The sequence below is a fragment of the Acinetobacter sp. V91_7 genome (genome assembly GCF_031799075.1).
In the GTDB taxonomy this organism is placed as follows: domain Bacteria; phylum Pseudomonadota; class Gammaproteobacteria; order Pseudomonadales; family Moraxellaceae; genus Acinetobacter; species Acinetobacter calcoaceticus.
The window spans coordinates 1-230,686 of sequence record NZ_JAVQNT010000029.1 but is presented as its reverse complement, the minus strand read 5'-3'; the positions used below and the strand labels follow the sequence as shown (position 1 = coordinate 230,686).

The 230,686-nt window shown below is 39.7% G+C and carries 209 protein-coding genes, 2 tRNA genes, 7 pseudogenes and 1 riboswitch (1 of these 219 cut by a window edge); of the genes and pseudogenes, 100 read left to right on the top strand and 118 right to left on the bottom strand.

What is annotated here, in order from left to right:
• Positions 1–192: the start of a potassium transporter Kup gene (locus tag RMB03_RS05580; protein ID WP_151744118.1), read on the bottom strand. It extends 1,686 nt beyond the left edge of the window; only the first 192 of its 1,878 coding nucleotides appear in the window; the start codon lies at positions 190–192; its stop codon lies beyond the left edge, outside the window.
• A 118-nt stretch (positions 193–310) separates the two neighbouring features.
• Between RMB03_RS05580 and RMB03_RS05575 the strand changes: the two genes are divergently transcribed.
• From RMB03_RS05575 to RMB03_RS05560, 4 genes are all read left to right on the top strand, one after another.
• Positions 311–400 (top strand) — tRNA-Ser (locus RMB03_RS05575).
• Positions 401–536: 136 nt separating this feature from the next.
• Positions 537–1,349 (top strand): AraC family transcriptional regulator, encoded by an 813-nt coding sequence (locus RMB03_RS05570; protein WP_311074525.1) that lies wholly within the window; start codon positions 537–539, stop codon positions 1,347–1,349.
• Between the two features lie 89 nt (positions 1,350–1,438).
• On the top strand, positions 1,439–2,101 hold the full coding sequence (elbB, locus tag RMB03_RS05565; protein WP_311074523.1) for an isoprenoid biosynthesis glyoxalase ElbB: 663 nt from the start codon (positions 1,439–1,441) through the stop codon (positions 2,099–2,101).
• Positions 2,102–2,473: 372 nt separating this feature from the next.
• Positions 2,474–3,253, top strand: a complete 780-nt coding sequence (locus tag RMB03_RS05560; RefSeq protein WP_311074521.1) for a hypothetical protein — start codon at positions 2,474–2,476, stop codon at positions 3,251–3,253.
• Between the two features lie 149 nt (positions 3,254–3,402).
• On the opposite strand, the gene RMB03_RS05555 is transcribed toward RMB03_RS05560, so the two are convergent.
• The gene (locus tag RMB03_RS05555; protein ID WP_311074518.1) at positions 3,403–3,744 is read right to left on the bottom strand and encodes a DHCW motif cupin fold protein; all 342 of its coding nucleotides are present in this window, start codon (positions 3,742–3,744) and stop codon (positions 3,403–3,405) included.
• A gap of 152 nt (positions 3,745–3,896) precedes the next feature.
• Positions 3,897–4,454, bottom strand: a complete 558-nt coding sequence (locus RMB03_RS05550) for an NAD(P)H-dependent oxidoreductase (RefSeq protein WP_005044140.1) — start codon at positions 4,452–4,454, stop codon at positions 3,897–3,899.
• 116 nt (positions 4,455–4,570) lie between these two features.
• Between RMB03_RS05550 and RMB03_RS05545 the strand changes: the two genes are divergently transcribed.
• Positions 4,571–4,906, top strand: a complete 336-nt coding sequence (locus tag RMB03_RS05545; protein WP_004639833.1) for a helix-turn-helix domain-containing protein — start codon at positions 4,571–4,573, stop codon at positions 4,904–4,906.
• Positions 4,907–4,933: 27 nt separating this feature from the next.
• On the top strand, positions 4,934–5,152 hold the full coding sequence (locus RMB03_RS05540; protein ID WP_311074514.1) for a DUF6500 family protein: 219 nt from the start codon (positions 4,934–4,936) through the stop codon (positions 5,150–5,152).
• 68 nt (positions 5,153–5,220) lie between these two features.
• Here the strand turns inward: RMB03_RS05540 and RMB03_RS05535 are convergent, their stop codons facing one another.
• From RMB03_RS05535 to RMB03_RS05525, 3 genes are read right to left on the bottom strand one after another with little or no spacing between them, the layout of a single operon-like run.
• Positions 5,221–6,102, bottom strand: coding sequence for a hypothetical protein (locus tag RMB03_RS05535; protein ID WP_311074512.1), 882 nt, complete (start codon positions 6,100–6,102; stop codon positions 5,221–5,223).
• On the bottom strand, positions 6,086–7,237 hold the full coding sequence (locus RMB03_RS05530) for a DUF2515 family protein (protein WP_311074510.1): 1,152 nt from the start codon (positions 7,235–7,237) through the stop codon (positions 6,086–6,088). The genes RMB03_RS05535 and RMB03_RS05530 overlap by 17 nt, the downstream gene beginning before the upstream one ends.
• Complete coding sequence (locus tag RMB03_RS05525) at positions 7,234–7,596, bottom strand: hypothetical protein (protein WP_017390909.1); 363 nt, start codon at positions 7,594–7,596, stop codon at positions 7,234–7,236. The genes RMB03_RS05530 and RMB03_RS05525 overlap by 4 nt, the downstream gene beginning before the upstream one ends.
• 80 nt (positions 7,597–7,676) lie before the next feature.
• On the opposite strand from RMB03_RS05525, the gene RMB03_RS05520 reads away from it, so the two are divergent.
• A complete protein-coding gene (locus tag RMB03_RS05520) occupies positions 7,677–8,351 on the top strand; it encodes a hypothetical protein (protein WP_311074507.1) in 675 nt (224 codons plus the stop codon).
• A gap of 35 nt (positions 8,352–8,386) precedes the next feature.
• Here RMB03_RS05520 and RMB03_RS05515 read toward each other — a convergent pair whose 3' ends face one another.
• Positions 8,387–8,935 carry a TetR/AcrR family transcriptional regulator gene (locus RMB03_RS05515; RefSeq protein WP_311074505.1) on the bottom strand — a complete coding sequence of 183 codons (549 nt, stop codon included), beginning with the start codon at positions 8,933–8,935 and terminating at the stop codon, positions 8,387–8,389.
• Between the two features lie 765 nt (positions 8,936–9,700).
• Here RMB03_RS05515 and RMB03_RS05510 point away from each other — a divergent pair.
• Both RMB03_RS05510 and RMB03_RS05505 read left to right on the top strand, forming a co-directional pair.
• Positions 9,701–10,603, top strand: a complete 903-nt coding sequence (locus RMB03_RS05510; protein ID WP_004639845.1) for an AraC family transcriptional regulator — start codon at positions 9,701–9,703, stop codon at positions 10,601–10,603.
• A 112-nt stretch (positions 10,604–10,715) separates the two neighbouring features.
• A complete protein-coding gene (locus RMB03_RS05505; protein WP_311074502.1) occupies positions 10,716–11,717 on the top strand; it encodes an aldo/keto reductase in 1,002 nt (333 codons plus the stop codon).
• Positions 11,718–11,762: 45 nt separating this feature from the next.
• Here RMB03_RS05505 and RMB03_RS05500 read toward each other — a convergent pair whose 3' ends face one another.
• Positions 11,763–12,155, bottom strand: a complete 393-nt coding sequence (locus tag RMB03_RS05500; protein WP_035364048.1) for a hypothetical protein — start codon at positions 12,153–12,155, stop codon at positions 11,763–11,765.
• A gap of 22 nt (positions 12,156–12,177) precedes the next feature.
• Positions 12,178–12,921, bottom strand: coding sequence for a hypothetical protein (locus RMB03_RS05495; RefSeq protein WP_311074499.1), 744 nt, complete (start codon positions 12,919–12,921; stop codon positions 12,178–12,180).
• Positions 12,922–13,149: 228 nt separating this feature from the next.
• Between RMB03_RS05495 and RMB03_RS05490 the strand changes: the two genes are divergently transcribed.
• Positions 13,150–14,034 carry a DMT family transporter gene (locus tag RMB03_RS05490; RefSeq protein WP_311074498.1) on the top strand — a complete coding sequence of 295 codons (885 nt, stop codon included), beginning with the start codon at positions 13,150–13,152 and terminating at the stop codon, positions 14,032–14,034.
• Positions 14,035–14,045: 11 nt separating this feature from the next.
• Here RMB03_RS05490 and RMB03_RS05485 read toward each other — a convergent pair whose 3' ends face one another.
• Entirely contained in the window at positions 14,046–14,957 is a 912-nt protein-coding gene (locus RMB03_RS05485) for a LysR family transcriptional regulator (protein WP_311074496.1), read from the bottom strand.
• 139 nt (positions 14,958–15,096) lie between these two features.
• Between RMB03_RS05485 and RMB03_RS05480 the strand changes: the two genes are divergently transcribed.
• From RMB03_RS05480 to RMB03_RS05470, 3 genes are all read left to right on the top strand, one after another.
• Complete coding sequence (locus tag RMB03_RS05480) at positions 15,097–16,341, top strand: MFS transporter (RefSeq protein ID WP_311074494.1); 1,245 nt, start codon at positions 15,097–15,099, stop codon at positions 16,339–16,341.
• Between the two features lie 23 nt (positions 16,342–16,364).
• Positions 16,365–16,691, top strand: a complete 327-nt coding sequence (locus tag RMB03_RS05475; protein WP_311074493.1) for a gamma-glutamylcyclotransferase family protein — start codon at positions 16,365–16,367, stop codon at positions 16,689–16,691.
• Between the two features lie 110 nt (positions 16,692–16,801).
• Positions 16,802–16,877, top strand: a tRNA-Thr gene (locus tag RMB03_RS05470).
• 124 nt (positions 16,878–17,001) lie between these two features.
• Here RMB03_RS05470 and RMB03_RS05465 read toward each other — a convergent pair.
• Positions 17,002–17,514, bottom strand: a complete 513-nt coding sequence (locus RMB03_RS05465) for a DUF2059 domain-containing protein (RefSeq protein ID WP_311074491.1) — start codon at positions 17,512–17,514, stop codon at positions 17,002–17,004.
• 297 nt (positions 17,515–17,811) lie between these two features.
• Between RMB03_RS05465 and RMB03_RS05460 the strand changes: the two genes are divergently transcribed.
• Complete coding sequence (locus RMB03_RS05460; RefSeq protein ID WP_003653970.1) at positions 17,812–18,189, top strand: hypothetical protein; 378 nt, start codon at positions 17,812–17,814, stop codon at positions 18,187–18,189.
• Between the two features lie 239 nt (positions 18,190–18,428).
• Here the strand turns inward: RMB03_RS05460 and RMB03_RS05455 are convergent, their stop codons facing one another.
• The 4 genes from RMB03_RS05455 to RMB03_RS05440 form a co-directional block, all read right to left on the bottom strand.
• Entirely contained in the window at positions 18,429–18,854 is a 426-nt protein-coding gene (locus RMB03_RS05455; RefSeq protein WP_311074488.1) for a GFA family protein, read from the bottom strand.
• An 8-nt stretch (positions 18,855–18,862) separates the two neighbouring features.
• Positions 18,863–19,690, bottom strand: a complete 828-nt coding sequence (locus RMB03_RS05450; RefSeq protein WP_311074487.1) for a class I SAM-dependent methyltransferase — start codon at positions 19,688–19,690, stop codon at positions 18,863–18,865.
• Positions 19,691–19,694: 4 nt separating this feature from the next.
• Complete coding sequence (locus RMB03_RS05445; RefSeq protein ID WP_044425777.1) at positions 19,695–20,993, bottom strand: FAD-dependent oxidoreductase; 1,299 nt, start codon at positions 20,991–20,993, stop codon at positions 19,695–19,697.
• Between the two features lie 430 nt (positions 20,994–21,423).
• Positions 21,424–22,296 carry a pirin family protein gene (locus RMB03_RS05440; protein ID WP_311074483.1) on the bottom strand — a complete coding sequence of 291 codons (873 nt, stop codon included), beginning with the start codon at positions 22,294–22,296 and terminating at the stop codon, positions 21,424–21,426.
• A 277-nt stretch (positions 22,297–22,573) separates the two neighbouring features.
• On the opposite strand from RMB03_RS05440, the gene ycaC reads away from it, so the two are divergent.
• Together ycaC and RMB03_RS05430 are read left to right on the top strand one after the other, a co-directional pair.
• Positions 22,574–23,200 carry an isochorismate family cysteine hydrolase YcaC gene (gene ycaC / locus RMB03_RS05435; protein WP_003653981.1) on the top strand — a complete coding sequence of 209 codons (627 nt, stop codon included), beginning with the start codon at positions 22,574–22,576 and terminating at the stop codon, positions 23,198–23,200.
• A gap of 19 nt (positions 23,201–23,219) precedes the next feature.
• Entirely contained in the window at positions 23,220–24,194 is a 975-nt protein-coding gene (locus tag RMB03_RS05430) for a LysR substrate-binding domain-containing protein (RefSeq protein WP_311074479.1), read from the top strand.
• A gap of 17 nt (positions 24,195–24,211) precedes the next feature.
• Here RMB03_RS05430 and RMB03_RS05425 read toward each other — a convergent pair whose 3' ends face one another.
• The gene (locus tag RMB03_RS05425; protein ID WP_311074477.1) at positions 24,212–25,132 is read right to left on the bottom strand and encodes a LysR substrate-binding domain-containing protein; all 921 of its coding nucleotides are present in this window, start codon (positions 25,130–25,132) and stop codon (positions 24,212–24,214) included.
• 170 nt (positions 25,133–25,302) lie between these two features.
• Between RMB03_RS05425 and RMB03_RS05420 the strand changes: the two are divergent.
• Positions 25,303–25,988: pseudogene (locus tag RMB03_RS05420) on the top strand (isochorismatase family protein).
• A gap of 116 nt (positions 25,989–26,104) precedes the next feature.
• On the opposite strand, the gene RMB03_RS05415 reads toward RMB03_RS05420, so the two are convergent.
• A complete protein-coding gene (locus RMB03_RS05415; RefSeq protein ID WP_311074475.1) occupies positions 26,105–27,553 on the bottom strand; it encodes an NAD-dependent succinate-semialdehyde dehydrogenase in 1,449 nt (482 codons plus the stop codon).
• Entirely contained in the window at positions 27,550–28,842 is a 1,293-nt protein-coding gene (gene gabT / locus RMB03_RS05410) for a 4-aminobutyrate--2-oxoglutarate transaminase (RefSeq protein WP_311074473.1), read from the bottom strand. Before gabT ends, RMB03_RS05415 begins: the two co-directional genes overlap by 4 nt.
• Positions 28,843–28,997: 155 nt before the next feature.
• Here gabT and RMB03_RS05405 point away from each other — a divergent pair, with 155 nt between their 5' ends.
• Positions 28,998–30,497 (top strand): PLP-dependent aminotransferase family protein, encoded by a 1,500-nt coding sequence (locus RMB03_RS05405; RefSeq protein ID WP_311074471.1) that lies wholly within the window; start codon positions 28,998–29,000, stop codon positions 30,495–30,497.
• Between the two features lie 66 nt (positions 30,498–30,563).
• Here the strand turns inward: RMB03_RS05405 and RMB03_RS05400 are convergent, their stop codons facing one another.
• Both RMB03_RS05400 and RMB03_RS05395 read right to left on the bottom strand, forming a co-directional pair.
• Entirely contained in the window at positions 30,564–32,006 is a 1,443-nt protein-coding gene (locus RMB03_RS05400; protein ID WP_005038094.1) for an amino acid permease, read from the bottom strand.
• Between the two features lie 326 nt (positions 32,007–32,332).
• Positions 32,333–32,881, bottom strand: a complete 549-nt coding sequence (locus tag RMB03_RS05395; protein WP_005044199.1) for a helix-turn-helix domain-containing protein — start codon at positions 32,879–32,881, stop codon at positions 32,333–32,335.
• A 68-nt stretch (positions 32,882–32,949) separates the two neighbouring features.
• On the opposite strand from RMB03_RS05395, the gene RMB03_RS05390 reads away from it, so the two are divergent.
• Complete coding sequence (locus tag RMB03_RS05390) at positions 32,950–33,645, top strand: AzlC family ABC transporter permease (protein WP_311074467.1); 696 nt, start codon at positions 32,950–32,952, stop codon at positions 33,643–33,645.
• A complete protein-coding gene (locus RMB03_RS05385) occupies positions 33,642–33,965 on the top strand; it encodes an AzlD domain-containing protein (protein ID WP_004639900.1) in 324 nt (107 codons plus the stop codon). The genes RMB03_RS05390 and RMB03_RS05385 overlap by 4 nt, the downstream gene beginning before the upstream one ends.
• A gap of 40 nt (positions 33,966–34,005) precedes the next feature.
• On the opposite strand, the gene ssb is transcribed toward RMB03_RS05385, so the two are convergent.
• The 3 genes from ssb to RMB03_RS05370 all read right to left on the bottom strand — a co-directional run bounded on the left by ssb (position 34,006) and on the right by RMB03_RS05370 (position 37,245).
• Positions 34,006–34,599, bottom strand: a complete 594-nt coding sequence (gene ssb / locus RMB03_RS05380; protein ID WP_004639902.1) for a single-stranded DNA-binding protein — start codon at positions 34,597–34,599, stop codon at positions 34,006–34,008.
• A gap of 51 nt (positions 34,600–34,650) precedes the next feature.
• A complete protein-coding gene (locus RMB03_RS05375; RefSeq protein WP_003654007.1) occupies positions 34,651–36,015 on the bottom strand; it encodes an MFS transporter in 1,365 nt (454 codons plus the stop codon).
• Between the two features lie 147 nt (positions 36,016–36,162).
• The gene (locus RMB03_RS05370) at positions 36,163–37,245 is read right to left on the bottom strand and encodes a DUF475 domain-containing protein (RefSeq protein WP_003654009.1); all 1,083 of its coding nucleotides are present in this window, start codon (positions 37,243–37,245) and stop codon (positions 36,163–36,165) included.
• 264 nt (positions 37,246–37,509) lie between these two features.
• On the opposite strand from RMB03_RS05370, the gene tenA reads away from it, so the two are divergent.
• The 3 genes from tenA (at position 37,510) to RMB03_RS05355 (ending at position 39,531) form a co-directional block, all read left to right on the top strand.
• Entirely contained in the window at positions 37,510–38,184 is a 675-nt protein-coding gene (gene tenA, locus RMB03_RS05365) for a thiaminase II (protein WP_005044207.1), read from the top strand.
• A 66-nt stretch (positions 38,185–38,250) separates the two neighbouring features.
• A complete protein-coding gene (locus RMB03_RS05360; protein WP_311074464.1) occupies positions 38,251–38,622 on the top strand; it encodes a MerR family transcriptional regulator in 372 nt (123 codons plus the stop codon).
• Positions 38,623–38,724: 102 nt separating this feature from the next.
• Positions 38,725–39,531, top strand: coding sequence for an SDR family oxidoreductase (locus RMB03_RS05355; protein ID WP_311074461.1), 807 nt, complete (start codon positions 38,725–38,727; stop codon positions 39,529–39,531).
• 42 nt (positions 39,532–39,573) lie between these two features.
• On the opposite strand, the gene RMB03_RS05350 is transcribed toward RMB03_RS05355, so the two are convergent.
• The 4 genes from RMB03_RS05350 to RMB03_RS05335 form a co-directional block, all read right to left on the bottom strand.
• Positions 39,574–39,915 carry a GlpM family protein gene (locus RMB03_RS05350; protein WP_003654014.1) on the bottom strand — a complete coding sequence of 114 codons (342 nt, stop codon included), beginning with the start codon at positions 39,913–39,915 and terminating at the stop codon, positions 39,574–39,576.
• Positions 39,916–39,967: 52 nt separating this feature from the next.
• Positions 39,968–40,321, bottom strand: coding sequence for a DUF1304 domain-containing protein (locus RMB03_RS05345; RefSeq protein WP_004639914.1), 354 nt, complete (start codon positions 40,319–40,321; stop codon positions 39,968–39,970).
• A gap of 65 nt (positions 40,322–40,386) precedes the next feature.
• On the bottom strand, positions 40,387–41,364 hold the full coding sequence (locus RMB03_RS05340; RefSeq protein WP_056482219.1) for a zinc-binding dehydrogenase: 978 nt from the start codon (positions 41,362–41,364) through the stop codon (positions 40,387–40,389).
• Between the two features lie 3 nt (positions 41,365–41,367).
• Complete coding sequence (locus RMB03_RS05335) at positions 41,368–41,970, bottom strand: TetR/AcrR family transcriptional regulator (protein ID WP_003654020.1); 603 nt, start codon at positions 41,968–41,970, stop codon at positions 41,368–41,370.
• 295 nt (positions 41,971–42,265) lie between these two features.
• Between RMB03_RS05335 and uvrA the strand changes: the two genes are divergently transcribed.
• Positions 42,266–45,097, top strand: a complete 2,832-nt coding sequence (gene uvrA, locus RMB03_RS05330; protein WP_311074455.1) for an excinuclease ABC subunit UvrA — start codon at positions 42,266–42,268, stop codon at positions 45,095–45,097.
• A gap of 40 nt (positions 45,098–45,137) precedes the next feature.
• Here the strand turns inward: uvrA and RMB03_RS05325 are convergent, their stop codons facing one another.
• Positions 45,138–46,847, bottom strand: coding sequence for a GGDEF domain-containing protein (locus RMB03_RS05325; protein ID WP_311074453.1), 1,710 nt, complete (start codon positions 46,845–46,847; stop codon positions 45,138–45,140).
• Between the two features lie 1,009 nt (positions 46,848–47,856).
• On the opposite strand from RMB03_RS05325, the gene omp33-36 reads away from it, so the two are divergent.
• The gene (gene omp33-36 / locus RMB03_RS05320; RefSeq protein WP_005038066.1) at positions 47,857–48,765 is read left to right on the top strand and encodes a porin Omp33-36; all 909 of its coding nucleotides are present in this window, start codon (positions 47,857–47,859) and stop codon (positions 48,763–48,765) included.
• 68 nt (positions 48,766–48,833) lie between these two features.
• On the opposite strand, the pseudogene RMB03_RS05315 reads toward omp33-36, so the two are convergent.
• The 4 genes and pseudogenes from RMB03_RS05315 to RMB03_RS05300 all read right to left on the bottom strand — a co-directional run bounded on the left by RMB03_RS05315 (position 48,834) and on the right by RMB03_RS05300 (position 53,872).
• Positions 48,834–50,791 (bottom strand): annotated as a pseudogene (locus RMB03_RS05315) (BCCT family transporter).
• A gap of 167 nt (positions 50,792–50,958) precedes the next feature.
• Positions 50,959–51,651, bottom strand: coding sequence for an ion channel (locus tag RMB03_RS05310; RefSeq protein WP_231762335.1), 693 nt, complete (start codon positions 51,649–51,651; stop codon positions 50,959–50,961).
• Between the two features lie 171 nt (positions 51,652–51,822).
• Positions 51,823–53,538, bottom strand: a complete 1,716-nt coding sequence (locus tag RMB03_RS05305; RefSeq protein ID WP_056482207.1) for a cation acetate symporter — start codon at positions 53,536–53,538, stop codon at positions 51,823–51,825.
• Position 53,539: 1 nt separating this feature from the next.
• Complete coding sequence (locus RMB03_RS05300) at positions 53,540–53,872, bottom strand: DUF485 domain-containing protein (protein ID WP_003654032.1); 333 nt, start codon at positions 53,870–53,872, stop codon at positions 53,540–53,542.
• Positions 53,873–54,054: 182 nt separating this feature from the next.
• Between RMB03_RS05300 and RMB03_RS05295 the strand changes: the two genes are divergently transcribed.
• Both RMB03_RS05295 and RMB03_RS05290 read left to right on the top strand, forming a co-directional pair.
• Entirely contained in the window at positions 54,055–57,552 is a 3,498-nt protein-coding gene (locus RMB03_RS05295) for a PAS domain-containing hybrid sensor histidine kinase/response regulator (protein ID WP_311074448.1), read from the top strand.
• A gap of 387 nt (positions 57,553–57,939) precedes the next feature.
• Positions 57,940–58,707, top strand: coding sequence for a hypothetical protein (locus RMB03_RS05290; protein ID WP_005038058.1), 768 nt, complete (start codon positions 57,940–57,942; stop codon positions 58,705–58,707).
• Between the two features lie 44 nt (positions 58,708–58,751).
• Here the strand turns inward: RMB03_RS05290 and RMB03_RS05285 are convergent, their stop codons facing one another.
• A complete protein-coding gene (locus tag RMB03_RS05285) occupies positions 58,752–59,402 on the bottom strand; it encodes a response regulator transcription factor (protein ID WP_003654038.1) in 651 nt (216 codons plus the stop codon).
• Between the two features lie 376 nt (positions 59,403–59,778).
• Between RMB03_RS05285 and msuE the strand changes: the two genes are divergently transcribed.
• Positions 59,779–60,516 carry an FMN reductase gene (gene msuE, locus RMB03_RS05280; RefSeq protein WP_004639934.1) on the top strand — a complete coding sequence of 246 codons (738 nt, stop codon included), beginning with the start codon at positions 59,779–59,781 and terminating at the stop codon, positions 60,514–60,516.
• A gap of 45 nt (positions 60,517–60,561) precedes the next feature.
• On the top strand, positions 60,562–61,674 hold the full coding sequence (gene sfnG, locus RMB03_RS05275; protein WP_311074444.1) for a dimethylsulfone monooxygenase SfnG: 1,113 nt from the start codon (positions 60,562–60,564) through the stop codon (positions 61,672–61,674).
• Positions 61,675–61,768: 94 nt separating this feature from the next.
• Here the strand turns inward: sfnG and RMB03_RS05270 are convergent, their stop codons facing one another.
• Positions 61,769–62,182 (bottom strand): Lrp/AsnC family transcriptional regulator, encoded by a 414-nt coding sequence (locus tag RMB03_RS05270; RefSeq protein ID WP_005038054.1) that lies wholly within the window; start codon positions 62,180–62,182, stop codon positions 61,769–61,771.
• 105 nt (positions 62,183–62,287) lie between these two features.
• Here RMB03_RS05270 and RMB03_RS05265 point away from each other — a divergent pair, with 105 nt between their 5' ends.
• Positions 62,288–62,830, top strand: a complete 543-nt coding sequence (locus RMB03_RS05265) for a cysteine hydrolase family protein (RefSeq protein WP_311074442.1) — start codon at positions 62,288–62,290, stop codon at positions 62,828–62,830.
• A 44-nt stretch (positions 62,831–62,874) separates the two neighbouring features.
• Here the strand turns inward: RMB03_RS05265 and acs are convergent, their stop codons facing one another.
• Complete coding sequence (gene acs / locus RMB03_RS05260) at positions 62,875–64,824, bottom strand: acetate--CoA ligase (RefSeq protein WP_311074440.1); 1,950 nt, start codon at positions 64,822–64,824, stop codon at positions 62,875–62,877.
• Positions 64,825–65,118: 294 nt separating this feature from the next.
• On the opposite strand from acs, the gene RMB03_RS05255 reads away from it, so the two are divergent.
• Positions 65,119–65,694 carry a DUF805 domain-containing protein gene (locus RMB03_RS05255; protein ID WP_311074438.1) on the top strand — a complete coding sequence of 192 codons (576 nt, stop codon included), beginning with the start codon at positions 65,119–65,121 and terminating at the stop codon, positions 65,692–65,694.
• 112 nt (positions 65,695–65,806) lie between these two features.
• Positions 65,807–66,781, top strand: a complete 975-nt coding sequence (locus RMB03_RS05250) for a mechanosensitive ion channel family protein (protein ID WP_005038043.1) — start codon at positions 65,807–65,809, stop codon at positions 66,779–66,781.
• Here RMB03_RS05250 and RMB03_RS05245 read toward each other — a convergent pair.
• The 5 genes from RMB03_RS05245 to prfB all read right to left on the bottom strand — a co-directional run bounded on the left by RMB03_RS05245 (position 66,778) and on the right by prfB (position 71,643).
• Positions 66,778–67,488 (bottom strand): 16S rRNA (uracil(1498)-N(3))-methyltransferase, encoded by a 711-nt coding sequence (locus RMB03_RS05245; protein WP_005038041.1) that lies wholly within the window; start codon positions 67,486–67,488, stop codon positions 66,778–66,780. The two genes, RMB03_RS05250 and RMB03_RS05245, sit on opposite strands and share 4 nt — an antisense overlap.
• Positions 67,485–68,777, bottom strand: a complete 1,293-nt coding sequence (locus tag RMB03_RS05240) for a 3-deoxy-D-manno-octulosonic acid transferase (RefSeq protein WP_311074435.1) — start codon at positions 68,775–68,777, stop codon at positions 67,485–67,487. Before RMB03_RS05240 ends, RMB03_RS05245 begins: the two co-directional genes overlap by 4 nt.
• A gap of 157 nt (positions 68,778–68,934) precedes the next feature.
• Positions 68,935–69,993 carry an alkene reductase gene (locus RMB03_RS05235; protein ID WP_005038037.1) on the bottom strand — a complete coding sequence of 353 codons (1,059 nt, stop codon included), beginning with the start codon at positions 69,991–69,993 and terminating at the stop codon, positions 68,935–68,937.
• A 30-nt stretch (positions 69,994–70,023) separates the two neighbouring features.
• On the bottom strand, positions 70,024–70,326 hold the full coding sequence (locus RMB03_RS05230) for a helix-turn-helix transcriptional regulator (protein WP_002121891.1): 303 nt from the start codon (positions 70,324–70,326) through the stop codon (positions 70,024–70,026).
• Positions 70,327–70,547: 221 nt separating this feature from the next.
• A protein-coding gene (gene prfB, locus RMB03_RS05225; protein WP_307012453.1) for a peptide chain release factor 2 occupies positions 70,548–71,643 on the bottom strand; the annotation gives its coding sequence in 2 pieces (ribosomal slippage) (positions 70,548–71,570 and positions 71,572–71,643; 1,095 coding nt in all).
• A gap of 392 nt (positions 71,644–72,035) precedes the next feature.
• Here prfB and RMB03_RS05220 point away from each other — a divergent pair.
• Complete coding sequence (locus tag RMB03_RS05220) at positions 72,036–72,803, top strand: putative porin (protein WP_005038035.1); 768 nt, start codon at positions 72,036–72,038, stop codon at positions 72,801–72,803.
• Between the two features lie 49 nt (positions 72,804–72,852).
• On the opposite strand, the gene recJ is transcribed toward RMB03_RS05220, so the two are convergent.
• From recJ to RMB03_RS05195, 5 genes are all read right to left on the bottom strand, one after another.
• Positions 72,853–74,553, bottom strand: coding sequence for a single-stranded-DNA-specific exonuclease RecJ (recJ, locus tag RMB03_RS05215; RefSeq protein WP_311074430.1), 1,701 nt, complete (start codon positions 74,551–74,553; stop codon positions 72,853–72,855).
• On the bottom strand, positions 74,554–75,210 hold the full coding sequence (gene pdxH, locus RMB03_RS05210) for a pyridoxamine 5'-phosphate oxidase (protein WP_311074428.1): 657 nt from the start codon (positions 75,208–75,210) through the stop codon (positions 74,554–74,556).
• Between the two features lie 10 nt (positions 75,211–75,220).
• The gene (gene glmM / locus RMB03_RS05205; protein ID WP_004639966.1) at positions 75,221–76,558 is read right to left on the bottom strand and encodes a phosphoglucosamine mutase; all 1,338 of its coding nucleotides are present in this window, start codon (positions 76,556–76,558) and stop codon (positions 75,221–75,223) included.
• 149 nt (positions 76,559–76,707) lie between these two features.
• Entirely contained in the window at positions 76,708–78,174 is a 1,467-nt protein-coding gene (guaB, locus tag RMB03_RS05200) for an IMP dehydrogenase (protein WP_003654069.1), read from the bottom strand.
• 203 nt (positions 78,175–78,377) lie between these two features.
• Positions 78,378–79,175: an MBL fold metallo-hydrolase gene (locus RMB03_RS05195; protein ID WP_311074424.1), complete on the bottom strand. Its 798-nt coding sequence runs from the start codon at positions 79,173–79,175 to the stop codon at positions 78,378–78,380.
• 228 nt (positions 79,176–79,403) lie between these two features.
• Here RMB03_RS05195 and RMB03_RS05190 point away from each other — a divergent pair, with 228 nt between their 5' ends.
• Complete coding sequence (locus RMB03_RS05190; RefSeq protein ID WP_311074422.1) at positions 79,404–81,560, top strand: TonB-dependent siderophore receptor; 2,157 nt, start codon at positions 79,404–79,406, stop codon at positions 81,558–81,560.
• 60 nt (positions 81,561–81,620) lie between these two features.
• On the opposite strand, the gene RMB03_RS05185 is transcribed toward RMB03_RS05190, so the two are convergent.
• The 5 genes from RMB03_RS05185 to RMB03_RS05165 all read right to left on the bottom strand — a co-directional run bounded on the left by RMB03_RS05185 (position 81,621) and on the right by RMB03_RS05165 (position 88,485).
• Positions 81,621–82,196 carry a TMEM165/GDT1 family protein gene (locus RMB03_RS05185; RefSeq protein WP_311074556.1) on the bottom strand — a complete coding sequence of 192 codons (576 nt, stop codon included), beginning with the start codon at positions 82,194–82,196 and terminating at the stop codon, positions 81,621–81,623.
• Between the two features lie 15 nt (positions 82,197–82,211).
• Positions 82,212–82,397, bottom strand: a riboswitch (yybP-ykoY riboswitch).
• A gap of 28 nt (positions 82,398–82,425) precedes the next feature.
• On the bottom strand, positions 82,426–82,704 hold the full coding sequence (locus tag RMB03_RS05180) for a hypothetical protein (protein WP_281835817.1): 279 nt from the start codon (positions 82,702–82,704) through the stop codon (positions 82,426–82,428).
• A gap of 147 nt (positions 82,705–82,851) precedes the next feature.
• Complete coding sequence (locus tag RMB03_RS05175; RefSeq protein ID WP_311074419.1) at positions 82,852–84,822, bottom strand: 2-oxo acid dehydrogenase subunit E2; 1,971 nt, start codon at positions 84,820–84,822, stop codon at positions 82,852–82,854.
• A gap of 2 nt (positions 84,823–84,824) precedes the next feature.
• Positions 84,825–87,542: a pyruvate dehydrogenase (acetyl-transferring), homodimeric type gene (aceE, locus tag RMB03_RS05170; RefSeq protein WP_311074417.1), complete on the bottom strand. Its 2,718-nt coding sequence runs from the start codon at positions 87,540–87,542 to the stop codon at positions 84,825–84,827.
• A 250-nt stretch (positions 87,543–87,792) separates the two neighbouring features.
• Positions 87,793–88,485, bottom strand: coding sequence for a M23 family metallopeptidase (locus RMB03_RS05165; protein ID WP_005038016.1), 693 nt, complete (start codon positions 88,483–88,485; stop codon positions 87,793–87,795).
• A gap of 107 nt (positions 88,486–88,592) precedes the next feature.
• On the opposite strand from RMB03_RS05165, the gene RMB03_RS05160 reads away from it, so the two are divergent.
• Positions 88,593–89,033: a DciA family protein gene (locus tag RMB03_RS05160; RefSeq protein WP_003654086.1), complete on the top strand. Its 441-nt coding sequence runs from the start codon at positions 88,593–88,595 to the stop codon at positions 89,031–89,033.
• A 97-nt stretch (positions 89,034–89,130) separates the two neighbouring features.
• Here RMB03_RS05160 and lpxC read toward each other — a convergent pair whose 3' ends face one another.
• The 8 genes from lpxC to gshB form a co-directional block, all read right to left on the bottom strand.
• Complete coding sequence (gene lpxC / locus RMB03_RS05155) at positions 89,131–90,033, bottom strand: UDP-3-O-acyl-N-acetylglucosamine deacetylase (RefSeq protein ID WP_005038014.1); 903 nt, start codon at positions 90,031–90,033, stop codon at positions 89,131–89,133.
• Positions 90,034–90,143: 110 nt separating this feature from the next.
• On the bottom strand, positions 90,144–91,319 hold the full coding sequence (gene ftsZ / locus RMB03_RS05150; RefSeq protein ID WP_003654090.1) for a cell division protein FtsZ: 1,176 nt from the start codon (positions 91,317–91,319) through the stop codon (positions 90,144–90,146).
• 164 nt (positions 91,320–91,483) lie between these two features.
• The gene (ftsA, locus tag RMB03_RS05145) at positions 91,484–92,746 is read right to left on the bottom strand and encodes a cell division protein FtsA (RefSeq protein WP_004790064.1); all 1,263 of its coding nucleotides are present in this window, start codon (positions 92,744–92,746) and stop codon (positions 91,484–91,486) included.
• A gap of 60 nt (positions 92,747–92,806) precedes the next feature.
• Positions 92,807–93,661, bottom strand: a complete 855-nt coding sequence (locus RMB03_RS05140) for a cell division protein FtsQ/DivIB (protein WP_005038012.1) — start codon at positions 93,659–93,661, stop codon at positions 92,807–92,809.
• A gap of 2 nt (positions 93,662–93,663) precedes the next feature.
• Positions 93,664–94,590 carry a D-alanine--D-alanine ligase gene (locus tag RMB03_RS05135; RefSeq protein WP_003654094.1) on the bottom strand — a complete coding sequence of 309 codons (927 nt, stop codon included), beginning with the start codon at positions 94,588–94,590 and terminating at the stop codon, positions 93,664–93,666.
• Positions 94,591–94,627: 37 nt separating this feature from the next.
• On the bottom strand, positions 94,628–96,076 hold the full coding sequence (gene murC, locus RMB03_RS05130) for a UDP-N-acetylmuramate--L-alanine ligase (RefSeq protein WP_080027987.1): 1,449 nt from the start codon (positions 96,074–96,076) through the stop codon (positions 94,628–94,630).
• Between the two features lie 11 nt (positions 96,077–96,087).
• Entirely contained in the window at positions 96,088–97,185 is a 1,098-nt protein-coding gene (gene murG / locus RMB03_RS05125; protein WP_311074409.1) for an undecaprenyldiphospho-muramoylpentapeptide beta-N-acetylglucosaminyltransferase, read from the bottom strand.
• Positions 97,186–97,422: 237 nt separating this feature from the next.
• On the bottom strand, positions 97,423–98,367 hold the full coding sequence (gshB, locus tag RMB03_RS05120; RefSeq protein WP_311074407.1) for a glutathione synthase: 945 nt from the start codon (positions 98,365–98,367) through the stop codon (positions 97,423–97,425).
• A gap of 160 nt (positions 98,368–98,527) precedes the next feature.
• On the opposite strand from gshB, the gene RMB03_RS05115 reads away from it, so the two are divergent.
• The 3 genes from RMB03_RS05115 (at position 98,528) to RMB03_RS05105 (ending at position 101,776) form a co-directional block, all read left to right on the top strand.
• Entirely contained in the window at positions 98,528–98,740 is a 213-nt protein-coding gene (locus RMB03_RS05115; RefSeq protein ID WP_151744171.1) for a DUF1737 domain-containing protein, read from the top strand.
• 229 nt (positions 98,741–98,969) lie between these two features.
• On the top strand, positions 98,970–101,159 hold the full coding sequence (locus RMB03_RS05110) for a TonB-dependent siderophore receptor (protein ID WP_311074404.1): 2,190 nt from the start codon (positions 98,970–98,972) through the stop codon (positions 101,157–101,159).
• Between the two features lie 149 nt (positions 101,160–101,308).
• Complete coding sequence (locus RMB03_RS05105; RefSeq protein ID WP_132070615.1) at positions 101,309–101,776, top strand: surface-adhesin E family protein; 468 nt, start codon at positions 101,309–101,311, stop codon at positions 101,774–101,776.
• Between the two features lie 51 nt (positions 101,777–101,827).
• Here RMB03_RS05105 and pyrE read toward each other — a convergent pair whose 3' ends face one another.
• Entirely contained in the window at positions 101,828–102,478 is a 651-nt protein-coding gene (gene pyrE, locus RMB03_RS05100; protein WP_004639998.1) for an orotate phosphoribosyltransferase, read from the bottom strand.
• A gap of 38 nt (positions 102,479–102,516) precedes the next feature.
• On the opposite strand from pyrE, the gene RMB03_RS05095 reads away from it, so the two are divergent.
• Together RMB03_RS05095 and RMB03_RS05090 are read left to right on the top strand one after the other, a co-directional pair.
• Positions 102,517–103,341 carry an exodeoxyribonuclease III gene (locus RMB03_RS05095; RefSeq protein WP_311074403.1) on the top strand — a complete coding sequence of 275 codons (825 nt, stop codon included), beginning with the start codon at positions 102,517–102,519 and terminating at the stop codon, positions 103,339–103,341.
• A gap of 454 nt (positions 103,342–103,795) precedes the next feature.
• Complete coding sequence (locus RMB03_RS05090; protein ID WP_311074400.1) at positions 103,796–104,146, top strand: arsenate reductase; 351 nt, start codon at positions 103,796–103,798, stop codon at positions 104,144–104,146.
• A gap of 38 nt (positions 104,147–104,184) precedes the next feature.
• On the opposite strand, the gene RMB03_RS05085 is transcribed toward RMB03_RS05090, so the two are convergent.
• A complete protein-coding gene (locus RMB03_RS05085) occupies positions 104,185–104,622 on the bottom strand; it encodes a DUF2147 domain-containing protein (RefSeq protein WP_003654111.1) in 438 nt (145 codons plus the stop codon).
• A 151-nt stretch (positions 104,623–104,773) separates the two neighbouring features.
• Here RMB03_RS05085 and RMB03_RS05080 point away from each other — a divergent pair, with 151 nt between their 5' ends.
• Positions 104,774–105,685, top strand: coding sequence for an alpha/beta hydrolase (locus tag RMB03_RS05080; RefSeq protein WP_017391051.1), 912 nt, complete (start codon positions 104,774–104,776; stop codon positions 105,683–105,685).
• 174 nt (positions 105,686–105,859) lie between these two features.
• Complete coding sequence (locus tag RMB03_RS05075; protein ID WP_311074397.1) at positions 105,860–107,053, top strand: GGDEF domain-containing protein; 1,194 nt, start codon at positions 105,860–105,862, stop codon at positions 107,051–107,053.
• Here RMB03_RS05075 and dsbD read toward each other — a convergent pair.
• From dsbD to RMB03_RS05055, 4 genes are all read right to left on the bottom strand, one after another.
• The gene (gene dsbD, locus RMB03_RS05070; RefSeq protein ID WP_311074395.1) at positions 107,048–108,868 is read right to left on the bottom strand and encodes a protein-disulfide reductase DsbD; all 1,821 of its coding nucleotides are present in this window, start codon (positions 108,866–108,868) and stop codon (positions 107,048–107,050) included. The genes RMB03_RS05075 and dsbD overlap by 6 nt on opposite strands.
• Before the next feature lie 18 nt (positions 108,869–108,886).
• The gene (locus RMB03_RS05065; protein ID WP_005037991.1) at positions 108,887–109,654 is read right to left on the bottom strand and encodes a transporter; all 768 of its coding nucleotides are present in this window, start codon (positions 109,652–109,654) and stop codon (positions 108,887–108,889) included.
• Between the two features lie 12 nt (positions 109,655–109,666).
• Positions 109,667–110,212 carry an ankyrin repeat domain-containing protein gene (locus RMB03_RS05060; protein ID WP_017388947.1) on the bottom strand — a complete coding sequence of 182 codons (546 nt, stop codon included), beginning with the start codon at positions 110,210–110,212 and terminating at the stop codon, positions 109,667–109,669.
• 153 nt (positions 110,213–110,365) lie between these two features.
• Complete coding sequence (locus RMB03_RS05055; RefSeq protein ID WP_004640014.1) at positions 110,366–110,716, bottom strand: HPF/RaiA family ribosome-associated protein; 351 nt, start codon at positions 110,714–110,716, stop codon at positions 110,366–110,368.
• Between the two features lie 252 nt (positions 110,717–110,968).
• Between RMB03_RS05055 and puuE the strand changes: the two genes are divergently transcribed.
• The 5 genes from puuE to RMB03_RS05030 all read left to right on the top strand — a co-directional run bounded on the left by puuE (position 110,969) and on the right by RMB03_RS05030 (position 115,088).
• A complete protein-coding gene (gene puuE / locus RMB03_RS05050) occupies positions 110,969–111,934 on the top strand; it encodes an allantoinase PuuE (protein WP_311074392.1) in 966 nt (321 codons plus the stop codon).
• Positions 111,935–112,025: 91 nt separating this feature from the next.
• Positions 112,026–112,529 (top strand): 2-oxo-4-hydroxy-4-carboxy-5-ureidoimidazoline decarboxylase, encoded by a 504-nt coding sequence (gene uraD / locus RMB03_RS05045; RefSeq protein ID WP_311074390.1) that lies wholly within the window; start codon positions 112,026–112,028, stop codon positions 112,527–112,529.
• Positions 112,526–112,849 (top strand): hydroxyisourate hydrolase, encoded by a 324-nt coding sequence (gene uraH, locus RMB03_RS05040; RefSeq protein ID WP_045126099.1) that lies wholly within the window; start codon positions 112,526–112,528, stop codon positions 112,847–112,849. Before uraD ends, uraH begins: the two co-directional genes overlap by 4 nt.
• A 24-nt stretch (positions 112,850–112,873) precedes the next feature.
• A complete protein-coding gene (locus RMB03_RS05035; protein WP_311074387.1) occupies positions 112,874–114,241 on the top strand; it encodes a nucleobase:cation symporter-2 family protein in 1,368 nt (455 codons plus the stop codon).
• Between the two features lie 121 nt (positions 114,242–114,362).
• Positions 114,363–115,088, top strand: coding sequence for an outer membrane protein OmpK (locus RMB03_RS05030; protein ID WP_004640025.1), 726 nt, complete (start codon positions 114,363–114,365; stop codon positions 115,086–115,088).
• A gap of 53 nt (positions 115,089–115,141) precedes the next feature.
• Here the strand turns inward: RMB03_RS05030 and hpxO are convergent, their stop codons facing one another.
• Positions 115,142–116,299 (bottom strand): FAD-dependent urate hydroxylase HpxO, encoded by a 1,158-nt coding sequence (gene hpxO / locus RMB03_RS05025; RefSeq protein WP_311074385.1) that lies wholly within the window; start codon positions 116,297–116,299, stop codon positions 115,142–115,144.
• A 199-nt stretch (positions 116,300–116,498) separates the two neighbouring features.
• On the opposite strand from hpxO, the gene alc reads away from it, so the two are divergent.
• Together alc and RMB03_RS05015 are read left to right on the top strand one after the other, a co-directional pair.
• Positions 116,499–117,509 (top strand): allantoicase, encoded by a 1,011-nt coding sequence (alc, locus tag RMB03_RS05020; RefSeq protein WP_311074384.1) that lies wholly within the window; start codon positions 116,499–116,501, stop codon positions 117,507–117,509.
• Complete coding sequence (locus tag RMB03_RS05015; protein WP_205675739.1) at positions 117,506–118,009, top strand: ureidoglycolate lyase; 504 nt, start codon at positions 117,506–117,508, stop codon at positions 118,007–118,009. Before alc ends, RMB03_RS05015 begins: the two co-directional genes overlap by 4 nt.
• A 119-nt stretch (positions 118,010–118,128) precedes the next feature.
• Here the strand turns inward: RMB03_RS05015 and parE are convergent, their stop codons facing one another.
• The gene (gene parE / locus RMB03_RS05010; RefSeq protein ID WP_151744183.1) at positions 118,129–120,012 is read right to left on the bottom strand and encodes a DNA topoisomerase IV subunit B; all 1,884 of its coding nucleotides are present in this window, start codon (positions 120,010–120,012) and stop codon (positions 118,129–118,131) included.
• A 14-nt stretch (positions 120,013–120,026) separates the two neighbouring features.
• Positions 120,027–120,608, bottom strand: a complete 582-nt coding sequence (locus tag RMB03_RS05005) for a YqiA/YcfP family alpha/beta fold hydrolase (protein WP_311074379.1) — start codon at positions 120,606–120,608, stop codon at positions 120,027–120,029.
• Positions 120,609–120,818: 210 nt separating this feature from the next.
• Between RMB03_RS05005 and RMB03_RS05000 the strand changes: the two genes are divergently transcribed.
• Positions 120,819–122,162 (top strand): alpha/beta hydrolase, encoded by a 1,344-nt coding sequence (locus tag RMB03_RS05000; RefSeq protein ID WP_003654142.1) that lies wholly within the window; start codon positions 120,819–120,821, stop codon positions 122,160–122,162.
• Between the two features lie 31 nt (positions 122,163–122,193).
• On the opposite strand, the pseudogene RMB03_RS04995 reads toward RMB03_RS05000, so the two are convergent.
• The 6 genes and pseudogenes from RMB03_RS04995 to gshA all read right to left on the bottom strand — a co-directional run bounded on the left by RMB03_RS04995 (position 122,194) and on the right by gshA (position 130,213).
• Positions 122,194–122,867, bottom strand: a pseudogene (locus RMB03_RS04995) (hypothetical protein).
• Positions 122,868–122,918: 51 nt separating this feature from the next.
• Positions 122,919–123,446 (bottom strand): hypothetical protein, encoded by a 528-nt coding sequence (locus tag RMB03_RS04990; RefSeq protein ID WP_311074376.1) that lies wholly within the window; start codon positions 123,444–123,446, stop codon positions 122,919–122,921.
• Positions 123,447–123,461: 15 nt separating this feature from the next.
• A pseudogene (locus RMB03_RS04985) lies at positions 123,462–125,059 on the bottom strand (glycoside hydrolase family 19 protein).
• A gap of 3 nt (positions 125,060–125,062) precedes the next feature.
• The gene (locus RMB03_RS04980) at positions 125,063–127,939 is read right to left on the bottom strand and encodes a type VI secretion system Vgr family protein (protein WP_311074374.1); all 2,877 of its coding nucleotides are present in this window, start codon (positions 127,937–127,939) and stop codon (positions 125,063–125,065) included.
• 158 nt (positions 127,940–128,097) lie between these two features.
• Positions 128,098–128,619 (bottom strand): disulfide bond formation protein B, encoded by a 522-nt coding sequence (locus RMB03_RS04975; protein WP_062850310.1) that lies wholly within the window; start codon positions 128,617–128,619, stop codon positions 128,098–128,100.
• A gap of 16 nt (positions 128,620–128,635) precedes the next feature.
• Positions 128,636–130,213, bottom strand: a complete 1,578-nt coding sequence (gene gshA / locus RMB03_RS04970; protein ID WP_311074371.1) for a glutamate--cysteine ligase — start codon at positions 130,211–130,213, stop codon at positions 128,636–128,638.
• Between the two features lie 168 nt (positions 130,214–130,381).
• On the opposite strand from gshA, the gene RMB03_RS04965 reads away from it, so the two are divergent.
• The 5 genes from RMB03_RS04965 (at position 130,382) to RMB03_RS04945 (ending at position 135,524) form a co-directional block, all read left to right on the top strand.
• Positions 130,382–130,921, top strand: coding sequence for a DUF924 family protein (locus RMB03_RS04965; RefSeq protein WP_017391070.1), 540 nt, complete (start codon positions 130,382–130,384; stop codon positions 130,919–130,921).
• 59 nt (positions 130,922–130,980) lie between these two features.
• Positions 130,981–131,544 carry a CC0125/CC1285 family lipoprotein gene (locus tag RMB03_RS04960; RefSeq protein ID WP_004640061.1) on the top strand — a complete coding sequence of 188 codons (564 nt, stop codon included), beginning with the start codon at positions 130,981–130,983 and terminating at the stop codon, positions 131,542–131,544.
• Between the two features lie 13 nt (positions 131,545–131,557).
• The gene (locus tag RMB03_RS04955; RefSeq protein WP_132070649.1) at positions 131,558–132,868 is read left to right on the top strand and encodes a DUF445 domain-containing protein; all 1,311 of its coding nucleotides are present in this window, start codon (positions 131,558–131,560) and stop codon (positions 132,866–132,868) included.
• Positions 132,869–132,895: 27 nt separating this feature from the next.
• Positions 132,896–134,050, top strand: a complete 1,155-nt coding sequence (locus RMB03_RS04950) for a pyridoxal phosphate-dependent aminotransferase (protein ID WP_311074365.1) — start codon at positions 132,896–132,898, stop codon at positions 134,048–134,050.
• Positions 134,051–134,156: 106 nt separating this feature from the next.
• Positions 134,157–135,524 (top strand): MATE family efflux transporter, encoded by a 1,368-nt coding sequence (locus RMB03_RS04945; RefSeq protein WP_199989227.1) that lies wholly within the window; start codon positions 134,157–134,159, stop codon positions 135,522–135,524.
• Positions 135,525–135,581: 57 nt separating this feature from the next.
• On the opposite strand, the gene RMB03_RS04940 is transcribed toward RMB03_RS04945, so the two are convergent.
• The gene (locus tag RMB03_RS04940) at positions 135,582–136,415 is read right to left on the bottom strand and encodes an SDR family NAD(P)-dependent oxidoreductase (RefSeq protein WP_311074362.1); all 834 of its coding nucleotides are present in this window, start codon (positions 136,413–136,415) and stop codon (positions 135,582–135,584) included.
• A gap of 212 nt (positions 136,416–136,627) precedes the next feature.
• Here RMB03_RS04940 and RMB03_RS04935 point away from each other — a divergent pair, with 212 nt between their 5' ends.
• The 4 genes and pseudogenes from RMB03_RS04935 to RMB03_RS21055 all read left to right on the top strand — a co-directional run.
• Positions 136,628–137,299, top strand: coding sequence for a TetR/AcrR family transcriptional regulator (locus RMB03_RS04935; protein WP_003654165.1), 672 nt, complete (start codon positions 136,628–136,630; stop codon positions 137,297–137,299).
• A gap of 254 nt (positions 137,300–137,553) precedes the next feature.
• Positions 137,554–138,264 carry a phosphate regulon transcriptional regulator PhoB gene (phoB, locus tag RMB03_RS04930; RefSeq protein WP_003654166.1) on the top strand — a complete coding sequence of 237 codons (711 nt, stop codon included), beginning with the start codon at positions 137,554–137,556 and terminating at the stop codon, positions 138,262–138,264.
• A gap of 9 nt (positions 138,265–138,273) precedes the next feature.
• On the top strand, positions 138,274–139,632 hold the full coding sequence (phoR, locus tag RMB03_RS04925) for a phosphate regulon sensor histidine kinase PhoR (protein ID WP_003654168.1): 1,359 nt from the start codon (positions 138,274–138,276) through the stop codon (positions 139,630–139,632).
• Positions 139,633–140,545: 913 nt separating this feature from the next.
• Positions 140,546–140,638: pseudogene (locus tag RMB03_RS21055) on the top strand (hypothetical protein); the annotation flags it as partial.
• A gap of 65 nt (positions 140,639–140,703) precedes the next feature.
• Here RMB03_RS21055 and RMB03_RS04915 read toward each other — a convergent pair.
• Positions 140,704–141,900, bottom strand: coding sequence for an alpha/beta fold hydrolase (locus RMB03_RS04915; protein WP_311074353.1), 1,197 nt, complete (start codon positions 141,898–141,900; stop codon positions 140,704–140,706).
• A gap of 241 nt (positions 141,901–142,141) precedes the next feature.
• Here RMB03_RS04915 and RMB03_RS04910 point away from each other — a divergent pair, with 241 nt between their 5' ends.
• On the top strand, positions 142,142–142,903 hold the full coding sequence (locus RMB03_RS04910) for an AcfC family putative adhesin (RefSeq protein ID WP_311074351.1): 762 nt from the start codon (positions 142,142–142,144) through the stop codon (positions 142,901–142,903).
• Positions 142,904–142,975: 72 nt separating this feature from the next.
• Here the strand turns inward: RMB03_RS04910 and RMB03_RS04905 are convergent, their stop codons facing one another.
• From RMB03_RS04905 to pncB, 5 genes are all read right to left on the bottom strand, one after another.
• Positions 142,976–143,395 carry a hypothetical protein gene (locus tag RMB03_RS04905; protein WP_311074349.1) on the bottom strand — a complete coding sequence of 140 codons (420 nt, stop codon included), beginning with the start codon at positions 143,393–143,395 and terminating at the stop codon, positions 142,976–142,978.
• Positions 143,396–143,524: 129 nt separating this feature from the next.
• Positions 143,525–144,745, bottom strand: coding sequence for an acetamidase/formamidase family protein (locus tag RMB03_RS04900; RefSeq protein ID WP_281835747.1), 1,221 nt, complete (start codon positions 144,743–144,745; stop codon positions 143,525–143,527).
• A 428-nt stretch (positions 144,746–145,173) separates the two neighbouring features.
• On the bottom strand, positions 145,174–146,025 hold the full coding sequence (asd, locus tag RMB03_RS04895) for an archaetidylserine decarboxylase (protein ID WP_004790127.1): 852 nt from the start codon (positions 146,023–146,025) through the stop codon (positions 145,174–145,176).
• Entirely contained in the window at positions 146,022–146,870 is an 849-nt protein-coding gene (locus RMB03_RS04890) for a rhodanese-like domain-containing protein (RefSeq protein ID WP_311074342.1), read from the bottom strand. Before RMB03_RS04890 ends, asd begins: the two co-directional genes overlap by 4 nt.
• Before the next feature lie 147 nt (positions 146,871–147,017).
• Positions 147,018–148,232 (bottom strand): nicotinate phosphoribosyltransferase, encoded by a 1,215-nt coding sequence (gene pncB / locus RMB03_RS04885; protein ID WP_045126113.1) that lies wholly within the window; start codon positions 148,230–148,232, stop codon positions 147,018–147,020.
• A gap of 168 nt (positions 148,233–148,400) precedes the next feature.
• Between pncB and dtd the strand changes: the two genes are divergently transcribed.
• A complete protein-coding gene (dtd, locus tag RMB03_RS04880) occupies positions 148,401–148,844 on the top strand; it encodes a D-aminoacyl-tRNA deacylase (RefSeq protein WP_004640087.1) in 444 nt (147 codons plus the stop codon).
• Positions 148,845–148,887: 43 nt separating this feature from the next.
• Here the strand turns inward: dtd and RMB03_RS04875 are convergent, their stop codons facing one another.
• The 3 genes from RMB03_RS04875 to serB form a co-directional block, all read right to left on the bottom strand.
• Entirely contained in the window at positions 148,888–149,367 is a 480-nt protein-coding gene (locus tag RMB03_RS04875) for a hypothetical protein (RefSeq protein WP_003654185.1), read from the bottom strand.
• Between the two features lie 251 nt (positions 149,368–149,618).
• Positions 149,619–149,954, bottom strand: coding sequence for a ciprofloxacin tolerance protein AciT (gene aciT / locus RMB03_RS04870; RefSeq protein ID WP_004704819.1), 336 nt, complete (start codon positions 149,952–149,954; stop codon positions 149,619–149,621).
• Between the two features lie 409 nt (positions 149,955–150,363).
• Positions 150,364–151,587, bottom strand: a complete 1,224-nt coding sequence (gene serB / locus RMB03_RS04865; protein WP_311074337.1) for a phosphoserine phosphatase SerB — start codon at positions 151,585–151,587, stop codon at positions 150,364–150,366.
• Positions 151,588–151,646: 59 nt separating this feature from the next.
• On the opposite strand from serB, the gene RMB03_RS04860 reads away from it, so the two are divergent.
• From RMB03_RS04860 to glmS, 8 genes are all read left to right on the top strand, one after another.
• Positions 151,647–152,954, top strand: coding sequence for a hypothetical protein (locus RMB03_RS04860; protein ID WP_080592962.1), 1,308 nt, complete (start codon positions 151,647–151,649; stop codon positions 152,952–152,954).
• Positions 152,955–153,194: 240 nt separating this feature from the next.
• Positions 153,195–154,316, top strand: a complete 1,122-nt coding sequence (gene ribBA / locus RMB03_RS04855; RefSeq protein WP_003654193.1) for a bifunctional 3,4-dihydroxy-2-butanone-4-phosphate synthase/GTP cyclohydrolase II — start codon at positions 153,195–153,197, stop codon at positions 154,314–154,316.
• An 11-nt stretch (positions 154,317–154,327) separates the two neighbouring features.
• The gene (ribE, locus tag RMB03_RS04850) at positions 154,328–154,798 is read left to right on the top strand and encodes a 6,7-dimethyl-8-ribityllumazine synthase (RefSeq protein WP_002119264.1); all 471 of its coding nucleotides are present in this window, start codon (positions 154,328–154,330) and stop codon (positions 154,796–154,798) included.
• Positions 154,799–154,801: 3 nt separating this feature from the next.
• Positions 154,802–155,251, top strand: a complete 450-nt coding sequence (gene nusB, locus RMB03_RS04845; protein WP_005037915.1) for a transcription antitermination factor NusB — start codon at positions 154,802–154,804, stop codon at positions 155,249–155,251.
• 16 nt (positions 155,252–155,267) lie between these two features.
• Positions 155,268–156,185 carry a thiamine-phosphate kinase gene (gene thiL / locus RMB03_RS04840; protein ID WP_311074329.1) on the top strand — a complete coding sequence of 306 codons (918 nt, stop codon included), beginning with the start codon at positions 155,268–155,270 and terminating at the stop codon, positions 156,183–156,185.
• Complete coding sequence (locus tag RMB03_RS04835; RefSeq protein WP_005044357.1) at positions 156,163–156,678, top strand: phosphatidylglycerophosphatase A; 516 nt, start codon at positions 156,163–156,165, stop codon at positions 156,676–156,678. Before thiL ends, RMB03_RS04835 begins: the two co-directional genes overlap by 23 nt.
• Before the next feature lie 15 nt (positions 156,679–156,693).
• Positions 156,694–158,058 (top strand): bifunctional UDP-N-acetylglucosamine diphosphorylase/glucosamine-1-phosphate N-acetyltransferase GlmU, encoded by a 1,365-nt coding sequence (glmU, locus tag RMB03_RS04830; protein ID WP_017388915.1) that lies wholly within the window; start codon positions 156,694–156,696, stop codon positions 158,056–158,058.
• Between the two features lie 12 nt (positions 158,059–158,070).
• Entirely contained in the window at positions 158,071–159,909 is a 1,839-nt protein-coding gene (glmS, locus tag RMB03_RS04825; RefSeq protein WP_311074326.1) for a glutamine--fructose-6-phosphate transaminase (isomerizing), read from the top strand.
• Positions 159,910–160,148: 239 nt separating this feature from the next.
• On the opposite strand, the pseudogene RMB03_RS04820 reads toward glmS, so the two are convergent.
• Positions 160,149–160,443: pseudogene (locus RMB03_RS04820) on the bottom strand (hypothetical protein).
• A gap of 900 nt (positions 160,444–161,343) precedes the next feature.
• Between RMB03_RS04820 and RMB03_RS04815 the strand changes: the two are divergent.
• The gene (locus tag RMB03_RS04815) at positions 161,344–161,967 is read left to right on the top strand and encodes a LysE family translocator (RefSeq protein ID WP_311074323.1); all 624 of its coding nucleotides are present in this window, start codon (positions 161,344–161,346) and stop codon (positions 161,965–161,967) included.
• Here the strand turns inward: RMB03_RS04815 and murI are convergent.
• From murI to hutC, 9 genes are all read right to left on the bottom strand, one after another.
• Complete coding sequence (gene murI / locus RMB03_RS04810) at positions 161,954–162,754, bottom strand: glutamate racemase (protein WP_311074321.1); 801 nt, start codon at positions 162,752–162,754, stop codon at positions 161,954–161,956. The genes RMB03_RS04815 and murI overlap by 14 nt on opposite strands.
• A gap of 115 nt (positions 162,755–162,869) precedes the next feature.
• The gene (locus tag RMB03_RS04805; RefSeq protein ID WP_311074319.1) at positions 162,870–164,696 is read right to left on the bottom strand and encodes a DUF885 domain-containing protein; all 1,827 of its coding nucleotides are present in this window, start codon (positions 164,694–164,696) and stop codon (positions 162,870–162,872) included.
• A gap of 252 nt (positions 164,697–164,948) precedes the next feature.
• Positions 164,949–165,869, bottom strand: coding sequence for a formimidoylglutamase (hutG, locus tag RMB03_RS04800; RefSeq protein WP_151744763.1), 921 nt, complete (start codon positions 165,867–165,869; stop codon positions 164,949–164,951).
• 10 nt (positions 165,870–165,879) lie between these two features.
• Positions 165,880–167,085 (bottom strand): imidazolonepropionase, encoded by a 1,206-nt coding sequence (gene hutI, locus RMB03_RS04795; RefSeq protein WP_311074316.1) that lies wholly within the window; start codon positions 167,083–167,085, stop codon positions 165,880–165,882.
• 51 nt (positions 167,086–167,136) lie between these two features.
• Positions 167,137–168,549 (bottom strand): amino acid permease, encoded by a 1,413-nt coding sequence (locus tag RMB03_RS04790; protein WP_311074314.1) that lies wholly within the window; start codon positions 168,547–168,549, stop codon positions 167,137–167,139.
• A 64-nt stretch (positions 168,550–168,613) separates the two neighbouring features.
• Positions 168,614–170,152 (bottom strand): histidine ammonia-lyase, encoded by a 1,539-nt coding sequence (hutH, locus tag RMB03_RS04785; RefSeq protein ID WP_003654215.1) that lies wholly within the window; start codon positions 170,150–170,152, stop codon positions 168,614–168,616.
• Positions 170,153–170,239: 87 nt separating this feature from the next.
• Positions 170,240–171,919 carry a urocanate hydratase gene (gene hutU, locus RMB03_RS04780; protein ID WP_004640122.1) on the bottom strand — a complete coding sequence of 560 codons (1,680 nt, stop codon included), beginning with the start codon at positions 171,917–171,919 and terminating at the stop codon, positions 170,240–170,242.
• 250 nt (positions 171,920–172,169) lie between these two features.
• Positions 172,170–172,745, bottom strand: coding sequence for a HutD family protein (locus tag RMB03_RS04775; protein ID WP_311074308.1), 576 nt, complete (start codon positions 172,743–172,745; stop codon positions 172,170–172,172).
• The gene (gene hutC, locus RMB03_RS04770; protein WP_017391094.1) at positions 172,742–173,494 is read right to left on the bottom strand and encodes a histidine utilization repressor; all 753 of its coding nucleotides are present in this window, start codon (positions 173,492–173,494) and stop codon (positions 172,742–172,744) included. Before hutC ends, RMB03_RS04775 begins: the two co-directional genes overlap by 4 nt.
• A gap of 352 nt (positions 173,495–173,846) precedes the next feature.
• Here hutC and RMB03_RS04765 point away from each other — a divergent pair, with 352 nt between their 5' ends.
• The gene (locus RMB03_RS04765) at positions 173,847–174,959 is read left to right on the top strand and encodes an acyltransferase (protein ID WP_311074306.1); all 1,113 of its coding nucleotides are present in this window, start codon (positions 173,847–173,849) and stop codon (positions 174,957–174,959) included.
• A 33-nt stretch (positions 174,960–174,992) separates the two neighbouring features.
• Here RMB03_RS04765 and zigA read toward each other — a convergent pair whose 3' ends face one another.
• From zigA to RMB03_RS04750, 3 genes are all read right to left on the bottom strand, one after another.
• Positions 174,993–176,222 (bottom strand): zinc metallochaperone GTPase ZigA, encoded by a 1,230-nt coding sequence (gene zigA / locus RMB03_RS04760; protein WP_311074305.1) that lies wholly within the window; start codon positions 176,220–176,222, stop codon positions 174,993–174,995.
• A 176-nt stretch (positions 176,223–176,398) separates the two neighbouring features.
• Positions 176,399–177,085, bottom strand: coding sequence for a D-Ala-D-Ala carboxypeptidase family metallohydrolase (locus RMB03_RS04755; protein ID WP_005037877.1), 687 nt, complete (start codon positions 177,083–177,085; stop codon positions 176,399–176,401).
• A gap of 157 nt (positions 177,086–177,242) precedes the next feature.
• Positions 177,243–178,649, bottom strand: coding sequence for an amino acid permease (locus RMB03_RS04750; protein WP_311074302.1), 1,407 nt, complete (start codon positions 178,647–178,649; stop codon positions 177,243–177,245).
• Between the two features lie 357 nt (positions 178,650–179,006).
• Between RMB03_RS04750 and fahA the strand changes: the two genes are divergently transcribed.
• The 4 genes from fahA (at position 179,007) to RMB03_RS04730 (ending at position 182,571) form a co-directional block, all read left to right on the top strand.
• Positions 179,007–180,314: a fumarylacetoacetase gene (gene fahA / locus RMB03_RS04745; RefSeq protein WP_311074299.1), complete on the top strand. Its 1,308-nt coding sequence runs from the start codon at positions 179,007–179,009 to the stop codon at positions 180,312–180,314.
• Positions 180,301–180,933 carry a maleylacetoacetate isomerase gene (maiA, locus tag RMB03_RS04740; protein ID WP_005044391.1) on the top strand — a complete coding sequence of 211 codons (633 nt, stop codon included), beginning with the start codon at positions 180,301–180,303 and terminating at the stop codon, positions 180,931–180,933. The genes fahA and maiA overlap by 14 nt, the downstream gene beginning before the upstream one ends.
• Positions 180,934–180,950: 17 nt before the next feature.
• Positions 180,951–181,499, top strand: coding sequence for a VOC family protein (locus tag RMB03_RS04735; protein WP_016139785.1), 549 nt, complete (start codon positions 180,951–180,953; stop codon positions 181,497–181,499).
• A gap of 292 nt (positions 181,500–181,791) precedes the next feature.
• Complete coding sequence (locus RMB03_RS04730; RefSeq protein WP_311074295.1) at positions 181,792–182,571, top strand: IclR family transcriptional regulator; 780 nt, start codon at positions 181,792–181,794, stop codon at positions 182,569–182,571.
• A gap of 66 nt (positions 182,572–182,637) precedes the next feature.
• On the opposite strand, the gene hppD is transcribed toward RMB03_RS04730, so the two are convergent.
• Positions 182,638–183,693: a 4-hydroxyphenylpyruvate dioxygenase gene (gene hppD / locus RMB03_RS04725; protein WP_005037867.1), complete on the bottom strand. Its 1,056-nt coding sequence runs from the start codon at positions 183,691–183,693 to the stop codon at positions 182,638–182,640.
• A 526-nt stretch (positions 183,694–184,219) separates the two neighbouring features.
• Here hppD and RMB03_RS04720 point away from each other — a divergent pair.
• The gene (locus tag RMB03_RS04720; RefSeq protein ID WP_005037864.1) at positions 184,220–184,690 is read left to right on the top strand and encodes a DUF523 domain-containing protein; all 471 of its coding nucleotides are present in this window, start codon (positions 184,220–184,222) and stop codon (positions 184,688–184,690) included.
• A gap of 20 nt (positions 184,691–184,710) precedes the next feature.
• Here RMB03_RS04720 and RMB03_RS04715 read toward each other — a convergent pair whose 3' ends face one another.
• From RMB03_RS04715 to pncA, 3 genes are all read right to left on the bottom strand, one after another.
• Complete coding sequence (locus RMB03_RS04715; RefSeq protein ID WP_311074288.1) at positions 184,711–186,054, bottom strand: MATE family efflux transporter; 1,344 nt, start codon at positions 186,052–186,054, stop codon at positions 184,711–184,713.
• A gap of 176 nt (positions 186,055–186,230) precedes the next feature.
• Positions 186,231–187,169, bottom strand: coding sequence for a bile acid:sodium symporter family protein (locus tag RMB03_RS04710; protein ID WP_311074285.1), 939 nt, complete (start codon positions 187,167–187,169; stop codon positions 186,231–186,233).
• Positions 187,170–187,209: 40 nt separating this feature from the next.
• Complete coding sequence (gene pncA / locus RMB03_RS04705) at positions 187,210–187,854, bottom strand: bifunctional nicotinamidase/pyrazinamidase (protein WP_311074283.1); 645 nt, start codon at positions 187,852–187,854, stop codon at positions 187,210–187,212.
• 329 nt (positions 187,855–188,183) lie between these two features.
• On the opposite strand from pncA, the gene dapA reads away from it, so the two are divergent.
• The 4 genes from dapA (at position 188,184) to RMB03_RS04685 (ending at position 190,860) form a co-directional block, all read left to right on the top strand.
• Positions 188,184–189,077: a 4-hydroxy-tetrahydrodipicolinate synthase gene (dapA, locus tag RMB03_RS04700; RefSeq protein WP_005037855.1), complete on the top strand. Its 894-nt coding sequence runs from the start codon at positions 188,184–188,186 to the stop codon at positions 189,075–189,077.
• A 15-nt stretch (positions 189,078–189,092) separates the two neighbouring features.
• Positions 189,093–189,698, top strand: coding sequence for a lipoprotein-34 precursor (NlpB) (locus RMB03_RS04695; protein ID WP_311074554.1), 606 nt, complete (start codon positions 189,093–189,095; stop codon positions 189,696–189,698).
• 36 nt (positions 189,699–189,734) lie between these two features.
• Entirely contained in the window at positions 189,735–190,454 is a 720-nt protein-coding gene (gene purC / locus RMB03_RS04690; RefSeq protein ID WP_003654255.1) for a phosphoribosylaminoimidazolesuccinocarboxamide synthase, read from the top strand.
• Between the two features lie 190 nt (positions 190,455–190,644).
• Positions 190,645–190,860, top strand: coding sequence for a hypothetical protein (locus tag RMB03_RS04685; protein ID WP_311074280.1), 216 nt, complete (start codon positions 190,645–190,647; stop codon positions 190,858–190,860).
• A gap of 17 nt (positions 190,861–190,877) precedes the next feature.
• Here the strand turns inward: RMB03_RS04685 and RMB03_RS21050 are convergent.
• Positions 190,878–190,973 (bottom strand): annotated as a pseudogene (locus RMB03_RS21050) (hypothetical protein); the annotation flags it as partial.
• A gap of 194 nt (positions 190,974–191,167) precedes the next feature.
• Here RMB03_RS21050 and RMB03_RS04680 point away from each other — a divergent pair.
• A complete protein-coding gene (locus RMB03_RS04680) occupies positions 191,168–192,019 on the top strand; it encodes a formate/nitrite transporter family protein (protein ID WP_005037846.1) in 852 nt (283 codons plus the stop codon).
• Positions 192,020–192,046: 27 nt separating this feature from the next.
• On the opposite strand, the gene RMB03_RS04675 is transcribed toward RMB03_RS04680, so the two are convergent.
• The 3 genes from RMB03_RS04675 to RMB03_RS04665 all read right to left on the bottom strand — a co-directional run bounded on the left by RMB03_RS04675 (position 192,047) and on the right by RMB03_RS04665 (position 195,158).
• Positions 192,047–193,312 (bottom strand): replication-associated recombination protein A, encoded by a 1,266-nt coding sequence (locus RMB03_RS04675; protein ID WP_003654262.1) that lies wholly within the window; start codon positions 193,310–193,312, stop codon positions 192,047–192,049.
• Between the two features lie 105 nt (positions 193,313–193,417).
• On the bottom strand, positions 193,418–194,590 hold the full coding sequence (locus tag RMB03_RS04670) for a PQQ-dependent sugar dehydrogenase (RefSeq protein ID WP_311074276.1): 1,173 nt from the start codon (positions 194,588–194,590) through the stop codon (positions 193,418–193,420).
• A gap of 109 nt (positions 194,591–194,699) precedes the next feature.
• Positions 194,700–195,158: a YcgN family cysteine cluster protein gene (locus tag RMB03_RS04665; protein ID WP_311074275.1), complete on the bottom strand. Its 459-nt coding sequence runs from the start codon at positions 195,156–195,158 to the stop codon at positions 194,700–194,702.
• A gap of 195 nt (positions 195,159–195,353) precedes the next feature.
• Here RMB03_RS04665 and RMB03_RS04660 point away from each other — a divergent pair, with 195 nt between their 5' ends.
• From RMB03_RS04660 to RMB03_RS04625, 8 genes are all read left to right on the top strand, one after another.
• Positions 195,354–195,512, top strand: a complete 159-nt coding sequence (locus RMB03_RS04660) for a DUF1328 domain-containing protein (protein WP_000490267.1) — start codon at positions 195,354–195,356, stop codon at positions 195,510–195,512.
• A 174-nt stretch (positions 195,513–195,686) separates the two neighbouring features.
• The gene (locus tag RMB03_RS04655) at positions 195,687–196,424 is read left to right on the top strand and encodes a dienelactone hydrolase family protein (protein WP_080028042.1); all 738 of its coding nucleotides are present in this window, start codon (positions 195,687–195,689) and stop codon (positions 196,422–196,424) included.
• Positions 196,425–196,608: 184 nt separating this feature from the next.
• On the top strand, positions 196,609–196,971 hold the full coding sequence (locus tag RMB03_RS04650; protein WP_005037836.1) for an HIT family protein: 363 nt from the start codon (positions 196,609–196,611) through the stop codon (positions 196,969–196,971).
• Between the two features lie 142 nt (positions 196,972–197,113).
• Positions 197,114–198,148: an A/G-specific adenine glycosylase gene (gene mutY / locus RMB03_RS04645; protein WP_311074270.1), complete on the top strand. Its 1,035-nt coding sequence runs from the start codon at positions 197,114–197,116 to the stop codon at positions 198,146–198,148.
• A 47-nt stretch (positions 198,149–198,195) separates the two neighbouring features.
• A complete protein-coding gene (locus tag RMB03_RS04640; protein WP_017391108.1) occupies positions 198,196–198,732 on the top strand; it encodes a M23 family metallopeptidase in 537 nt (178 codons plus the stop codon).
• A gap of 9 nt (positions 198,733–198,741) precedes the next feature.
• Positions 198,742–198,987, top strand: coding sequence for a hypothetical protein (locus RMB03_RS04635; protein ID WP_311074268.1), 246 nt, complete (start codon positions 198,742–198,744; stop codon positions 198,985–198,987).
• A 30-nt stretch (positions 198,988–199,017) separates the two neighbouring features.
• Positions 199,018–199,578, top strand: a complete 561-nt coding sequence (locus RMB03_RS04630; RefSeq protein WP_045434035.1) for a DNA-3-methyladenine glycosylase I — start codon at positions 199,018–199,020, stop codon at positions 199,576–199,578.
• A 38-nt stretch (positions 199,579–199,616) separates the two neighbouring features.
• The gene (locus RMB03_RS04625; protein WP_311074266.1) at positions 199,617–200,645 is read left to right on the top strand and encodes an NAD(P)-dependent alcohol dehydrogenase; all 1,029 of its coding nucleotides are present in this window, start codon (positions 199,617–199,619) and stop codon (positions 200,643–200,645) included.
• A 2-nt stretch (positions 200,646–200,647) separates the two neighbouring features.
• Here the strand turns inward: RMB03_RS04625 and RMB03_RS04620 are convergent, their stop codons facing one another.
• Positions 200,648–202,072, bottom strand: a complete 1,425-nt coding sequence (locus RMB03_RS04620; RefSeq protein WP_311074264.1) for a PLP-dependent aminotransferase family protein — start codon at positions 202,070–202,072, stop codon at positions 200,648–200,650.
• Between the two features lie 90 nt (positions 202,073–202,162).
• Between RMB03_RS04620 and RMB03_RS04610 the strand changes: the two genes are divergently transcribed.
• On the top strand, positions 202,163–202,537 hold the full coding sequence (locus RMB03_RS04610) for a hypothetical protein (protein ID WP_311074262.1): 375 nt from the start codon (positions 202,163–202,165) through the stop codon (positions 202,535–202,537).
• Here RMB03_RS04610 and RMB03_RS04605 read toward each other — a convergent pair.
• On the bottom strand, positions 202,521–203,423 hold the full coding sequence (locus RMB03_RS04605; RefSeq protein WP_311074260.1) for a LysR family transcriptional regulator: 903 nt from the start codon (positions 203,421–203,423) through the stop codon (positions 202,521–202,523). The two genes, RMB03_RS04610 and RMB03_RS04605, sit on opposite strands and share 17 nt — an antisense overlap.
• 120 nt (positions 203,424–203,543) lie before the next feature.
• On the opposite strand from RMB03_RS04605, the gene dkgB reads away from it, so the two are divergent.
• Entirely contained in the window at positions 203,544–204,347 is an 804-nt protein-coding gene (dkgB, locus tag RMB03_RS04600) for a 2,5-didehydrogluconate reductase DkgB (RefSeq protein ID WP_311074258.1), read from the top strand.
• A gap of 4 nt (positions 204,348–204,351) precedes the next feature.
• Complete coding sequence (locus tag RMB03_RS04595; protein WP_311074255.1) at positions 204,352–205,542, top strand: MFS transporter; 1,191 nt, start codon at positions 204,352–204,354, stop codon at positions 205,540–205,542.
• A 41-nt stretch (positions 205,543–205,583) separates the two neighbouring features.
• Here RMB03_RS04595 and RMB03_RS04590 read toward each other — a convergent pair whose 3' ends face one another.
• Together RMB03_RS04590 and dapB are read right to left on the bottom strand one after the other, a co-directional pair.
• Complete coding sequence (locus tag RMB03_RS04590) at positions 205,584–206,237, bottom strand: START domain-containing protein (protein WP_005037811.1); 654 nt, start codon at positions 206,235–206,237, stop codon at positions 205,584–205,586.
• A gap of 50 nt (positions 206,238–206,287) precedes the next feature.
• Positions 206,288–207,109 (bottom strand): 4-hydroxy-tetrahydrodipicolinate reductase, encoded by an 822-nt coding sequence (gene dapB, locus RMB03_RS04585; RefSeq protein WP_056481932.1) that lies wholly within the window; start codon positions 207,107–207,109, stop codon positions 206,288–206,290.
• A gap of 184 nt (positions 207,110–207,293) precedes the next feature.
• Between dapB and RMB03_RS04580 the strand changes: the two genes are divergently transcribed.
• Positions 207,294–207,656, top strand: coding sequence for a hypothetical protein (locus RMB03_RS04580; RefSeq protein WP_311074251.1), 363 nt, complete (start codon positions 207,294–207,296; stop codon positions 207,654–207,656).
• Positions 207,657–207,770: 114 nt separating this feature from the next.
• Here the strand turns inward: RMB03_RS04580 and dnaJ are convergent, their stop codons facing one another.
• From dnaJ to RMB03_RS04560, 4 genes are all read right to left on the bottom strand, one after another.
• On the bottom strand, positions 207,771–208,883 hold the full coding sequence (gene dnaJ / locus RMB03_RS04575; protein ID WP_005037805.1) for a molecular chaperone DnaJ: 1,113 nt from the start codon (positions 208,881–208,883) through the stop codon (positions 207,771–207,773).
• Between the two features lie 103 nt (positions 208,884–208,986).
• A complete protein-coding gene (locus RMB03_RS04570; protein ID WP_005037803.1) occupies positions 208,987–209,364 on the bottom strand; it encodes a hypothetical protein in 378 nt (125 codons plus the stop codon).
• Positions 209,365–209,503: 139 nt separating this feature from the next.
• Complete coding sequence (locus tag RMB03_RS04565; RefSeq protein ID WP_311074247.1) at positions 209,504–212,629, bottom strand: efflux RND transporter permease subunit; 3,126 nt, start codon at positions 212,627–212,629, stop codon at positions 209,504–209,506.
• Positions 212,626–213,732 carry an efflux RND transporter periplasmic adaptor subunit gene (locus RMB03_RS04560; RefSeq protein WP_005037799.1) on the bottom strand — a complete coding sequence of 369 codons (1,107 nt, stop codon included), beginning with the start codon at positions 213,730–213,732 and terminating at the stop codon, positions 212,626–212,628. Before RMB03_RS04560 ends, RMB03_RS04565 begins: the two co-directional genes overlap by 4 nt.
• 149 nt (positions 213,733–213,881) lie before the next feature.
• Between RMB03_RS04560 and RMB03_RS04555 the strand changes: the two genes are divergently transcribed.
• The 4 genes from RMB03_RS04555 (at position 213,882) to RMB03_RS04540 (ending at position 219,951) form a co-directional block, all read left to right on the top strand.
• Positions 213,882–214,505, top strand: coding sequence for a TetR/AcrR family transcriptional regulator (locus RMB03_RS04555; protein WP_133747265.1), 624 nt, complete (start codon positions 213,882–213,884; stop codon positions 214,503–214,505).
• A 170-nt stretch (positions 214,506–214,675) separates the two neighbouring features.
• The gene (gene ppc, locus RMB03_RS04550; protein WP_003654312.1) at positions 214,676–217,360 is read left to right on the top strand and encodes a phosphoenolpyruvate carboxylase; all 2,685 of its coding nucleotides are present in this window, start codon (positions 214,676–214,678) and stop codon (positions 217,358–217,360) included.
• A 298-nt stretch (positions 217,361–217,658) separates the two neighbouring features.
• The gene (locus RMB03_RS04545) at positions 217,659–218,954 is read left to right on the top strand and encodes a solute carrier family 23 protein (protein ID WP_017388876.1); all 1,296 of its coding nucleotides are present in this window, start codon (positions 217,659–217,661) and stop codon (positions 218,952–218,954) included.
• A gap of 106 nt (positions 218,955–219,060) precedes the next feature.
• Entirely contained in the window at positions 219,061–219,951 is an 891-nt protein-coding gene (locus RMB03_RS04540) for a LysR family transcriptional regulator (protein WP_311074242.1), read from the top strand.
• A gap of 9 nt (positions 219,952–219,960) precedes the next feature.
• On the opposite strand, the gene RMB03_RS04535 is transcribed toward RMB03_RS04540, so the two are convergent.
• The 3 genes from RMB03_RS04535 to ilvD all read right to left on the bottom strand — a co-directional run bounded on the left by RMB03_RS04535 (position 219,961) and on the right by ilvD (position 224,206).
• On the bottom strand, positions 219,961–220,692 hold the full coding sequence (locus RMB03_RS04535; RefSeq protein ID WP_311074240.1) for a sulfite exporter TauE/SafE family protein: 732 nt from the start codon (positions 220,690–220,692) through the stop codon (positions 219,961–219,963).
• A 78-nt stretch (positions 220,693–220,770) separates the two neighbouring features.
• On the bottom strand, positions 220,771–222,060 hold the full coding sequence (locus RMB03_RS04530) for a hypothetical protein (protein ID WP_311074239.1): 1,290 nt from the start codon (positions 222,058–222,060) through the stop codon (positions 220,771–220,773).
• A gap of 316 nt (positions 222,061–222,376) precedes the next feature.
• Positions 222,377–224,206, bottom strand: a complete 1,830-nt coding sequence (gene ilvD / locus RMB03_RS04525) for a dihydroxy-acid dehydratase (RefSeq protein WP_003654323.1) — start codon at positions 224,204–224,206, stop codon at positions 222,377–222,379.
• 348 nt (positions 224,207–224,554) lie between these two features.
• On the opposite strand from ilvD, the gene fmt reads away from it, so the two are divergent.
• The gene (gene fmt, locus RMB03_RS04520; RefSeq protein WP_281835614.1) at positions 224,555–225,517 is read left to right on the top strand and encodes a methionyl-tRNA formyltransferase; all 963 of its coding nucleotides are present in this window, start codon (positions 224,555–224,557) and stop codon (positions 225,515–225,517) included.
• A complete protein-coding gene (rsmB, locus tag RMB03_RS04515) occupies positions 225,514–226,818 on the top strand; it encodes a 16S rRNA (cytosine(967)-C(5))-methyltransferase RsmB (protein WP_311074235.1) in 1,305 nt (434 codons plus the stop codon). Before fmt ends, rsmB begins: the two co-directional genes overlap by 4 nt.
• A gap of 40 nt (positions 226,819–226,858) precedes the next feature.
• Here rsmB and RMB03_RS04510 read toward each other — a convergent pair whose 3' ends face one another.
• Positions 226,859–227,002: a methionine/alanine import family NSS transporter small subunit gene (locus RMB03_RS04510; RefSeq protein ID WP_004640212.1), complete on the bottom strand. Its 144-nt coding sequence runs from the start codon at positions 227,000–227,002 to the stop codon at positions 226,859–226,861.
• 12 nt (positions 227,003–227,014) lie between these two features.
• Entirely contained in the window at positions 227,015–228,493 is a 1,479-nt protein-coding gene (locus tag RMB03_RS04505) for a sodium-dependent transporter (RefSeq protein ID WP_005037781.1), read from the bottom strand.
• 655 nt (positions 228,494–229,148) lie between these two features.
• On the opposite strand from RMB03_RS04505, the gene RMB03_RS04500 reads away from it, so the two are divergent.
• Entirely contained in the window at positions 229,149–229,841 is a 693-nt protein-coding gene (locus RMB03_RS04500) for a TIGR04219 family outer membrane beta-barrel protein (protein WP_311074231.1), read from the top strand.
• Between the two features lie 60 nt (positions 229,842–229,901).
• Here the strand turns inward: RMB03_RS04500 and RMB03_RS04495 are convergent, their stop codons facing one another.
• Positions 229,902–230,501 carry a glutathione S-transferase family protein gene (locus RMB03_RS04495; protein ID WP_205468311.1) on the bottom strand — a complete coding sequence of 200 codons (600 nt, stop codon included), beginning with the start codon at positions 230,499–230,501 and terminating at the stop codon, positions 229,902–229,904.
• Positions 230,502–230,686: the final 185 nt, after the last annotated feature.

Below are 230,686 nucleotides of genomic sequence, written 5' to 3'. Positions count from 1 at the left end.
GATCAGCATTAAGCACCAAAAAATAATAGATAAAATTCCTAATACGTTTTCAGGCTGAATTCCCAACCCATGCGCGGCATGGAAGGACTCTTTTAAGGCGTAGAGTGGACTTGTTCCAATATCTCCAAAGACCACCCCAAGAGCTGCCAAAGCCGTGGCAGGCAAGGTTGCTTTTTTGGCCGTATTTTGCATTGTGTAATTAAACCAATATGATTTTTATCGCAATCTTATCACCTCTATTATTTTTTTTCTGTAAAGCTCATCTTAAATCTTGGCAGAACTTGTTTTTTTAGTTACTATCGCACGCCTTGGTGAGGTGTCCGAGTGGCTTAAGGAGCACGCCTGGAAAGTGTGTATACGTTTGCGCGTATCGAGGGTTCGAATCCCTCTCTCACCGCCAGAATTGAAATTTAAAGAGGCTTAAATCTAATGGGTTTAAGCTTTTTTATTAGCCAAAATATTAAAAAATAGTCAGAAAAAGCCGATAATTTTCTCACCTTATTTAAGCCCCAGATTAAATTAAACATTTCAACTCAATGAAAAATCTCACTTCTTTAGCTAAGAAAGCAATTCACTCCCATAACAATTTAAATTTACCCTTTTCAATTTATTCAGCTTATAAAGAACAAAAAATTAGAAATGTTCCGATTACGAAACCTTTACTCATCGCTATTTTAAGTGGCATTAAAGAGTTAGGGAAAACTGAAAACATTGTATGTGGAACTGGTTCTTTTATATTTTTATCAAATAGTGCCAGCATTGATATGCGCAATATTCCAAATCAAGAAGAATATTTTGCGCTCCTCATCGAGTTCGACTTTGATGACTTTAAAGACCTCCCTACCTCTTCAGGAACTCCTAAAAAGTTTGTACAAGGCCAACTCAACGCCTTACTCGAAAATGCACTTTCTCAATTTATAGATTTTTCTCTCATTGCCCCGTCTTCTGTTTTTAAATTTAGAAGAAGAGAACTTTTAGAGCTTATTTATCATTCTGGTTATACCGATATCTCTAGCCTGAATATGACTACAAGCTTGAGTGAAAAAGTTCAGGCATTAATTTCTGATCATTTGTCTACAGAACTCACAGCTGAATTTATAGCATCCCAACTTTTCATGAGTTCATCGACGTTAAGAAGAAAGCTGAAAAGTGAGGGAAACAGTATTCAAGACATTCGTAATAGAGTAAGGCTGGGGCATGGATTGCACTTAATTCAAACCACCAATAACAGCATTGGAAATATTGCATTTGAGTGTGGCTACCAATCTCAATCTAGATTTACTGAACAATTTAAAAATTTGTTTGGGATTACCCCTCGTGAACTACGTAAGACCAAAATGCTCAGTTAAGGCGAATTTATGGCAAATCTGCGTATAAAAAAATTTAAGAAGAAAACTTAAGATCTTTTACACACTAAAAAAGGGTCTTAAGAAAGCAGATGAAAAAAGTAGCGGTGATTTTATCGGGTTGTGGTTATTTAGATGGTTCTGAAATTAGAGAATCTGTTTTAACCCTCTTGGCTTTAGACACAGCAAATATTGAATATCAAATTTTTGCACTCGATGAGCCTTTGTTTCATGTCATCGACCATGTGAGTGGAGAAATAAGCGAAGGTGAAAGCAGAAATATTTTACAAGAAGCAGGACGAATTGCCCGAGGTAAAATTTCCACACTCGATCAACTTGATGAAAATGAATTTGATGGGCTTATTATTCCCGGTGGATTTGGCGTCGCAAAAAATTTATCAACTTTTGCCTTTAAAGGTGCAGAAGCGAGAGTACATGGTACGGTAGCCTTAATTCTAAAAGCGTTTCATCAAAGTAAGAAACCTATTGGGGCAATTTGTATTTCCCCTGCGCTCTTGGCGCTTACGTTTGGAGACTTACACCCAACTATTACTTTGGGGTCTGACGTTAACACTGCTAAAGAAATTGAAAAAACTGGTTCGATTCACCATGTCTGTCAGACTTCAAAGAGCGTGGTAGATAACCAGAATTTATTTGTTACCACGCCTGCCTATATGGATGATCAAGTTTGCTTAAAGGATATCTATACAGGGATTACAAGCTTGGTTGAGGCGATGATAACTTTAGCAAATTAAGGTTTTTTTATGAGGGATAGAGATTTCTATCCTTCTATTTGATTGTCTTCATTCATTGTTCCTAGGTAATCCGCACTAGTGATGGGCCTTTACAGTGACAGAGAAAACTAGCTGAGGCACTTTCCCCTTTCAATTCTAAAGACTATTGGTCTTTGTTTTATTAATGTTATAGCTTAAAAGTTAGTAATAATATGTGAATGTTACAGTATTAAAATAATTATAATATGTGACTGCTGAATTAATTTGAGATGGATTTAATACTTAATATGTTTTGAGTATTTTACTCTATGTCAAATTGCTAAAAGCAACATTACTATCTTGTGCTATTAAAAAACCAACTACTAATTTCTACTTTATAAAAAAGGTGCCATTATGGGTTATCTGCGTAAAAAAAGTTTCATGTTCTTTCTTGATGCTGACGCTCCAGCAACAAATAAAACGTTAAGCAAAAATGAAATTGAAGAGATTGAGTTAAAACATAACGAAAATAAGACGCAAAGGATTGAAAATCTGATCAAATCCTATGCACAACAGCTTGGGCAGACAAATGAAGACCGGCTTCGAGAAGTGGCGAATATAGTGAAGGAGTTAGACAATAATACAAATGTACTCCATGAGTACATTCGTGAAACCTTCCGTTCAACAAATGAAATGCCCTGGCGTACATTCTGTCATGAAATTCACAAAATTGCGCACTCGCAAGCCGAGTTACCAGATAACAGCTATAAACCTAGCCGCTCTAGTGGAGATACTGTCCGTTTCAGACAAGATGGATATCTGGGTGTCGACGTTGCACCGGCAGGTACCAGTTATGATTCAAAGAAGGGTGAATATTATGATAACGGTGAAAGAAGTGCTTCTCTGTGGGTAACCGTCGATGAAGGGTGGGAAAAAGACGGTAACTGGGGAGGTTATCTTCGAATCACATGTGCCACGCACAAAAATAAATACATAGATTCCAAGGATGGATGGGTATTACCTGTCTCTTCGAAGGCTGATAAGGTTACATTTTACGATATGGGTAACTACTACGAAATCTGGCAGAAAGATCGTGATTCGGGGCGCCCACTGACAGTAGAAGGCAATACCTTACGATTCGGAGACAGAGCCAATCCAGGGAAGTGGAATATTCAGGATGCAACTTGGGACTAATGTAACCTGAACATCTGATACAATTCAGATGCTTAAAGTGACCCGGTGACATTAGTATCACCGGGTTTCCTGAATAAATGAGTCCACTACCACAATATATTTAAGCCTCTATACCTTATCCCTCATTTTATTATGTTCTTTGTATGGATCTAATCAACTATAAGTAATTTCGCACCATTCAGGCTAAAAGACTGATGTGGTTCTGAATTGTCTCCGACTTGATAACTCATACCTGAAGTTAAAGTAAATGTTCGACCATCCTTCACCCTACTTTCTAACTCGCCTTCTAGGCAAAATAATATGTGCCCTTTTTCACACCAATGGTCAGCTAAATAGTTTGCTGAGTACTCGACAAGTCTCACTCTAATTTTATTTGTTTCTTCACCAAAAAATTGAGTTTTCCAGTAAGCTTTTCCAGTTTCACCGCTATATTCAGTGACTTCAATTTCTGCCCAATTTGTAATTTGAAATGGAAAAGGCGCGATATTCATAATTTTTTCCAAAGACGTATTATTGTATTTTCAACTTATAGACAAATTTGATTTTTGCAAACTGTTTATTAAAAAAATCAGAAAGATAACAAAACTATTTTTCACTTATAAAGACCCAAACCATCAAGCTTAGGCCTTTCCCATCTTTAAACTTATTCAGACAATGCTAACAACTTCTGAACATACTGAATCGCATTATTGTCTATGTCTTGGTGAGTCGGAATAACGTCGTCTTCTGACGGATTTGTGTCTAAACCATAAAATGCATGAAGCGGTTGATAGACTGCCCCAACATATAAAGCTGTTAGTTCAAATGGTGTAAAAATCTTCTCTAAAGAAATTTGATACTCTCCGCTTTCTGAATAAACTTGTTCTTGCCCACCAGCAGATAAAGCTAGCATAAACTTTTTATTTTTGAGCTTGTCGCCTTCTGAACCATAGGCCCAACCATACGCCAAAACTTCATCTAACCATTGTTTTAATAGTGGTGGGCAGTTAAACCAATACACAGGAAATTGAAATACTAAATTTTCGTGTTCTTCGACCAGCGCTTGCTCTTTGGCAACATCAATCACCCCGTCTGGATAAGCTTGATAAATTTGGTGAATCGTAAATTGATCGGGATGTTTTTCTAGTTCCTCAATCCATCTTTTATTTACAACAGACTGGTCTATGTGAGGATGCGTAACAATGACTAATGTCTTTTTCATTATGAAAACACTCTTATCGAAAAGTAGATAAATCGATTATAGAAGTGTGCTTTCCTAAATATAAGTACGGTAATTTACGTTATATACTATACTAAAAGATAGTGTGGATTTTTAAAATGGATGACTGCATTCCAACGTATACGCCATTAGAAGATACGGGTTTTGGCTACACCCTTTCTTTGATTAATGGCAAATATAAGATGATTATTATGTATTGGCTTTATGGAAAAACCGTCATGCGTTTTAATGAGCTGCAACGCTGCATTGGAAATATTTCTTTTAGAACGCTTAGCAATACACTCAAAGAATTAGAAAGAGATGGACTGATTCATCGTAAGGAATATCCTCAAATTCCGCCAAAGGTTGAATATCGCCTTTCAGAAAGAGGACAGTCTTTGATTCCTTTGTTAGATATGATGTGCGATTGGGGCGAGCGCAATAAGCCGTCTTAGTTTTATAGACTTGAAGTGATACTAAATATGAGAAATGAATTAAGAGAAATTTTTATTAAGGGATGCGACGATAAAATTGAAAAGAAGGGTGACAATGTCGGTCTGTCTTTTTATGCTTTTTTTAAAAATAAAAATGATAACCCTGAGTTACTGATGGAAGCGGCTCATTGGTGGATTATGTTGCATAAGCTAGATCACTTCGAGAAGGCAGTTAAGATTAAACTGTTGGTTTTGAGTGAAAGTTAAAAATTAGAGCTAGTTAAAAAAGGCTTAAATTTAAATAATTTAAGCCTTTTTACTATTTAAAAAAACATCTACTTAACATATGGCCAAACATCAGGATCTGTATATTCCTCATCAATATGATAGCCTTCAGCCTTAGCTTTTATCTCTTCCTTTTCCCTATATTTTTTATTTTCAATTAATCTCTTTTTAAACGCTTGCTTGAATTCACTAGGTGTCATTTTATCAGAGTCAGTAATTGAATCTCTTTCGTTGTAGCGAACACTCTGAAAGCTAAATCTAAGCATATATTGCTCTTCATTACGCTCATTCTTAGCTGTTCTTTTTAAACTAATATCTAAAATAACCCCATTAGCGTAAAACCTATAACCCAATGATTTTGTAGGGCTATTGTTTATTATATTTTTCCACTCTTCAAAACTAAAAATATAACTTGGGTCAATGACATCACGACTTTTCGATAGATGTTTAATATTATCTTCTTTAGCGATACGCGGAGCATCTGTGAAGAAATAGTTTTTCCAGCCAGCCTGATTAATACGTTTCATTAAAGCTACATAGCTTTGATATATCTGCTCTGGGGTAGCAAATTCTTCTTTTGTTAGTCCAGCATCAATATCTAAAACCTGAATCCCTTCATTTTTATCATATTGAGTACCTAATACAGAAAAAACATGCTCGATTAATAAACTATTAGCACCATTCTCTATTTTTAATTTTCCTAAATGAGGAGGTGAAAATTGAAGTTCTCTAAAGCTAACGCCAGCTGGGTGATTATCGACATCGCCATCACTATACTTTAAAAAATCTTGAACACCTTGTTCACCCATATGCAAAGTGTAGGACTGCTGATTCATAGTCAAATTCTCATTATGTTCTGATGTTGGCTGACAAGCGGAAAGTAATAATCCAAAAATAAAAATTAAGAAATATTGTTTAAATTTTGCCATCATTACTATCTTTCCCTACTTTAAACTCTGCTTTGCTATCCCCCCATCCTGCAATAACTCCTAATTCTTTTTCTAAAAAATCTCTCCCTTTATCACTTTGCATTAAGCGGTGGTATTTACCAGCCGCAACCTTAATCCACTTTATACGGCTATCATAATTCTCAACTTGTGTTCCCTCTAATGGTTCGCTATAAACCGTTTCAGGTAATTGCGATAGAACACCCGCATGACGTCCTTTATGCTGTCCTTGTTTATTTGGCTTTACTGCATCGACGCCGTAATCACTCGATAAAACAAGGGTACTATCTGGTAGGCCGGTAATACGTTGTAAAGAGGCCTGCTTCTGGACTTTCCATTCCTTCCACACAAGTTCTTGTAAAATATTATATTGTTCTTGAACTGCAATCGCCATTAGATGGTCAAAAAGATTTTTAGCGGCCGTTTTAAAATTATCGTTTCGAGTTTTCCCTGCTCGCTTAAAAGTACTTTCAATATCAGGTAAATATCCAAAACCCTCTTCTATCTGGTCAGTCCATCCTAATTGTTTAATAACTGATAAAGAGTTAGACCAAGGCAAATTCTCGACTTCTTTTTTAATATGTTTAAAACCAGATACTTTTCGGGCTTTCTTACAACTTTTAAATGAGGCTGATGAAGCACTCCATGCATAGTGCCATGGTGCAATATCCATAAATAGCCATAAATTGCCCTTAGCAAAAGAATGTACCGGATCTCGAATCATAGAGTTAATAACAGGGGCTGTTAAAACACCGCCTACGGCACCAGAAATCACGGGTGCCCACTTATACCCCCATGCAGTCAACCCATGTTTAAAAATAGCAGCTACTGTTTTAGAGGCAAATGCTCCAAGTCCCATCCAATAGTAACGACCTCTAAATTGTTTAATCCCTGAAATTTCTTGTTCTAAATAAATTCTGGCATAGACAGAAGCGATACGCCTTGCTCTAGCTTCATACCCAGGTTCGAGTTTGTAATGATTCGCATTTTTCAGATTAGAAACTCTTTTTATTGCTTCTTGCTGATAAATTTCCCAGAAAGTTGAACAATCACATTGAACAGTTTTACAGCTATTTTCTGTAGTATTGGTATTACTGTCCCAATCAAGACTTCCACTCATTTAGCATCACCATCATTGTCAGCAGAATCAGCCTCGAAACTTATCCAATTTAAATCCAACTTTAAATTTTCTTGTGTAGAAGAGTGAATACGTTTAGATCTACCTTTTTCATCTGCCTGAGAGATATACTCATTTCCATCGGTAGAAATTTTATAGTCTACTTTTTTCATGGGTTCACCAGAAGGTAATAACATTTGAAACTTTTCGTTATATGCTTCATAAGCAGGTAATCCTTGAATATTTACTCCTACCTCAGCCCCACCTTTAAATAGATGTTGCCCAGCTTTTACTTCAAACTTTGCTGGTGTAATTAAGGTAATACCATTTTTATTAATAATAATTTGAGAGCCGCCAGCCATATACAAAACCCTATCTAGTAAAATTTTATTTGTCTTTCTAAAATAGATTCCATGAAAATTAATTTAACCAACTTAATATTATGACCTTTATTCTTGCTATTCAACTTGAGGATAGTATTGTGATTGCGGCAGACACCCGTAGTGCAGTGCCTCATCAGGATAATGGCTCATATTTATATCAAGATGGTATTCAAAAGCTCTTTCCATGGGAAAATGGTATTATTACAGGAACTGGCGAATTAAGCCTTATTCAAAATGTTATGCATTCTTTTAATAAATTTACGAAACATAACATCCATGAACTACCAAATTTATTGAAAGCTTCTAGATTAATTCGTGAACAAGAAATCATACATTCTCAGTTAGAAATCACAAAATTACTATATTCCACTTATAGTAAAAATGGAGCACAACTTCACTCAATTCAACCCAACAATCTAGAAGAATATGAAGTAATTAGATGCGAGGAAAATGAAATTTTACTCTGGACATTTAATCCAGATATTCGCCCTATCCTTAATGCACTAACAGAACTACATTCCAATTTAAAACCATTAAATGCATTTAATAATCCAACTGACTGTATCTATTACTATATAAACCAAATATCTCCTATATTTCGTGAACAAGCACAACATGATTCTATGATGAGTAAAGAGTTTGACTTCTTCTTTCAAACCAAAGACGAATACTTTTTTGGAGAATTTTTAAACAATGACTCTATAATCTTGAATAATAAAATAAATAATCTTTAAAAATAGGCCCAACTCTCGTCAGGCCTTTTCCCCTATCAAACCCGACTTAAAAAGTAATCCAATAATGCATCCCTTTCATCAGTGTTATTGGTCCCCAAAAGCTGAACCATCGCCCCATCAATCACAAACAAAAACATGTGCGTATCTTCAACTGTAGCAGTCACTTTTACAGTTAAAAGCAGTTTATGAATTTCTTTAATGAACCAGTTTCGGTAGTCAATCACGAGTTTATATGCTGCTGGATAGATCTTTTCAATTTCAAAAATGGCTTTAAATGGCAACCGATAAAAGCCTTCTAAGTTTACATGTAAGAGATAAATTTTCTTGAGTTTATCGAATGCCATGAGTTCACGGTACGAATGAATAATTGAAAACACCTCATGTTTTAAGGCATCTATTTGAAAAGTTAAGCTCATCTGAATGAGCCTTTCTTTGGAGTGAAAATAGTTATAAAAAGTGGCTTTAGGGATTTTGGCTTCCTCAATAATTCGATCTATCCCGATGTAAAACCCATTTTGATTAAATAAATCTTTTGCTGCGTGGAGCACGCTTAATGCTCTAAATGATGCTTCTAAATTTGGCATTTTTATACCATTTAAAATAATTTTTTGTTGTATCTAAAAGAGATAGAAGTGCCTTCGCTCCTAAATTGAGCGCTAAATACAGGCATGCAAAAGCCGCACAAAAATGGTGTGCTCGCCTATCTCGGGTTTTATTGTTGCTATGATTTTTTAGTCGTAATGACCTATGGCTTAAAACCTAGAGTCGGTTAAACCGTTTTAAAGACCAGTTGGGTATAGAGTCAAAGATTTTGGCGAAGGTTGCCAACGAGAGAGATGAAATAGTACGCATAATGGCGAACTCCTTGTGTATTAAAGAAGAACTACCACGATTACTGCTAAATAATGGTGGCAGAACGAAAGGGGTTAGCAGACTGGTACACAAGGACCCAGCACGCGCAAGCGCGTCCCCCTCCGTCCTACCATAGAAAAAAGGGGGACGTAAGGATCCAGTACTGAAAAGCAAGCTTTTAGTACTCTTGTGTAAAAGGGTCTGCTAAAACCCACTGGCAATGTGACCAGCAGGCAAAGGATAATCCGCGAGTTTTTGAGTGTCAATGTGATATTCGCTATTCATTTATAAAGATTATTTTTATTTTTCATTGGCATAGTGATTTAACAATATATTTTCTTAAAGTTTAGTTTGTCTGGTTATTTCATTGTTAATTTATCGTTCACTTTAAAAACTGCTTAAATGAACCGATTGATCACGCTATAAATAAAAGCTACAGTAAATAAAGTTTGAATTTTATAACTTTAAATAAATTGATAACGCATGCAGGCAAAGACATGGAAACCATACATGATTTTTATCGCCGCTTTTCTTTAACCAGAGATAGCGATTACTCGGTTCCATCGACTTCGTTTGGACATTTTAACGTGTTCCAGCGCGATGCCTGCTCGTTTCTCACGCCTTATAGCCGCCGCGATTATTATAAAATTTCACTGGTTTTAGGCACAGGCGACCTTCACTACGCCAACCGCTGGATTCGGGTAGACCGCCCTGCTTTACTGTTTTCAAATCCAATGGTTCCCTACGCATGGGAAATTAATTCGCCCGAACAGGCAGGCTGGTTTTGCCTATTTACCGAAGAGTTTGTAAACCAAGAATCAAGACAAAGCTTTTTAAAAGACTCACCGCTGTTTAAAGTCGACGGCGACCCACTATATTTTTTAAACGACCAACAGGTTGATGAAATTTCATTTATTTTCAAAAAGATGATGACTGAAATAAATTCAGACTATATTCACAAATACAACGTTTTAAGAAACTATTTGCACCTGATTGTGCATGAAGCCATGAAAATGCAACCGACCCAACAGTTTGAAAAACATAGCAATGCTGCGGTTCGGATTTGCCATTTGTTCTTTGAATTATTAGAGCGCCAGTTCCCCATCGACTCGCCCCATTTCCAGCTTAAACTCAAAACTGCAAATGACTATGCCTATGGTCTGTCGGTGCATGTCAACCACTTAAACCGAGCTGTAAAAGAAGCCACAGGTAAAACCACGTCAGAGCATATTAGCTCGCGTATTACGCAAGAAGCCAAAGCGCTATTGCAACACACCAGTTGGAATATTTCCGAAATTGCTTATAGCTTAGGTTTTGAATATTCAGCATATTTCACCAATTTCTTTAAGAAAAATACCGGATTTTCGCCTAAAAAGTTCCGTGAAGACTGTGTGGCCTAAAAACAGATTGTTTGAATTTTATAATTATTGGTTTGAATGTTATACGTCAGTTTGAGCCAAAGCATTTTATAGTTTTTCTACTCAAGTGATTTTGCAAAAAAGAGTGTGAAAAATGAAATATAGAACTTTAGGACAAACAGGCGAAAAAGTATCAGCACTTGGTTTAGGTTGCATGGGAATGAGCTTTGCCTATGGTGCCTCAGACGACACACAAAGCATTGCAACCCTAGAAAAAGCCTTAGACCTCGGCATTAACTTTTGGGACACTGCCGACATGTACGGCAACGGCGCAAACGAAGTTTTGCTGTCAAAAGTTTTAGAAAAACACCGCGACAAAGTATTCTTGGCGACCAAATTTGGCTTTCGCTATAAAGAAGATAACCTCAACCCACAAAACTCATTAGAGTCTTATATCGACGGTTCTCCAGAGTGGATTAAAGTTGCGGTCGAAAACAGTTTAAAGCGCTTAAATACAGACGTGATTGATTTGTATTATGCGCACCGCATTGACCCGAATATTCCAGTTGAAGACACCATTGGCGCAATGGCTGACTTGGTCCAACAAGGTAAAGTTCGCTATTTAGGACTCAGTGAAGCTTCGGCTGAAACCATTCGTAAAGCACATGCGATTCACCCGATTGCAGCGGTTCAACATGAATATTCGCTCCTCACCCGTGAATTTGAGCAAACCCATTTGCAAACCATTCGTGAGTTAGGCATTAGCCTTGTGCCGTATTCACCGCTATCGCGTGGTTTAATTACTAACACGCTCGATGTCGGCAACCTAGAAGAAAACGATTTCCGTCGTCAGTTACCACGTTATCAGGGCGATAACTGGAAAAATAACCAAAGCTTGGCGCAAGCATTTAGCGAGTTTGCTCAAAGCAAAAATGCGACAGCGGCTCAATTGGCTTTGGCTTGGATTTTGGCGCAAGGTGACGACATTATTCCAATTCCGGGTACGCGTAAAATCGAGCGACTTGTGGAAAATGCTGGCGCTGTAGACCTTGATTTAACAGCGGCAGATTTGGCAGAAATCGACGCAATTATTACGAGATACCCAAACATGGGCGCACGCTATAACGCTGAGCAACTTGCTGCGGTCAATCATTAAAATATGAGCTATAAAAAAGTCCGACTTAGTGTCGGACTTTTTTATTTAGTCTTTGCTATAACTGCCCTGCTGGCGTCCATCGTTCCAAGTTACGTCTAACGATTTTTCAGAGATATTCAGACTTTCAGGAAATATACTTAAATTCTTTTTGAATTTAGAGTCTGGTTTTAAACCAATACAGTTGCCATTTTTCCACCATGTTCCTTCGGCATATTGGTCTAAAGCGCCATAAGCTAACATCCATTTAAACTTACCGTCTGGCTGAAGTAAAAGTTCCGAACCAACTTCCATCACACCATTTAAATAATAGTGCCCACTCCAAGCTTGATCGGCTTTTTGAAATTTCACTTCTTTGCATGTGCTGGTTGGCTCGGCATAAATTTGAGATGAAATGGCAATCGTAGAAAGTAATAGCAACCGTGCAAATATATTCATCATTTAATTCCCTATATTTTTAGTGTTATTTTCCAGACTCAACTTTTAAATAAGTTCCGTCTGCATACACGTTGTGTCCAAAGCCACAACCCGAGTTACCCTCGTTTTGTTTGACCTGAATGTAATTTCCTAACTTCGCATCGGCTTTAAAATCGAGCTGAATGCGGCAGTCTTGATCCTTATAGACGATTTGCTTTTTATTGCTCGGCATTGTGGTGCCAAACTCACCCATGTTCGGGCCGTAAATTAAGCTTCTAAGACCCATATATAAACCAGCATAGCTGATTGCATATTGCCCCTTCTCACGGCTTACCGTGATGTGGTCCCATTCGCCAAAACCTGAGTAACGGACATATTCACCAGACAAGTCATTTGACGCTTTAGGTGCAGGTAATTGCTTAAGGTTAAATTGGCTAGATTTTGATTTGTCATCGAGCATAAACCACGATCTTGCCCAAAGTGGCTGACCCAATTTGGCATAGGCTAAACCCACGTTATTGTTAGCAACTTCAACATCTCGGTCAGTAAATTTAACGGTGGTTTCATCTTGATTGGCTTTACAAAACGCAGTCCAAGAGGCTTGATTCTGAAAGTTTTCTAGGGCTTTTTTATATTGTTTTTGGTCGTAGTTTTTCTTACCTAATCTCGCGTATTGCTTCACTTTATTACAGCTTTGTTGTAGCTCTTGTGCAAAAGAAAACTCTGCATGGGTAACCGACAAAGCCGAAAGTGTGAGAACCGCGCAACCTGAAATAACAGATTTAATCATTTTTAAAATTCTTTAATAATTAACTAATTATATAATATGAGCTAGTTCGACAAATCACAATTCTCTGCAACAAAAGTCTATTACAAGAGTTTAGGTTTTTATAAAAATAGTTAAATCCATACAGAATAAATTTTTGAAAATATTCAATCTTAACTGATTATTTTAATTGAATATTCAACCAAAAAATAATGTAGACTGCATGCGTAAAACTTAGGAAGAATTATAAGAGTGAATAATTTAATTATCGGAACTCTATTTGCGCTCTGTGCAGCTGCACTCAATGCCTCTATTGGTGTGATTAGTAAATTACTCATGCATAGTGGTTTAAACCCACAAGATATTGCCTTTTTAAAAACCATTATTGCCTTTTTCTTTTTAAGTGTTTTTTTATTTAAAGTCCCTGTTAGCCAGAAGATTGCATACATAAGTAGCACTCCAAGCAAGCTCAGTGTTTTTGCTCAAATTGCGATATGTGCCTTTTTAGGCATTTTCTCTCTATTCTTTTTCGAGACCATTGCCTACAACCACGGTGCTGCGGCCAATGTGGTCGTGGTATTAATGGCTTCAGCAGCTATTTCAGCTTTATTTTTTGGCAGGTTAGTTTTAAAAGAAAGTATTTATATTCATTCAATTATTGGAACATTATTCGCTGTAACAGGTATTAGTGTAATTTCATGGAAAGGTGAAAATAGTTTATTGATGCTGATCAATGCTTCTATTGCAGGTATTGGATATGGTTTATTTTCAGTATTAATTAAAAAATTCAGATTAAATGGTGGTTTATTTCTAACCAAGTACTTATTACTTTTTGGTAGTGTTTATCTTGCTGTTCCCTTTTTAATCAACTTTCATAGCATAAACTTTAATACTGATATCATTTTAGGTTTGGTTGGTTTAGCAGTCTTGCCTACAATTCTTGGCTTTTTCTGTACCACCAAAGCTTTGTCTTATATGAGTGCGGCAAAAGTACAAGTGACTGAGCTTTCTGAACCAATTTTTGCGGCACTCATGGCTTGGGTCTTCATTCATGAGCAACCGACTTTATCTTTTTTATATGGCGCGATTTTCATTATTTCAGGCATCTTCTTAATGAATAGAGCGCCTAAATCATAATTTAGCTAATTTCATTTATATTGCTCTGCGTGGTGGCAAGCCACTTGCACCACACTAGCAAAATTAATCGCCATTTGTGAAGGGGCATGTTTTTTATATGCAAGCGCTAAGCCCACCGTAGGTACTGGCGCTTGCAATGACCGATAAGCCACACCCTGTATTTGTAATTGTTTGGTCGACTCTGGAACCAAAGACACCCCCAAGTTTGCAGACACTAACGATAAAATTGACACAATTTGCGGAGCATTTTGCCCAATTCTAGGTTCAAAGCCACAGCTTTGGCATGCTTGTCTGATCGCATCAAAAAGCCCTGCACTAATTGAAGGTGGAGAGACAATAAAATCAAGCTCTCGCAGGGAAGCTAAATCAATTTCTTTTGATGACTCGTCTAGTTTAAAAGACTCTGAAGGCAAGGCTGCAATTAAAGGTTCAGCCAATAAATCTTGAACAATTAAGCTCTCTGGAATATGACTTGGAGGCCGAATAATCGCGACATCTAAACGATCTTCAAGCAGTAAATCGATAAGCAGCAAGGTGTTAGCTTCTTCAAGCTTTAAATTCACTTTAGGATATTGCTGCTGAAAATAGCGAACGCATTTAGGAATTAAAGGATTCAACATTGAAGTGCCTGTAAAACCTAATCGCAATTGGCCAACTTCACCATTTGCCACTTGTTTGACTAAGTTCGCTGCATCTTCTACACGCTGCTGTACTGGCTGAATGGCATTTAAAAAGGCAAGCCCAGCTTCGGTCAGTTCCACCCCATGCGGAGAACGAATAAATAAATCTGCACCTAACTCTTCTTCTAAGTCTCTTATTTGCATGCTTAAAGGTGGCTGGCTCATGTTTAAGCGATGCGCTGCTCTGGTAAAGTTTTTTTCTTCTGCTACTGCTAAAAAGTAGCGTATATGTCTGAGTTCCATCGCTATATATAAAACATATCATGACCTATTGTTAAATATATTAGAAAAATACCATCTAAATTGCTAATTTTAATTTATCGAATTTTCTCGATGAAGCACGCCGAAAGGCACTGCACCTCTTTTCTGTCATGGTCATGATATGAGCTCTTCATCTACACCCAGTACCTTAAGCACTGAAGCAACTTCTGTTCTTTCCCGCGAGTGGATTCACAAAGGTACTAAAGCCTATAAGCACGCTGGTTTCGCTTTATTCTTGGTAGGCTTTGCTAGTTTCTCTCTGATTTATTGCGTACAGCCACTTCTGCCAGCGTTTAGCCAAAGCTTCCAGATCAGCCCTGCAAGCAGCTCTTTAGCCTTGTCTTTAACGACCGCTTTTTTAGCGATTTCAATTGTACTATCGAGCGCTTTTTCACAAGCGATTGGCCGCCGTGGTGTGATCTTCAGCTCAATGCTGTGTGCAGCTATTCTTAATATTGTGGCGATGTTTACACCTAACTGGCACAGCTTACTGATAGCTCGAGCACTAGAAGGTCTATTACTTGGTGGCGTACCAGCCGTAACTATGGCTTGGATTGCCGAAGAAATCGCACCTGAACACTTGGGTAAAACCATGGGTTTGTATATTGCAGGTACGGCTTTTGGTGGAATGATGGGCCGTGTTGGCATGGGCGTTTTGATTGAATATTTTTCTTGGCGCACTGCTTTAGGCTTACTTGGGGCAATCTGTTTTATTTGCTCAATTGCTTTTTTGAACTTACTTCCCGCTTCGCGTAATTTCGTACAGAAAAAAGGTTTGAATTTAGATTTTCACATACAAATGTGGCGTACCCATTTAAGTAATTTCAAATTGCTACGCCTGTTTGCCATTGGATTCTTGCTGACCAGTGTATTTGTGACCCTATTTAACTACGCTACTTTCCGTTTAAGCGGAGCGCCTTACTCACTGAGTCAGACTCAAATTAGCCTTATTTTCTTGTCGTATAGCTTCGGTATGGTGTCTTCCTCATTAGCAGGTGGCCTAGCCGACCGCTTCGGCAAAAAAACTATGATGATGAGTGGCTTTGCCTTAATGATTGTGGGCAGTCTCATGACGCTGCTCACCTCTCTTTTTGGCATTATTATCGGTATTGCATTTATTACAACGGGTTTCTTCATTACCCACTCACTCACAAGCAGCTCAGTGGGTGCTGAAAGCAAACAAGCCAAAGCCCACGCCAGTTCGCTGTATTTACTGTTTTACTATATGGGTTCGAGCATTGTTGGCTCGGCAGGTGGCTGGTTCTGGTTACATGGCGGATGGAGCGCCATAGTCGGTTTAACCGTTGTACTTTCATTACTTGGAATATTTTTAGCGGTTTCTACCTCACACGCAAAAGCTCATTAATTTTTAATTTAAAGGAACCTCACATGTCGAGTTTATTTGTTTATGGCACTTTAGGCCCGGGCCGACCTAACGCTCATATCCTTGAAAATATTGGCGGACAATGGGCAGAAGGCTGGGTAAATGGAACCTTACATAACGAAGGTTGGGGAGCCAATTTAGGCTATCCGGGAATTGTGCTCGATGATAGTACTAATCAAGTTCAAGGTTTTGTTTTTAGTTCGGAACATTTAAATGCAAACTGGAAATTACTTGATGACTTTGAAGGCGAAGAATACGAAAGAGTACCTGTACAGGTCACTTTAAATAGTGGCGAACGTGTTGATTCGTTTATCTATGTGTTGAAAACCTAAGTCATTTTTAAGCTAAACTGCATAAGCACTTAAAAATAGAACGAAAAAATTCAAATGCTCATTTTTTGGCTTGTATTTTTTTTAAGAAACTGTAAAATTCATTCCACATCGCCGGCATAGCTCAGTTGGTAGAGCAACTGACTTGTAATCAGTAGGTCCACAGTTCGAATCCGTGTGCCGGCACCATCATTAAACCTCATGAATATTTGATTTATGGGGTTTTTTGTTGCCTGTAAATTTTATAATACTCAAAAATTTATAGGTATTACCAAAAAATTAAGTGCAGATCGATTGATCTACACCCTTCAAATTATTTTTCGTATTTCTGCAATTCAGTAACCATCTCTTTTGCCGCTGCTATAATTTTAGGCATAGCGTCTTTAGTCAAATCTTGACCCAACTTCATGCTTTGCTCCATCACTAGAGGCATTTTGTTTATGGCAGCTTGACCGACTGGTGATTTATAAAAATTAATTAATCCATCGATTTCTTCTTGAGTAAAATTTGTCACATAAATACGCGTAAATTCAGGCTCAAGTTTTTCCCAACCCATATCTTCTATAGTAATTTTAGAGAATTTTTTTGCAAAATTTGCTACCACTTGTTTTTGTTGGGAATTAAGGGGTTTACCTTGTTGCATTTCAACTTCAGAGATCGTTTTTGAAATCATCTGCTCAATGTACGAGCTCATTTGTTTATACAAATCTTGAGATTTTGTGACCTTCATTAATTCTTTTACAGACTCACTAGAAGCAGGCTGTGCAAAGGATGGATTTGTTAAACATAAACCAACAACTAAAGTAGATAATATTTTCTTCATCATAATTAATAACATATTAATAATATTTTTAAGGATAATAGTTGGGATAGACAGTTTTTGTCAAAAACTTTGTTTTTTAAATTAGATAAACACTTATTATAAATCTAAACTTCAAAATAACTTTCTAAAACCAATTTATTCTTTTAAAAGCGAAATATGATGCTGCTACTTTATTAAAAAATATAGGATTAAAATAAGAAATATTAAAAAGATAAGATTATAATGCGCCCCCAAATAAGGTCATGTTAATAAGACCTATTTTATAAACTTTAATTCATTAAGATACCAACAAGGAAAAATATGAAACTCCGTTTTATTTTACCTGCTTTATTTCTAACGTTGCCTTTAACAACATATGCCCAAGACACCACATCTCAAATTCAAAACGTTGCAAACCCACCAATTTGCTTAATTGAGGGTACTCCTTCAGCAGAACACTATAAATCTATTAAACGTATTAAAGCCGCGAAAGGAACATATGGTGGTTTTGAAGAAATAAAACCTAAATTAGCCATTGTTGCCCGTAAATATGGTGCAGATGTGGTGATTAATTATCATCAAAGCCAAAGATTTGGTTTCTGGCCGTGGCGTATTGTTCGTCCAGTACTCACAGGAACTGCTGTGAAATGGAATACACCTGTTGATTGTGCAGCCTTAGGTGGAAAAGAAATTCGTTAATACAAAATGAAAAAAGCCCAACATCCTGTTGGGCTTTTTTCGTATTTCGTTACTAGGTACACTTCCTGTAATACCTCACGTCCTGATGCTTAAACTTATTGTTGTTGTTTTACGTTTTGGAACTTCCTGTTCCCGTTAAGTGCATCATAGGTAATTTATGAAGTCATAGGAAGACGCAAATTTCCCGAATGAATGTACGAAAAAGCGTACGAACCTGTCAGAGTACTTTTATCCCTCTTTTATCCCTCTTTTCTCTTCTCTATCATTTTTTCAAAATGTCTAAGGTTTGGGTTGAGCGTATCCCAATTATAGGCTTGGCTCACAAAGACTTCCGCCCTAGGCTGATAGAGACTTGGGGCATCTAAAGTTCCTGCACGTATTGAAATCATTTCAGGGGCAATTTCAGGCAAGCCAAAAAGCTGAGAACCACAAGTTGGGCAAAAAGCTCTTTTAATGGAGCGACCAGAAGAACCTAATGTCTCAAAATATTTAAGCTCGCCACTCACTTTCAATTCCGATTGATGAAAAAAAGCAATTGGCGCATATGCTGAACCCGTCGCCTTCTGGCAATCTCGACAATGGCAATTAAAGCTATAACGTGGCTCTGCTTCGCTTTGGTAACTCACAGCTCCACACAAACACGATCCCTGATATTTAGCTGACATAGCTCATCCTATTTTTTTATTGCTGTGATTTGAATATAACGTACATATCCAGCTTGGTAGAGTTGTTGGCATAACTTTGCAGTCATTTGAATTTTAAAATTTGCCAATCCGCGGCTTTGGTTTTGTTCTTGTTGATTTTGAATATATTGCGAAAAACCGAGTAATACAGGTTCTGATAAATCTTCAATTTGAATATCGACAAAACCTTGTTGTTCTAAAGCATTTCTTAGCGTTTTCTCGTTTGGCACATTGTCCCAAACCACGTCTGCCGCTTTAAGCAGATAGCGATACTTTTGTTCTTGTAAGACTGTCATGTTTTGACATGAATCAGCTTTCATTAAGTAATGAAAACCTAATCGGCCTTTTGAATTTAAAACTGGAGTGACTGAATCTAGAAATGAATTTAAATTGCTGTGATAAGCCGCGTCGATACACAACACCACATCGAAAGATTGTTTGAATTCAAATTGTTTTAAATTTAAAAATGAACCACTGTAAATCTGGTTTATTTCGGGAATAATTTTTTGAATTTTATTAACACACTGGGCTTGCAGGTCAACTGCACTAAGGCTTTTAGGCTGATAGTGTTGTAACCAGTGCAATAAACTTGCACCCTGTCCACAGCCTAAATCTAAGAGATGATCTTTTGAATTTAAATTGACAGCTTGTGCCAAATGGTCAGCCAATTGGCAACAAGCTTCACGGTAGTTTTGGGTATTTTTCCAAAAGCCCAAATTTGTCCAAGCTAGCTCTTCATCATCTCCCAAACTTGATGCATCAATTGCATATTTATGGGGAATGAGTTTAGAAAGAGCTGCTCGAACTTTTGTTTTCACAATTTTAGTAACCGAGCTCAGGAGCAACTTCAACCTGAGGTTTTAAACCTACAAATGGTAAAGGTGCGCCTAAAATTTCAGCAATGTGCATTGCAGAAGTAACGGCTGACTCTAAAATTGGCAAGCCATCACATGACCATGAACCACAGTAGAATACTTTACGGTTTAAGTCTAAATGACGTTGTTGCAATTCTTTATTTAAAGCAATTGTTTGCGAGTCAACTACTGCACGCGTTAAGGTCACTTTTGAAATAACTTTTTTAGGGTCAATATCAGTGACTGGACGCCAAGTCTGGAATACAGGATTTTTACCAACGAGTGTTGGTTCAACTGCATTCATCCAAACTGTGAATTGCTGACGCGTAAACTTACGATCCATCATATAGCTAAGCACCGACCAGTCTTTACGGCGTGGTGGCATGACTGTGGCATCTGTATGAATCACAAGATCACCTTGCTCAAAACGGAATTGCTTCAGCAGCTTCATATCTTCAGCAAATTGTTCAGGGTTTAAAAACTCATCGATCTTAGATGTCGGAGTTGCAACAATCACCCGATCAAATAAATTCTGTTCACCTTGGCTGTTTTCAACCAGTACTTTTTCGCCTTGTAATTCAACTTTCTTAATCGCTGATCCGCTATGGATGTCGATATCTTTAATTAAGCTATCTACAAATGCAGGTGTACCACCTTTCATACGTAACAACATGTCGCCATCAGTTAAGTGACGTAAAAACTCAAGTAGATTTTTTGCAGGCCAGTCGCCAATTGTTTTTGGGTTACAAGTACAAATGGTATATAGCACTGGCATTACCACACCATGCCAGAATACTTCTTCTATATCGTTCTGATTAATAAATTCAGCGAGCGTAATATCTTGATTTTTAGATTTGAAAAACTGGTGGATTGCTGTTTTTAATTGCAACATCCCTTTCACAAGACGCCAGCCATATTGCTGGATACCTTTACGGTTATTGATAATCGGGAAATTACCAATACGGCTACGAGATGTGGTTAACCATGTTTCAGTACGGTCTTCAAATAACCAGCTACATGACATATAAGTACGAACCGGAAAGGTTTTAATACCTAAATGAGCAGCAAGGCTGAGTGTATTTTTCCACAAATGTGGATTCATAACACGCAATGGCGCATCAATAATTCCACCGTCGAACTCAATACTATGGCTATCCATTCCCCGGCCAGGAAGTGCTTCAAATATCGTGATCGTATGCCCTGCATCTTTCAGAATTCTTGCTGCCGCAAGACCTGCCATTCCACTGCCAATAATTGCGATATTCAAAATGATGTCCCATTTTTCGAGAATTTTTTTGATTATCACTCATACCCTAAAAAAACACCGTATTAAAAACTACCAGATTTTTATTTTTTACATGAATTTATATACAAAATATTTAGTTTCTTACTCATCTCTTTTTTTATATTTTCTTACAAAACCAAATAAGCACATAAAACCTTATATTCTTTTAAAATTTAAAAAAAATCTTTTAAATAAATAAGATAATTTAACTATATTTATATCATTTGTTTTACAACTATCTTTTTTTGGGATATCATGAGATCACAATAATGAGAACCCAATCACACAAAACAATGCCGAAACAACAATGCCAACCATCATAAAAACAGAACCTTTACAGCGAAAAAGCCCGCTATTCACACTTGATAGCGGGCTTTTTATTACTTTGCTTTAACGGTTAATCGCGAGCGATTTATCCTTCTTGCATGATTGAACCGAATTTTCCACGATTAAAATCATTAATCGCTTCCATAATCTCAGCTTTAGTATTCATGACAAATGGACCATAACCTTCAATTGGCTCATTAAGCGGTTGACCTGTTAACACCAAAAATTTAGTGTCTTCTTCTGCATTTAGGGTGAACTCAACGCCTTCACGAGATAAAATCGCAACGGTTTTACCTTCAAGGCGGTTTGAGTCATTAACCACAACGGCCCCTTCTAACACCACAACAAGCGTCGTATGACCTTCAGGTACATAAAGGGTATGTTTTTGGCCTTTAACCAGTTTGCCATCCCATACATTTAGTGGGCTAAATGTGGTTGCAGCACCTTGTTCGTCTGCATATTCACCGGCAATCACACGCAAATGGCTACCATGCTCATCTAGTGCAATGTCTGGAATATCTTTGGCTTCAATCGCTTGGTATTTTCCAGGCGTCATTTTTGAATTGGCAGGTAAATTTACCCACAATTGCACCATCTCAAAAAGACCACCATGCTCTGCGAACTCAGGAGAATGGAACTCTTCGTGTAACACGCCTGCACCAGCAGTCATCCATTGCACATCACCAGTTTTAATGGTTCCGCCACCGCCGCTTGAGTCTTTATGCGTCACTTCACCTTGGTAGGCAATCGTTACCGTTTCAAAACCGCGGTGAGGATGTGAGCCTACACCTTGCTGTTCGGTCGTTGGTGAAAACGTATAAGGCGCTGCATAATCGAGTAACAAAAATGGGCTTAGGGTTTGGCCTAAACGGTCATAAGAGAACAGGTTATATACAGGGAAACCATCACCCACCCAATGCATCTGGTTATTTTGATATGCACCAAGAAATTTCTTCATCTGATCTCTCCTATATATGTAGGATTTTCTTGAACTAAGATTGATTTTACGCCTCAATAATTGCAGTTTATAGATCAGGATTAGCAACACATTATTTCATCTATGAGACAATCGTGCCTTTTCAGAATATGTTCTGGCTATCGTCCTATTTTTAAAATTCTTAATCCTATTTTTTAGACTTAATCACAACATAAAACTCAACTAGCATAATTTTAGGCAATGATGACCTACTCAATAATTTTTCATCATTCATTTTGATAACATGAGGAAATAAAAAATGGCTCAAGATTACGTGCGTTTAGACAAGGATAATGCTGCAGTTCTTTTAGTTGACCACCAAGCAGGTTTACTTTCTTTAGTTCGAGATATCGATCCAGATAAATTTAAAAACAATGTATTAGCACTTGCAGATGCTGCGAAATATTTCAATTTACCTACTATTCTTACCACAAGTTTTGAAAACGGTCCAAATGGTCCTTTAGTTCCAGAATTAAAAGAACTTTTTCCAGATGCGCCTTTTATTCCACGTCCTGGCCAAATCAATGCATGGGACAATGAAGACTTCGTAAAAGCTGTAAAAGCGACAGGTAAAAAACAACTGATTATTGCAGGTGTTGTGACTGAGGTTTGTGTAGCATTCCCAGCTTTAGCTGCATTAGCAGAAGGCTTTGAAGTATTTGTGATTACCGATGCTTCTGGTACTTTCAATGAATTAACCCGTGATGCTGCTTGGGACCGTATGTCAAAAGCAGGTGCTCAGCTTATGACTTGGTTTGGTATGGCATGTGAATTACACCGTGACTGGCGTAATGATGTAGAAGGTTTAGGTGCATTATTCTCAAATCATATTCCTGATTATCGTAACCTTATGACCAGCTATAGCTTTAATACATCGCAAAAATAATGACATAACCAAGATTAGAGTGCTTAAGCATTCTAATCTTGCATTTAAATGGATTGATCTGAAATTGATAAGCTCTTTTGATGATTTTTATTATTTCTATTTGGTCGTAAAACACGGCGGCTTTAGTGCGGCCAGCGAAGCCGAAAATATTAGTAAGTCAAAGCTCAGCCGACGTATTATTGATCTTGAAAATAAATTTAATGTCAGCCTGATTCAAAGAACAACCCGCCATTTTAAAGTGACCGATTTAGGCCAAGAGTTCTATGAAGAATGCTGTAAAGTTATTGCTCAAGTTGAGTGTGCAGAAAACGTTTTGTTAAAGCAAAAAAGTGAACCCCAAGGGTTGGTAAAAGTGAGTTGCCCACCTTTGATGATGCATTTTCAAATTAGAAAAATTTTAAATCAGTTTTTAAAAACCTACCCTAAAGTTGAAATATCTCTTGAACTTACAAGTCGCCGAGTAGATATTTTGCATGATGACATCGACCTTGCCATTCGGACCAATTTCGAACCCAATGAAGATTCGAATTTAATTGTTCGCGATGTGATTAAAACCGATCATTGCTTAGTTGCCGCGCCTGAATTACTTCAAGGTCGCACCATTGAACATTATTCAGAATTACACGATTTTCCAAGTATTAGTTTGGGAACCCAAAAGCAAAATTATATCTGGCATTTATGCAATATTCGCAATGGCGAATCGGTTGATGTGCCTTATCAACCACGAATAAAAAGTAATGACTTGGCAGGTGTCTACTATGCCGTTATGGATGGCCTAGGAATTGCAGACCTTCCCTTTTTAACCGTTGAATCTGAAATTCGTAAAGGCAAACTTATTCATATTCTTCCTGACTGGAAGTCAAATATTGGTATGCTACAACTGGTTTATGTGTCCAGAAAAGGCCAACGTCTTGTGGTCGAAAAACTCATTGAAACGCTGATTGATGAACTGCGACGTTTGCCTGAAAGCACTCAAGGTTATTCATTTTCATAATGCATTGAGTACTTCTTTTAGTAGAGAACAGATGCATTCTGTTTAAGTTCTTTAAACTTTTCTACAAGAAAATCAATTAACAACTTTACTGAAGGCAACAATCCACGCCTGCTTGTATACACCAAATGAATCATTTCAGGAGGAAATTGCCATTCAGGCAATACGTTCACGAGTGTTCCTTTAGCAAGATCTTCATAGACCACAAGTTCTGGTAATTTTGCTACCCCTAATCCTTGTAACGTGGCGTTTCTTAAAGCTGTTAAATCCGTACTAGTGAACCGAGGATAGCATTTTACTATGGCCTCTTGTTGGTCTTGAGAATAAAGATGCCATGCATATTCGGGTGCAAAAGATTCCATCATTAAAATAGGCCAATCGGCTAATTGCTCAGGTCTTGAGATTGAAAAATATCGACTGGTTAAATTAGGACTAGCAACAACAAACTGCCGAGCCAAAGCCAGCTCACGAACAATAGAATCACTATCAGGCAAAGGTAAAGGCCGAATTCGAATGGCCAAATCAAATCTTTCATCAATCAGGTCGACTCTTCGGTTTGTCGCCTCTACATGTAGTTTAATTTTAGGATAAAGCGCCAGAAATTCATTGAGCATTTCACTCACATTAATGTGCAGTAAGTTTGTTGGACAAGACAATTTAATTAGGCCACGTGGTTCCGCTGTTAAATATTCAATCGCCTCTTCTGCTGCCTCTGCTTCAATTAGCATTGCCTTACAGTGTTGGTAATAAATCTTGCCCACCTCAGTAATCGAGACTTGGCGGGTTGTTCTATTGAGTAACTTCACACCAAGCCGATTTTCTAGTTCTGCCATACGTCGGCTTAATAAAGACTTGGTCACCATCAACTCGTGACTCGCAGCCGAAAAACCGCCGCAATCAATAATCTTTACGAAAAAAAAGAGGTCATTTAAGTCTTTCATCTGGTCATCCTGACATATCACATATTAATCACAGTGTATTTTCAGCAAGCTGAATATAAAACATACCATATTGTTCTTCATGCATGACAATGATTTCTATTTTAGATATTTTTCGCCATTTATCCTATTTGTAATATGAATTACACCCTCACTAAACAGAGTATATAACAATGACAACTCCAGCAAACTTCAATGGTCAGCGTCCAGTTATCGATCCAGATGATTCAGTCATGCTTTTGATCGATCATCAAAGTGGTCTATTTCAAACTGTAGCAGACATGCCAATGACCGAATTACGTGCCCGTGCAGCAGCATTGGCTAAAATCGCAAGCTTGTCGAATATTCGAATATTCCAGTGATTACAACTGCTTCTGTCCCACAAGGTCCAAATGGCCCCCTTATTCCAGAAATTCACGCAAATGCACCTCATGCACAATATGTCGCCCGTAAAGGTGAAATCAATGCTTGGGACAATCCTGAATTTGTAGCCGCAGTAAAGGCTACTGGCCGTAAGACTCTTATTATTGCAGGGACAATTACCAGCGTTTGTATGGCTTTTCCAGCAATTAGTGCGGTTGCAGAAGGATATAAAGTTTTTGCAGTGGTTGATGCTTCAGGAACTTATAGCAAAATGGCGGAAGAAATTACGTTAGCGCGTGTTGTTCAAGCTGGTGTAGTTCCTATGGATACGGCAGCAGTTGCTTCTGAAATTCAAAAAACATGGAATCGAGATGACGCACTTGAATGGGCACAAGTTTATACTCAAATTTTCCCTGCTTATCAGCTACTGATTGAAAGCTATACCAAAGCTCAAGAAGTGATTAAAAATAGCGAAGTTTTAGACTCAGCACGCTAAGACCGGATCTTATCTAAAAAAACCGGTCATGAATGGGCATGACCGGTTTTTGTGAAACATCACATACAGCATAACCGCATGTTTTCGTTCAGAACAAAACGAACTTGTTTTATTCCTTACTCAGATAAGTCTACGCAGAGGTATTTCATCTCGACATATTCTTCAATGCCGAATTTTGAACCTTCACGACCTAGACCTGACTGTTTTACGCCACCAAACGGAGCAACTTCATTTGAAATCGCGCCCGTGTTAATGCCGACCATACCGTACTCAAGTGCTTCGCCTACTCGCCATTGACGAGCTGTGCTTTGTGTAAACAAATAAGCAGCTAAACCAAACTCGGTATCGTTCGCCATTGCTACGGCTTCATCTTCAGTTTTAAAGCGGAAGAGTGGTGCAAGTGGACCAAATGTTTCTTCTTTAGACACTTTCATGTCTTGCGTTACGCCAGTTAAAACTGTTGGTTCAAAGAAAGTACCGCCCAGTGCTGAACGCTGACCACCAATACGAATTGTTGCGCCTTTCTCGGTTGCATCTGCAATATGAGACTGAACTTTTGCAATCGCATCTTCATCAATTAAAGGCCCTTGAGTTGAACCTTCTTGGCGTCCATCACCGACTTTAAGCTTAGACACCGCTTCAACCAGACGCTCTGCCAATGCATCGTAAATACCATCTTGAACATAAATACGGTTTGCACAAACGCATGTTTGACCGCTGTTACGATATTTACTTGCCATAATGCCCTGAACTGCTTGTTCAAGATTGGCATCGTCAAATACCACAACTGGCGCATTACCACCGAGTTCAAGCGAAAGCTTTTTAATGGTTGGCGCACATTGTTGCATCAAAATACGGCCAACTTGTGTTGAGCCTGTGAAGCTGAGCTTACGAACGATATCGCTTTCACATAAGGTTTTGCCCACTTCAACCGCATCACCACTAATGTTAATTAAAACATCAGCTGGTAAGCCTGCTTGTAATGCCAATACTTCAAGTGCATAGGCAGTTAACGGCGTTTGCTCTGCTGGCTTAACCAACATTGAACAACCCGCAGCAATTGCTGGTCCTGCTTTACGCGTAATCATGGCAGCCGGGAAATTCCACGGCGTAATTGCAGCAGTGACACCAATCGCTTGTTTAATCACTAAAAGACGTTGGTTTGGCAAGGTTGGTGTTAACACTTCACCATCCACACGACGAGCTTGCTCGGCAAACCAGCGGATAAATGATGCTGCATAACCAATTTCACCGCGCGCTTCTGCCAATGGTTTACCTTGCTCAGCAGTTAAAATCTGTGCCAGATTTTCTTTGTGCTCAAGCATGAGGTCGTACCATGCCAATAACACATCAGCACGAGCCAAGGCAGTTTGCTTTTTCCAAGCAGCTTGCGCTTTTGCTGAACGGTTAATTGCGGCTTCAACCCCTGCACGGTCATAGGTTTTCACCCATGCCAAAGTTTCACCCGTAGCAGCATCATTTACCTCGATATAATCATTTGATGCAGGCGCTTCTAATGAAATATCAGGATGTTTTAATAAATACTGCAAATTGTTTTGAATCATGCAGATTGCTCCATTGCTTTTGCACTACCCGCCTTGAGTGCCGCAAAACCTTGTTTCAGGATATCAAGGCCTTGACGGAATTGCTCAGCAGGAATGGTTAATGGATATAAGAAACGAATTACATTACCGTATTTACCACAAGTAAGAAGTAACAACCCGTTTTCCATTGCATAGTTTTGTACAACTTTTGCTTGCTCAGCAGTTTCTAGTTCTACTGCAACCATTGAACCTAATGCACGAATATCAGTCACTACATTGCCTGTTGCTTGCTGAATGTCTTTAAGCGCAACAACCAACTCAGCGCCTAGCTCATTTGCACGGTCGCATAAGTTTTCTTCTTCAATTGCATCAATCACTGCGTGCGCAGCAGCAACCGCAATCGGACTACCTGCGTAAGTACCACCTAATCCACCTGGATTTGGTGCATCCATCACTTCTGCACGACCAACTACACCCGAAATTGGGAAACCACCGCCCAAGCTTTTCGCCATCGTGATCAAGTCAGCTTTAGTCTCGTAATGGTTCATTGCAAACAATTTACCAGTACGTGCAAAACCAGACTGAACTTCATCTGCTACCAATAAAATACCGTGCTTATCGCAAATTGCGCGTAAACGTTTTAAGAACTCGGCTGGTACAACATGGAAGCCGCCTTCACCTTGTACTGGCTCAAGCACAATCGCTGCAACATCATGTGGTGCAATATCTTCACTGAAAATATCTTCAACACTTTCAATTGCCGCGTCTACTGAAATACCTTTAGCAGGCACAGGGTAACGCGCGTGGAATACACCCGCTGGCATAACACCGAAATCACGTTTGTAAGGCGCAGTTTTACCTGTCATTGCCATCGTCATGAATGAACGACCGTGGAAACCGTTACCAAAAGTGATAATGCCGTGACGGCCAGTGTAACAACGGGCAATCTTCACCGCATTTTCAACTGCTTCTGCGCCTGTTGTGAAAAAAGCAGACTTGGCAGGTCCTGCAATTGGTGCACGCTCATTAATACGCTCAGCTAAAGCGACATAGCTTTCGTATGGGGTTACTTGATAGGCAGTATGAGTAAATTTAGTGAGTTGTTCAGTTACCGCTGCAATTACTTTAGGGTGGCGATGGCCTGTATTTAAAACCGCGATACCACCAGCAAAGTCGATAAATTGGTTGCCTTCCTTGTCCCAAAGCGTGGCATTTTCAGCTTTTTCAGCGTACCACTGACACATCACGCCTACGCCACGTGGAGTTGCTTGCTGTTTACGTGCGTTAAGTGCAGAATGTTGATTATCCATTTGATTCCCTCATATTTTCATCATCAGTTGCAGCTTTGGTTTTTACATCCTGTGCTTAATTTTCAGGGTGCTTTACAACAACTGCCTATGCATGTAATTTCGCTCGTCTGGCGGCAACTGACGAGAGCCATTTTTTAACTGTAGGAGAGAGCCAATTGCGTAGTTTACTTGGAGATCATTTGTTACAACGGCTCCAACAGGACATCGAGGGTAAACTCCATCAGCGACTTTTCCGTTGTCTACGCGCTGCCATTATTGATGGAGTGATTCAACCAAAAACGCGCCTACCCGCGTCACGCGACTTAGCCAGTGAAATTCATGTTTCGAGAAATACAGTTCTTACTGCCTACGAACAACTACAAGCTGAAGGCTATTTAGAAGCACGTACAGGCCATGGCACATGGGTTGCAGAGAAACTACCCGAAAGCTTTTTAAATACAAAAAATGAAAAAAAGAACACTAATATTCATAAGGTTCAAAACTCTTATGCTCTATCGCAACGCGGTTCAAATTTATTAGGCTATGCAGCAGCCTCTCCACATCAATGGGGGGCATTTGTACCAGGAGCTCCGGACGTTACCGAGTTTCCACATCATATTTTTAGCCGTATTCAAGCAAAATTAAGCCGTGAGCCAGACATTAACCGCCTTATCTATAGCAACGCGGGCGGATGTATTGAACTTCGAAGTGCATTGGCAGACTACTTACGGGTTGCCCGTTCAGTCCAGTGCGATGCCGACCAGATTATTATTACCGAAGGTATTCACCAAGCGATTGATTTAGTCTCACGTGCGCTCAGTGACATTGGTGACCGGATCTGGATTGAAGATCCAGGCTATTGGGGAATGCGTAATACTTTACGTATTAATGGCGTTGATATTCAACCAATGCCAGTCGATGCCGAAGGCATTATCGCCGAAGAAAATCCGGTTAAACCACCTAAACTCATTTTTGTCACGCCCTCACACCAATATCCACTGGGTTCACATTTAAGCCTCGATCGCCGACGCAAATTGATTGAGATTGCCCGCCAGCACAATAGCTGGATTGTAGAAGATGATTACGACAGTGAATTCCGTTTCTCAGGCCAGCCGTATCCATCTTTACAAGGTTTAGAAAATGATGCACCTGTGCTGTACATGGGAACCTTTAGCAAAACCATTTATCCATCTTTAAGAATTGGCTATTTGGTAGTACCTAAGCCGCTCTTTTCACCCTTACGGATTGTGGCAGCCGAACTCTATCGTGGTGGGCATTTGCTCGAACAAAAAGCTTTAGCTGAATTTATTCGTGAAGGTCATTATGAAGCGCATATTCGTCGTATGCGTCTGCTCTATGGCAAACGGCGTGATTACTTGGTGAGCCTGATTAAACGCTATCTAGGGCCTGAATTTATCCACGAATACGATGAAGCAGCAGGGTTACATCTGGTTTTAAAACTACCAAACTCTTGCGATGATGTCGCGATTGCAGCCACTGCACTTGAACGTGGTGTCAAAGTTCGCCCACTTTCACAGTATTACATGCAATCACATGCCCACGCGCAACGTGGTTTGCTCATGGGCTTTGCCTGCGTCAATGAAAAAGACATGGTGATGGCTTTTGGTGTGCTACTCCAATGCTTACGTGAAGCAGGTGTATCAACCCTGAATTAATTCTTTTTTCTGTACTCAATCAATAAAAAAGAGCCTCATAAAGAGGCTCTTTTGGTTTCTAAAATATTAAACTAACTTTTCTTCTTGAGTATGAGTGAGATGAGTTGTTCTACGGTCTTTGCCCCAACCCAGTTTTTCCGACAATATTCCAAAGAACACAATAATGCCGAACAATGCTGTGGTGTAAATTACTTCTTTGAAATATGTGCCTTCAATGAGCATGGTGAGAATTGCCCCAATAATTGCAAAGATCACCACATAAGTCAGATAAGGGAACATCCACATTTTAAAGTCAATTTTCACTCCTTCAGCTTCTAGTTTTTTACGCATACGAAGCTGCGAATAAGCAATGGTCAAATACACATACAGTGTTGCCGCGCCAGTCGTTAGCATGAAAAAGTCATAAACATCCATACTCTTGGTTGCAGTTAAAATCACGGCAATCACAGAGAAAAAGCATGAAACAATCACACCAACCCACGGGCTGCTTTTACTGTTCACAGAACCAAAACTTTTCGGTGCATCACCACGTTTAGCTAAAGAGAACAACATACGTGAACACGTGTAAAGTGCTGAGTTAAAACAGCTACACACCGACGTTAACACCACAAAATTCACAATATGGCGAGCCCCTGGAATACCAAGTGCACTTAACGTTACGCTATAGGTTCCCCAAGTCGAATCTTTCAAAAGTTCATTGTTGTGTGGAATTAAACATACCGCGACAAACATTGATCCCACATAGAACAAAATAATTCGCCAAACCACTGAGTTAGAAGCTTTACGAATTTCTTTAGAGGGATTTGCCGATTCTGCCGCCGCTACAGTAACAATTTCAGCGCCAATATAGGCAAACATGACCCCAAGCAAGGCGGTAATGACGGATGATCCTCCATTTGGCATAAAGCCTTGAGAGGTTAAGTTACTAATACCAGAAGCAGCCGGATTACCCCACGGCCATAAATGCATGATGGCCAAACTACCAATCACAAGGAAAATAACAATCGCGATAACTTTAATGAGTGCGAACCAGAACTCGAATTCACCATAATTTTTCACGTTTTGTAAATTGACTACGACCAATGCGACAATGACCACGACCATATAGGCCCAGATTGGTATAAATGGGAACCAATTGTTTAGAATTTTACCTGCTACATAGGCTTCCCATCCCATGAGCATTGCGAGAGTGCACCAGTACAACCAGCCAATTGAAAAGCCTGCCCAACGACCAATCGCGCGGTCAGCATAAGTTGAAAAAGAGCCACTATCTGGGTTTAAAACGGCCATCTCGCCTAACATCCGCATGATGAACCAAACGAGTAGACCACCCAAAGCGTAGGTTAGAAAAACAACAGGGCCCGTATTGTAAATAATGCTACCTGAGCCCACGAATAGAGAACCACCAATAACCCCTGCAATTGAGATCATCGTTAGGTGGCGTGATTTAAGTCCATGTTTTAAACTTTGGGAGTGATTGGCTTCAGAACCACTTTGATGAGCTGCCATATCATTTTCCTTAATATATGGAGGATATCGGCCAATCTCGGAAATCCTCCGAAGCCAACTATATCCCCTAAAAATTTAGCCGTTTTGCCCAATTCCTAAAACAGAAAATTCACTGAGCTTATCCGGCGCTTCCGTATGCATACTTCCAATGGCTTTAATTTGTCGTTTCGGCCCTGAAGAAACGAGAGCCATTTTTGTAATAAAAGAGAGAGCCAATTGCAAAATTTATACGCAAAATTGGCTCTTTTTAGATTGCATGTAGGTAAATGGTTTTTAGTTTTTATTTTAAAAATGAATAAGTTTTATATTAATTAGATTGGAATTATTTAGTTTTGCTCAGAAATTAATAAAGCTTTCGTACCTTTTTCTAAAGCTCTGAATATATGTTTCTGGTCGGCAGGGTAACAAATATAGTCTCCAACACTGAGTTCAACGGCCTCATCAATTAGACCAACCAGAGCCTTACCTTCCACCACAATAATATGCTCCACAGAACCAACGGGGTGTGGTTCTGAAAGACGGTCTTCACCCGGTTCAACAATCAGTAAATACACATCGCGGCGCGCATGCGGTGGACAAGTCGCCAACAAAATGGCCTTGTAATTCGCAATTTCAGAGCTAACGGTTGGGCCATCTCCACAACGAATCACTTGCACCTGATTGCTTGGCTCTTCCATCAAACGCGCAAAAGGAATATTTAGTGCAACACAAAGTGCCCATAAGGTTTCAATGCTTGGGTTACCTTGACCTGCCTCCAATTGTGAAAGTGTAGATTTAGCAACGCCTGCACGACGAGCAACCTCTGCCAAAGAAAGCCCCGCTCTTTGGCGTTCACGGTTTAAACCTTTGGCAATAATTTCAATTGGCTGAGACATTCACCACATCCGTTCTATAAAAAAAACGATCGTTCGTTTTGACAAAACAATCAGACTTATTCATTATAATGGAAAATCGTTCGTTATATCATCCCATGACCACATACTCTCTCATTAAGAAACTTAGTAAAGATACTACCCGCTCGATTTTCTTTGTGTGTCTAGCGACGAGTGTCGTTGGTATGTCTTTAGGTTCACTCGCTGCAAGTTATGGCTTAGCACTCTGGATTCCACTTTGCCTATCCGTATTTGTGCTCGCAGGAACTGCTGAATTTATCTTTATTGGTTTTTTAGCAGTAGGTGGTAGCCCGATTGCTGCTGCAATTGCAGGACTACTCGTCAATTTACGGCATTTACCTTTTGGTATTGCGGTCAATGAACTAATCAGAGGTAAATATTCGCGTTATTTCGGGGCCCATATCATGAACGATGAAAGCGTTTTGTTTGGCATGGCACAGCCCGATTTCGAAACGAAAAAGGCTGCTTACTGGTTATGTGGTATATGCATCATGCTCAGTTGGCCACTTGGTGTAACGGCCGGTTATTTTATTGGAAGTGCCATTCCAGACCCTAAAACATTTGGTCTAGATGCCATTTTCCCTGCCATTTTAATTGCACTTACTTTTAATGCTTTAAAGAATAAATCTACTCGAAAAGCTGCATTTGCTGGATCAACTTTGGCACTGATTACCACACCTTTTTTGGCCTCAGGCCTTCCAATTCTGCTTTCACTTTTTGGCTTAATATTTGGTAGAAAAAAATGAGTCAACAATTACTGATTATTTTGGGCATAGGCTTGCTTGCACTTGGAACATATGGGATCCGTTTTGCTGGTTTTCACTTAGGTGCTAAGTTTACTTTTTCTGAAAAATACCAAGTTCTACTGTCAAACGGCGCAACTGTTTTGCTCTGTGCGATTGCGGTCACGACGACATTTTTTGAAGGCCAAGATTTTGCGGGATTCGCGCGTATATTGGGTGTTGGATTTGCGCTTTTATTAGTTTGGAAAAAAGTACCCCTGTTATTGGTAATTTGCTTGGCAGCAGCTGGTACAGCACTGTTACGTTTACTTGGAATTGAGTAATAAAAAAGGCGAGATAAACTCGCCTTTTTTAAAATTTTGTTTAGAACGGTAAATCGTCGTCTAAATCTGCTGGTGCAGAAGCTGGTTGCTGTGGAGCTTTTGGAGCAAAACCACCACCTTGCGGGCTGTTTCCACCATTACCAAAACCAGCTGGGTTACTGCCATAGCCGCCACCACTATTTTGGTTATAACCACCACCTTGGTTATTATTATTTTGATAACCATTGCCACCTTGTTGAGGTGCGTTAAAACGTGGTTGGTTAAAATCATTGCCGCCAGCGAACCCTTGTTCACCTTGTTGACGACCATCTAACATTTGCATCTGTTCGCCACGAATTTCTGTTGTATAGCGCTCTTGACCATTTTGATCAGTCCACTGACGCGTGCGTAATGAACCTTCAATATAAACCTTAGAACCCTTACGTAAGAACTGCTGAGCAATTTCCCCTAAACGGTTATGCAAAACAATACGGTGCCATTCTGTTTGTTCTTTACGCTCACCTGAAGTTTTATCGGTCCAAGCTTCACTTGTCGCGATTGAAAATTGAGTCAACGAACCCCCATTTGGAAAGGTTTTTGTTTCAGGATCACGACCCAAAGTACCAACCAAAATAACCTTATTTACACCACGCATTAGCTGTCTTCATCCTATACATTTCTATGTTTTACTTTATAAGAGTTATGCTTAAATGGCTACCTCTTTACCGAACAACTGCGTTAAATCACGTCGCGCAGCCTCATCAAGTGACTGTTTATCGACTTTAATATAAGCAACTTGCTGGTCAGGCATTACCACAACTTCTTCTATACCACGAATTGCCAATAGCTGTGTGGTCCACTCATTCACCTGTTGCACTTGCGGCAATGGCAACACAATAGATGACAAATACCGCGGCTGAGCTAAACCAAAACTAATTAGCAACCATATTATAGCAATCCCTGTTAAGACACTCCATCCAATCGCAGTATTATGTAACATCAATAATTGACCACCTAGTGTGCCACCAAAAAAAGCACCTAAAAACTGACTACTAGCATTTACACCCATAGCGGTTGCTTTTGACTGGATTGGAGCACATTTTGATAACCAGGATGGCAATAATGCTTCCATCACATTAAAGGCAATAAAGAAAATACCTAGGCCTGCGAGTAATACATATTTTGATTGATAACCAAATATGAGTAACAACAAACCTGCAATAATCCCTGTAATTGCCGTTAAGAAAATACCTCGCATTTTGCGATATTTTTCAGCCACGATAATGCTTGGAAATGCAAAGAATAGACTAATTACTAACAGCGGCAGATACACCAGACCATGACTGGCTAAAGGAATATGTGCAAACTCGATGAGCTGTGAAGGCACATAAATAAACATGGCGGTAAGCAGTAAGTGCAGTGCAAAAACCGAGACATGCAAACGGTTTAAATCACCCATTTGGATGACTTGCTTAAGCTGTGCCATGTAGCCTTGCTGATAATTACGATGATGACGAGTCACTTTAGGTACAAGCAAGAGCATCAAAATCGCGATTAAGCCCATAATTGTCGTGACAAAGAATAGGCCTGAAATACCCACAATGCTTGTGAGCCAAGGTCCAAGACTAAAAGCCACCACAAAAGACAAACCAATACTCATGCCCATGGCAGCCATAGCTTTAGTACGTTGCTCTTCGCGCGTAACATCTGCCAAAAGCGCCATCACGACTGCTGAAACAGCACCCGCACCTGCTATAGCACGGCCAATAATCACACCATAAATCGTGTCAGATAAACCGGCAATTGCACCGCCAATAGCAAAGAGTAACAAGCCAAGTACCACGAGAGGTTTGCGGCTAAAACGGTCAGCAAGTAAGCTAAATGGAATCTGTAAAATCGCCTGACTTAAACCATAGACGCCCACAGCCAAACCAATGAGTGCTGGAGTCGCATATTGATATGACTGCCCGACTACAGAAAAGACAGGAATAATCATGAACAAACCCAACATACGTAGCGCAAAAATACTACTTAAGGCAAAAGTTGAGCGACGTTCCAAAGCATTCATCATATCAATACACGTTTATCAAACTAGGCAAATTATAAGCCGATTCGTTTCTAAAAATACGGGACACCTTATTTAAATTAACGATTTCAGCTTAAAAAAATAAAGAGGCATTTAGCCTCTTTATTTTAAACATCTTTACTGAAAATTAGCTTAAGACGAATGTGGATGGCGTTTACTATATTGAATTGAAGCAAATACAGCCCAAACAATAAATGCTACACCAATTAAACCTGTTACCACTTCTGGTACATGTACGCCTGTACCACTTGCAATCATAATGAATGCTAAAGCACCAATTGCATAATGTGCACCGTGTTCTAAGAACACATAAGCATCTAGCGTGCCTTTTTCAACAAGATAAACTGTCATTGAACGGACAAAAATAGCACCAATTGCAAGACCAAGCATAATCACGACAACATCGCTGGTAATTGCAAATGCACCTATCACACCGTCAAAACTAAAAGATGCATCTAATACTTCTAGATATAAGAAGCCACCGATACCCGCTTTAACTACACCAGAAGCAGCGCCTGATCCATCTTTCATAATGGCGTTGCCATCTTCATCAATTTCAGGTTCACCGCCTAACATATGGCTTAATACTTCTACACCGATATAAACCACAATGCCCCAAATACCAGCCATAGTCACAACAAGGCGCTGCGATTCATCAACATTGGCTGCCATAATTAACATCGCGATTAGGGCAATAAAAACAGACATTGCAGGTACGCTAGCTAAGCTAGAAAGTTTAGCTTCAAGCCATCTGAACCAATGAGTTTCTTTTTCCTCATCAAAGAAGAAGTTTAAGAAAACTAATAATAGGAATGTTCCACCAAAAGCAGAAATCTCGGCGTGATGGGCCATTAAGCGTTCAGAATACGTTTTTGGATCGTTGAGTGCCAATTTAGCCACCTCAATCATTCCCATATCCGCAGTCACGGCAACAATCGCCACTGGGAAAATTAAACGCATACCAAAAACGGCAATTAAAATACCCACCGTCAAAAACAGCATTTTCCAGAAAGGATCCCAATTACGCAGAACCGATGCATTGACAACAGCATTATCAAAAGATAAAGAAACCTCCATTACAGCTAAAATGGCTGTAATCGTTAAAGCTTTAAGCATGGTAGACACGCCCGCTTCAGGTCCATGGGTAAAACCCCAATACGCGGATAGTGCTAAACACACCACCGTAAAAAATATCGAAAATCGGAAATGCTTCATGGATCAGACCTATGCCAAGAATTAAACTTAATCTTTCTTTAAAAACGCGGCTATTATATCGATAATTCACCATAAAATGATGTCGTTTTGTGCCGTTATTACGCTTACTTTATCCCTATGTTAAATAAAGAAATTTATAAATTTCAATTAACTCATTAATCGTATTAAATATTTTCCTAATACATAAGTGCCATTATTATTTTTGTATTTTAAAATTGATTTAGAATCCTGTTTTGCACGTCTTATTTTAAATGGAATGGTTTTATGCTTTTTTCTCAAGAACTCTGGCAACGTAATTTAAATTTATATCAAAAAATTCTAGACCTTCCTTTTAATCAGGAACTTGCCAGTGGAACTTTAGATAAAGAAGCGTTTTGTCATTATGTGATTCAAGATGCGCAATATCTTGTTGCCTACGGCCGCGTTTTAGCCGTTGCAGCAGCAAAGGCTTTTGAAGCTGACGATATTATGCAATTTTCAGATGCAGCCAAAATTGCAATTGTGGTTGAACGCAGTTTGCATGATGACTTCATGAAAAATTTTGGGGTAACCAAAGAAGAATTTAAAAATACGCCATTAACTTTGGCCGGCCACCATTACACTTCATTTTTAACCGCAACTGCTTGGTCTGAAAGCTATCCTGTGGTGCTTGCGGCACTGTTACCTTGCTTCTGGATTTATGCCGAAGTCGGTAAAGACATTGTAAACAAATCAATTCCTAATAATCCTTACCAAGCATGGATTGATACCTATGCAGGCGAAGAGTTCCATACAGCCGTTCGTAATGTCATTGCGACAGTTGATAAAGTTGCAGCACGTTGTGATGCTGATACTTTAGAGAAAATGCATGCCGCGTACACCATGGGTGCAAAACTTGAGTGGTTATTTTGGGATAGCGCCTACCACAAAAGACAATGGTTAGGTTTAGATCATATCTAAAACTTCAAAAGAATCGGTCAGATGGTTCAATACTCTGATCGATTTTCACTAAAATGCGAGACAGATATGTATATCGGCGAATTAGCATCTTTAACTGGAGCCACTCCTAAAGCCATTCGGCATTATGAGAAATTAGGCCTGCTACCTGTGGCAAAAAGAAAGGGAAATTATCGTATTTATGAAGCGATTGATGTTCAGTCGGTTAAGATGATTCGCCTCGCGCAAGCTGTCGGATTTAGCCTTTCAGAACTGTATGACTTGTCTGCTTTAAAATATAAAAATAATCGATTTCCTGTAGAAGTTGCACAACAGCTCATTCAGAAAAAGAATCAACAAATTATTGAGCAAAAAGCAGCGTTAACGCGTTTACAAGAAGATTTAAAGCAACTTGAGGATGAGATTATTCAAACTTATATTACCCATAAGATTTCGGCTTAAAACAGCCCATTAAAATTTGAAATAGCTTTCAAAATTAGTGCTTGACTCTGCCCTTAGGGTAAAGGTTTATCGTAGTGACTTCGTTTATTACGGATAAATAAAATGAGCGCTCATCTTTCTACATTTAAAAATTCAACAGCATTAATTACAGGAGCATCTTCAGGAATAGGCAAAGCCTATGCTCAAAAACTTGCATCTTTAGGGATTCATTTAATTTTGACTGCACGCTCCGAACAAAAGCTGAATGATTTAGCTGATGAACTTAGAAAAAAATATACCGTAAATGTTGAGGTTATCGTTTTAGATTTAGCTCAAGCGAATTCAGCTCAAATATTATTTGATGAAGTGCAGGCTAGAAAATTATCGGTAGAAATTTTAATTAACAATGCAGGATTTGGAAAATGGACTAAATTTCTAGATCAATCTGTATCTACCTATCAAGAAATGATCACGCTGAATATCAGCAGCGTAACGTCTTTATGTTATTTATTCTTGCCTCACATGCTTGCTAACAAAAAAGGCATCATGATTAATATTTCATCTACAGGAGCATTCCAACCTCTCCCCTATATTGCCGTCTATGGGGCAAGTAAATCTTACGTATTACAATTTACTGAGGCACTTGCAGGAGAATATGCATCTTCGGGTGTTAAATTTTTGGCAGTTTGTCCGGGCAATACGGAAACCAATTTTACTCAGGTCGCAAATGCCGATACCAGCGGTATGAAAAGCTCTACAGTTGAGGATGTTGTATCTGCAACGGTTAAAGCATTAGATAAGAATAAAGCAACGGTTGTGGTGGGATGTAGCAACTATTTGACGTCTCAATTGCCTCGAATTCTTTCTCGCCAAAAGATGATTAATTTAGTTGAAGGTATGCTCAAAACCCGCGTTATCGATCCGTCATAAAGCTAGTTCAATTTAAAAGATTAAGGGCTATCTCTTAATCTTTTAATGCTGAAATAGTTGCCAGCCATAAATTAAACCTGCCGCGGCAACTACCCAACACAATGTTGCCAAACCTAGACATGACCACATCGACAGACGCGTTGCAAGTACATAGACCGCCACTAAATAAATGGCATATGGAATAAGTGACCATAGGCCAAACAGAGCTGTTTTCTGTAAAGCCTCAGCTCCTTTTTGCTGATAAACAATCACATGAGCAATCAAAGCGAATGTAGGAAAAAGCGGGACTAAACCTGCAATATAAAATGCCTTACTTTTCGATAAAACCGAAATGATGAGAACAACCCCAGCCCCCAACATACATTTTAAAAATAACGCCCACATGCGCTTATCCTATCTGGTCATTTCCATATCAAAACGCTGTATTGTGCGCTTTTCAGAGAAAATTAACAGCGACCAAAGCAATCAGTGCTGGAACTGCCTGAATATAAATAATCTTTTTACTGGCTGTCAGTCCGCCATAAATACCCGCAATGAGTACACAGCCTAAAAAGAAGTTGGCAATTGATGTCGCAAATGGTGCATCTGCAAATAAAGCCCAGAATAAACCCGCAGCCAAAAAGCCATTATAAAGACCTTGGTTTTGTGCCATCACTTTGGTGAGTTTTGCTTTTTCTGCATTATTTCCAAAGGCTTTCATGCCATAGGGTTTGTCCCACAAAAACATCTCTAACACTAAAATATAGACATGTAATATTGCAATTAAACCCACTAAAACTTGTCCGATCATACAATTTTCCTTTTTATTTTAAAGATATGAAAAAAGATCAGTCTCTCGACTGATCTTTTAATGTTTTACGGCTTTAACAATACTTTGCCTTGACGAGCACCTTGTGTTGCTCTTTGGGCAGCTGTTTTAATCTCATCAAAACTAAAAACGCCTTCTACAGGAAGAATTAATTTTTTCTGAGTCGCTAACGTTAATAACTCAACAATAAGCTCTTTTTTGCGTTCTGCTGGCATTTCTTTGTTGACCACACTCGCCCAGAAACCTTTTACAGTTGCTTGTTTAAAGATGAGATCACCAGATGAAATTTGCATGGTTTCACCTGTCATACTTCCAAACGAAACCAATAGGCTATTTTCACTAAGCAAGTTCAGCATTTCACCACTTGCACTTCCGCCAATCGAGTCCACGCCAGCAATTAAAGGTTGGTCACCATGAAGCTGTTTAACTTGCTCTTTCCAGTTAGGCTGATCGGTTGCTACAACATGTTGAATGCCTAATGCTTGCATCTCTGCAATTGCGTCAGTACGACGAACTAAATTAATTACGGGTAAACCACGTGCCTGCGCAATCATGGCAACCGTTTTACCTACTGCACCATTCGCTGTGTTTTGAATTAACCATTGACCCGGTTGAACATTTACAAAGTCCAACAGCATGAGGGCACTAATTGGCATACCAATCAGCTGTGCTGCTGTTTCATCATCAATTTCATTATTGAGTGGAATAAGCCCTTGAGCTGGTGCAATAAAGTATTCAGCCCAACTACCATGCACAGCTGCAACTGCAATACGTTGCCCTACCTGTACATGAGTAACGCCTTCACCCAGCGCATCTACAATACCAACGGCTTCACTACCACCAATAGCGGGTAAAGTAGGCTTGTAGCCATAACTTCCGCGTACCGTCCATACATCATGGTTATGGATTGGAGACATGATTGTTTTAATACGAACTTCGCCTGCTTTCGGTTCTGGCTTTGGCATATCCGCCTGCTCTAAAACGTCTACAGGTTCGCCAAAATTACCATGGATAATACTTCGCATGCTTTATTCCTCTATCGGTTTTAAGAGTTGTTGGGTAGTTTCTAAAGCTAGATGTAGATGTGCTTTGTCTTGCGACAATTTTGTGAGTAAAGCAGCACCTAACCATAACTGATACATGACTTGCGCAGTTTTTAAAGGATCAATATGTTTTGGAATTGATCCTTCTTGTTGACCTTCTTTGAGTAGCAAAGCCAAACGTTGCGTTAATTTGTGCACACCGTCATTGAGAATTTGACGCATATCTTCTGACAAGTCAGAAACCTCTGCCGCCAACTTCACAATCAGGCAGTTTTCAGCCCAGCTACCATTTACTGGGTCATCAATCCATGCCTGCCATAACGCCATTAAACGGGCGTGAGCACTTTGTTCACTGTGCTGCCAAAGTTGTTCCATACGAACTTTATAGTCAGCCATGTATTGCTCTAGCAACGCACAGCCAAACGCCTCTTTCGAAGCAAAGTAGTGATAGAACGAACCTTTAGGTACGTCACAAGCCTTTAAGATTTCTTGTAAACCAACGCCGACAAATCCTTTGTGTAATACCAGCTCAAAACTGGTATCCAAAATGTGTTGTCGCGTGGTTTCACTTTTATTTAATCGTTTCATGCATACACAATACTCCACTACTAGACCGGTCGTCTAGTAAAATTATGTTGCTCATTAAAATTTGCTAAGAGTAGAAATCAAAAGAGAGGAATGTTAAAAATACAACCTGCTTAATTAAACAAATTTTGTCGATTGTCGTTTAACCGTCACAATTTGTCGCTTTAAATCATTTTGTACCACTTGAACAATTTTAAATCGTTATCATATATAGGGTCTGTTGTTTATAACCAGTCACACTGCACGAGACTGATCAATCAACACCTAAATTTTCATCAATATATAATTGAGATGTTTTATGAGCCAAAGTCATATCCGTATTCGAGGCGCACGTACCCATAATTTAAAAAATGTGTCTCTCGATATTCCACGCGATAAATTTGTGGTAATTACGGGGTTATCAGGTTCAGGAAAATCTTCTCTTGCCTTCGATACCCTTTATGCCGAAGGACAACGCCGCTACGTCGAATCACTTTCAGCCTATGCCCGTCAGTTTTTATCGCAAATGGAAAAGCCTGAAGTAGACTCGATTGAAGGTTTATCTCCAGCGATTGCAATTGAGCAAAAATCTACCAGTCATAACCCACGATCGACAGTCGGTACTATTACTGAAATTTATGACTATTTACGCTTGCTCTATGCGCGTGTCGGTACACCGTACTGCCCTGAACACGACTTGCCGATGGTCGCACAAACTGTTTCTGAAATGGTCGATGCAGTAAAAACACTTGAAGAAGGCACAGCACTGATGTTGCTTGCCCCTGTAGTTCGTGAACGTAAAGGTGAATACAGCAACTTGTTCGAACAGCTACAAGGACAAGGTTTTGTTCGTGCGCGTGTCGATGGCGAAATCATTGATATTGATACGCCACCTGAACTCGATAAAAAGAAAAAGCACACCATTGAAGTTGTTGTTGACCGTTTTAAAGTACGTGAAGATTTAGGTAACCGTATTGCCGAATCATTTGAAACTGCATTACGTTTGGGCGGTGATATTGCGGTTTTATCATGGATGAATGGCGAACATCCAGACCGCGTTTTTTCTGCAAAACACTCATGTCCTAAATGTGATCGAGCTGTGGCAGAACTTGAGCCTCGTTTATTTTCATTTAACAACCCGTTTGGTGCCTGCCCTGTTTGTGATGGTTTAGGTACACGTAGTCATTTTAGCTCTGAAAAGCTCATTCCAAATCCTGAGCTTGCGATTAGTGAAGGTGCAATTCGTGGTTGGGATCGTCAACGTCCATATTATTATTCGATGCTGCAAAAAGTTGCGGACCATTTTGGTTTCCAACTTGATACGCCTTGGAACCAGTTAGATAAAGATACTCAAAAGAAATTTTTACAAGGTACTGGCAAAGAAAAAGTCGATTTAAGTTATATCGATGAACGTGGCCGCAAACACACGCGCGTACAACCTTTTGAAGGAATTTTGCCGCACCTTGAACGTCGTTACCGCGAAACTGAAAGTAACTATGTACGAGATGATTTAGCTCAATATTTATCTAATGCCGCTTGCGATGCCTGCGACGGTTCGCGTCTAAATGAAATTTCACGCAACGTTCGGGTCAAAGATAAGACGATTGCACAAATCACCAAGATGTCGATTGGTGATGCTGAAAACTATTATCAAGATCTCAATCTTGAAGGCGCTAAAGGTGAAATCGCCGATAAAATCTTTAAAGAGATTCGCGAGCGTTTACACTTCCTCGTCAGTGTCGGCTTAAATTATCTCAGTCTCGCTCGTTCAGCAGAAACCTTGTCAGGCGGTGAAGCTCAGCGTATTCGTCTCGCTTCGCAAATTGGTGCAGGTTTGATGGGCGTGATGTATGTTCTAGATGAACCCTCGATCGGTCTGCATCAACGTGATAATGATCGCTTATTACAAACCTTAATTCGCTTACGTGATTTGGGCAATACCGTGCTTGTGGTTGAACACGATGAAGATGCGATTCGTGCTGCGGATCATATTATTGATATCGGACCTGGTGCAGGGATTCATGGCGGTGTCATTATCGGGGAAGGTAGCTATGACGAGATTGCAAGCAATAAAGACTCTCTTACAGGTCAATATCTTTCAGGCAGCCTAAAAATTGCGATACCTACACAACGTACCCAATCACCACGCCCAGATGAATTCATCAAACTCTCTGGTGCAAGTGGTCATAACCTTAAAAATGTCGATTTAAAAATTCCGCTCGGCATTATGACTTGTGTGACTGGGGTTTCAGGGTCAGGAAAGTCAACGTTAATTAATCGTACTTTACTACCTTTAGCTGCCACTCAACTCAATGGTGCAACTACGCTGACTGCAGAAAAGTTTGATTCGATTGATGGCTTACAGCATTTAGATAAAGTGGTTGATATTGACCAAAGTCCAATTGGTCGTACCCCGCGTTCGAATCCTGCCACGTATACAGGTTTATTTACGCCTATTCGTGAGTTATTTGCGCAAACGCCTGAAGCCAAAGCGCGTGGTTATAGCGCAGGTCGTTTCTCGTTTAACGTGAAAGGTGGACGTTGTGAAGCTTGTGAAGGCGATGGCATGATCAAGGTCGCGATGCACTTCTTACCTGATATGTATGTGCCTTGTGATGCTTGTCATGGCAAGCGTTATAACCGTGAAACTTTAGAAGTTGGTTATAAAGGCAAGAACATTTCAGACGTATTAGAAATGACCGTTGAAGATGCGGCTGAGTTCTTTAATGCAATTCCTGTGATTCATCGTCGTTTAGATACTTTAATGCAAGTAGGTCTGGGATATATTCGTTTAGGTCAAGCTGCAACGACACTTTCAGGCGGTGAAGCGCAACGCGTTAAATTAGCTCGCGAGTTAGCAAAACGTGATACGGGTAAAACCTTATATATCTTGGATGAGCCGACGACAGGCTTACATTTCCATGATATTGCCAAGCTACTCGACATTTTGTACGAGCTACGCAACAAGGGTAATACCATTGTGGTGATTGAACATAACCTTGATGTGATTAAAACAGCGGACTGGGTTGTCGACTTAGGCCCTGAAGGTGGTTCAGGCGGTGGGATGATCATTGCCGAAGGCACACCTGAACAAGTGGCTGATGTTGAAATTTCTCATACTGGGCGTTTCTTAAAGCCGATGTTGAAGTAATTTATTGAATGAAAAAGCCGGAAATCATTTCCGGCTTTTTTTACCCCTCAACTGCATTTCGCCCTCGGGCTTTAGCTTTTAAGAGTGAACGGTCAGCTTTCTCTAAGAGCTCTATCCAACTCCCCGCTCCTATCGCAAAACCAATACTGACAGACACATGCAATTTTTCATCTGAACCTGACAAATCAATTTCTTGTAAAGAAATCGCAATCCGAATTTTTTCTGCTAAAAGTCGCGCATCTATAAATTGCATCTGCTCTAATAATATTAAAAACTCATCTCCGCCATAACGAACAATTAAATCTGAACTTCGTATATTTTGCTTTAATTGCTCGGCAATATTAACAATGACATGATCACCTACAATATGCCCATATTGGTCATTCACCTGTTTAAAACGATCAATATCTATAATCATTAAACAAGTCTGCGTAAATTTTTGAGGGTAACTTTCAACAATTTTTAAATATTCAGATAAAGCGAGACGATTGGACACACCAGTTAATGGATCAGTATTGGCAATATTCTTTAATTGAAATTCAAAAGCATCGCGTTGTTGCAACATACGCTGTAATCGATCAATCGCTTCAAATAGGGAAAAAAATTCACCTTTTGTTGTTACATTCATCTCATCTGTCCAATGATCAGAACTATGCGATAAATCTAAAATTAAAGTCCTCGCTTTAATTAAAGGGGAAAACACTCTTCTTTGTGCATAATTAAGCGTAAGTAACGCTGTGGCTAAAGAAATTAAAGAAATTAATAACGTTAAGAGAAAATCATTTCGAGCAATTACATTTTCTTGAGTGGCAATTACAACACTTTCATCAAGAATATAACTTTGTAAATCAACCACAGTGGTAAATTTACCCACGATTGCTTCTGTCAATTGAGTGCCATTTAAATAATATGGCTCCCCTTTTTGGCTTTCTTCTAATAACTTTTCTACAATCGGAATACCCTTGTCTATAAATTCTGATTTCACGCGGGAATATAACCGACGGTATTCTGGGGTCTTTGCCTGTTCAGGCTGCAAGGTATCGACCAAAATCCATAAATATCTAGATTGATGCTGAGTTTGTAAAGAACGCGCACGATTATTACTTGGAATTTCTTCATTAAAGCTCACAGGAGCAATAATATTAGATGCCATACGTCCGGCCTGATCTCGCATATCGGTCAGAACTATAATCAACGTAAAGTAATTAGAAATACGGCTATCTTTACTTTTTAGCTGCAACATCAGTTTTTGCAGTATTTCCCTACAATTATCCCATGCTCCAAACATCCCTAAAATGGCATTATCCATTTGGACGGAATTTCGCGCTCCATATGGAATTTCACCATAATAGTCGACCACATGCCGAGCTTGTCTAAGATTTTCTTTGAAGTTGGTTTGCAGCTCATTGGCTAATGAAACATAACCTGCTTGTTGTAAGATAAGGATACTTGTATCAATTTGCGCATCGACAATTAAACGAAATTTTTTTAATTCTTGCTGATTCTTTAATAAATCATGAGGACTGCTCGACATCATTTTGTTGGCTGGAGCACGCTCCTTAGAAACTTTATAGGCAATATCGGCTACAGCTCTTAAGCTTTTTATTTCGGCTAAGGCTTGTCTAGTTTTTATATAATCCTGATAGCTTCCCACAATGAGGGGGATCGCCATGAATAATAAGGACAAAATAATAACCAGCATAAAAAAGAACAGTCGATTACTAATGTGCTCTGAACGTAACCCTGACATTTCTAGCTGGTACTCCGTAAATGTCCTGCCATTTTTACTACGATATAAATTAGGCTTAAATCCATCCTAGCATTTTAATAACTAGAATTTCATCAATAAACCCTTCATTTCTCTTTTATTAATTATACGTTTCCTACATTTTAGTAAGCTTAAATAATAAACGGGATCGAAAAATTGAATGGTTTTTATAAAAAAACTCTATTTTACAGATTAAAAATTTTTAGCAATGATAGTAAAACATATTTAGTTATCCTCTTGGATGCACTTCTCCCAGCATCCACTGCCCAGCTTTAAGCTGGGTTCTTTTTGATCTATTATTTTCCAATAAATTTCATATAACTTTTCTTATAATTTTAAGATTTTCTTATAGATAAAAAAAAGCTCAACCTTGGGGAAAGCTGAGCTCGTAAAATCTGATGTGCTACACACATCGTATCTGGGCAAGCACTTTAAATCCTAAAAACGTTAGGTAGTGAACTTTGCAATTGAATTATGTGACTTATCTCTACTTTTGTAAAGTCGATTAAATTAATCAGAATTCAAAATTTAATCGATTTTTCAACTTAAAATAGAGATTTCTTTTATTTTATTCACTTATATAATAATTAAAAATAGTTAAATTTTTTAGTTAAACTAATCCAAATATTGTTAACTATTCCTCAAAATATTACAAATTCGATAAGAAAACGATGATTTTTTATTCGCATTGTAAACAATATTATACTTTTATTAATGTTAAAACCGATCAAGTTAATCTATTTTTCCAATCCTAATTGTAATAACTTTTAAACATTTACTTCTAAATTCCCTATGAAATATAATTATTAGCCTCTTGTAAATGTTCATTTTTTTATCAGGTTGACAATTTACTTTTCATTTGATTAGTTTTTCACCAATTTTAACATAAGTGTCAAATATCTTTAACATTCCTTTTTTTTCATTATTGACTTCATAAATTGTTACAATACAATGACCCCAGCTTTATCTCTTGTTATTGCTGGAAATGATTATGAAAAAACTTGGTTTAGCCACTGCTGTATTATTAGCCATGACCGGTGCTCATGCTTATCAATTTGAAGTTCAAGGTCAATCTGAATATGTTGACACAACTGCAAACGATAAAAACTTCACTGGTGACGTTGCTGGTACATTCTATTTAAAAAATGTTGATACCGCTAAAGGTCCATTAGCTGAAGCAGCTTTCTTGAACCAAGCTTCTAGCGTATCTTTAGGTTATAGCTACCAACAGTATGACCAAAACAATGGTTTAAACTACCACGTTGGTACATACGGTGTTAAAGGTGAGGCTTACGTTCCTACTCCTTACCTTCCTGTTTATGCTAGCGCAACTTACAACCACACTGATGTTGATGGTAAAAACAACTTCTCTAAAGATGACAACGGCGACCGTTATGCATTAGAAGTTGGTGCTATGTTGTTACCTAACTTCTTGATGACTGTTGGTTATACAAGTGTTGCTAACCAATTCGCTTTAGATAACTTTGGCATCATCAGCAACGGTATCTACTCTGCTGTAAACCAAACTGCTGCGATCCAAAACGACCAAGATGCTATTACTGCACGTGCTAAATATGTAGGTCCAATCGATGGAACTAACATGGCAATCGGTTTTGAAGCTGCTGGTGCTTTCGGTGAAGAAAACCAATACGGTTTAAAAACTGACCTTTACTTAACTCCTAAGTTAAGTGTTGGCGCATCTTTCGTGGGTAACGATGGCGTAGCTGACATCAAAGGTAATGACCTTGGTGAATTCCGTCAAGCTTGGGGTGGTAACGTAAACTACTTCATTACTCCTGCTTTAGCAGTTGGTGCATCGTACATGAAAGCTGACGTTAAAAATGCGTCTACTAGCTACGATACACAAACTATCGGTTTAAATACTAAATTCCGTTTCTAATTTAATTTAGAAATCGAATTAAAAAAGGACTCTATTGAGTCCTTTTTTTATATCTATACACCTAAATATTAGCTTCGTACAATATTTAAGAAATACAGATGACGTTCGTATTGATCAATAATGTCTTGAATTAAATCTTCTTGCGTCCAATCCATTACATCATAGTTCTGGCCACCTTCTCGTAAAAACACTTCAGCCTGAAAATATTGCCCATCTTCTGCTTCTATACGCCCCATAAGAAAACTTGGTGGCAATGTTTCACGTGAAACAACTTTATAAATAAAATTAATTTCATTGTGATGGTCTACCCTAAGCTGCATACCATCTTCAAGCTGACTAATTGAGACTTCTAAATGACGGCGTTTCAACTCATGCTTAATATTTTCAAAAGCACGGCTTACCTGATTTTCAATATATTGCTTTACTTCGTCTTCACTATGAGGATAGTGCATGATTAATCCTAGACGCTGTTGCCAGCTTCGTGGATTATGAATAGCACGCGGTGTAATTCGTGCTTCCTGAATAGCGGTCATTTTAGTGACAAGGCCTTTATTAGTCCCCAGCTCATTAACAGCATGACGACAGTAAATGGTAATGCACTCATAATGATTGAGGACTGAAGTGCAGCCAATCCACCTACCAATAATAAAATAATGGCGAGTACAGCCATAAGCACTGTCCAGAACAAACGTTGCCAAGTCGGTGAGTTTTCTGTTTTTGCAGTTAAATAGTCGGTGACTAATGCACCTGAGTCGGCCGAGGTCACAAAAAATAAAACCACTAAAACGGTTGCCAAGACATTCATTACCCCAGAGAAAGGTAAATGATTTAGAAATTCAAATAATGCGACTGATGAATCTTGTTGAACCGCCTGAATTAAGGTGGTTTGATGCTCATGGATAATGCTAAATAACGCAGCATTTCCTAAAAAGCCCATCCAGATAATGGTAAAACCAGTTGGGATAAGCAAAACCCCAACAATAAACTCTCGAATGGTACGACCACGTGATACGCGGGCAATGAACATTCCAACAAATGGCGACCAAGAAATCCACCAAGCCCAATACAAGATCGTCCAGCCCCCTATCCATCCATTTGGCTGATAGGCATATAAATTGAACGTCATGGTAAAAAGGTTAGAGAGGTATTGCCCAGTATTTTGAATAGTGGTTTGGAGTAAATAAATGCTTGGGCCAGCAATAAAAATAAATACTAAGAGAATTACAGCTAAAACTAAGTTTATTTCTGATAAACGTTTTACACCTTTATCTAGACCTAAAAATACAGATAAAGAGGCCAGAATACTCACAAAAATAATGAGTAGAACTTGAACATGAGTACTTTGCTCTACACCAAATAAATAATGCAAACCAGAATTGATCTGCGTTACCCCAAAACCAAGAGATGTCGCGACACCAAATACAGTTCCAATCGTTGCAAAAATATCAATGCTATCGCCCAATGGGCCATAAATCTTTTTTCCAATCAGAGGATAAAGTGCGGAACGGGTCTTCAAAGGTAAATTATGTCTATAGGCAAAATAAGCTAAAGCCAGTCCGACTACAGCATAAATCGCCCACGCATGTAACCCCCAATGGAAAAAGGTTACCCTTAGTGCTTGCTGTGCTGCATCAATGGTTTGTGCCTCACCGCTTGGCGGGGTAACGTAATGCATGACGGGTTCGGCAACACCGAAGAACATCAACCCAATCCCCATCCCTGCTGTAAACAGCATGGCGAACCAGGACCCATTATTATAATCAGGCTGGCTATGATCAGGCCCTAATTTAATGCGTCCAATCGATGAACAGGCGACATAAATCAATAAGATGAGAAAGAAAGCAACAGATAAAACATAAAACCAGCTAAATGAATCAGTGATCCATTGTTTTAATTGTTGCGTTAGAAGCTCAAAAGAACTCGGAGCAATCACCACTACTGCTAAAAACAAAGCAATAATAATGACCGTACCAAAAAATACGTTAGGATTAACGTTTGCGAACCAACTGGACTGTTTGGAAGGCATAAATCCTCCATGTTATTTTAATGACGAGTGACAGGCTTAAATGCCAATAAGATATTCATAGAATGAACAAAGCTAAGGCTTTCAATAGAGAAAGCCGATAACACTTTAAATAAACTTAAAGAATATTGCAGTTACAAAGGTGTAAATAAATTAAAACACCTCCTCCATTATTTATCTGAATTTTTTTTAGGGAGGTGGGTAATATATTGTAAAGCAATTAATCGAGTTACGATTAAAGCCAAATACATAACTCCACAGAACATTTGGAGCATGGCTAAAACGCGCGCTGGTGGGCTCAGAGGCATTAAGTCAGATAAACCTGTAGCCGATTGCAAGCTAAAACTGAGAAATAATAGATCTAACCACGTCTGTAAATGGTGAACGTTATTTGGATTTTGAAAGCTAGACGGAAGAATAAGCTGACAAATGTTATATAAAAATGCAAAACCCCAAGCAATAAGCGTAAAAACTGCTGCTGCCGCAAACAACTCATCTCTTGTTAAATACTGATCGGCGAACATATAACGAAATAAGCCATAAGCTGCTGAAAAGTAGGCTAGTGCTTCACAACCATGTGCAAAAACCTGAATGTATAAATTGCCATAACCCAATAAAATAAATACCGAGGATATAATCGCCCCACTCACAAATGTTAACCCGAGAAAAGTAAACATTGGGGTTTGACGAATAACCTTGGCAATAATGAGTAAGGCCAGCACCCCTAAAGCCCATGTAAGGGTGCGGTAAAATACATCATGAAAAGTCAGCATAGCCAAAATGAGTAAGATAAATTGCACAAGCAGCAACCATGCAGAAGGTAGCAATCGAAAGCTCGCCCAGAACTCGATGATAGATCGCATTATTATTTTCCTTGTTTCATTATGCTTTTTGAGGTCTAGCAAATCATACTGTACACAAAACAAGGCAAACAAGTTGTTCTTTATTAATATCTAAGCCCTAAATTGAAAATTAAATAAGTATAAAAAAAGCCCCGTAGGGCTTTTTTTAAGAATTAGATAGCAATATTGCACTTAGTGATCCGATGCACCAGATGCTCCAATACCTGTCATTGAACGAACATATTGAGCATCGAAAGCAGCACGCTCTTTTTTAGCACGTGCAGAGTTATCGGTAACCGAGAACAACCAACAGCAAAGGAAAGACAACGGCATTGCGAATAATGCAGGACCATTGAATGGATTGATTGGTGTATCAGAGATTTTTAAAGTATCTACCCAAACTGCTTTAGATAGCACAATCAATACTACCGCTGTTACAAGACCAACCACACCACCAATAACTGCACCACGAGTCGTTAAACCTTTCCAGAACATTGAAAGAACAAGTATTGGGAAGTTTGCACAGCAAGCTACAGAGAATGCCAAGCCTACCATGAACGCCACATTTTGCTTTTCAAACAAAATACCTAAAATCATGGCAAAAATAGCTAAACCAAGTGTCGCAATTTTTGACATGCGAAGCTCTGAAGCTGGGGTAGTTTGACCTTTTTTGAATACGTTAGCGTATAAATCGTGAGAGATTGCAGATGCGCCTGAAAGTGTTAAACCAGCAACAACAGCAAGAATAGTTGCGAACGCTACTGCTGAAATGAAGCCCATGAATAAGTCACCGCCTAAAGCGTCACTTAAATGCACGGCTGCCATATTGTTACCACCAACAAGCTCAAGTTTGCCTGTTACTGCCATCTTTGCAACGTCAAGGAATTGCGGATTGTTTGATACGAAAAGAATCGCACCGAAACCAATAATGAAAGTTAGAAGGTAGAAGTAACCAATAAAACCTGTCGCAACCACAACTGATTTACGAGCTTCTTTTGCATCTTTTACTGTAAAGAAACGCATAAGAATGTGCGGTAAACCAGCTGTACCAAACATTAATGCCAAACCAAGAGACAAGGCATCAATCGGGTTTGCAGCAAGTTTACCTGGCCCCATAATTTTTGCGGCATCGGTCAAGCTTACATCATGCACTTTACTGAATACTTCAATTGATTGGGTAAACATGTTGCTGAAACTAAAGCCCACTCCTTTCATGACCATGAATGCCATGAAGGTTGCGCCACTGAGTAACATTACCGCTTTGATAATTTGTACCCATGTCGTTGCCAACATACCACCAAAGATTACATAGGCCATCATTAATAGACCAACGATGACTACAGCAATGTTGTAGTTCAAACCAAATAGTAATTTGATGAGCTGACCCGCACCTACCATTTGAGCAATCAAATAGAATGCCACAACAACAAGTGAACTGACCGCAGCTAAAGTACGTACTGGTTTTTCTTCAAGACGAAATGAAACCACATCTGAAAGGTTATATTTACCAAGGTTACGCAAACGTTCTGCAATTAAGAATAAAACGATTGGCCAACCTACCATGAACCCAAGTGAGTAAAGTAAGCCATCAAAGCCCGAACTAAACACAAGTGCAGAAATACCAAGGAAAGATGCAGCAGACATATAGTCACCCGCAATTGCCAGACCATTCTGGAAACCGCTGATACCGCCACCTGCCGTATAGAAATCTTGTGTTGATTGGGTTTGTTTTGCAGCCCACTTAGTAATGAACAAAGTGAAACCAACAAAAATTAAGAACATGATGATGGCATGCCAGTTGGTTGCTTGTTGTTCAGCTTCACCTAAGTCAGGACCCGCCATAGCTACCGTTGAATATAGCGATGTTGCTGTCAGCAAGACTTTCGCCTTTAATGAATTCCATTTCATATTAGTGTAGTCCTTTATCGTGCGTGATGGCTTCAACTTCCTTCAACGCTTCTTCACTCAACTGATCAAGGGTGTGATTTGCAATGAAGGAATACACACCACACAGTAGGAAAGATAAAACAATAATTCCTAAACCTAGCGGGATTCCCCATGTCGTAACACCACCACTAAATGAACTCATCAAAAATTCTTTGTTGTAGCCCACAAGTAGCATAAAGCCCACATAAAGCACTAACATGATGACTGTGAGCGTCCAACTTAATGCACTTTTTTTCTTGACCATCTTTTGAAACTTTGGATTGCGTAGAATCTGTTCTACTTGGTTCTGATCCATAACCAAACTCCTTGCCCAGTGCCCAGCCTTGGCCACTTTTTTAATAGTAGTTTCTCAGGATTTAAGTTAGCAAAATTCCGTGTAATTCGTAACTTAGACTTTGGTCGTTAAAATTTAATCAATTTATAGCTTTGTTTCTGCTTGGGGTATGATAGGTACAAGGTTTTAATCATGTGAGTCATATGAACAGCTGGCTGATTATTGGGGTACTCACCCTTTATATAGCACTCTTATTTATTTGTGCTTTTTTTGGTGAAAAGCATGCCAGCCGTCTGAGTACACGTGGCCGCATGTTCTTGTTCAGCTTAACCTTAGGTGTTTACTGCTCATCATGGACATTTTACGGTGCGACTGGAGCCGCTGTTCGCGAAGGCGTGATTTTCTTACCGATTTACTTAGGTCCACTTTTATTTGTCTGGTTCGGCTATGACATTTGGCGACGTTTAGGCCGAGTACGCCAACACCACGCTATTTCATCAATTGCCGACTTTATTGCTGCACGTTACGGAAAAAGCGGTGTCTTGGCATCACTGGTTACCATTTTGGCCGTAATTGCAATTATCCCCTATCTGGCCCTACAGCTACGTGCGATTGCTTTAAGTACGTCTGTCATTATGGAACAGAATGCTCATATTCATACAACCACCAATAGTGTTTTGCTTTTAACCAGTGTACTGGCTATTTTGGCCATGATTTTTGGTACAAGACAAATTGCCAATACCGAGCAACATGGCGGTCTCATGCTCGCCGTCGCATTTGAATCTTTTGTAAAATTATTCGCACTCATTTGCGTCGCTTTATTTTTTATTTTTGAAACACCAGCGAACCTAGTCCAAGTTACAGCCGATGTAAACCAAACCTTTCAGGAAGTTCAGTTATTTGGAGTACCTGAAACATTCTGGATTCAGACCTTATTGGCAGGTTTAGCAATTATCTGCCTACCACGTCAGTTTCATGTAGCAGTGGTCGAGCTGCGTGACGAGAAGCATATTCGCGGTGCGCGTAAATGGTTTGCGGTTTATCTCATTTTAACGATTTTAGCCATTATTCCGATCGCAAGCTGGGCGTTGCATGCGGCACCGAAGTTCTTGACTGTACCCGATGTTGCCGTGTTGTCATTACCCCTTAGCTATAACCAAGAAGGGTTGGCTTTACTGGCTTTTTTAGGTGGGTTCTCTGCATCGACAGGTATGTTACTGGTTTCGTCAGTTGCCTTGTCTATCATGCTGAGTAATGACTTAATTATGCCTGCGCTCTGGCGTTTTAAAGTGCTCTCGCGCCATGATAAGCATCTTCCTAAAGTTCTTAAGTTTAGTCGCCGCATTAGTATTGTTGCAGTGATGCTCCTTGGTTTTTTATTCTTCCATTTCTTTAATGATATTAACCAGCTTTCAGTATTTGGTTTATTGGCTTTTAGTGCTGTGGCTCAATTTGCCCCTGCTCTTATTGGTGGTTTGTACTGGCGTGGTGGAAGTCGTCAGGGCGTATATGCGGGACTCATCATTGGATTTTTAATGTGGAGTTATACTTTACTATTTCCAACGATCTTACGTAGTTTGCCAGAAGCCTATCAGGAAGCGGCTCAGAGTATTTTGCTTTTTGGTCCTTTTGGAATCAATGCGTTACGCCCTGAATCATTATTTGGCTTTGAATCATTTGCACCACTCACACATGGTGTAATTTGGTCGCTTGGTTTAAATATTCTTTTATATATCTGGATTTCTAAAATCTACCGCCCAAGTGTAGCAGAGCAAATTCAGGCTGAAAGTTTCTTCTATTATGAAACAAAACCATTGCCATCACCGCACACCTCTACCGATTTAACCTATTTACCGCATGATGCAGCACGTTTAAAAGTAGGTGATCTCTTTGCACTTGCCAAAAGAATTACTGGTGAGCAACCAACAACACAAGCCTTTGAAAATTTCTGTGAACAAAATCATTTAATACTTAATGAAAATAGCATTGCGAATGGTATGTGGTGGCGGTTTACCGAGCAATATCTAGCCGGCATTATTGGGGCGGCCTCTGCACGTACTTTGCTCACTACAGCAATGATTAATAATGGTCTGGCTTTAGGCCAAGTTGCTAATATTTTGGACCAAGCCTCGCAATGGCAACGTTTTAACCAAAACCTGCTCATGACCATGATTGACCACATGACCCAAGGTGTCAGCGTAGTTGATAAAAACATGTGTCTGGTGGCATGGAATAATCAATATTTAAAACTGTTTGGTTACCCTAAAGACTTGGTGTACGTTGGCTGTCCAATTGCCGATTTAATTCGTTATAACGCTGAACGCGGTGAATGTGGCCCCGGTTCAGTCGAAGAGCATGTACGCAAACGTTTGCATTGGATGAAAGTTGGAAGTGCTCATGAATTTGAGCGTATCCGTAAAGATGGTCGGGTTATTCAAATGCGGGGTAACCCAATTTCTGGTGGGGGCTTTGTTACCACGTTTGCCGACATTACCGCCTTCCGTGCGAATGAAGCAATACTCGAAGCTCGCGTAAAAAACAGAACCCAGCAGCTTGCCGATGCCTTAACCGAACAGCAACTTGCACGTGAACAAGCCGATATGGCAAATATGTCGAAAAGCCGCTTTATCGCCGCGGCAAGCCACGACTTATTACAACCCATGCATGCCGCTCGCCTGTTTAGTACCGTTCTTGAACAAAGCATTGCAACAGAAGAAGACCGTCAGACTTTGCAGCAACTTGATCGTGCTCTATATGGTGCAGAAAGCATGCTCTCTGCCCTACTCGATATTGCCCGCTTAGAAGGCGGCAGCATTCAGCCAAAAAGACAGCCTTATCCTTTGCATGATTTACTCAGTGATCTTGAACTACAGTTTAAATCGATTGCTGCTCAGCGAAATATTTCACTGAAAGTTCATGATGTATCTTTCTGGATTGACACAGATCCACAATGGATTCGACGTATTATTCAGAACTTTGTCAGCAATGCTTTACGCTATACAGCAAAAGGCCAAGTAGTTGTGGGTGTTCTACGCTCAGCGCAACAGTCAGGTCATATTCGTATTGGCGTGTGGGATACAGGACCAGGAATTGCCGAAGAACAGCGAATTAAACTGTTTCAAGAATTCGAACGTTGTGGACATCTATCACCTTGGGGAGAACAAGGTCTAGGCTTAGGGCTGGCTATTGTGCAGCGTATGACAGGTTTGCTGAATTATCCAGTTCATGTTTACTCGCAACTCGATAAAGGCTCATGCTTTATGATTGAAGTTCCAGTCGTAGAGGCCCCAAAAGTCATTACCCCGACCGTGCAGACAGTACCTTTAAAAACCAAAGCCTACCGTATTTTATGTCTGGACAACGATGAAACTATTTTAGAAGGTATGAGTAGTTTATTAGGTAAATGGGGCTATCAGGTCTTTAAAGCCACTGAACCCGAACAAGCGCTTGAGATTATTCAAAAGGAAAATATTCAGGTCTGGCTCATCGACCAACACCTGAATAACAACCAACTCGGCGTCGATTTTATTATGCAAAATCGACAGCAGGATATTCCAGTTGCTTTAATTACCGCTGACTCTCACCCCGAGTTACCTCAGCAGCTTAAAGAATTGAATATTGTTTTACTCAAGAAACCACTTAAACCTGCTTCATTAAGAGCTTGGTTATCTGGGCTTAAAATTGCCAGTGCAGCAGATTAAATATTTTCTCTTCCAGACTTTTTATAGGTTTGGGAGAGATCCTTGGCAAAAATTATTGGCTTAATTTAAGCCAATAGGCAGAACTGCTCAAAAAGTCTACTTTTACCCAAGAAATAATTGACCAAACTTTCCAATGCCTCTTTTCCTATGGCAAAGCCCACCTTTTTTGTAAGTGAACACGTGTACACCTAGTTACAATTTAATAAGCTTATATTTTTTAAAAGAAAATAAACAAAAAAACCACACATACAACTTTAGTCGTATTCCACTTGCATTCTTCATGTTCCATAAATAATCGATGTGCATTTTATATGCTTCAAGATTTCAGAACCCATTTCCAATTTATAAAACATCCATACCAACTGATTAATGCAAAGGACAATTGCCATGAATACTTTTGATACATCCCCACAAGGGCAACTCTCATCTCAACAGTTTTATCGTCAATACAGCGCCAATGCGTTACTTCCTGAATTAGATTGGCAAAGCATTTTTCCCAACAGCAAGCTCAATGAAGCACATATCAAAGCATTAAATACCATTTATCAGTGTGCCGTTCCGCTCGCGCTCAATATTTTTCATGATTTGAATTTTGATGTATTTGCCCCAGCTGCTTACCATCCACAAGGTTTGGGTCTATTTGATAAATTAGGTCAACAAGAAGAAAACTTCTTACAAGTCCTCACTACGGAAAGTGAAAATCTAGATCACGATACCCGTCATCAAATCTGGAGCATGTTGCTTCGCGGAGGGGCTGTACTCGTTTTCAAAGCTTGGCTTGGTCATGTCAAACTCGGAGAAAATCAGTTAGACATGACTCAGTTTGATGAACTCTCTGACTTACTCTTTATTAAGACTCATCCAGATCAACTTGCTGAACGTCTACATGTTGATGCAAAAGCAAAACTCGACCACATCTTCTTAATGTATGGCAACGATATTTTCCTTGATCGATTCAACAGCCTAGAAACAGCTGCCCTGTTTGTTGATTTGGGTGTTTATGATGCGGCGTTCTTAAGCTTGCGTGATGACCGCGTAGCTGAATATTTAAAAATGAAGGGCTATGTAACTCAAGAACAAATTGATGATTTGCAATGTGCACTCAACCCATTGTACTGCGACAGCCTAACCCCAAAACAAGATTGCCTTGCTTAATTCACACATAAAAAAAGACCTCAATTGAGGTCTTTTTTTAATTTTTAGATTTTTCTATCTTCAATATTTAATGCACTAATTGCCAGTACCGCCTGTGTCCGGTTTTGCACACCCAATTTTCTAAAGATGGCTGTCACATGGGCTTTAATCGTTGCTTCTGAAACATCGAGCTCGTAGGCAATCTGTTTATTTAATAAGCCTTCTGCAACCATCATCAAAACACGGAACTGCTGAGGCGTTAATGACTGAATACGCTCTGCCAATGCAGTTTCATCTGCCGCTCGCGGGTCAAGATTAAGATTAGATGGCAAGTTAGGTGGTAACCAGATATCACCTTCTAAGACTTGACGAATCGCTTCACCAATATGACTTGGATGCGCAGATTTAGGGATATAACCCATCGCGCCATGTGCAATCGCACGCTGAATGATTGAAGTTTCTTCATGTGCAGAAACCACAATAATTGGAATAGCTGGATACTGTGCTCGCACATAAACCAAAGCAGAAAAGCCTGAAGCACCCGGTAAATTTAAATCGAGCAATACCAGATCAGGTTCTGCCCCATTTTCCAAACGCTCATAAAACTCATCAACCGAAGCTGTTTCATGAATTTGTGCCTGTGGCAGGCTATAACGTACTGCTTGAATTAAAGCATGACGAAACAAAGGATGATCATCAACGATTAAAATATTCATAAGCGATTAAAGTAATCTTGAGCATAATTATGGCCTATTGTAACCCTACTATTTAGATGAAAGATACGTTCATCTTATCCATTTTTATGCAAAATGTTGATAAATGCAGAACTTAGCAAAAATTTTCAGATGTTTTTTAACTTTTAATCAAAATTAATCTGTTTTTTATATAAGCTTCCTTTTTATTATAAAAAATATATCAGCAATAATTATATAAAATAAAAACAATCACTTAATAAAAAAACAAAGTATAAAAATCCACTATTTATCTTTTATATTTAAAACAGATAAGGTTGACCAATTTCGTTATTTTACAGTTTACCGTCGTTGTTGATTAATAGGTCCAATCACCTTTTTTAGGCTTAGGAACCAAATTATGACTGGTATCACATCACCAAAACCTTTGAATATTGTTGCTGTTTCTGGTGGCTTAAATACCCCATCTAAAACGGAAAGTCTGGTTCAAGCCATTCTTGATGAATTATCTGAAGCAATCGATATTAAAGTTCATTTTATTAAATTAAGCGAAATTGGGCCTTTATTAGGCGGCGCATTTTATCGCAACCAACTTCCACAGCGTGTACAAGATGACCTTGCAGCGGTTGAAGCAGCAGATGCTTTAATTGTAGGTACACCTGTTTACCGTGCTTCTTTCACAGGTCTGTTCAAACATTTCTTCGATTTTGTTGAACAAACAGCTTTGGTTGATGTGCCTGTACTTTTAGCTGCATCTGGCGGTAGTGATCGACATGCGCTTGTACTAGAGCATCAGCTTCGCCCATTGTTTAGTTTCTTCCAAGCACAAACTTTACCAATTGGCGTATATGCGACAGATCGCGACTTTACTCCTGAATACACGGTTAAAAGTGAGCAATTAGCAGATCGTATTACGCTAGCAGTAGCTCGCGCATTACCAATTTTAGAATGGGCACCAGCCAAAGGTAAGCGTGCTGAAGTCATCAAATCTAAATCTCAGCAAGCGAACCAAGAGCTTGGGATTAATAAACAGATTGAGCAAGAAGAAGTCTTACCTTCAGCAGCCGTTCCAGATCTTGATGCAGCGGAATCTCGCTTACATCATAAGTCTGGCAAATCATTAACGCATGTTGCCTAACCGCAATATGTCTAAATAAAAATAACGAATTTGGGAGAGCGCACCATGACGCAATTACAACAACCGATTAAATTTGCTTATTGGGTACCAAATGTAAGCGGTGGCCTTGTAGTAAGTAATATCGAGCAGCGCACAGACTGGAGTTACGACTACAATGTTCGACTTGCACAGGCTGCCGAAAAAAATGGTTTTGAATATGCGCTCACTCAAATTCGTTTTACGGCGGGCTATGGGGCAGAAAATCAGCATGAATCAGTCAGTTTCAGTCATGCATTATTAGCAAAAACTGAAAAACTTAAGGTCATTGCTGCTATTCTGCCCGGCCCTTGGAAACCGGCACTCGCAGCTAAGCAACTTGCAACAATCGACTATCTAACCGAAGGCCGTATTGCCATTAATGTGGTGAGTGGCTGGTTTAGAGGAGAGTTTGATGCGATTGGTGAAGAATGGCCAGAGCATGACCAACGCTACGTCCGCTCTGAAGAATTCATTCGCACTCTAAAAGGAATCTGGACCACCGATAACTATAGTTTCGATGGTAAATATTATCAGTTCCAGAACTACACTCTTAAACCGAAGCCTTTACAAAAGCCTTATATTGAAGTGTTTCAGGGTGGTAGCTCCCGCGCTGCACGTGACATGGCTTCTCGTGTATCTGACTGGTATTTCACCAATGGTAATACGGTAGAAGAGATTCAAAAACAAGTCGAAGACATTCGTACTAAAGCAAAAGCCAACAATCACAATGTCAAAATTGGGGTGAATGCCTTCATTATTGCCAGAGATACCGAAGAAGAAGCAAAAGCGGTACTGCAAGAAATTATTGATAAAGCCAACACCGAAGCGGTAAATGCATTTGGCGATGCAACACGTGAAGCAGGTGCAGCCTCACCAGAGCAACAAGGTAACTGGGCGAAATCAAGTTTTGAAGATCTAGTGCAATATAACGATGGTTTTAAAACCAATTTAATTGGTACACCCCAGCAAATTGCAGAGCGTATTGTGGCGCTTAAAGAGGTTGGTGTTGATTTGATTCTTTCTGGATTCTTACATTTCATTGAAGAGGTAGAATATTTTGGGGAAAAAGTTCTACCGCTCGTGCGTCAATTAGAACTTCAACAAGAAAAGGAGATAGAACTTCAAGCCAAATCAGCCTAAAAAACTTCAGTAAAAGCAGCGCAAGACAATAAAAACAATAAATTAAAAATAAAGACTTATTGGCTCCAAGACTCGGCTTGGAGCCTTTATTTTTTTAAGATTTCTCAACTTCTCGAATCACTGTTTCAACCGAATAGCGACACCACTTTGAAAGTTTCTCAATAAATTCATTTAATGCGGAGGGCTCGAAATGGCTGACAATCATATAACACGCGTTTCCCATGACTTTAAAGCATTCATCGATTTGTTCATATTGCTTAACCAAATTTTCAATTTCTTCAAATGCGCGTTGTTCATTTAAATGCAAATGAATAAATTGTTTATGACTGTATTGAACAGCAATAGTGTAATTTTTGATAACCCCTGCATCCATCAACTGAGCTATGCGCGCCCCTACAGCTTGCCCTGTCCGGTGAACACGCTGCCCAATCTCTTTATTTGTTAAACGGGAATCTTGCTTCAGTAATGCAATAATTTTTAGATCAATCGGGTCTAATTCAATATTCATTTTTCATGGCGAAAGAAAACTGGCGGTAATGCTTTCATCTGACTATAGCTGATTTTGCGAGCGGAGAATAATCTTGTTTTATCTCATATCAACAAGAGTGATCTCATGAAACAAGCACTATTAATTATCGATGTACAAAATGATTATTTTAAAAATGGCAAAATGGAATTGGTTGGGCCAGATCAAGCACTAGAAAAAATAAAACAACTCGAACAATATTTCAGTAAGAAAAACCTTCCAATTATTTATGTACAACATATTAACCCACCACAGGCCAGCTTCTTTCAAGAAAATACCGACGGTGTTTTACTTCACCCTGAACTCAATGCTCAAAACGACGCATTAATTGTGATAAAGCATTATCCAAACAGTTTTTTAGAAACCAATTTAGATGAACTTTTAAAAGCACATCAAATTGAGCAACTCGTGATTACAGGCATGATGACGCATATGTGTATTGACTCAGGGACACGTGCCGCTAAGGAGCTAGGTTATCAACCAATCTTAATCGCAGATGCCACCGCAACACGTGATTTAAGCCATGACGGAAAAACTGTAAAAGCTGAAGACGTGCAAACTGCTTTTTTAACTGCGCTTAGTACGTTTGCGAATGTACAGAATACTGCCGATTTTCTAGCAAAATCTTAAATAAGGTTCAATAAAAAAAGCCCCATTTGGGGCTTTTTTTAAAATTAGTTTTGCTTATCCGGATAGACCGTTGCGATTAACTGATCTACCACAGCAGGTTCAGCCAAGGTTGAGGTATCACCTAAACTATCTAACTCATTTGCCGCAATTTTTCTTAAAATACGGCGCATGATTTTACCAGAACGCGTTTTAGGTAATGCTGGTGCCCAGTGTAGTGCATCTGGCGAAGCCACTGGTCCAAGTACTTTACGTACCCAGTTAATTAACTCTTTACGCAGCTCTTCCGACTCTGGCACACCCGCTTGTAAGGTCACAAAAGTACAAATACCCTGCCCTTTAATATCATGTGGCATTCCCACCACCGCAGCTTCTGCTACTGATTCATGCGACACCAAAGCACTTTCAATTTCAGCCGTACCCAGACGGTGACCTGAAACGTTTAAAACATCATCTACGCGGCCTGTAATCCAGTAATAACCATCTTCATCACGACGAGCACCATCACCCGTAAAATAGTTATTTTTAAAGGTCGAGAAATAAGCCTCGATAAAGCGGTCAGGGTCACCCCAAATGGTACGCATTTGGCCTGGCCATGAATCTTTAATGACTAGATTGCCTTCTGCTACACCTTCTAGCTCATTACCTTCACCATCTACAATGGCAGGTTGAATACCAAATAACGGACGTGTTGCGGAACCCGGTTTTAAAGCTGTTGCTCCCGGCAATGGCGCAATTAAAATACCGCCAGTTTCGGTTTGCCACCATGTATCAACAATTGGGCAACGGCCTTCACCAACTACATTGTAGTACCAGTTCCAAGCCTCAGGGTTAATGGGTTCACCGACCGAACCGAGTAAACGTAAGCTACTACGGTTACTCTCACGTACAAACGAATCGCCTTCTCGCATCATGGCGCGAATCGCAGTTGGAGCCGTATATAAAATAGAGACTTTGTGCTTATCGACCACATGACCAAGACGTGCCCATGTTGGATATTGAGGCACACCTTCAAACATTAAGGTTGTGGTGCCATTTGCAAGCGGTCCATAGATCAGATAACTATGGCCTGTAATCCAGCCTACATCGGCTGTACACCAGTACACATCATCTTGTTTTAAATCAAATACTTCTTTAAAAGTACTTGTTACATAGACTAAATAACCACCTGTGGTATGCAAGACCCCTTTAGGTTTACCTGTAGAACCTGAAGTATAAAGAATAAATAATGGGTCTTCTGCCTTCATAGGCTCTGGTGGACAGTTTGCATCAACCTCCATAATAATAAGGTGATACCACAAATCACGACCCGGCTTCATTTCAATCGGGTTCGCATTACGGTAAACCACAACTACATTTTCAACACACTCTGTACCCGGTAACTCTAGGGCCAAATCGACATTTTCTTTGAGTGGTAATAACTTACCGGCACGTAGACTTGAGTCTGCCGTAATGACAAGTTTAGCTTGGCTATCTTCAATACGACTTGCTAAAGAGTCTGGTGAGAAACCACCAAATACCACACAGTGAACCGCACCAATACGAGCACACGCTAACATGGCAATTGCAGCTTCAGTGACCATTGGCATATACAGCACAACGCGGTCACCTTTAACAATGCCATATTTCTTTAAAACGTTGGCAAAGCGGCAGACTTCGTCGTGTAATTCTTTATAAGAAACGATTTTATGGCGAGAAGGATGATCACCTTCCCAAATAATTGCAGGTTTATGAGGATGTTCTTTAAGATGCCTGTCTAGGCAGTTTGCCGACACATTCAACTCACCATCGGCAAACCATTCAATTTTGAAATTGTCTTTGTCAAAACTCGTATTTTTAACTTGGGTAAATGGCTTTATCCAATCGACAATTTTAGCTTGCTCTGCCCAGAATTCATCTGGGTTCTCGATAGAGTGTTGATAACGTTTAAAGTAGTCTGCTTCAACAGTACGAGCTGTTTTTTTAAATTCCTCTGGTACTGGATAGATCTCATTCATACGCAACTTCCTTGATCTTGTGCATCCCATCTCGAGACTGTGGCTATTATTTTACTGGATCTTATTTGCATGCCTTTGCAGTATGATGACTCTTTCAAAGTCCAAACAATGCGACTTTGGTCATATATTAACCACTTACTCAAGCATACGAAATTGTGAACATTTTTATAAAATTAAGTTGATTTAAAACATTTGTCTATAGCTTTTACTTTTATAATTTTTTCAAGATTTGATGGTTTTGATCATCAACAAAGATTATTTTGTCTCTTATACGCAACACAGGAATAAAATAATATGTTTGCCCAAACAACCTCCTCACGCCCACCACAGCTCCCATTTAAAGATAGCCCTTTTTCAATTCATGGGCGCTTTAATCGTATGAGCTATTTAGGTGGATATGGACTCATTTATTTAGTCACCCTCGTGGGTTATCTCATTTTGGCCTCATTTCTTGGAAGTTTCCAGCTTTCAAGCGATCTATTTAATTTTGAATTTTATAGCTCTCTTTCTGGAGCCAGTGCTTTAGTAGTCTGGGCTTTTTCGCTGTTTTTAATTTATTTAAATATTGTTCTCGTTGTTCGACGTCTGCACGATTTAAATAAGAGCGGCTGGATGGGGTTGCTGTTGCTCATTCCGGTTGTTCAATTCTTTTTTATGATTTATTTACTGCTTGCCTCAGGTACAGCAGGCACCAATCAATATGGTCCCGTTCGAGCTTCAACTTTTATAGAAAAACTCATGGCTTGGCTTATTTTAGTGGCTATTTTAATTAGCCTTATTTCAACAGCAGGAATTTTTTATTATTTCTCAGGGACCGATACCCTAGAGACACCGACACAAATCTTACAAAAAGGAACGGAATACTTTTAATTAAAAAACACTTTATTATTCAGATGAACTCATTATAGTAGGCGCACATTTTATCTCCTACTATGATGAAAGCTGAAAATTGCTTTCATAATTTTTTTAATTGAGACTTGTCGTGGCTGATGAACAAACATCCTTAACAGATGTCGCAAAAAATACAGGCGAACTTTTACAAGAGGCGGGTACTAAAACCACTCAAACAGTTTTAGCCCATACTGAAAAGTATCATGATGCCTACACCACAATCGATAAAATTGTGGATAGCTTCTGGGAACGTGTGCCTTATATTTGTATTGCGATTATCGTTTTTATTATTTTTTGGCTACTGACCAAATTATTTAAATTCTTTGTTCGCAAAACCTTAGAAAACCGCTCTTACACGCGTCAAAACCTAGTTTTGGTCTTAAACCGTGTAGGCAGTACAGCGATTCTATTCTTTGGTTTCTTAATTGCTTTGGTTATCTCGATTCCTGGGTTTACACCAGGCCAATTAATGAGTGCTCTAGGAATTGGTTCTGTCGCAATTGGTTTTGCATTTAAAGATATCTTTCAGAACTTACTCTCTGGTATTTTAATTTTACTCAGCGAACCTTTCCGTATTGGCGATGACATTATTGTCAACAACATGGAAGGAACCGTAGAAGATATTCAAATCCGTGCGACCTTTTTACGTTCACCCGATGGCCGTCGTATTGTTATTCCTAACGCGACTGTTTACACCAGTGCAGTAACTGTAAATACTGCATATCAACGTCGCCGCTGTGAATTTGTAGTCGGAATTGGCTATGAAGACGATGTCCAAAAGGCAAAAGCTGTCATTCTTAAACTACTCGACAACAGCCGTAATGTGCTTAGCCAACCTGCATTTTCGGTCAACGTAACGGCTCTTGCAGATTTCTCTGTCAATCTAACCGTTCGTTGGTGGGTAGACACAACGGAAACAACCACCTCTGCTTCGATTAGTGAAATTCAGGAATTGGTTGTAGATGCATTTGATGAAAACAACATCTCAATTCCATATCCGGTACAAGAAGTAAAAGTGTATCGTGGTGATCAACCAACTGAAGAAACTGTTAAGCCAAATGCTTAAGCTGCGAATAAGCGTCCTAAAATATAAGAAATAGACGTTTCAGTTCTTAAAATACGGTTGCCTAAGCTCACTGCTTGGCAGCCGTTTTTTGTGAGTAAATCAACCTCATAAGGGATGAAACCACCTTCTGGTCCGACCACAACACTACAGGCGTGATCAATATTAATTGGCATACTTTGCTCTGCATATGGATGGGCCACATAGGCAGGGCACTCTTCTGAAATAAACGTAGGCAAGACATCTTCAACAAAAGGCTTAAAGCGTTTATACATTTGAATTTCAGGAACAATCGTGTCCCCTGCTTGCTCAAGTCCCAAAGTAACGTAGTTGTCGATTTGCTGTAAAAAGGGAGTCTGCCAGTAACTTTTATCGACCCGATAACTATGAATCAGACTAATTTTTTCAACACCTAAAGTCACACTGTCCATAATTAAACGGCGTAAAACTTTAGGTCTGGGTAATGCCACAATTAAATGAACCGGAATTTTTGCAGGTACAGCTTCTTCACTGATAGGCTGAAGACAGACTTCTTGCTCGTGAATCGAAACAATTTCCGTGATATAACGCGCGCCGTTACGGATACCAACTTTCAGATTTTGGCCGACTGTAATATCAAGATGATCACGTAAATGCTGTAATTGGCGCTTTGAGTGAATTGACCACGTGTCTGACTGAATATCTTCAGACTCTAGTAAAACGATATTCATGGTTTATCGGCCAAATACCGGTTAATTACGCCAATATGTTTTTGCAATGAGCCTTGATTACGTTGTAAGACCTTATGCGCCTGCTCAACCACTTGCTTTGCTGCTTCCGGCTCGGCTAAACAAGCTATCCAGATTGCCACAACCTGCTCTGCATTTTGAGCAATTAGCACACCATTTTCATCAATGAATTCATCAACAATGGTTTGGAAGTTAAAATAACGAGGTCCAATTACTGTTGGAACATTTAAAACCATAGGCTCTAAAATATTGTGCCCACCACCAGGCTCATTTAAAGAACCACCCACAAAACACACCTGACTTAAGGCATACCATAACCAAAGCTCCCCCATACTATCAGCTAGATAAACCTGTGTACTGGTATGAATACTTTGGTTCAAACTTCTACGATGAGTAATTAAATCTAAGTTTTGGCAAATTTCAAATACTTCATCGAAACGTTCAGGATGTCGAGGTACAACAATACAAACTAAATCTGGATCTGACTTTAAATAAGGCTGAAGTGCCTGCAAAATTTGTTGTTCTTCTGGTGCATGTGTACTGGCAATTGTCAGGACTTTCCGTTGCCCCAAATACCATAACTGGTGTAGCTTTGCAGCCTGATTTACAAATGCTTCAGGGGCGTGAATATCAAATTTAATATTTCCAACCACCTGACTTTTTTGTTGATCTAAGCCAAGTTCTACATAACGTTGTCGAGTCGCATTATCTTGTGCCAGCACCCAGTCAATTTGTTTCAGCATTCCTGCCGTTAGACCTGAAACTCGGCTATAACCTTTCGCTGATTTTTCTGATAACCGCGCATTTAACAATAAACATGGAACATGCTGCTGTTTGGCTTGATCGATTAAATTTGGCCAAAGCTCTGTTTCAACCAATGCTAAAAGTTTTGGCTGATACAACTCAAAAAATTGTTTTAAAAGATACTTCTGATCAACAGGCAAATAAACTGCTTGAAACAAATCTAAATAAGGGGCTTTTAAAAATAACGATTTGGCACGTGCCTGCCCCGTTTTAGTCGTATTGGTCACTAAAACAGGTTGTCCAAGTTTAAGATAATGCTCGATTAAAGGCTGCGCGGCGTTAGTTTCTCCAACCGAGACAGCATGGAACCAGATTGCTCTCACATTCTTCGGAGATTCAAACGGCCCAAATCTTTCAAGACATTCCTGATTATATAATTCCTGGCTTTCTGCACGTTTTTTTATCCGCCAGCGGTAAAAAGGTTTTAATAAATGAAGTGCGGTGTTGTACCAAAAAGGGGTCGCCAAGCGGTTTGCCTCAAATAGTCAAAATTTAAAAACTGGGGAAAATATAACATAGATAGAAAAAATGGCAGAGTTTCGATACCTAAACTCTACCATTACAAGAAAAGCGATTTACTGAGTTCATAAATAAACTAGTCAGTAAACAGTCATTTCAAAAAATTTACGAAGCTTCTAGCGTTGGATAGTCTGTATAACCTTCAGCGCCTTTAGCATATAAAGTCGTTGGTTGAAGTTCATTTAAAGGCAAGTCTTGCTCTAAACGCTGTAAAAGATCTGGGTTGGCAATATATGCTTTACCAAAAGATACTGCGTCAGCTTCACCATCACGCAAAATACGTTTTGCCGACTCTGGTGTTAGATTTTCATTCGCAATCCATACACCGTTAAATTTTTCACGAAGTTTTGGACTAATGCTGTCGGCAGCTTCATATTCACGAGAGAAAATGAAAGCAACATTACGTTGATTCAATTGCTCAACGACATAACCAAATGTCGCTAACGGATTTTCATCACCCATATCGTGCGAATCACCACGCGGTGCAATATGAACACCAACTCGGCCAGCGCCCCACACTTCAATAAACGCATCAATCACTTCTAATAATAAACGTGCGCGGTTTTCAACTGGACCACCATACTCATCATTACGTTGGTTGGTGTTACTTTGAAGGAACTGGTCAATTAAATAACCATTTGCCGCATGTAACTCAACACCATCAAAACCAGCTGCTTTAGCCAATTCTGCTGAATGTTTATATTGAGCTACAACCTCCTTAATTTCTTCAATTGAAAGCGCGCGTGGCGTTACATATGGACGTTTAGGACGTAATAAACTCACTTCACCCGCAGGTTGAATCGCACTTGGTGCAACAGGAGTATCACCATCTAAAAGCTCAGGATGCGAAATACGGCCTACATGCCATAGCTGAGCTACAATTTTTGAACCTTGAGCATGCACTGCCTCAATAATTTTATTCCAAGCCTGTGCCTGCTCTTGTGACCATAATCCTGGAGTTTCTGCATAACCCACAGTTTTTGAACCAATCACTGTCGCTTCAGTCAAAATAAGACCAGCATTTGCACGCTGTTGATAATATTCAACCATTAAATCATTCGGTACTCGGCTTTCACCACTACGCGCACGCGTTAAGGGAGCCATTACCAATCGATTTTTAATTTCAAAATCACCAACCGTTAAAGGAGTATTGAGTTCAGCCATAGTCGCCTCGACTTACACTTTAAATAGTAATTAAAGTGTTTGTTTTAAATGTTCGATATATTGCTGAATCAAAGCTTCGTTACGTGAAAAATAAGACCATTGACCATATTTTTGGACCTGAATTAGGCCCGCCTGTTGTAAAACAGACAAATGATTAGACATTGTAGACTGTGCTACTTTACCCAATCGTTCAATATGACCTGCACAAACACCCTTCTCAAAACTACCACCACATTCTTCCACCGGTAAATAATGCGCAGGTTCTTTCAACCATTGTAAAATTTGCCGACGTAGCGGATTGGAAAGGGCTTTGCTAATTGCATCAATATCCATAGGCTCAACACGTCTTTTAAACGAACAAAGCTTTATTCAGCATTTCGAAAACATCATATCGCATTTTTGCGATATTCATATCTATTTTTTCCGATATTCATATCGCATTTTTTCGATTAACATTCAAAGGCTGAACTGCTTTGCCGTTTTAATCGCTAAAAATCCAAGAGTTCTACATATTCATAGATGAACTGTATTTAAACTAAAAGTTCAGCAGACTCTTATAAACCTTGTTTTAAGCTCGCCTCAATAAAGCGATCAAGGTCACCATCAAGAACAGCACCCGTATTAGAGTTTTCAACGCCCGTACGTAAGTCTTTAATACGCGAATCATCTAATACATACGAACGAATCTGGCTTCCCCAACCAATATCAGACTTCGAGTCTTCTAAGGCTTGAGCCGCTTCATTACGTTTTTGCATTTCCAACTCATACAGTTTCGCACGTAACTGTTTCCATGCATGGTCACGGTTAGCATGTTGTGAACGTTGGTTCTGACACGCCACCACAATACCTGTTGGAGTGTGAGTCAAACGAACTGCCGAATCGGTTTTGTTAATATGCTGACCACCAGCACCAGATGCACGGTAAGTATCTGTACGAACATCAGAAGGGTTGATATCAATTTCAATATTGTCATCAACTTCTGGGGAAATAAACACCGCAGAGAATGAGGTATGACGGCGGTTACCACTGTCAAATGGGGATTTACGAACTAAACGGTGTACACCTGATTCAGTGCGTAACCAGCCATAGGCATATTCACCTTCAACACGAATCGTTGCAGACTTAATGCCTGCTACATCGCCATCAGATACTTCCATAAGTTCTGCTTTAAAGCCATGACGTTCAATCCAACGCATATACATACGTAACAGCATAGATGCCCAGTCTTGTGCTTCAGTACCGCCCGAACCCGATTGAATCTCGACATAGCAAGGATTCGGGTCCATCGGATTGCTAAACATACGACGGAATTCAAGTTTAGCCAGTTCATCTTCGGCAGCACTAAGCTCAGACTGAACATCTTCAAGTAGACTTTCATCGTCGGCTTCTACGGCCAAATCTAGCATTGCTTTTGCATCTTCAAGCTGTGTTGATAAACCATCTAACACATTAATAACGTTTTCTAGTTCGCCCTTTTCTTTCGCCATTGCTTGAGCACGGCTTTGGTCATTCCAGATCGCAGGGTCTTCTAACTCACGTAAAACTTCTTCTAAACGTTCTTTTTTCAGATCGTAGTCAAAGATACCCCCGTAGTGTTTGGCTACGATCAGTTAAGTCTTTCAATTGGTTTAGATAAGGATTAATTTCCACGCGAGTGTTCCCATAAAAGCAGATAAACAGTCGATTATTTTAGCATAGCTGCGGTTATCTTCGAACCTGCTTTGTATTTCTCATTATATTTCACTCATTTAATTTCTAAATTTTCTTCACTCCATTTTAAGTTTAATCTGTAATATCCACATACAAAATTGGGTACTTTTACAGCATTTTTTATGATCTACACAAAATATCCTTAATTTTAATAAAATAAAACATTCTTAATTTTTATTTAATAATCAATATTTTAATTAAAACTCATTTACACAAAATGAACATGGTTACAATACGGTTACTTGAGCAAGATTGACGCATAAGCATTTTGGTCTAGACTAAAAGTTGTAACAAAACATTTATAAAATCGCTTTTTAGAGGGGAGAGATTCCATGAAAAAACTAGCAATTGCATCAGCTCTTTTATCTGCACTGGCAGTAAGTGGCGCAGCAAACGCTTACCAAGCTGAAGTTGGTGGTTCTTACAATTATCTTGATCCAGATGACGGCAGCAGTGTAAGCAAATTCGGTGTTGACGGGACTTATTACTTTAATCCTGTTCAAACTCGTAACGCTCCACTTGCTGAAGCAGCTTTCTTAAGCCGTGCAAGTAATGTTAACGCTCTTATCAACTATGGCGATAACAGCGGTACTAAAGACACTCAGTATGGCGTAGGTGTTGAATACTACGTTCCTAACTCAGATTTCTACCTTAGCGGTGATGTAGGCCGTAATGAGCGTGAAATCGATAACACCAATATTGATAGTAAAGTAACAACTTATGCAGCTGAAGTAGGTTATTTACCAGCTCCTGGTTTATTACTTGCTCTAGGTGTTAAAGGTTACGACGAAAAAGACGGTAAAGACGGCGCTGATCCAACAGTTCGTGCTAAATACGTAACTCAAGTAGGTCAACATGACGTAAACCTTGAAGCGTTTGGTGCGTTTGGTGACCTTGACGAATATAAAGTTCGTGGTGACTACTACATCGATAAAACTTTAAGTCTTGGTGTAGATTACTACAATAACGACTTAACGGATAAAGATGAATTTGGTATTAATGCTAAAAAATTCTTAAATCAACAAGTAAGTCTTGAAGGTCGTATTGGTTTCGGTGACAACGATAACACTTATGGTGTTCGTGCAGGATACCGCTTCTAATATCGTTTAAAAGCACATAAAAAAATCCGCTCTAATGAGCGGATTTTTTTTATTGGTTTAAATGCACAATACGCAATTGCAAACTTACATTGCCATTAAATGCATTACGATCCATTTCATATACTAAATGAACTTCATCTCGCATAGGATTAAATTCAAAACGACCAGCTGCATTAAATGCAATCGCATCAAAAGTATATTGATCTAGGGCTAACCTAAGTTTTAAATGTGTTTCTTTAAGCCAGCGATAATCGACAACTTTAAAATGTCCTTCAAACTGAGGAAAAGGGAATTTTTGCCCCCATGGTCCAAGCTGCTCTATCCAGTCTAATGTGTCTAGCTGCAAAGCAGAAGCTGGTAACTCTCCATCCGTCCATAGTGTTGCTTGGAATAGAGATTCTTCCATGGCTGCAACACAGCCAGTAAAAACAGTTTTAAAAGCATCAAAGTTTTCTTTTCGAATCGTTAAGCCAGCCGCTGCCGCATGTCCACCAAAATGACTCACTAATTCTGGATGTTGTTCAGCAACTTGTTCAATCGTATCTCGAATATGTACTCCATCAATTGAACGCGCAGAGCCTTTAATATGGATACCATCTTCATCTGGTGCAAAAACAATAGTTGGGCGATGGAACTGTTCTTTTAAACGCCCTGCTACAATTCCAATCACACCTTGATGCCAACTCTCTTCAAAGAGTACAAGGGCTTGTGGAATATTTTCTTTTGAAAGTTGCAAGCTATCTAAAGCAGATAAAGCTTGTTGCTTCATCTCCCCTTCTATCTGGCGTCGCTCTATATTGAGTTGATTTAATTGCTGAGCAATTGGATAGGCAGTTTCCATATTCTCTGCAAGCAAACATTCAATCCCAATACGCATGCTTTCCATACGTCCAGCAGCATTAATCCGGGGTCCTATAACAAATCCTAGATCTTGTGCACGTAATGAACTCGCCTCTCTACCAGCAATATCCAATAGCGCTAAAATTCCAACTCGGCATTGGTGTTGTTGGATTCGCTTTACGCCTGCATCCACCAATATACGGTTGTTATAATCTAATACAGCAACATCGGCATAAGTCCCCAAAGCCACTAAATCTAGATATTGAGTGACTTTACTTGTACTTTTGCCTTGCTTGTTACGTAAACTTGCCAAATTCGCCAGCACATAAAATGCAACGCCTACTCCTGCAAGCGCTTTACTTGGAAAATCACAACCTAACTGATTTGGGTTAACAACTGCTTGTGCCGGAGGTGTTTCTTTAGTTGTTAAATGGTGGTCGGTAATAATGACCTGCATATCCAAGGCCTGAGCAGTTTCTACACCTGCATGGCTGGAAATTCCATTATCGACAGTAATTAATAGATCTGGTTGATAAGTTTGATGAGCAAGCTCTGCAATTGCAGGTGTAAGCCCATAACCGTACTTAAATCGATCGGGAACCAAATAGTCGACTTGTGCCCCCATATCGCGCAGCACCAATACCATTAACGCGGTGCTGGTTGCTCCATCGGCATCATAGTCCCCGACAATAACAATCTTTTTCTGCTCATCAATGGCTTGATCCATTAATGCTACAGCGGTTTCTAGACCTTTGAGCTCTGGAGCAAGCAAATTCTTAAGCTTGAGCTCTAATTCCTGTTCAGATTGGACTCCACGTCTTGCCAAAATCTCGGCAATAAACGGCGGCACGCCCTGAAACTGTTCAGGGCGTGTCAATAAAGGTCTTTGTTTGATTTGTATTTTTGTCATTTAAGGCATCAGCCGGTGCAACATCCATTGACCGTCGATTTTTTCATAACTCAAGCGGTCATGTAAACGATTTGGTCGCCCTTGCCAGAATTCATAATAATCCGGTTGCAGACGATAGCCTCCCCAGAACTCTGGCTTATTAAGCACTTCACGACTTTCGACTTGCTGTTGTAAGTCGTGAAAGCGCTGCTGTAATAGCTCTCTGCTTTCAATTTTACCACTTTGTGGAGTACTGATATGCGCTGCAATCTGGCTATCACGTGGCCGTTTAAGGTAATAGTCTGTAGATTCCTGTTCAGAAATTTTTACTACATGACCACCAACTCTCACCTGGCGCTCTAGACTCGGCCAGTAAAATAATAATTCAGCATATGGGTTTTCTGCCAAATCTATACCTTTCTGACTGTCATAGTTAGTATAAAAATCATAGCCAGCTTCTGTAGCACCGCGCAACAAAACTGTTCGAACATGTGGTCTGCCATTAGCACCCGCTGTTGCTAACGACATGGCATAAGGTTCATGCAAATTGGCAGCTAGAGCATGGTTAAACCAACCAAGAAACTGCTGATGAGGGTTTGATTCAACCTGCCCCTCACGCAATTCTCCTTGCTCATAGCTCAAGCGTAATTCACTTAAATCTTTGATGACATCACTCATGTCATGCACCTTATGCGACTTGTGCTTGTGAACGAACTGAATCTGCTAAATGCTGAGCTAAAGCGTTCACTTCGTGCTCATCGTCACCTTCAACCATGACACGAATCACAGGCTCTGTTCCTGACTTACGAATCAAGATACGTCCACGGCCTTTGAGCTGTGCTTCTGCTTTATCAAATTCAGTAACCAAGGCCGGAATAGAATATGGATCAAGCATTTGTTCTAAACGTACATTTAAAAGAACTTGTGGGAATAGTTTAAAGTCTTGAACCAATTCATGAAGAGCCTTATTTTGCTCGACCATCACCGTTAAAACTTGAAGTGCAGCGATAATGGCATCACCAGTCGTACTCTTGTCTAGAGTTAGAATATGACCAGAAGGTTCGCCACCTGTCACCCAACCATTTTCTTCTAAAGCCTGTAATACATAGCGGTCACCGACTTTTGCACGAACAAAATTAACATTTGCTTTTTCAAGTGCAACTTCAAGTGCCATATTACTCATGACAGTACCAACAATACCAGCTGGCTTATTTTGCGCCTGAGTCGCCAAAATATATAAGATATGGTCACCATCAATTAAGTTACCAAACTTATCAACCATCACAACACGGTCAGCATCGCCATCAAAGGCAATCCCTAAATCTGCTTGGTGCTCAACCACTGCTTTTTGTAAGTGTTCAGGATGTGTTGAACCACAGCTTTCATTAATATTTAAGCCATCTGGTTCATTATATAAAGCAATGACTTTTGCACCTAGCTCACGGAAAACTGAAGGGCCAACGCTATATGCAGCACCATGAGCACAGTCCAACACAATCTTTAAATTATTTAAATCAAAGTGGTAAGGGAAAGTAGATTTACAAAATTCGATATAACGACCGTTTGCATCATTTACACGAACACTTTTACCTAAGTTTGCAGTGTCCTCAATGAATAAGTCTTTTTCTAATTCAAGGTTAATTTCTTCTTGTAATGAATCAGGTAATTTTTTGCCTTCACTTGAGAAGAATTTAATCCCATTATCATAATATGGATTATGTGATGCAGAAATAACAATACCTGCATGTGCATGCAAAGCACGAGTAAGGTGTGCAATTGCTGGTGTTGGTAATGGACCAAGTAGATGAACATAGACGCCAGCAGCGTTTAAGCCTGCCTGCAAAGCAGATTCTAAAATATAACCAGATAAACGTGTGTCTTTTCCTAATACAACGAGCGGTTTATTTTTTGGACTCGTTCGTTTTAATACCTTCCCTGCAGCAAAACCGAGTTTTAAAGCAAACTCTGGAGTAATAGGCATTTGCCCAAATTTTCCACGAATACCATCCGTTCCAAAATAACTCATAGCTTATCTCATTCTTACGCCACTTCAGCGGTGGCACACTTCATATATGGCAATTCCGCCATATTTCTTTTCGTTAGATTTACTTTACACCAAAAACAAAAAGCCGTCAGTGTAATGACGGCTTTCTTCATTGTTTTGGTTACCAAAATCTAACCAACACGATAGTTTGGAGCTTCTTTAGTAATCGTTACATCATGAACATGTGACTCAGACATACCTGCTGAAGTAATTTTCACAAATTTCGCATTTTGGCGAAGATCTTCAATCACTGATGAACCTGTATAACCCATCGATGAACGTAAACCACCCATCATTTGATGAACGATGTTACCCATTGGACCTTTATATGGAACACGGCCTTCAATGCCTTCTGGTACTAACTTCTCAGCACCCGCTTTTGAGTCTTGGAAATAACGGTCAGCAGAACCGGTTGCTCCCGCCATTGCACCTAATGAACCCATACCACGATATGCTTTGTAGTAACGACCTTGGAAAAACTCAACTTCGCCAGGCGCTTCTTCAGTACCAGCTAAAAGTGAACCAACCATGATTGTACTTGCGCCCGCACCGATCGCTTTTGCCATATCGCCAGAGAAGCGAATACCGCCATCTGCAATTAAAGGAATTTGATCTTTCAGTGCATTAGCAACGCTGTCAATCGCAGAAATTTGTGGCATACCAATACCTGCCACAATACGTGTCGTACAGATAGAACCAGGACCAATACCGACCTTGACTGCATCTGCACCTGCATCTAACAATGCTAATGCAGCGTCACCAGTTGCGATGTTTCCGCCAATTACTTGTACTTGAGGGAAGTTTTGTTTCACCCAACGTACACGTTCAATTACACCAGCTGAATGACCATGTGCTGTATCAACAACAATTACGTCAACACCAGCTTCAACCAATGCTTCTACACGACTTGGTGTATCAGCACCTGTACCTACCGCAGCACCAACACGTAAACGACCAAGATCATCTTTACAACTGTTTGGATAACTCTCAGCTTTACGGAAGTCAGTCACTGTAATTAAGCCTTTAAGTTCGTTGCTCTCGCCAACGACCAAGACTTTTTCAATACGGTGTTTTTGCAATAATGCTTGAATATTTTCTTTAGACTCACCTTCACGTACAGTCACCAAACGATCTTGGCCTGTCATGATGTTGCTAACTGGTTGTTCTAAATTGGTTTCAAAACGCGTATCACGGCCTGTCACAATACCAACAACCTTGCCGTCTTTAACAACAGGTACACCGCTAATGTTATTAGCAGTGGTAATTGCAATCAGTTCACGTACTGTAGTTTCAGGTGTTACAGTGATAGGGTCTTTCACCATACCCGCTTCGAATTTCTTTACACGGCGTACTTCTGCAGCTTGAGCAGCAATATCCATGTTTTTGTGCAAAATCCCGATACCGCCATTTTGTGACATCGCAATCGCCATACGTGACTCAGTCACTGTATCCATTGCAGCAGAAACTAATGGGATATTTAAATGAATGCCGCGAGTTAAACGTGTCTTTAGAGAGACATCTTTTGGGAGAACAGTAGAGTAGGCAGGAAGTAATAAGACATCATCGAAGGTTAGCGCTTCTTGAACGATGGTCAGCATAACAATCTCACTGGTAAATTCCGTGAGCTATTATAAACAAATTTCAATGCAATTTTCATATTATCTTTGCCTTTTTCAGCAATAGATATCGGCCTACTCTAAATAATTCCCACTTAATTATACTTTTAGCTCTATTTTCTAGCTCTTATCTTTTTATAACCCAGAACTTCATCTGGGTTAATTATTAGAAATAATATTTAGATTTATGCAGGGCAACTAAAAATTTGCTCTGACATTAAATCGACACCACAAGGTAAAATTTCAATCCAATCTAAAAATTGATTAATCATTTCTTTACCAATAAATGGGCTGCCATGCTGTGGAACAATCATTTCAATATCCATCTGACGGACCATGTTGACCCATAAACGGATGACCTTATTTGAACACATATAACGTTGGTGAAAAGCTTTCATTTTCATAACATGCGTATCGAAATCTGTTAAAGGTTGGCTAGCATCCTCAACAATCGAGGCACCCATATCACCAGAAAATAAAATTTTAGCGACTGGATCATAGAACTGGAAATTACCCACCGAATGTAGAAAATGGGCTGGAACCACCACAAGTTTTGATTCCCCCAATTGAATCACTTGACCGCGATCTGGTAGTTCAATAAGGCGATCTTCCCAATTCCCTTTCATACGTTCACTCATGAATGCAGAATTTAGGTGCGGTAAAAATCGTGCCCATAATTTAGAAGCGACCACTTTGGCATCGGTATAGACCAACCAGCGTGGCATTGAAGTAATAATGTCTGGATCCTGATGAGAAGCCATCACATAATCCAGATTTTTTAATCGCGTATATTTATTAAGTTCCATGGTCAACGGAACATAGGTCAAATCGCCACCTGGGTCGATCACCGCAGCTCGTTCATGATCAATAATTAAAAATTGATTGGCTTGTATGCCTTCCCCTTTGACCAAACTGGTAAAACTAATACATTTATGTACGCCATTATCAAATAATATCTGCGATGTTGTATTTTCAAACCCCATACAATTCCCCAAAAAAAACTTTAAATATTAGATATTTTTATATCCATACTAAAATAAAGGGATTCGATAATTCTTGCAATGAATTGCTTTATTTTTCTCATAATATTTTAAAATAGCTTTTACTTTTCTTATTTTATAAATGAATCATAATGTTATTTAAAATTAATTCACAATAAATTAAAATAATTCTCATTATCAGTTTTGTCTTTTGCGCTGTCTAGGCCTCCCATGAACCAATCACCTTATTTTTCAAGCTCCAAAACATTGTTAGCAGTTGCTATTTTTAGTTCGATGACAGCAAGTCATGCTGATGAAACAGCAGAACAAAAAAATTCGACCAGTGTGCTACCCACAATTTCTATTCAGGCGCAAAAAGAAACCACCTCCCCGTATGTCGCAACGAAAGCAAACTCTGCCTTAAAATCAGATGCGCCCTTGTTTAAAACTGCGCAGTCGGTTTCAGTAGTAACACGTGAACAGCTCGATCAGAAACAAGCAAGAACCTTAGCAGATGCACTTGAAGGTGTTGCAGGAGTAGAAGCTGGAAAACTAGGTCGTCGTGGTTGGGATGATTTCGTTATTCGAGGGCAGACATCTTCTGATTCAGTTTATGTAGATGGCTTAAGAGTTGGACAAAATACTTTTGTTGCCACTGAGCTATCAGGTATAGATCAGGTACAAGTTTTAAAAGGTCCCGCATCTATTAATTTTGGTTTGGTTGCTCCAGGCGGCATGGTGAATTTAGTCACTAAACGCCCTGAAGCAGAAAACTTTGCACGTGCTAGCATGACTTATGGTAGTTACAACCTTAAAGAAGGTACATTCGATTTAAACTATAGCCCTAATAATAGTGAAAAAGGTGCTTTCCGTTTAAATGGTCGTATCTCTGACCAAGATGACCCGACAGATTATGTATATTTTAAAAATTACTATATTTCCCCTTCTTACAACTTTGACTTAGGGGATAACACCGACCTTTCTATCATCGCAAGCTATCAACATCGCGAATATATTCGTCAGCAAGGTTTACCCGTCATAGGTACTTTAAAAGACAACCCTAACGGCGCTATAGACCGAAGTTTATATATTGGCGACCCTAACTTCGGTAAATATGAAGCCGATGTTTACCGTACTGGTTATACGTTTAAACATGCCTTTGATAATGGCTGGAACTTCAATCAGAATTTTGCCGTACAAAAAACTGAAATGGATGGTACAGCTGTTTTTGCTCGAACAGGCACAAATTTCTGGGCAAAAAACAAACAAGGTGAAATCGACTACACGACCATTAGCCGTAAAAATAACAGCCGCCACCAAATTATTGATAACTTAAGTTTTGCCATCGATAACCGTTTAAATAAACAGTTTGATTTATATGGCATGCAACACGACGTTAATATTGGCGTAGATGCTTTTCAGGAAAAAAGTGATTACACCAATGATAAATATGACATTGGCGATTTAAATATTTATAACCCCGTTTATGGTCAAAACGTGACATTGACGCAAAATGTTCGTGATATTAATCGCCTCAAATATTTAGGGCTCTATTTACGTGACCGTATTCAACTTAATGACCAATTGCTTTTAAGCTTGTCTGGACGCCAAGACTGGGCACAAACCCAAAGCACAAGTTTAGTTACAAGTAATGCGACTAAACAATCAGACAATGCATTTACGGGTAGCGCCTCTGTCATGTATACCCTTAATGACATTGTGGCTCCTTATGTTAGCTACGCCACTTCATTTACACCTAACAGTGGTACTGATGTAAATAACAATCCGTTCAAACCTGAAGAAGGGAAACAGGTCGAAGTCGGGATGAAGTTACAAAGCCCTAATCAACGAATTCAAGGCGCTATCGCTTGGTATGATTTAAAACGTCAAAATGTTTTAGTTACTGATACCGTGAATAGTGGCTATAAAGTACAACGCGGCGAACAGTTAACACGTGGTATTGAAACTGAACTCAGCGCAGAAATTTTAGAAGGCTTAAAATTAACGGCTGCATATACCTACACAATTGATGCGGAAATTAGTAAAGATGCAAACACGAGTAATGTAGGAAAAGCACTCGACAATATTCCTGAGCATGCATATAGCTTGTCAGCACGCTATAAATTTGACCCTGCATCAAAACTTGGTTGGTATGTTGGCGGCGGGTTCCGCGGTGAAACGTATAAAACTGTCGATGGCTTAGATGTTCATGTTCCAGGCTATACAGTCTTTGACACTGAAGCTGGCTATGACGCTGGGCATTGGGGCGCTCAACTTGCTATCCGCAATCTATTTGATAAAGATTACTATGCAGGTGCGCTGAATGAGAATTTAGTGACGCTCGGCAACCCACGCCAAATTAACTTTACAGTGAAATTTAACTACTAAAACGACCGACAAAAAACGCACTCGAATTGAGTGCGTTTTTTTATGGCAGGTTTAAATGTTTTAGAAGAAATAATGCTGCACTAAAGTAGAGACACCTACAATTAAGAAAATAGCCGCACCAATTTTATGAATGAGTGAGATAGATAAACGTTCAGCTAATTTATTACCAATAAATACAGCTGGTGCATTAGCAATCATCATACCTAAAGTTGTACCCAGCATAACCCAGAAAATACTGTCGTAACGAGCAGCTAAGGCCACTGTTGCAATCTGCGTTTTATCGCCAATTTCAGCCAAGAAGAACAAGATAAAGGTTGCGCCAAAAACACCAAATTTTTGCCATCTATTAATGCTATCTGTTTCATCATCTAACTTATCTGGAATAAGCATCCAGAACGCCATACCAATAAAACTACCCGCAAGAACCCAAACCAAGATTTCAGGGCTCAAGACGGTCGTAATCCACTGTCCAAGCACAGCAGAGATACCATGGTTAATTAAAGTTGCTAACAGAATCGCAATGAGAATAGGGATTGGCTTACGGAAACGTGCAGACAGTAAAAGGGCGAGTAATTGAGTTTTATCGCCCATTTCAGCTAGGGCAACAATTGAGGTAGAAATCAGAAATTCTTGCATGTCGTTTCTCTGGCTAGCATAAATGCCCATGATCTACCCCTCCTGCTAGCCAAATATCTGCAGAGTGGTAAATCAAAGGTCTTGCCAACTCGGAAACGATGAGACGTTTAAGCTATGATGACCATGTTCTGTTGAACAATTATGTTGATCATCACCTATTCATTCAGAAATGAATAGCGGCTACTCCCCAATGAAGTATGTGCTTATTATATTCGAGCAGTTCTATTTTTCAAACAAAAAATTTTATCCATGCCCACACTAACAACCGACCTAAGCCCAATAGTAAGGCTAAACAAATACTTAAGTTAATAAACCCCAAATTGTTAATGCCTGCTATATGCTGTGACTGAAATTCAAACGGCAAAATAAGCATTGCTACAAATACTTCCAACCCCATTGCAACGTAAGTCATCCATTCCCAAGGAAAGTGTAAAACACTGATCCATACCCCCATTAATAAAAATACAATCAATAGGATTGGTACCATGATTTTTAAAAAACCCACCATTTATTATTTCTCCTTTACCTAATAACGAGAAATTTCTCCTCTCTCGACACTTCCTTCTTCGTCTTTAGATTAACCTAAAACCAATTAAATTAAATACCAAAATAAAAACCCCGCCGAAGCGAGGTTTTAATGATTCATTTCAAAATATTAGATTAATAAAGTACGAATATCTTTAAGAAGTTTCGTAAGTTTATTGGTAAAGCGAGCAGCGTCTGCACCATTAATTACACGGTGGTCATAAGACAACGACAACGGCAACATTAAGCGTGGATCAAAGTCTTTACCATTCCAAACCGGTTGCATCGTTGCAGGTGAAATACCCAAAATCGCAACTTGCGGCCAGTTTACAAGTGGTGTAAATGCTGTACCACCAATTGCGCCTAAACTTGAAATGGTGAAATTCGCACCTTGCAAGTCTTTCGGTGTTAATTTCTTATCACGTGCTTTTTGACCTAACACACCCAATTCAACTGCAATTTGCTTAATTGATTTTTGGTCTGGGTTACGAAGTACTGGCACAGTTAAACCATCAGGTGTTGCTACCGCAATTCCCATATGGATTTCATTGCGCAAGAGCACTGATTTACCATCATCAGATAGATGACCTGCGAACTCACGCTCTTCTTTCAACAAATACGCAACCGCTTTGATAATGAATGCCATAATCGTCAGGCTGATACCTTCTTTTTTGAAGTTGCCTTTCAGTTCATTACGCCAATCTTCTAACTCAGTAATGTCAGCCAAATCAAACTGGGTGACTTGCGGAATAAAGTTGTTCAATGACAATTGCGGAATTGATACTTGCTGCAAACGCGTCAGTACTTTTTCTTCCACGCCACCAAACGCAGTGAAGTCAGGAAGCTTTGGCAAACCTGAAACTGCTGGTGCAGCCGCAGCTACTGGAGCCGCTTGTGGTGCAGTTAAACGAGTCTTCACATAAGCAAAGATATCTTCTTTAATCACACGACCATGTTCACCAGAAGTTTTAACTTGTGATAAAACCACACCAAGTTCACGAGCAAGCTTACGAACAGCAGGGCCAGCATAAACTTTAGCGTTTTCAGCTTCTTGCTCTTTCGTCAACTTGTCAGTACCAGAAGCAGCCACAGGTGCCGACTGAGCCGGAGCTGCAGCTTTAGGTGCTGCTGTCTGTGGAGCTGGAGCCGCTACTTCTGCTTTTGCCGCTGGAGCTGCCGCAGGTGCTTGGCCTTCAGCTTCAATTGTTGCAAGCAATATACCTTGTGAAACTTGTTGACCTGCTTGCAAGTGAATCGCTTTCACAACGCCCGCAACAGTACTTGGAACTTCTACAGTTGCTTTATCTGACTCAACAACAACAAGGCTTTGGTCTACATCAACTTTATCGCCAACTTGTACCAAGATTTCAGCAACAACTGCTTTATCTACGCCCAAATCAGGAACGTTAATATCAACTGGACCAGATTGAGTAGCAGCCGCAGCTACAGTTTCTTGTTGAACTGGAGCAGGCGCTGCCGCTGGGGCTGCTGTAGAAGCAGGAGCTTCAACTGGCGTACTTGATGCAGATGTTGTTTTCACTTTAATGAGCACAACACCTTCTTTAACTGTATCGCCTTCTTTAACTTGAATGCTTTCTACAGTACCAGCAACACTGCTTGGCACTTCTACAGTTGCTTTGTCAGATTCAACAACAACGATGCTTTGCTCAACATCGATTTGCTCGCCAACTTTTACTAAAATTTCACCAACTAGTGCTTTTTCAACACCAATATCTGGAACTTGAACTTCAACCACTTGGCTAGTGGTTGCAGCTGCTGGTTGTGCAGCAACTTGTGGAGCTGTAGCAGGTGCTTCTTTTTCAGCTGCTGGTGCAGGTTTTGCAACTTCTTCTGCTTGAGCTACAGATGCAGCACCCTCAGCTTCAAGTTCAAACAATACCGTACCCTCAGTTACGCTATCACCTTCTTTGATCAAGATGCTTTTCACTACGCCTGCTGAAGTGCTAGGCACTTCAACAGAGGCTTTATCTGACTCAAGCAAAACAAGGCTGTCATTTTCAGCAATGCTGTCACCAACTTTTACCAAAATTTCAGCAACAACTGCTTTATCTACACCAATATCAGGGGTCTTAATTTGCATGCTTAGTTCCCCTCACCTGTTTGCGCTTCATGGTATTCAGCAACTGCTTGAACTTCTGGATGTGCTTGTGGAGCCCATGCCACTGGACGATCAGTATCTAACTCAAAGTTAGAAATTGCATCTTTAACTAAACGTGCATCTACTTCACCTTCGTCAGCTAATTTTTTCAAAGTAGCAACAACGATATGTGCAGCATCAACACCAAAGAAACTACGCAAGTTAGCACGTGTATCTGAGCGACCATAACCATCTGTACCCAACGCAACAAATGGGCGGCCATCTGGAAGATAGGCACGGATTTGTTCGCTATACGCACGCATATGGTCTGTTGCTGAAACAACAATACCTTCTGTACCGCGTAATTGTTTAGAGACCCAAGACTCTTTCACTTCTTCAGTAAGTGGGTGTAAACGGTTGTATTCTTCACAAGCCATACCATCACGAGACAACTCATTGAAGCTTGTTACACTCCAAACGTTTGAATGGATTTGGTATTCATCACGTAAGATTTTCGCAGCTTTGATCACTTCACGAAGAATTACACCTGAACCAAGTAATTGAACAGTTGCTTTTTCATCTTTTTCGAACAAGTACATACCACGTTTAATGCCTTCCTCAGCGCCTTCAGGCATTGCAGGATGCTCGTAGTTTTCGTTCATTACAGTTAGGTAATAGAACACACGCTCTTGGTTCACATACATACGTTGTAAACCATCATGTACGATTACAGCCAACTCATAACCAAAACATGGATCGTAAGATACACAGTTTGGAATCGTGTTCGCCAAGATATGTGAATGACCATCTTGGTGCTGTAAACCTTCACCGTTCAATGTGGTACGACCAGCAGTAGCACCTAACAAGAAACCTTGAGCTTGGGCATCACCCGCAGCCCATGCAATGTCACCAATACGTTGGAAACCAAACATTGAGTAGTACATGTACATTGGAATCATTGGCAAGTTATTCGTTGAATAACTTGTTGCCAACGCAGCCCATGCGCTCATCGCACCAGCTTCGTTAATTCCTTCTTGTAACATATGACCGTCACTTGCTTCACGGTAATGCATTAACTGTTCTTGGTCTTCTGGGGTATATTTTTGACCGTGAGCAGCATAAATACCAAGCTGACGGAACATACCTTCTAGACCAAAAGTACGCGCTTCATCTGGAACGATTGGCACTACGCGGTCTTTAATTGCTTTTTCTTTAAGTAAAGAAGCAATTAAACGCACCATCACCATGGTAGTTGATTGTTCTTTGCCTGCAGAACCTTTTAATACTGCATCAAATACAGATAATTCAGGAATCGCTAAAATTTCACTCTCTTTACGACGTGCAGGTAAATAGCCACCTAAAGCTTCACGACGCGCCTTCATATACTTCATTTCTGGAGAGTTTTCACTTGGGCGATAGAATGGAAGCTCTTCTAATTGATCATCTGTAAATGGCAGGTTAAAACGGTCACGTACATATTTCAAAGAATCAATCTGCATTTTTTTGATTTGGTGAGTCTTATTCACCGCTTCAATTTCTTCAGACAAACCATAACCTTTAACAGTTTTCGCAAGAATAACTGTTGGCTGACCTTTGGCTGTCATTGCTTCTGCATAGGCAGCAAAAACTTTGTACGGGTCATGACCACCACGGTTAAGATTATCAATGTCTTCATCGCTTAAATCTTTTACAAGTTCCGCAGCTTCTGGGTACTTGCCAAAGAATTTCTCACGTGTATATGCACCACCTTTCACTTGATAGCGCTGGTACTCACCATCAACTGTTTCGCCCATTACCGCTTTTAAAGCGCCTGTGCTGTCTTTTGCAAGTAACGGATCCCAATGACGACCCCATACCACTTTAATGACACGCCAGCCTGCGCCACGGAATAAAGATTCTAATTCTTGAATGATTTTACCGTTACCACGTACAGGGCCATCTAGACGCTGTAAGTTACAGTTAACCACCCAAATTAGGTTATCAAGCTTTTCACGACCAGCAAGTGAAATTGCACCAGTACTTTCTGGCTCATCCATTTCACCATCACCAAGATAAGCCCAGACTTTACGATTTTCTTCTTTGATCAAGCCACGATTCATCAAATATTTTTGAATGTGCGCTTGATAAATCGACATGATTGGACCAAGACCCATTGATACAGTTGGGAATTGCCAATAGTCCGGCATTAAATATGGATGTGGATAGCTTGGTAAACCGTTACCGCCAACTTCACGGCGGAAATTACTTAACTGTTCTTCAGTCAAACGCCCTTCAAGGAATGAACGAGCATAAATACCAGGAGCACAATGTCCTTGGTAATAAATCATATCTCCGCCAAAGTTATTGCTGTTTGCGCGGAAGAAATGGTTAAAACCTACGTCATATAATGTTGCACTTGATGCGAAGCTCGCCAAGTGTCCACCTAAATCATCACCTGTTTTATTCGCGCGAAGTACCATTGCTAAGGCATTCCAACGAATCAATGCACGAATACGGCGTTCCATATCTTGGTCGCCTGGCATTGCAGGTTGTTCTTCAACAGAAATTGTATTTAAGTAAGGTGTATTGAGACGTTGAATGGGAACATGCTTGGCAATTGCTTGTTGGTAAAGTTTTTCCAATAAGAATGCCGCGCGCTCAGTTCCCATATGTTGTAAAACTGAATCGAATGCATCTTGCCACTCTTGGGTTTCTTGTGCATCGGAGTCACCGTAAAACGCCATAATTCACCTGTTCCTTGTTCTTTAATCTACTTTGTATTTTTACCACGTTTTACCCCTCTCTAGTTATTGCCACGGGTGAATGTGAGGGGGGCCTATTATTTTCTGAATGAATAGTCATTGACCGAGCATTAAACAAAATAACAAAAAAACGCCAATAATGGCGTTTTTTTATACAATCTTTACGTTAAAAAAGGTTTAAGTTAATTTCAGATTCATAAATTTAATAACCTTAACCTTTTTAACTATGCTTTTAAGGAAGCATCGCCAAGTAAGTTGTTGGATTCTTACGTTGACCATCTTTTACTACTTCGTAGTGCAAATGTGGACCAGTACAGCGACCAGTACAACCTACATTGGCAATATGTTCACCTGCAGAGACTTGTTCACCTACACGCACCATTAAACGAGAAGCATGCGCATAGCGTGTTAAATAGCCATTACCATGGTTAATTTCAACATATTGGCCATAGCCTGTACCCCAACCAGATTTGGTTACAATACCTGGGCCTGTAGCATAAATTGGTGTACCACTTGGAGCAGCCATATCCAATCCGCCATGATGTTCGGCACGGCCACCCATCGTACGGCCACCAAAGTTGGAAGAAACACGCACTGTATCAGGAAGAGGATGTGAAACTAACCACGAATAAGCATTTGAAGAAGAAGTATTGAAAGAGTTCTTAGCTGTCGTATTGCCATATTTTTTAGCGAGTGACTCATTGTTGAGCTCAACCGTTTTTTGGCGTAAGGTCACTGAAACTTTCGCACTCGCTGGAAGATCTAAATCATCAGGATGAGTGTATGAACCTTGAGATAATGTTTTTGATAGTTGTTCCAATCGATCTGAATCAGTAGATTGGTTAATTGTTTGATAATCTGCAAAAGCAACTGATGCTGCCGAAGCGGCAAGTGAAAACGCTAATAAAATACGACGCGTGTGCATAAAAACCTCTTGAAACTGTTCTTACTTAAGTTCCTTATGATCTCTTCCTTGATATCGATTGAAATGAACGCTTAAGATGAAGACAAGAATCTATCCGAGAATGACCCATGTCTAAACCCGATAACGTTTTTCAACAATCCGGAAAACACATAAAAACAGGAAACCTTACGTTTCTAACAACGCAAGTCGCGCAATGGCAAAGACTTACGAAAATTATCCAACCCTTATTGCCCCAACCGGAACAATGGCAGGTCGTGTGTTATCAAAATGGTTCTTTGATCATTACTGGTGAAAATCAGGCGATGATTAGTCAACTCAGTTATTTACAGAACCAATATGTATCTAAATTATCTCAACTTGAAGGGTTAAAAGACCTACAAAGAATTCAGGTTCGCTTGAGAAATAAAAACATTCCAAATCCACCCTCATCTGAGCCATCTAAACCCATCCCCCCGGAAACACAAGAAATGTTACGTAGTGCAGCCGACTTTGTGAGCGACCCTAAGCTTAGCCAAGCTTTACTACGTTTGGCAAGCAATAAAAAATGACGAGCTATATATTTAAAGAAAAGTTCAGCCATATTTATGTGACAAAATTCACACTTTAAAATGTTACATTATAACATGACCAAATAAAGACAATGACTTATGTCACGCTGACATATGGAATTGGACATTCATTCTCGTCATCAAATGTTACAATTTCATAATTACTCGGATCACTTTGAACATTGCGTAACAACTGATTATTTAAAGCATGTCCCGATTTATAGCCATCGAACTTGGCAATAATTTGATGACCAAGCAAATACAAATCACCTACTGCATCTAAAATCTTATGTCTCACAAATTCATCGGCGAAACGTAAGCCTTCTTCGTTAACAACGCCTGTGTCATCTACACCAATCGCATTATCTAAACTTGCACCTAAAGCCAAGTTATTTGCTTTGAGATAATCCAGATCTTTCATAAAACCAAAAGTACGAGCTTCACTCACTTCATATACAAAAGTTTCAGTAGAAAAGTCGATAGTCGCAGATTGATATTCTTTAGCAAATGCCGGATGGTCAAAATCAATCGTAAAATTTAACTGAAAACCATTATGTGGGCTAAAAATTGCTTTTTTATCATCTATTAATGCTTCAACTGGTTTTAATATTCTTATAAATTTTTTCGGTGCGTCCAGCTCACGCAATCCACCTTGCATTAACAGGTAAATAAATGGACCAGCACTTCCATCCATAATCGGAACTTCGGACGCAGATACCTCAACAATAAGGTTATCAATTCCCAAACCTGCAATTGCGCTCATCACGTGCTCAATCGTTCCAACTTTTATATCTCCAATTACTAAATTGGAACACATGAAAGCTTCTTGAATCAGCAAAGCATTCGCATGGATTTCCACAGGTGGATCTAAATCGATACGACGAAATACAATACCTCCATCCACGGTATGTGGAATGAAATTGATCATCACTTTTTGACCGCTATGAAGACCTATTCCACTCGCTTTTACCACACGATTGAGAGTACGTTGTTTCACCATGCTTTGTAACTTCTTTTTTAAAACCGCTATACGTTAGCATATTTAGTGATTGATCAAAAACAAAAAAAGGCAGTGATTAAACACTGCCTTTTTTTAAATCTAATAATATTTTACTTACGTTGCTGATTTTTCAAGTAATCTTGAATGCTCATCGGAGAAGAACGCGGAGAAGAACTTGCAGTACTACTTACTTCATTGTCTGCATTTTGACGCTTATTAATAGCAGGAACATCATCTTCATCAACAGATTGAGCTGATTGAGTCGATGCATGACTTACCGTATTGCGTTTTCTCGGCTCTGCATCTGCTGCATTTCGGGTTAAACCAGTTGCAATTACTGTTACACGTAATTCATCACGCGCATCTGGATCAAATACAGTACCGTAGAAGATTTCACCTTCATCAAGGTCAACAATCTGGTTCACGACATCAGTAATGATTTCAGTTTCGCGTAAAGTAATATCATCACCGCCAGTAATGTTAATCAACACACCTTTAGCATTAATAATATTTACGTTATCAAGCAATGGACTACGGATAGCCTGTTCAGCAGCTTGACGTGCACGATCTTCACCACGGCCTAAACCAGCACCCATCATGGCATAACCACGTGTACTCATTGCAGTTTTCAAATCGGCGAAGTCAAGGTTAATATGACCACGGTTTACAACAAGGTCAAAGATACTACGTACAGCGTTTAACAATACATCATCAGCTTTTTTATAAGCATCTTTCATTGAAATATCGCCATATACGCTGAGTAAGCGTTGGTTAGGGATAATAATCAATGAATCAACATGTGCTTCAAGCGCTTCAATACCACGTTCAGCAGACTTTAAACGGCGACGGCCTTCAAAGTTAAATGGGGTTGTCACAACACCAACAGTCAAAATACCCATTTCTTTGGCAACTTCAGCCACCACAGGTGCCGCGCCTGTACCCGTACCACCACCCATACCAGCGGTAACGAATACCATATCCGTACCTTCAAGATGGTGACGAATAATTTCACGGCTTTCTTCTGCTGCAACTTGCCCTACTTCAGGGTTAGCACCAGCACCTAGACCACGTGTACTTTGCTCGCCTAACTGAATTTTGAAAGGTGCATTCATACAGTCCAGTGCTTGTTTGTCTGTATTGGCACAAACGAATTTAACACCTTGAATATCAGACTGCACCATATGTTGAACGGCATTACCGCCACCACCACCTACACCAAATACAGTGAAACGGGCTTGACCGTTGCCATCGTTTAGTTCATCTTCTATAAATTCAAATGAGGCCATGACCTTTAGGGTTCCTAATACATTATGGCAGTCACTTCAGCCCGTATACTGCCTTGATTTTCAAAAATAACTAATTTTAAGAATGCTGTGCAATACAAACCTTGTCAAGTACAGTGGTTTTCTCTTACAACTTCCTAACAATTCTACCAATAAATCAATACATCCTAAAAAATGGCTTTTAGCTTGCTATTAAACGCATTCCAGCCATTTACCATTCGTTCCCATACCGAACGGTCATTTGCCTCTTCAGGCTCTTCAACAGCTTCTTGCAACTCACTTTGGCTAAACATGAGCAAACCAGCTGCTGTTGCATACATCGAACGACGTAACGCGGCTTGATGCTGATCATCAGCATAAACCTGTAACGGTGGATTGCCCAAATGTGCAGATACCCCCAACATACGGCGAGCCAAACTCACCATACCTTCGATTTGACAAGCATCACCTGTCAGCACTACACCATGGTATAAACCATGAATTGCACCGCTATTTTCGAGTTCATCGCGAATCTGGCTAAAGATCTCTTCATAACGGGCAATAATAATTTCTGACAACTCAATTCGACTAATGGTTTGAGGGCCATCAATTCCTTCTACCTGAATCATGTGATCTGGCTTAACAGCACTTAAATCAACACAACCATACAGAATTTTAATGCGTTCAGCTTCTTCTGTCGTGGTTTGCAATACAGCCGCAATATCACGCGTAACGTGCTCACCACCGCGTTGCAATGTACGTGCCAGAGCCAAACGTCCATCTAGATAAACCGCAAGGTTAGTAATGCCTGCACCAATATCGACCAGACAAACACCATATTCTTTTTCATCTTTAAGTAAACTTGCCTCAGCGGTTGCCAAGCAAGATACCACCATTTTTTCAACCCCGATATTTGCACCTTTCATGGCACGATCAAGGTTTTGCATAGTCGCTATAGGCATCATCATTAACTGATAATGTCCTGTCATACTATGGGCAGTCATGTTAATTGGATTCTGCACCCATTCAGCAGAATCACCCAATTCAAAGCCTAACGGCACTGCACTTGCTAAATAGTAATCAGAAGTCACATGACTTGCTTTTGCCAATTCTAACGCGCGCACAACTTCGTTTGTTGTAATAACATGTGCTGGATTAGCGACTGGTGTGCGACCAGAGGCATAAAAACTTTGCAACTCGGTACTCGGAATCGATACCCATGCGCTATGAATGCGACATTCGGCCATATTTTCCGCTTCAGCAACAGCATTTTTAATCGCAGCGATGACTTTATCGAGGCTGACGATTTTTCCTTTATTCATGCCTCGATTGCGAGCAGTTGCCATACCGATAACTTGAATGTTATCCGGCGCATGAATTTTTCCAATCAAAACTGAAACTTTATGCGTCCCAATGTCAATCGCAACAACTGAGGGAACAGCTTCATTCATCACTCATACCATTTCTTTGTTGTTTAATACCAGGCAAATTGCCTATTTTAAAGCCACGTATTATGGCTTTGCTTTTGTTCCACCTGCAATGCTTGTGTCATCAATCGTTACAACAAACTGACCATTCACAATTTTAGGTGGTGTTGCGTTCTTCCATTGAATAGATAATCCATTACGATATCGCAAATCAATGGCTGAGATTTTCGACCACACCGGTTTTAAGTCAGATTGTGCCAGATGACTTAAACGTTGCAACTTATTCATTGTTTGATCTTGGTCAACGATAATTCGTAAACCTGTGTCAAACTGCATAAACCAAGTCATTCGCTCCGTCAGATATAACTCTTTTAGGCGCAAATTGGCGGGATGGAATAATTGATTGATTTCATTATAGCGTCGCATCATCATTTTCGACTGGCTTACCGGACCATGTAGTAACGGAAGCTCAGGATGAATTGTCGGCTCCGCCTCACTGAATACATCGCCTCCATCGCTTAACAAGCGACCTGTTCCCCAACGGGCGATGGCATGTCGAGGCATAACACGAACACGAATACCATTGGGCCAGGCACGAGATACGACAACTCGGTCTACCCACGAAATTTCTAATGTTTTGTCACGAATTTGTTCTAAATCAGATGTGAAATAATTCGCTTTTATAATTGGAGCAACATGCTGCATCACTTGTTGTGTTTCAACTGAAGACGCCGATCCCACAACCTCTAGCTTTGCAACTTTTGCATCTGTAATAACTTTATATAGCCCATAAATTCCGACTGCCAGCACTACAAAAGCAATAACCAACAGCACCCATCCACCAGCATTCGCAAGCTTCTGCTTACGTGTAGGCGGTTTATCATGAATAGAGGTGATGGCCGCACGTTTACGGCGCATGGAAGCCGGAAGTTGTGCCATATTTAAGCCGTACCTTCCAATGTTTGCTCAAGAATGGCAACACACAATTCATCAAAACTATAGCCAACAGCTTGAGCAGCTTTTGGAACTAAAGAGTGGCTGGTCATACCTGGCACAGTGTTTACTTCTAAAAGCCAGAAATTACCCTGCTCATCCTGCATCGCATCAATACGGCCCCAGCCTTCAGCACCAACTGCTTGAAAAGCACGTAAGCACAATGCTTGTAGGTTTTTCTCTTCTGTCTCACTTAGACCACAAGGAATACCATACTCAACATCATTACGTTCATATTTTGCTTCATAGTCATAAAAAGCAACGTCTGCTGGTGGTTGTAAACGAATAACCGGCAAAGGCTGTCCATTTAAGAACGAGATTGTGAATTCACGACCTGTGATCCATTTTTCTGCCATCACAACAGCATCGTGCTGAGTCGCCTTTTCAATTGCAGCAGCAAAGTCTTCTGCTTTCTCAACCTTACTCATGCCCACACTTGAGCCTTCATGTACAGGTTTGATAATGACAGGCAAGCCTAACTCAGCAATAACCGCATCTAAATCTGTTTCTTTAGTAATAATACGATATGGCGCTGTAGGTAAATCGCTACCTTGCCAGATTTGCTTGGTTTTGACTTTATCCATGCCAATAGCAGAACCTTGCACACCTGTTCCGGTATATGGCAGATTTAACCATTCAAGTACACCCTGAATCTGGCCATCTTCACCGCCACGACCATGCAATACAATAAATGCACGATCATAATTTACAAGTTCAGTCACACTGCGGTCTTGCGGATCAAATGCTTCAGCCTGAACACCTGAGCGTAACAAAGCATCCAGAACTGCCTGACCACTATCTAAAGACACAGCACGCTCAGCCGATTTCCCACCAAATAGCACGGCAACTTTGCCGAATTTTGTAGCATTTGACACGTTTAAATCCTTAACCCGATAATTCAATACTTTTTGTTTATTTCATATACAAATTGTGTTGTGCAAGTTCTACTGAAATTGCTCCAACGTTACCCGCACCCTGCGTTAATAACAAGTCATTTGGTTGTAACACATTTTGCATGATGTTTTGCAAATTACCTTCAACCGGATCGACCAAAATCGGTTCCACCTGTCCACGTAAACGAATACTACGCGCCAAAGTACGGCTGTCAGCACCTACAATAGGCTTTTCACCGGCAGGATAAACTTCCAGTAATAATAATTGATCGACTTGAGAAAGCACTTCAATAAAGTCATCAAAACAATCGCGGGTACGAGAGTAACGGTGTGGCTGGAATAACATAACCAAACGACGATCTGGATGGCTCTGGCGAGCAGCTTTAATAGTCGCTTCTACTTCTTTCGGATGGTGCCCATAGTCATCAACTAGCTTAACGTTACCATCGGCAAGTTCAAACTCACCTTGTACTTGGAAGCGACGACCAACACCACTAAATCCTGCTAATGCACGGCTAATTGCATCATCAGAAACACCTTCGTCAGTCGCAACACCAATAGCAGCTAGAGCATTTAAGATATTATGCATGCCCGGTTGGTTGATGGTTAAACGTAGCGGCTCACGACCTTTACGTAACACCGTGAAGTGTGAACGCATGCCATCTTGTTCAACATCAATTGCGCGAATGTCGTTATCTTCATTAAAACCATAGGTAATCACTGGACGGCCTACACGTGGCATAATTTCACGAATGTTGGCGTCATCACCACAAACTACAGCCAAACCATAAAATGGTAAGTTATGAAGGAACTGTACAAACGTATCTTTTAATTTATCAAAGCTACCTTCATAGGTATCCATATGGTCAGCATCGATATTCGTTACAATCGCTGCCATAGGTTGCAAATAAAGGAAAGATGCATCTGATTCATCAGCTTCGGCAACAATAAAACGACTTTCACCAAGTGCAGCATTTACACCTGTGCTATTAAGCAAACCACCAATGACATAGGTTGGATCAAGATTCTCTTCAGCCAACATGGTAGTTAAAAGACTAGTCGTTGTGGTTTTACCATGCGTACCAGCTACAGCAATACCATGACGGTAACGCATAAGCTCACCTAGCATCTCTGCACGGCGTACAATTGGAGTACGTTGCTCAATCGCTGCTTTAATTTCCGGATTTTCTGGATCAATCGCTGTAGAAACTACAAGCACATTGGCATTTTTAATATTTTCCGCTTGATGGCCAATATAAACCTTGATGCCATTTTGCTCTAATTGTTCTGTAGTTTTAGATGCTTTAATGTCTGAACCAGAAATTTTATAACCTTGGTTACCCAATACCTCTGCAATGCCACACATCCCAGCACCACCGATCCCCACAAAATGAATGTGTTTGATACGGCGCATTTCAGGCACTTTAATCAGTTTTTTTGCTTGGTTCGCAGCTGTTGATGGAGACATAGTAAATCCGATTACATTTTTTGGATAAGATCAACCACATGCTGAGTCGCATTTGGTTGGGCATGTTGACGCGCTTTCACTGCCATTTCTGTAAGTAATTGGCGGTTCATCAGCGAAGTGAACAATTCATTTAAAACATCTGGTGTCATAGTCGATTGCTGGCAAATTTTTGCAGCACCGATATCAGCCAGAAATTTGGCATTTGCAGTTTGATGGTCATCAACGGCTATAGGAAGTGGTACAAAAACTGCTGCAACGCCTGCTGTTGCAACTTCCGTCACCGTTAATGCTCCAGCTCGGCAAATAATTAAATCAGCTTCACTATAAACCTTTGCCATATCTTCAATAAACGGCAAAACCTGCACCTTTAAGTTGGCTGGTGCATCTGCATAAAGTGCTTGAGTTGCTTCAACTTGCTGTTGACCACTTTGATGAAAAATATTGAGTGGAACTTGTATTTTTTTTAGCGCTGGCGGTAAATGTTCATTAAGCGCTTTTGCACCTAAAGAACCGCCGACAATTAAAATATTTAAAGGTTGTCCCGCTTGCTCACGTGCATCGTAACGCCACTTAGAGCTTAAAATATCGGTGATTTCACGACGCACCGGATTTCCAGTTGTGACAACTTTGTCACTAACAGGAAAAGTATTTGGAAATGCTTCGCACACGACTTTAGCAACGCGCGCTAACTGTGCATTGGTAAAACCAGCAACCGCATTTTGCTCGTGAATAAGTACTGGAATACCTAATAATCGTGCTGCTAAACCACCAGGCCCCGCAACATAACCGCCAAATCCAGCAACAGCATCAACTTTAAGCTGTTTCATATAGCGCATTGCGCTTAAAGTCGCTTTTAAAATTTTAAAAGGCGCAGCAATTTTACGGACTAATCCGTTCCCACGAACACCTTGAATATCAATTTGATAAATTGGAATATTTTGATCTTTTAATAAACGATTTTCCATACCTGTTGGCGTGGCTAACCATGAAACCTGACAACCTTGTTGTTGAAGTTGTTTGGCTACGGCGAGGGCTGGAAAAACATGTCCACCTGTACCGGCAGCCATCATCATGACATGTTTGGGTTTGCTTTGCTGTGAATCGGTCACGGTCTAATTCTTCAACTCAAAAAACAATGGAAATTGTCATCTATTTTTGTAGCCGTTTATTTTAATCCTAAAGCTTCATTAACGAAAAGCTAATTTCACTCGTTTATAACAGAAAGATGTGCTTTTTTGAAAATATGCCTACAAAGCACTAGCGTATTTCATATTGTGATTTTATTAATTCATATATTTTCAGGTGATTTCCCATAAATACCGCTGAAAATCACCTGAAATAAATAATTAAGCCGTACGACCAGCTTCTAATACATCAAATAGATTATCGGCAATTGATGTACCAAATTGAGCATCAATTTCACGAATACATGTTGGGCTGGTGACATTAATTTCAGTGACATAATTGCCAATTACATCTAAACCAACAAAAATCAAACCTTTTTCGCGCAAGAAAAGACCAATTTTAGCTGCGATCAGCTTATCGTTTTCAGTGAGCGGACGCGCTTGACCTAAGCCACCTGCCGCTAAGTTACCGCGCACTTCACCATTTTGTGGAATACGAGCTAGACAGTAAGGAATAGGCTCGCCATTTACCATCAAAATACGCTTATCCCCTTCTACAATCTCAGGAATATAACGTTGAGCCATAATTGGACGAGTACCTAACTCTGTAAGCATTTCTAAAGTAGAACCAATATTTACACCGTCTTGGTATAAACGGAAAATTCCCGTACCACCCATACCATCAAGTGGTTTCACAATGACATCGCCATGTTCTTTAAGAAATTCACGAATTAAACTTTGTTGCGATGTTACAAGTGTAGGTACTTGCAGCTCTGGGAATTGCGTTGCAAATAGCTTTTCATTGCAATCACGCAATGACTGAGGCTTATTGATAATCCATGAACCTTCGCGTTCAGCTTGTTCAAGCACGTAAGTTGTATAGACAAAATTCATATCAAACGGTGGATCTTTACGCATCAATACCACATCGTAAGCCGCGATAGATTCTTTTTTCTTTTCGCCCAATTCGTAATAGTGATTGTAATCTTCAAATACTTTTAATGGTGAGATTAGACCGTAAGCCTTACCTTGATCAATATATAAATCTTGTTGTAATGCATAACCCAATTCATGTCCACGACGGCTCGCCGCCCACAACATTGCCATGGTTGAATCCTTTTTAAGATTTACGGTTTCAATCGGATCCATGACGACAAGTACACGCATGCTCAAGCTCTTCATAAAATTTAAATTAGCATGAGTATAGCTGAGATTTTTCACTCGTTTTTCTTAATTTCAGTAAATCGTTATCTGTTATTCCTTTAACTAGAATTCAAGTAAATTCAGTTAAACTATGACCATAAAATATTATTTTTAAAGGCTAAAGATGAAACTTTATCGCTATTTAACCGGCCCTGATGACTCTGCTTTTTGTGCACGAGTAACTAAAGCACTTAATCACGGCTGGGAATTATATGAAGCACCCAGCATGACCTTTAATGGCACGCATGTGATTGTTGGACAAGCAATTTGCAAAACGATTGACGATAATTATGATCCAGAAATGGATATTTTAGATGTTCTCAAAAATAATGCTTAATTCTAAGAGGTGCTTTTCTCTATAAAAAGCACCCTTTTTAGACTCAATTAACAAGAAAAACTAATAAGTTGATTCTGCCAGTTCTTTTAATTTACTCATTGCACTACCAAAAATCAGTTATTAAAAAATAAATATGTCATTTTTTAAGATAATAGTTCTTTTATTCTAAACAATTAAATGATTATAATTATCATTTATACTTTTATTTTTGTTAACTGATTTTATCTTTATGTTAAGAATTTCTATATCATCTCCCCAAATTAAGCATCTTTTCCCGCTCAGCTTACTCAGTTTAATGATCTTGAATATCCAAGGTGTATACGCTGAAGACTCTAGTAACTCATCCTCTCAAGTTGCAGCGACCATGCCCACCATAAAAATTGAGGCGATGAGTGAGTTAGACCCAATTAAAAGCTATATCGACTATGACAAAGCCAATGTCACACGTAATGGCTTAGATAAAAAAGATATCCCTCAAACCGTTGATACCATTGATGTTCAGAAATATAAAATTTATGGATCAAATGATTTAAGCGTTATGTTGCAAGGTACCCCAGGGGTATCTACCAATTACGATATGCGTGGTGATGGCATTACCATTCGTGGTTTTGGCGCTGATACAGGCGATATTTACCGTGATGGTATACGTGAAAGTGGGCAAGTACGCCGTAGTACTGCCAATATTGAGCGTATTGAAATTTTAAAAGGCCCCGCTTCTGTTTTATATGGCCGTAGTGCTGGTGGCGGGGTTGTGAATATGGTGAGTAAATTCGCCAATTTCGATTCTAAAAGTTCAGTTGGTGCGTACGCAGGTTCATACGATAACTATGGAACCACTGCCGACATCAACCAAGTCATTAATGACAATTTAGCAGTACGCCTTACGGGAGAATATGGTGAGTCAGGGAGCTTCCGCTCTGGTATTGAAAATAAAATTGAGATGTTTTCACCAAGTTTTACTTATAAAAATGACGATGGAACGCTTACTTGGACCACACAATATACGTATGACAAATTAGGCCGTGTACCCGACCGCGGACCATCACATGACATTCTGCCTACGGGAACCTCTATCAAAACAGGATTTGCGCAAGACGGCGATTATGTTGATGATATTTTGCAAGTTGTGCGTACTGACGTAAATTACCAATATGCGCCTGATTGGAACTTTCACTGGGCAGCGAGTTACAGACAAGCAGAACAGAACTTTGACCATTTTTACTTTGGAACTTATTGTGGGTTAGATGGAAAGAATTCAAAGAATGAAACTTGTACAAAAAAAGGCTACATCGACCAAATTTACTACTGGCAGCAAACCAGCAATAAAACAACGACGAATACATTTGATATTAAAGGTAAGTTCAAAACAGGCCAACTTGAACACCAAATTATGTTAGGTACTGACTGGACCTATGAACAACGAGAACCACGTCTAGCCAATAAGACTCAAAATGGTTCAGCCATTTATGGTTACGTTAATCCATTCACGGGCGAACGTGAATATAGTCGTGGCAATGGCCCATTAGAAATTAGACAGCACAACTATAATGAAGGCACAACTTATGGCGTATTCATTCAGGATTTAATTGGTCTGAATGACCAGCTTAAACTTATGATGGGCCTACGCTACGATTACTTCGATTTTTCAACCACTAACAAACTCACTAATGCACGTCGCAATGTAAAAGACACTACTGTTAGCCCAAATGTTGGTTTGGTATGGCAACCGCTTCCTGAACATAGTTTTTACACCTCATACTCTAAAAGCTTTGCGCCATTCGGTGGGCAAATGGGTGTTAACCAAGTCACTGGAAGCACCGATGTCGAAAAAATGGACAAAGAGCCTCAATATAATGAGCAATATGAAGTTGGGGTAAAAAGCGAATGGTTAGATAGTCGTTTAAATACTCAATTTTCGGTCTTTGATATTCGTAAAAATAATATCCGCTATAAACCAAATCCTGACAGTGAACCAGAGGTATGGGCAACTGCTGGTCAGCATCAATCTCGTGGTCTCGAATTTAGCTTTATTGGCCGTGTGCTTGATAATGTCTTTGTTCGCGGTGGTTATGGTTACACCGATGCCAAAGTAAAAGAAGACAAGCAAAAACCTGAACAAGAAGGTAACTATTTAGCAAACACATCTAAAAACACGGGTAATTTATTTGTTCGTTATTTACCAACTGAACAGTGGTATACCGAGGTGGGCGTAACCTATGTGGGCTCTTATTATCCAAATATTAATAATCAAGTAAAAATGGAAGGCTTTAATCGCGTCGATGCTGCGGTTGGCTATAGTGCAGACCCGTGGAATGTCACACTTGCAGTAAATAACCTAACCAATAAAGAATACTGGCGCTCAGACAGCATGCCAGGCACACCACGTAATGTGTTATTGCGTTTAAATTATCAGTTCTAAGTAAAAATATTAAATTGGCATCCCTCTATTTAGAGGTATGCCTTTTTCTTTTTAATAATAAAAGAGACAAGATTTTTATCTTCAATAAATAAAATATTTAATTTTTAGATTATACTCTTCTCATTAAACATACCAATTAAATCAACAATATGAATAAACAGTTTATTTTAACTTTTTTATTATTTTTTTTATCGCTATCAACAGAAGCAAAAATCATTACTCTTTCAATTGATACATATCAAGACTTATCAAAACAAGAGCAAAATAGTATTAAAGACAACCTCAACAAAGGATGGATCAGTTATGCTAGAGATGATACAAGAATTCATTATTTGAGTTATCAACTAATTAAATCTATTTCAGATTCCGTCGTAATAGCTCCAGTTAAAACTACACCAATCGATCAGGGAAATTTAAATTCTTTAGATTTATGGCAATTTGACTGCAAAAATAAAAAAATGATGTTGTTGTCCGAAGCCACTTATTCAATTACGAATTCTGAAATATTTTCAATACAAGAAGTAGAATTTCCAAAAGAAGTACCAGCTATCCCTAACTCTATTGCAAATAGAATTCTAGAAATGGCATGTGTTCTGAACTACATAAAAAATCATTAGCCATAAAAGGAAGGAGAGCTCAAGTGCCCCTTCCTTTTATATTATGGAAAATTAAATACCGTATTTCTCGCGATAAGCTTGCATATTTGCTAGCGCTTCTTTTTCGCCTTTCGCATCTAAATAATCCATTAAATCTTTCATGGTGATCAGCGCGTGCACAGGAATTTCTAATTCTTTTTGAACTTCTTGAATTGCTGAAAGCTCACCTTGACCACGTTCTTGACGATCTAGCGCAACTAAAACACCAGCGATAGTTGCACCAGCATTTTTCAAAATCGTTACGACTTCACGAATCGCTGTACCTGCGGTAATCACGTCATCAATAATCCAGACTTTTTTACCTTCAACCGCAGCACCAACTAAAACACCGCCTTCGCCATGATCTTTCGCTTCTTTACGGTTAAAGCCCCATGGCACACTTTTGTTATGTACTTGCGACAAGGCAACAGCAGTCGCTGCTACAAACGGAATGCCTTTGTAAGCTGGCCCAAAAATAACATCAACATTTTGGCATTGTGTTAATTTATCGGCATAGCCTTGTGCTAAAAGAGATAAAGCTTCACCATCGTTGAGTAGGCCTGCATTAAAAAAATAAGGACTCACGCGTCCAGATTTTAAAGTAAACTCACCAAATTTAAGCACACCGCGTGATAATGCGAGTTCGATAAATGCTTGCGGGTTAAATGACACAGGCGTTGTCATGAGGTGCTCCAAATTCACAATTGAGGTTAAATTTTCGCATGATACCAAAGGATCAGTATCCAAGTGATGTAAAAATTCTTCGAGTCGTTTCCATTAACGTAAATGGCTTGCGTTCTTCGGTGACGAAAGGCTTACTTGAATGGTTAGAACAATCAGATGCCGATGTCGTATGCATGCAGGAAAGCCGCATTACCCATGAACAATGGACTGAAAAATTTAGACCCGAAGGATGGCATACCCATCTATTTCCAGCAGAGCGTGCAGGTTATGCAGGAACTGCCATATATAGCCGCTTACCCTTTGTCTCTGTTAAAGATGGTTTAGGGTTTGAACTGGCTGACAGTCAAGGTCGCTTTATTTCTGCTGAATTCGATTTAGGTTTGTCACATCCGGTACATATTGCGTCATTATACTTACCTTCAGGCTCAAGTGGTGAAGAAGCGCAAGCACGTAAAGATTTATTTTTAGGTGAATACGCAAAAATCTTGAAGCAATGGCGTGATGAAAATAAGTCAGTCATCATTTGTGGTGACTACAATATTGTTCATAAACGCATTGATATTAAAAACTGGTCGGGTAATCAAAAATCCTCTGGTTGTTTACCACATGAGCGTGCATGGCTTGACCATATTTACGATGAACTTGGCTATGTCGATACCTTCCGTATAGTTCGCGCAGAAGCAGAACTTTATTCATGGTGGTCAAATCGCGGTCAAGCTCGTGCAAAAAATGTAGGATGGCGTATTGACTATCAAGCCTGCTCACCAGACTGGAAAGCACGCACAACCAATGCATGGGTCTTTAAAGATCAATGGTTTAGCGACCATGCACCAGTTATTATCGACTATAAAATTCAAGAGTAAGTGAACAGTTGTTCACTTACCTTGTCGTTTTCGCTTACAGCATATGTCGTTTTTGAGTATTTTTCTTACACAGCTTTAACGGCATTATAGCCCCACGGCACAGGGAAGCAGTCAGGATGACGCAAAAGGATAGGACGCCGTAGGAAGATAAAATAAACTTATGATAAGTTTATTTGCAAGGATGTGACATTGGACGTTGAAATGAGACCCGCATGATCAGGATGATTAAATGCGGGTTTTCTCTTTTCAATCTCTTATTTTTTGCGCTAAGTTCTTTTAGTTTTAACTTTTTCTTATTAAGCTCATTATCGCCTTGTCTTATGACAATAACATGACATTTCTCTTTCGATTAATCATAATTTTTCATTTGTTTTAAAAGTATCTGTATAAAGTAGTACTCAAATGCTTTTTGGTTTAGGCTGTGTGCTCTCTCTTTTTGACATGGTCCGATAAAATGTTAAAAATTTATGGAATCAAAAACTGTAATTCAATGAAAAAAGCATTTGATGCCTTGCAAGCTAAAGGGCTTAACTATGATTTTCATGATTATAAAAAACAAGGGATTGATGCAGATACCCTAAAAATCTGGTTAAAAGAAATTGGGCAAGACACGATTCTAAACAAAAAAGGAACCACTTGGCGTAAGCTATCAGAAGAAGAACAAATGCATGCGTTAAGTAGCGAAGACAATCTTATTGAAGCACTTATTGCTCAACCAAGTTTAATTAAAAGACCAGTTTTACAAACCTCTCAAGGTTTTATCGTCGGTTTTGATGAAGCAACCTATCAAAATATCCAAGCATAAAAAAACGAGCCATTTGGCTCGTTTTTTTATTAAAACTTTTAGTTAGCGCGAATCCATGTTTGGTTACGACCAAGTGCAGAAACACCGATATAGCCACGCAATTTAAGCTTCTTACCGCCATCTGTTAACTCACCTTTCAATTTGTAAGTTTTGCCAGATTTAGGATCTAAAATCGTACCATTTTCATAACTGTTGCCACCTACATTTTTTAAATTATGTACAATGGTGACACCTTTAAGTGGTTTGTTTTTGTACGGACCTTCACATTTTGTACAAGCGTTTTCTTCGCCCGGTGTCAAAATGTTTTGAATGGTTGCAGTTAAGGTTCCATCCTTCTGTTCCGTAAATTTAACTACGGCTTTTGGCTTATTGGTCTGATCATCAATTGTTTTCCATACCGTTCCATTGAGTGTATCAGCCGCATTGGCAAATGCAGCCATACCAATGAGTCCTAAAGCTAAAGCAATCTTTTTCATTTTTGTAATATCCTTGGGTCTTTCAAGATTTTAGTATTCAGAAGTCGCAAAGATATTGCAATTTTTGAATGTGACTGTTTCGTGTAACCTTGTAATCTTGCAAAATAAAACTTACAAGAAAACAAGAAACTAGCATAAAAATGGATGCTCTATGAATATATCAAATGTTTGGAAATATTACTTTACAGAAACTTTTCTTAAAACAACAATTCGCAAGCCAAGTCAGCTAAATTTACCGCCTACTGCCTTACGTCCTGTTTTAGACCAAATGTGTCGTGCTTTTCCTCGCCAAAAAAATGTCTCTGTTCGCCCAATCCGGCTAGCAGGCATTAAAGGTGAAGAAATCAAACCGCAAGATCATTCTACTCAACTGATTTTTCATATTCACGGCGGTGCTTTTTTTCTTGGCAGTGTCAAAACACACCATGCTTTTATGACAGATTTGGCTGCTCGCACCCAAATGCAAGTTATTCATGTGGATTATCCGCTTGCACCAGAACATCCCTACCCTGAGGCAACCGAAGCTCTATATGACATCTATCAATCTTTAGTCGTACAAGGTGTTCAGCCAAAAGATATTATTTTATCGGGTGATTCATGCGGAGCCAATTTAGCACTAGCACTTTGTTTACGCTTAAAAGAACAACCTGAACTCATGCCAAGTGGTCTGATTTTATTGTCGCCTTTTTTAGATTTAACGCTGACAAGCGAATCATTAAGATTTAACCAGAAACATGATGCCCTGCTTTCGCTTGAAGCCCTGCAAACAGGGATCCAGCATTATATTGGTAATCAGATTGCAGCAGATGACCCACGTGTTTCGCCTATTTTCGATGACTTGCATGGCCTACCGCCGACTTTGGTTCAAGTAGGTTCTAAAGAAATATTATTAGACGATGCCAAGCGTTTTAGAGAAAAAGCCGAAGATGCTGGTGTTAAAGTTCAATTCAAACTTTATACAGGTATGTGGCATAACTTCCAGATGTTTAATGCATGGTTTGATGAGGCAAAACAAGCATTGGCAGATATTGCTGAATTTGCCCATGAACTCGATAAAACTTAATTTATCTATGAATGATGTGAACAGTGAATAAAACTTTTCACATTATTTTCTTTATAAAAAGTCATCATGTATAAATTGAAAATCATGTTATGTTTAAAAAATAAATTATTTAGATAATTCAATTTTAGGATGGTCCAACAAAGAGGCATCTATATTTAGGAGCCCTTACTTATTATGAAAAGTCGTTTAATCACTCATCCAATACATAGAACAAAACAGGTGATAATCGATTTCATCCACAATAATCACATCATTAACTGGACGCCATTACAAAAAAGCGCCCTCATGCTCACACTTGCCTGTGCAATGAATTTCAGTTGGATTTTATGGAAAGGCTATATTTTAATTACACCAAGTGTCTGGCAATGGGCACATTTACCTTTAGTTGAATCGCAAATCTGGTTAAATCTATTTACCTTATTCTTATTAGCTTCATTGATTATTCCCTGCTATCGCTACAAAAATCATGAGTGGGCACAAAAAATTATTCCGTTTATTAGCGTGCAATTCTTTGCACTCATGCTATGTCACGATGGATATTTAATTGGCAGTATTAGCCCTGCAACCATGGTGGGTTATGTCGGCACCATTGGTGTGGGTTTGGTGTTATTTGATAGAAAAATTGTTTATAGCGCCCTCGTGCCTGCGACCGTTATTTTAACCGTATGTACTTATTTGAGTATGAAAGGTACTTTGCCTTATGCGCCGTTATTTAATCTTATTGCTATGCAACGTGCTCAAACCAACCCCTTTTGGTTGGGGAGCATGGCATTTTTTATTATGCCGATTTTATTAGCCTGTTTTATTTTATTTGAGATATTACTCACCCAATGGCGCCAACGGGAAACTTATATTCAACGCCTAAGCCAACTCGACCCATTAACCAACGTATTAAATAGACGTAGTTTAAACACGCATTTAGAGTCACTACACCAACAGCAATTTGATTATGCGGTCGTACTTCTTGATATTGATCACTTTAAAAAAATTAATGATATTTACGGGCATCATCAAGGCGATCAGGTTTTAATTGAAATTGCCCAATGCCTATCAAACAACGTGCGTAGTGAAGATATTATTGGTCGATTTGGTGGCGAGGAGTTTATTTTATTACTTCCTCATACCGATATTATTCAAGCAGAAAAAATTGCTGAGCGCTGCCGCCATGCTTTAGAAGAACTGCCTGTTTTTAGCACTCAAAATAATCCCATTCATCTTAGTGCGAGTTTTGGAATAAGTAGTTCAGCTTTTGCACAAGACCCTTATCTTGTGATTAGACAAGCAGACCAAGCGCTTTATGCCGTAAAAGCCTCAGGACGTAATCAGGTACGTACATTTCATCAGACTGAGGCTGTTAATACGCTATGATTCTTTTAGTTTTGCCAAACTCGCGAGTTGCTGTAAAAGTTCTTGCTGGCTAAAGGCACCCGTTAAACGCAAAGCACGAATTTCTTTTTGCTCTGGGCTTAAGAATAAATACGTCGGTGGCCCTAAAATGTTCCATTGTTTCAGTAGAGCCTCATGTGACTGATCATAATGGCTCAAATCAAGCTTAATTAAATAATATGGCGCAAGAGCAGATTGAACCTCGGGTGCTTTTAAAATACGGTGCTCAATAGGTTGGCAAGCAACACACCAGTCTGCATAGACATCAATCACAATAGCCCGATCAGCTGGAGCAGCTGCTAAAATTTTCTGAAAATCTGATGCTGTAGTTGCAATATGCCACTCGGCCATGTGATCAGAACTTTGCAAATTTCGATTATGAATATGTTGATACTGGTTATAGGCTACAAAAGGTGTAACGATTAACAATAAAATCGCATAGAGCCATTGTAGCTGCCCTTTTTTCCAGAAAAACTGATAAACAGCATAAGCGATAAAAGCGAGTCCTAATACTAAACTAAGTACTTGCATGCCCCAATCAGGTAATAAAGGACGAATAAAGTAAAGGCTTAAACCCAACATCAGGAAAGCAAAAATCACTTTAATCTGATGCATCCAGTCGCCAGCTTTAGGTAAAAATTTTGCACCTAATATGCTCGCGAGCAATAAGGGAATTCCCATTCCAAAACCTAGGCAGAATAAAAGCAAAGCCCCTTGCCATTGATTTTGTGTTTGAGAAATAAATAATAAAGTTCCAGCCAGAGGTGCAGTCATACAAGGACCCACCAAAAGCGCAGAAACCACACCCATGATACCAGCACCTACTAAAGTTCCACCTTGTTGCATGGACTGAATGCGGTCAAGTCGGTTTAACCATGTTTGCGGCAAACGAAGCTCAAACAAGCCAAATAGATTCAGAGCAAATACAATAAACAGCAAACTAAAAGCAATTAAAGTAGCAGGCTGTTGTAGCCAGCGTTGGAAATTTAAGCCTGCTGAAGAAGCAATTAAACCTAAACCTGCATAAACCAATGCCATACTACACACAAAGGTAAGTGCAATGACCCAAGCTTTTAAACCTTTATGCTCTCGAATAATTAATGAAGTTAAAATAGGAAGCATCGGTAAAGAACATGGCGTAAATGCGAGCAGCATGCCTAAACCTAAAAATAATAAAATCCCATACCAAAGAGAGTGTTCGATCAGTTTAGCTGACCAAATCTGATCTTGCGCAACTTGCGGAGTAGTTGTATCAGCTGCCTGTGCTGTGCCCTGCTCTTTTTCTAGAGTTTCTGAAGAAGCATCTGTTTGTGTATTTGCTAAATCTAGTAATCGTTTTGGTGCGGTTCCTGCTTGGTTTTGCACACCGACCAAACCATCGGCATCAGTTTGAAACTCAATTGTTTGAGGTGGGTAGCAAATACGGTCTTTGGCACAACCCTGCCAAGTCACACTATAGTGTTCTGAAGGCTTTGTCTTAATTTGGAAATTAACTTGATTGTAGTAAACCTGACTTTGCCCATAATTTTCATCATATTGAGCAACAGCTTTAGGTAACTTTAAAGCTAAAGGTTGAGTACCTTGTTGTACGGTAAATTTATGCTGATATAGATAGTAATTTGGCTGAATCTGCCAAGATAAACTCGCAGTATGCGGTTCAGAAGATTCAACCGAAAATGAAAAAGCTTGTTCGGGTGACAGTAGCTTATCTTGTGCAGAAACCAACTGGCTAAACACACATACAGCAACAGCTAGAAAATAAAGAATTCCCTGATGAATAAGCTTTTTCATTAACATAAATTTAAATTGCTTCGATTAGAATAAGAATGACACGCCTAAGCCACCGTTGTAGCTCTTATCTTGACCATTTAAATCGACGCCTATGCTTGCATCAAGCTGGGTACGATTATTTACCGCATAAACTAGACCTGTACCTAGACCATATTCATAGTCTTGGCTTTCAGCTTTACGGTAAATGAACTCTGAATAACCTGAGAGCTTACCTGCGATTTTATAGTCAATGGTTGGTACTGCTGTCACTGCCCAATCACTATTTTGCACTTCATAGCGCATGGTAATTGAAGTACCTACTAAATCACTATATTGGTAAGCTACTGCAGAGGTAAGACTATAAATGTCGTCATGTGCCGTAAATTCATCATTTCCGGTTGCAATGATCGCCTCAGCCAACACTGCCATAGACAATCTGTCATCTTTTAAATCAATCGCTTTTTTTAAACCGATGCTTACGTCACCAAAGCCCGAAGTATCATTTTTTTTGCCAGCACGTTTAGTCTGAGTCCACGCTGGACCCTGCCATCCTAACTGTAATTCTAAGTCACGACCTAAACCTGTACGGAACAACATATCTTGATTTAAGGTTACGGTCTTTTCTTTAACACCATCAACAGTTGCTTCAGTATAAGTTACGCTTGGTAAACCTTGCTCCCAAGCCAAATTGCCTACAGGGGTAATACCCGTCCCCATTCCTGCCCCTGGGCGGTCAAACGAGAACTCAGCTGCAAAAGTACTTCCAGCAGCAACAGTAGATAAAGCAAAAGTTAAGACTTGTACTATTTTCATTCTAATATCCAATTAAGTAGTTAATTCTTTTGACATCTTTGCCCCGTGACGGCGCAATAATTCTAATGTTTCGCGCTCTTCTTCAAGCGATTCTGACCAATCTATTTCATCAAAATCACAATCAAAGAACAACTGACTGATTGAAGATAAAATAGTGAGTCCTTCTTCATCACGCGAGTTTGGATCAACTTTTTCATCGAGTAAACGTTGAACAGCTGGAGCACATGCCGAGCTTGCAGCATCCCATAATGGACCGTAAAACTCTTCTGCATCCCAAAGATGTACATTGGCTTTGGCCTGAATCAAAGCTTCCAGAATATCGAGGTAAACTTGCAATGCTTGTTGCTTTTCTTCTTTTGATAATGGTGTACCTGCTTCATAAGCTTCCGATACATTTTCCCACCATTTAAAAATTCCGTCACAGATAATTGATACAGGTGGCCCCTGTTCCGGATCAATAAAGTTCGGATCAAGTCCTTCAGCAAGTAATTTTTGCACTTGCGCGAGTTCTAATTCTTCTATGGCTTTAATTAAAGCTTGCTGCTGGGTGGTTAACATGACCATCTCTCAAAAATATATTAGGGCTATTATGCCTAATCTCTTCTCCAGATTTTAGAGGTTGATTGCATTGCATTGCAAACCTAATGTTGTGAATAGTTTTATTTTCATCAGATATAAAAAAAGCCCCGAAGGGCTTTTTACCGTTTTCAATTAAACTTCATCATCAATGAATTCTGGTTGCCCACCTCTCGGGTGTTCTTTTTTCTCAAAAGTATGTTCGAGGCTACGTTTTAATTTTTCAATTGCACCATGAATTGAAGCATCAATATTTCCTGCTTTATGGTGCACTGCAACTGGTTTCAAACCTGAAGGACGTGCTTCAATCATACAGTGGATATCTTTGTCACCACTTTTGTCCCCATTTTCATCACTAAAATGAACCGAGAAATGCGTAATACGTTCGCTATGACGTTGGAATTCTTGAGTAAGTTCTGCACGTACATAAGTAATTAAACGTTCGCTATTATGGATGTTTTTATCTGTGCGGATTTCTATATTCATAAATACCATCCTCTCTTTCTTACTGTGGATCTTTTCTATGCAAAACTTTTTTATGTTGGCATGTTTTAAGCATGCATGAACTGACTTCAATTGTACATTTTGATGGTGTAATGGTTTGTTATCTCCTGACTTAAACGTACTGCTTTTAATTTATTTTGAAGATCTTCATATCTTCAATATCAGTCCATCTATAAAAATATGCAAGCTGATTTTTTAAATATTTATGAAAAATTGAACAAAAGGAGAGCAATCGTGACCGAATCTTATCTATCTGGCGCCGAGCTCATTGAGCAAATTCAGAAGTCTCCTTATTCACGTGATTTAATCGGTTATCACGGACAGCCCCCACAGGTTAAATGGCCTAATAATGCCAAGGTTGCTGTGCAATTTGTGCTTAATTATGAAGAAGGTGGCGAAAAACATATTGAGCACGGCGATGAGGGTTCGGAACAGTTTTTATCAGAGATTATTGGTGCTGCAAGCTACCCTGCTAAACACATGTCGATGGACTCTATGTACGAATATGGTTCACGTGCTGGATTTTGGCGCATTCATAGTGAATTCCAAAAGCGCAAGCTTCCAATGACCATTTTTGGAGTTGCAATGGCGCTTGCCCGCAATCCTTATATTGTGGAAGCCATTAAGCAAGCTGATTATGATGTAGTGTCTCATGGCTACCGCTGGCTTCACTATCAAGATACCGATATTGAATTAGAAAAACAGCACATGGAACAGGCCCTATCTGTTTTAGAAAACTTTTTTGAAAATAAAGTGATAGGTTGGTACACCGGACGTGACAGCCCCAATACTCGTCAGTTACTTGCAGAGTTCCCACAAATACAATATGACTCTGATTATTATGGTGATGACCTGCCTTTTTGGACCACACTTACCGATGCTGCGGGTGCATCCCGACCCCATTTAATTATTCCTTATACTTTAGAATGTAACGACATGAAGTTCTGTTCACCGGGTGGATTTAATAATTCAGAACAGTTTTTTCAATATTTAAAAGATAGTTTTGATGTGCTGTACGCAGAAGGTGAAACTGCACCAAAAATGATGTCAATTGGAGTGCATTGCCGTATTTTAGGGCATCCGGGTCGTTTTAAAGCCTTACAAAAGTTTCTCGACTACATTCAAATGCACGATCGTGTCTGGGTATGCCGTCGTCAGGATATCGCTGAACATTGGTATAAAAATCACATAACTGAATAATTGATTTTTAAATTTTTAAACTGTTGATTAACAGCTATTGGCACTGTTATTGCTAAAACTCTATATCACCACAATGAGTTTAGGAATAACAGTGTTTTTAGCCGAGTTTAATCAAGCCCCACCCGAACAACTCAAGACTTTGTTAAAAAACTGTGTCCACATTCCAACATGGGCCGAAAAAATCATCTCAGAACGCCCCTATTCAACAAAAACATCTCTTTTGGAATATGCAGAAAATTTAAGTCAGATGTGGTCATGGCAAGAGATAGAAGCAGCTTTAGTAACTCACCCAAAAATTGGTGAACGGCAGGCAAAAAAACAACTCAATGCAAAAGAGCAATATTTTTCAAATCAAGAACAAGCCAGCATTTCTTTAGATGAACAAACGCAGCAAGCTCTGCTGCAAGGTAATCTCGATTATGAACAAAAGTTTGGCTTTATTTTTTTAATTAAAGCAGCGGGCCTCAGTAGCGATGAGATTTTAAAAAAGCTACATGAACGTTTACAACATGACTTAGCTATCGAAAAAATAATTGTACATGAGCAACTCGCAGCGATTGCTCTATTACGTCTATCTCAGGAAATACAAGCATGATCAGCACTCATATTTTAGATACGAATTTAGGCAAACCAGCTGCACACGTAGAAGTGAAGTTGTTTCATGCAGAAACCCATGAGCTGATTGCGACTGCAACCACGAACCAAGATGGGCGTGTGAGTGATTTTGGAATAAAAGAGTTTGCAGAGGGTGCTTATCAACTTGAGTTCGAAATCGCCCCTTATTTTTCATCACTAAAAGTCAAAACTTTTTTCCCGCGTGTTTGCATTCAATTTTTTATAGAAGACATTAATCAGCATTACCACATTCCCTTACTGATTAGCCCGTTTGCTTACTCCACTTATCGCGGTAGCTAACTCAAATATAACGAGGAGAAAAATATGAATCATCGGCAAAAGAATGCGATTTCTCCAGAGCATGAATATTTAGGAATATCCAAAAGTTTTGCTTACGGGTTACAGCACGTGCTTACCATGTATGGTGGCATCGTTGCCCCGCCCCTTATTATTGGAACAGCAGCTGGATTAAGCTCAGCACAAGTCGGAATGTTAATCGCAGCTGCTCTATTTGTCGGTGGATTGGCAACACTCATACAAACAATCGGAACCAAATATCTAGGTGCAAAATTACCTTTAGTTCAAGGCGTGTCTTTTGCAGGTGTTGCAACCATGGTCGCAATTATCACCACGGGCGGTGGCTTACCTGCTGTATACGGTGCGGTCATTGCCGCATCTCTGATTGGTCTATGCCTTGCGCCTTATTTCTCTAAAATTATTCGTTTTTTCCCGCCTGTTGTAACGGGCTGCGTCATCACAATTATTGGTTTATCTCTGTTACCCGTCGCAGTTCGCTGGATGATGGGTGGTAACAATAAAGCACCCGACTGGGGTAGCGTAGAAAATATCTCTTTGGCCTTACTGACCTTAGGCATTGTGATTGTTTTAAATATGTTGCCGCAAGCCAGCATTCGTCGTTTATCAATTTTATTAGCCATTGTTGCAGGCACCATACTGGCCTACTTCATGGGTTTTGGTGATTTTAGTCAGCTCAGCTCAGGCGCATGGCTGCAATTTCCACACTTATTTGCATTTGGCTTACCGACTTTCGAGCTCAGCGCAATCTTGTCGATGTTGATTGTGACTTTAGTCATTATGACGGAAACCACAGCCGATATTATTGCTGTCGGAGACATTGTAGGAACTGAAGTAGATGCTAAACGTATCGCCAATGGTGTACGTGCGGATATGTTTTCAAGTGCTTTCGCCCCTATCTTTGGTTCGTTTATGCAAAGTGCTTTTGCCCAAAATGTTGGACTGGTTGCGATTACAGGTATAAAAAGCCGCTTCGTAGTAGCAGCAGGCGGTGTCATTCTAATTATTTTGGGTCTACTCCCTATTATGGGTCGTTTGATTGCAGCAATTCCAATGCCCGTACTTGGTGGTGCAGGTTTGGTCTTATTTGGATCGGTTGCAGCCAGTGGAATTCGCACTTTGGCAAAAATAGATTATAACGATCAGAAAAATTTAATTATTGTCGCGACCGCTTTATCGGCAGGGATGATCCCAATTATTAACCATGAATTTTATGCTCATTTCCCAGTTTGGGTACAAACTTTGTTCCATTCGGGCATTAGTTCAACTTGCATCTTTGCTATCTTGTTGAATTTGTTATTTAATCATTTACTTACATTTCGCAGCTCGCGTACCCCTCATTTAAGCCAAACAATAAATACCAGAAATACACATTAAAGATTTAGTTTTTAGCGCCCCACTTCGGTGGGCCTTTTTTTAACCGTTGATCAAATTTGGCTTCATTTTTGCTTAAGACACTGTATCCTTAGCGTGCTTTATTTGGGGGGAGATCATTTAAATGCAATTAAAGCAACTTGCGGCGACTTGTGCCTTGTTATCTGCAACTGCCATGGTTCAGGCAAAACCAATCTGGCAAGATTTTAGCGTGACTGGACTTTATGGTGAAAACTATGAAGTTGTAGATGACAAAGAAACCACCCTTACTTTGGAATATGCAGCGAAAGTTAAATACGCTGATGTATTTTTCTTTATGGACCGTATGCGTGGTGAAAATGACCACAAGAGTACTTACTTCGAGTTATCACCACGTTTAAGCTTAGGTGAAATATCAGGTAAAAAACTGGCGTATGGCCCAATCAAAGATGTGTTAATTAGTACCACTTGGGAAGGCAATAGTGAAGATGGCAACAACTTCGATAATTTCCTTTATGGTTTTGCTGTCGACTTAAATATCCCATATTTCCAATATGCGAATTTAAACTTCTACCGTGCAAATAATGAGAACACTGACGACGATTATCAAATGACATTCGTTTATGGTATTCCATTTAAAATCGCATCTGAAGATTTCTTGGTAGATGGTTTCCTTGACTGGTCAACTGCTGAAGGCGACCATGCCAGCGAGTTGAACTGGACAACACAATGGAAATGGAATGTGGGTAAACACATTTCTCCTGATACACGTCTATACCTAGGTATTGAGCATTCTGTGTGGAATAACAAATTTGGCCTTCAAGGACGAGACGAAAACAACGTCAGTGCACTGGTTAAATACCACTTCTAAAATTATGATTTAGAAGCTTGAAACAGCAAGGAGAAGTCCTTGCTGTTTTTGTTTTAATCGAGTGGATTACCCACAATATTGCTAATAATCCCCTGCATAATATGTCCACCTTGTTCACGGCGTAATTCTGCATACCACGCTTGAGTAACGCTTTCATCTTTCATATGGGTCACATCACAACGTTTACGCGCACGAAGTACTAACTCATTGGCACGTTCATTACGTTTGTTTTGATAGCGACGTAAAGCATCTTCAACACCTAAAGTATTAATTTGCAAAGAACGCGCTAAATAAATCGCATCTTCCATGGCTTGGCAACCGCCTTGACCAATATCAGGTGTGGTGCTGTGTGCAGCATCACCTAAAATCACCACGCGGCCTTTATAAAACTGGGTGAACGGCTCAATATCATGTATTTCTACCCGATTGGTCTTTTGCGGGTCTAAACGTTCAATGAGCTGCTGTACTGGTAAACACCAATCAGCAAAATATTTTTTTAAAAGTTTTTTATATTCATCTCGATTATTTTCTAAACCTGCTGGTAAAGGCACATCTAAAAAGAAATAGAATTTCCCATCTGCAACCGGCATCAGAGAAGCACGCTTACCTTCGCCCACATAAGTTGTCCATTGCTGTGCTGGAGCTAAATCTTCAGATATTTCAACCAGACCATTCCAGTTCACATAACCCGCATAACGGCGCTCTACTTGCTGGCCCAACACATAGGCCCGTGTAAGAGAGTGAGTGCCATCTGCCCCAATCACTAAATCGGCCTGCGTTGAGCTACCATCAGCAAAATGAACCTCAACATAATCAGCGTTGTCTTCGAGGCTGACCATTTTTTTGCCTAAATAAATTTGATCTCGGCCAAACTCATCCATTAGCATGTTTTGTAAATCGGCGCGTGCAACTGGATAAGGTCTTTGCCCTACTTCTTCAATTAATGGCAGTAAACTGAATTGTGTCATCACATCTCCAGTTAAACCATCCACGTAGGCTAAGTCGTCCATTTGTCCGCCAAGTTGGGCGATTTTCTCGGTTAATCCCAGATAGTTTAAACATTTCACACCATTCGACCACAGCGAAATGGCAGCACCCACAGGAAGAATCTTCTCTGTTTGCTCATAAATACGAACTTGATGACCAAATTTCTTTAATGCAATGCCTGTGGTTAGACCTCCCATTCCCGCACCAATAATCACCACATTCATAACACTCTCCTATAGATATTCACCTATAGGGTGCTTATGCTAAAAACATGCCATCGTTCAAAATTTATTTAGCTTTTCCACAAAACTGGCATGCACCATGCTTATATATTTAAGTATAAAACTCGTCTTAACATGCTCAGTGTTAGGGCAGTTTTAAATGAAAAATCATGTTTTTAACAAGAAATACGGATACTCCATTATGGCAACACTGCACGCTCCAGCTTTTGAACTTCCTGAAATTTTGAATACGAAAACCAATTTGGCAGATGCCCGAATTGGTGCACAAGTCATTGAGTGTTCAGATGATTTCTTTGCAGAAGCAAAGCGTATGCTGCAATTTGAAGCACCTGTTTTTGTTGAAGATAAATTCGATGACAACGGCAAATGGATGGACGGTTGGGAAACGCGTCGTAAGCGTCATGCGGGCTATGACTGGTGCATTGTAAAACTAGGTGTAAGTGGGAAAATCAGTGCGCTTGATATCGATACCAGCTTTTTTACAGGAAATTATCCCGCTTCTGCATCATTAGAAGCTTGTTATGCACCAAATGGTGACCTTACAGAAGCAAAATGGGAGAGTGTTTTAGAAAATACTGAACTAGGCCCAAGCCAGCATCATATTTTTATGGTCAATAATGATGCACTTTTCACTCATATACGCCTCAATATTTTCCCAGATGGTGGTATTGCCCGTTTACGTGTCTATGGTGATGTTCATATTCAGGTGACTGATAGCGAGCAAACACTCGATTTATTAGCCCTCGAAAATGGTGGCCGCGTAGTTGCCTATAGCGATGCCCATTTTGGACATCCGCGCAATTTGATTAATCCCGGCCGTGGCGTCAACATGGGTGATGGATGGGAAACCAAACGCCGCCGAGCACCGGGTTATGACTGGTGTATTCTTGCTCTGGGTAAAGGTGGGAAAATTGATAAGCTTGAAATTGATACAGCTCACTTTAAAGGGAATTTCCCTGCCCAAGTATCCATTCAGGCGGTTTACCTTGAAAATGCAACCGATGCACAATTGATTCCACAGAGTATGTTCTGGGCTTATTTACTTGAAGCTCAACCGATGCAAATGGACCATATTCATGAATATGTGAATGAGATTTTACAGCATGAAAAAATCTCTCATATTCGTATCAACATGATTCCAGATGGCGGCATTAGCCGTGTACGTTTATGGGGGAAAATTGCCCAGTCATGATCATGAATAATGTCCAAATTCAGCCCTTAACCATTGAGAACTTTCAGCCCTTCGGAGAAGTTATTTGTTGTGACGGGCATGACTTTTTTCATATTAATGATGCACACACCGAGCGCTACCACGCGCTCGTTGAAACAGAAATTGAAGGTGAAGCAAAAGCAGGAATCAGTATTTTCCGTAATATTAAGGCCAGTGTTTTGCCTCTGGAAATTTCAATGCTAGAGCGTCATCCGAAAGGCTCTCAGGCATTTATTCCATTACAACAGCAAAAGTTCTTAATTATTGTGGCACCTGCTTTGGACGAGAATACTCCCGATATTTCAAAATTATGTGCATTCGTTTCAAATGGTAAGCAAAGCATCAATTATCGGGCAGGTACATGGCATCATCCTTTGCTTACCTTTGAAGCACCGAGTGATTTTGCAGTAGTGGATCGAATTGGAGGCGGAGCGAATTGTGATGTTTTTCAATTTCCACACGCTATAAAAATTACTGTCTAAAATAAAATATACAGATCTGTCTATTTTAGTTTGATGGCAGCAATCGTTATAGTGATTTGCAATAATCTAGGTTTACATAAAAACCCCGCCTATTAAGCGGGGTTTTTTTTAATTCTATTTTAAACAGTGATATCGGCTAAGTTACCTTTCTGCTCAAGCCACTGTTTACGATCTGCTGAACGTTTTTTGGCAAGTAATTTATCGAGTAAACCTGCCGTAAAATGAGCATCATCAAGGTCGAGCTGCACTAAACGACGAGTATTTGGATCCATAGTCGTTTCACGTAGCTGAATCGCGTTCATCTCACCCAATCCTTTGAATCGGGTAATTTGCGGATTACGATTGCCTTTCACATTTTTCAAGATGACTTCGAGCTCATCATCATCTAAGGCGTAGAAGACATCTTTACCAATGTCGATACGGAACAATGGTGGCATCGCCACATACAAATGGCCTTCTTCCACCAGTGTCGGAAAGTGTTTAACGAATAGCGCACATAACAAAGTGGCAATATGTAAACCATCGGAGTCCGCATCGGCCAAAATACAAACTTTGCCATAACGTAGCTCGGATAAATCATCACTACCCGGGTCTACCCCAATTGCGATCGCAATATCGTGAACCTCTTGAGAAGCTAAAACTTCATCTGAAGAAACTTCCCACGTATTTAAGATCTTTCCACGAATTGGCATGATGGCCTGAAAGTTTTTATCGCGTGCTTGCTTGGCACTACCACCTGCCGAGTCACCCTCGACAATAAAGAGTTCACTGTCTTCACGAGTTTGCCCCACACAGTCAGCCAATTTACCCGGTAATGCAGGACCAGAAACAATCTTTTTACGCTCAACTTTTTTAGCAGCTTTTAAACGACGACCCGCTTTAGAAATCGCCATTTCTGCCAATTGCATGGCAATTTCAGCATGTTGGTTTAGCCAAAGTGAAAAAGCATCTTTGGCAATATTTAAAACAATATTAGATGCTTCTCGACTAGAAAGGCGCTCTTTGGTTTGACCTGAAAACTGCGGTTCTTGGAACTTGAGTGATAAAATATAGTTCACACCATCCCAAACATCTTCTGCGGATAGTTTGAGGTTACGTGGTAGCAAATTACGTAGTTCACAAAACTCACGTAACGCTTCGGTAACCCCCGAACGTAAACCGTTCACATGAGTACCGCCTTGCGCGGTTGGAATTAGGTTTACGTAACTTTCTTGAACCTGCTCACCACCTTCTACATTCCAGCAAATTGCAAATTCACACGCCGCACGATCTGCCTGACCATTACTCACGAAAGCGGGATTTGGCAAGATTTCACGGTCTTGCAACTCATCCATCAAATAATCGACGAGGCCATTTTCAAATTGCCATTCAATTTTTTCATCGTTAATTTGATCAATATAAATAATTTTTAAGCCTGCGGCTAAAACAGCTTTGGCTTTTAAATTATGTTTAAGGGCTTTTAAAGCGAATTTCGGACTATCAAAATATTTAGTTTCAGGCCAAAAATGTACCGTTGTACCTGTCGCACGTTTTGGTGCCTTACCCTCTAGCACAGCTAAAGGCGCAACAGGCTCACCTTGCTCAAATGCCATTTGGTATAGGTTACCCTGACGTTGTACTTCGACCTCAACACGTGTTGATAAAGCATTTACAACTGAAATTCCCACACCATGTAAACCACCAGAAAACTGGTAGTTATCGGTACTGAATTTACCACCAGCATGCAATTTGGTCAGAATTATTTCGATACCACTTTGGCCATATTCAGGATGAATATCGACCGGCATACCACGGCCATTATCTTCAACCGACAATGAACCATCTTTATAAACCGTGACACATATTTTGTCGGCATGACCCGCTAATGCTTCATCAACAGCATTATCAATAACTTCCTGAGCTAAATGGTTAGGTCGAGTCGTATCGGTATACATCCCTGGACGACGACGAACAGGGTCTAAACCGGAAAGGACTTCAAGCGATTGAGCCGTATATTGTGTCACGTTGTACGTTTTCCTTATTTGATGGTGTGCGCAAAGAATTCGATCACTAACGGTAATTTTTCTTCAAAATCTTCCATAGCATGATTGCCATGAGCATCCGTCAAAATCAATGAGGATGGCGTTGCAGCACTATAATAGCGTTGTGCTTGACGATAATCCAAAATTTCATCGCCTTGTTGCAATAAGACGAGTATTTTGTCGGCATTTTCAGGCTGTTTCAGTTCAAGTTGCTGCAACTGTCGTAGCTGAACATGATCAATCGACCATTGATCATTCACCACATAGGGCATGCTTTCAACCTGAAATAACTCATCAAACAACTTCCATGGTTGCATAGCAGGGTTAATCAGTACAGCCGGAATATTATATTTCGCGACAAAGTATGTCGCAAAAAAACCACCTAAACTGCTACCTACAAGTGCAACATCATCCAAACTTTCAATAAGCTCTGAAACTTGCCCAACCACCTGATCTGGAGATCTATTGAGGTTTGGCAAATGCACATTAATCCCTAATTCGCTACAATACTGCCTTAAGCTCAATCCTTTAATCGAAAGAGAGCTACTATTAAAACCATGGAGGTAGATAATATTCATATATTTCCCTCTAAATTGAGACAAATTTCACAATTTTATTCTCAGTTTGTATAGAAAAGCACAATTGTTAGACAAGAAAAAGCACTCAACTAACCATTCATCAGTATTTTAAAAAAATGTGTTATTTAAACTACTAAGATGGAAACGTTTACTGCCGTTGATAAAAAGTACAGCTTAAAACGTCGGTTATAACGTATATGGGGAAAAGATATGCCGAGCTTAACACCACTACATGAAACTTATTGTAAATGGGATCGTACGCCACCTAGTCAGGCAGACGTACTAGAAGGTTTAGCTCAACTGTTCAGCACCAGCTTAAATGGTGTACATGAATTAATACAAGTTATTAATATTGAAGTCTTAAAAAATGCTTTTGGTATTAGCACACAAAACGCTAAAAACTTTCAAAAACGACCATTTGTACAAAAGGCATATCAATTTTCTTATGGCGCTTTACAAAAATATGGTCGTTATTTTTTAGCACCCGGTTTGCGTCGCATTATTGAAAAATATCCAACACTTCATGAAAAACCACTCACCCCAAGCCTACATTTTTTGGTGGGAATTTTGAATGGTGTTTTTGGGGATTACCTACTTAAACAACATAGTCCACTTGCCCTACCGATAGTGCTATACGATCACTACGGAGCTATACAGCAAGGTGAGCTGGCTGGCCGTATTGTAATTATGGTTCACGGTTTGTGTATGAATCATCTGACTTGGTCAAACGCCCATTACGGTGGTATTGGGGAACGTCTTTTAGCCCAGCGTGACCATAACACCATGCTGTATTTAAATTACAATACAGGGCGACGTATTTCGGCCAATGGACGCAGTTTCTCAAACTTATTAGAAGATCTCGTAAAAAATAATCCAAGAATTACCAGCATTGATGTGATTGGCCACAGTATGGGTGGGCTGGTTTCTCGTAGTGCATTGTTCTACGGTAAACAAAATATGTACCAATGGATACATATGGTCGAGAATCTGGTGTGTATTGGTTCCCCACATCATGGCGCGGTCTTGGAGCGCTTTGGTTTTACCATACAAGATAAGCTGGGGGCTTTCCCTTTTGTAGGTTTACTTGGTCAACTGGTTAATATTCGCAGTAACGGTATTTTAGACTTACGCCACGGTAGTGTTCGTGATGATGACTGGGAATATATGGATGCCCGAATTGGTATGATGGACGATAATCGTGCCCCTGCTCCTTTGCCTTCTCATATCAATACTTTTTTAGTGGCAGGAACACTCGAATTTGAAAAAGTACGCAATAAAGCGCTTACTGTGATTGGTGATTACTTAGTGAGTGTGAAAAGCGCGCTGGGTGAACACCCTAATCCACGCTTTCAGCTTAAAGTTCCAGATTCGCATAAAGCTGTGTTTTATGGCTTAAATCACTTTGAAATTCAGTATCATTCAAGCGTTGCCGAACAGATCACTCGCTGGCTATATCCTCATGCGAATGATTATGTGCAAGAAGGTATTCAAACTCATATTATTGATATGCCGAACTATACGCTCGAAGATTTAGAAGGCATTGTAGAGACGTAAAAAAAGCCCAACTTATGTTGGGCTTTTCTAATTAATTAGCTTTTGTAGCAGGAAGAGCCCCTATTGTTTCACATCCTAAAGTAGAGGAAATATATTTTAAGTTACTATTAAAAATAGTTTTGACAGATTGTATTTTTCCCGTTTTATAAGATTTTATATTTGCCAGATAAATATATTTCCCTTTTTTTGAATCATATGTTAACTGATCTCCTTGTAAGATATCTGTCGACTTACTTTTATCCTCACTATCTGAATTTAAAACTGGCACTTCAATAAATTTATTATTTATCAAATTATAAAAGTATGCATTTGCAGTGAAATTTTTATATGGCTCTTTCATATAATCTATATTACTATTTTCCCGAATTCTAAAAGCCACAATATTTTTATCATTGTACAACAATGTAAAATCAACATCAGATTTTAAAGGAACCTTACTTTCAAAAATATTATACACTTCTTTTTTGTTTAAAATTTGAACTCCATATTTTTTAAAGAATATTTAATCTCTTTTTAATTTTTATTAATGTTCCCAAAATCCACTAATTTAATTTTTAAATTAGGATTTATAACTGTATATTTATTATAAGAATCTATATATTCTATAGGTGAATTTATTTGAGTGGAATCTTGTAAATAATCATTCCACTCACTATTTTCTTTTGCATAATAGATATTGAAAGAAACACTACAAGCTATCATCATTGCAAAAGAGTTTAGAAATTCCACAAACACCTCAAATATAAAAATTATAAATTAATAGTTTTTATTTAACCATTTTTTAACTTCAGAAATAGTTTTGTATTTATAGTAAACTTCCCCCTCTGCTATGCCTTCAAAACCTTCTGAATTATTACCTAGTATATTTGTTATATTTTTCAAGCTTAAACCATTGTTTCCAATAATTTGATATAAACTAATTTTATACATTTCACCTTCTATTTGTGGGGTACAACAGTAATATGATGAATTAAGAACAATTAATATAGGAGGTTTTCCTTTGTTTGTTTTATAGATACTAACAGCTAAAAGTTTAGGACTTTCTTTAGCTGCAAAATCAGAGTAATCACCAACAAATGTCTTTTTCTCTTGATTTTCTAGATAACCTTTCAGAGAGGAACCTTCTGCAGATTCACACATATAATTATAGAATTTATAATCATTTTTTTTAAATATACTTAAGTTTACTATCTCCTCAATATTACATTGATCCTTTGCAAATAAATTCTGAGAATATATTAAAGATGATATGACAAACAGAATAGTAGTAAAATATTTTTTCATTTCATAAACACTATATTAAATAAAAATCTTTCTTGCCTGAACAAAATGTGCTCGGCGGTCAGCATATGAGTTTGTAGCTTCATTAATTACTTTTGTGATAGCGTCTACCTGTTCTCCATTAGCTCCTCTATCAGCAACATCATAAAGCTTAAATTTCAACCAAAATCTAATAGCAGATCTAACCGCATATTTAGGTTGTTCAATTAATTCAGGATTCTTCACAAAATCAACTTTCTCTCCCGGCCATATAGTTGAGTACATATTAGTTAGATCTTGATAATTATTCTTCCCTGTTAATTGTTTTAATCCTCTTCCTAAATATTTCCAACCATCACCAAGAGAAGTATTACCTAATTTATATTTAGCGCTACGATAATTATCGTCATACATACGATTAGCAATTACTTCTCCATTTGCTGGTCCCTGCCCTCTTTTATATCCATCAATATCTGCTTGTGCATGATGAGTTCTGTAATAGCCTATTTGTTTCAATGCTGTTGGTCCCATATATTCCACTTGCTCTCTCAATGAAAAAGAGCTACCAACTTCTTGTCTAACTTGAGCCATAAAATGGGCTTGTCTCAATCTAGTATCCAATTTATAGCCACTTAAATCGCTATTTAGTTCATCTAAAATTGGTTGCATTTTTGTAGTAGAAGCTTTTGGCCACATTTTTTTCATTTGGTCCATTGTAATTAATATATCAACTTTAACTTTTTTATTAATCTCTGGATCATTCTGTGCCGTACTGCCTTTTGTTATATCTACATCCAGATGGAACTCAACAGGGTTGTTTTTGACTCGTGTTGCCATATAGGCTTGTGTCTTTAAAGGCTTACCATCAGGCTTATACACCGTAAATTCTAGTTTCTGCCCTACCATGCTTTGTAATGGTAATTTTCCATTCGATATACTAAAAAGCTGTTTTTACCATTCTCTACAACTAACATTTCCACATTAGTTTTTTCTACAATGTAGTCACTTCCATCTCGATCTAAAATTTTAATCGTAGATGCACTTTTAAACTTTTCATAAGGCTCATCTAATTTAATAAAAGTTGGTTGGGAACTACCGTTAGCAGAGTTTATTGAACTTTTTAAAACAAATGTATCATTTGATGTTAATACTAAGACCTCTATATCTCTATTAGGTGATGAGCATACTTCTACTATGCCTTCATCATTTGTATATTTATCGGGTGAATTTCCTTTACCTTTTGGTCGTGATTGAACAGGAAAGTTTTTCATAACTTTTCCATTCATATCAACAATTTTAAAAAAAGTGCTTACAATTCCTTTGGTTGATCTGGATTGCTTTAGTTGTTTATATTCATCAATTGTTTTTGGCAACTGGACTTTAATAGGATTTTTTTCTGAGGAATGAATAGAAGAGTTTAACGTTTTAAATACTGTATAATCTTTTTGATTAGGAGGTTTTGCTAATATTTCAACAGTTCTATTTGGTGAGGCCTGAAAAACAAACAAACCCAAATTATTTGTTTTTTGGCTATTAGCATTTAATGAATCTTTATATCTAGATTGTACATTTAAGTTAATAATCTGCTTTCCAGATTTATCATAAAACTTAGTAGTAATAGTGACTAATTTACTCATTAATCAAAACTCCTCTTCTGTATAGACGTCATCATTTTCTTCGTCATACAAAAGTGTTTCTTCTAAAAGCTCATCAATATTTTCACTATCAGGCATATTTTGCTTTAACTGAATATAATCCGAATTAAAAATCATTGCAGTAAAGTCTGCTTCTTCTGGTGTATAAAACCGTAATGAACTTAAATTATTTTTCTTATCAAGCTCATTTTTATAAGTTTTTATAAGGCTAGTGTTCTTTTTATTTATAATAAATAGTTCTTTTTTACCTTCCGAATTTATATTCCAGTTATAGTTAATTTTATTACTAAAAGGTGTTTTTATAGTGGGTAAACTTATCTTGGGAACAACAATATTTGCGCCACTCATAAATAAATGCTGACCGGCCTTAACCTCCAGCTTGCCTCCAGTTACTGGGAAAATACCTGAACCATTAATCTTGAGTTGTGAACCGTCCGCAGTGAGTATAATTTCTTTTGGGCTAATTATTTCGATTCTATCTTCTGTTGAAATAATCTGTATTCCTTTTCGTGCAATGATATCCGTACCATCACTTTGTGCTTGTAACTCGATTTTGCCCTTACCCGCATACATTCTTGCTCCATCTTGAGCTGCAAAAAAACTTATCTTATTTTGGGCATGAGCAATCAAATTCTTTTGAGTACTCAGGTTAATACTATCACCAGCAATTTGGCTAATCTGTCCATCTGCACTCAGATGAATGTCTTCATTACTTGCAACCGCTATACTATTTGGCGCACTTAATACCATAATCGCTTGTTTAAATGCAGCAGCTTTATCTTTGTCTTGCTGTTCAATCTGATTTAAAAAGGTTTTTAAATGATCAAGAACTTCCAACGGATCTGTCTGCTGATTTTTAGCAACTTCACTTAGAGCTTTGCTATTGTTTAACCCGCCTTCAAGTTGCTGTTTGGTTTCATTCGCATCAAGGTGATGTCCTTGCGCTTGATCTTGTTTATACGTAGTAATATATAAGCCACTACCTGCACGCACGGCTCCCCAAGCATCTGTTCTCAACTCAAAACCTTCTCCACGACCTTGGCTAGTCGCCTGCTCTTTAGGATGGCTTAAATTACCTAAATTCAGCTGTGTTGCTGCATGGCTACTTTGTAGTTGGGTACTGATTTGCCCTGTTGTGTCATCAAATCGTAATTGGTTAAACCCACTGCCACTAACTTCCTGACTACGAATACCACTCAGTTTTTTAGTATCGGGAAGCTGTCCTTTCACATCAAACTTGGTTGGTGAACGCTGTGCTTCATGGATTCGTCCCGTCACAAATGGACGATCAATATTGCCATCAAAGAAGTCAATGACCACTACTTCACCAATACGCGGCAAGAAGCGTGCTCCATAACCTTCACCCGCCCACGGAGTCAGTACATCGACCCAAGCCGAGTCGGTATCATTGTCATTGCTACCTGCGCCACCATCATGGCCATGATCATCACTACGGGTAAACAGAAAATGGACCTTAATGCGCCCCCATTCATCGACATGAATGGTTTCTCCCTCTGGTCCCACGACTTTCGCTCTTTGTGGGTAGGCAATCGGACGATGCTGTTCTGGATTATATTCAGGTGTCGTTTTGATTTGACGGCGAATTAAAGTCAGCTCATTACCTTGACGCTCAATATCGTCATAACCGTGTTTGTCCCATCGACTTTGGGTTAGTAACTGACTAACTTGCTGATGTAAGTCTTTAGGTAAATTGTTTTGGTTGTAGAAATTTTTAGCGATAATCAGGAACTCTTGATCAACCCCTTCATGTTGATCAACTTCAGGATGCTCTCGGAGATTAAACCAATAGCCGACTTGGCTATCTCGAACACTGCTATAAGCTTTGAAGTATTTGGCCTGACTGGCATACATGTCATTAAATTGCTGATTCAGTTTCTCTAGCTGATTACTAGTTGAAGCAGTAGCCTGATCCTCACCTTTTAAATCTTGCATCCAAGCAGGACTCATGTGCCATGCTTGCTCAAGGCTTAAACTCGCTGAATCAAAGTTATCTGAATGTGTATGGGTCGTGATGACGGAACCAGCGCCTTCTTCTTGTGCTAAGGCATCGGGCTGCCAGCGTTGCACATGTACCGCAGTCGGCTGCAAACTCCGCACCGCAACAAACCCTGTAATACTATCTTGATATTCTGTCGCACTACTGCGGTGATAGCGAATGCTACGGCGTGCTAAAGCTTGGTACTGGTTATTATCATCAATTAATCTAAGCTTTTGGGCCTGTACTGGAGCAGTAAAATGAGGAACAAAAAGCTCTGATTCATCAATTAGCCAACTAACACCTTCACTTCGCCATAAACGCGTAAGAAAGTCATAGTCGGATTCATTATGCTGCATGATAAATGGGCGAGTATCATAACTCTGGCTTAACCCACTCAGGTCTAGGCTTAAACTTGTCGCAAAAAGTGGACTTTTTTCTTGCCACTCTTTGAATAGAACTTCGGTAATTTCTACAATACTTTTATTCATAAAAACACGACTATTACGGCGTTTATGCCATAAATTTGTCGCGTCTTTTAAGGTCAATTTATAAAGCGTTAAAGCGCCATCACTTTGCCCATAACTGGCTTCAGTCACAATTCCTGTAGTTCGAAACAATTGGCCAGAATCTGTAACCTGATCAACAGCAACCTGAACGCCTATAAACTGCTTCAATGCAATTTGGGCACTCGTCGAAAGGCAAATTAACTCAGCTTCAATTCCCCCATTTAGCTGATGTTGGCCTTCTATACGTTGTAAAAAAACTTGGTGATTAAGCAATTCATTAGAAAATTGCACGTGGATCGCGCGTTTCTGTGCACTTAATCCTATTTTTTCCAAAACATTAAAGATATTAAAAAACATTTTTTATAATCATAAGGATATAAAACGGCTGCACTTTATAAAAAACAGAACTATCTGTCTATATCATTATGCTTTTTTTCAATTCATTTTTTTATATTTTGATTAATTCTAAAACAATAAAAAAAGCCCAACATTATGTTGGGCTTTTTTTAATCTATTTAAACTCTTTTTTTAGCGGTCTTAAACACTGGATAGAAGCGGAACAATTGCCATAAACATACGAGTAATAGCAAAATGAAATAGACCAATGACCAAACTGGTAAAGACTGACCTAAAAAGGTCCAGTCAATTGCTGCACATTCACCTGAACCTGACAAGACTTCCTGTAAAACTGTTTTCATTGGTAAGGCATCAACTAAATAGTTTAAACCTGGACCACAGCTTGGTACTTGATCAGGTGGTAAATGTTGTAGCCAGACATGACGCCCTGCTACACCCACTGACCATAAAATTGCGATGCCAGCCAAAAATGCGTAAAAGCGTTTAACCGCATTGGAAACAGGGTTATGCAAAAATGCAATCAGTGCTACAAGGCCCATTGCCATTAAGCCAACACGTTGAAAAATACAGAGCGGACATGGCTCCAAACCTTTTACATGTTCCAGATACAACGCAAAAGACATGCCGACAATACTTGCTAAAACAAGTAGTCCACTCACCAAACGGTAACTTAATCGCATGTAAAACCTCATTTTATTATCGATATTGTTCAAGATATTGGTCAAAACTGACCTGAGTATCTTGCTCAAGTTGTTCTTGCTGCTGTAAAGATTGTGCAGCCAATTGCTCAAAATGTTTCAAGGTTTCCACACTAAGCTCATGCTGTTCATAACTTTCAGCATGTAACTGGGCCATGTGGCTACCAAAACTCCAAGTTCCACCATGCTTTAACGTATCGTCAATAACATGGGCTGACAAAGTTTCATCAACTTCATCAATTCGTGCTTGCATGATCGCTAATGCAGAACCATACAGCTCTGTTGCATAGGTCTGATCGAGTAACTGCGCACAACCTTGCATCTGAGCAATATACAAACGTGCCCAATCTTCGATGTGATAAGACCCGTTTAAATCTGTAATGGTTGCATTCGGCGCTCGGCCACGATTCACCACTTCAGTCTGGTTCTTTTCAATCAAATCTTGCTCAGGGCCTAACAGATCTGGGCTATCACTTAACAAGCAATAAAGTGCTAACACTTCAAGGAAGCCAGCCGTCGTTTCATCAACGCCAATTGACGAATATGGGTTTACATCAACAGCACGTAGTTCAACATAACCCACTCCTCGATTTTTCAAGGCTTGAGACGGCGTTTCACCCGCTTGAGGCACCTGTTTTGGACGTACGAGACTGTAATATTCATTCTCGATCTGCAAAACATGATCATTAATTTGCAACGGCTCACCAGCGGCATCATTTAACCCTAAACGGCTAAATGGTGGGTAAGGAGAATGAACGGCTTTTTGTAAACCATCCAAATAGCCAGTCAAATTGTTATAATGAATACCTAAGCTTTTTTGGGCTGAGTTTTGATAACCCAATCGCCCCATACGTAAAGCTGTAGCATACGGTAAATAGTATGAACCTTTGATTAAAGGCAACAACTGATGTTTATGTCCGGTCAAGAAACAACGACATACCGTTGGGCTCGCACCCACCAAAAACATAACCAGTGGCGTTAAACGGATAAAATTACGAATAAGACCAAAATAACGATGGCTACGATAATCCTGCAAACTTAATGATTTTAATTGTTCGTCAGTTTCATGAGCTTGTAGCTCGGCAAAAAGTGTATCTGGAAAAGATAAATTGTAATGCACACCTGAGATCGTCTGCATACGACGACCATAACGAATTCCTAACCCACGGCGATATAGTGTTTTAAAACGGCCAATATTAGAAGTGCCGTATTGTGCTAGACGAATTCGTTCTTCATTGTCATCTAACATGCATGGCATAGACAGCGGCCAAAGTTTTTCACCATTTTCTAAATGACGATGCACAACCGCATGAATATCTGTGAGCTCATGTAAAGCTTCACCAATGGTTGGCTTTGGAGAAGTAATAAACTCCATTAATGCTTCTGAATAATCAGTCGTAATTTGCGGATGTGTTAAAGCTGAACCTAATGCTTTTGGATGTAACTCTTGCGATAAGAACCCATTACTTTGCATACGTAGGCTTTCACGCTCTATTCCACGTAACATGCCTTGTAGTAGCGACGAATCCACCCAAGCAGGAATAACTGATTGAGATGGTGTAGTGGGTTGACTCATGCATTTGCTCGCTTATTAAAGATCACTATATACAAAATCGTGAGATGATACGGTTACTTATATAATCACATCATTCCAGTTTGGCAATTTTTATCACAATCTTGTTATTTAAGACACGAAAGAATTGTGATTTTATTGAAGAATAATTGCTAAAGAGTTGTCAATATCATGAACGATCAAGACATTTTAAACTTCTGGTTTTCACCTGAACACCGTTCACTTTGGTTTGCAAAAAGTGATGATTTTGACAAAAAAATTCGTGAAAATTTTTCTGACGTTCATCGACAGGCAACTCAAGCAGAACTCTGGTCTTGGCGAAAAACGGCTGAAGGCCGTCTGGCAGAGATTATTGTACTAGACCAGTTTTCTCGCAACATTTATCGTGATCAACCACAATCTTTTGCTTACGACAGCCTTGCTTTAGCTTTGGCACAAGAAGCGATTAGCTTGCAATTAGATGCACAGCTTAATCCAGAGCAACGCTCTTTTTTATATATGCCGTTTATGCATAGTGAATCAAAATTGATCCATGAGTTTGCGTTAAAACTATTTCAACGCCTCGGCAATGAAATTAATTTAAGCTTTGAGAAAAAGCATAAAGTGATTATCGATCGCTTTGGTCGTTATCCTCATCGCAATGCGATTCTAGGACGTGTCTCCACTCCAGAGGAAACCGAATTTTTATTAGAACCAAACAGTAGTTTTTAAAACTTCTTAATTTTTAACGCTGAGTCATTTATTTTTTAATGCTTAGCTGGGAGTTCATCATGAAATATCTCTCTCTTTGTTTAGCCTTAGGCACTGCCTTAACTCTAACTGCTTGTGCAACAACGCCAAGTAAACCAAGAACCTTTGATCAGCTTGGTCAGTTTTCAGCATATCCTTTAAATGCCCAAACTTTTCGGATTAGTTTTCAAGCAGACCCGAATATGAGCTATGGCGCAGCTGAAGAAATCACTTTGGTAAAATCAGCACAAACGACGGTACAAAAAGGTTTCCGCTTTTTTAAAGTGCAAAATGATCCAAGTAATCAAAGTCAGAAACCGCCACGTCAAGCCGTGGTTTACCCATCAGCTCCAAGTTTTTACCCATATGGTTATGGTCGTCGTTACCCGGGTTTCTGGCATGATCCGTTCTATGATTACCCACAAGTGGTCAATATCGATCCTGTTCAAGTGTCGTATACTATTGAATGTTATCGGGATCAGAAGCAAGCTCCTCAGGATGCTTTTGATGCAACCTTGATCTTGAAATCAATCGGACAAAAATATGGATTGAGTCCGACAGGAGAGCTGTTGCCACCGCCTGAGCCTCCAGTAAAACAAAAATGAATAGGATAAATTTATGAACATGGCAGAAGAAGTCCACCACGTGCCCAGTCTTAAACGTAGCAAATATTTTGCCACTCTAGCGCTTATTATTGTCGTTGTGCTGTGGGTTGCACTGATGGTAGCCGACCGTTTTCTGCCAGAGTACACAGGTTTTATTCATATTTTAATGTTAGGGGCTGAAGCCGGCGTGGTAGGTGGTTTAGCCGACTGGTACGCGATTACAGTTCTATTTCGGAACCCATTTGGTAAGTTACCGATTCCTAAGTTTTTAAGGGACCACACAGAGATTATTCCACGCAACAAAGCACGCATTGCAGAGTCAATGGGCCGTTTTGTACAGGAAAATTTTCTTTCGCCTCAAGTGGTAGAGCGAAGCTTAGAAAAAACTGACTTAAGCCTCGCAATTGGTCAATGGTTAGCAAGTCCACAAAACAATACGCAAGTGGTACAGCTTATTCAGCAAACTGTTCCGAAAATTTTTGAGTTTGTTAGCCAAGATCAAATTGCCAACTTTGTGCAAAACAATAGTGTGCAATGGGTGCGTAATACCGAAGTCAATAAACTCGCAAGTGAAATGCTCCGCGCGGTATTGGAAAATGATTTCCACCAAGACGTTTTACAGCGTGGTCTCGATATCGCCCATGAATGGGTGGTACAAAACCCAGATAAAACTCGTGAATTAACTCGAAAAATGTTTAAAGCACTTGGTGTCTGGTCACTTGCAAAAGGCGCAAGCTGGATTGGTATTGATGTTCAACAACGCACCATCGACTCACTCGTTGAAAAAGTAGAATCGATGCTGGCAGACCCTGAACACCCATGGCGACAAGAAATTGAAACCATTGCCCACTCACTCATGCTAGAGCTGGCAAAACCAGACAGTGCTGCCAGCCAACGCCTAAACAGCGGTAAAGATGCTCTTTTAGACAGCCCGCAAGTCCTAAATTTCATCAGTGGTGCTGTCACCATTTTGTGTGATGCCATTAAAGAAGATTTAATGAAAAAAGACTCAGGTATTGCAATGAACCTTCGGGCTGCTATTCAGCAACTCGGTGAAAATCTTGTTCAAAATGCCAAAGTACGTGAAGTGTTGAACAAAGAAATGACAGGCCTTGCGCTGACTTTTACAGATCAATATAGCCATAAAATCATACGCTATGTCAGCGAACGCATTCATGAATGGGATTCGCGCGAAATGATTGGAAAAATTGAAAACGAAGTCGGTGGCGACTTACATATGATCCGTGTGAACGGCGTTGTAGTCGGGGCATTTATTGGTTTAACACTCGGTGTAATTCGGGCAGTGATTGAATCAATTTTATAACTTTAAATATTTTTATAAGAGAACAATATGCTACAGCTTCAGTCAAAATTGGCCACTCAAGGCGTGACTATTTTTAGCACCATGACGGCAATGGCACATCGACTAGGTGCACTCAACCTGTCACAAGGTTTTCCAGATTTTCCGGCACCACAGGCCTTACTGGAAGCCTTATCTCAGGCGACGTTGGCTGGGCATAATCAATATCCACCTGGCGATGGTATTCTCGCTTTACGTGAACAGCTTGCTTTACAATTTAAGCAACGCGACCAACTTCAACTTGATCCTGTAACGCAAATTACCATTACTCCCGGCGCAACCATTGCAATTTTTTGTGCCATACAGGCATGCATTAATGCGGGCGATGAAGTTATTATTTTTGATCCAAGTTACGACAGTTATGGGCCTTCAGTACAATTAGCTGGTGGTAAAGCCATCCACATCGCTCTTGAAGCACCCGACTTTAAAGTGAACTGGCAACAGGTTAAAGATCTGATTAACGACAAAACTCGAATGATTGTGGTGAATACTCCCCATAATCCAACAGGCACAATCTGGGATAAACAGGATTGGTTAGAACTCATTGCACTGATTCAAGATAAAAACATTGTGATTTTATCCGATGAAGTCTATGAACACTTGGTCTTTGATGGTCAACAACACTTCAGCGCATTGCATTTTCCAGAGCTCAGAGAGCGTAGTTTTGTGATCGGTTCTTTTGGAAAGACCTTTCATGTAACAGGCTGGAAAACAGGTTATTGCGTCGCTTCACCTGAGTTAATGCGTTTATTCCGCCAAATTTACCAATATGCGAATTTCTGTGGCACAACACCTTGTCAGATTGCCCTAGCGCAATATATGGAGCAACATCCAGAACATATTCAAGAGCTGCCACAGTTTTACCAAACTAAGCGAGATCGTTTTAATCAGGCGATTCACCATAGCCGTTTCTTGCTAAAACCGTCTCAAGGTACTTATTTTCAAAATCTCGATTACAGCCAAATTCGGCCTGACCTGAACGATGTTGAAATGTGCCAGTTTCTAGCAGAACAACATAAGATTGTGGCTATCCCAGTTTCGGTTTTCTACAAGCAAGCGCCGGAGTCTTTGCGTTTGATTCGTTTCTGCTTTGCTAAAAATGATGAGACATTGCAAAAAGCAGGAGAAATTCTGAATCAATGTTAATAAATTTAGCCACTTAGCATAGTAAAAACACTACAAGCCATTTGCTCTAACTATGCTAAGTTGGATATCTGCCCCGCTCATCAAAGAGATGGGCGATGGAGAATGCATGCCACCAAGACAGTCTTTAATTCATCAGCAAAATCTATGGAAAACATTTTTTGTTTTCTTGCTCCCCCTGATTGCAACCAATATTTTGCAGAACTTGTCCGGAACTATTAACACCATCTTTGTTGGTCAAATGATGGGAGTAGATGCAATTGCTGCCGTCTCTGTTTTTTTCCCTATTTTATTTTTGCTGCTCGCTTTTATTATCGGGATTTCAACAGGTACGACTGTTTTAGTAGGGCAAGCATGGGGCGCGCAAAATATTGAAAAAGTCCAAAGTGTGGTGGGTTCTACCCTCTTTATGACACTGATTGGTGGAGTAATTACCGCAATTATTGGTGTGTTTTTTGCCCACGATATTTTAGAGTTATTAGGCACTGACCCCAAGGTGATGCATCTTGCTTTGCCTTATGTGCAGTGGATGCTGGCAGGCAGCCCGCTTCTGTTTGTTTATATTATCTATACTTCAATTTTACGTGGTGTAGGCGACAGTACTACACCTTTGCTTGCATTGGCTTTAACCAGTGTAATTGGCTTAGTGATTACCCCGATATTGCTTAAAGGTTATTTTGGCTTACCAGCTCTGGGAATTATTGCTCCAGCAATTGCAACGATCACGGGTTATGTGGCTATTTTGATTTTTCTTGCGATTTATCTAAATAAGAAAAATCATCCACTTCGGCCGAATCGTCAGCTTCTGCAACATATCCGTCATAATCCAGAACTGAGCAAAATCATTTTGCGCTTAGGCGTCCCAACCGGCATTCAAATGATTACCACCTCAATGGCTGGCTTGGTTATTGTCGGGTTGGTGAACCATTATGGTTCACATGCTACAGCAGCATATGGTGCGGTAAATCAGGTGCTCAATTACATTCAGTTCCCTGCAATCTCTATTTCAATTGCGGCTTCAATTTTTGCTGCACAAGCGATTGGTGCAGGTAAATCTGACTTGTTATCTCGTGTCACTCGTACTGCCTTAGGCATGAACTTTTTATTTACGGGTACCTTAATTGCACTTGGCTATCTATTTTCAAAATATTTAATGGCTTTATTCATTACCGACCCAACCGTGGTGGTACTGGGCCAACAACTTTTATTTATTGTGCTTTGGGCAATTTTATTCTTTGGTGCGGGTGCCATTTTTGCATCGATCATGCGTGCCAGTGGAACTGTGACTGTCCCGATGCTCATTAATATTTCTGCTATTTTATTTATTGAAATTCCATGTGCTTACTGGTTTAGCTCAATGTGGGGGCTTAAAGGAATCTGGGTTGCCTATGCCTTGGCATTTGTGAGTTTATGTATTATTCAAGGGCTTTATTATCAATTTATCTGGAAGAAAAAGAAGATCAAAGTTCTTATTTAGAACCAATTAATTCTTATAAAAAAAGCCATCATTTGATGGCTTTTTTTGACTTTAAAATTATTTCATTAACTTGGTCACAATGGTAGAAGCACGTTGATATCCAGTTGGGAATACACGCTGGAATGCATCAAGAATTTTTGCATCACTACCAATCAATAAACGACGTTTATTTTTTAATACTGCTTGTAAAATTTGACGAGCCGCCTCTTCAGGTGGAGTACGTAATAACTTGTCAAAATTTTGAATCGATTTAGTCGGATCCATACCCAAATTATTCAAGCTATCACTCATTTTTGCAGATTTAGCAATATTGGTGCGGATTCCACCCGGATGTACACACAAAGAGCTTACGCCACTTTTTTCAATATCTAACTCTTGACGCAATGACTCGGTAAAACCACGAACAGCAAATTTAGTCGCGTTATAAGCAGATTGAGTCGGTTGAGCGGTTAAACCAAATAGGCTTGAAATATTAATAATATGGCCATCTTGTGTTTGCTTAATGAACGGTAAGAACTCTTTCGTTCCGTACACCACACCCCAGAAGTTAATCCCAACGATCCACTCTAAATCTTCGTAAGTCGCACCTTCAACAGTTGAACCTAGAGCGACTCCAGCGTTGTTGAAAATCAGGTTAACTGAACCATGATCTTGCATGGTTTCCTGTGCCCACAGTTTTACCGCTTCACGGTCAGAAACATCAAGCTTTTTGGTCGTCACAGTAATCGTGCTATACGGTTTTAAAAGCTCAACGGTTTGCTGTAATCCTTTTTCATTAATATCACTCAACGAAAGATGGCAGCCCTGTTTTGCCAAAAGAATTGCGAGTTGTTGCCCAATGCCAGAACCTGCGCCCGTAATTGCAGCGACTTTGTTTTTAAAATTTTTCATTGTCCATCCTTTGTTTTTCGATATTTGCACAATCGGTTCATTGCATGTGCAGCTTAGACATCTTTAATATAATTTTGACAATATCCATTGTCAATATAGTACACTGTAATTTCAGATAGAATGGCACAATTCTGCTGAGAGCTTTATCATAGTGAGCATATTTGGCTAAAACCTATAAATTAGGAAACCATTCTTTAGGAAACGACTTATTTATGGCGACAAACGACTCAACCAGTAAAAAGAAAACAAAAACTGTGAGTAAAGAACGTCAGTTCAAAGGGTTATCTCTATCTGAACGTAAAGAGGCACGCCGAGAAAAACTGATTGAAGCTGGCATTGCGACTTATGGAACACTCGGCTTTTTTTCCGTGACGGTCAAAGATGTCTGCCAAGAGGCAAAACTCACAGAACGTTATTTTTATGAATCATTTAAAAAGAGTGAAGATTTATTTCAAACCATCTTTTTAAAAATGATTGAAGAATTGCAGCAAAACCTGATGCAAGCCGTCATTAAAGCGACACCAGATCCAGAAAAAATGGTCGATGCTGGTTTAAGGGCACTGCTGACGACATTAAAAGACGACCCGAGATTAGCTCGCATTGTCTATGTTGACGCAGTTTTGGTACAAGAATTACATAATCAAGCCACCATTCAAGAAACTCTTGCACAGTTTGATCGAATGATTCAGGCATTTGTTATGTTGACCATGCCGCAAATCCAACACAACGAAAATGAGCTCTCTTTAATCGCAACTGGATTAAATGGATATGTCACTCAAATTGCAATTCGATGGGTCATGGGAGGCTTTGAGCAGTCTCTTGAACAGGTTTTAACCGCATGCCGCATTGTTTTCTTATCTTTATTGGCCAAGGTTTCAAAATAATATTAAAGTTTTTTGACACTCTAAAATGTACAAAACCCGTTAAGCTTTGAATGTGATAACTTATTGAATGATTTTAAGAATATTTAAGCTTTCATGTCATCATTCGGTCACACCTTTGCCTTACTTTTGTCACAAATTATTGCTAAATTCAATTTTATAGACTTTTCTGCAATGAAATTGTCATAATTAATCTTTGTAATAAGCCTGTCATAACTACAAAACGGTTCACCGTTAAATCTATAGGATATTGCGCTGTGAAAGATGACTATATTTTAATTGTCGATGATGAGCTTCCTATTCGTGAAATGATCCATACTTCTTTGGACATGGCAGGCTTTCAATGTTTGCAGGCAGAAGATGCCAAACAGGCTCATCAAATTATCGTCGACCAACGTCCGGCGCTTATCTTGCTCGATTGGATGTTACCTGGAGGCGTAAGTGGTGTCGATTTATGTCGCCGCTTAAAACGTGATGAGAACTTAGCAGAAATTCCAGTAATTATGCTTACCGCTCGCGGAGAAGAAGACCACAAAGTACAAGGTCTTGATGCTGGCGCAGATGATTACATGACGAAGCCTTTCTCAACACGTGAACTGGTTTCACGTATTAAAGCGGTTCTGCGTCGTGCAAATGCATTAAGTGGCGAAAAAATGATTGACGCCAATGGTTTAATTCTTGATCCTGTGAGCCAACGTGTAAGCTTTGGCGACAGTATTTTAGATATGGGCCCAACTGAATATCGCTTACTTGCGTTTTTTATGACCCATCCAGAGCGTGCATATACACGTGCCCAGTTGCTCGATCAGGTCTGGGGCGGTAATGTATATATCGAAGATCGAACTATCGATGTGCACATCCGTCGTTTGCGTAAAGTTTTAGAACCTTTTGGTGTTGACCGATTTGTTCAGACCGTGCGTGGAACTGGCTACCGCTTCTCAACACGTGCAGATTTAGCCGCAGGTTAACCAAGATTTATGTATGAACCCTACCCCGTCCCCGAACAGGTACGTGAACAAAAGCTTTCCCGCTACAGTAGTTTATGGACGTTTGCCAAACAAGATTTACGGCTTTTATTATTTTTTATAATTATTGCTGGTTTAGTCGGTTTAGGCCTTGGGTATTTCTGGAGCTGTATTTTTATCGCCTTTGTGGTGTTTTTTACACTCCAGTTGCGTTCGCTTTATCTGGTCAATGACTGGATTGCAAATAAACCTTATGACGTTCCACCAAACCTAAATGGGATTTGGGGAGCGTTATTGTTTAATGTTTATCGTGCCCAGCGTCAGGAACGAATCGTTCAAGCAGAAATGGTCGGTTTAATTGATCGCGCTCAGTCTTCTTTAGTGGCACTTGCCGAAGCTGTCGTTCTCATTGATGATCAACATAAAATTGAATGGTGGAACCCTGCTGCTGAACGTTTGTTGGGTATCAGCCCTCTCGACCGTGGTCGAAATTTATTAACGATTTTACGCCAGCCGACCTTTATTGAATATTTTAACAATATTGATCAAGCACCCGACGGTATTAAACTACAGTCGAGTTTTGACGATGACCGATATGTGCAGGTCAAGCTCACACGATTTGGTGGAGAAAGTCGTTTATTGGTGGCTTACGACGTTACTCGTATGCACAACCTTGAGCAAATGCGTAAAGACTTTGTAGATAATATTTCTCATGAACTTCGTACACCATTAACTGTACTCAGTGGTTATATCGAGACATTTACCGATCAAGAAGATATTAGTCCACGCTGGAAACGTGCGTTTGATCAAATGCAGTCACAAACCAAACGTATGAATGCTTTGGTGAATGATTTACTACTGTTATCGAATTTAGAAAATAATAAGAAAATTGCAAAAAATCAGATTATTGAAATGCCGAGTTTAATGAATCAACTCTTTGATGATGCTCAGGCCTACAATGCCGATTATGGACATACACTCAATTTACATATTGATAGTCACTGTGACCTGATTGGTTCTGACATGGAAATCGCCAGTGCGTTTAGTAACTTAATTACCAATGCCATCAAATACACGCCAAAAGGTGGAACGATTACGATTGGCTGGCATGACGACGGTGAACATGCCTACTTTAGTGTACAAGACACAGGCATTGGAATTAATCCGAAACATTTACCACGTCTGACTGAACGCTTCTATCGTGTTGACAGCGACCGTAGTCGTCAAACAGGTGGTACAGGTTTAGGTTTGGCCATTGTGAAGCATGTATTAATGCAACATGGCGCTTATTTAGATGTGCAGTCTAAAGAAAATGAAGGTTCAACTTTTACAGTGGTTTTTCCTAAAGAAAGACTATATAACATGGCTTAAAAAGTATTCATTTCACACAAAGGGTGGATATTAAATAGACGCAGTGAAAGATACTTAGCCATTTTGTATATATAAGTTATTATGGACATGATTTTAATTTTTTGTCATTGATAATATCAAATATAACCTATAGTCAGCCTATATAAGTTATTTAATAAATCTCCTTTTTCTCTCATATCTATTTCATAGATTAGAATTTATGAAATAGATATAGTAACTGTACTTTAAAAAAATAAAACCACTCAATTTATACAATATATATAATCAATGTCATTGATAATTTAAAAAATGATTAAAATAAAAAACACCATTTAAACGAATTATTTAATAGTTTTAAAAATCACTTTCATTTTTAAATAAAATTAGTATTATTAACTCGCTACAAAAAAACTTAATCCATAAGAACAGCTAACATAATAATTAAGCGAGGCTTAAATGACTATTAACCCAGTAGAAATAATATTGGAAAATCCTGAAATAAGTGATTTCTTTATTCTTGTCTTGAAAGATGGAGAAGCATTAAAAGTGGAAATTCTTCAGGTTGATCAAACTCAAAAAATCATTCACGTATCCATAGAAGACGAATCAACTCGGTTAATCTCTTTTGATCAAATTGAGATGCTTGAACCGCTTGAAGAAGAACCTTATATAGAAACTATTGATGATCAATTAAAACGTATCCCTATGGGCAAGTATTTGATGGTTTGGGGACATTTTGGTGGTTCAATAAATCAAACTTGTGAACAGGGAGAACTTAAAAGTATTGATTGGAAGCACCGTACAATACTGTTGCGCAGCAGAGTTTATGAAGGCCGAGAAGATACCGTGTACATTGATAAAATTGATTATATAGATGAGTCACGAGAAGGCTCAGGAGCACGAGGCCCAGCTGTAGCCCCAGACTGGTATAAAGGTGCTGATGGAAAATGGCGCAAAAATGGACGTGAATATGAAGGCTGATTTTAATGCAGTTTTCCCTAAAGAAAGACTGTATAACCTGACCTAAAGTCACCCCTTCAAATATAAAAAGCCGGCTCATGAAAAGTCGGCTTTTTTAGCATTTAAACCAATTTACTTAGAAGTCGAGCAATAGGACTTACTTTGGTTTTTCTCTATTACATTTAAAAAGTTAGTCGCAAAAGTATTGCTCTGGCGTAGTGCATCACGATGATCTCCGCCATCAATCGTTTGATATACCGTTGGTTTTTTTAATTTACATAGCTGTTGATAATAGGCATATGTCCCTCTCGGGTCGACTAAATGATCTTTAGAACCCTGAACAATCATTAACGGTACGGTAGGTACCATATTTTCAATCGACTGTTGTTTTAGATAAGCCAAAAGAGGTTTTAAATCGGCATCAGATCGAAATATGCTAGAAGGAGATTTCTTTAAATCAGATTGAAGTTCAGATAAACAGCGGCTGCGCGCTTGAGTCAGTACCGTGTTCATTTCAGTGCTTACTAAGTTTTCAGGAACAATACTTGGCTCTGCTGCTTGCGCACCCAATAACACAATCGGGAAGAAAGCAGCTACACTAGGTTCTGGGTTTGGATGATTCTGCACATATTCTGCAATACCTTCATATTGATAGCCACCTGGAGCAAGCGCTATCGCCCCTTTTAAATCTAGTTCAGGTGCATCTTTTTGACCATAGGCAGACACTGCAATTGCCGCAGCCCCGCCTTGACTGTGCCCCATCACCAACCACTGTTTATTAAAGCTATTGGGCTTAAGCACGTGTAAGGCACGTACTGCATCGACCACCGTATGCAGTTGGCTCTTTGCATTCATATAGGGATGCGCGCCTAATGTACCTAAACCCTGATAATCAGGTCCGACAACTGCATAGCCACGCGCAAGCCAACTATCTAAAGCTTTGGAAGCAACTTCTTGATATGAATGAACTGGCCCACCCACATAATCACCCGAAGGCGCGCAGGTATCGGCGACTCCAGTCGTACCATGTGCCCAAGCGAGTATAGGCCAGCCATTTTTTGGAGGCGTTCCTTTGGGTAATAAAATAAAAGCTGATGCAACAATAGGTTCGCCCTGAATACCTCGACTACGGTAATTTACCAACAAGCGCTGATCTGCATGAGGAAATAAATCCGTCACAGCTTGCTGTTCTAGCGACAATATTGAACCCGGTTTGTCGCTCACAATTTGCTTACTCAAATTTGCAATTGGAGCAGCCATAGCAGAACCAGACACAAAACAAGCGCTGCTAAATAAAATTTTTAAAAAAGAATTACTTTTTCTAATCAAGGGATTACTCCTCTATTATTTACAATATATCTATTCAAATAATCAATTTATAAAATATAAATTACCATAAAAACTTCTATAATTATATTTACTTCAAAATAATTTACATTTATACAGTCACTTAAAATCTAATTAAAATATATTTTAAAAAAATGTATTATAAATATGGTTGCAAAAATTAATCCCGTTTAAATAATAAAAAATATATGCTGATATTTTCTTAATTACTATAGCGATTAAAATGTCAAAACAATATAAATTTATACCGTACCTGATTTGTCTTATTCTCAGTTCTCTACCCATCCATAGCTTTGCAGACGTACAAGTGTATGGTCCTGGTGGGCCAGCACCTGCCATGAAAGAAGCAGCCAAACAATTCACCAATAAAACGGGCATAGCAGTCCATGTAACAGCTGGGCCTACTTCTCAATGGTCTGACAAAGCGAAACTAGATGCCGATATTATATATAGTGGTTCCGAAGCCATGATGTCTGATTTCGAAAATGCTTTTTCTGAACAAATTATAAAAGACTCGGTAGAACCTTTATATTTACGCCCCGCAGCCATTTTAGTACGCAAAGGAAATCCTAAAAATATTAAAGGATTTAAAGACCTAGCTAAATCCAACATTAAGGTTTTAGTTACACATGGCGCAGGTCAAGTCGGTATGTGGGAGGATATTGCGGGTAGAACTGGAAATATTCAATTAACCAAATCTTTCCGAAAAAATATTGCCATGTATGCAGCCAACACAGGTATTGCCAAGAAAAACTGGGAAGAAAATAGTAGCTACGATGCTTGGTTAGTCTTTAATATTTGGGGAATTAGTAACCCTGATATCGGACAAATTATACCTATAGAGAAAGAACTAGTTGTCTATCGCGATACAGGTGTTGCCTTAACCAAACATAGTTTAAAAGATGCTGAAGCTAAACGTTTTGTAGAGTTCTTATCGTCTCAGCAAGGTAATGCTATTTTCAAAAAATATGGTTGGACTAAATAATTTAAAAGGGAGCTAAGCTCCCTTTTTATTTTTTAAAATTATTTACTCTAGTTCACCTAGAATATATTCATTTCAAATTAAATATACTCCTGCGGCATATAAAGCCCCCAGTATTAGACAAAAGGCAGAGCTGACATACCAAAATAAATCACTGTTTCCGACAAATTTTGACTTTAACCACGGAAAAGCCAGACCACGGATAAGAAAAACCACTGCAACAAGCGACAAAATAAGCTTAGTAAATGGTAATACCTGTATTCCCTTTGCTGCAAAGAAGGCATATGTAGCACATACAGTTAGAATTAACCCCACAGCTATAGCTGTAAAATTAGGATACCAATGCCCTCTTTCGACCATTTGGACAATACTTTTTCCAGCTCCTAAAAACCGAAAACCATTTGCCCCCCAGAACACACAAACAAAATGAAGTAATGCAGCACAGAATGTTAATAATGCAGCAAGATATAGTGAAACATTCGGAAGTGAGTTCATTAGATTTTATACTAATAAATATATATGATATTTATTATACTCAATTATAAAATATATAAAACTTATTGTTTTTTAAATAGGATTTAACTTGGTATTTAATATTTTAAATACCAAGCTTAGTTCATTTAATTATTTACTCTCAAACTCTTTAAAGTCAGCTTTTCTGATTTTTGCATGAATACCTTTGGTTTTATCTACAACTTGTGAAACTTCAAAATCAGTTGCGGCACTTAAATACGCATAAGCCGTTGCTTCATCAATACCGTATTCTTGATTTAAGAAACGAATGGCTTCACGTGTAGACTTTTTCATGGCTTCATCTAGATCTTCATCAAGTCCAGGCGTAATCCAAAACTCAGCATTTTCAGCTAAAGGTTGTTTTAGCTCTTTGCCCGGTATTTTATCTTTACCTGCTTTGAGCAAGGTAAATTTTAGTGTCGCACGTGCTGAAGCTTCGAGTGCAGTTAATGCGACTTCACCATCCCCTTGCGCGAAATGGCTATCACCCGTATAGAATAATGCGCCTTTGACCTGAACAGGATAATAGGCTGTTGAACCTGTACCTAGTTCATTAATATCAATATTTCCGCCATACATTGCAGGGGGTACAGAATGTACAGGCTCAGAAGTATTTGCCGCTACACCCATAATTCCCATAAAAGGATACAGTGGAAAACGTATTGATTTACCCGATTCTGTTTTTAATACGCCTTCGTATTCACCTTTAGCATTTTTTTCAATTGGTGTGAAAATTGAGACATTTCCATAGCGTTCAGGATGTTCAGCCGATGCATTTTCTTGCTTTGCTTTTTTAGGAAATTCTCCCACTAAAGCACCTTTACCATGTCGATTTGAAATAACACCGTAAGGTACACGCGGCTCAACTTTAAGTACTTCAACTTTCAAAATATCACCGGGCTGTGCGCCTTCAATTGCAACAGGACCTGTCACAATATGTGGCCCATCTTTATGAAAATCATGCTTTAAATTTGACTGCGTAATTGTTTTTGCTTCTTCCAAGATTTCATTAGATTTGACACCTTTCGATTGAAAGAACTTTTCAGCATTACGCCCTTGGTCTTCAAGTAAACCTTCATGAGAAACCGTATCGAATGTCACAACACTACCCGACGGAACAGTAAGAACTGGTTTAGCATCCCGATTCGGTAAATAACCCCATGTAATGGTTTTTAAAGTAGATGGAACGTAATAATTACCTTTATATTCGCCACTTTGAAGTTGAGTAGGCTGTTTTGAAATTTGATTTAAAACTTTAAAATCATTGGCATGGCTGAGTGAAATACAAAGTACAGATAAAACCGAAGCTGTCAGGCGTTTAACTTTTAACATGATTTCAGAACCTAAAAAATATGAAAATTACAGTAAGGTCCTGAATAGTTAGCAAGCATTGTGCCAAGGCTAAAGGCTCTGTAATATCTAAAAAGCGCTTCATATTTATAAAATTAAATAATTTTTTTAGATTTAATAACTTATCTTCAAATAAGATTAAAATTACGACTTAAGTCTAACTTAAGTATTTCTTTCTATTTTTATTTATTAATTTTCAATCATATTAATATTTTTGCTCTCTTTAGACACATATTTATAGGCTAGTTAATATAACGTCCTATTTCAGATCACTTAATAATAATTATATTTCCATATAATATAAATCCAGACATAGTTATATATTTTGCTTTTATATAATTTAAATCAAAAAATAAACCCTGAATAATTAAACTCAGGGTTTACTTGTTTTATAGGGATTATATCGCTTACTAAACTGTATGTCCCATGCGCTCGCCCATTACAACCACAGACTCAGCTTTAAAACGTTGTTCCCATTCGATCTTATCTTTTTCAAATAAAATAACTGCGGTAGAACCTAAATAAAAACGTCCAAGCTCGGCACCTTTTTCTAGCTTTAACTGATGATGCTGTAATTCGATACGACCTGAAGGTTTCACTTTACCTGTCGCCACAGTTTCAATACCAGCAACAATCATTGCCCCCACTAAAACAACAGCCATACGACCAAGTTCAGTATCAAACAAACACACCATGCGTTCATTACGGGCAAATAGTCCCGGTACATTTTCAGCAGTCACCTGATTTACCGAAAATAGCTCACCCGGTACATACAACGTTTCAGTTAATGTACCTGCAAACGGCATATGTACACGGTGGTAATCGCGTGGAGATAGATAGACTGTCGCGAACTCGCCTTCTTGAAACGGCTGAGCAAGTTGTGGGTCGCCAATAAGTTTCTCTACAGAGAAGCTTTGGCCTTTTGCTTGAAATACTTCACCCGCAGTAATTTTACCAATTTGAGAAATTGCGCCATCAGCAGGTGACACGATGCTATCTGCATTTTCGTCAACAAGACGCACGCCATCTTTCAAAGCACGAGTAAAAAAGTCATTAAAAGATTTATATTTTAGTGCGTTGCCTTGTTCAGCAATCGATAAATCAATCCCATATTTGGTTTTAAATGCATGAATAACAGCAGTTTTCACAACTGGATTTTCACTCGCAGCAACTTTACCTACCACACGGCTCAATTGGTGCTGTGGTACAAGGTTTTGTGCCTTAATAAATAATTCTTTTTTTAATCGAGATGTGAAACTCACGACGGTGATTCTCCAGTAATAATAGGACTATCGAGGCGATTGCCCCATTCACTCCACGCACCATCATAGGCTTTTGCTTCCCAGCCCAAGAGCCTAGCCAAAATATAGGCCAAACCGGAACGGTGATGTGACTGGCAGTACACAACTACAGGTTGCTGTAAATCGAACCCAAGTTGTTCAAGGCGCTGCCGCGTGCGTTCAAGCGGGTGCAATTTTAGATGATTTTGACGATTAAGTGCAGTACTCCATTCAAAATGGAGTGCATTTGGAATGTGACCGCCGCGTCGCGCTGCTAAACGGATCCCACTATATTCATCACTCGTCCGGCAATCCCACAATTGAACATTTTCTTGTTCTACTTGTTTGCGTAGCTCTTCATAGTTCACACGGAACTGAGCGGCATGCGATAAATCAATCTGAATTAAGTCTGCAACAGGAGAAACTTCTTCGACTTCTGCTGTAGTTGGTAACCCTGCTCCTAACCATGCATGGATACCGCCATTAATTAAACTGGTACGGGTGAATCCTAAGCAATGCAAATTCCAGATTAAACGTCCAGCCCATGCTCCGCCTTCATCGTCATAGACCACAACATGATGATTAGGTGAAATATTCAATTTCTCAATCAGTGCTTGCAAACCTGCTTCATCTGGCAAAATGCCAGTGGCTTCTTCGTGTTGAGACACTAACCATTTAGGTTGTAAGTGAATAGCATGCGGAATATGAAGTTGCTCGTACACAGAAGCACGGCTCAAATCTACAATGCGAATATATTGATTGCCTAGATAAGGCACTAATTCTTCTGCTTCTATTAATAAATCGAGTTTAAAATCCGGGAGTGTCATCGTCATGGTTTCTTTTTATACCAGCTTAATTTCATATTAGCATAAGCTTATATCTAACAAACTCTGATTTTCTGCAACTCTTTAGCAGAAAATCAGATATCAGCATTCTTACTTTTAAAAATACAAAATAGCGAGACTATTTATTACTTAAACCACTTCTTCAAGTTCTTCAATTTCAAAAACCTGACGTAAATAAGCCAAGAAAGTATCGTTATCAGTCATGGTTTTACCTGGACTATCAGAAATTTTCGCAACCGACTGACCATTACATTCGACTAGTTTCAACACAATATTGAGCGGCTTTTGCCCCATATCATTAGTCAAATTAGTTCCAATACCAAAACTCACCTGAAAACGATCTTTAAAGTATTGATGTAATTCCCATGCTTTTGGCAAATTAAGACCATCGCTAAAAGTCAGCATTTTGGTTTTGGTATCAATTTTTAATTTACGATAATGCGCATAAGCCTTATCGCCCCATTCGTAAGGGTCACCACTGTCATGGCGTAAGCCATCAAATAGTTTCGCAAAATACAAGTCAAAATCTCTGAGGAACGCATCCATACCAACAACGTCAGTCAAAGCAATTCCTAAATCTCCACGGTATTCTTGTACCCATGTTTCTAAAGCAGCTTTCTGAAAATCACGTAGACGGACATCAAGAGCCTGAAAAGCTTGTAGGAATTCATGGGCCATGGTTCCAATTGGCGTAATGTTTAACTCTTTAGCAAGTAACACATTACTTGTACCACGGAATACATTTGGCACGGTTTTATGAAAAGCTGCCACAACATGCTTTTGCCATACGAAGCTATAACGGCGACGTGTACCAAAATCAGAGACTAAAAATGGTGGGTCATTCGGTTTTTGAGTTTTTTCATATTGCTGAACCAATTCAAGCTTGGCTTGTAAACGGCGCTCACCCTCAGCCCATACTTCATCGTTTTTAATACGGCTAAAATAAAGTTCATTTACAATTGCCAATACAAAAATTTCAAACATCATGGCTTGGACCATCGGACCTTCAATACGAATATCCAAACGACCTTCCGCATCAATGCTGGCCTGAATAAAGCGCCTTTTCAGTTGAAATAATTCCAAATAATCAACAAAGTCACTTTTGATAAAGCGTAATTTACGCAAATATTGAAGCTCGTCTTCTTTATATTTAAGACTACATAAATAGTCGAGTTGCTCGTTTAAATCATCCAAAATATCTACTAGTGGATAGACAGTATCTTCTAAATTTCTACAGCGGAAATGATAGACGCTATGAGTTTGCGGAAATTTATGCAAAACCACCTGTAACATCGTAAATTTGTACAAGTCTGTATCTAGTAAAGAATGGATAATTGGAGACATAGTCAGTGATTATTCGCTTGCTTCTTAGCATTAAAGCATATTTTTATAAATGAATTGCGAGCTTTTAGACCATTGTTGCAGCTCCGTGAAATTTCCTTTTAAAAATCATTTAATTTAATTTCTGCTAAACTACGCCAATTCAATCAATTGCAGAAATTTGCTTTAACTATGCGTGCTTTAATACAACGAGTTCTTGAAGCTAAAGTGGTGGTTGACGGTGAGACTACCGGTGAAATCCAACAAGGCTTATTGGTTTTTTTAGGCATCGGCCGTGATGACACTTTAGCGATTGGCCAAAAGCTTATTGATAAGATTTTGAAATATCGTATCTTTGATGACGAACAGGGCAAAATGGGCTGGAATGTCTCTCAAGCAAATGGTGGAATCCTGCTTGTTTCGCAATTTACCCTGATGGCTCAAACGCAAAAAGGTTTACGTCCAGATTTTGGTCCAGCCATGCCGCCAGCAGATGCCAAAGCGTTATATGAACAGCTGGTTGAATATGCCCATTCACAATTTGAAAAAGTTCAAACCGGCATTTTTGCAGCCGATATGAAAGTTCATTTAATTAATGATGGTCCAGTTACGTTTAACTTGGAAGTCGAAGCATAGATATAAAAAAACTCCCATTTGGGAGTTTTTTTATATCTGGCAATTAACGACCAGTTTTCTCTTTAATAAAAGCACGTGCCTGACGTACTTTATCTTTAACTGGTTTTGGCAATTTAGGTGGAATGAGTCTAGCCACTTGGTTAAACCAAACCAATAGGCTGAAGTCACCTTCCATTTTAATGCTGCCGTTTTGCATACCTGTCATAAATGCAGTTGGGTCACCTTTAATCAAAGTTTTTACACCCTGTTCGCTATCTGCAAACTGCAAGATAAAATCAGCTTTTTCAGGTGCGCCTGCAACCGTGTCAATCTGTCCATTATTAATAATGATCTGACGTGCAACACCTAAATCCGTACCGATCTGAATACGGAATGCGCGGTCATGAATCAATTCAATAAACTTAGGGCTAGTACGTGCCAATTGCTTCATACGCAGCACTAAACCTGCTACCAATAAATCTAACGGGTCTGTACTGACATCAACGAGAGGTAACTTGACTACAGGTATAGAAGAAAGTTTCATGAACATTCACGCCTATTGTATTTTTATGAAAACTTTAGAGCAAAACTCAACAAGGACATACCATTGCTTGTGTTTTGTGCATCAACTGATAATTTTTAGCTGGCAACGCAATCTAGATGAAACGTCAACAGACGCATCTATCGTAGCATAACTGGCTATTTTTTAATAAATGCTTTGTATAATAAAAATCATGTTTCGTAAATAAAAAAGGCATGCTGTGCATACCTCTTTACCGTTAGATAACAATTTAATTATCGGCTAGAACATTGCTGCTGATCATCTTCATATACTGGCGTGTGTTCTATATATTGGCGATTTGCCAAAGCCTTTTGTGCCTGTTTATCCTCACGTAACAAAACAAATGTAACCATTACCATCGCTAGACTTAGTGCAGTTAAATAACTATATGTGACTGGCATTTCAAAAGTGACTTGAACTCCAAAACGGACCACTTCCAATAGCCCCCAAAAGAACATCCCTGCAAGCATAAAACCAAGCCAACGACGGTAAGGAGAAAAGAAAACAGCAACAAGCGCGACAGCGATCAAGCTGAATCCGGCGATAGCGGCAAAATTCGCTGTTACCATAGAAACCTCCGTCTTAATGAAAACGTCTAAAAAGATTCGGTCTTAAAAACCCGACCTCATTCCAAAAACAACTTTAATTCATAATTTGTGTTGAAGCTTAGGATGCATTATGGATGTTTTTTTTTAGAAAAAAAGACCCGTTATTTCTTAATGCGACACACTTTGTCGCAACATTCTTTTGTCATTACATTTTTGTAAAATTAAAAAAGTTCGATTCCCTATATGGCATCAATTCTGGCGTGTCATTACAAAAAAATATGCTGTTTTTAAGGACCAAAATAAGTTTTTTTCAGATTTTTTTATTGCCTTTTTTCTGTGCACGATTTGAGCATAACATACTTGTTTTTATGACGATTCTGCATAAAAAAAGCGCTACTCTGAAGTAGCGCTTAAAGCTTAGCCTTATAGGTTAAGCACGGTTTAAATCTTTGTCATGCATGCCCAGCAAATACAGCACACCATCCAAGCCAACACTTGAAATAGCCTGATTTGCATTTTGACGAACTAAAGGTTTAGCACGGTAAGCAACACCTAGGCCCGCAATCGCAAGCATAGGTAGATCGTTTGCACCATCTCCTACCGCCATGGCTTGCTCTAAAGAAATGCCCATTTTATTCGCAAGTTCGCGTAATAGCTCAGCTTTACGTGCGCCATCAACAATTGCGCCTTTAACCACACCTGTTACAAAGCCATCTTGCACATCTAAAATGTTGGCATGAACTTCATCAATACCGAGTTTGCCTTGTAAATATTCAGCAAAATACTGGAATCCACCCGATAAAATTGCCGTTTTATAGCCGAGCGCCTTTAATGTTGAAATGAGACGTTCTGCACCTTCAGTAATGGTTAAACGCTCTGCAATTTTAGGTAAAACAGCAGCATCTAGCCCTTTTAATAATGCAACACGAGCACGGAAGCTTTGCTGGAAATCGAGTTCGCCTTGCATCGCTCTTTCAGTGATTTCAGCAACTTGTGCGCCTACCCCTGCTTCAATCGCCAACTCATCAATAACTTCTTGTTCAATTAATGTTGAGTCCATATCAAAACAAACTAAACGACGGTTACGTCGATAAGCGTTGTCTTCTTGAACAGCAACATCAATGTTTAATTCGCTTGAAAGACGTAAACATGCTGCACGCATGGCTTGTGCATCTAAAGTTGGACCACTACTTAAACCAAACTGTACACATGCACGACGTGGAAATGCGCTATCCTTTTCAAAGTCGACACGGCCTGATAATCGGGTAACAGTTTCAATGTTAAAGCCTTGGCTAGACACAATTTGTGTAACTGCTTGTAAGTGGGCAGCAGTGAGTTCAGGTGCCAAAGCCGTGACGATATAACGAGTACGACCGCCTTCACTTACCCATTGATCGTATTCTGCGCCTGTGATTGGTTTAAAGCGCACTGTTAAGCCAATATCATGTGCTAAAATCAGAATTTCTTTCATTGCCAATGCGGTCGCAGTTTCATTATCTGACGCGACTACAATGCCCAATGTGAGTTGATTATGAATAACAGCCTGACCTACATCCAGTATTTGCAATGAATGTACGGATAGTACTTGCATTAATCGGGTAAACTGGTTTGGTTGGTCTGGTCCTAAAAAGGATATAAGAATGATTTCTCGCATGAATTGACTCTAGTCTGAGTGACAACTATTGTAAGAATCATAATCGAATTTCAATATAATTGCCTTGGAAGTTTAACTTGATTGCGCCTAGACAAGGGCTATTTGCTAGCCTACTGATCGTTAGTTTTGCATTGCATACCTTTTTATTGGTGATTGCAACGACACACCAGCTCAATGAAAACCGTGCGAGTCAAGGTCAGCTCATGACCAGTCAGCTCGTTGCAGACAGCTTATCTGAGCTAGAACCTGCCAATACGGTGTCTTTAGCTCTGATTGCCAATCGCTATGCGACCAATCCAAGCGTTGCGTCTATTCGCATTCTTGATGCCAATAAACAAGTGTTGGCAACGAGCGGAATTTCGAAAACTCGCCAAGGTGAGATTTTTGCTCGCGATGCGCTGCAAAATGAAAAGAAAGTGGGTTCTATCGAGATTACGCTTATTCAGCCAAGTATTGGGGAAATTCTCCGCACTCAATGGCTGGCAATCTTAGCTTCTCTGTTTTTGCATGTTCTATTATGGCTTGCCTATCGCGCCATTGCTCGTCCGACCCGTAGCGAATATTTGGCACGTATTAACGAAGAAAACCGCTTAAAACATGAAATTCAGCAGTTAACTCAGGCATTGGCTCTAGAAAAACAAAATACAGTAACGTTGGTTGCTCAAGCCCAACAACAAGCGAAAGGTAAACCAGCGGTTCGTCCTCAGCCAGAGAAAACAGCAGATTCAGCTGACCAACATATGTTGGCACTCAATATTCAGTTTTATGACCCTAAACAGTTATTAAGCAGTGTTAACCAGTCAGTATCTGTTCCGTACTTTAAACTCTGTCAGCTCTTTTTAAACAAGAGTATTGAGTTATGCGTTAAGCATTACCAGTTAAAGCTATCGGACATTGAAGTTGTAAATGAATTTAATGCTGACGGCGCTACACTTGCGATTTCAACTTCGCATACTCACGCTGTAGAGTGTCTGCTTATGATTGGAACCGTATTCCAGTTGCTCTCTGACGTTTTATATAAACGTTACCGTGAAGATAAACGCTTTGCTTTGCAAACGCGTAGTGCAACTTGTAATGCTGTAGAAGCGATGCAAATTGATGCGAAAGAAGCTGCTCAACGTTTAGCACAGCATCTTCATGCGAAAGAATCTGCTTTATATCTTGAGAATGATCAACTCAAGGCAATTCAAGACAGCTATCAACTTGTTGCAATGCCAAATCCAAGCAATGTCATGACTCGCCATGCCTTTATGATCAATGGCATGAATGCAGAGTGTGCTGAACTTGCTCAAAATATCCGGACTGAAATTTTGATGGGGAAAAAATCAATCCCACAAAATGATAGTCCAAGCAGTGCAGCTTCCTAAAAAGTAAGTGCGCATATTGGAACCTAGCCTTTTGGCTAGGTTTTTTTTATTTAAATTCATCGTTTTTATTTTAAATTATTCCATTTTCTTATGATTTATTTGTATAAATAAAGCTGGATCTATTCTATCTCGTTGCAAATTTGGATAAATCAGAATCATAGGCAAAATTCTCTAAACAGCGTAAACTATGCAAAATTTATTAAATAGAAATTGTCTTACGACAAAAAAAGGTGAAAGCGAATGCCGCTGAGTCGTGTTGAAGATCTTGTCGCCGATATTCGTGCAGGCAAAATGGTTATCTTGATGGATGACGAAGATCGCGAAAATGAAGGTGATCTTGTCATTGCAGCAACGCATGTTCGTCCTGAAGATATTAACTTCATGATTACCCATGCACGTGGTCTAGTTTGCCTAACGTTAAGCCGTGAGCGCTGTAAGCAGTTAAACCTTCCCTTGATGGTTGACCAAAACGGTGCTCAGCATAGTACAAACTTTACACTATCAATCGAAGCAGCTGAAGGTATTACAACTGGTATTTCAGCAGCAGAGCGTGCACATACAATTCAAGCTGCTGTCGCAGCGCATGCAAAGCCAAGTGATATTGTACAACCGGGCCATATTTTCCCATTAATGGCACAACCAGGCGGTGTTCTACATCGTGCAGGTCATACTGAAGCGGGCTGTGATTTAACACGCTTAGCAGGTCTTGAACCAGCTTCTGTCATTTGTGAAATCATCAATGAAGATGGCACAATGGCGCGCCGTGCAGATTTAGAAATTTTTGCCGAGAAGCATGGCTTAAAAATTGGTACAATTGCGGACTTGATTCATTACCGCATGACCAATGAGCAAACGGTTGAACGTCTGGATCAAAAAACCATTCAAACAGAATATGGTTCATTTGAACTCTATCGTTATCGTGAGATTGGTAACCCAGACATCCATTTGGCTTTAGTCAAAGGCGAGCCAAAAGAAGGTGTTACAACAGTACGTGTACATGGTTTCAGTCCAATTCGCGATTTGCTTAAGCTAAATAAGGCTGATGGTGAACCTGCGTGGAATCTAGACCGTGCACTACAGACAATTGCAGCGAGTGATCGCGGTGTTTTAGTCTGGATCGGGCAAGATCATTTGCAAGACTTGGGACCAGCGTTGGATGATTTAAATAAGCCAAAACCGGTGAAATCCAATGCAGCACTTTCACATCAATATCAAACCATTGGTGTAGGCGCTCAAATTTTGCGTGACTTAGGTGTTGAAAAAATGAAGCTTCTTAGCTCACCATTACGTTTCAATGCTTTATCTGGCTTTAATTTAGAAGTAGTGGAATATGTCACTGCTGATCAAATCACAACGAAATAATCGAGGTTGCTATGGCAATTCGCCGTATTGAAGGTTTATTACATCTCGCAAGCGAAGGTCGTTATGCGATTTTAGTGGGTCGTTTCAACAGTTTTGTTGTTGAACACTTATTGGATGGTGCAATCGACACATTAAAACGTCATGGTGTAAATGAAGATAACATTACTGTTATTCATGCTCCTGGCGCATGGGAACTCCCGATTGTTGCTAAAAAATTAGCTACATCAAACCAATTTGATGCAATCATCGCACTTGGCGCAGTTATTCGTGGTAGCACACCACACTTTGACTTCGTTGCTGGTGAATGTGCAAAAGGTTTAGGTGTAGTCGCGTTAGAAAGCAGCTTGCCTGTCATCAATGGTGTATTAACTACTGATAGCATCGAGCAAGCCATCGAACGTTCAGGTACAAAAGCAGGTAATAAAGGTAGCGAAGCTGCTTTAACTGCAATTGAAATGGTTAATTTATTAAAGGCAATTTAAAGCATGTCTCAAACACTGCAAGCCGCTTATGCAGCAAAACGCAAAGCACGTCGTTTTGCTGTACAAGGTATTTATGAGTGGCAAATGAGTCACAACCCTGTACATGAAATTGAAGCACGTACTCGTGCTGAAAATGCGATGCACAAGGTAGACTTAAATTACTATCACGAACTACTAACGCAAGTGATTGCACAGCGCGAAGATCTTGATGCATTGTTAATTCCGGTACTTGACCGTGAACTTAGTGCACTTGATGGTGTAGAGCTCGCAACCTTACGTTTAGGTGCTTACGAGTTGCGTGATCATTTAGAAGTACCTTATCGTGTAGTTCTTGATGAAGCCATTGAACTCGCCAAACACTTTGGTGGAGCAGATAGCCATAAATACATTAATGGCGTTTTAGATCGTTTAAGTTCAACACTACGTAGTGCTGAAAAACAACAAGCAAACTAATAGGTTTGAAGTTGATATGGCTGAGTTTTCTATTATTGACCAATACTTTAACAGACAATCTTACACAGATGTCACCTTAGGTATTGGAGATGACTCAGCCTTAATCACCCCTCCCCAAAATCAACAATTGGTGATCTGTGCAGATACGCTAGTTGCTGGTCGTCACTTCCCTCTTGATACCTCTCCCCATGCAATTGGCTGGAAAAGTGTGGCTGTCAATCTTTCAGATATTGCTGCCATGGGTGCTAAACCTCATAGTATTTTACTTGCGTTAAGCTTACCTACCATTGACCATGAATGGCTTGAAGGATTCAGTCAGGGAATCTATGACTGCTGTAATCAATTTGGTGTTGCTCTCATTGGTGGAGATACAACCCAAGGTCCACATCTCACCATTACCGTCACGGCCATGGGCTGGATTGAAGCTGGACAAGCTGTGTTACGTTCAGGCGCAAAAGTCGGTGACTATGTTTGTCTGAGTGGTCAAGTTGGAGATGCAGCTTATGGTTTACAACACCTAGGTCATCCCTTACAACAACGACTAGACTACCCAACACCACGTTGTCAGCTAGGACAACAGTTGAAGGGTCTTGCTTCTAGCATGATTGATATTTCTGATGGATTAGCCCAAGATTTAGGCCATATTTTAAAAGCTTCAAAGGTCGGTGCTCGATTACTTTTAGAAAAGTTACCGATTGATTCAACGCTAGAAAAACTACCAGAACAGCAGCGCTGGCAATATGCGCTAGCTGGTGGTGATGACTACGAATTATGTTTTACAATAACACCGCAAAATTATGAAAAACTTTTGCAAAAACAACTAGACATTAAGATTACAATGATCGGACAGATCGTTGAGCAAACACAACTAACTTTTGAGCACTTGGGTTCAGATTACCCATTGCAAATTCATGGATACCAACACTTTGCATAAGCCGCCGATTCATTTTAAAGACATGTCTTGGTTCAACCGCTGCATCGTTTTCTGTGGAGTTGGTTTCGGATCTGGTCTCGCACCTAAAGCCCCTGGTACTTTTGGCTCTGCCTTTGCCCTACTCTTCGTTCCGATCTGGTTATCGCTTGGATTTAACTTAAGCTTAATCGCGATGATTATCATGTCCTTGGTCGGGATTTATATTTGTGGTCAAACAGCAAAAGTTATAAACGTACACGATGATGGTCGAATTGTGTGGGATGAATTTGCAGGGCAATCTATTACCTTTCTTCCTCTCATTTATTTACAACAAATGAACTGGATGTGGGTGATCGTCGGCTTCATATTATTTCGAATTTTCGATGTTTGGAAACCTTGGCCTATCCGTGTTATTGATCGTCAAGTGCATGGTGGTTTTGGTATTATGCTTGACGATATTATTGCCGGTGTATGGGCTGCTCTTTGTACACTAATTATTATCCATTTGACTTAATCATTAGAGTTATACATGTCAACTACCGTCATTATTCTTGCTGCTGGCAAAGGAACGCGTATGCGTTCTCAGCTTCCTAAAGTATTACAACCTTTAGCGGGTCGCCCACTATTAGGGCATGTCATTCAAACGGCAAAACAATTACAAGCTAAAAATATTATTACGATTTATGGTCATGGTGGTGACCGCGTACAACAAACATTTGCCCAAGAAAATATTCAGTGGGTTGAACAAGCTGAACAACTTGGTACAGGTCATGCCGTACAAATGACTTTACCCGTACTCCCTAAAGAGGGTGTTTCACTGATTTTATCAGGCGATGTACCATGTATTAATGCAAATACGTTGCAAAAATTATTAGATGCATCGACTCAGACAGGAATTGGCTTAGTTACGCTCACTGTGGATGATGCAACAGGTTATGGCCGTATTGTGCGCCAAGATGGAAAAATCCAAGCCATTGTTGAACATAAAGATGCAAATGAAGCACAACGCCAAATTAAAGAATTTAATACAGGCATTTACTGTGTTAGCAATGCAAAACTCCATGAATGGTTGCCTAAACTTTCAAATGAAAATGCACAGGGCGAATATTACTTAACCGACATCGTTGCAATGGCAATTGCAGATGGTTTAGAAGTTGCCTCTGTTGAACCAGAGCTTGCTTTTGAAGTTGAAGGTGTAAATGACCGCTTACAACTTGCAGCTTTAGAACGCCAGTTTCAGCAAGAGCAAGTCAAAAAGCTAATGCAGCAAGGTGTAATGTTCTTTGATCCTGCACGCTTTGATTTACGTGGCTCTGTAAAAGTTGGACAAGACGTTCGTATTGACATCAATGTTATTATTGAAGGTGAATGTGAGCTTGGTGATTTTGTAGAAATCGGCGCTGGCTGTATTTTAAAGAACACCAAAATTGCAGCAGGCACTAAAGTTCAAGCCTATAGCGTTTTTGATGGCGCAGTTGTAGGCGAAAATGCTCAAATTGGACCATTTGCACGCTTACGCCCAGGGGCTAAATTGGCAAATGAAGTGCATATCGGCAACTTTGTTGAAGTTAAAAACACATCGATTGGACTAGGTAGTAAAGCTAACCATTTCACATACTTAGGTGATGCAGAAATCGGTGCTGAATCAAATATTGGGGCAGGTACAATTACTTGCAATTATGACGGTGCAAATAAACACAAAACCACTATTGGCGATGCCGTTTTTATCGGTTCTAATAGCTCGCTGGTTGCTCCGGTGACCATTGGGAATGGCGCAACAGTTGGTGCGGGTTCTGTGATTACGAAAGATGTAGCCGAACAAAGTCTCTCCTTTGAACGTGCGCAACAAATTTCAAAAGCAAATTATCAACGTCCCCAAAAGGTTAAAAAATAAGAGGATTGAAGTATGTGTGGTATCGTCGGAGGCGTTGCAGAGCGTTGTGTAACTGAGATTTTAATTGAAGGTTTAAAACGTCTTGAATACCGTGGTTATGATTCTGCGGGTGTTGCTTTACTAAATAATCAACAAATTTTACGTGAGCGCCGTGTAGGTAAAGTCATCAATCTTGCAGATGCAGTTGCTGAACACCAACTTACAGGGGCTATCGGCATTGCGCATACTCGTTGGGCAACACACGGTAAACCAACTGAAAATAATGCTCACCCGCATATGTCTGGTAAGGTTGCTGTTGTACATAACGGTATCATTGAAAACTATCAAGAACTAAAAGATGACCTTCAAGCGTTAGGTTATGTTTTTACTTCTCAAACAGATACTGAAGTTGTTGCACACTTAGTTGCTGAAGCCCTAAAAAGCACAGATAGCCTTTTAGACGCTGTTGAAACTGTTGTACCACAGCTTAAGGGTGCTTACGCTTTAGGTATTATCCACAGCGATTATCCAGATGAACTGATTACTGTACGTGAAGGTTCACCTTTAGTCATTGGTGTAGGTATTGGTGAAAACTTTATTAGTTCAGACCAACTTGCACTTTTACCTGTGACTAATCGCTTTATATACCTAGAAGAAGGCGATATTGCACGTCTTACACGTACTTCAATTGAAGTATTTGCAAATGGCGAGCGCGTTGAGCGTCCAGTGCGAGAGCTTGATGCAACCGTAAGCAGTGCATCAAAAGGTGAATACAAGCACTACATGCTCAAAGAAATTTATGAGCAACCAGAAGCAATCAAGCAAACGATTTCTCAAGCACTTGATGGCAATAACTTACGTGATGATTTCTTGAAAAATGCTGAAGCAGATTTCAACAAAATTCAAAGCGTACAAATCATTGCTTGTGGTACAAGTTACCATTCAGGAATGATTGCGAAATATTGGTTTGAGCAACTGATTGGTGTGCCTTGCCAAGTTGAAATTGCAAGTGAATTCCGCTATCGCACCCCTGTAATTGTTGAAAATACACTTTATATTTGTATTTCACAGTCAGGTGAAACAGCCGATACATTAGCGGCGCTACGCGAAACTCAAAAACGTGCTAAAGCAAACAATATCGATATTCAGACTTTAACCATCTGTAACGTTGCGACGTCTTCAATGGTTCGTGAAACTGATCACCACTTATTGACGCTTGCTGGTCCTGAAATTGGTGTTGCATCAACTAAAGCGTTCACGACTCAGCTCGCTGCTCTTATGTTGTTGATCCTTAAAATTGGACAAGTTAAACAACGTATTAGCCCTGCTATTCTTGAAGAAATTACACGTGAGCTATGGCACAGCCCGAAAGTTATTCTTGATACGCTTAAACATGATCCAGAAATTTTGCGTTTGTCTGAATTATTCGTTGAAAAAAATCACTGCTTATTCTTAGGCCGTGGTACGAATTATCCAATCGCATTAGAAGGCGCATTAAAGCTAAAAGAAATTTCATATATTCATGCAGAAGGCTATGCAGCTGGTGAGTTAAAACACGGTCCATTAGCACTTGTTGATAATGAAATGCCGATCGTGATTCTTGCTCCGCATGATGAAATGCTTGATAAGCTCAAATCAAATATGGAAGAAGTTCAGGCACGTGGTGGTGAATTATTTGTTTTCGCTGACGAAAATAGCGGAATCAGTGGAAAAGACCGTCAACACGTTGTGCATATTCCAGCAGTAAACGAATGGCTAGCTCCAATTGTTTATAGCGTACCAGTTCAGCTATTGTCTTATCACGTTGCTGTATTACGTGGTACAGACGTTGACCAGCCACGTAACTTGGCGAAATCAGTAACTGTAGAGTAATTCAAAAAAGATCATTATTAAGGCATCACCTGCTTTAATAACTGATTGATTAAGCCCGATATGTGTAAGTGCATATCGGGCTTTTTTATTGCGTTCATACGGCTACACAGCCCCTTTCCCGTGAAAGAAAATCGAGTTTAATAATAGAGAAGTCCCCTAGGACCCTGTGTCACAACTGACTTTTTACTTTTGCGCTGATTTAAAGTTTGAGAGATCATTGCGACACAGAGATAAAGGAGCTAAGCGAACTTAGCCCATTTCAGTTTTGTCGCAGCGTCGAATGCTGCTGAACAAGTTAGGGGCAAAGTCCTGTGGGAGATCAGGACTTTGCAAACTGGTGTGTTTTAAACGTTGTACGGTTTGAGATGAATACACCTGTGTAAGCTGTTGGCAAATACAATTGCAACTGGCTTGCATGTGTTCACCTGACAAGCAAATTCTTTTAAATTCCTGCTGAGCATTGGCATCATCATTTGTAATACTGTAAGCACCGACCACAAGATTTAAAACTAATATAAATTTATGAAGTTTCATATTATTCTCATGATTATTTATATCTTTAAATAAAATAAAAATATGATTCATCCAAATATTAAAATATTTTTTAAATAATAATTAACCCTCCCACAAATATAGGAAATTAAAATAATTAAAATTTTAAAATAGAAATAATTTATTAATTTAAAAAAATCAGGTCGCAAAAACCCAAATTTTAAATAAATAAAATAATTAAATAAGAAAGAAAATGAGTTTGAATAGTGGCATAGCCAACTCCTTAAAAATGGAGTCCTACCACCAGATCACCGCGAATTAATTTATGGTGGTAGAACGGAAAGAGGTTGACAGACTAGACTTAGCGACCAGCACGCGCGAACGCGTCCCCCTTCCGCCCTACCATAGAGAAAAAGGGGGCACAAAGGTTCCACATGGGAAATACTAAGGAAGTATAACCCATTTGCTAAGTACGGTCTGTCAAAACCGTCTGGCAATGTAGGCCAGCAACGAAATATTAATCGGTATAATAAAGAACGTCAATTTATTTTAATAAAAAAGTTTAAATATAATAATTTTATTAATATTTAAATAATATTATCCTCTTTATTATACCTATGGTTTTTAATTAAATTTAAAATATAAAACTGAGTTATATATATTTAGTTAATAAAATAGATTTATCGTTAATTTTAATTTAACAGTTTATATAAATACGTCTAAGATGAGAAAAGTTAAGTATAAAAAATATCTTAATCTAGGTGCTCTGAGCTTAGAGTTTTGTGATTGAGATTTTTTGACAGTGACTCTAAAAGTTAGATCAAGTTATTTTGAGTTTTTATAGCCATAAATCTGATTATAAAATTGAAATACTTATAAATTTCATATACTTTAAATTGTTTAAAATTCACTCAAAAATAGTAACAATAAGATAGGTAAAACATGATTTCTTTAGAGCTTTTCATTACATTTTTAATTACTACAATTATTTTTGCTTATATTCCGGGTCCGGCAATGCTTTATACGGCTGCACAGACGCTTTCTCGCGGCAGAAAATCTGGTTTGATGGCAGCATTTGGAATTTTCTTAGGAGGTTGTTTTCATATCATTGCAGCCTCTTTAGGCTTAACGACCATCTTTCAAATTACTCCAAAACTCTATGATATTATTAAGATTTTAGGTGCTTTGTATTTAGTTTGGTTAGGCATTAAATTAATTAGATCTACCTCGTCCCCTACTGTTCAGCAAAATGTTGAAAATGGTCAGTTATCTTTGAAGCAGAGCATTCTGGTCGAAGTTTTAAACCCTAAAACCGCTATTTTTTATATCGCATTTTTACCTCAATTTATTAATACTTCATTAGATTTTCCAGTTTGGTCTCAATTCATCATTTTAGGGTTGATTGTGAATCTAATCTTTGTTTCTGCTGATGTTGTTTGTGTGTTTTTAGCCAATTACATCAGTCAAAAATTAACTAAATCAAAGAAGCCCCAAAAATCTATGTCAGTTATGGGTGGACTCATTTTTATGGGACTAGGCCTTTTTCTTGGCTTTAAAAACCAGTAGTTTCTACGGGTAAATGTTTACCTAACAATGAAAAAGTAACGTCCGCAACTTCCAACGGGTCTGAACTGGTCCAAATAATATGATTCCCCTCATTTGGACTTTCAGAACTTAACTTATATTGATTGAGCTGCCGAATTAATTGCGCTGTTACAGCTTCGGAAGGCTCAATAATTTGGATATCATGGCCTACAATTTCCTGAATCGTATCTGAGACAAACGGATAGTGGGTGCACCCTAAAATAATCGTATCGACTTTTTGTTCGACCAACGGCGCCAAAATATTTTCTAAATAATCCTTAACTTCCGCTGTATGCGCTTTACCCGTTTCAATTTTTTCGGCTAAGCCAATACAAGGCACTAAAGAGACTTTAATATCTTGCGCATACGCTTCAATTAAACTTTTTAAGTTTTTGCCCTTTACCGTAGTTGCAGTTGCCAAAACAGCAATATGCTTGCTTTGTGTGATTGCTACAGCTGGTTTTACCGCTGGTTCGATCGCAATAAGAGGCACGTTAATTTGCGCTCTGATTGTTTCAATGGCTACAGCCGTCATGGTGTTACAAGCAATCACGATTGCCTTACATTTACCCTGTGCAACTAGATTTGAGATTAGATGCGTGGTTCTTGAAACAATCCAGTCGCTCTCTTTATCCCCATACGGGACATATTTCGAGTCAGCGAAATAGATAATATCTTCATTCGGAAGTGCCTGCCGAATGTGCTTAAATAGAGACAGTCCGCCTAAACCAGAATCAATCATTCCAATCGGGTTATTCTTCTGGTTCATTATTTTTCCAATTTTAAATTCTAAAAGAGACTATATTTTTCATTATTATATTATGTTTTCTATCTGTTTTTAAATCAGGCCCAACGAGGACCTGACCTAAATTTCGATTTTTGCTTTAAGCTGCCGCTTTTTGTTCCTTAATCCAATTTTTAATACGGGCATCCAATATATTTAAAGGCAGTGTTCCTGCATTTAAAATCATGTCATGGAACGCTTTTATATCAAAACGATCTCCGAGCTCATGTTTGGCTAGCTCCCGTAGCTCTAAAATTTTTAGTTGTCCCATCTTGTAAGCTAATGCTTGGGCAGGAATAGCAATATAGCGATCTGTCTCTGCATGAATATCTGGTTCATCTAACGCAGAATGTTCTCGCATAAAATCAATCATTTGCTGACGGGTCCACTTTTTATAATGTACCCCTGTGTCAACCACTAGACGACAAGCACGGAACAACTCACTCGATAGTCTTCCATAGTCTGAAAGCGGGTCGTTATAGAAACCCACATCTTTACCCAACTGCTCTGCATAAAGCGCCCATCCTTCAATATAAGCAGTATGGTTGGGTTGCTTTCGGAACATCGGTAAATTTGGCAGGTTTTGGGCAATATCAATCTGCATATGATGCCCAGGAATTGCCTCATGGTAGGCAGTCGCTTCCATTGATATTTTGGAACGTTCAGAGAAATCCCCTGTATTCACATACACTTGTCCGGGGCGTGAACCATCAGGTGTTCCTTGGTGATACTCCGCACCTGCCGCTTCTTTTTCTCGATATTGCTCTACAGGCAAAACTTCGACTTTATTTTTTGGTAACAAACCAAAGAGCTTCGGCAACTCTGGTTGCATTTGGGCAATATACCCCCGATAAATCTCTAAAATTTCTTCACGAGATTTTGGGAAAACAGCGGGATTTGTTTTTAAGGATTGTTGGAAACTTTTTAAGTCATTGAAACCTTGTGCTTTGGCAATTTTCAGCATTTCCGCTTCTATACGAGCAACTTCTTTTAACCCAAGCTGATGAATAGTTTCAGGGCTTTCAGAGGTTGTCGTATTATTTTCTACATAATAGCGATAAAGCTCGTCACCTTTTGGCAAGCTCCATATACCCTCGTGTTGTCGTCCATACGGTAAGTAATCTTTCTGAATAAACGTCCCTAGTTTTTGATAAGCAGGCCGAACATGCTGATCTATGGCCTGTAGTATTTCACGGCTTAAACGCTCTTGTTCTGCTTTCGAAATATTTTTTGGAAATTGCTTTAATGGAGAAGCAAAAACACTGTCCTTCCCTACGGGAGCTGCAATGCTATTAATCTGCTTTGCCACCTTTTCAATTAAATATTTGGGTGGCATCAAGCCATCTTTTTGTCCTTGTTTCGCTAACTGAATACCTTGATCAAGAATAGGAGGGATTTGTTTTAAACGAGCAATATAGTCTTGATATTGCTTAGTATTATCAAAGGGAATCGAACTAATAAACCCCGGAAATTGCAAATGCAGTCCCCACATTTGATTGAAAGGCATCTCATACAATTTCAAATCATAACTTTTAAGTGTCTCTTTCAACTGATAAATCATTAGATCTTTATTTAATTGATCAGTTGCTGAAAACCCTGTGCTATCAATTGCTTCAAAACGTTTTAAAAAATTTTGAGTACTTTTTTTATCTTTCTCGATCTGATTTTTTGAAAGCTCAGTCCATTGATTGTTGTAGCGTAAATCTCCTAAAACGGTTGCAGTTTCAGGATTATTTTTTAAAGTGTATTCCCACTGTTCTTGTAAAAGCTGGTTTAAAGCTTTCACCCGAACAGAGACATTACTGTTTTGTTTAGATTGTAATTTTTCGATGGTATTTGTATTAGTTTCGGGGGTTGCAGCATCAGAAGAATGAGACATCCAAAATAAAACACTGATACAAGCAAAATGTAAGGTTCTGTTTTTCATTTAATTATCCAGAAATATTTAACAAAGGTTAAAATAAAGACAAAACAAATTACGTGCCAAGCAGCATATAAAATGGTGTAAAAATCGAGTATTTTTTTAACTAAATGATTTTATAAATTAATTTTCTTTCTAATTAAATTATTTATAGTTGCTATCTATATTCCGTATTTGACTTTAATGTATCGGAAACTTAAAAAAGTGCACATGAGCGATCTCAGTGCACTTTTGAATTTCTACATTAAAAATTGTTCCTCAAGAAAACAAATATTGATAAACAATGTATGCAGCCAGTTTTGCTGTTCTATTGTCTAAATCAAATTTTGGATTGCACTCGGCAATATCTAGAAGTTTGATTTTTCCAGTCTCTTGAATATGCTTAAAAATTGCTTCAAAGGTGGCTAAATCAATTCCTTTTACAGCTGGTGCACTCACCCCCGGCGCAACCGCAGCCGCGAAGACATCTAAATCAATCGTAACGTACAAACAGTCTACTTTTTCAATAAAAGCATCAACCGCCGCAAGTACGTTGTTCAGGTTAAAAATATTAACCTCATGATCACGTAAATATGAGCAATTCAACGCATCGGCTGTATCAAACAAAACTTTAGTATTGGCATGGTTGGCGACCCCAATACATAAATAATTAAATTGTTTTTGATGTTGTTCTGAAAGTCGAGCTGCCTGTAAGAAAGGTGTACCAGAGGTTGCATGCTCTGCTTCACGCAAATCAAAATGGGCATCGAAATTAATAATGCCTATTTTTTTATCTGGCGCATGTGCTTGTACATATTGGAATAAACCGCTAAAGCTGCCAAATGCAACCTCATGTCCACCACCTAGTACAATCGGTTTTAAACCATTTTGTAGGCTATTTGCGACTTGCTCAGCCAACTCAGTTTGTGCTTGCTCTAAATTGTCATATTCGCAGGTCACTGTACCCAAATCAACAATACTGACTGGACGATGGATAGGTAAATTGGCAAGCTGATTACGGATTGCGTCTGGCGCATCAGCAGCACCGACGCGACCTTTATTACGTTTCACGCCTTCATCAGAGCTAAAACCAATCAGCGCAAATTCGGCATGTTGGGTTTTATTCATAATATGATGAATACGTTGGTGTGCTTCACCTTCGCCATCATGGCGGCCTTGCCATTTAAATGTGTGATTCATGTGACACCGTTTAAAAAATAACTTCTTGTCCATGCTGAACGACTCGCTTAGGTAAATCTCCACCAAGCCAGTAAACAATTTCAGATGGATGCTCAATATCCCAAGCCACAAAGTCAGCGACTTTACCCTGCTCTAAACTACCGTGCGTTTGCTCTAAACCGAGTGCTTGTGCAGCATGAATGGTGACACCCGCTAATGCTTGCTCAGGTGTAAGACGGAATAGCGTGCTTCCCATATTCAGCATTAAACGTAAAGAAAGTGCTGGAGATGTACCCGGGTTTAAATCACTCGACAGTGCAATACGCACACCATGTTTAATGAGGCTTTCAACTGGTGGATATTGTGTTTCACGCAATAAATAAAAGGCGCCCGGCAATAACACAGCAACCGTATCCGACTCTGCCATTGCTTTGACATCATCTTCGGTCATGTACTCTAAATGGTCGGCTGACAAAGCATGATAACGTGCTGCCAAGCTTGAACCACCTAGTGATGAAAGCTGTTCCGCATGAAGCTTAACGGGTAAATTTAAAGATTGTGCCGTTTTAAAAACACGTTCAACTTGAGCTGGTGAAAATGCCAGATGTTCACAGAACGCATCAACCGCATCGACTAAACCTTCAGCATGCAGTTTAGGCAGCATTTCTGTACAGATATGCTCGATATAAGCATCGCTTTGATCTTTGTATTCAGGTGGTAAAGCATGAGCAGCCAAACAGGTACTTTTTACCGTCATCGGTAAAGCTTCACCAATTTGACGGATCACACGCAGCATTTTGCGCTCATTTTCGTAATTAAGTCCGTAACCAGACTTAATCTCGATGGTGGTTACACCGTCTTGTTGCATACAGCGAATGCGCTTAAGTGCCGAATTGAGTAATTGTTCTTCGCTTGCTTCACGCGTTGCACGCACTGTACTGGCAATGCCACCACCGCTTGCTGCAATTTCAGCATAACTTACACCTTGCAAGCGTTTTTCAAACTCAACACTACGGTTGCCACCAAATACACTATGCGTATGACAGTCAATAAACCCTGGGGTTACCCAAGCGCCTTTTAAGTCAACTGTTTCGGAATATGTATCGGTAGGAAGTTGTTGTTGTTTTCCAATCCACTGAATGAGATGCCCTTCTGTGACAATTGCAGCATCTTCAATGTAAGAGTATTGCCCATTTTGCATGGTCGCAATGTGGCAATTTTGCCAAAGTTTTTTCATGAGCCTTTCCTCAAAACTGCCCAATAGTTAAACCATTGGGCAGTTCATTTGTTAGCTTTCTATCTCAACATTTTGCTGGATAGGATTATTTTCCTTTCCCAGATTTTGCTCTGGTTTTACCCATATGCGATAAGCAATAGTTAAGAGTACAAGCCATGTTATACCTACATAAATTGCAGGACGTGAATCAGGGAAATAACCCATCATGACTAAAATGAACACCATAAAACCAATCGCGAATGCAGGTGCATATGGCCAGCCCCATACAGGGAAATCAAGCGCCTTAATTTCAGCAGTAGATAATTTACGGCGCATTGCCACTTGCGAAAGCAAAATCATGAGCCAAACCCAGACGGTTGCAAAAGTCGCAATTGACGCAATGATCATGAATACATTTTCAGGAATAAGGTAGTTCAGTACCACACCCGTCAATAGCACACCAGCCATCACCACAACAGTCATCCATGGCACACCATTACGTGACAATTTTTGGAAAATTCGAGGTGCTTGACCACGGTTTGCCATGCCATAAAGCATACGGCCTGCGCCGAATACATCACTGTTAATTGCTGAAACAGCGGCTGTAATCACGACAATATTTAAAATATTTGCTGCTGATTTAATGCCTAAATTTTCAAAAATCTGGACAAATGGACTACCTTGGCTACCAATCTGGTTCCATGGGAAAATCGACATCAGAACAAAAATCGTGAGCACATAAAAAAGTAAAATACGAACCGGAACAGCATTAATTGCTTTTGGCAAAGTCGTTTTCGGATCTTGAGACTCACCCGCTGTAATGCCAATAATCTCAATACCACCAAAGGCAAATACAACTACAGATAAACATGCCACCAAACCTGCAATACCATGCGGCATAAAACCGTCATAAATCCATAGGTTTGAAATGCCCGGTACGAAATTGCTATGATCAGCCTGGAAGCCATAGAACATAAGCCCTAAACCACCTAGAATCATGGCAACAATGGCAGTAACTTTGATAATGGATAACCAGAATTCGAGCTCGCCAAAAACTTTAACGTGAATTAAGTTAATAGCGCCTAAAAACATAATTAACGATAAAATCCAGATCCACCTCGGTACATCGGGATACCAGAATCCCATATAAATACCAAAAGCAGTGACATCGGCAAGTGCAACAATCACCATTTCAAATACATATGTCCAACCTGTGGTAAAACCTGCCAGTGGACTAATGTACTGTGATGCATAGTGGCTAAATGAACCAGATACAGGGTTATGGACAGCCATTTCACCCAGTGCGCGCATAACAATATAAATTGCAATCCCTGCAACGATATACGCTAGTAATACTGAAGGCCCAGCCATTTTAATGGCAGTTGCCGAACCATAGAAAAGCCCAGTTCCAATTGCTGAGCCCAATGCCAAGAAACGAATGTGACGGGTGTTCAACCCCCGCTGTAGTGTGGAGTCTTGTGACATTATAATCTCCAATCCTTGAGGATATTTAGTTAGATTCGGCCACTCCATGTGACCGTTTTATTAATCACACTTCAGATAGACTAGGGAGTAGGTTTGGAATAATTAACTCGTTTAGACAACCACTCGAAAGTAATTCACTTGCCTGTTCAATATCAGGAGCAAAGAAACGGTCTTCGCTGTAGTACGGCACTTGAGCGCGCAAGATTTTACGGGCTTGTTCAAGTTTAGGCGAGCTTTTTAGGCCTTCACGGAAATCTAAACCCTGACAAGCGCCTAACCATTCAACAGCTAGAATGCCGCGAACGTTATCGGCCATTGGCCAAAGTCGTTTACCCGCATTCGGGGCCATCGAAACATGGTCTTCCTGATTCGCTGAAGTCGGTAAACTATCAACACTTGCAGGATGTGCAAGCGCTTTGTTATCACTCGCAAGAGCTGCTGCTGTAACTTGAGCAATCATAAAACCTGAGTTAACGCCACCATTTGCGACCAAGAACGGTGGAAGCTGTGACATGTGGCGGTCCATCATCATTGAAATACGACGTTCTGAAAGTGAACCAATTTCTGCAATTGCCAATGCCAGATTATCTGCCGCCATTGCTACAGGTTCTGCATGGAAGTTACCGCCTGAAATCACATCACCTTCTGCTGCAAAAACAAGAGGGTTATCAGACACTGCGTTTGCTTCAATTGCTAAAACTTCAGCAGCCTGACGGATTTGAGTTAGACATGCACCCATGACCTGTGGTTGGCAACGTAAAGAATACGGATCTTGAACTTTGCTACAGTCTTCGTGTGAATGTGCAATTTCACTTGATTCTGTTAAGAGGTCACGATAAGCCGCAGCCACATCAATTTGACCACGTTGACCGCGTACTTCATGAATACGTGCATCGAACGGTGAACGTGAACCAAGCATTGCTTCGACACTTAAACCACCGCATACAGTTGCAGCAGCAAATAAATCTTCAGCTTCAAACAAACCACGTAAAGCATAAGCGGTCGAAACTTGTGTACCGTTTAGAAGTGCCAAGCCTTCTTTAGCTGCTAAAGAAATTGGCTCTAAGCCTGCAATTTTTAAAGCTTCAACTGCTGGTATCCATTCACCTTTATAGCGTGCTTTACTCTCACCCAACAAAATCAATGACATATGTGCAAGTGGTGCCAAGTCACCCGAAGCACCTACTGAGCCTTTAAGAGGAATGTGCGGATAAACTTCTGCATTAATTAAAGCCAACAATGCATCAATGACTTTACGGCGAATACCTGAGAAACCACGTGCCAAGCTATTTGCTTTCAATAGAATAATTAAACGAACCATTGCATCATCAAGTGGCTCACCTACACCTGCTGCATGCGAAAGAACTAATGAACGCTGTAATTGTTCTAAATCTTCAGGAGCAATCTTGGTTGAAGCAAGTAAACCAAAACCTGTGTTAATGCCATAAGCTGTACGCCCTTCATTTACAATCTGTTCTACACAAGCCACGCTTGCGTTAATTGCAGCTGAAGCACTGTCATCTAATTTAACTTTAATCGGGTTGAGGTAAGCTTGACGTAAATCAGCTAAGGTTAATTTTCCCGGTTGGATCAATAATTCCATGTTGGCTTCCTAATTTTTGGCACTATATTCTGCTGAGACGGTGCTTTTCACAATTGCAAAAAGCACCGCTAGTTTTTCCATGTGTTTTTATTGAGTGATCATTGGCAAGTTTAAGCCTTGCTCTTTCGCACAGTTAATCGCAATTTCATAACCTGCATCGGCATGACGCATAACACCTGTTGCAGGGTCATTGGTCAGTACACGAGCAATACGTGCAGCAGCGTCATCTGTACCATCACACACAATCACAACGCCTGAGTGTTGAGAGAAGCCCATACCTACACCACCACCATGGTGTAGAGACACCCAAGTTGCCCCGCCTGCTGTATTTAACAATGCATTTAATAAAGGCCAGTCTGATACTGCGTCTGAGCCATCTTGCATTGCTTCAGTTTCACGGTTTGGACTCGCAACCGAACCTGAGTCTAAGTGGTCACGCCCAATCACAACTGGTGCTGATAATTCACCACTACGAACCATTTCGTTAAAAGCTAAACCAAGTTTTGCACGTAAGCCTAGACCAACCCAGCAAATACGCGCTGGTAAGCCTTGGAAGCTAATACGTTCACGTGCCATGTCTAACCAGTGATGTAAATGTTCATCATCCGGAATTAACTCTTTAACTTTGGCATCTGTTTTATAAATATCTTCTGGGTCACCAGAAAGCGCTGCCCAACGGAATGGACCAATACCACGGCAGAACAATGGACGAATATATGCAGGTACGAAGCCAGGGAAATCAAAAGCGTTTTCTACGCCTTCTTCTTTCGCCATTTGACGGATGTTATTTCCATAGTCAAATGTTGGAACACCCATTTTTTGGAAATCGAGCATCGCTTGTACATGCTTCGCCATCGACTGTTTTGCAGCTTTTACAACAGCTTCTGGTTCTGTTTTTGCACGTTCACGGTATTCATCCCAAGTCCAACCTACTGGTAAGTAACCATTGAGTGGATCATGTGCACTTGTTTGGTCTGTCACCATGTCTGGACGCACACCACGGCGAACAAGCTCAGGTAAAATTTCAGCAGCGTTACCATGAAGTGCAATTGAAATAACCTTGCCTTCTTTCGTGTAACGGTCAATACGCGCTAAAGCATCATCTAAATCAGTTGCTTGTTCGTCTACATAACGAGTACGTAAACGGAAATCGATACTTGCTTGCTGGCATTCGATGTTTAAAGAACACGCACCTGCAAGTGTTGCAGCTAAAGGCTGAGCGCCACCCATACCGCCTAAACCGGCAGTTAATACCCAACGACCATTTAAATCACCGTTGTAATGCTGGCGGCCTGCTTCAACGAAAGTTTCGTAAGTACCTTGCACAATACCTTGGCTACCAATATAGATCCATGAACCTGCTGTCATTTGACCGTACATTGCTAAAGCTTTTGCATCTAACTCGTTAAAGTGTTCCCAGTTTGCCCAGTGCGGCACAAGGTTTGAGTTTGCAATTAAAACGCGTGGTGCATCTTTATGAGTTTTAAATACACCGACTGGTTTGCCTGATTGAACTAATAGAGTTTCATCAGTTTCAAGATTTTTTAAAGTATCTACAATTTTGTCGAAACATTCCCAGTTTCGTGCTGCACGGCCAATACCACCGTATACAACCAACTCTTTCGGGTTTTCTGCAACGTCCGGATCAAGGTTATTCATCAACATACGTAATGGCGCTTCAGTTAACCAACTTTTAGCTGTCAATTCAGTGCCGCGTGGCGCACGAATTTCTACATCACGAAATTTTGTTGTCGTTGTTGTTGTCACAGGCGGACTCCTTCCTTTGAGCTTACATCAGCAGAACATCACTTGTTTCTGCATTTGTATAGTAATGTATTAACTTGTATATACATCCATATACTACACAAATATTTTACGGCGTGAAGAGGCTTGCTCCTATTTTTTTGAAAAAAATTAATAAGCACATGAATTAAAATAATTTATTTTTATAATCCGCATAAAAAAAGCACATATCCTTTCACTAGATATGTGCTTTTAAAAAATAACTTATTTAGTTTTAACGTTGAATTAACTCAATAACATAACAATTTTTTGCCCAATTCTGAGGGAAATAAACTGATGTAATCGCAGTGGTTTTCTCAATTTTTAGAGTCTCATTAGCAGTGAGTACAAAGGTTTTATCCTCAATCGCTACTTCAGCGGCAGAACCACTATTAAAAATGAAAATCAGGTCTGCTGAACTTAAAAAGGTCTGTGCTTCTGTACCGCCTACTCTCTGAAAACGGGCATGAAATTTTGCAGGATCATAAATTAAATTTAAGTCTCGGATTGCACCGTCAATCAGTTCACTATGCACCTGACTTTCACCATGAAAAGCAAAAATATCGCCCAGCTTTAACGACCTAGCAGGCAGATCATCGACATGTAATACGATGCCTTGCCCATCAAGTACAGTAATAATTCGCTGCTTATTTGGGAACAAGGAAAATGGTCCAGAAGTTGTCACATCTGCCATCGAAATTCGCCAATCAAACTCGATTTCACCTTGGCTTCGCGCAATTTCCAAAGTGTAACCCGCACCATTTTTCCAAAGCATTTTTGTATATTGGTCTGCCTTGAGTACTTCAATCATTGCGTAAATTTGCCTTCGAGATAATAACGACTGCCGGGATAAGTCAGACGGGCACTAGAAATGAGTTGCTTATTGGACCATGTACGACGGCGAATGAGTAAACATGGTTCAGTTTTAGTGATTTTTAACCACTTACACTCTTGCGGAGATGCTAAAACGGCTTCAACAATGTGCTCGCCTTCTGTCACAGGTGCTTTCGCCATTAAGTATGCATTTGGAGTAATGGTTTTAAAGTCTTGTTCTAAATAATCCGGAATGAGTGCTGCATCAACCAAACGATCTTCGACCTGAACTGGCACATCATTTTCATAATGCACAATAATTGAATGAAATAGCTTTTGCCCTTCACGAGTCTGCATTAATACACTTTGCTCTGCATTTGCATAAATTTGTTCTAAAATTAAAACTTCAGCATGGTGCTTATGGTTACGGGCGACAATCTCTTCGGCAATATTATTAATTTGAAAAAGCGCAGTTCGGCCTTGCCCTTCAGCAACGAAAGAACCAACCCCCTGTATACGTACCAATAAACCCTCAGTCGTTAACTCACGTAGCGCACGATTTACTGTCATTCGACTACAACCAAGCTGATTGACCAACTCGCTTTCAGAAGGAATTTTTTTATTTACAGCCCAAGATCCTTCATAAATCTTTTGTGAAATCAGCTGTTTTACGCGTTGATATAAAGGAACTGGACTATCAGCTTCAATCGAAAGCTCAGCATGTTCTTGTTTTGATGTTCTGGGCATAACAAATACTCAAAAAGGCAGCAGGCAAAATCATATTTTAGTTGACATGCTATGTATATACAACCACATACAATATGTTAATTTATGAATTAAATAGATTTTAAAAAGTTTAAAAAATAAACATAGCTCAACAAGAGCTAATTTAAAGTTTTATGTAGATAAATTCAAATATATAAAGGTTTTATCAATATTTATTTAATAATTATTTGTGCTATGCCTTTGCTCCATCCAAGGGCTTCAAAGTGTGGCCTTTTCGGAGTTACGAAATGATGCTTAAAAATTTTATTTAAAATAACTGATCGATAGTATTCTTCTGCCACACAGTATATTAATAAAACTGGAAGCACATCGAATGCGTAATTATAAAATAGATATTCTTCGAGGAATCTCTATCCTTTTGGTTCTTTTACATCATTTTAATATTCCCTATAAACTTAAAGATACATGGTTAGGTTTTAATTTTTTAGGTGAAGCATTTAGTACCTTAGTCGCAAGAAACGGAAATTATGGCGTGACCATGTTTTTTGTGATTTCGGGTTTTTTAATTACCCATCACACTTTAAAAAGAGACAAACAATTCTCCGCAATTAACCTCAAACATTTTTATATCCGACGAGCAGCCCGCATTTTACCGTGTCTGGTTTTACTCATTTTAGGCGTAAGTTTACTTGGGTCATTTGACTTAAAACCCTTTGTAAACCAAGCACCGAATGGCATTGAGGTCTCATATCCCTTAACCATATTTGCAGCTTTAACCTTCTGGATGAATATCCTGATTATCAAATTTGGTTGGGTAAACTACGCTTTGGGCGTGTTGTGGTCACTCTCTGTAGAAGAAGTTTTCTACTTTGTGTTTCCATTATTGTGCCTGCTCACGCGTAGTAATAAGGTATTTATTGCCGTGCTTATTGGAGTAATTTTATACGGACCTTATTTTAGATCTCTACATTTTGGAGAAGAAAGCGGTGCCTATTTATATCATTATTTTTCGAGTTTTGACGGCATAGCCATTGGTTGTTTAACTGCGATTTTTTCTCATAAATATCAGCCAGATTGGGCCTATAAAAAACCTCTTTCTTGGTTCATTATTTTGAGTATGACAGCCCTTTATTTATATGCTCCCATTAAAGAAGTCAGTACATGGGGTATTAGCCTATTTGCTTTTGCCACAGGCATACTCATTTTGTGTTTTCAGCATCCTACGGGAACGCAAGCGCATAGTCTATTTACAAAAATCATGGTCTGGTTGGGGCAAAGAAGTTATGAAACCTATTTGTTTCATCTGGTTGTACTGGGTCTCATGAAGGTTGCTTTTATTCCAGCTCAAACCGACTCTAGCATCAAAATTATGCTTTTAATTGGCTATCTCATTGTGACCTTCATCATCAGTGCAGCAATTGAAAAATATTATTCCACCCCACTTAACAGCTACATTCGAAAGATTTTCATTAAAGACAAATCATAAAAATAAGCCCCTTTAAAATAGGGGCTTATTTAATTAGGCAATCAACATGGTTTCATCATCTTGCTTAAAAGGATTAGACCAGCTCTGCCAAACTTGTGGACCTAAAGCCATTTCTTCATCACTTAATAAACAATGGTCTAATTTTTCTATTAAAGCCTGCTCATCCATTTGCATACCAATGAGAACCAGCTCTTGCCTTGCATCACCTGTTTTTGCATCCCAAACCTTTTTAATTTGTTCGATGCTGTCTAAATCACTTGGCCAGTCTTCTTCTGCAACAGCAGCCCACCAATAACCTGCTAAGCCGTGCCTTGCCATTGCGCCCGCTTGCGACCATGAATAAGCCAATGTCGGTTCGGCAGCCAACCAGAAAAAGCCTTTGGAACGGACGACACCCGGCCATTCAGCCTGTACCAAATCATAAAAACGCTCTGGATGAAAAGGTCGACGCGCACGGTAAACAAAGCTACTGATTCCATATTCTTCGGTCTCTGGCGTATGTTCGCCACGCAATTCTTTTAACCATCCTGGCGCTTGTGCTGCTTCATCAAAATCGAATAACTGTGTATTTAAAATTTTATCTAAACCAATCTTTCCAAATTGAGCAATTTCAATTCGAGCACGTGGGTTTAGAGTTTTTAAAATCGCGATAAGCTGGTCTTGCTGAGCTTGGTCAATCAAATCAATTTTATTCAGCACAATCACATCACAAAACTCAATCTGATCGATAAGAAGATCCACCACAGTTCGTTCATCTTGTTCGCCTAGCGACTCTCCGCGTTGCTGTAGTGAGTCCAGAGAGCTGTAATCTTTAAGGAAGTTAAAAGCATCGACTACCGTAACCATGGTGTCGAGTCGAGCAAACTCATTTAAAGAATTTCCATTTTCGTCTTCAAAAGTAAAGGTTTCTGCGACTGGCAACGGTTCTGAAATGCCTGTTGACTCAATCACTAATTGGTCAAAGCGCCCTTCATCGGCTAAACGTCTAACTTCAACCAGTAAATCTTCTCGTAACGTACAACAAATACAGCCATTACTCATTTCAACCAGCTTTTCATCTGTTCTTGAAAGCTCCGCCCCACCTTCGCGTACTAATGCCGCATCAATATTCACCTCAGACATATCATTCACAATCACGGCAATACGGCGGCCTTCACGATTATTTAAAATATGGTTAAGTAACGTGGTCTTTCCTGCCCCCAAAAAGCCAGATAAAACAGTGACAGGAAGTTTGGCAAATGAGTTGGCGATTGCAGTTCGCATGGCTTGTTCTCTTTGAATAATATTTAAAACTAATCATGACTAACCATTAAATATGGTCAGATGGCAGGCGTTTCTACTTTAACCCACATTAATGTTATGTTATAACATAACCATTGATCAAGTTTTTATTCCAATTTTATTTAAACCAATTCACTTAGTCTTTGAAAAATTTGCTTTTAAAAGCCCTGACACATTGACGTTTTATAGTGGTGATCAGGCCCCCACGCTCTAAAACCTTGGCTATCAATATGAATTTGTCCCGAAGCATACACCCCCAATCCCATTTTGAGTGCTTGTCCTTTGGTTGCCCAGAACTGACAAATTTTGGTTTTGCTTTGTTGAATATTGAACTGGTCTAAGTCACTCGGCTGTTCTGGCCCAATTCGAAAATCCAGCGCTGCATTAAAGACATGTCGAGAAGCATCTGCTCCGCCAGCACAGCGGTTTAAAGATAAAGCTCGATAAACCGATGTCACTTCAAAATCGTTTATTACCCCATCGTTAACCAATGCTTTTAAGATGCTGAGTGTCGGAACGATATTGGACCAAATCTCGCGTGGAGGCACTGCATAGGGTTCAACTCCACATTTTTGCCAATCTCGGGCTGAACGCAATAATTCATGGTCTGGAATTAAAGTAGCAAGACCATTTTTTTGCAGGAATTGCTTGTAAGCCTGTACAGATTGTCGATGCTCCCCTGTTGCTAACCATGCAATATAATCCTCAGGTTGTGGCTTTATTTTGCCGACTATCTTTGAAGGTTGAGGCAACTTGGACTGCGGTTGCAAAGGAATCGTTGGCTTGGGTGTTTGGGTACTACATGCAGTGAGAGATAATAAAAGTAAACCTAAATAACGCTTCATAAATATGCTCTATCTTCACCAAAAAAGGGAAAGATGCTCATCATTAAATTCAAGAAATGTTATATTATAACAATAATAAAATCTTTTACTTTCTGTTGCTAAATTTTAAAAATAAAAAAGGACGTATGAGATACGTCCTTTTATGGTTGAATCAATCTTACAAATCAGCTTCAAGTGCAGGCACAGGTTGCTCTGCTTTCAACTTACGACGTTTAAATTGATAAGCCACCATTAAACATAGAATCCATCCAGGAATCATCATGACTGCAATACGCATGTCTGGTGTTAAAGACATTACAACTAAAATGCCCAACATAAACACGATGCAAAGATAGTTGCTAAATGGATACATAAAGCTTGGGAACTTTGTAGTTTGACCTTGGCTTTGCGTGTATTTACGGAATTTTAAATGAGTCCATGAAATTACAACCCAGTTAATCACAATGGCTGCTACAACCAACATCATGAGCAAACCAAATGCTTTTTCAGGGAAAATGTAATTTAACAACACACATAAAATAGTCACTGCAGCAGAAAGAATCACTGCATTGGTTGGAATACCGCGTTTATTAATATGTGCAAATGCTTTTGGTGCATTTCCTTGTTGTGCAAGACCCAATAGCATACGGCTACTGCAATAACTCGTACCGTTATAAACTGAAACCGCAGCAGTCAAAATCACAAAGTTCAGCAACGTTGCAATGCCTTGGCTATCTAAAGAAGCAAAGACCATCACAAACGGGCTACCGCCTTCAGCCATTTGGTTCCACGGGAATAGCGAGAATAAAACCAAAAGTGTCGCAATATAGAAAATCAAAATACGGTAGATAATTTGATTCACAGCTTTAGGTAAGGTTTTATCCGGATCACGTGCTTCAGCCGCAGTAATACCAAAAAGTTCGATACCACCAAAAGCAAAAATAATGACCGCCATTGCCATCACTAAGCCTTCAACACCAAATGGGAAAAAGCCACCGAGTGCCCAAAGGTTGCTGATACTGGCTTGCGGACCAGCTGTACCAGTTGCTAGTAAATATGAACCAAAACCAATCATTGCCAGAATTGCCAGAATTGCCAGAATTGCCAAGATTTTGACAATAGAAAACCAGAATTCCATTTCGCCAAAAAACTTAACATGCAGCAAATTAATGCCGTTAATTAAGACAAAGAAGGTTAAAGCAGATGCCCACGTTGGAATTTGCGGCCACCAATATTGAATATAAAGACCAATTGCGCTTAGTTCTGCCATACAAACGAGGACATTCAGTACCCAGTAATTCCATCCAGACATGAACCCAGCAAATGGTCCCCAATATTTGTAGGCAAAATGACTAAAAGACCCACTTACTGGCTCTTCAACCACCATCTCACCAAGCTGACGCATCATTAAAAAAGCAATAAATCCTGCAATTGCATAGCCAAGGATGACCGATGGACCTGCTAATTTAATCGATTGTGATATACCAAGAAAAAGCCCTGTGCCAATCGCCCCACCCAATGCAATAAGTTGGATGTGCCGATTACTCAAACCGTGTTTCAGGTTTCCTTGCTCTTGTGCTGACATATGATTATTCTCATCCTTGTCACGTAATTTTTTTCCAATAAATTACGTATATCATAAATTAATCAAACTTTCATAGAGATTCATGAAAAAATAATTGCGTGACTTTTCTCATGACCGCGAATGAAAACAGAAAATACAAGAAATGACAATTATTATGAAATGTGTAATTAAATTATGTATTGCGTAATTTGATGAATTCAGTATTATAGAGGCATGAAGCAATTGGTTGTGCTCGGTCTATATCAAACTCATAAGACAAAAGATGCTCTCAGCAAAGGTTAAAAACTTATTGAGTAGCTCAGTCCTAGACCGAACTTTTATTTGTATATGACCCGAGATAAAGACAAGGACGCGAAAATGGAACAAAACCTAAATTCTTTTATTGAAGTTTCACCTCAATCTGATTTCACTATTCATAATTTGCCTTATGGTATTTTTAGCAGAACTGCCGAAAGCGAACGCCAAGTCGGTGTAGCTATTGGTGATTGGGTCATTGATCTCGCTGCTCTTGAAAAGCATGGTCTTTTACAACTTTCAAGCCACGACACCTACTTTAATCAACCGACCCTGAATAAATTTATTGAGTCTGGCAAAGCAAACTGGTCAAAAGTGCGTAAGACACTACAGTCTCTTCTCTCGGCTGATAATTTAACGCTTCAACAAAATGAAGCATTACGTCAGGAAGTATTGGTTAAACAAGACAGCGTGACTTTGCATTTACCTGTTCAAGTACCTGGTTACACCGATTTCTATTCTTCTAAAGAACATGCGACTAATGTGGGTTGTATGTTCCGCGACCCAAAAAATGCCTTGCTTCCAAACTGGACTGAATTACCTGTCGGTTATAACGGCCGTGCTAGCTCTGTTGTAGTCAGTGGCACTCACGTCGTACGTCCATCTGGACAAATTAAACTTCCAAATGAAGAGCGCCCAGTTTTTTCTGCAACGCGTAAACTCGATTTTGAACTTGAAACAGCGTTTATTGTGGGTAAACCAACGCAGCTCGGTCAGCCTATCGCTATTGAAGATGCTTGGGATCATATTTTTGGAATGGTATTGCTCAATGACTGGTCAGCACGCGATATCCAGCAATGGGAATATGTTCCACTCGGCCCTTTTAACGCTAAAACTTTTGCCAGTTCGATTTCACCTTGGGTCGTGACGCTTGAAGCACTTGAACCATTTAAAGTTGACGGCCCGAAACAAGACCCTAAGCCAATGGGCTATTTACAAGAAAATATCGCTAATAGTTACGACATTAATTTGAGTGTTGAAATTCAAACGCCGAAATCGACACAAACTGACGTGATCTGTAAAACCAATTTCAAATATATGTATTGGTCTATGTCTCAGCAGCTCACTCACCATACCATTGCTGGTTGTAATGTTCAGGTTGGTGACCTAATGGGTTCAGGTACCATTTCAGGTTCTACACCAGATTCGTATGGCAGTTTGCTTGAGCTTACATGGAACACAACTAAGCCGTTAACACTTGCCAATGGTGAAACTCGTGGGTTCTTACAAGATGGCGATACGCTCATCATGAAAGGCCACTGTGAGAAAAATGGAATTCGTGTCGGGTTTGGTGAAGTGAAAAATACAGTTCTTCCTGCATTAACGTTCGATTTTGCCGAAACTTCGGAGCCTGACTATGAAGCTGTATAGTTACTTTCGTAGCTCTGCAGCCTACAGAGTACGGATTGGTCTAAACATTAAAGGTTTAGCTTATGAAACTGTTCCGGTACATCTAGTAAAAAACGAACAGCAAAGCGAAGACTATTTAAAGTTAAACCCTAGTGCTCTGGTCCCGACTTTAATTGACGGCGATTTAACCTTGTCTCAATCGTTAAGTATTTTGGAATATCTGGATGAACAATATCCAGAAACCAAATTACTCCCAAGAGATGTGCAAGAGAGAGCTAAAGTCCGTGCTTTTGCACAAGCTATTGCCTGTGATATGCACCCCTTAAATAATCTGCGCATTCTGAAATATTTAAAAAATGAGTTAAATGTTTCAGATGAGCAAAAAAATTATTGGTATCAGCACTGGATTCTTGAAGGTTTTCAAAATCTGGAACAGCAACTACAAAATTCGAATGGCCAATTTTGCTTTGGACACGAAGCAACAATTGCCGATTGCTGTCTGATTCCACAGGTTTACAACGCGAAACGCTTCAAGATTGATTTATCTGCGTTTCCAAAAATTGAATCGATTTATCACCATTGTTTGTCTATCCCAGCCTTTTATAACGCGGCGCCAGAACAACAACCAGATTGGGAATAGTAAAAAGGAGTTTTAATATGACATTTGCCATTAAAAAAATACATCACGTTGCATATCGTTGTAAGGATGCAAAAGAAACTGTTGAGTGGTATAAAAAAATGCTCAACATGGACTTCATTTTAGCTTTTGCTGAAGACCATGTCCCATCAACTAAAGCTTTTGACCCATATATGCATTTATTCTTAGATGCAGGTCAAGGCAACGTTTTGGCATTTTTTGAATTGCCAACTCAACCAGAAATGGGCCGAGACGAAAATACGCCTCAATGGGTACAGCATATTGCTTTTGAAGTCGAAGATGTAAATGCGCTGATGGCTGCGAAGCAACATTTAGAAGAAAATGGTGTGAAAGTTTTGGGCGTAACTAATCATGGTATTTTCCACTCAATTTATTTCTTTGACCCAAATGGCCACCGTTTAGAACTTACCTATAACGATGTGCGCGCTGAAGAAAAAATTGCAAAAATTACTGAAGAAATGAAAGCAGAAATGCTTGAGGAATGGAGCAAAACTAAACGCGCTCCTCACCACACACATTTCTTGCATGAAGAAGAGTTAGGAACCTAATTTTTAAAGATCGATCTAAAAAGTCGGCATTGATTAGAATTGTTAAAAACAGCTCTATATCAATGCCGATTTATATTATTTAAAACTGCTAAATTTCTAGAAAATCGCGCTACAAATGAGAGTATGGTGATTTTAGAAAATTGTTGATTATTAAACATGCCAATTTCGCTAATAGAAAAAGGTGATTTCTATTTCTCACTAGGCTCAGGCATGATGTAAAACGCAGCAATTTCAATTTATGTTTTGAACATCACTGTTTAACAACTGAAGTAACTTTATTAAGGGTATTTAAATGATTGAAGAAAAAGTATCTGGGGGGGTTCAATCACTTGAAGTCGGTTTATCTGTACTAAATGCCCTTTTAGAGCACAATCAACCTATTATTCTCAAAGACCTGTCTAGCAAGCTAGAAATGCATCCTGCGAAGGTACATCGCTATCTCGTTAGTCTTATTCGCATGGAATATGCAAAACAGCTTGATGATGGGCAATATGCTTTGGGCGATCAAGCATGGCGCTTAGGTCTAAACTGTGTTCAGCATAGCGACACCCTACAACTGGTACAGCATTTAATTTACGACCTACAAAACAAAATTGGTTGCGGCATACAAATCAGTAAATGGTCGCCTAAAGGCCCAGTGGTTGTTCAATCGATTGAATCTAACCACCCTATTTCGATTGTCACCAAAGTCGGCTCGATCATGCCTTTAGTCAATTCTGCTGCGGGACGTTTATTTGCTTCTTACCTTCCAGAGCATTTTGTTCGTCCATTAATGGAAGCAGAATGGCAAAAGCATCAAGAACTTGGTCTGCACATCGCTCCACAAAACTGGCAAGCGTTTACAGAGCTTAAAGAAACGATTCGCCAACAACAAATGTCGGCAGCGAAAGGTGATTTACTAACAGGAATTAATGCTGTTGGTTTACCTGTGTTTAACTCAAATCAGAGCATCGAGTTTTGTATTGTCGCGCTGGATAGCGAAATGTTTTTACCAGTCGACCCTCACAGTAAAACGATTGAAATCTTAAAAAGTGAAGTGAAGCTCATCAATCAATATATTAAAAGTCGCTAATCAATAGCCATAAAAAAACCAAGAGATCAAACTCTTGGTTTTTTTAGATCAGAAACAAAGCTCAGCTTATTTAGTTTCCAGAACACCACGGCGAATCTGGTCACGTTCAATTGACTCAAATAATGCCTTGAAGTTACCTTCACCAAAGCCATCATCATCTTTACGTTGAATAAATTCGAAGAAGACTGGACCAATCATGTTTTCAGAGAAAATTTGCAATAACAGTTTCTTCTGACCATCTTTGGTATTGCCGTCTAGCAAAATACCACGCTGTTTTAACTCGTCAGTCGGCTCACCATGCTCAGGTAAACGCTCTGGTAGCATTTCATAATAAGTATTAGGCGGTGGTGTCATAAATTTCAGACCGAGGCCTTTTAACTTATCCCAAGTCGAAATTAAGTCATCACAAATAAACGCGATATGCTGAATCCCTTCGCCATTAAAGTCAGACAGGAACTCTGCAATTTGGCCGTTTCCTTTATCTGAATCTTCATTTAATGGAATACGGATCATGCCGTCTGGCGCTGTTAATGCTTTAGACGTTAAGCCTGTATATTCGCCTTTAATATCAAAGTAACGAATTTCTTGGAAGTTAAAGATTTTTTCATAGAAGTTTGCCCAATACTCCATACGGCCTTTGTAGACGTTATGAGTTAAATGGTCAATTTCATTTAAGCCTGCACCCACTGGATGTCTTTGGGCATCATCAAAGAAAACAAAGTCGTTTTCATAAATATCGCGGTCAACTAAAAAGATTGGCATGCCACCAATACCTTTAATTGCCGGAATGTTAAGCTCCATTGGCCCAACTTTTGAATACATTGGTTCAGCACCAAGCTCTACTGCTTTCTGGAAAGCTTTTGCTGCATCACGTGTTTTAAAGCCCATCGCACAAGCCGATGGACCATGTTCATTAAAGAAGAATGAAGCATAAGATTCTGGCTGATAATTCAGGATAATATTGATATTTCCTTGACGCCATAAGTACGCTTCTTTCGATTTATGCTTGGCTACTTTTGAAAAGCCGATTGTTTCAAAAACTGGATCTAATTCATTTTCTTTTGAAACAAACTCAATAAATGCAAAACCGCATAATTCTAATGGGTTCTCTAAAATATCCATCTAGTTTCCCTCTGGTGATTACCTGTTCCGTTTATCTCTATTGCTGATCAATTCAGCTCCTTTCTCTATAGAATACGTATTTATTGGGTAGGTCTTGAACCGTCAAAATGCCTTAACCCAACGCATCCTATGAGAAAAAAACGAATCACTAAAACGAAGATATGAAGAGCGTGAAGCTTTTGATGATTAATTCCCGTTCCATTTGGTGTTTGTTTTCCATACACACTATCCTTTCTTATCTAAAAGTACGATTGAGATTTTTCACTAAACCCTTAAAAATCGTCTTTTCCTAAAATCATGTATAGATTTATGGAGACCAACATCCTTGTTGGATCTCCAATGGCCATTTACCTTAAAACAGATGCTACTAAAAACAATTAAATTATGCAATACATAACTTAATTATGAATTGCATAATTTAAGTAATCTTTTAATTTGTCTGTTTCTAAAATGAATTGTCATATTCCATATTCTGTTTATGATTCTTAATCTTCAAAAATCTCACCTGCTTTGAGTTTGGAAAACTATGCTTTTAGTCAGCGCATGTTTAATTGGCGAACCTGTTCGTTATGACGGTAAATCTTGCCTAAATATTTTACTTAAGCAGCTGTTAATCAATAAAAAAGCTCATGCTCTTTGTCCAGAGTTATTAGGTGGTTTTACCACTCCGCGCTTACCCGCAGAAATTGTGGGAGGTACAGGACAAGATGTGCTAGATGGCAAAGCAAAAATTACCGATTCATCTGGTTTAGATGTAACAACGTTATATTTAAAAGGTGCTTACCGCACTCTAGAAATTGCACAGCACATAAAAGCAAGCTGTGTCGTCTTAAAAGAAAATAGTCCGTCTTGTGGTAGTCAAAAAATTTATAATGGCACGTTTCAAGGAGAGAAAATTTCGGGAGTTGGGATTACCACGGCACTGTTGCAGCGCCATGGTTTTGAGGTGATTTCTGAAAACGAGATTGAAGATTGGTTAGCAGAACATCCGCTTTAAGGTTGTGTTGGTCTACTCAATCAAAATCCTCTTAATTGTTTTCTAAAACGGAAACAGGTGGCACTCAATAGGCAAGCCACTAAATAACTTATAGCTGCCATCCACCAAAAACCATAAACTCCCATCGCAGAAATCGAGATATTCTGCCAATGCAGCCCTTTATAGGCCATCCACCAACCACCGCCTAATCCGAAAAATAACACCACGACCAAGAAAATTAGCATCGGTAAAATCGACACATCCCAACAGCGTAACAAAGAGGTCAATAACGCCATTAAGCCATCTAGAAAATGAAACATACAGACAATCAACAACAAGGATGCAGCCAAAATCTGCACGGCCAAATCATCTGAATAGAACGTAACAATTAAGTCCCGCTCCAACCATAAACACAGAGACAGAATGCCACTCACTGCCATAATCACCCATATACTTTGTGTGGCAATTTTATCTGCTTCTTCCATGTTCCCGCTGCCCATAGATCGCGATACCAAAATGCTATAAGCCGAGGCAATGGAGGAAGGGATAATAAACATGAAGCCGCCAGTGCTTGCGACAATTTGATGGGCTGCTGACACTACACTCCCAAAAGGCAAAATCAGAATAGCAACCGAACAAAATGCAACGACGTCCATCAACGCCATGATTGCTGTCGGTATCCCTATTTTTAAAATCATCCACAGACTTTGTCGGCTATCTTCAGCCGACTGTTCGGAATGCTCAATAAAGATGTATCCTTTTTCCAAGAAAAACAGGTAATAAACAGCCAGCATAAACCACCTTACAATGAGAGTGGCTAACAAAGCCCCTATCGCACCGAGTGGCGGAATTGAAAATAAAGCGACACCATAAATTAAAAGATAGGACAAAATAATTTTAAGAATGAAGAAAATGCTATCTGATAGTAAAACCTTATGCGCATTTTCAGTGACCTGAGACAAAGCTGTAAATAAACGCATTAGTAAATGCGCAGGTAAAATAAATACCAAAGCCCAAATACAGTTTTTAGTAATTGAAATGACATGTTCAGATGCACCAAACAATTTTGGTAAATCACGGAACAAGTAAAGCAAGCCAATACTAATCAATGCCGAACATAACATCAGCCAGATGCCTTGAATAAAAATCTGACGAATGCGTGGTATGTTGTGGCAACCATAAGCTTCCGAGAGCTTGAGGATCACACCTTGCAGAATACCCATACCAATGACATAAATCACTGTATATAGAGATAAGGTCACCGATAATGCGGCTACATGGTCATTACTAAAATGCCCTACATAAGCAATATCAATCAATCCACTTAAAACTAGAATTAAATTGCTTGAGAGCATGGGAATAAATAATTTAAAAATCTGATTCATCTAGGAAATACCTTATTTTTCTTTGCGATTTATACTCATATTCACGTTATTTTTAGTGCATCAATCCAAAGCAAAAGACATACCAGTTCTAAATTCAGCTCCCATAAAATTTGTTTTAAATGAAAAGGCCAAACTATTCGTTTGGCCTTCTTTTGTAATGTATGCTGTTTATACAGTTATTCTTGTTTGTGTTTACTCGCCCAATAAGTCGCAAGTGCAGGCCCAGAAATATTGTGCCAAAGGCTGAAAATCGCACTTGGTACTGCTGTAATCGGGGAAGCCGAAAAATGTACCGCTGCAAGAGCAACACCTAAGCCTGAGTTCTGCATACCCACCTCAACAGCAATTGCTTTGCTATCGGCATAAGGTAATTTAAAGAATCGTGCTGCTGCAAAACCTAATAAATATCCAAGCCCATTATGTAATATCACTACAGCCAAAATGAGCAAGCCCGATTGTAGAATGGCTGCTTTGCTCCCACCAATAATGGCTGCCACAATTGCTACAATTGCAATCACTGAAACTAAAGGCATGACTTGAATATAGGACTCGACCTGACGTTTTAGCCATGTTCTTAAAATTAGACCAACGACAATAGGAAGCAGTACTACTTGTAAAATTGAAACGAACATAGAAGCTGCATCAATTTTTAGCCACTGACTAGCAAGCAGATAGAAAATTGCTGGAGTTAAAATAGGCGCTAAAAGTGTTGAAACTGAAGTACAGGCCACCGATAAAGCCACATTGCCTTTAGCCATATAGGTAATGACATTTGAAGCCGTTCCACCGGGGCAACACCCCACTAAAATGACTCCAACCGCGATTTCAGGGGGTAGTTGAAATAATTTACATAAGACAAATGCTAAACCCGGCATGACCACAAACTGTGCCACTACCCCAATCAACACCGCTTTAGGACTTTGTAGCACACCTTTAAAGTCGTCTACGGTCATGGTCATTCCCATGCCAAGCATAATAATGCCCAGAATCCATGGAATATAAGCCTTTAGCCAGACAAAAAACTCAGGCTGCCATAGCGCCAATGCTGCAAAAACAATCACCCATAGGGCAAAAGTTTTTTGAATAAATTGGGTAAAGCGCAGTAATGCTGACATACTTTCGTTCCCTAAAAATTAAAATACTAGAGCAATAGACTTAGCGCTCACTCAACAGATCCGTAGACTGAATACGGACAACCCCTTGTTGCTTCATGGTTTGCCATGCCTGTTCTAACGAACCATTTAAATCAATACCTTTACAAGCATCTTCAACCACTAAAGTTTTAAAACCTTGTTTGATTGCATCTAAAGCAGTCCATGCCACACAAAAGTCGGTCGCAATTCCAACCACATACACCGTATCAATGCCACGCTCTTTTAAGTAACCTGTTAAACCAGTCATTGTGGACTGATCTGCTTCCATAAAAGCCGAATAACTATCAATATCGGCATGAAAGCCTTTTCGAATAATGAGTTGAGCTTTCGGAATATTTAAATCAGGATGAAAATCGGCATCTTTGGTGCCTTGTACGCAATGTTTAGGCCAAAGCACCTGCGGTCCATAGGCAAGTTCAATGGTTTCAAAAGGCTGCTTGCCCGAATGATTTTGTGCAAAAGATATATGATTATCTGGGTGCCAATCTTGCGTCAGAACAACATTTTCAAAACAATCAGCAAGTTGGTTAATCGTTGGAATAATTGTGTCGGCGTCAGCAACTGCTAAATTTCCACCCGGTGTAAAACCATTTTGTACATCAACTACGATTAAAGCCGCATTTTGTGGTTGTTTATTCATTTTCATGTCATCTTCAATCCCAACAGGGAAAATTGCATTCTATCTTGCCATAAAAAAAGCCAATATTAAGTAAGGCTCAGTTGAATCAAGCTGTATTGTTATATTTACGAACCCTTCTCACCCCTGCAATACGAATACATCCTATCTTTTCCTCAAGTTTACATAGCGATTATCCGTTAGGCGTATTGTTCTTATGCGTCTGATCAGTCATAATTTGCATAATTGTCATTCAACAATCTGTTATTGTTAGAACTGGACAATCAAAATACTGCAACCATCCCACATTTTGTTTTTCTTACCTCAGATTCGGATGGATAAATAGGATATTTTTAAAAATGACTCAGCAAGCACAGACCATTCAAGGCTCAATCGTCGCAATCGTCACACCAATGTTGAAAGATGGTGGTGTAGATTGGAAGGGTCTTGAGAAGCTGGTTGAGTGGCACATAGAACAAGGTACAAACAGTATTGTAGCCGTCGGTACTACCGGCGAAGCCTCAACATTGAGCATGGAAGAGCACACACAGGTTATTAAAGAAATTATTCGTGTAGCCAATAAACGTATTCCAATTATTGCCGGTACTGGTGCAAACTCAACCCGTGAAGCAATCGAATTAACTAAAGCTGCTAAAGATCTTGGCGCAGATGCAGCCTTACTTGTTACGCCATATTATAATAAGCCAACTCAAGAAGGCCTCTACCAACACTATAAAGCGATTGCTGAAGCCGTAGAATTACCACTTATTCTTTATAACGTACCTGGCCGTACAGGTGTAGATCTTGCAAACGATACAGCTGTACGTTTAGCAGAGATCCCTAATATTGTCGGTATTAAAGACGCAACAGGTGATGTACCTCGCGGTAAAGCTTTAATTGACGCTTTAGACGGCAAGATGGCTGTGTACTCAGGTGACGACGAAACTGCATGGGAACTTATGCTTCTTGGTGCAGACGGCAATATCTCTGTTACAGCAAATGTTGCACCTAAAGCCATGAGCGAAGTATGTGCTGTTGCGATTGCCAAAGATGAACAACAAGCGAAGACGATTAACAATAAGATTGCAAATTTACACAATATTCTATTTTGCGAATCAAACCCAATTCCTGTGAAATGGGCACTACATGAGATGGGACTGATTGATACTGGTATTCGTTTACCACTCACTCCTCTCGCTGAGCAATATCGCGAACCTCTCCGCAATGCCCTAAACGATGCGGGAATTATTTAATAAGAGCAATTTATGATGCAATTACGTCTTGGTTTAGTCCTTGCAGTTTCAGCCTTGAGTTTAGCTGGTTGTGGTCGCTTCGCAATTAATAATCACTCTTTAGATTATAAAAATGCCAAGCAACTTGCCCCGCTTGAGTATCCTGCCGATGCAACTGTACGACCAGCGACACCTTTGTATCCTGCCCCAACTGTAGACCAGCTCGCTATTGAGCATGCGCCTAAATTTGAAAACAAGCGTGGTAACCGTTTTGCATTGCCGCGTCCTGAAGAAACGCAGGGCGGCAACGCAACAGCAGATGCATCTGCTCAAACTAGTAGCGCGCTTGGACGCCCTCAGCTTGTGACCGACGGTAATAAAAACCCATTATTAAAAATTGATGGGAATACGACCGAGATCTGGCAATACGCCAAAGCGACATTAAGTACTTTAAATTACAACATCATCGCCCAAGGCAGCAATCAGGCGACGATTAAAGTAAATGACAATACTTATGTGCTTAAGCTGACTGGTGTTGGTTCTAGTCATACTCTTGCTCTATTTAATGTAGACAACACTTTTGCAAGTCCAGATGTGGCTGCTGAAGTGTTAAACCAGATTTACCAAAATTGGCCAGCCTAGTCGTTTACTAGGCATTTTTTTTAAAAAGGTTCCCTCATGTTAAAACAAACCTTGCTCTATACTGGTAAAGCAAAATCTGTATATGAAACAGACAATGCCGACCATCTGATTTTAGTCTTTCGTGATGATGCCTCTGCGTTCAACGGCGAAAAAATCGAACAGCTAGATCGTAAAGGCAAGGTGAACAACCTTTTTAACGCCTTCATCATGGAAAAACTTGCTGCTGCGGGTATTGAAACGCATTTTGAAAAATTGCTTTCTCCAACTGAAGTGCTTGTTAAAAAACTTCAAATGATTCCTGTTGAATGTGTAATTCGTAACTACGCAGCTGGTTCTCTATGCCGTCGTTTAGGTGTAGAAGAAGGTAAAGAGTTAACTCCTCCTACATTTGAATTGTTCTATAAAGATGACGGTCTAGGCGACCCAATGGTTAACGAATCTCAAGCGATTGCTTTAGGTTGGGCGACTGCTGAACAATTAGAGCAAATGAAAGTGTTAACTTACCAAGTAAACGATGTCTTAAAAGCATTATTTGCTGAAGGCAACATGATTTTGGTGGACTTCAAGCTTGAATTCGGTGTTTTCCATGACCGTATCGTGCTTGGTGATGAGTTCTCTCCAGACGGTTGCCGTCTATGGGATAAAGACTCTAAGAAGAAACTCGACAAAGACCGTTTCCGTCAAGGTTTAGGCGGTGTTGTTGAAGCTTATGAAGAAGTTGCTGCTCGTTTAGGTGTAGATTTATCTGACATCTAATCAGTCAAACTTCATGAAAAACCGGGTCTTAGCCCGGTTTTTTTACATTAAGTACTTTAGAAAATAAATAATGTAGACAGATTTGTCTATTAAAATAAATTAGCACTTGCACAAACCTAAATTTAAACACTAAAATCTAAAAAAACATTAAGTACTTCACAATAATTAAATTTAAAACTAGGGTAGACCTATGGAAATATCTAAGCTTGAAAAGAGATTAATGAATCATCCAATCCACTTTGGTGCAAATCCGTTGGTGTTATTAACGAACTTTAGCAGCTCAGCCTTAAAACAAGGCTGGACTCAGGCAGAAGTTGAATCAGTAATTTCCAAGGCTTCTCAAGGTGATTATATGGCGCTTATTCGTACCTTAAGAACCTACACCTTTACAACTTATTCTAACTAGTATGGCTGCATAATTTGCTACAAGCGCCCACCTTCCACCTCATGCTTATTTCTTGCAGACTCATAGCTTCCCTTTAATTCAGGCGGCAAATCGTCTTGTAGCACAAAGTGCTCTCAATCTTCCTTTGTATCTGGGTTGATTGCTCTTATTCATGCATTATTTTTGCTTCTTTGCTACCGCCGCATCATTCGATTTATAAAAAAACACATAAAGCTGTTAGGAATAGACTGGATTTATCCTGAACACTGCCTTAACAATAAATAAAAATTAGAAATATAAAATATTTATTCAGTGAGGAGTAAACCTGATGGATCATAAAGTAGAGGAAGAAAAAGTCGATCAAACCTTAAGTTGGCGTGAAAAAATAGCGGTTGAAGAACATGAGAAGCTGTCACCCCGTTTGGTCTATGAAATTATCCGTCGTGATGGTGCCGAGGAACTGGATCGCCCGACGGCTGCACTGATCTTTTCAGGGATTGCTGCAGGTTTGGTCATCAGTTTTTCATTTGTATTTAAAGCGATTATTGCTTCTTATCTCCCGACTGATGCGATTTGGACCGATTTAATTACTAATATCGGTTATACCATTGGGTTCCTGATCGCAATTTTGGGTCACATGCAGCTCTTTACTGAGAATACCATCACCACAGTTGTACCTTTATTCAAGCCCTTTACCTTCGATAAATTACGAGCAGTAGGCCGCTTATGGGGGATTGTGATTCTATGCAATGTGATTGGAACAGGTTTAGCGAGTTTATTTTTCCTAACTACTCACCTGTTTACTCCCGGTATTGACCAAGCACTCGATGAGCTAGCCCATCATGTAGGTTCCTTTTCTGCAACCCAGAATATGCTCAAAGGTATTATGTCAGGGCTATTAATTGCAGCATTGGTCTGGATGTTGCCCTCAGTCAGTAATAAATTCCTGCTCATCTTTTTCATGACTTATCTGATAGGACTAGGTGACTTTACCCATGTAGTGGTTGGCTCTACCGAAATGTCCTATCTCGTCTGGCAAGGAGAGGCTTCCATTAATGAATATCTGTTTACTTTCCTAGTCCCAACCACCATTGGCAATATTATTGGTGGTACAGGCGTGTTCACGCTACTGATTTATGGTCAGGTGACTGAAGAGCTGGAACAGCATGATCATCGTTAAGTGTAGCTTGATGCAACAAATAGGTTATTACTGTTCTTGCTGCCATCTACGTTGTTGCAAGCGCTCACCTTCAACTTCACGCTTGTTTCTCGCAGACTCGTAGAGTTTGGTTCCCTTTAACTCAGGCGGCAAATAGTCTTGCAGCACAAAGTGCTCAGGGTAATCGTGAGGATAGAGATAATTAATTCCATAACCCTGTTGCTTCATGAGCTTGGTTGGTGCATTTCTTAAATGTAAAGGCACAGGTAAATTTGCAGTCTTATCAGCAAGTTCCAAGGCCTTATTAATCGCTAAATAGGTACTATTACTTTTTGCACTTGTCGCTAAATAAACCGCCGTTTGGCCCAGAATAATTCGAGCCTCAGGCATACCCACCGCTTGTACAGAACGGAAGCACTCACCAGCAAGTAATAATGCATTTGGGTTAGAGTTTCCGATGTCTTCAGAAGCTGCAATCAACATACGTCTAGCAATAAAAACTGGATCTTCGCCACCTTTGAGCATACGTGCCATCCAATACAGGGTTGCATCTGGATCACTGCCCCGAATCGATTTAATGAAGGCAGAAACTAAATCGTAATGCTGTTCCCCAGATTTGTCATAACGTGCAATATTTTGCTGCGCTACTTTCACCACAACCGCATTAGTAATGGTATTTTCAATCTCTGGTTCAAATGTGCTGGCAATCAGGTCAAGTAAATTAAGCGCTTTACGGGCATCTCCTGCAGCGAATTGAATGAGAGCATCGTATTCTTCAATATGAATATAGCGTTCTTTTAAGAATTTATCGGCTTGAAGTGCATTATTAATGAGAGTCTGGATCGCCTCACTGTCTAAACTGTTTAAGGTATAAACCTGACAGCGTGATAAAAGCGCACTATTCACCTCAAAAGACGGGTTTTCGGTGGTCGCTCCAACTAAGGTAATTTTACCTTTCTCAACTGCACCCAATAAAGCATCTTGCTGTGATTTATTAAAACGATGAATTTCATCAATAAAAACCACAGGTGTTAGTAAATCACCACTTTCTGCAATGACTTCACGTAATTCTTTTACACCCGTATTAAGCGCAGATAAGCTCACAAATGGTCGGTCTATCGCCTGAGCCAACAGCAAAGCAATTGTTGTTTTACCAACCCCCGGTGGCCCCCAAAAAATAATAGAAGGTAAATGACCCTGATCAATCATTTGACGCAGTGGTGCATTCTCACCTAATAAATGATCTTGCCCAATAATTTCAGACAAGTCTCTCGGGCGTAGGCGTTCGGGAAGTGGAATATGGGTGTCTGACATTTCAAATAGCTTTATCGTCTTTTATCTATAGTCTATTGTGTCTCACAGAAATCTACAATTTGAATCTATGAGACACAGCCTTTATTTAGAGGCAGTTTTATCGCCTTAAGATGCTTTCTTAGTCAGCTTAAGTAAACGTGCCTTTGAACCATCTTCAATGACCCAAATTGAACCGTCTTGTGCTTCATGCAAACCACGAATACGTTGCTTCATATCTAGTCTTTGTACTTCTTTCACAGGTTTATGCTGTAAATCCACAACAATAATCGCTTCGGAAGATAAGCCTCCAATTAAAGCCTTATTTTGCCATGCCGGAAATTGCTGACCGTGATAAATGATCAAACTCGACGGAGAGATTACAGGAGTCCAGTCAATTTCAGGTGCTTTAAATTCTGGACGAGTATGATGATCTGGAATAGGTTGGCCCGAATAATGATCTCCATTTGAAACGATTGGATAACCATAATTTTCGCCTTTTTTAATAATATTGAGCTCATCACCGCCTTTCGGGCCCATTTCAACAACCCATAGTTGCACTTGAGGGTCAAATGCCATGCCTAACGGATTACGATGCCCAAGCGACCATATTTCAGCAGTTATCCCGCCTTGCTGATAAAAAGGGTTACCTACAGATGCCGAGCCGTCATCATTTAAACGCAAGATTTTACCCAAGTTACTTTTCATGTTTTGGGCAGGGTCAAACTTTTGTCGTTCACCTGAACTCACCCAAAGTTTTCCATCGGCCCCGAAAACCATGCGATGCCCATAATGGCCTTGTCCTGAAACTTTGGGTACTTGCTGCCAAATCTGCTTCACATCTGTAAGTTTAGGTTGATTGGGGTTAGACAAATCTAATTTCGCTCTTGAAATGGCTGCACCATACCCACCTTGCCCTTTTGTTGCATAGCTCAGATAAATCCAGTGGTTCTTCGCAAAGTTAGGATGTAAAGCTACATCACCCAAACCACCTTGCCCGCCATAACTCACTGGAGGGATTCCTGAAACATCCAACATTTGTTTATTCTTTGGATTAAAAATTTTTAATTTACCTTGGCGCTCCGTCACTAATAAACGCTGATCTGGCAAACTTGTTATTGCCCAAGGTTCATCAAAATGTGTAACTGTTTCAACCTGATAAGATTGTTTGACTGAATTAGATTGTTCTGTTTTAGCAGAGGTGTTTTGTTCAAGATTTTTTGAATTGGTATTATTAGAACCACAAGCCATTAACAAAAAAAAGCTACTACATAATAACGGGGCTGCTAGTCGTCTCATCATTTTTATCTCCTTTTGTTTTTATTGTTATATAACGGAGATGAGCAAAAAATTTACGATAAAAGTGTTACTTTATTATACGCTCTAATTAAAAATGCTTATGCAGATCTGCTTAACGTACCCAACGTACAACGTAATCTTCAAGATCATCTTCATGGACATCAACTTCAGAAATACAACGTCCTGCAACCGACTTTTTCGCATTCATCACGCTTTGTCGAGAACCCGTATTTAAATAGTGCCAAGAAGGTAAATTTTTTCCTTCATTCAAGCGTTTATAGGCACAGCTTGATGGCAACCAGTGAATTGTTTTTAAAGACTCTACCGTTAATTGCAAACAGTCAGGTACTTGCTGCTGACGATTTGGATAATCGGTACAACGTCCTGTATCACAATCGAGTAACTTACAAGCCACTTTGGTATAAGCCACCTCATGGGTATCTTCATCTTCTAGCTTTACCAGACAGCATAAACCACACCCGTCACATAAAGCCTCCCACTCAATTTGAGTCAGTTGCTCAAGCGTGTAATTTTTCCAAAACAATGGACGAAGTGAGGTCTCGGTAGACATAATTATTTAGCAGCAGATGAGATAAAACAGTATCTAAGTATAGCATTGAAGTGATCTGTACGAAAAAAGAAGCTGTATTCCTAACATCACAAAATGATTGTTTAATATACATTTCAACCACATAAACGACACATTCGGTGCAAAAAACACCCTATATAGTTAAAGGACAATGAAAAATAAGTAGGAGGACAGCATATGTTCCGTTGGGCAATAATTTTTGCAGTGATTGCACTCATTGCCAGTCTATTAGGGTTTGGTGGTGTTGCAGGGTTATCTAAAGACTTTGCCGTGATTTTATTAGTTATAGCTGTAATTCTTGCTGTAATTGGGTTCATTTCGCGAGGCAGGACTTAATTTAATCATGACCATATATAAAAAAGAAGGAACCAGTTTCCTTCTTTTTTTATTGCAATAAACTTTCTAACTTTTTCTTTTGATGTAGATTCTTACATAGTTATTTATATTACTTTATTTTTTTATGCTTTAATCAAGCGTGTTTAAATCTCTTTAAATTTCAGGATTAAGGTTATGAGTACAGCAATTAAAACCCGTGAAATTCAATATACTGCACCAGATGGCAGCCATTTAATTGGTTACTTCGCTGCTCCAGATAGTGAAACACCTGTTGCGGGTGTGATTGTTGCTCCTGAATGGTGGGGCCGTAACGAATATACCGAACAACGTGCGCGTGAGCTTGCTGAACATGGTTATGCTGCGCTTGCAATTGACATGTATGGTGATAAAAAAGTCACAACTACTGCAGCTCAAGCCTATGAATGGATGATGCAGACATTTGAAGAATTAGACACTGTCACTACTCGTGCAAATGCTGGACTTCAGACTCTTGCAGCCCAACCAGAAGTAAACGGTGAAAAACTTGCAGCTGTTGGCTTTTGTTATGGCGGGAAAGTGGTATTAGACCTTGCTCGCTCAGGTGCTCCCCTAAAAGCAGTTGCAACCTTCCATGGCACGCTAACACCTAAGGCACCTGCTCAAAAAGGCAACATTCAAGGTGAAATTTTAGTTCTTCATGGTGAATTAGACAGTATGGTCACCTTAGAAGATGTTGCTAATTTTGAAAAAGAGATGCAAGCTGCTGAGGTGAAACACGAGGTAGTGGTTTTAGAAGGTGCTAAACATGGCTTTAGTAACCCGCTTGCAGATGAAAGAGCTAAAGCGAACGGTGTAGACCTTGGCTACAATAGCGAAGCGGAAAAACAAGGCCTTGCTAAAATGTACGCTTTATTAGAACGTACTTTAAAATAAAAGAAGCGAATTTGGAGCAAATTGTTTATTTGCATTTGCTCCCTTAAATGTTTATGACTTTGCAATATTTTTACTGTATTTTTTAAACCATACTTCAATAACTATACTCCCGTTGAGCTAGAGCAAAGCCTAGTCTTATTTCCCGCACTCGGGGTTTAATGGAATAACATGAGAGGATACAACAATGACTGACAAGAAATGTCCGTATTGCGAATTTGATGAATATGACATCATTGATAAGAATGAATTTGCTGTAATTTTACCTGATTCTAATCCGTTGTCTAAAGGCCACTGTGTGGTAACACCACTACGCCATGTTCGTTCTTTTTTTGACATTACGTCTAAAGAGCATCAAGGCCTGCTTACACTTCTTGAAATTGCACGCCACGAAACGCAGCTTCGCCATCAACCAGACGGTTTCCATATTAGCTTCAATGATGGTGAAGTGTTCGGACAAAATTCAGATCATTTCCACATTCATGTCATTCCGTACTACAAAAACCAACCGTTGAAACTTGATCAGCGTTGGGGTGTACAAAAGGATTAATCCTTTTTTATTATTGAAACAGAGATCACGCTTTTTAAGGTCATCTCTGTTTTAACTGGTACTTGTACTTCGCCTGCTTTAAACAAAATTTCATCTAAATTTCAGCTATAATTTAACTCTTACTTTTCTTCTTTAGCTGTTCATGCCCGACTTTTCTTTTTCTGATGCCCTCTTAAACTGGTTCGATCAACATGGTCGTCATGATTTGCCGTGGCAAGTCGCAGATGATCCATACAAAGTCTGGGTTTCTGAAATTATGTTGCAGCAGACCCAAGTTAAAACGGTTCTGCAATATTTTGACCGCTTTATGGAGCGCTTCCCGACTGTAGAAGCTTTAGGTCATGCAACTTGGGATGAAGTAGCACCTTATTGGGCAGGTCTGGGTTATTACGCTCGAGCTCGTAATTTGCACAAGGCCGCAGGTCTTGTAACTCAGCAGGGAAAATTTCCTGAAACGCTAGAAGAATGGATTGCATTACCTGGCATTGGCCACTCTACCGCAGGTGCGCTCATGTCTTTGGGTTTACGTCAGTATGGCGTGATTATGGATGGCAACGTGAAACGTGTCTTAGCCCGTTTCTTTGCTATTGAGGATGATTTAAGTAAACCCCAACATGAACGTGAAATGTGGAAACTCGCTGAAGCGCTTTGCCCAACCCAGCGTAACCATGATTACACTCAAGCAATTATGGACCTAGGTGCGACCATTTGTACGCCTAAAAAACCACTCTGTTTATATTGTCCAATGCAAGCACATTGCCAAGCTTACCAACAAGGCCTAGAACAAGAACTCCCATTTAAAAAACCTAAAAAAACACCACCCGTTAGAACAGCAGATGTTCTTATCATTCAGTGTGAAGATGAATGGTTCTGGCAACAACGACAATCTCATGGTTTATGGGGCGGTTTATTCTGTTTACCAATTTTAGAAATTGAACACGAACGTCTTAGCTTAAGTCAGCAATTTAAATTGCAACCTCAACCGCAAACCTTTCAGATCAGTCATAGTTTCACTCATTTTACGTGGTTACTTAATGCTCACACGTTCCACGTGGAACCTGATCAAAAAGAACATCTGGCGATTGAACTCGAAGGACAATGGCTCAGTCCAGAACAAGCTGTTGCCAAAGGCGTTCCAACAGCGATGAAAAAATTGATCTCGACAAGCCGTTCATGACATATTGAGTAAAATAATTTTGATATGGCAGTGACAGGGAGTATTTTGTGCGACGTTTTGTTTCTCATTTCTCACTTGGTTTTTTAATTCTTCTATTGGCTGCCTGTGCCAGTGCACCTAAAAAACCAGCCCCACTCCCACCAGCTCAAGTCAGCAAGCTTAAAAGTATGCAACTCGCAAATCGACTTCCTGTGCCTGTGAAAGGTGTCGACCGAAATGAGTTAAAAGATACGTGGGGAGCTGCACGCAGTCAGGGCCGTAGTCATGAAGGAATTGATATTTTGGCTCCACGTGGAACCAAAGTGTACAGTGCAACCGAAGGGCTTGTTGCAGATCTGCGCAATAATAATCTCGGTGGTAAAGTCATCTGGATTTTAGGTCCAGCAGGAACATGGCATTATTATGCTCACCTTGATGGTCACAAACGTGGACTAAATGTCGGTGACTATGTCAAAAAAGGTGATCTGATCGGCTATGTCGGCAACACGGGCAATGCACGTTATACTTCACCTCATTTGCATTATGGTCTTTATCTAGATGGTAAAGGGCGTGGTGCTATTAACCCTTATTCTTATTTACGCTAGGAACATTGTATGTCGGAAGCGCTGATCAATCGCTTAGTAGAGTTTGCCGAGTCAGGCAATCAGCAAAGGATCATTTTAAATGGCAATAGCTATCAAGGCTGGATCATGGAAATCAGCGACGATGCCCTGCTAATCAGTACCGGTTTTTCAGATAAAGTGGGCAAAGACTTTTGGCTAAATTTTGAAGACTTAACTCAAGCTGAACTGTATTATTGGGATACGCGCCCAAATGAATGGGTGTTATTTAAACTTTAAAATTCTAAGATAAATATAAGGAGCATCATCATGAAAACTCAACGCTGCGGATGGTGTTCCAATGATCCCCTCTATATTGCCTATCATGATGAAGAATGGGGTAAACCAGAACATGATGAAGCACGATTATTTGAGATGCTTTGTCTGGAAGGTCAGCAAGCAGGATTATCTTGGATTACCGTACTCAAAAAAAGAGAAAGTTACCGAGAGCACTTCTTTAATCACCCAATTGCAGATATTGCCTCATTCACAGATGACTTTTTAGAACTAAAATTATCCGATGCGGGTTTAATTCGCCACTTAGGCAAACTTAAAGCAATTCGTGATAATGCAATTGCTTGGCAAGCACTCAAAGCACAAGTCGGTGATGTCACTACATGGCTTTGGCAATTTGTAGATGCGGCCCCACAACAAAACGATGTTGTAGATTATCGTCAGGCACCAGCACAAACCGAACTCAGCGTAAAACTTTCCAAAACTCTTAAAAAGAATGGCTTCAAATTCGTTGGCCCAACCACCTGTTATGCTTTTATGCAAGCAGTAGGCATGGTCAATGATCATGAAAACAATTGTCAATTTAAAGCTTCATAACCCACCATAACGGATCAAACCCGCTTAAGGAGTTTCCGATGAGCAATAATACAATTCAAGCTTATGCCGCTATGCAGGCAGGTGAAAAACTGGTTCCTTACCAATTTGATGCAGGTGAATTACAACCGCATCAGGTTGAAGTAAAAGTTGAATACTGTGGTTTATGCCATTCTGATATTTCTGTTCTAAATAATGAATGGCGTTCAACTGTGTACCCTGTTGTTGCAGGCCATGAAATTATTGGACGAATTGTTGCTTTAGGCTCAGAAGCCAAAGGTTTACAAATTGGACAACGTGTAGGCATTGGCTGGACAGCGGAGAGCTGCCAAGCATGTGATGAATGTATTGGTGGTCAGCAAGTCCTTTGTACGGGTGAAAATGTTGTAACCATCGTCGGGCATGCTGGTGGTTTTGCCGATAAAGTACGTGCAGGCTGGCAGTGGATTATTCCCCTCCCCGATGATTTAGACCCAGAAAGTGCAGGTCCTTTACTTTGTGGCGGAATTACTGTTTTTGATCCGCTACTCAAACACAAAATTCAGGCAACACACCATGTAGGTGTGATTGGCATTGGCGGTTTAGGCCATATAGCCATTAAGCTACTTAAAGCTTGGGGCTGTGAAATCACGGCATTCAGTTCCAACCCTGATAAAACTGAAGAGCTCAAAGCAATGGGCGCCGATCATGTGGTGAATAGCCGCGATACAGAGGCTGTAAAAGCTCAAAAAGGTAAATTCGATTTATTGCTGAGTACCGTAAATGTGACTCTAAATTGGCCTGCTTTTATTGCAACACTGGCACCAAACGGAACCTTACATTTCTTAGGCCTTACGCTTGAACCCGTTCCTGTTTCTGTAGGTTCACTTATTGGTGGTGCTAAGTCAGTAACAGGCTCCCCTACAGGTTCACCTGCTGCACTGCGACAACTGTTAAAGTTTGCTGCACGCAAAAAAATTGCCCCTCAAATTGAGCTGTTTCCAATGTCAGAGCTTAATGAAGCAATTGAACGTTTACACTCAGGTCAGGCACGTTATCGAATTGTGCTTAAAGCAGACTTTGCAGAATAAAACTAATTTACTGTTTTCATCTGTTGTCGCGACCATTCCGCCAAGTCACTAATTGCTTGGCGGACATCTGCTGTTAATTCATGACCCGCGTTTAACCGAATGAAATGCCGATAACGTTCATCTTCACCAAAAACATGACCGGGAACCACAGTAATTCCCTGGGCTTTCGCAGTGTAATACAGCGCTAATGTATCGACGCCCTTAGGTAACTGTATCCAGAGTGCATAGCCGCCTTCTGGTTGACTCAATGCGATTGGAATTCCTTCAAAGGCTCTTAAAATACAGCTGCGGTATTGCTCAACTTGCCGCATCAGATTTGGTCGTAGCTGCTCTAAATGCTCTCGATAACCACGGCTATAAATAAAATCAGCTAAGCCTAATTGTAGCGGTGTATTTACGCCAATATTGCTTGCCAGTAGCTCTAGTCTTAAATGCTGTAGCTTTGCACTTAGACAAAACCACCCTACCCGATATGCACTCGACAGTGACTTAGAAACCGACCCACACCAAATGACATAGCCCTCATGGTCCCAATAGCGAATCGGCAGCGGGCGTTCATTACTGTAACCACATTCACCAAAAATATCGTCTTCAATAATAAAGCACTGATACTTTGCAGCTAATTCAGCAATCTTTTGTTTTTCTGAATTACTTAAACAATATCCTAAAGGATTTTGATAATTGGCTGTCATGAGGCAAACCTTTGCCAAACCCTGCTGCATTAATGACTCTAAACGCTCAAGATCAATGCCACGATGATGCGCAGGAATTTCAATAATCTGCCGTTTTAAACTGGCTAAAAGCTGTAGTTGCCCATTGAAAGTAGGTGTCGGAATCAAAATACTATCCCCTACTTCTGTTAGATGCTGAATGACTAACGACAAAGCGGGGATGCAACCATTGGTAATGAAAATATCTTCTGCTGCGATAAAAATGCCATCTTCACGCCAATGATCAGAAAGCGCTTTTCTTAATTGCTCATGTCCTTGTTTATTACAGTAGAGAAAGTCTTGTGGCTGACAATTTTTTAAAGCACGTTGAATAGAACGGCGTAAGCCTTCTACTGGAATAAAATGTGGCGTCAACTGGATCGAACCCAACGGTACGAGATGGCTTTGTAAGGCGGCCTCTTGAATTTGGTTATGCAACTCCAGATTTGAGACTTGCCGAGGTAAAGACAAAAAATCGGGGCTATCAGGAATAGGACTAGATTGGGTTCTGGCAACCACAAAGTAACCCGATTTCGGCTTTACATAAATGAGCCCCCTCGCCTCGAGTAACTCATAGCAACTTTTTGCCGTGCTTAAGCTAATACTGTGCTGACGAGCAAAATCTCGTAAAGAAATCAGCTTCTGATGGGGCTTGAGCTCATCTTGATAAATACGATGTGCTAATTGATTGGCAAGAACCTGATATTGGAAAGTCATTCTGTGCTGCTTTTTTAAAAATTTCTGTATCTGTACTGGTTTATAGAACACCTTTACGCTATATAAATCAACTCAAAGAGTAGCAAGATCATGAAATTAAAAGCTATATTATTATTTGCTATTGTTTTAGCAGGTTGCCAACCACAACCAAAAAACGAACAGTACAGACATACCGTTTGCCAAAGTCTGATTGAGGGTTATTTAAAAATGACCAATCAACAAGACTACAAATTGGAGCAGCGCACTGATGATGAGACCAGTACGATTTCTCATTATCAATATAAGCGTAATAGCTCAAATGAAGTTGTGATGGTGAACTCGACCTATTCCAAATTATATTTTAGTTGCCGCCAACAGCAAAAAAGCTATTTTCTGGCACAGCATTCATCAGAAGGACAAACCACTCCACTTCTAGAGGTTCATTTTCCAACTGATGGCTATGCTACTTTTAGAGAGCGTTTTTAAAGCCATCTTTTAATTGTTCTGCCAAAAACTCAATGAATAAACGGATTCGTTTTGGTAGATGCTCTTGTTGATAATACACAGCATGGATGCTTTGATATTGATGTTCAATTTGATCTTCAAATAATGCAATCAATCGCCCTTCTTCAATATCTTTCCAAACTTCAAATTCAGATAGCCGTGCAATGCCATGACCTCTAATGGTGAGTTGACGTACCGTCTCTCCACTGGAAGCTTTAATTTTTGCTTGTGCGAAAAAATATTCATCGCCGACTTTAATCGGCCAACTATTAATATAGGCAGGTCTGGTAAAACCAATCAGATCATGTTGTTCGAGTTCTTCTGGTTGTGTCGGAGTACCCTTAATCGCCAAATAATCCGGACTTGCAACAATAAATAAGCGACTTTTACAAACTAGTTTGGCATGTAGGCTCGAATCATTGAGCTCCCCAAACCGAAATGCCACATCAGTTTTATGTTGCAGCAAGTCAATCACCTGATCATTGCTATTTAACTCAATTTCAATATCTGGATAGCACTCACGAAACTTATGCATTAATGGTGCAATCACGTGTAAAACAAACGGAGTAGCCGAATCAATACGAATGAGTCCTGCCGTACCCTGATCAGATTTTTGTAGTTCTTCTTCAGCCGCATTCAGCTCATTTAAGATTTTACGGGCCTTTACCAAAAACTGTTGCCCTTCTTGAGTCAGTTTTAACTTACGTGTCGTTCGCTCTAACAAGGTCACATCTAACTTAGTCTCTAAGCGTGTTAAAGAGCGGCTTACCCCTGAAGGCGTTTGTTTTAAATGCTCTGCGGCAGCTACAAATGAGCCTGTATCAATAATTGTGATAAAGGCAACAAGTTCTTCAATTGTTGATTTCATGGCTTATTCTATTATTGACTAATCATCAAAGATATTTTGCTTATTCATCTATTTTTTCGCAACAATAATCCAAGCAAAATGCACCTCAAGTTAAACAATTATTTAAATTCAGGTGAACACATGAATATCCCACGTTTTGGTCTAGGAACTTTCCGTCTAAAAGAACAAGCGGTGATTGATTCTGTTAAAAATGCTTTAGATGTAGGTTACCTTGCAATTGATACTGCTCAAATTTATGACAATGAAGCAGCGATTGGTCAAGCCATTGCCGAAAGCGGTATATCACGTCAGGATTTATTTTTAACCACAAAAATCTGGGTAGATAATTTTGCTCAAGATAAATTTATTCCAAGCTTAAAAGAAAGCTTACAAAAGCTTCGCACTGACCATGTCGATTTAACGTTGATTCACTGGCCAGCACCGGACTTAGGCGTTTCGATTCCTGAAATCATGCAGCTTTTACTTGAGGCAAAGCAACAAGGCCTTACTAAACAAATTGGTATCTCAAACTTCAATATTGAGCTTACCCAACAAGCAATTGACACAATTGGTGCAGAGCATATTGCAACTAATCAGATTGAGCTAAGCCCTTATCTTCAAAACCACAAACTTGTGAACTTCTTACAAGAGAAGAATATTGATGTCACTTCATATATGACGCTTGCGTACGGCAAAGTGCTTCAAGACCCAGTTCTAGCTAAAATTGCAGCAGCTCATCAAGCAACAACGGCGCAAATTGCACTGGCATGGGCATTGCAACGTGGTTTTGCAGTCATTCCATCTTCGACTAAACGTGAAAACCTGATGAGCAATTTAAAAGCACAGGATATCGAGTTAACTTCAGCTGAAATGCAAATGATTGCCGAACTTGATCGTAACAGTCGTGAAGTTAGCCCAGAGCCATGGGCACCAGTTTGGGACTAAACTCATGAACACTCAATCAAATACGGCGTTCTCGTTATTGGCATTGGCGATTGGTGCCTTTGCCATTGGTACCACTGAATTCTCACCAATGGGATTGTTGCCGAATATCGCTAATGATTTAGGGATTTCAATTCCAACAGCCGGAATGTTAATTACGGGCTATGCACTTGGCGTAATGCTAGGTGCCCCGTTCATGACCCTGTGGTTCGGTGGTTTTGCACGACGAAATGCGCTTATTTTTCTGATGGCGATCTTTACAGTCGGTAACCTGATCGCAGCATTTTCACCAAGCTATATGAGCTTACTAGGTGCACGTCTCATCACCAGCCTTAACCACGGTGCCTTCTTCGGGATAGGTTCAGTTGTAGCAGCAAGCATTGTGCCCGCACATAAACAAGCCAGTGCTGTAGCAACCATGTTTATGGGCCTAACCATTGCCAATATTGGTGGTGTGCCTTTGGCAACATGGGTTGGGCAAAACATTGGCTGGCGTATGTCTTTCCTTGCTATTTCGTTGCTTGGTGTTATTACCATGCTCGCTTTATGGAAAGCCCTCCCACAAGGTATGGTTGCCAAAAAACCAAATGTGAAAGCTGAGTTGAAAGTGTTAACGCGCACTCCTGTAATACTTGCGTTGCTCACCACCGTACTCGGTGCGGGTGCAATGTTTACGCTCTATACCTATATTGCGCCAAGTTTGACTGAGTTTACCCATGCTTCACCGACCTTCATTACTTTTATGCTGATGCTGATTGGTGTCGGTTTCTCGATTGGTAACCATTTAGGTGGACGTTTTGCAGATTTGTCCATCAACAAAACCCTGATTGGTTTCTTGGTTCTGTTGATTGTGATGATGGTGACTTTTCCGATTCTTGCACAAAGTCAGATTGGGGCAGCCATTGCTTTAGTGATCTGGGGTGCAGCAACCTTTGCTTTAGTGCCTCCATTACAAATGCGTGTAATGTCCGTCGCTCACGAAGCACCAGGCCTTGCCTCTTCAGTAAATATCGGTGCGTTTAACCTAGGTAACGCAGTAGGAGCAGCAGCAGGCGCATTAGTACTCGATTTAGGTTGGGGTTATAGCGCAGTATCATTTGCTGGTGCATTACTGGCGGGGTTAGCGTTGTTATTGGTTTTATTCCAAATCAAACGCGGGAGCAGCCCTGCCCAAGCGTTACAGCAGTGTTCAGATTAATAAAAAAAGCGCCTGATTTCAGGCGCTTTTTTTAAACTTATTTATTTTAAAATATCTGGTAGTTTCGGTTGTTCATAAATCGGACTGGTCACTTCGCGCTTCATTTTAAGCAACATCTGATAAGGCTGCTGTTGAACAAACATATTCACAAAACTTAATGGAATTGCACCAGCAGGATCAGCATAACCACTGGTGGTTACTTTCACTTTATTATTTGCAAGTTTCTGGAATGTCCAGTCCCCTTCATAGCGTGTTAAGCGCACCACATCGGGTTGTATCGGATAATTTCCGCTAATTGCAGTATTTTTAATTGTCACAACGCCATTTGCAGCCTTGCTCATTTTCCCTTTTACAACGACATCACGATCTTTCAAAGGAAATGGAAAATCCAATACCATATACAGTGTGAACTCACCTTTTTTCTCATCTTGAGACAACATTTCAACTTTGCCCATATAAGGCACCCACTGATCGGCACGATTCACATCTAAAATCACGGCGACAGCGCGTTCGAGTGGCACATCAAATGTCGTTTCTGCTTTATATTGAAAGACTGGATTATCAGTCTTCTGATAGGTCCAGACTTTAATATTATTGCGGTCTAAGCTTAATTTAGCTTTTTCTGTAGAAGCAGCCCCCGTCCAGAGGCTACTTAAACAAAGAAGAGTGGTCAGGGCAATTTGTTTTTTATTCATGTTCTGCTCTATCTTTTTTTTCTCGCTACACATGGAATACGTACAGGGTTTTAAACCTGTACGTCGTTCAATCCTAAAACATCTTTCATGTCATATTTACGCGCTTCACGGCCCACAACCCATGCCGCAGCTCGCACTGCACCAGCAGCAAAGTTCATACGGTTAGTTGCTTTATGAGTCACTTCAACACGCTCACCTTCACCAATGAACATGACAGTGTGTTCACCAACAATATCACCACCACGGATAGTTTCAAAACCAATTGTTTGACGGTCACGTGGGCCTGTATGCCCTTCACGCCCATAAACAGCAACTTCTTTTAAGTTACGGCCCAAAGTATCTGCAATCGCTTCACCCATCATTAATGCTGTACCTGACGGCGCATCTACTTTATGACGGTGATGAGCTTCAATCACTTCAATATCTACTGTATCGCCAAATACTTTTGCTGCAAGCTCAAGTAACTTGATTGATACATTTACACCTACTGAATAGTTCGCAGCGTAAACCACAGGTGTATGAGTGGCAACTTCGTCTAACTCAGCTTTTTGTTCATCTGACATACCTGTTGTACCAATGACCATGGCAACCCCAGCTTCACGGCAAAGCTTCAAATGCTGAGCAGTCGCAACTGGTGCTGTAAAATCAATAATTACATCGCAGTCTTTCAGAACATCTGCCAAACTTCCTGAAACCTTCACACCCACTGAACCAATACCAGCAAGCTCACCAGCGTCAGTGCCTACCAAACTACTTTCCGGACGCTCTACCGCAGCAGCTAATTGATAGCCTGCCTGTTGAACTGCTTGAATAAGCGTACGGCCCATACGACCGCCTGCACCTAAAATACCAATGCGTGGAGCTGCTGACATAATCCTTCTCAATCTTCTGTTTTACGTAATTTGTCTACTATATCAAAACTCTTTGCTCACGATAAAAAGTAAAAATTATTTTTTAAGATCAGCTGAAATTTAATCTGTTTTCACAAAAGTTAAAGAATTGATCGGCACACTACTCAGCCACGAATGAAAAAAAGATGACTATAAGGAGTTCAGCATGCATTCGAGAGTTATTGGCTTCACAGCGATGATGGGGATTATGAGTTCAGTGGCATTTGCAGAGCCTGCAATCCAGCCAGGAGACACATTAGAAAGCTTATCTAAAGCACGCATTACGACTAACGTAAATACTCAAACAGCAACGCCTACAGCTCAAATTAGCGTAGTAACCGATGCCAATACCGACGTTAAAGTTGAAGATATTGACCCGATTATTGGCGAAACAACGGCAGAAACACCAAAAGTAGCCCTACAGGCAGAAGCAGTAGCCGCACCAGTTATCGAAAATGCGCCTACTCTCGCTTCTAGTGAACCTACTGTAAGTGTTGACGACATTGATGTGGCTCACCCTACAGAGTAAGCAGAAGTAATTTTCTTTTAAGCAGAATAAAAATAATAAAATGAATCAGCGCAATAAAAAGGCGGATATTTTATCAATATCCGCCTTCTTTTTAATTTCTTATCTAATCAAGCATTAATCGAACAAACGATCAAAGAATGATTTTTTCTTTGGTGAAGAAGCACTGTCTTCTCCATCAAAAGAAGCTTGCAACTCTTTAAGTAATTCACGTTGGCGAGCATTCAAGTTCACCGGTGTTTCTATCACAATACGGCAGAGTAAATCACCTACCATGCTGCTACGTACTGGACGAACGCCTTTACCACGTAAACGGAATAATTTGCCTGTTTGAGTTCCCTCAGGAATCTTCAAGCTAACACGACCTTCCAAAGTTGGAATTTCAATTTCTTTACCAAGTGCAGCATCAGCAATGCTAACAGGTACATCCATATAAAGGTCGGCGCCATCACGTTGGAAAATTTCGTGTTCGCGAACAACCACTTCAACGTATAAATCACCTGATTGGCCATCACGAATTGCTTCGCCTTTGCCACTCAAACGTACGCGGTCACCATTATCCACACCCGCTGGAATTGTAACTTCCAACGTTTGCTGGCGATCAGCTACACCAGAACCATGACATGCCTGACAAGGGTTTTTAATAATTTTACCTTGGCCACGACAAGTACCACATGTTTGTTGTACAGAGAAGAAACCTTGCTGCATACGCACTTGTCCTGAACCATGACAAGTTTTACAAGTTTCAACATCTTTTGGATTTTTTGAACCTTTACCATCACACACATCACATGGTGCAGGAGCAGTAAAGGTAATGGTTTTTTTCACCCCTTTTACAGCTTCTTCAAGGGTAAGTTCCATTACATAGCGTAAATCTGATCCGCGACGTTGACGCTGTTGACGTCCACCACCACCGAATGCACCACCAAAGATATCACCGAACTGGCTAAAAATATCTTCTGCACTAAATCCGCCAAAGCCGCCACCACCGCCGCCAAAGCCACCTTCGAACGCATTATGACCCATGCGATCGTACATGCTACGCTTTTCGCTATCCGATAAAACTTCATAAGCTTCTGAAGCTTCTTTAAATTTCTCTTCAGCATCGGCATTGTCAGGGTTTCTATCAGGATGATATTTCATCGCCAATTTACGGTAGGCTTTTTTGATCTCATCATCACTTGCGGTTTTTGAAACGCCTAAAACCTCATAATAATCACGTTTAGCCATTTTTGGCGGTGCTCCTCACGGAATTTTATCAATACTCTATTGCCGACTAAATGGGGGGCTTTAGCCGAATTTACAAGGGGGAAATGTTCAAAAAATAGATATATTAAAAAACTGCCTTATTTTTTAGATATTTAGACACGCCTTTTAACCATGCATTTAAAAGAAATAACCACGCAATCGCGCTAAAAACGACACCAGCAACCGTAGAGGCCGTTACCCAAAGGTTACTATCCCACGCAAAAAAGAACAGCGGAATAAACCAGACCACAGCAAAAATTGCCATAAAAAGAAATAGAATTCCATTACGCATAATCCATAGCGCATGCGCATGAATCCAGACTTCTGCATTATCTACAGCCGCTACTTTACGAGCAACCAAATAAGCAAAGGCTGCAAAAATAACCGTAAACAATGCAAGAAACATAAACGTATAAGAAATTACAATATAACGGCGATGCTGTTCGATATGGTCTTGCCCCATCTGTATTTCACCTCAATTCGCTGCATTTTGCCTATTTTTTATGCAACGAAATATTCCTGTATTTTTTGTGTAAAGACAGGTGCTACTATATTGGAGTTTTCAATATTTCGCACCTTTATTCACAAAAAATTTATGTATTTTATGCGGTTTTTTTCACCTTAAACCATGCTGCGTAGAGCGCAGGTAAGAAAAATAATGTTAGTAAAGTGGCAACAATCAATCCACCCATGATCGCAACTGCCATCGGACCAAAGAAAATACTCCGCGAAAGTGGAATCATGGCCAGAACCGCGGCCAAAGCAGTCAAAATAATCGGACGGAATCGACGTACGGTAGCCTCAATAATCGCTTCCCATGTTGGATGCCCTGCCTGCCTGTCTTGTTCAATTTGATCAATCAAGATAAGCGAGTTACGCATGATCATGCCAGAGAGTGCAATTGTGCCTAACATGGCCACAAAGCCAAATGGTTTGTTAAATAACAGTAAGAATAAAACCACACCAATTAAACCTAGTGGAGCTGTTAACAACACAATAGTCGCGCGAGATAAGCTCTTAAGCTGAATCATCAGTAATGTCATGACAACTGCTAAAAACAGTGGCATACCCGCATTAACGGAATTTTGCCCACGCGCAGATTCTTCTACGGTTCCACCCACCTCAATAAGATAACCACTTGGTAATTCAGCACGTAACTTATCCATTGATTCTGCTAACTCTCCCACCACTGTAGCGGGCTGTAGTTGAGATCGAACGTCTGCACGTACGGTAATTGTTGGTAAGCGGTTACGGTGCCAGATTAAGCCATCCTCAAACTTATACTCAATTTTAGCAATCTGGGCTAAAGGCACAGTCGTTCCATTTGTCGTTGGTACAGCTAAACTTGCCAGTGAAGCCACTTCAACTCGCTCTGCCTGATCACCACGTAAACGGATTTCAATGAGTTCACGCTTTTCACGATATTGCTCAATCGCACTACCTGTAATTGATGCATTAATGAAGTTCGCTAAATCCAGACTAGAGACACCCATTTGTCGAGCACGATCTTGGTCAATTTGAATTGAAATAATCTTACTCGGCTCACCCCAATCTAAATGCACATTGGTGGTATTCGGATTTTCGCTCATCACTTTAGCGACTTTCTGTGCTTCTTGACGTACCAGATTTTGATCTTCACCCGACACACGATATTGCAATGGATAACCAACAGGTGGGCCATTTTCCAGTAATGACACGCGAGTACGAACTTGCGGAAGTAGTTGCTTAATTTGTGTTTCTAACGAGCGTCGAATTTCATCACGATCATCAAGTGATGATGCGAGTACAACAAACTGCGCAAAACTGGCTTGTGGCAGTTGCTGGTCTAACGGTAAATAAAAACGTGGTGAACCTGTACCTACATAGGCCACATAGTTATCAATACCTTTTTGTTTAGACAGGAATTTTTCAACCTTTTTCACAGCTTGTTCTGTCGCTGTTAAAGAAGCGCCTTCTTCAAGTTTTAAATCAACTAAAATCTCGGCACGGTTCGATGGTGGGAAAAACTGCTGAGGAACGATCTTAAACATCAATACAGACAGTACAAAAATACCCACCGTCGTCGCAATTACGGTTTTACGGTAAGTCACACAGAACTCGACCATCTTTCTAAAACGTAAATAGAAGCTAGATTGGTAAGGATCGTAGTGATGGTCCTGTGAAATGACCACAGTTTGCGGTTGCGGTTTTTTAGTTAATCTTGCCCATAAACGGACATACCAAGGTGCCTGATGGCCTATTTTGGTAAAGTCGGGTAATAGCTTTTCACCTAAATAAGGTACGAATAAAACTGCTGCAACCCAAGACACCAATAAGGCAATCGTCACCACCTGAAAGATAGAACGTGTGTATTCACCTGTACCAGACTGAGCCGTCGCGATCGGTAAGAAACCAGCCGCGGTAATCAGTGTTCCAGTGAGCATCGGAAATGCTGTTGTTTTCCACGCAAATCCGGCGGCTTTAATCCGGCTATACCCCTGCTCCATCTTAATTGCCATCATCTCGACGGCAATAATGGCATCATCGACTAACAGACCTAGCGCCAGAATCAAGGCACCCAGTGAAATCTTATGCAGGCCGACATCGAATAAATTCATACCCGCAAAGGTCATTGCTAAAACTAAAGGAATAGAAAAAGCGACAACCAATCCTGTACGGAAACCTAAAGAGAAAAAACTCACTAACAAGACAATAATAACTGCTTCAGCGAGTACCTTTATAAACTCATGAATACTGCGCTGCACTGCTACAGGTTGGTCAGAAACTTTTTGGAGTTTCATGCCTAAAGGTAGTGTCTTTTGCAATTGGGCAAATTCTGTGTCGAGATTTTTACCTAAGGCAATAATGTCACCGCCCTTACGCATCGATAAAGCAATACCAATCCCATTTTCACCCATGAAACGCATACGTGGCTGAGCGGGCTGACTAAAACCACGATAGACATCAGCGACATCTCCGAGTTGAATGGTTTTATCGCCTACCAGTAACGGCATTTTCTTAATTTCATCAATGTTTTGTAAATGACCACTTACGCGAATCTGAATGCGGTCTGTGCCTGTTTCAAAAAAACCTGCACTTGCCATACTATTTTGCTTTTGTAAGGCCTCTTGAATCGCAGTCACTGGAATACCGAGCTGTACTGCTTTGGTGTTAGAAATCTCAATCCAGATTTTTTGATCTTGCAGACCAATTAATTCGACCTTACTGACATCCTTGACCCGTTGAAGCTGTAATTGCAAACGATCTGCATATTCTTTTAGAAGTGCATAGTCAAAGTCTTTGCCTGTCAGCACATAAATATTGCCGAAAGTATCGCCAAATTCGTCATTGAAAAATGGACCTTGTACGCCGTTTGGTAGTTCATGGCGTATATCATTGACCTTCTTACGAACGTTGTACCAAACATCGGGAATCTTGTCAGAAGTAAGTGAATCCTTGGCCACAAAAGTGACTAGTGACTCGCCTGGACGGGAGTAAGCCATAATCTTGTCATACTGCCCTGTTGTCATGAGTTCCTTTTCGATACGGTCCGTAACTAAAGTAGAAACTTCTTTGGCAGTCGCCCCAGGCCAGTAGGTCTGTACCACCATGACCTTAAAGGTAAAGGGTGGATCTTCACTTTGTGATAATTTTGAATAAGAAATCGCACCGATAATGCCAAGCAACAGCATAAAATAAAGGACGATGCCTTTATTATTTAATGCCCATTCCGAGAGATTGAATTTCATGGCTGGGTTGCTCCCTGAATTTTCACCCCACGGTTTTCACGGTCAATCGGGTGAATCTTCTGTTTATCACGTAGCAAATGTACGCCGCCAATCACAACCCAATCATTTGGGGCTAAGCCAGATAATACCGGCACACTATCTTTTCCATATGCACCAATCGTTACAGGTACTTTACGCAATGTCTGATTCGCATTAACGACCCATACGTAAGGTTGATTATCTGTTGCTGAGACACTCGAAAGTGGCACACTCATCACATTGGTTTGAGTCGAGCTAAAAAATACGCGTGCACTTTGTCCAAGCTGAATAACAGATTGACCTTCTTTGAGTGCAACCTTGACCGTAAATGTACGAGACTGATCAGCCGCGGGAGAAACTTCACGTACATAACCAGCAAATCGATCATTCGGTTTAGACCATAAAGTGACCCAAGCTGCCTGACCAACCTTGATCTCGGCAACTGCTTGTTCTGGTACGCCAATGACAACTTCACGCTCTCCATCAATTGCCAGTTGATAAGCGGCTTGACCCGCTGCAACCACTTGTCCAATTTCAATGTTTCGCGCAGTAATCACTCCGTTTTTATTAGAAATGAGTTGGTTATATCCTGTCTGATTAGCAGAAACTTCATAGTTAGAACGAGCTTGTTGTAACGCTGCTTGTGCCGAGTCATATTGATTTTTTACCGTATCGTATTGCGAACGGCTAACCGCATTAATTGGCAGTAATTGCTGAAAACGTTTTAACTCATCTGATGCCGTTTTTGCTGCTGCCTGTGCATTGTCCAGTTGGGCTTTAGCAGCATTTAACTGTAGCTGAGCATCTGCCACGTCAAGCTTTGCTAAAACTTGTCCAACCTTAACTCGGTCACCGACGTCCACGTAACGTGCCGTAACTTGCCCACCGACTCGAAACGCTAAAGCCGTTTGTTGTCTGGCTTGCACATCCCCTGCATAGCTTTTTTGTTCATTGAGTGTGGTCAAGGGTTGAGCCACCATCACATAGGGTATTTCTTCTGTTTTGGGGGCCTCTTTACTGCACCCCATTAATGTGACCGTACAAACAATCACCATACTCATGATGAGAGGTTTTAACAGATTCATATCTTATCGCTCTTATTCAAACTGATTTTTTAAGGCACAATATGTTTGCATCATAAATTGTTTGTTTTTTAATTAATATACCCACGGGTATACTAATTAAAGAAAAACTTATAAATCGCTATTTTTTTAAATTTTTATTAGAGGATTTCGTGCAAACAGTTAATCAAAGTGGTCGCCCCAAAGATCTAGAAAAACGTGCTCGTGTTCTGCAAGCAGCAAAAGCCATTTTTTTGAAATCTGGTTATCACGGTACCAGCATGAACCAGATTGCACAGGAAGCAGGAGTCACCAAGCTCACGGTTTATAATCACTTTCAAGATAAAGCCAACCTGTTTATCTGTGCGATTACAGAAACCTGTGAAGAGACACTGTGTACTAAACAATTTGAATTAGATGCATCGGCAGACTTTTATCAAGCACTCTTTATTGTGTGTTCACGCGCCTTGCAAATTATTTACTCACCTGAAGCACTTAAACTTGAACACGTTTTATTTGAACTTGCAGCAGAACAAAGTCCACTCGCCCTACAGTTTTTTGATGCATCTCATACCCGACTGCAAAATCAATTAGCTGAGTTTTTGCAAAAAGCGGCTCAATTAGGTTTTATTCAAACCGATAATCCTACTTATCAAACCGAGCTTCTTATGTCCTTATTGCTTGGCGTACGCCACCAGAAGGTTTTACTTGGGATCATTGCTGTACCAAATGTTCATGAGCTTGAGCAAATTATTCAAGATGCAATTGCTTTATTCCTGCTCAAATATCGGACTTAAACCAAAGTACCATTGCCAAAAGTTGTACTGAGTGCATGCCATCGTTAAAAGCATCACATGCAAATTAAATGTTATTTTTTAAGCAAAAATTCACATTTTCTTACGCTCAAAGCTTGGAATGTTTGTTAATCACGCTATATTCGATAAGGATAAGAACAGGAGAAAATAGCATGGTTCAGCAAATCGATGCGCCACTGCGCGAGGATGTCCGCTTACTTGGTAATTTATTAGGTGAAACCCTAAAGCAACATGCAGGACAAGAGCTGTTTAATCAGATCGAGCAAATTCGTGCCCTTGCTAAAGGTGCACGTGATGGCCAAGCTGAAGCCCAAAAGCAACTAGAACAATTATTTTTAAATTTACCCGACGATGAACTACTTCCCCTTACCCGAGCTTTTTCTCATTTCCTAAATTTTGCCAATATTGCCGAGCAATATCATGTGGTCCGTAGCCGTAGACAAGCAGAATTCGATTCGGATGCCAACTCTCCGAATCCACTTGTTCACCTATTTGAAAAATTTAAAGATAAAAGTATTTCGACAGAAAAACTATTCCAACAAGTTTGTGATCTTGATATAGAGCTGGTACTTACGGCACATCCAACCGAAGTTAGCCGTCGTACGCTCATTCAGAAATATGATGATATCAATGCGTGCTTGTCTCAGCTTGATCAGCAAAAACTTACTCCACGTGAGCGTCAAAGTGCACTTGCGAACCTAAAGCAACAAATTAGTTCGGCATGGCAAACAGATGAAATTCGTCAACATCGTCCAACTCCTGTTGATGAAGCAAAATGGGGCTTTGCGACGATTGAGCAAACGCTTTGGAATGCAGTACCTAAATTTATTCGTGAGTTAAATGAGTTGGTTCAAGAAAATTGCCAACAAAACTTACCACTTAACATTGCACCAGTGCGTTTTGCATCTTGGATGGGTGGAGACCGTGATGGTAACCCAAATGTTACCCATCAAATTACACAAGAAGTGCTATGGTTATCGCGCTGGCAGGCTGCCGATCTCTATTTAAGAGATATCGAAAACTTGCGTTGGGAACTTTCAATCCAGACCTGTTCTGAAGAAATGATTCAGGCCATTGGCAATCAGCATGCAGAACCTTATCGTGAGTATTTACGTGCAACACGAGAACGCTTAAAAGCGACTCGTCACTGGTTAGCTCAACGTTTGCAAGGACTCGAAGCAGACGATACGAATGTGATTAAAAGTAAAGATGAGCTCTTACAACCGTTATTATTGTGCTATCGCTCTTTAATCGACAGTAATCTGCCTGAAATTGCGAATGGTCAACTACTCGACTTTATCTACCGTGTGAACTGTTTTGGTATTGAACTACTTAAACTCGACATTCGCCAGGAATCAGGTCGTCACCGCCAAGCAATTTCAGCAATTACCGAATACTTAGGTTTAGGTAATTTTGAATCGTGGACTGAACAAGCACGCCAAAACTTCCTGATTCAGGAACTACAAAGCAAACGCCCACTTTTACCGAAATATATTAATGAACCTGAAGGCAGTTTGATTGGACACCCAGATGTTCAAGAAGTATTTGCAACCATGCGTACTTTGGCAGACCAACCGCCTGAATCTTTAGGAGCTTATATTATTTCTATGGCTGAATATCCAAGCGATGTTTTAGCTGTATTGTTATTACAAAAAGAAGCAGGTATTCAGCATCCTTTACGAGTAGTTCCTCTGTTTGAAACTTTAAAGGATTTAGATGGCGCTGCAACTACCATGAATACGCTGTTCAATATGCATTGGTATAAACAGCACATTCAGGGTAAACACGAAGTTATGATCGGTTACTCCGACTCTGCAAAAGATGCCGGATTTATGTCTGCCAACTGGGCGCAATATCGCGCTCAAGAAGAGCTGACTGCAATTGCTCAAACACACGGCGTACAGTTGACTCTGTTCCACGGTCGTGGTGGTTCTATTAGTCGTGGCGGTGCTCCAACTCAACAGGCTCTATTTTCACAGCCACCGGGTTCGATCTCGGGTGCAATCCGAGTGACTGAACAAGGTGAAATGATCCGCTTCAAATTCGGTTTAGAAGGGATTGCCATGCAAAACCTTGAAATCTATACCGCAGCAACACTTGAAGCGACCTTATTACCACCACCGGAACCTAAAGCTGAGTGGCGTGAACTCATGAACCGTATGACAGATCATTCTGTTAAGGTCTATCGTCAAACAGTGCGTGAAAACCCACACTTCGTGAAATATTTACGGACCGTTACGCCTGAGCTTGAGTTACAAATGTTGCCACTAGGTTCGCGTCCGGCAAAACGTAAAGTGAGTGGCGGCATCGAGTCTTTACGTGCGATTCCATGGGTGTTTGCATGGACTCAAATCCGTTTAATGTTACCTGCATGGCTAGGCACTGGTGCAGCGATTAATGAGGTGATTGCAGATCAGCAAAAAGCAACGCTTGATGAAATGCTCCAGCAATGGCCTTATTTCCAGACACTCATCGATATGCTGGAAATGGTATTATCAAAAGCCGATGCTAATATTGCGCTCTACTACGAATCACATCTGACTGAAGATGAAGATTTAAAAGTACTCGGCAACCAATTACGTCAGCGATTAAAAGATGCTGTTGAAACCCTACTTGCTTTAAAAGATGAATCAAAACTTCTGAGTAATAACGAAGTTCTTGATCAGTCTATGCAAGTTCGCAAACCTTATTTACTGCCTTTACACCTTTTACAGGCTGAACTGATGAAACGCCGTCGTGATTATCTCGCTGAGCGTCAAGCAGAAAACACCCCTGTTGATCATGCGCTAATGGTGAGTATTGCAGGTATTGCTGCTGGTTTACGTAACACTGGCTAAGCTGATTTTACCGATTGTTTAACAAAGCAGTGCATTACCGATGCGCTGCTTTTTACTTACAAAGTTCCCCAGTTTTCTTAAATTTTCCCCGATTTTCTATTTTTTTAAATATTTTTTAAAAATCATAAAATTAATTTTTATAAGAAAAAAATAACTAAATACGTACATTTAGAATTTAAAAAATTATACCAATCGTTAAAAAATAATTAATTTTCACTGACATACTTCTCTCTAGAGATTAAATGCATTCTCAAGAAAGAGTATCATTGCACCAATTAAAGAATAACGAGTTTATTTTATGTCCAATTGGTTTCCAAAATGGCAGCCTTACCAAGGTGATATTGACCATCGGCCAGTCTCTACCAATGAATATCTCCCTCCAGTTCAAAGTGCTATTTTAGGTATCCAACATGCGTTTGCCATGTTTGGAGCAACTGTTTTAGCACCATTACTCATGGGTTTTAACCCAAATCTTGCCATTTTAATGTCTGGCATCTGTACCATCCTGTTCTTCTTAATTACAGGTGGTCGCGTTCCAAGTTACTTAGGCTCAAGTTTTGCCTTTATTGGTGTGGTTGCAGCAGCGACTGGGCATATTACAGGTTCAGGTGCAAATCCCAACCTCTCTATGGCTTTAGGTGGAATCGTTGCGTGCGGTGTGTTTTATGCCCTCATCGGTTTTATTGTGATGCTCACTGGCACACGCTGGATTGAAAAACTTATGCCGCCTGTCGTTACTGGCGCGATTGTGATGATTATTGGTCTAAACCTTGCACCTGTTACGATTAAAGGTGTTGCAGGACAACCATTTGAAATGTGGATGGCACTCATTACAGTACTTTGTATGGGAAGTATTGCGGTCTTTACTCGCGGCTTATTGCAACGTCTACTTTTATTGGTCGGTTTGATCTTGGCCTATGTAATTTATGCCATCACCACCAACGGTCTAGGTTTAGGAAAACCAATCGATTTTAGTCAGATCTCTCAAGCTGCATGGTTCGGAATTCCAAGTTTTTCACACCCTACTTTTGACACCAGAGCTATGCTCATTATTGCTCCGGTTGCGCTTATTTTAGTAGCAGAAAACTTAGGGCATATTAAAGCTGTAGGTGCCATGACTGGTGAAAACCTGACTCCACAATTGGGCAAAGCATTTGTCGCAGATGGTTTGGCCACAACACTCTCTGGTAGCGTAGGTGCACCGGGTATGACCACTTATGGTGAAAACATTGGGGTCATGGCGGTAACTCGTGTCTATTCAACTATTGTTTTTGTTATTGCTGGTATCTTCGCTATTTTCTTGGGTTTATCTCCAAAATTTGGTGCAGTGATTAGTACCATCCCAAATGCTGTTTTAACAGGCGCGTCTATTGTCGTGTTTGGTTTAATTACCATTGCTGGTGCAAAAATCTGGATTGAAAATAAAGTCGATTTTTCTAACAATAAAAACCTGATTGTTGCTTCTGTGACGATTATTTTAGGTGCTGGAAACTTTGAATTGATGTTTGGTAATTTCAATTTAGGCGGCATTGGTACAGCAACGTTTGCAGCCATTATTTTGAACTGGTTGTTTAGTTTAAAAGATAAAACGTAAGTTCCAAAAGGCAGCATCAGCTGCCTTTTTTATTATTATTTTTCATCGCCCTTTCTTGATCACTTTTTAGTATCATGATCTCTTACCCTTCAATACGTTCCCTGTCATGCGTTTTGATTTTTTTGATTTACAACTGGTTCTCCATATTGTCTCTACAGGTAGCCTAACTAAAGGTGCAGATCGTTCCGCGATTTCACTTCAGGCTGCCAGCGAACGTATAAAAAAACTCGAACAATATTTTGAAACTCCTTTATTTATTCGCCAGACAACAGGAGTCGAACTCACGACCGCAGGACATGCTTTTACTGAGCATGCTCGTCAACTTTTGGCACAAAAAGATCAACTCGAACAAGAAATGCAGCGTTTTAGGCAAAAGACCACAGAATCATTGATCCTTTGGTGTAACTCTTCTGCTCAAAGTGAATATCTACCGCCTCTCTTACCGCAATATCTAGTACTACATCCCGAAATGAATATTGATTTGCACGAAGCCGAAAGCTCAGAAATTGTAGATGCATTAACACAAGGGGTTGCAAGTCTCGGTCTCGTTTCAAGTTTTTTTGATACAAGGCATTTGCAAACAAAAGAATTTGCCAGCGACCCTTTAGTTCTGATTTGCCCTACTACCCACAATTTAGCTCAATACCAAGAGCTGAATTTGGTAGATGCTCTAAGCTATGGCTTTATTGGCCTTAAACCCCATCACTCTTTGCAACAATCAATTGAAACTCAAGCTAAATTATTAGGCTTTAACATACAGTATCGTTTACGTTTACCTAATTTTGGCGCAATTGCTGAGGTTGTGGCGAAAGGTGTTGGAATTGCAATTATACCCGCCCGCGCTGCACAGCGTTTGCAATCGGACTATGATTTCCATTCGATTCAATTACTCGGTGCGTGGGCAAACCGTAAATTGCTTTTAGCTACACAAGATTTCAGTCAGCTTCCTAACAATTATCAGCAATTTGCAGATTTTTTACTGCAACATCGCCCTTAAATACTTGGCTTAGTGCAAAATCATATAAATCCCTAATGACACTAAACCAATGAAAAAAATACGGCGAAATTTCTGCTCATTCAGTCGATAACGGATTTTTTTACCTAACCACATTCCAACTAATGCAGCCAATAAAGCCGCAAAAGATAAACGATAGTCTAGCGTTATTCCTGACATAGGGTTGTGGTGTAAAAAGACTGCAAGGCAAATGGTAGACACGGTAAAAGTCAGCCCTAAAGCCTGTACTAACTCATCACGTTTTAAATGCAACGACTGTAAATAAGGCACTACTGGAATAATAATAACCCCAGTAGCTACGGTAACTGCCCCACCAATATAACCAATGATGGGCGATAACCAACGTTCATGCTTGCCTAAGTGCGGAAGCTTTTTCACGCATAGACCATAGAGCCCATATAAGGCCAGCATACAGCCTAATAAAATTTCACTACTATGCCCATGACTTTGGCTCAAAGTGGGCAGAAAGCTCCATATTGAGCCCACCACAATGCCTACAAGCAAAGTCCAGAAACGGCGAATAAAAGACCAGACATGCCCCTCAGCGAAAAGCTGCCAGACATTGGTCACCATTGAAGGAACAATGAGTAAAGAGGCTGCTTGAAAAGGACTCATTGCGATGGTGAGTAAGCCCATCGATACCGCAGGCAACCCTAAGCCGATCATGCCTTTAATCATGCCAGCAAAGGCAAACACCACCATAATAATTGCTAGAAATGTCACTGTTTATCTCCGATTCCTTACATGGTTATGCTACGGAAAAAACAGGCTTTGCCCTATTCTTGTTTTTAGGAGAAGGCCTCAATTAAAAGTTGAGGCCGTTTTATATTTTTCTTCTAATACATTGCTAAAAATACTTTCAATCATCCAAACACGATACAAACTATTAAAGACATAGCTTTGCCCATCAATACGCAACTCTAAAACTGGTAAATCAGGCTGATGCTTATCTCTGCAAAATGCGTCATTTTGCGCCAGAATAGCTGGCACATCCTGTTCGGTTAACTGTTCAATTCCCAACTGTTGCTGTAATTCTTGGAAATGCTTTTTGAAAGATAAATCTTTGCCTTTTGTCCAAACAGCCTGCAAGATCGTAAAAACCGTATCGATTTGCTGATTTTCCTGCACACTATAGAAAAGCTTCGCCATTTCAAGCGTACTTTCTTCTGTAGGACGGCAAAAAGGGGTAAAAGCTACATCTGTTCGTTTAGAAACACGGGTTGCCAAACTCCAGTCAAACCAGTCTCGGCCTTGATAGCTTAAAGGGTAAACTTTTAATTGAATGTCATAATAATCGGCCAGCTCTTCCTTAATATAAGCAAGTAACAGCCAACTCATTGGATCTTCTAAGGCAATATATATATCGAGTTCAGGACGAAGTGTCTGAATTTCGGTAAGTGCCTCAGCATCATTAATCAAATGTTCACGCCATTCGATATGATTAATTAAAAAGATCGGATTACCAGTCAGTAACTTTTGCTGTTTTAGACGACGGGTTAAACGTAATAAATCATCTACTGCATGATACTTACGTCCACCAAATTCAAAGTATGCCGCCGGTACAGGTTCATCCGTAAAAATACGTTCTGAAAAATGTTGAGGAAGCTGATGTTTAACTGCCATGGCATGAAGAGTACGCAGCTTTCCATATTGCTGCTGCCAAAGCATGTGAAAAATATCTTCTAGTAAATGTAAAAAATTCTGACCTTGTAATGGAGTTCTTTTTAATATGACAGCAGCTTGTTTTAAAGATTCTTGGCTTGGGATTTCTGGAAATTCATCAAAAGCAAAACGGTGTTGCTTGGCTAATATTTTGGCATCATTCAGACAATAATTTTGCCACTCTTCATGTGACATACCATTTGGAGGCTCAGAAGCCGTATGGGAAATAATAATTTTTAAAGGCTTAAGTTCATCACTTAAAATCTCATCGAGCTGAGACAATTGCTGAACAGCCAAATAGCTATACACATCATCAAGTCGTAAATAAATACTTAAACCATTTTCCGTGGGTAACACCGCTTGACGAGAGGGTTTTTGGTAAAACCAACTCGATCGGATAGGGTCAAACCAACGGCGTAGCAGTGACATGAATAGTGCCTCTAAAAAATAAAATCCTAAGCTAGACCAAAAAACTGCTTTGATCGCAGTACAAAGTGCAGCAGAAGCTTAATATACAAAATACTGACGGGCTCTGCTTACGCAGAACAAATATCATGTTATTGCACGTGTTCCTGCATCGGTGAAGATTTTATCATCATTTTATGACAAACCCATAGAATGACTTGCAACACCCTAATCTACAAGCCTATTTTTTTCATCAGACGAAAAAAATGCACCCTCAACAGATAATAATTCATCGTGTTGAGAGTGCATAATTTCTACTCAATTATTAAAATTGAATATTTTATAAAACGCGTACAGCTCCTTTCGCCGCACTTGTTGTATGCATTGCATAAACTTTTAACGCTTTTGATACTTTACGTTTACGTTCTTCTTTCGGATGCCAGCCTTTCGCTTCTTGAACTGTACGACGGTGCGCCATAGTCGCATCATCAACGTTCAAGTGAATGGTACGGTTTGGAATATCAATTTCAATGGTATCGCCATCTTCAACCAAACCAATGGCACCGCCTTCAGCAGCTTCTGGTGAAACATGTCCGATCGAAAGGCCTGATGAACCACCAGAGAAACGACCATCTGTCACTAATGCACAGTCTTTTCCTAAACCTTTTGATTTAAGATAGCTGGTTGGATAAAGCATTTCTTGCATACCCGGACCACCACGTGGACCTTCATAACGAATAACAACGACATCGCCAGCTTTAATATCATGACCCAAGATTGCATCTACAGCAGCATCTTGACTCTCAAACACGCGCGCTGTGCCAGTAAATTTTAGGATAGATTCATCTACACCCGCAGTTTTCACAATACAACCATCAAGAGCGATGTTGCCATATAGAACAGCTAAACCACCATCTTTAGAAAATGCATGTTCTGCATTGCGGATAACGCCTTTTTCACGATCGCCATCTAAAGTTGCATAGTAACGATTTTGCGAGAACGCAACTTGAGTTGGTACACCACCCGGAGATGAGCGATAGAACTCATACACGTCTGCATCTTCAGTACGAATAATATCCCACTTATCCAATGCATCTTTTAAAGTTTTCTCATGTACGGTTGGTAGTGATACATCAAGTAAATTCGCACGATCAAGTTCACCTAAAATGGCCATGATGCCACCTGCACGGTGTACATCTTCCATATGAACATCTTGTTTTGCAGGCGCTACTTTAGACAATACAGGCACTCGACGTGATAGTTCGTCAATATCGTCCATGGTAAAGTCAACTTCCGCTTCACTTGCGGCAGCCAATAAGTGTAGAACGGTATTGGTTGAACCACCCATTGCAATATCAAGCGTCATGGCATTTTTAAATGCAGCCTTTGTTGCAATTGAACGAGGTAAAATGCTTGCATCTTCTTGTTCGTAATAGCGCTTAGCCAATTCAACAATAAGCTGACCTGCTTTTAAGAATAATTTTTTACGATTAGCATGTGTCGCTACAATCGAACCATTACCAGGTAAAGATAAACCTAACGCTTCGGTTAAACAGTTCATTGAGTTTGCAGTGAACATCCCTGAACATGAACCACAGGTTGGGCATGCTGAACGTTCAAATTCTTCAACTTCTTCGTCTGTATAACTTTCATCAGCTGCAACAACCATTGCATCAACAAGATCAATCGCTTTTTCATTACCGCGGAATTTGACCTTACCTGCTTCCATTGGTCCACCAGACACAAAAACCACAGGAATATTCAGGCGCATCGCAGCCATGAGCATTCCCGGAGTAATCTTGTCACAGTTAGAAATACAGACCATAGCATCAGCACAATGCGCATTCACCATGTACTCTACTGAGTCAGCAATCAAATCACGTGATGGTAAAGAATAAAGCATGCCGTCATGCCCCATTGCGATCCCGTCGTCTACTGCAATCGTATTGAACTCTTTAGCAACACCACCTGATGCCTGAATTTCTGCTGCAACAAGCTGCCCTAGATCTTTAAGATGTACATGGCCCGGAACAAATTGAGTAAATGAATTGACCACCGCAATAATCGGTTTGCCGAAATCTTCATCTTTCATTCCTGTTGCACGCCATAAGCCACGTGCGCCAGCCATATTTCTTCCGTGTGTCGATGTTTTTGAACGATAGTCAGGCATTAGTGTTTCCAACAAGTTGTGCTTGAGCGAAATTTCTCCCACTCTGGCTGAATGATACTGATATAGCGTTAGATCAGTCGGAATATTGACTCATCATCATAATTTGATCATTCTCCATTCTATAGAAGCAAATAATATTCGGAAAGCCAAGAACAGTAATAGTCAGTCAATATTTAGCAAAACTTACATGAATAATTTTTTATTTTTTCATAACCTTTTTTTATCAATAAAAGTTTTTCAATAATTTTTTGTTCACTATTTAAAAACCAAATCTCTCAATAGCTATGAGTTTAGGGCTTCAAACGTTTTTCACGTATACTATCCACAAACTCTTTTTGGATTGCATTTGTGAAAATTATTTTTGCTGGCACCCCCGAATTTGCTGCAACAGCATTGGCGGCTTTATTAAAAACTTCCCATGAAATTATCGCAGTTTATACTCAACCAGATCGTAAAGCTGGTCGCGGACAAAAATTAACGCCATCTCCTGTAAAACAGCTTGCCCTTGAACATAATATTCCTGTTTATCAACCGCTTCACTTTAAAGCTTCAACTGAAGAAGGCTTGGCAGCTCAACAAGAACTCGCTGCTTTAGGTGCTGATGTGATGGTAGTTGCTGCCTATGGTTTGATTCTTCCACAAGCTGTACTCGATACACCTAAATATGGCTGTTTAAATATTCATGGCTCATTATTACCACGATGGCGCGGTGCAGCACCAATTCAGCGCGCAATCGCAACAGGTGATGATGAAACAGGCATTACCATTATGCAGATGGCTGCTGGTTTAGATACAGGCGATATGATGTATAAAACCTACTGCCCAATCACCACCGAAGAGACCTCTGCCAGCTTGCATGACAAATTAGCTGTTCAAGGTGCAGAAGCGATTTGTGCAGTACTCGAGTCAGAAGCAACATTACAAAAATATTTGGCAGAACGTGAAGTTCAAGATGAAAGCCTAACTGTCTATGCACATAAATTAGTGAAATCAGAAGCTCGAATTGACTGGTCAACTGATGCTATTCAACTTGACCGAAATATTCGTGCATTCAACCCTTGGCCTGTTGCCTTCGTTCAGCTTGACGAAAATAATGCTCTGCGTATTTGGAGCTCAACAATTTCTAGTCAGACTAAAGCAAATGTCCAAGCTGGTGAAATTATCGCGATTGATAAGCAAGGCGTACATGTTGCTTGTGGGCAAGATTCCTTTATTTGTCTGACCAGTGTGCAATGGCCGGGCGGCAAAGCAATGAATGCCCAACAAATTGCCCAAACTCAAAAACTTCATGTAGGACAAATTCTGCCATGAGTCAGGTTTCATCAAATTCGTCACGATTTAACTTACGTGCTCAAGTCGTCCAGACGTTATTAAAAGTTCAGCAAGGCCAATCACTTGCTAGTATTTTAAATACACAGCTGAATCAAGTTGCAGAACGTGACCGGGCTTTGTTTCACGAGTTGGTTTTGGGTACATTGCGTCAATGGTTTGCGCTTAAATCAATTAGCTTACCTTTGCTCAGCAAACCGTTAAACAATGAAACTGTTGAAACCTGTCTTTACGTCGGCCTTTATCAAGTTTTATGCACGCGTATTGCCGCACATGCTGCGATCTCTGAAACAGTAGACGCCACTAAACAACTTGGGTTCCCAGCACTCAGCGGCATTGTGAATGCTATTTTGCGCCGAGCGACGCGTGAAACTGATGAATTTCAACAAGGTTTACAACAGGCGCATGGCTTACCAAGTTGGCTTTATAAGCGTGTGAAAAAAGATTGGGGTGAACAAACCGAATCTCTATGCCAATCATTAAAACAAGTCGCACCTTTAACCTTAAGGGTTAATCAACGCCACATTGGTCGAGACGCTTATTTAGCAAAATTACAAAGTTTAGAAATTAAAGCACGTGCATGTATTTTGTCTGAAGCAGGCATCGTCCTTGAACAATCTGTTCAAATTACCCAGCTACCTGGTTTTGAAGAGGGATGGTTTTCTGTACAAGATGAGCATGCTCAGCTATGTGCAACATTATTGCCAAATTTAAATAATAAAACAGTGATTGATGCTTGTGCAGCACCCGGTGGAAAAACGGCTCATTTACTCGAGAAGTTTAAACCGGCTAAGCTCATTGCCATTGACCAAGATTCTAACCGTTTAGTCCGTGTGACTGAAAATTTAAACCGTTTAGCACTCGATCAAACTCATACTGAAATTTTGGCAGCAGATGCAACCCAATGGGTTCCAGCGCAGCCTGTAGATTGTATTGTGCTAGATGCGCCTTGCTCTGCAACAGGAGTCATTCGACGTCATCCTGATATACGTTTATTGCGCCAATCTAGCGATATAGCTCAAACGATCGAACTGCAAAAGCAGATTTTGGAACACATGTGGCAACAGCTCAAAGCTGGCGGCACACTGCTCTACATCACATGTTCAGTTTTAAAAGCTGAGAATGAACAGCAAATGATAGATTTCTTTGCAGAACATAATGATGCGAAAGAAATTAAAATTGAAGCGGATTGGGGAATTGAGCAAACCCATGGTTGCCAATTACTGCCGCAAGCGCAATCTGGTGATGGATTTTATTATTGTAAAATTCAAAAAATTGCATAAAAAAAGCAGGCTTCGAGCCTGCTTTTTTACTTAATCGGCATCAAAGCGTGTGCTGATCTTTTACATCTTCTAGAACATCATCTAACTCTTCAGGATGTTTCGACAAATGTAGAATGGATAAAATCAATCCACCCCATAAAAACACCATCGAAATCACCATCATCACGATTGCCGAAGTATTCATTATTTTATCCTCCTAGCGATCTTTCATTTTGCTTAACACAATTGCAACGACCGCACAGAAAATCACACTGCCCCAGCCGAATACGCCTTGTAAGCTCATACTATAAGTATCATAGCCATTTTTGATCAAATTAAAAACAGTCAAACAGAGTGTAGTTAACAAGATTAAAGATGTAATAACCGTTAAAGTGAAATCCCATCCCTTACCAACTTGGATGGTTGAGATACGATTTATATGGTCACTAAGTTCTTTAAGAGCTGAACGTTTAAACCAAGCTACGCTAATAATTGATATTAATGCGCCACCAATAATCCCGATGTTATTAATAAAGTGATCGACAATATCAACCAGTTTAATTGCATTTACACTTGAGAATAGAATAATTGATACGAGTGCACTACCACCACCAATAATGGTTACAGCTTTTTTACGGCCCCATTTCAATTTATCTTGCATTGCTGCAATAGGCACTTCCAAAATACTGACCATCGAAGAAATACCTGCGACGAAAAGTGAAGAGAAGAATAAGAGACCAAATAAATCGGCACCTGTACCTAAACTTGAAATAATTTTAGGGAATGCAATAAATGCCAATCCAATCCCGCCACTCACCACATCTTTAACTTCAGTACCAGCAGCATGTGCCATAAAACCTAGCGCTGCAAAAATACCAATACCCGCTAAAATCTCTGTTGATGCATTTGCAAAACCAACGATTAAGCCAGAACCCGTTAAATTAGTTTTTGGTTTCAAATATGATGCATACGTCACCATGATCCCGAAGCCAACAGAGAGAGAGAAGAAGGTATGACCATAAGCGGCTAACCAAACTTTATAATCCATCATTGCTGACCAGTTTGGCGTAAAGAATGCATTCAAACCTTGAACTGCACCCGGCAAACGCAATGACTGAATCACCAAAATAGTGAATAGAACGAATAATAATGGCATGAAAATCTTATTAGATAATTCCACACCCTTTTTCACACCACCATAAAGAATGATTAAAGTAAGTGCCCAAATTCCAACAATCGGCCAGAATAAATGACTTACAAACTGTAGATCAAAACCAGTCGCTTTTGAGGTTTGTAGGTAAGTATTAAAGAAGAAACCTTCTGGATCACTTCCCCACATTTGACCAATAGAGAAGTAAACGTAACTACCTGCCCAAGTCAGGACGCTTGCATAATACAAACCGATGATGATGCAGACACAAACCTGCCACCACCCTAAAGTTTCTCCGCCTTTAAATAAAGCACGATATGCTTTTGGAGGCGAACCAGTACTACGATGGCCTACCGCATAATCTAAAAATAGTAACGGTAAACCAGCAGTAATGAGTGCTAATAGATAGGGAATAAGAAACGCACCACCACCATTTTCATAAGCAACGTATGGAAAGCGCCAAATATTACCTAAGCCTACAGCCGAACCAACGGCTGCAATAATAAAACCAGATCGTGACGTCCAGTTTTCACGAGAATCTGCCATAAAACACCTAATGTTAAAAGATTACTTATTTTTACTGCTATTGTTGATTGTTATTCCGCATGCAAAAAAAGAACCAAAGAATACTTTTGTGTTTGATTGAGAATAAAAAGCACCTTGTGAGTATTTTTATTTCATTTCAAACAAGCAAAAATAGAAAATTCTTCCTTAAAGATTTTTGTCCATTTTTTGCCCCTATGTAGCTGAACAATACCTGTTTTTATTTCTTTTTACTGTAATTTCCATCAGAAATTTTACGAATTTTCCAAGTTTTTTTCACAATTGGTTATTTTTCAGCTTATCTTTACGCCCTAAAGCTTAAGGTCAGACATTATTGTTCAATGATATTTTATTCCAATTCATTGAAAGAGCTCTTCAATTACTCGACTTATCCAGTAATTTATTCTTAACTCTTCAGTTTTCAATTAAGATTTAAATGTCACAGTACTGTTAGATGACAAAATTTATACTAAAATTTTTATACGCTTAGTGTCATCAAAATTAATAAATAAATATTAGTTGTTTGAAATACATGAATTTTTATTCAGTCTCAAAAAATCTTATAGATATATACTCGATAGGCTTATTTTTTATCAATGCATCTGTAGCAAGATGTCTATATCATGCGCTCGAAGATTTCTTTTATTCGGATGTTAAAATGAAAATATTAAAAATGTCTTTATTAACGCTCGGGATGGGCATAAGTGGCTTTGCTCAAGCAGACTTTGTTGGAGTTAAAGGAGAAGTAGGCTATTGGTTTTATGATGGTAAAGCTAATATGTCTTCTCAATTCCCTGATGATCAGGATCTAGATCAAAAAGGTAGTGCTCAACTCTCATTGTCAGTAGAACACCCAATCCCATTTATTCCAAATGCAAAAATTCGTTATGTAAATTTAGATACTCAAACTAAATCAGAAACTCTAGGTCAAGCTAACTATAAAGTTGATTTAGATCATAGCGATTTTATTCTCTATTACGAATTACTAGATAATATTGTGAGTGTAGATGCCGGACTTGGTGCAACTGTACTAAATGGTGATATCACTGCGTATACAGGTAAGCGTGTGGATATTGATAAAACATATCCTATTGCTTATTTGTCAGGTGAAGTAAAACTTCCATTTACAGGCTTAAGTGCTAAAGGTGAAGCAACCTATACAAACTTTGATGATGCACGAATCACAGATGCGCTAGCGGAAGTAAAATATAAGTTTGCAGATAACCTATTAATTGACCTGGGTTTAACAGCAGGCTATCGCATACTCAATATCGATTTAGATGACTACGATAACAATGACCTTAAATTTGAATTTAAAGGCCCATATGTTGGTTTAGAAGCTCACTTCTAAACTAGAAAAAGCTCGAAATTTCCCTCATATATAAAAAAGAACTCTATTAAGAGTTCTTTTTTATTCAATCATACTCACATATCTGGGATATTCTTGAATTCTTTGACACCATGCTTGAATATTTGGGTATAACTTTAAATCAAAACCACCTTCATCAGCCACATGTGTATAAGCATATAGCGCAATATCAGCAATGGTGAGTTGTGGTCCTGTAAGATAGTCGTGCTCTGCTAATACTTTATCCATAATAGATAATGCTTTATGCCCTTTTGGCTGTAAATTATAATATTCGGTTCTTCTATCTTCTGGTAAACCTAAATATTTATTAATAAAACGTGCAACTGCAATAAAAGGTTCATGGCTATATTGTTCAAAGAACATCCATTGATACATTTTTGCTTTAATAAAAAGATCTATAGGAATAAATTTTGTTCCCTCAGCTAAGTAACCTAAAATAGCATTCGATTCACTTAAAACACGACCGTCTTCCAGAACTAATACAGGTATTTTTCCATTAGGGTTTAGGGATAAAAACTCTTCAGTTTGAGTATCTTTTTTTAAAATATCAATATGAATCCATCTATGATTAATATTTAATAAGGAAAGTAAAAGTTTGATTTTATAGCAATTACCCGAACCCACATCACCATAGATTTTCATATGTACTTCTCTCTTATTATTTATGCTTAAATAGATAATTTTCTTATTATTTATAGCACAGCTCTCTCATAATATTCCTATATTTTTATTTCACTTTTTCTTTACTTCCTAAAGCTTTATTTCTCTGTTTCAAGCATAAAAAAACACCCTCAACTGTAAAGTTGAGGGTGTTTAGAATAATGAGC

Coding starts and splice junctions, on each gene's coding strand:
- gshA (WP_311074371.1), bottom strand. CDS start 130,213: ATGAGTCAACCCACTACACCATCTCAATCAGTTATTCCTGCTTGGGTG.
- RMB03_RS04975 (WP_062850310.1), bottom strand. CDS start 128,619: ATGCGATTAAGTTACCGTTTGGTGAGTGGACTACTTGTTTTAGCAAGT.
- RMB03_RS05375 (WP_003654007.1), bottom strand. CDS start 36,015: ATGATGAATGCTTTGGAACGTCGCTCAACTTTTGCCTTAAGTAGTATT.
- glmM (WP_004639966.1), bottom strand. CDS start 76,558: ATGAGTTATTTTGGAACGGATGGTATTCGTGGAAAATTTGGGCAAATG.
- RMB03_RS05440 (WP_311074483.1), bottom strand. CDS start 22,296: ATGAAGAAATTTCTTGGTGCATATCAAAATAACCAGATGCATTGGGTG.
- RMB03_RS05030 (WP_004640025.1), top strand. CDS start 114,363: ATGCAATTAAAGCAACTTGCGGCGACTTGTGCCTTGTTATCTGCAACT.
- RMB03_RS05550 (WP_005044140.1), bottom strand. CDS start 4,454: ATGAAAAAGACATTAGTCATTGTTACGCATCCTCACATAGACCAGTCT.
- pncA (WP_311074283.1), bottom strand. CDS start 187,854: ATGAAAATGAATAAACAACCACAAAATGCGGCTTTAATCGTAGTTGAT.
- fahA (WP_311074299.1), top strand. CDS start 179,007: ATGGAACAAAACCTAAATTCTTTTATTGAAGTTTCACCTCAATCTGAT.
- uraH (WP_045126099.1), top strand. CDS start 112,526: ATGATCAGCACTCATATTTTAGATACGAATTTAGGCAAACCAGCTGCA.
- RMB03_RS04735 (WP_016139785.1), top strand. CDS start 180,951: ATGACATTTGCCATTAAAAAAATACATCACGTTGCATATCGTTGTAAG.
- aciT (WP_004704819.1), bottom strand. CDS start 149,954: ATGGTAACAGCGAATTTTGCCGCTATCGCCGGATTCAGCTTGATCGCT.
- RMB03_RS04755 (WP_005037877.1), bottom strand. CDS start 177,085: ATGAAGCGTTATTTAGGTTTACTTTTATTATCTCTCACTGCATGTAGT.
- elbB (WP_311074523.1), top strand. CDS start 1,439: ATGAAAAAAGTAGCGGTGATTTTATCGGGTTGTGGTTATTTAGATGGT.
- RMB03_RS05460 (WP_003653970.1), top strand. CDS start 17,812: ATGAAACTCCGTTTTATTTTACCTGCTTTATTTCTAACGTTGCCTTTA.
- RMB03_RS05115 (WP_151744171.1), top strand. CDS start 98,528: ATGAAACTTTATCGCTATTTAACCGGCCCTGATGACTCTGCTTTTTGT.
- RMB03_RS05095 (WP_311074403.1), top strand. CDS start 102,517: ATGATACCAAAGGATCAGTATCCAAGTGATGTAAAAATTCTTCGAGTC.
- RMB03_RS05270 (WP_005038054.1), bottom strand. CDS start 62,182: ATGAATATTGAATTAGACCCGATTGATCTAAAAATTATTGCATTACTG.
- RMB03_RS05295 (WP_311074448.1), top strand. CDS start 54,055: ATGAACAGCTGGCTGATTATTGGGGTACTCACCCTTTATATAGCACTC.
- murI (WP_311074321.1), bottom strand. CDS start 162,754: ATGAACCAGAAGAATAACCCGATTGGAATGATTGATTCTGGTTTAGGC.
- recJ (WP_311074430.1), bottom strand. CDS start 74,553: ATGACAAAAATACAAATCAAACAAAGACCTTTATTGACACGCCCTGAA.
- RMB03_RS05385 (WP_004639900.1), top strand. CDS start 33,642: ATGAGTCAACAATTACTGATTATTTTGGGCATAGGCTTGCTTGCACTT.
- RMB03_RS05015 (WP_205675739.1), top strand. CDS start 117,506: ATGATCATGAATAATGTCCAAATTCAGCCCTTAACCATTGAGAACTTT.
- sfnG (WP_311074444.1), top strand. CDS start 60,562: ATGACGCAATTACAACAACCGATTAAATTTGCTTATTGGGTACCAAAT.
- ribE (WP_002119264.1), top strand. CDS start 154,328: ATGGCAATTCGCCGTATTGAAGGTTTATTACATCTCGCAAGCGAAGGT.
- RMB03_RS05035 (WP_311074387.1), top strand. CDS start 112,874: ATGAATCATCGGCAAAAGAATGCGATTTCTCCAGAGCATGAATATTTA.
- RMB03_RS04570 (WP_005037803.1), bottom strand. CDS start 209,364: ATGGGGCAAGACCATATCGAACAGCATCGCCGTTATATTGTAATTTCT.
- RMB03_RS05165 (WP_005038016.1), bottom strand. CDS start 88,485: ATGCACACGCGTCGTATTTTATTAGCGTTTTCACTTGCCGCTTCGGCA.
- RMB03_RS05425 (WP_311074477.1), bottom strand. CDS start 25,132: ATGAAAGACTTAAATGACCTCTTTTTTTTCGTAAAGATTATTGATTGC.
- RMB03_RS05300 (WP_003654032.1), bottom strand. CDS start 53,872: ATGGATCAGAACCAAGTAGAACAGATTCTACGCAATCCAAAGTTTCAA.
- RMB03_RS05535 (WP_311074512.1), bottom strand. CDS start 6,102: ATGATGGCAAAATTTAAACAATATTTCTTAATTTTTATTTTTGGATTA.
- dsbD (WP_311074395.1), bottom strand. CDS start 108,868: ATGTTAATGAAAAAGCTTATTCATCAGGGAATTCTTTATTTTCTAGCT.
- RMB03_RS05500 (WP_035364048.1), bottom strand. CDS start 12,155: ATGATGAATATATTTGCACGGTTGCTATTACTTTCTACGATTGCCATT.
- RMB03_RS05055 (WP_004640014.1), bottom strand. CDS start 110,716: ATGAATATAGAAATCCGCACAGATAAAAACATCCATAATAGCGAACGT.
- RMB03_RS05515 (WP_311074505.1), bottom strand. CDS start 8,935: ATGCCAAATTTAGAAGCATCATTTAGAGCATTAAGCGTGCTCCACGCA.
- RMB03_RS05180 (WP_281835817.1), bottom strand. CDS start 82,704: ATGGTGGGTTTTTTAAAAATCATGGTACCAATCCTATTGATTGTATTT.
- RMB03_RS05075 (WP_311074397.1), top strand. CDS start 105,860: ATGAAAAGTCGTTTAATCACTCATCCAATACATAGAACAAAACAGGTG.
- RMB03_RS05340 (WP_056482219.1), bottom strand. CDS start 41,364: ATGCGAAGTATTATCCATGGTAATTTTGGCGAACCTGTAGACGTTTTA.
- RMB03_RS05175 (WP_311074419.1), bottom strand. CDS start 84,822: ATGCAAATTAAGACCCCTGATATTGGTGTAGATAAAGCAGTTGTTGCT.
- RMB03_RS05000 (WP_003654142.1), top strand. CDS start 120,819: ATGCCGAGCTTAACACCACTACATGAAACTTATTGTAAATGGGATCGT.
- RMB03_RS05510 (WP_004639845.1), top strand. CDS start 9,701: ATGGAAACCATACATGATTTTTATCGCCGCTTTTCTTTAACCAGAGAT.
- thiL (WP_311074329.1), top strand. CDS start 155,268: ATGGCTGAGTTTTCTATTATTGACCAATACTTTAACAGACAATCTTAC.
- RMB03_RS05505 (WP_311074502.1), top strand. CDS start 10,716: ATGAAATATAGAACTTTAGGACAAACAGGCGAAAAAGTATCAGCACTT.
- RMB03_RS05190 (WP_311074422.1), top strand. CDS start 79,404: ATGAACCAATCACCTTATTTTTCAAGCTCCAAAACATTGTTAGCAGTT.
- ppc (WP_003654312.1), top strand. CDS start 214,676: ATGGTTCAGCAAATCGATGCGCCACTGCGCGAGGATGTCCGCTTACTT.
- RMB03_RS04595 (WP_311074255.1), top strand. CDS start 204,352: ATGAACACTCAATCAAATACGGCGTTCTCGTTATTGGCATTGGCGATT.
- RMB03_RS04610 (WP_311074262.1), top strand. CDS start 202,163: ATGAAATTAAAAGCTATATTATTATTTGCTATTGTTTTAGCAGGTTGC.
- hutC (WP_017391094.1), bottom strand. CDS start 173,494: ATGCCCAGAACATCAAAACAAGAACATGCTGAGCTTTCGATTGAAGCT.
- RMB03_RS04960 (WP_004640061.1), top strand. CDS start 130,981: ATGAAATATCTCTCTCTTTGTTTAGCCTTAGGCACTGCCTTAACTCTA.
- RMB03_RS04675 (WP_003654262.1), bottom strand. CDS start 193,312: ATGTCAGACACCCATATTCCACTTCCCGAACGCCTACGCCCGAGAGAC.
- RMB03_RS05090 (WP_311074400.1), top strand. CDS start 103,796: ATGTTAAAAATTTATGGAATCAAAAACTGTAATTCAATGAAAAAAGCA.
- RMB03_RS04935 (WP_003654165.1), top strand. CDS start 136,628: ATGGCGACAAACGACTCAACCAGTAAAAAGAAAACAAAAACTGTGAGT.
- dkgB (WP_311074258.1), top strand. CDS start 203,544: ATGAATATCCCACGTTTTGGTCTAGGAACTTTCCGTCTAAAAGAACAA.
- RMB03_RS04660 (WP_000490267.1), top strand. CDS start 195,354: ATGTTCCGTTGGGCAATAATTTTTGCAGTGATTGCACTCATTGCCAGT.
- RMB03_RS04710 (WP_311074285.1), bottom strand. CDS start 187,169: ATGTCAGCATTACTGCGCTTTACCCAATTTATTCAAAAAACTTTTGCC.
- RMB03_RS04540 (WP_311074242.1), top strand. CDS start 219,061: ATGCGTTTTGATTTTTTTGATTTACAACTGGTTCTCCATATTGTCTCT.
- phoR (WP_003654168.1), top strand. CDS start 138,274: ATGTATGAACCCTACCCCGTCCCCGAACAGGTACGTGAACAAAAGCTT.
- RMB03_RS04965 (WP_017391070.1), top strand. CDS start 130,382: ATGAACGATCAAGACATTTTAAACTTCTGGTTTTCACCTGAACACCGT.
- RMB03_RS04730 (WP_311074295.1), top strand. CDS start 181,792: ATGATTGAAGAAAAAGTATCTGGGGGGGTTCAATCACTTGAAGTCGGT.
- RMB03_RS05530 (WP_311074510.1), bottom strand. CDS start 7,237: ATGAGTGGAAGTCTTGATTGGGACAGTAATACCAATACTACAGAAAAT.
- RMB03_RS04905 (WP_311074349.1), bottom strand. CDS start 143,395: ATGAACTCACTTCCGAATGTTTCACTATATCTTGCTGCATTATTAACA.
- RMB03_RS05465 (WP_311074491.1), bottom strand. CDS start 17,514: ATGATGAAGAAAATATTATCTACTTTAGTTGTTGGTTTATGTTTAACA.
- RMB03_RS05255 (WP_311074438.1), top strand. CDS start 65,119: ATGTTTGCCCAAACAACCTCCTCACGCCCACCACAGCTCCCATTTAAA.
- RMB03_RS05345 (WP_004639914.1), bottom strand. CDS start 40,321: ATGATCGGACAAGTTTTAGTGGGTTTAATTGCAATATTACATGTCTAT.
- purC (WP_003654255.1), top strand. CDS start 189,735: ATGTTAAAACAAACCTTGCTCTATACTGGTAAAGCAAAATCTGTATAT.
- maiA (WP_005044391.1), top strand. CDS start 180,301: ATGAAGCTGTATAGTTACTTTCGTAGCTCTGCAGCCTACAGAGTACGG.
- ilvD (WP_003654323.1), bottom strand. CDS start 224,206: ATGCCTGACTATCGTTCAAAAACATCGACACACGGAAGAAATATGGCT.
- RMB03_RS04580 (WP_311074251.1), top strand. CDS start 207,294: ATGCATTCGAGAGTTATTGGCTTCACAGCGATGATGGGGATTATGAGT.
- RMB03_RS05185 (WP_311074556.1), bottom strand. CDS start 82,196: ATGCAAGAATTTCTGATTTCTACCTCAATTGTTGCCCTAGCTGAAATG.
- RMB03_RS04945 (WP_199989227.1), top strand. CDS start 134,157: ATGCCACCAAGACAGTCTTTAATTCATCAGCAAAATCTATGGAAAACA.
- RMB03_RS04530 (WP_311074239.1), bottom strand. CDS start 222,060: ATGTCACTGCTACGCCGTTGGTTTGACCCTATCCGATCGAGTTGGTTT.
- acs (WP_311074440.1), bottom strand. CDS start 64,824: ATGAATGAGATCTATCCAGTACCAGAGGAATTTAAAAAAACAGCTCGT.
- RMB03_RS05370 (WP_003654009.1), bottom strand. CDS start 37,245: ATGAAGCATTTCCGATTTTCGATATTTTTTACGGTGGTGTGTTTAGCA.
- RMB03_RS04695 (WP_311074554.1), top strand. CDS start 189,093: ATGCAATTACGTCTTGGTTTAGTCCTTGCAGTTTCAGCCTTGAGTTTA.
- gabT (WP_311074473.1), bottom strand. CDS start 28,842: ATGGATAATCAACATTCTGCACTTAACGCACGTAAACAGCAAGCAACT.
- RMB03_RS05495 (WP_311074499.1), bottom strand. CDS start 12,921: ATGATTAAATCTGTTATTTCAGGTTGCGCGGTTCTCACACTTTCGGCT.
- RMB03_RS04680 (WP_005037846.1), top strand. CDS start 191,168: ATGGATCATAAAGTAGAGGAAGAAAAAGTCGATCAAACCTTAAGTTGG.
- RMB03_RS04670 (WP_311074276.1), bottom strand. CDS start 194,590: ATGATGAGACGACTAGCAGCCCCGTTATTATGTAGTAGCTTTTTTTTG.
- RMB03_RS05360 (WP_311074464.1), top strand. CDS start 38,251: ATGTATATCGGCGAATTAGCATCTTTAACTGGAGCCACTCCTAAAGCC.
- msuE (WP_004639934.1), top strand. CDS start 59,779: ATGACTGGTATCACATCACCAAAACCTTTGAATATTGTTGCTGTTTCT.
- RMB03_RS05140 (WP_005038012.1), bottom strand. CDS start 93,661: ATGGCACAACTTCCGGCTTCCATGCGCCGTAAACGTGCGGCCATCACC.
- RMB03_RS05160 (WP_003654086.1), top strand. CDS start 88,593: ATGTCTAAACCCGATAACGTTTTTCAACAATCCGGAAAACACATAAAA.
- ftsA (WP_004790064.1), bottom strand. CDS start 92,746: ATGAATGAAGCTGTTCCCTCAGTTGTTGCGATTGACATTGGGACGCAT.
- RMB03_RS05085 (WP_003654111.1), bottom strand. CDS start 104,622: ATGAAAAAGATTGCTTTAGCTTTAGGACTCATTGGTATGGCTGCATTT.
- hpxO (WP_311074385.1), bottom strand. CDS start 116,299: ATGAATGTGGTGATTATTGGTGCGGGAATGGGAGGTCTAACCACAGGC.
- ftsZ (WP_003654090.1), bottom strand. CDS start 91,319: ATGGCCTCATTTGAATTTATAGAAGATGAACTAAACGATGGCAACGGT.
- RMB03_RS05105 (WP_132070615.1), top strand. CDS start 101,309: ATGAATAAACAGTTTATTTTAACTTTTTTATTATTTTTTTTATCGCTA.
- dapA (WP_005037855.1), top strand. CDS start 188,184: ATGACTCAGCAAGCACAGACCATTCAAGGCTCAATCGTCGCAATCGTC.
- nusB (WP_005037915.1), top strand. CDS start 154,802: ATGTCTCAAACACTGCAAGCCGCTTATGCAGCAAAACGCAAAGCACGT.
- RMB03_RS04950 (WP_311074365.1), top strand. CDS start 132,896: ATGCTACAGCTTCAGTCAAAATTGGCCACTCAAGGCGTGACTATTTTT.
- RMB03_RS05475 (WP_311074493.1), top strand. CDS start 16,365: ATGTCGAGTTTATTTGTTTATGGCACTTTAGGCCCGGGCCGACCTAAC.
- RMB03_RS04990 (WP_311074376.1), bottom strand. CDS start 123,446: ATGAAAAAATATTTTACTACTATTCTGTTTGTCATATCATCTTTAATA.
- RMB03_RS05220 (WP_005038035.1), top strand. CDS start 72,036: ATGAAAAAACTAGCAATTGCATCAGCTCTTTTATCTGCACTGGCAGTA.
- glmS (WP_311074326.1), top strand. CDS start 158,071: ATGTGTGGTATCGTCGGAGGCGTTGCAGAGCGTTGTGTAACTGAGATT.
- RMB03_RS04900 (WP_281835747.1), bottom strand. CDS start 144,745: ATGTTAAAAGTTAAACGCCTGACAGCTTCGGTTTTATCTGTACTTTGT.
- gshB (WP_311074407.1), bottom strand. CDS start 98,367: ATGCGTGTACTTGTCGTCATGGATCCGATTGAAACCGTAAATCTTAAA.
- RMB03_RS05245 (WP_005038041.1), bottom strand. CDS start 67,488: ATGAATATCGTTTTACTAGAGTCTGAAGATATTCAGTCAGACACGTGG.
- dtd (WP_004640087.1), top strand. CDS start 148,401: ATGCGTGCTTTAATACAACGAGTTCTTGAAGCTAAAGTGGTGGTTGAC.
- RMB03_RS05065 (WP_005037991.1), bottom strand. CDS start 109,654: ATGAAAATAGTACAAGTCTTAACTTTTGCTTTATCTACTGTTGCTGCT.
- RMB03_RS05520 (WP_311074507.1), top strand. CDS start 7,677: ATGACCTTTATTCTTGCTATTCAACTTGAGGATAGTATTGTGATTGCG.
- RMB03_RS04635 (WP_311074268.1), top strand. CDS start 198,742: ATGTCGGAAGCGCTGATCAATCGCTTAGTAGAGTTTGCCGAGTCAGGC.
- RMB03_RS04720 (WP_005037864.1), top strand. CDS start 184,220: ATGCTTTTAGTCAGCGCATGTTTAATTGGCGAACCTGTTCGTTATGAC.
- RMB03_RS05290 (WP_005038058.1), top strand. CDS start 57,940: ATGAATACTTTTGATACATCCCCACAAGGGCAACTCTCATCTCAACAG.
- rsmB (WP_311074235.1), top strand. CDS start 225,514: ATGAGTCAGGTTTCATCAAATTCGTCACGATTTAACTTACGTGCTCAA.
- pdxH (WP_311074428.1), bottom strand. CDS start 75,210: ATGAGTGATGTCATCAAAGATTTAAGTGAATTACGCTTGAGCTATGAG.
- RMB03_RS05400 (WP_005038094.1), bottom strand. CDS start 32,006: ATGGCAGCTCATCAAAGTGGTTCTGAAGCCAATCACTCCCAAAGTTTA.
- RMB03_RS05525 (WP_017390909.1), bottom strand. CDS start 7,596: ATGGCTGGCGGCTCTCAAATTATTATTAATAAAAATGGTATTACCTTA.
- RMB03_RS05350 (WP_003654014.1), bottom strand. CDS start 39,915: ATGTGGGCGTTATTTTTAAAATGTATGTTGGGGGCTGGGGTTGTTCTC.
- RMB03_RS05545 (WP_004639833.1), top strand. CDS start 4,571: ATGGATGACTGCATTCCAACGTATACGCCATTAGAAGATACGGGTTTT.
- dapB (WP_056481932.1), bottom strand. CDS start 207,109: ATGTCAGCAGCTCCACGCATTGGTATTTTAGGTGCAGGCGGTCGTATG.
- hutG (WP_151744763.1), bottom strand. CDS start 165,869: ATGAATCACACATTTAAATGGCAAGGCCGCCATGATGGCGAAGGTGAA.
- RMB03_RS05355 (WP_311074461.1), top strand. CDS start 38,725: ATGAGCGCTCATCTTTCTACATTTAAAAATTCAACAGCATTAATTACA.
- RMB03_RS05415 (WP_311074475.1), bottom strand. CDS start 27,553: ATGATTCAAAACAATTTGCAGTATTTATTAAAACATCCTGATATTTCA.
- RMB03_RS05195 (WP_311074424.1), bottom strand. CDS start 79,175: ATGGGGTTTGAAAATACAACATCGCAGATATTATTTGATAATGGCGTA.
- RMB03_RS05485 (WP_311074496.1), bottom strand. CDS start 14,957: ATGGAACTCAGACATATACGCTACTTTTTAGCAGTAGCAGAAGAAAAA.
- RMB03_RS04625 (WP_311074266.1), top strand. CDS start 199,617: ATGAGCAATAATACAATTCAAGCTTATGCCGCTATGCAGGCAGGTGAA.
- RMB03_RS04685 (WP_311074280.1), top strand. CDS start 190,645: ATGGAAATATCTAAGCTTGAAAAGAGATTAATGAATCATCCAATCCAC.
- zigA (WP_311074305.1), bottom strand. CDS start 176,222: ATGCGAACTGCAATCGCCAACTCATTTGCCAAACTTCCTGTCACTGTT.
- ssb (WP_004639902.1), bottom strand. CDS start 34,599: ATGCGTGGTGTAAATAAGGTTATTTTGGTTGGTACTTTGGGTCGTGAT.
- RMB03_RS05265 (WP_311074442.1), top strand. CDS start 62,288: ATGAAACAAGCACTATTAATTATCGATGTACAAAATGATTATTTTAAA.
- RMB03_RS05005 (WP_311074379.1), bottom strand. CDS start 120,608: ATGAATATTATCTACCTCCATGGTTTTAATAGTAGCTCTCTTTCGATT.
- RMB03_RS04910 (WP_311074351.1), top strand. CDS start 142,142: ATGTCAAAACAATATAAATTTATACCGTACCTGATTTGTCTTATTCTC.
- RMB03_RS04495 (WP_205468311.1), bottom strand. CDS start 230,501: ATGAAAATCTATGGTGATGTGGGTTCGGGTAATTGCTATAAAATCAAA.
- RMB03_RS05455 (WP_311074488.1), bottom strand. CDS start 18,854: ATGTCAGCTAAATATCAGGGATCGTGTTTGTGTGGAGCTGTGAGTTAC.
- RMB03_RS04510 (WP_004640212.1), bottom strand. CDS start 227,002: ATGAATACTTCGGCAATCGTGATGATGGTGATTTCGATGGTGTTTTTA.
- RMB03_RS04545 (WP_017388876.1), top strand. CDS start 217,659: ATGTCCAATTGGTTTCCAAAATGGCAGCCTTACCAAGGTGATATTGAC.
- murC (WP_080027987.1), bottom strand. CDS start 96,076: ATGTCTCCATCAACAGCTGCGAACCAAGCAAAAAAACTGATTAAAGTG.
- RMB03_RS05335 (WP_003654020.1), bottom strand. CDS start 41,970: ATGAAACGATTAAATAAAAGTGAAACCACGCGACAACACATTTTGGAT.
- RMB03_RS05480 (WP_311074494.1), top strand. CDS start 15,097: ATGAGCTCTTCATCTACACCCAGTACCTTAAGCACTGAAGCAACTTCT.
- serB (WP_311074337.1), bottom strand. CDS start 151,587: ATGCGAGAAATCATTCTTATATCCTTTTTAGGACCAGACCAACCAAAC.
- ycaC (WP_003653981.1), top strand. CDS start 22,574: ATGGCTCAAGATTACGTGCGTTTAGACAAGGATAATGCTGCAGTTCTT.
- RMB03_RS05235 (WP_005038037.1), bottom strand. CDS start 69,993: ATGGCTGAACTCAATACTCCTTTAACGGTTGGTGATTTTGAAATTAAA.
- RMB03_RS04775 (WP_311074308.1), bottom strand. CDS start 172,745: ATGATTGAAGTACTCAAGGCAGACCAATATACAAAAATGCTTTGGAAA.
- RMB03_RS04835 (WP_005044357.1), top strand. CDS start 156,163: ATGGATACCAACACTTTGCATAAGCCGCCGATTCATTTTAAAGACATG.
- pncB (WP_045126113.1), bottom strand. CDS start 148,232: ATGTCTCCAATTATCCATTCTTTACTAGATACAGACTTGTACAAATTT.
- RMB03_RS04890 (WP_311074342.1), bottom strand. CDS start 146,870: ATGACACTCCCGGATTTTAAACTCGATTTATTAATAGAAGCAGAAGAA.
- RMB03_RS05230 (WP_002121891.1), bottom strand. CDS start 70,326: ATGGATATTGATGCAATTAGCAAAGCCCTTTCCAATCCGCTACGTCGG.
- RMB03_RS05560 (WP_311074521.1), top strand. CDS start 2,474: ATGGGTTATCTGCGTAAAAAAAGTTTCATGTTCTTTCTTGATGCTGAC.
- RMB03_RS05395 (WP_005044199.1), bottom strand. CDS start 32,881: ATGTCTCAGCCAATTGAAATTATTGCCAAAGGTTTAAACCGTGAACGC.
- RMB03_RS04765 (WP_311074306.1), top strand. CDS start 173,847: ATGCGTAATTATAAAATAGATATTCTTCGAGGAATCTCTATCCTTTTG.
- RMB03_RS04715 (WP_311074288.1), bottom strand. CDS start 186,054: ATGAATCAGATTTTTAAATTATTTATTCCCATGCTCTCAAGCAATTTA.
- RMB03_RS05285 (WP_003654038.1), bottom strand. CDS start 59,402: ATGAATATTTTAATCGTTGATGATCATCCTTTGTTTCGTCATGCTTTA.
- RMB03_RS05570 (WP_311074525.1), top strand. CDS start 537: ATGAAAAATCTCACTTCTTTAGCTAAGAAAGCAATTCACTCCCATAAC.
- RMB03_RS04590 (WP_005037811.1), bottom strand. CDS start 206,237: ATGAATAAAAAACAAATTGCCCTGACCACTCTTCTTTGTTTAAGTAGC.
- RMB03_RS05540 (WP_311074514.1), top strand. CDS start 4,934: ATGAGAAATGAATTAAGAGAAATTTTTATTAAGGGATGCGACGATAAA.
- RMB03_RS04815 (WP_311074323.1), top strand. CDS start 161,344: ATGATTTCTTTAGAGCTTTTCATTACATTTTTAATTACTACAATTATT.
- RMB03_RS05305 (WP_056482207.1), bottom strand. CDS start 53,538: ATGAAATGGAATTCATTAAAGGCGAAAGTCTTGCTGACAGCAACATCG.
- RMB03_RS04560 (WP_005037799.1), bottom strand. CDS start 213,732: ATGAATCTGTTAAAACCTCTCATCATGAGTATGGTGATTGTTTGTACG.
- tenA (WP_005044207.1), top strand. CDS start 37,510: ATGCTTTTTTCTCAAGAACTCTGGCAACGTAATTTAAATTTATATCAA.
- RMB03_RS05390 (WP_311074467.1), top strand. CDS start 32,950: ATGGAAAATCGTTCGTTATATCATCCCATGACCACATACTCTCTCATT.
- RMB03_RS04805 (WP_311074319.1), bottom strand. CDS start 164,696: ATGAAAAACAGAACCTTACATTTTGCTTGTATCAGTGTTTTATTTTGG.
- RMB03_RS04655 (WP_080028042.1), top strand. CDS start 195,687: ATGAGTACAGCAATTAAAACCCGTGAAATTCAATATACTGCACCAGAT.
- pyrE (WP_004639998.1), bottom strand. CDS start 102,478: ATGACAACGCCTGTGTCATTTAACCCGCAAGCATTTATCGAACTCGCA.
- RMB03_RS05310 (WP_231762335.1), bottom strand. CDS start 51,651: ATGCGATCTATCATCGAGTTCTGGGCGAGCTTTCGATTGCTACCTTCT.
- RMB03_RS04630 (WP_045434035.1), top strand. CDS start 199,018: ATGAAAACTCAACGCTGCGGATGGTGTTCCAATGATCCCCTCTATATT.
- hutH (WP_003654215.1), bottom strand. CDS start 170,152: ATGGAATTATTGATCCAACCGGGAAAATTAACCTTAGCTGATTTACGT.
- RMB03_RS04620 (WP_311074264.1), bottom strand. CDS start 202,072: ATGACTTTCCAATATCAGGTTCTTGCCAATCAATTAGCACATCGTATT.
- guaB (WP_003654069.1), bottom strand. CDS start 78,174: ATGCTGACCATCGTTCAAGAAGCGCTAACCTTCGATGATGTCTTATTA.
- RMB03_RS04955 (WP_132070649.1), top strand. CDS start 131,558: ATGAACATGGCAGAAGAAGTCCACCACGTGCCCAGTCTTAAACGTAGC.
- aceE (WP_311074417.1), bottom strand. CDS start 87,542: ATGGCGTTTTACGGTGACTCCGATGCACAAGAAACCCAAGAGTGGCAA.
- RMB03_RS05555 (WP_311074518.1), bottom strand. CDS start 3,744: ATGAATATCGCGCCTTTTCCATTTCAAATTACAAATTGGGCAGAAATT.
- RMB03_RS04650 (WP_005037836.1), top strand. CDS start 196,609: ATGACTGACAAGAAATGTCCGTATTGCGAATTTGATGAATATGACATC.
- RMB03_RS05060 (WP_017388947.1), bottom strand. CDS start 110,212: ATGTTAACCACCCAGCAGCAAGCTTTAATTAAAGCCATAGAAGAATTA.
- RMB03_RS05110 (WP_311074404.1), top strand. CDS start 98,970: ATGTTAAGAATTTCTATATCATCTCCCCAAATTAAGCATCTTTTCCCG.
- RMB03_RS04605 (WP_311074260.1), bottom strand. CDS start 203,423: ATGAAATCAACAATTGAAGAACTTGTTGCCTTTATCACAATTATTGAT.
- RMB03_RS04940 (WP_311074362.1), bottom strand. CDS start 136,415: ATGAAAAATTTTAAAAACAAAGTCGCTGCAATTACGGGCGCAGGTTCT.
- ribBA (WP_003654193.1), top strand. CDS start 153,195: ATGCCGCTGAGTCGTGTTGAAGATCTTGTCGCCGATATTCGTGCAGGC.
- RMB03_RS04790 (WP_311074314.1), bottom strand. CDS start 168,549: ATGTCACAAGACTCCACACTACAGCGGGGGTTGAACACCCGTCACATT.
- RMB03_RS05080 (WP_017391051.1), top strand. CDS start 104,774: ATGAATATATCAAATGTTTGGAAATATTACTTTACAGAAACTTTTCTT.
- dnaJ (WP_005037805.1), bottom strand. CDS start 208,883: ATGGCTAAACGTGATTATTATGAGGTTTTAGGCGTTTCAAAAACCGCA.
- alc (WP_311074384.1), top strand. CDS start 116,499: ATGGCAACACTGCACGCTCCAGCTTTTGAACTTCCTGAAATTTTGAAT.
- RMB03_RS04750 (WP_311074302.1), bottom strand. CDS start 178,649: ATGTCAGCACAAGAGCAAGGAAACCTGAAACACGGTTTGAGTAATCGG.
- hppD (WP_005037867.1), bottom strand. CDS start 183,693: ATGGATATTTTAGAGAACCCATTAGAATTATGCGGTTTTGCATTTATT.
- hutI (WP_311074316.1), bottom strand. CDS start 167,085: ATGAAAAAACTTTGGCAAAATTGCCACATTGCGACCATGCAAAATGGG.
- uvrA (WP_311074455.1), top strand. CDS start 42,266: ATGAGCCAAAGTCATATCCGTATTCGAGGCGCACGTACCCATAATTTA.
- RMB03_RS04875 (WP_003654185.1), bottom strand. CDS start 149,367: ATGAAACTTTCTTCTATACCTGTAGTCAAGTTACCTCTCGTTGATGTC.
- RMB03_RS04665 (WP_311074275.1), bottom strand. CDS start 195,158: ATGTCTACCGAGACCTCACTTCGTCCATTGTTTTGGAAAAATTACACG.
- RMB03_RS05325 (WP_311074453.1), bottom strand. CDS start 46,847: ATGTCAGGGTTACGTTCAGAGCACATTAGTAATCGACTGTTCTTTTTT.
- RMB03_RS04505 (WP_005037781.1), bottom strand. CDS start 228,493: ATGGCAGATTCTCGTGAAAACTGGACGTCACGATCTGGTTTTATTATT.
- lpxC (WP_005038014.1), bottom strand. CDS start 90,033: ATGGTGAAACAACGTACTCTCAATCGTGTGGTAAAAGCGAGTGGAATA.
- mutY (WP_311074270.1), top strand. CDS start 197,114: ATGCCCGACTTTTCTTTTTCTGATGCCCTCTTAAACTGGTTCGATCAA.
- RMB03_RS04980 (WP_311074374.1), bottom strand. CDS start 127,939: ATGTTTTTTAATATCTTTAATGTTTTGGAAAAAATAGGATTAAGTGCA.
- glmU (WP_017388915.1), top strand. CDS start 156,694: ATGTCAACTACCGTCATTATTCTTGCTGCTGGCAAAGGAACGCGTATG.
- omp33-36 (WP_005038066.1), top strand. CDS start 47,857: ATGAAAAAACTTGGTTTAGCCACTGCTGTATTATTAGCCATGACCGGT.
- RMB03_RS04500 (WP_311074231.1), top strand. CDS start 229,149: ATGAAAATATTAAAAATGTCTTTATTAACGCTCGGGATGGGCATAAGT.
- RMB03_RS04565 (WP_311074247.1), bottom strand. CDS start 212,629: ATGAAATTCAATCTCTCGGAATGGGCATTAAATAATAAAGGCATCGTC.